218 protein-coding genes, 3 tRNA genes, 1 pseudogene and 1 riboswitch are annotated in these 225,476 nt (G+C 72.8%); of the genes and pseudogenes, 126 read left to right on the top strand and 96 right to left on the bottom strand.

The features are described from left to right. Positions 1–348: 348 nt before the first annotated feature. Complete coding sequence (locus ACIQUR_RS07285; protein ID WP_403659856.1) at positions 349–1,179, top strand: hypothetical protein; 831 nt, start codon at positions 349–351, stop codon at positions 1,177–1,179. Between the two features lie 48 nt (positions 1,180–1,227). On the opposite strand, the gene ACIQUR_RS07280 is transcribed toward ACIQUR_RS07285, so the two are convergent. Continuing rightward, complete coding sequence (locus tag ACIQUR_RS07280) at positions 1,228–1,548, bottom strand: hypothetical protein (RefSeq protein ID WP_403659656.1); 321 nt, start codon at positions 1,546–1,548, stop codon at positions 1,228–1,230. Positions 1,549–1,651: 103 nt separating this feature from the next. On the opposite strand from ACIQUR_RS07280, the gene ACIQUR_RS07275 reads away from it, so the two are divergent. After that, positions 1,652–1,882: a DUF4287 domain-containing protein gene (locus ACIQUR_RS07275; protein ID WP_399950019.1), complete on the top strand. Its 231-nt coding sequence runs from the start codon at positions 1,652–1,654 to the stop codon at positions 1,880–1,882. Between the two features lie 121 nt (positions 1,883–2,003). On the opposite strand, the gene ACIQUR_RS07270 is transcribed toward ACIQUR_RS07275, so the two are convergent. From ACIQUR_RS07270 to ACIQUR_RS07260, 3 genes are all read right to left on the bottom strand, one after another. Continuing rightward, positions 2,004–2,855, bottom strand: coding sequence for a Bax inhibitor-1/YccA family protein (locus ACIQUR_RS07270; protein ID WP_403659652.1), 852 nt, complete (start codon positions 2,853–2,855; stop codon positions 2,004–2,006). Positions 2,856–2,972: 117 nt separating this feature from the next. Then, complete coding sequence (locus ACIQUR_RS07265; protein WP_403659649.1) at positions 2,973–5,228, bottom strand: FG-GAP repeat domain-containing protein; 2,256 nt, start codon at positions 5,226–5,228, stop codon at positions 2,973–2,975. Positions 5,229–6,012: 784 nt separating this feature from the next. After that, complete coding sequence (locus tag ACIQUR_RS07260) at positions 6,013–6,414, bottom strand: hypothetical protein (RefSeq protein WP_403659646.1); 402 nt, start codon at positions 6,412–6,414, stop codon at positions 6,013–6,015. A 183-nt stretch (positions 6,415–6,597) separates the two neighbouring features. Here ACIQUR_RS07260 and ACIQUR_RS07255 point away from each other — a divergent pair, with 183 nt between their 5' ends. The 24 genes from ACIQUR_RS07255 to ACIQUR_RS07140 all read left to right on the top strand — a co-directional run bounded on the left by ACIQUR_RS07255 (position 6,598) and on the right by ACIQUR_RS07140 (position 18,864). Further along, positions 6,598–6,816: a helix-turn-helix domain-containing protein gene (locus ACIQUR_RS07255; RefSeq protein ID WP_403659643.1), complete on the top strand. Its 219-nt coding sequence runs from the start codon at positions 6,598–6,600 to the stop codon at positions 6,814–6,816. Then, on the top strand, positions 6,813–7,064 hold the full coding sequence (locus ACIQUR_RS07250) for a hypothetical protein (protein ID WP_403659641.1): 252 nt from the start codon (positions 6,813–6,815) through the stop codon (positions 7,062–7,064). The genes ACIQUR_RS07255 and ACIQUR_RS07250 overlap by 4 nt, the downstream gene beginning before the upstream one ends. A gap of 80 nt (positions 7,065–7,144) precedes the next feature. Beyond that, positions 7,145–7,588 carry a hypothetical protein gene (locus ACIQUR_RS07245; protein ID WP_403659638.1) on the top strand — a complete coding sequence of 148 codons (444 nt, stop codon included), beginning with the start codon at positions 7,145–7,147 and terminating at the stop codon, positions 7,586–7,588. Next, a complete protein-coding gene (locus tag ACIQUR_RS07240) occupies positions 7,585–8,220 on the top strand; it encodes a hypothetical protein (protein WP_403659635.1) in 636 nt (211 codons plus the stop codon). Before ACIQUR_RS07245 ends, ACIQUR_RS07240 begins: the two co-directional genes overlap by 4 nt. Then, positions 8,213–8,563, top strand: coding sequence for a hypothetical protein (locus tag ACIQUR_RS07235; RefSeq protein ID WP_403659632.1), 351 nt, complete (start codon positions 8,213–8,215; stop codon positions 8,561–8,563). The genes ACIQUR_RS07240 and ACIQUR_RS07235 overlap by 8 nt, the downstream gene beginning before the upstream one ends. Next, entirely contained in the window at positions 8,560–8,793 is a 234-nt protein-coding gene (locus ACIQUR_RS07230; protein ID WP_403659629.1) for a hypothetical protein, read from the top strand. Before ACIQUR_RS07235 ends, ACIQUR_RS07230 begins: the two co-directional genes overlap by 4 nt. Beyond that, positions 8,790–9,611 carry a hypothetical protein gene (locus ACIQUR_RS07225; protein WP_403659626.1) on the top strand — a complete coding sequence of 274 codons (822 nt, stop codon included), beginning with the start codon at positions 8,790–8,792 and terminating at the stop codon, positions 9,609–9,611. The genes ACIQUR_RS07230 and ACIQUR_RS07225 overlap by 4 nt, the downstream gene beginning before the upstream one ends. Then, positions 9,611–10,636 (top strand): hypothetical protein, encoded by a 1,026-nt coding sequence (locus ACIQUR_RS07220; protein ID WP_403659623.1) that lies wholly within the window; start codon positions 9,611–9,613, stop codon positions 10,634–10,636. Before ACIQUR_RS07225 ends, ACIQUR_RS07220 begins: the two co-directional genes overlap by 1 nt. Next, a complete protein-coding gene (locus ACIQUR_RS07215; RefSeq protein WP_403659620.1) occupies positions 10,633–11,343 on the top strand; it encodes a 3'-5' exonuclease in 711 nt (236 codons plus the stop codon). The genes ACIQUR_RS07220 and ACIQUR_RS07215 overlap by 4 nt, the downstream gene beginning before the upstream one ends. Further along, the gene (locus ACIQUR_RS07210; protein WP_403659617.1) at positions 11,343–11,696 is read left to right on the top strand and encodes a hypothetical protein; all 354 of its coding nucleotides are present in this window, start codon (positions 11,343–11,345) and stop codon (positions 11,694–11,696) included. Before ACIQUR_RS07215 ends, ACIQUR_RS07210 begins: the two co-directional genes overlap by 1 nt. Further along, the gene (locus ACIQUR_RS07205) at positions 11,693–12,286 is read left to right on the top strand and encodes a hypothetical protein (protein WP_403659614.1); all 594 of its coding nucleotides are present in this window, start codon (positions 11,693–11,695) and stop codon (positions 12,284–12,286) included. Before ACIQUR_RS07210 ends, ACIQUR_RS07205 begins: the two co-directional genes overlap by 4 nt. Beyond that, positions 12,286–12,678, top strand: a complete 393-nt coding sequence (locus ACIQUR_RS07200; protein ID WP_403659611.1) for a WhiB family transcriptional regulator — start codon at positions 12,286–12,288, stop codon at positions 12,676–12,678. Before ACIQUR_RS07205 ends, ACIQUR_RS07200 begins: the two co-directional genes overlap by 1 nt. Positions 12,679–12,976: 298 nt before the next feature. After that, positions 12,977–13,396: a hypothetical protein gene (locus ACIQUR_RS07195; RefSeq protein ID WP_403659608.1), complete on the top strand. Its 420-nt coding sequence runs from the start codon at positions 12,977–12,979 to the stop codon at positions 13,394–13,396. Beyond that, positions 13,393–13,710 (top strand): hypothetical protein, encoded by a 318-nt coding sequence (locus ACIQUR_RS07190; RefSeq protein WP_403659605.1) that lies wholly within the window; start codon positions 13,393–13,395, stop codon positions 13,708–13,710. The genes ACIQUR_RS07195 and ACIQUR_RS07190 overlap by 4 nt, the downstream gene beginning before the upstream one ends. Continuing rightward, positions 13,710–14,000, top strand: coding sequence for a hypothetical protein (locus tag ACIQUR_RS07185; protein ID WP_403659602.1), 291 nt, complete (start codon positions 13,710–13,712; stop codon positions 13,998–14,000). The genes ACIQUR_RS07190 and ACIQUR_RS07185 overlap by 1 nt, the downstream gene beginning before the upstream one ends. An 11-nt stretch (positions 14,001–14,011) precedes the next feature. Beyond that, entirely contained in the window at positions 14,012–15,520 is a 1,509-nt protein-coding gene (locus tag ACIQUR_RS07180) for a DnaB-like helicase N-terminal domain-containing protein (protein ID WP_403659600.1), read from the top strand. A 313-nt stretch (positions 15,521–15,833) separates the two neighbouring features. After that, positions 15,834–16,091 (top strand): hypothetical protein, encoded by a 258-nt coding sequence (locus ACIQUR_RS07175; RefSeq protein ID WP_403659598.1) that lies wholly within the window; start codon positions 15,834–15,836, stop codon positions 16,089–16,091. Between the two features lie 68 nt (positions 16,092–16,159). Beyond that, the gene (locus ACIQUR_RS07170) at positions 16,160–16,810 is read left to right on the top strand and encodes a hypothetical protein (RefSeq protein ID WP_403659595.1); all 651 of its coding nucleotides are present in this window, start codon (positions 16,160–16,162) and stop codon (positions 16,808–16,810) included. After that, a complete protein-coding gene (locus ACIQUR_RS07165; protein WP_403659592.1) occupies positions 16,807–16,929 on the top strand; it encodes a hypothetical protein in 123 nt (40 codons plus the stop codon). The genes ACIQUR_RS07170 and ACIQUR_RS07165 overlap by 4 nt, the downstream gene beginning before the upstream one ends. Before the next feature lie 112 nt (positions 16,930–17,041). Then, complete coding sequence (locus tag ACIQUR_RS07160; RefSeq protein WP_403659589.1) at positions 17,042–17,341, top strand: hypothetical protein; 300 nt, start codon at positions 17,042–17,044, stop codon at positions 17,339–17,341. Positions 17,342–17,343: 2 nt separating this feature from the next. After that, a complete protein-coding gene (locus ACIQUR_RS07155; RefSeq protein ID WP_403659586.1) occupies positions 17,344–17,499 on the top strand; it encodes a hypothetical protein in 156 nt (51 codons plus the stop codon). Between the two features lie 15 nt (positions 17,500–17,514). Beyond that, entirely contained in the window at positions 17,515–17,748 is a 234-nt protein-coding gene (locus tag ACIQUR_RS07150; RefSeq protein ID WP_403659583.1) for a helix-turn-helix domain-containing protein, read from the top strand. Between the two features lie 91 nt (positions 17,749–17,839). Then, complete coding sequence (locus ACIQUR_RS07145) at positions 17,840–18,055, top strand: hypothetical protein (RefSeq protein ID WP_403659580.1); 216 nt, start codon at positions 17,840–17,842, stop codon at positions 18,053–18,055. Positions 18,056–18,147: 92 nt separating this feature from the next. Continuing rightward, positions 18,148–18,864, top strand: a complete 717-nt coding sequence (locus tag ACIQUR_RS07140) for a hypothetical protein (protein WP_403659577.1) — start codon at positions 18,148–18,150, stop codon at positions 18,862–18,864. A 1-nt stretch (position 18,865) separates the two neighbouring features. Here ACIQUR_RS07140 and ACIQUR_RS07135 read toward each other — a convergent pair whose 3' ends face one another. Together ACIQUR_RS07135 and ACIQUR_RS07130 are read right to left on the bottom strand one after the other, a co-directional pair. Next, positions 18,866–19,099, bottom strand: coding sequence for a hypothetical protein (locus tag ACIQUR_RS07135; RefSeq protein WP_403659574.1), 234 nt, complete (start codon positions 19,097–19,099; stop codon positions 18,866–18,868). An 87-nt stretch (positions 19,100–19,186) separates the two neighbouring features. Then, complete coding sequence (locus ACIQUR_RS07130) at positions 19,187–19,483, bottom strand: hypothetical protein (protein WP_403659572.1); 297 nt, start codon at positions 19,481–19,483, stop codon at positions 19,187–19,189. A gap of 156 nt (positions 19,484–19,639) precedes the next feature. Between ACIQUR_RS07130 and ACIQUR_RS07125 the strand changes: the two genes are divergently transcribed. The 34 genes from ACIQUR_RS07125 (at position 19,640) to ACIQUR_RS06960 (ending at position 45,296) form a co-directional block, all read left to right on the top strand. Further along, on the top strand, positions 19,640–19,948 hold the full coding sequence (locus ACIQUR_RS07125; RefSeq protein ID WP_403659569.1) for a hypothetical protein: 309 nt from the start codon (positions 19,640–19,642) through the stop codon (positions 19,946–19,948). Further along, complete coding sequence (locus tag ACIQUR_RS07120) at positions 19,948–20,769, top strand: protein transporter Sec31 (protein ID WP_403659566.1); 822 nt, start codon at positions 19,948–19,950, stop codon at positions 20,767–20,769. Before ACIQUR_RS07125 ends, ACIQUR_RS07120 begins: the two co-directional genes overlap by 1 nt. Further along, the gene (locus ACIQUR_RS07115) at positions 20,766–20,939 is read left to right on the top strand and encodes a hypothetical protein (protein ID WP_403659563.1); all 174 of its coding nucleotides are present in this window, start codon (positions 20,766–20,768) and stop codon (positions 20,937–20,939) included. The genes ACIQUR_RS07120 and ACIQUR_RS07115 overlap by 4 nt, the downstream gene beginning before the upstream one ends. After that, positions 20,939–21,451: a hypothetical protein gene (locus tag ACIQUR_RS07110; protein ID WP_403659560.1), complete on the top strand. Its 513-nt coding sequence runs from the start codon at positions 20,939–20,941 to the stop codon at positions 21,449–21,451. Before ACIQUR_RS07115 ends, ACIQUR_RS07110 begins: the two co-directional genes overlap by 1 nt. Beyond that, positions 21,448–21,822, top strand: a complete 375-nt coding sequence (locus ACIQUR_RS07105) for a hypothetical protein (RefSeq protein ID WP_403659557.1) — start codon at positions 21,448–21,450, stop codon at positions 21,820–21,822. The genes ACIQUR_RS07110 and ACIQUR_RS07105 overlap by 4 nt, the downstream gene beginning before the upstream one ends. Continuing rightward, positions 21,819–21,956: a hypothetical protein gene (locus ACIQUR_RS07100; protein WP_403659554.1), complete on the top strand. Its 138-nt coding sequence runs from the start codon at positions 21,819–21,821 to the stop codon at positions 21,954–21,956. Before ACIQUR_RS07105 ends, ACIQUR_RS07100 begins: the two co-directional genes overlap by 4 nt. Positions 21,957–22,190: 234 nt before the next feature. Further along, positions 22,191–22,637 carry a hypothetical protein gene (locus ACIQUR_RS07095; protein ID WP_403659551.1) on the top strand — a complete coding sequence of 149 codons (447 nt, stop codon included), beginning with the start codon at positions 22,191–22,193 and terminating at the stop codon, positions 22,635–22,637. Between the two features lie 87 nt (positions 22,638–22,724). Next, positions 22,725–23,249 (top strand): helix-turn-helix domain-containing protein, encoded by a 525-nt coding sequence (locus tag ACIQUR_RS07090; protein ID WP_403659548.1) that lies wholly within the window; start codon positions 22,725–22,727, stop codon positions 23,247–23,249. A gap of 1 nt (position 23,250) precedes the next feature. After that, a complete protein-coding gene (locus ACIQUR_RS07085; protein WP_403659545.1) occupies positions 23,251–24,534 on the top strand; it encodes a PBSX family phage terminase large subunit in 1,284 nt (427 codons plus the stop codon). Next, the gene (locus ACIQUR_RS07080) at positions 24,521–26,065 is read left to right on the top strand and encodes a phage capsid protein (protein ID WP_403659542.1); all 1,545 of its coding nucleotides are present in this window, start codon (positions 24,521–24,523) and stop codon (positions 26,063–26,065) included. The genes ACIQUR_RS07085 and ACIQUR_RS07080 overlap by 14 nt, the downstream gene beginning before the upstream one ends. Then, the gene (locus tag ACIQUR_RS07075) at positions 26,065–27,204 is read left to right on the top strand and encodes a phage minor capsid protein (protein ID WP_403659539.1); all 1,140 of its coding nucleotides are present in this window, start codon (positions 26,065–26,067) and stop codon (positions 27,202–27,204) included. Before ACIQUR_RS07080 ends, ACIQUR_RS07075 begins: the two co-directional genes overlap by 1 nt. A gap of 41 nt (positions 27,205–27,245) precedes the next feature. Continuing rightward, entirely contained in the window at positions 27,246–28,004 is a 759-nt protein-coding gene (locus ACIQUR_RS07070) for a hypothetical protein (protein ID WP_403659536.1), read from the top strand. A gap of 17 nt (positions 28,005–28,021) precedes the next feature. Beyond that, entirely contained in the window at positions 28,022–29,026 is a 1,005-nt protein-coding gene (locus ACIQUR_RS07065; RefSeq protein ID WP_403659533.1) for a major capsid protein, read from the top strand. A gap of 14 nt (positions 29,027–29,040) precedes the next feature. Continuing rightward, positions 29,041–29,394, top strand: coding sequence for a hypothetical protein (locus ACIQUR_RS07060; RefSeq protein WP_403659530.1), 354 nt, complete (start codon positions 29,041–29,043; stop codon positions 29,392–29,394). Next, positions 29,391–29,978 carry a hypothetical protein gene (locus ACIQUR_RS07055; protein ID WP_403659527.1) on the top strand — a complete coding sequence of 196 codons (588 nt, stop codon included), beginning with the start codon at positions 29,391–29,393 and terminating at the stop codon, positions 29,976–29,978. Before ACIQUR_RS07060 ends, ACIQUR_RS07055 begins: the two co-directional genes overlap by 4 nt. A 10-nt stretch (positions 29,979–29,988) precedes the next feature. Then, positions 29,989–30,498: a hypothetical protein gene (locus tag ACIQUR_RS07050; RefSeq protein ID WP_403659524.1), complete on the top strand. Its 510-nt coding sequence runs from the start codon at positions 29,989–29,991 to the stop codon at positions 30,496–30,498. Between the two features lie 13 nt (positions 30,499–30,511). Further along, positions 30,512–30,928, top strand: a complete 417-nt coding sequence (locus ACIQUR_RS07045) for a hypothetical protein (protein ID WP_403659522.1) — start codon at positions 30,512–30,514, stop codon at positions 30,926–30,928. After that, positions 30,925–31,239: a hypothetical protein gene (locus ACIQUR_RS07040; protein ID WP_403659519.1), complete on the top strand. Its 315-nt coding sequence runs from the start codon at positions 30,925–30,927 to the stop codon at positions 31,237–31,239. The genes ACIQUR_RS07045 and ACIQUR_RS07040 overlap by 4 nt, the downstream gene beginning before the upstream one ends. Next, positions 31,236–31,592 (top strand): minor capsid protein, encoded by a 357-nt coding sequence (locus ACIQUR_RS07035; protein WP_403659516.1) that lies wholly within the window; start codon positions 31,236–31,238, stop codon positions 31,590–31,592. The genes ACIQUR_RS07040 and ACIQUR_RS07035 overlap by 4 nt, the downstream gene beginning before the upstream one ends. Beyond that, on the top strand, positions 31,582–32,010 hold the full coding sequence (locus ACIQUR_RS07030) for a minor capsid protein (RefSeq protein ID WP_403659513.1): 429 nt from the start codon (positions 31,582–31,584) through the stop codon (positions 32,008–32,010). The genes ACIQUR_RS07035 and ACIQUR_RS07030 overlap by 11 nt, the downstream gene beginning before the upstream one ends. 67 nt (positions 32,011–32,077) lie before the next feature. Then, a complete protein-coding gene (locus ACIQUR_RS07025; RefSeq protein ID WP_403659510.1) occupies positions 32,078–32,554 on the top strand; it encodes a phage tail tube protein in 477 nt (158 codons plus the stop codon). Then, the gene (locus ACIQUR_RS07020) at positions 32,551–33,024 is read left to right on the top strand and encodes a hypothetical protein (protein WP_403659507.1); all 474 of its coding nucleotides are present in this window, start codon (positions 32,551–32,553) and stop codon (positions 33,022–33,024) included. Before ACIQUR_RS07025 ends, ACIQUR_RS07020 begins: the two co-directional genes overlap by 4 nt. Further along, entirely contained in the window at positions 33,021–33,152 is a 132-nt protein-coding gene (locus ACIQUR_RS07015; protein WP_403659504.1) for a hypothetical protein, read from the top strand. Before ACIQUR_RS07020 ends, ACIQUR_RS07015 begins: the two co-directional genes overlap by 4 nt. 16 nt (positions 33,153–33,168) lie before the next feature. Further along, complete coding sequence (locus ACIQUR_RS07010) at positions 33,169–35,046, top strand: hypothetical protein (protein ID WP_403659501.1); 1,878 nt, start codon at positions 33,169–33,171, stop codon at positions 35,044–35,046. A 16-nt stretch (positions 35,047–35,062) separates the two neighbouring features. Next, positions 35,063–37,774, top strand: coding sequence for a hypothetical protein (locus ACIQUR_RS07005; RefSeq protein ID WP_403659498.1), 2,712 nt, complete (start codon positions 35,063–35,065; stop codon positions 37,772–37,774). Positions 37,775–37,777: 3 nt separating this feature from the next. Then, positions 37,778–38,998 (top strand): poly-gamma-glutamate hydrolase family protein, encoded by a 1,221-nt coding sequence (locus ACIQUR_RS07000; protein WP_403659495.1) that lies wholly within the window; start codon positions 37,778–37,780, stop codon positions 38,996–38,998. An 11-nt stretch (positions 38,999–39,009) separates the two neighbouring features. Continuing rightward, on the top strand, positions 39,010–39,486 hold the full coding sequence (locus ACIQUR_RS06995; RefSeq protein ID WP_403659492.1) for a hypothetical protein: 477 nt from the start codon (positions 39,010–39,012) through the stop codon (positions 39,484–39,486). Positions 39,487–39,563: 77 nt separating this feature from the next. Beyond that, on the top strand, positions 39,564–40,532 hold the full coding sequence (locus tag ACIQUR_RS06990; RefSeq protein ID WP_403659488.1) for an N-acetylmuramoyl-L-alanine amidase: 969 nt from the start codon (positions 39,564–39,566) through the stop codon (positions 40,530–40,532). Between the two features lie 9 nt (positions 40,533–40,541). Then, a complete protein-coding gene (locus tag ACIQUR_RS06985) occupies positions 40,542–40,799 on the top strand; it encodes a hypothetical protein (protein WP_403659485.1) in 258 nt (85 codons plus the stop codon). A gap of 6 nt (positions 40,800–40,805) precedes the next feature. Beyond that, positions 40,806–41,069, top strand: a complete 264-nt coding sequence (locus ACIQUR_RS06980; RefSeq protein ID WP_403659482.1) for a hypothetical protein — start codon at positions 40,806–40,808, stop codon at positions 41,067–41,069. A gap of 9 nt (positions 41,070–41,078) precedes the next feature. After that, positions 41,079–42,731 (top strand): hypothetical protein, encoded by a 1,653-nt coding sequence (locus ACIQUR_RS06975; protein WP_403659479.1) that lies wholly within the window; start codon positions 41,079–41,081, stop codon positions 42,729–42,731. A gap of 127 nt (positions 42,732–42,858) precedes the next feature. Further along, on the top strand, positions 42,859–44,115 hold the full coding sequence (locus tag ACIQUR_RS06970) for a helix-turn-helix domain-containing protein (RefSeq protein ID WP_403659476.1): 1,257 nt from the start codon (positions 42,859–42,861) through the stop codon (positions 44,113–44,115). 87 nt (positions 44,116–44,202) lie between these two features. Continuing rightward, positions 44,203–44,751, top strand: a complete 549-nt coding sequence (locus ACIQUR_RS06965; RefSeq protein ID WP_403659473.1) for a hypothetical protein — start codon at positions 44,203–44,205, stop codon at positions 44,749–44,751. A 371-nt stretch (positions 44,752–45,122) separates the two neighbouring features. After that, positions 45,123–45,296, top strand: coding sequence for a hypothetical protein (locus ACIQUR_RS06960; RefSeq protein ID WP_403659470.1), 174 nt, complete (start codon positions 45,123–45,125; stop codon positions 45,294–45,296). Between the two features lie 39 nt (positions 45,297–45,335). On the opposite strand, the gene ACIQUR_RS06955 is transcribed toward ACIQUR_RS06960, so the two are convergent. Continuing rightward, complete coding sequence (locus ACIQUR_RS06955) at positions 45,336–45,572, bottom strand: helix-turn-helix transcriptional regulator (protein ID WP_403659467.1); 237 nt, start codon at positions 45,570–45,572, stop codon at positions 45,336–45,338. Between the two features lie 264 nt (positions 45,573–45,836). Between ACIQUR_RS06955 and ACIQUR_RS06950 the strand changes: the two genes are divergently transcribed. After that, entirely contained in the window at positions 45,837–46,064 is a 228-nt protein-coding gene (locus ACIQUR_RS06950) for a hypothetical protein (RefSeq protein WP_403659464.1), read from the top strand. A gap of 3 nt (positions 46,065–46,067) precedes the next feature. On the opposite strand, the gene ACIQUR_RS06945 is transcribed toward ACIQUR_RS06950, so the two are convergent. Both ACIQUR_RS06945 and ACIQUR_RS06940 read right to left on the bottom strand, forming a co-directional pair. After that, positions 46,068–47,345, bottom strand: coding sequence for a tyrosine-type recombinase/integrase (locus tag ACIQUR_RS06945; RefSeq protein WP_403659461.1), 1,278 nt, complete (start codon positions 47,343–47,345; stop codon positions 46,068–46,070). Between the two features lie 102 nt (positions 47,346–47,447). Continuing rightward, a tRNA-Leu gene (locus ACIQUR_RS06940) sits at positions 47,448–47,530 on the bottom strand. A 413-nt stretch (positions 47,531–47,943) separates the two neighbouring features. Here ACIQUR_RS06940 and ACIQUR_RS06935 point away from each other — a divergent pair. Together ACIQUR_RS06935 and ACIQUR_RS06930 are read left to right on the top strand one after the other, a co-directional pair. Further along, positions 47,944–48,705 (top strand): ABC transporter ATP-binding protein, encoded by a 762-nt coding sequence (locus ACIQUR_RS06935; protein ID WP_403659853.1) that lies wholly within the window; start codon positions 47,944–47,946, stop codon positions 48,703–48,705. Positions 48,706–48,761: 56 nt separating this feature from the next. Then, a complete protein-coding gene (locus ACIQUR_RS06930) occupies positions 48,762–51,308 on the top strand; it encodes an ABC transporter permease (RefSeq protein WP_403659458.1) in 2,547 nt (848 codons plus the stop codon). Between the two features lie 96 nt (positions 51,309–51,404). Here the strand turns inward: ACIQUR_RS06930 and ACIQUR_RS06925 are convergent, their stop codons facing one another. The 9 genes from ACIQUR_RS06925 to ACIQUR_RS06885 all read right to left on the bottom strand — a co-directional run bounded on the left by ACIQUR_RS06925 (position 51,405) and on the right by ACIQUR_RS06885 (position 62,050). After that, a complete protein-coding gene (locus ACIQUR_RS06925; RefSeq protein WP_403659455.1) occupies positions 51,405–52,691 on the bottom strand; it encodes a class I SAM-dependent methyltransferase in 1,287 nt (428 codons plus the stop codon). 172 nt (positions 52,692–52,863) lie between these two features. After that, positions 52,864–54,249: an NAD(P)/FAD-dependent oxidoreductase gene (locus ACIQUR_RS06920; protein ID WP_403659452.1), complete on the bottom strand. Its 1,386-nt coding sequence runs from the start codon at positions 54,247–54,249 to the stop codon at positions 52,864–52,866. Positions 54,250–54,608: 359 nt separating this feature from the next. Continuing rightward, a complete protein-coding gene (locus tag ACIQUR_RS06915; protein ID WP_403659449.1) occupies positions 54,609–55,550 on the bottom strand; it encodes an exopolyphosphatase in 942 nt (313 codons plus the stop codon). Next, positions 55,547–56,110, bottom strand: coding sequence for a DUF501 domain-containing protein (locus ACIQUR_RS06910; protein WP_403659446.1), 564 nt, complete (start codon positions 56,108–56,110; stop codon positions 55,547–55,549). The genes ACIQUR_RS06915 and ACIQUR_RS06910 overlap by 4 nt, the downstream gene beginning before the upstream one ends. A 99-nt stretch (positions 56,111–56,209) precedes the next feature. Beyond that, positions 56,210–56,686 (bottom strand): septum formation initiator family protein, encoded by a 477-nt coding sequence (locus ACIQUR_RS06905; protein ID WP_403659443.1) that lies wholly within the window; start codon positions 56,684–56,686, stop codon positions 56,210–56,212. 101 nt (positions 56,687–56,787) lie between these two features. Then, positions 56,788–58,074 (bottom strand): phosphopyruvate hydratase, encoded by a 1,287-nt coding sequence (gene eno / locus ACIQUR_RS06900; RefSeq protein WP_399949990.1) that lies wholly within the window; start codon positions 58,072–58,074, stop codon positions 56,788–56,790. 394 nt (positions 58,075–58,468) lie between these two features. After that, positions 58,469–59,152 carry a transglycosylase family protein gene (locus tag ACIQUR_RS06895; protein ID WP_403659439.1) on the bottom strand — a complete coding sequence of 228 codons (684 nt, stop codon included), beginning with the start codon at positions 59,150–59,152 and terminating at the stop codon, positions 58,469–58,471. A gap of 5 nt (positions 59,153–59,157) precedes the next feature. Next, positions 59,158–59,330: riboswitch (cyclic di-AMP (ydaO/yuaA leader) on the bottom strand. A 288-nt stretch (positions 59,331–59,618) separates the two neighbouring features. Beyond that, the gene (locus ACIQUR_RS06890) at positions 59,619–60,671 is read right to left on the bottom strand and encodes a transglycosylase family protein (protein WP_403659436.1); all 1,053 of its coding nucleotides are present in this window, start codon (positions 60,669–60,671) and stop codon (positions 59,619–59,621) included. 116 nt (positions 60,672–60,787) lie between these two features. Continuing rightward, positions 60,788–62,050: a cytochrome P450 gene (locus ACIQUR_RS06885; protein WP_403659433.1), complete on the bottom strand. Its 1,263-nt coding sequence runs from the start codon at positions 62,048–62,050 to the stop codon at positions 60,788–60,790. Positions 62,051–62,182: 132 nt separating this feature from the next. On the opposite strand from ACIQUR_RS06885, the gene ACIQUR_RS06880 reads away from it, so the two are divergent. Continuing rightward, entirely contained in the window at positions 62,183–62,653 is a 471-nt protein-coding gene (locus ACIQUR_RS06880) for a flavodoxin family protein (protein ID WP_403659430.1), read from the top strand. A gap of 26 nt (positions 62,654–62,679) precedes the next feature. On the opposite strand, the gene ACIQUR_RS06875 is transcribed toward ACIQUR_RS06880, so the two are convergent. After that, positions 62,680–63,207, bottom strand: a complete 528-nt coding sequence (locus ACIQUR_RS06875) for an ATP-binding protein (RefSeq protein ID WP_403659427.1) — start codon at positions 63,205–63,207, stop codon at positions 62,680–62,682. A gap of 315 nt (positions 63,208–63,522) precedes the next feature. On the opposite strand from ACIQUR_RS06875, the gene ACIQUR_RS06870 reads away from it, so the two are divergent. From ACIQUR_RS06870 to ACIQUR_RS06860, 3 genes are all read left to right on the top strand, one after another. Then, a complete protein-coding gene (locus ACIQUR_RS06870; protein ID WP_403659424.1) occupies positions 63,523–64,371 on the top strand; it encodes a Scr1 family TA system antitoxin-like transcriptional regulator in 849 nt (282 codons plus the stop codon). A gap of 10 nt (positions 64,372–64,381) precedes the next feature. Next, the gene (locus ACIQUR_RS06865; RefSeq protein WP_403659421.1) at positions 64,382–64,585 is read left to right on the top strand and encodes a hypothetical protein; all 204 of its coding nucleotides are present in this window, start codon (positions 64,382–64,384) and stop codon (positions 64,583–64,585) included. A 230-nt stretch (positions 64,586–64,815) separates the two neighbouring features. Further along, the gene (locus ACIQUR_RS06860) at positions 64,816–66,033 is read left to right on the top strand and encodes a globin domain-containing protein (RefSeq protein ID WP_403659418.1); all 1,218 of its coding nucleotides are present in this window, start codon (positions 64,816–64,818) and stop codon (positions 66,031–66,033) included. Positions 66,034–66,053: 20 nt separating this feature from the next. Here the strand turns inward: ACIQUR_RS06860 and ACIQUR_RS06855 are convergent, their stop codons facing one another. Then, positions 66,054–67,028: a nucleoside triphosphate pyrophosphohydrolase gene (locus ACIQUR_RS06855; RefSeq protein ID WP_403659415.1), complete on the bottom strand. Its 975-nt coding sequence runs from the start codon at positions 67,026–67,028 to the stop codon at positions 66,054–66,056. Between the two features lie 172 nt (positions 67,029–67,200). Next, on the bottom strand, positions 67,201–67,821 hold the full coding sequence (locus ACIQUR_RS06850; RefSeq protein ID WP_403659412.1) for a SurA N-terminal domain-containing protein: 621 nt from the start codon (positions 67,819–67,821) through the stop codon (positions 67,201–67,203). A 210-nt stretch (positions 67,822–68,031) separates the two neighbouring features. Between ACIQUR_RS06850 and ACIQUR_RS06845 the strand changes: the two genes are divergently transcribed. Beyond that, positions 68,032–70,554, top strand: coding sequence for a YfhO family protein (locus ACIQUR_RS06845; protein WP_403659409.1), 2,523 nt, complete (start codon positions 68,032–68,034; stop codon positions 70,552–70,554). 88 nt (positions 70,555–70,642) lie between these two features. Here the strand turns inward: ACIQUR_RS06845 and ACIQUR_RS06840 are convergent, their stop codons facing one another. From ACIQUR_RS06840 to ACIQUR_RS06830, 3 genes are all read right to left on the bottom strand, one after another. Beyond that, positions 70,643–72,160, bottom strand: a complete 1,518-nt coding sequence (locus tag ACIQUR_RS06840; protein ID WP_403659406.1) for a protein kinase — start codon at positions 72,158–72,160, stop codon at positions 70,643–70,645. After that, positions 72,157–72,816: a hypothetical protein gene (locus ACIQUR_RS06835; RefSeq protein ID WP_403659403.1), complete on the bottom strand. Its 660-nt coding sequence runs from the start codon at positions 72,814–72,816 to the stop codon at positions 72,157–72,159. Before ACIQUR_RS06835 ends, ACIQUR_RS06840 begins: the two co-directional genes overlap by 4 nt. Before the next feature lie 112 nt (positions 72,817–72,928). Next, complete coding sequence (locus ACIQUR_RS06830) at positions 72,929–75,031, bottom strand: N-6 DNA methylase (RefSeq protein WP_403659400.1); 2,103 nt, start codon at positions 75,029–75,031, stop codon at positions 72,929–72,931. 197 nt (positions 75,032–75,228) lie between these two features. On the opposite strand from ACIQUR_RS06830, the gene ACIQUR_RS06825 reads away from it, so the two are divergent. Then, the gene (locus ACIQUR_RS06825; RefSeq protein ID WP_403659397.1) at positions 75,229–75,945 is read left to right on the top strand and encodes a hypothetical protein; all 717 of its coding nucleotides are present in this window, start codon (positions 75,229–75,231) and stop codon (positions 75,943–75,945) included. A 66-nt stretch (positions 75,946–76,011) separates the two neighbouring features. Here the strand turns inward: ACIQUR_RS06825 and ACIQUR_RS06820 are convergent, their stop codons facing one another. Further along, complete coding sequence (locus ACIQUR_RS06820; protein WP_403659394.1) at positions 76,012–76,737, bottom strand: HNH endonuclease family protein; 726 nt, start codon at positions 76,735–76,737, stop codon at positions 76,012–76,014. A gap of 108 nt (positions 76,738–76,845) precedes the next feature. On the opposite strand from ACIQUR_RS06820, the gene ACIQUR_RS06815 reads away from it, so the two are divergent. Continuing rightward, the gene (locus ACIQUR_RS06815; protein ID WP_403659391.1) at positions 76,846–77,022 is read left to right on the top strand and encodes an antitoxin; all 177 of its coding nucleotides are present in this window, start codon (positions 76,846–76,848) and stop codon (positions 77,020–77,022) included. 72 nt (positions 77,023–77,094) lie between these two features. Here the strand turns inward: ACIQUR_RS06815 and mfd are convergent, their stop codons facing one another. Then, a complete protein-coding gene (gene mfd / locus ACIQUR_RS06810) occupies positions 77,095–80,625 on the bottom strand; it encodes a transcription-repair coupling factor (protein ID WP_403659388.1) in 3,531 nt (1,176 codons plus the stop codon). A 650-nt stretch (positions 80,626–81,275) separates the two neighbouring features. Between mfd and ACIQUR_RS06805 the strand changes: the two genes are divergently transcribed. Continuing rightward, entirely contained in the window at positions 81,276–82,538 is a 1,263-nt protein-coding gene (locus tag ACIQUR_RS06805; RefSeq protein ID WP_403659850.1) for a DUF2079 domain-containing protein, read from the top strand. Between the two features lie 103 nt (positions 82,539–82,641). Here the strand turns inward: ACIQUR_RS06805 and ACIQUR_RS06800 are convergent, their stop codons facing one another. After that, positions 82,642–85,215, bottom strand: coding sequence for an ABC transporter permease (locus ACIQUR_RS06800; RefSeq protein WP_403659385.1), 2,574 nt, complete (start codon positions 85,213–85,215; stop codon positions 82,642–82,644). After that, a complete protein-coding gene (locus ACIQUR_RS06795; RefSeq protein WP_403659382.1) occupies positions 85,212–86,000 on the bottom strand; it encodes an ABC transporter ATP-binding protein in 789 nt (262 codons plus the stop codon). The genes ACIQUR_RS06800 and ACIQUR_RS06795 overlap by 4 nt, the downstream gene beginning before the upstream one ends. 330 nt (positions 86,001–86,330) lie before the next feature. Here ACIQUR_RS06795 and ACIQUR_RS06790 point away from each other — a divergent pair, with 330 nt between their 5' ends. Together ACIQUR_RS06790 and ACIQUR_RS06785 are read left to right on the top strand one after the other, a co-directional pair. Continuing rightward, positions 86,331–87,920, top strand: a complete 1,590-nt coding sequence (locus tag ACIQUR_RS06790) for an MFS transporter (protein WP_403659379.1) — start codon at positions 86,331–86,333, stop codon at positions 87,918–87,920. Positions 87,921–88,064: 144 nt separating this feature from the next. After that, complete coding sequence (locus tag ACIQUR_RS06785) at positions 88,065–88,874, top strand: hypothetical protein (protein WP_403659376.1); 810 nt, start codon at positions 88,065–88,067, stop codon at positions 88,872–88,874. Positions 88,875–88,934: 60 nt separating this feature from the next. On the opposite strand, the gene ACIQUR_RS06780 is transcribed toward ACIQUR_RS06785, so the two are convergent. The 3 genes from ACIQUR_RS06780 to ACIQUR_RS06770 all read right to left on the bottom strand — a co-directional run bounded on the left by ACIQUR_RS06780 (position 88,935) and on the right by ACIQUR_RS06770 (position 93,814). After that, positions 88,935–89,822 (bottom strand): cellulose-binding protein, encoded by an 888-nt coding sequence (locus ACIQUR_RS06780; protein ID WP_403659373.1) that lies wholly within the window; start codon positions 89,820–89,822, stop codon positions 88,935–88,937. 231 nt (positions 89,823–90,053) lie between these two features. After that, positions 90,054–92,828 (bottom strand): SUKH-4 family immunity protein, encoded by a 2,775-nt coding sequence (locus ACIQUR_RS06775; RefSeq protein WP_403659370.1) that lies wholly within the window; start codon positions 92,826–92,828, stop codon positions 90,054–90,056. A gap of 8 nt (positions 92,829–92,836) precedes the next feature. Beyond that, a complete protein-coding gene (locus ACIQUR_RS06770) occupies positions 92,837–93,814 on the bottom strand; it encodes an SMI1/KNR4 family protein (RefSeq protein ID WP_403659367.1) in 978 nt (325 codons plus the stop codon). Positions 93,815–94,079: 265 nt separating this feature from the next. Here ACIQUR_RS06770 and ACIQUR_RS06765 point away from each other — a divergent pair, with 265 nt between their 5' ends. Together ACIQUR_RS06765 and ACIQUR_RS06760 are read left to right on the top strand one after the other, a co-directional pair. Further along, positions 94,080–94,649 carry a YwqJ-related putative deaminase gene (locus tag ACIQUR_RS06765; protein ID WP_403659363.1) on the top strand — a complete coding sequence of 190 codons (570 nt, stop codon included), beginning with the start codon at positions 94,080–94,082 and terminating at the stop codon, positions 94,647–94,649. 10 nt (positions 94,650–94,659) lie between these two features. After that, entirely contained in the window at positions 94,660–95,166 is a 507-nt protein-coding gene (locus ACIQUR_RS06760) for an SUKH-3 domain-containing protein (protein WP_403659360.1), read from the top strand. 17 nt (positions 95,167–95,183) lie between these two features. On the opposite strand, the gene ACIQUR_RS06755 is transcribed toward ACIQUR_RS06760, so the two are convergent. Continuing rightward, the gene (locus ACIQUR_RS06755) at positions 95,184–96,494 is read right to left on the bottom strand and encodes a sensor histidine kinase (protein ID WP_403659357.1); all 1,311 of its coding nucleotides are present in this window, start codon (positions 96,492–96,494) and stop codon (positions 95,184–95,186) included. A gap of 159 nt (positions 96,495–96,653) precedes the next feature. Here ACIQUR_RS06755 and ACIQUR_RS06750 point away from each other — a divergent pair, with 159 nt between their 5' ends. The 6 genes from ACIQUR_RS06750 (at position 96,654) to pth (ending at position 101,570) form a co-directional block, all read left to right on the top strand. Further along, a complete protein-coding gene (locus ACIQUR_RS06750) occupies positions 96,654–97,346 on the top strand; it encodes a hypothetical protein (RefSeq protein WP_403659354.1) in 693 nt (230 codons plus the stop codon). Between the two features lie 6 nt (positions 97,347–97,352). Then, positions 97,353–97,426: transfer RNA gene (locus ACIQUR_RS06745), tRNA-Gln, on the top strand. A gap of 106 nt (positions 97,427–97,532) precedes the next feature. After that, entirely contained in the window at positions 97,533–98,978 is a 1,446-nt protein-coding gene (gene glmU, locus ACIQUR_RS06740) for a bifunctional UDP-N-acetylglucosamine diphosphorylase/glucosamine-1-phosphate N-acetyltransferase GlmU (protein WP_403659351.1), read from the top strand. 123 nt (positions 98,979–99,101) lie between these two features. Next, positions 99,102–100,079: a ribose-phosphate diphosphokinase gene (locus ACIQUR_RS06735; RefSeq protein WP_403659348.1), complete on the top strand. Its 978-nt coding sequence runs from the start codon at positions 99,102–99,104 to the stop codon at positions 100,077–100,079. A gap of 227 nt (positions 100,080–100,306) precedes the next feature. Continuing rightward, positions 100,307–100,891 carry a 50S ribosomal protein L25/general stress protein Ctc gene (locus tag ACIQUR_RS06730; RefSeq protein WP_403659345.1) on the top strand — a complete coding sequence of 195 codons (585 nt, stop codon included), beginning with the start codon at positions 100,307–100,309 and terminating at the stop codon, positions 100,889–100,891. A 91-nt stretch (positions 100,892–100,982) separates the two neighbouring features. Continuing rightward, positions 100,983–101,570 (top strand): aminoacyl-tRNA hydrolase, encoded by a 588-nt coding sequence (gene pth, locus ACIQUR_RS06725; RefSeq protein WP_403659847.1) that lies wholly within the window; start codon positions 100,983–100,985, stop codon positions 101,568–101,570. A 117-nt stretch (positions 101,571–101,687) separates the two neighbouring features. Here the strand turns inward: pth and ppc are convergent, their stop codons facing one another. Then, complete coding sequence (ppc, locus tag ACIQUR_RS06720; RefSeq protein WP_403659342.1) at positions 101,688–104,420, bottom strand: phosphoenolpyruvate carboxylase; 2,733 nt, start codon at positions 104,418–104,420, stop codon at positions 101,688–101,690. A gap of 465 nt (positions 104,421–104,885) precedes the next feature. Between ppc and ACIQUR_RS06715 the strand changes: the two genes are divergently transcribed. The 5 genes from ACIQUR_RS06715 to ACIQUR_RS06695 all read left to right on the top strand — a co-directional run bounded on the left by ACIQUR_RS06715 (position 104,886) and on the right by ACIQUR_RS06695 (position 112,080). Continuing rightward, positions 104,886–105,866, top strand: coding sequence for an acyl-CoA desaturase (locus ACIQUR_RS06715; RefSeq protein WP_403659339.1), 981 nt, complete (start codon positions 104,886–104,888; stop codon positions 105,864–105,866). After that, positions 105,863–106,537, top strand: a complete 675-nt coding sequence (locus ACIQUR_RS06710; protein ID WP_399949867.1) for a TetR family transcriptional regulator — start codon at positions 105,863–105,865, stop codon at positions 106,535–106,537. Before ACIQUR_RS06715 ends, ACIQUR_RS06710 begins: the two co-directional genes overlap by 4 nt. A 174-nt stretch (positions 106,538–106,711) precedes the next feature. Beyond that, complete coding sequence (locus ACIQUR_RS06705) at positions 106,712–108,400, top strand: FG-GAP repeat domain-containing protein (protein ID WP_403659336.1); 1,689 nt, start codon at positions 106,712–106,714, stop codon at positions 108,398–108,400. A gap of 157 nt (positions 108,401–108,557) precedes the next feature. Next, entirely contained in the window at positions 108,558–110,267 is a 1,710-nt protein-coding gene (locus tag ACIQUR_RS06700; RefSeq protein ID WP_403659333.1) for an FG-GAP repeat domain-containing protein, read from the top strand. 82 nt (positions 110,268–110,349) lie between these two features. Then, entirely contained in the window at positions 110,350–112,080 is a 1,731-nt protein-coding gene (locus tag ACIQUR_RS06695; RefSeq protein ID WP_403659330.1) for an FG-GAP repeat domain-containing protein, read from the top strand. A gap of 86 nt (positions 112,081–112,166) precedes the next feature. Here ACIQUR_RS06695 and ACIQUR_RS06690 read toward each other — a convergent pair whose 3' ends face one another. Next, positions 112,167–112,529: a VOC family protein gene (locus ACIQUR_RS06690; protein WP_403659327.1), complete on the bottom strand. Its 363-nt coding sequence runs from the start codon at positions 112,527–112,529 to the stop codon at positions 112,167–112,169. Then, positions 112,530–113,402 (bottom strand): trans-aconitate 2-methyltransferase, encoded by an 873-nt coding sequence (locus ACIQUR_RS06685; RefSeq protein ID WP_403659324.1) that lies wholly within the window; start codon positions 113,400–113,402, stop codon positions 112,530–112,532. Between the two features lie 130 nt (positions 113,403–113,532). Here ACIQUR_RS06685 and tamR point away from each other — a divergent pair, with 130 nt between their 5' ends. Beyond that, on the top strand, positions 113,533–114,030 hold the full coding sequence (tamR, locus tag ACIQUR_RS06680; RefSeq protein ID WP_399949846.1) for a MarR family transcriptional regulator TamR: 498 nt from the start codon (positions 113,533–113,535) through the stop codon (positions 114,028–114,030). Here tamR and ACIQUR_RS06675 read toward each other — a convergent pair. From ACIQUR_RS06675 to rsmI, 14 genes and pseudogenes are all read right to left on the bottom strand, one after another. Beyond that, complete coding sequence (locus tag ACIQUR_RS06675; protein WP_403659844.1) at positions 113,989–114,741, bottom strand: LuxR C-terminal-related transcriptional regulator; 753 nt, start codon at positions 114,739–114,741, stop codon at positions 113,989–113,991. The two genes, tamR and ACIQUR_RS06675, sit on opposite strands and share 42 nt — an antisense overlap. Before the next feature lie 460 nt (positions 114,742–115,201). Continuing rightward, a complete protein-coding gene (gene galE, locus ACIQUR_RS06670; RefSeq protein WP_403659321.1) occupies positions 115,202–116,179 on the bottom strand; it encodes a UDP-glucose 4-epimerase GalE in 978 nt (325 codons plus the stop codon). Positions 116,180–116,338: 159 nt separating this feature from the next. Further along, the gene (locus ACIQUR_RS06665) at positions 116,339–117,028 is read right to left on the bottom strand and encodes a response regulator transcription factor (protein ID WP_403659317.1); all 690 of its coding nucleotides are present in this window, start codon (positions 117,026–117,028) and stop codon (positions 116,339–116,341) included. A gap of 160 nt (positions 117,029–117,188) precedes the next feature. Beyond that, the gene (locus ACIQUR_RS06660) at positions 117,189–119,003 is read right to left on the bottom strand and encodes a PQQ-binding-like beta-propeller repeat protein (protein ID WP_403659314.1); all 1,815 of its coding nucleotides are present in this window, start codon (positions 119,001–119,003) and stop codon (positions 117,189–117,191) included. Positions 119,004–119,067: 64 nt separating this feature from the next. Then, positions 119,068–120,831, bottom strand: coding sequence for a PQQ-binding-like beta-propeller repeat protein (locus ACIQUR_RS06655; RefSeq protein WP_403659311.1), 1,764 nt, complete (start codon positions 120,829–120,831; stop codon positions 119,068–119,070). 153 nt (positions 120,832–120,984) lie between these two features. Beyond that, positions 120,985–122,781 carry an ABC-F family ATP-binding cassette domain-containing protein gene (locus ACIQUR_RS06650; protein WP_403659307.1) on the bottom strand — a complete coding sequence of 599 codons (1,797 nt, stop codon included), beginning with the start codon at positions 122,779–122,781 and terminating at the stop codon, positions 120,985–120,987. Positions 122,782–122,842: 61 nt separating this feature from the next. Beyond that, positions 122,843–123,064 (bottom strand): annotated as a pseudogene (locus ACIQUR_RS06645) (IS200/IS605 family accessory protein TnpB-related protein); the annotation flags it as partial. 45 nt (positions 123,065–123,109) lie between these two features. Continuing rightward, positions 123,110–124,471, bottom strand: coding sequence for an acyltransferase family protein (locus tag ACIQUR_RS06640; RefSeq protein ID WP_403659304.1), 1,362 nt, complete (start codon positions 124,469–124,471; stop codon positions 123,110–123,112). A gap of 132 nt (positions 124,472–124,603) precedes the next feature. Further along, positions 124,604–125,506: a 4-(cytidine 5'-diphospho)-2-C-methyl-D-erythritol kinase gene (locus tag ACIQUR_RS06635; RefSeq protein WP_403659301.1), complete on the bottom strand. Its 903-nt coding sequence runs from the start codon at positions 125,504–125,506 to the stop codon at positions 124,604–124,606. Beyond that, positions 125,503–126,396, bottom strand: coding sequence for a 16S rRNA (adenine(1518)-N(6)/adenine(1519)-N(6))-dimethyltransferase RsmA (gene rsmA, locus ACIQUR_RS06630; protein ID WP_403659298.1), 894 nt, complete (start codon positions 126,394–126,396; stop codon positions 125,503–125,505). Before rsmA ends, ACIQUR_RS06635 begins: the two co-directional genes overlap by 4 nt. Continuing rightward, positions 126,393–128,444, bottom strand: a complete 2,052-nt coding sequence (locus tag ACIQUR_RS06625) for a ubiquitin-like domain-containing protein (RefSeq protein ID WP_403659295.1) — start codon at positions 128,442–128,444, stop codon at positions 126,393–126,395. Before ACIQUR_RS06625 ends, rsmA begins: the two co-directional genes overlap by 4 nt. A 158-nt stretch (positions 128,445–128,602) precedes the next feature. Beyond that, positions 128,603–129,475, bottom strand: coding sequence for a TatD family hydrolase (locus ACIQUR_RS06620; RefSeq protein WP_403659292.1), 873 nt, complete (start codon positions 129,473–129,475; stop codon positions 128,603–128,605). A gap of 10 nt (positions 129,476–129,485) precedes the next feature. Continuing rightward, positions 129,486–130,043, bottom strand: a complete 558-nt coding sequence (locus ACIQUR_RS06615) for a hypothetical protein (protein WP_403659289.1) — start codon at positions 130,041–130,043, stop codon at positions 129,486–129,488. 160 nt (positions 130,044–130,203) lie between these two features. Beyond that, positions 130,204–131,103: a 16S rRNA (cytidine(1402)-2'-O)-methyltransferase gene (rsmI, locus tag ACIQUR_RS06610; protein WP_403659286.1), complete on the bottom strand. Its 900-nt coding sequence runs from the start codon at positions 131,101–131,103 to the stop codon at positions 130,204–130,206. Between the two features lie 61 nt (positions 131,104–131,164). On the opposite strand from rsmI, the gene ACIQUR_RS06605 reads away from it, so the two are divergent. The 3 genes from ACIQUR_RS06605 to ACIQUR_RS06595 all read left to right on the top strand — a co-directional run bounded on the left by ACIQUR_RS06605 (position 131,165) and on the right by ACIQUR_RS06595 (position 135,000). Then, positions 131,165–132,910: a dolichyl-phosphate-mannose--protein mannosyltransferase gene (locus ACIQUR_RS06605; protein WP_403659283.1), complete on the top strand. Its 1,746-nt coding sequence runs from the start codon at positions 131,165–131,167 to the stop codon at positions 132,908–132,910. A gap of 493 nt (positions 132,911–133,403) precedes the next feature. Then, entirely contained in the window at positions 133,404–134,414 is a 1,011-nt protein-coding gene (locus ACIQUR_RS06600) for a hypothetical protein (RefSeq protein ID WP_403659280.1), read from the top strand. Between the two features lie 16 nt (positions 134,415–134,430). After that, positions 134,431–135,000, top strand: a complete 570-nt coding sequence (locus ACIQUR_RS06595) for a hypothetical protein (RefSeq protein WP_403659277.1) — start codon at positions 134,431–134,433, stop codon at positions 134,998–135,000. A gap of 525 nt (positions 135,001–135,525) precedes the next feature. Here the strand turns inward: ACIQUR_RS06595 and ACIQUR_RS06590 are convergent. Then, a complete protein-coding gene (locus ACIQUR_RS06590) occupies positions 135,526–136,185 on the bottom strand; it encodes a YdcF family protein (RefSeq protein ID WP_403659275.1) in 660 nt (219 codons plus the stop codon). Beyond that, on the bottom strand, positions 136,182–136,973 hold the full coding sequence (locus ACIQUR_RS06585; protein WP_403659272.1) for a GntR family transcriptional regulator: 792 nt from the start codon (positions 136,971–136,973) through the stop codon (positions 136,182–136,184). Before ACIQUR_RS06585 ends, ACIQUR_RS06590 begins: the two co-directional genes overlap by 4 nt. 452 nt (positions 136,974–137,425) lie before the next feature. Here ACIQUR_RS06585 and ACIQUR_RS06580 point away from each other — a divergent pair, with 452 nt between their 5' ends. From ACIQUR_RS06580 to ACIQUR_RS06525, 12 genes are all read left to right on the top strand, one after another. After that, positions 137,426–137,689, top strand: coding sequence for a DUF6284 family protein (locus tag ACIQUR_RS06580; protein ID WP_403659269.1), 264 nt, complete (start codon positions 137,426–137,428; stop codon positions 137,687–137,689). After that, positions 137,686–138,549 (top strand): DUF2637 domain-containing protein, encoded by an 864-nt coding sequence (locus ACIQUR_RS06575; RefSeq protein ID WP_403659266.1) that lies wholly within the window; start codon positions 137,686–137,688, stop codon positions 138,547–138,549. Before ACIQUR_RS06580 ends, ACIQUR_RS06575 begins: the two co-directional genes overlap by 4 nt. Beyond that, positions 138,546–138,881, top strand: a complete 336-nt coding sequence (locus tag ACIQUR_RS06570; RefSeq protein ID WP_403659262.1) for an RRQRL motif-containing zinc-binding protein — start codon at positions 138,546–138,548, stop codon at positions 138,879–138,881. Before ACIQUR_RS06575 ends, ACIQUR_RS06570 begins: the two co-directional genes overlap by 4 nt. Next, positions 138,878–139,261, top strand: coding sequence for a DUF6251 family protein (locus ACIQUR_RS06565; RefSeq protein WP_403659260.1), 384 nt, complete (start codon positions 138,878–138,880; stop codon positions 139,259–139,261). The genes ACIQUR_RS06570 and ACIQUR_RS06565 overlap by 4 nt, the downstream gene beginning before the upstream one ends. After that, positions 139,258–139,458 carry a hypothetical protein gene (locus ACIQUR_RS06560; RefSeq protein WP_403659258.1) on the top strand — a complete coding sequence of 67 codons (201 nt, stop codon included), beginning with the start codon at positions 139,258–139,260 and terminating at the stop codon, positions 139,456–139,458. Before ACIQUR_RS06565 ends, ACIQUR_RS06560 begins: the two co-directional genes overlap by 4 nt. Positions 139,459–139,480: 22 nt before the next feature. Beyond that, the gene (locus ACIQUR_RS06555) at positions 139,481–139,693 is read left to right on the top strand and encodes a DUF6257 family protein (RefSeq protein WP_403659255.1); all 213 of its coding nucleotides are present in this window, start codon (positions 139,481–139,483) and stop codon (positions 139,691–139,693) included. A 91-nt stretch (positions 139,694–139,784) separates the two neighbouring features. Continuing rightward, positions 139,785–141,905, top strand: coding sequence for an ATP-binding protein (locus ACIQUR_RS06550; protein ID WP_403659252.1), 2,121 nt, complete (start codon positions 139,785–139,787; stop codon positions 141,903–141,905). Between the two features lie 284 nt (positions 141,906–142,189). Next, a complete protein-coding gene (locus ACIQUR_RS06545) occupies positions 142,190–142,873 on the top strand; it encodes an SAM-dependent methyltransferase (RefSeq protein WP_403659249.1) in 684 nt (227 codons plus the stop codon). Continuing rightward, positions 142,870–143,715: a bifunctional DNA primase/polymerase gene (locus tag ACIQUR_RS06540; RefSeq protein ID WP_403659246.1), complete on the top strand. Its 846-nt coding sequence runs from the start codon at positions 142,870–142,872 to the stop codon at positions 143,713–143,715. Before ACIQUR_RS06545 ends, ACIQUR_RS06540 begins: the two co-directional genes overlap by 4 nt. Before the next feature lies 1 nt (position 143,716). After that, a complete protein-coding gene (locus ACIQUR_RS06535) occupies positions 143,717–145,189 on the top strand; it encodes an ATP-binding protein (RefSeq protein ID WP_403659243.1) in 1,473 nt (490 codons plus the stop codon). Positions 145,190–145,681: 492 nt separating this feature from the next. Further along, positions 145,682–145,918 (top strand): helix-turn-helix domain-containing protein, encoded by a 237-nt coding sequence (locus tag ACIQUR_RS06530; RefSeq protein WP_403659240.1) that lies wholly within the window; start codon positions 145,682–145,684, stop codon positions 145,916–145,918. Between the two features lie 69 nt (positions 145,919–145,987). Then, positions 145,988–147,247: a tyrosine-type recombinase/integrase gene (locus ACIQUR_RS06525; RefSeq protein WP_403659237.1), complete on the top strand. Its 1,260-nt coding sequence runs from the start codon at positions 145,988–145,990 to the stop codon at positions 147,245–147,247. A 357-nt stretch (positions 147,248–147,604) separates the two neighbouring features. On the opposite strand, the gene ACIQUR_RS06520 is transcribed toward ACIQUR_RS06525, so the two are convergent. Then, complete coding sequence (locus ACIQUR_RS06520) at positions 147,605–147,742, bottom strand: hypothetical protein (RefSeq protein WP_403659234.1); 138 nt, start codon at positions 147,740–147,742, stop codon at positions 147,605–147,607. Positions 147,743–148,244: 502 nt separating this feature from the next. Here ACIQUR_RS06520 and ACIQUR_RS06515 point away from each other — a divergent pair. Continuing rightward, entirely contained in the window at positions 148,245–149,861 is a 1,617-nt protein-coding gene (locus tag ACIQUR_RS06515) for a penicillin-binding transpeptidase domain-containing protein (RefSeq protein ID WP_403659231.1), read from the top strand. A gap of 118 nt (positions 149,862–149,979) precedes the next feature. On the opposite strand, the gene ACIQUR_RS06510 is transcribed toward ACIQUR_RS06515, so the two are convergent. The 4 genes from ACIQUR_RS06510 to ACIQUR_RS06495 form a co-directional block, all read right to left on the bottom strand. Then, complete coding sequence (locus ACIQUR_RS06510; RefSeq protein ID WP_403659228.1) at positions 149,980–151,197, bottom strand: serine hydrolase domain-containing protein; 1,218 nt, start codon at positions 151,195–151,197, stop codon at positions 149,980–149,982. A 104-nt stretch (positions 151,198–151,301) separates the two neighbouring features. Further along, complete coding sequence (locus ACIQUR_RS06505; protein WP_403659225.1) at positions 151,302–152,096, bottom strand: energy-coupling factor ABC transporter ATP-binding protein; 795 nt, start codon at positions 152,094–152,096, stop codon at positions 151,302–151,304. Continuing rightward, complete coding sequence (gene cbiQ / locus ACIQUR_RS06500; protein WP_403659222.1) at positions 152,084–152,845, bottom strand: cobalt ECF transporter T component CbiQ; 762 nt, start codon at positions 152,843–152,845, stop codon at positions 152,084–152,086. The genes ACIQUR_RS06505 and cbiQ overlap by 13 nt, the downstream gene beginning before the upstream one ends. A gap of 1 nt (position 152,846) precedes the next feature. Beyond that, positions 152,847–153,908 (bottom strand): energy-coupling factor ABC transporter permease, encoded by a 1,062-nt coding sequence (locus tag ACIQUR_RS06495; RefSeq protein ID WP_403659219.1) that lies wholly within the window; start codon positions 153,906–153,908, stop codon positions 152,847–152,849. A gap of 171 nt (positions 153,909–154,079) precedes the next feature. Here ACIQUR_RS06495 and ACIQUR_RS06490 point away from each other — a divergent pair, with 171 nt between their 5' ends. Beyond that, the gene (locus tag ACIQUR_RS06490) at positions 154,080–154,574 is read left to right on the top strand and encodes an SsgA family sporulation/cell division regulator (protein ID WP_403659216.1); all 495 of its coding nucleotides are present in this window, start codon (positions 154,080–154,082) and stop codon (positions 154,572–154,574) included. 70 nt (positions 154,575–154,644) lie between these two features. Here ACIQUR_RS06490 and ACIQUR_RS06485 read toward each other — a convergent pair whose 3' ends face one another. Continuing rightward, the gene (locus tag ACIQUR_RS06485; RefSeq protein WP_403659213.1) at positions 154,645–156,855 is read right to left on the bottom strand and encodes an MMPL family transporter; all 2,211 of its coding nucleotides are present in this window, start codon (positions 156,853–156,855) and stop codon (positions 154,645–154,647) included. A gap of 103 nt (positions 156,856–156,958) precedes the next feature. Continuing rightward, a complete protein-coding gene (locus ACIQUR_RS06480) occupies positions 156,959–157,549 on the bottom strand; it encodes a TetR/AcrR family transcriptional regulator (RefSeq protein ID WP_399949786.1) in 591 nt (196 codons plus the stop codon). Between the two features lie 232 nt (positions 157,550–157,781). Here ACIQUR_RS06480 and ACIQUR_RS06475 point away from each other — a divergent pair, with 232 nt between their 5' ends. Continuing rightward, on the top strand, positions 157,782–161,084 hold the full coding sequence (locus ACIQUR_RS06475; protein WP_403659210.1) for a S41 family peptidase: 3,303 nt from the start codon (positions 157,782–157,784) through the stop codon (positions 161,082–161,084). 89 nt (positions 161,085–161,173) lie between these two features. Here ACIQUR_RS06475 and ACIQUR_RS06470 read toward each other — a convergent pair whose 3' ends face one another. The 3 genes from ACIQUR_RS06470 to ACIQUR_RS06460 are packed head-to-tail and all read right to left on the bottom strand — an operon-like array spanning position 161,174 to position 164,606. Beyond that, positions 161,174–162,058 carry an SDR family oxidoreductase gene (locus ACIQUR_RS06470; RefSeq protein ID WP_403659207.1) on the bottom strand — a complete coding sequence of 295 codons (885 nt, stop codon included), beginning with the start codon at positions 162,056–162,058 and terminating at the stop codon, positions 161,174–161,176. Beyond that, positions 162,055–162,978 carry an alpha/beta fold hydrolase gene (locus ACIQUR_RS06465; protein WP_403659204.1) on the bottom strand — a complete coding sequence of 308 codons (924 nt, stop codon included), beginning with the start codon at positions 162,976–162,978 and terminating at the stop codon, positions 162,055–162,057. The genes ACIQUR_RS06470 and ACIQUR_RS06465 overlap by 4 nt, the downstream gene beginning before the upstream one ends. Then, positions 162,975–164,606 carry a flavin-containing monooxygenase gene (locus ACIQUR_RS06460; RefSeq protein WP_403659201.1) on the bottom strand — a complete coding sequence of 544 codons (1,632 nt, stop codon included), beginning with the start codon at positions 164,604–164,606 and terminating at the stop codon, positions 162,975–162,977. Before ACIQUR_RS06460 ends, ACIQUR_RS06465 begins: the two co-directional genes overlap by 4 nt. Positions 164,607–164,773: 167 nt before the next feature. Between ACIQUR_RS06460 and ACIQUR_RS06455 the strand changes: the two genes are divergently transcribed. Next, the gene (locus ACIQUR_RS06455; RefSeq protein ID WP_403659198.1) at positions 164,774–165,544 is read left to right on the top strand and encodes a MerR family transcriptional regulator; all 771 of its coding nucleotides are present in this window, start codon (positions 164,774–164,776) and stop codon (positions 165,542–165,544) included. Positions 165,545–165,562: 18 nt separating this feature from the next. Here the strand turns inward: ACIQUR_RS06455 and ACIQUR_RS06450 are convergent, their stop codons facing one another. From ACIQUR_RS06450 to ACIQUR_RS06440, 3 genes are all read right to left on the bottom strand, one after another. After that, a complete protein-coding gene (locus tag ACIQUR_RS06450) occupies positions 165,563–166,354 on the bottom strand; it encodes an exodeoxyribonuclease III (RefSeq protein WP_403659841.1) in 792 nt (263 codons plus the stop codon). Between the two features lie 97 nt (positions 166,355–166,451). Next, complete coding sequence (locus tag ACIQUR_RS06445) at positions 166,452–166,937, bottom strand: GNAT family N-acetyltransferase (protein ID WP_403659838.1); 486 nt, start codon at positions 166,935–166,937, stop codon at positions 166,452–166,454. A gap of 151 nt (positions 166,938–167,088) precedes the next feature. After that, positions 167,089–168,456 (bottom strand): CoA transferase, encoded by a 1,368-nt coding sequence (locus ACIQUR_RS06440; protein ID WP_403659195.1) that lies wholly within the window; start codon positions 168,454–168,456, stop codon positions 167,089–167,091. 206 nt (positions 168,457–168,662) lie between these two features. Here ACIQUR_RS06440 and ACIQUR_RS06435 point away from each other — a divergent pair, with 206 nt between their 5' ends. Then, positions 168,663–168,938 carry a DUF6355 family natural product biosynthesis protein gene (locus tag ACIQUR_RS06435; protein WP_403659192.1) on the top strand — a complete coding sequence of 92 codons (276 nt, stop codon included), beginning with the start codon at positions 168,663–168,665 and terminating at the stop codon, positions 168,936–168,938. Positions 168,939–169,067: 129 nt separating this feature from the next. Here ACIQUR_RS06435 and ACIQUR_RS06430 read toward each other — a convergent pair whose 3' ends face one another. After that, the gene (locus tag ACIQUR_RS06430) at positions 169,068–169,502 is read right to left on the bottom strand and encodes a nuclear transport factor 2 family protein (protein WP_403659189.1); all 435 of its coding nucleotides are present in this window, start codon (positions 169,500–169,502) and stop codon (positions 169,068–169,070) included. 136 nt (positions 169,503–169,638) lie between these two features. On the opposite strand from ACIQUR_RS06430, the gene ACIQUR_RS06425 reads away from it, so the two are divergent. Further along, positions 169,639–170,565 (top strand): LysR family transcriptional regulator, encoded by a 927-nt coding sequence (locus ACIQUR_RS06425; RefSeq protein ID WP_403659186.1) that lies wholly within the window; start codon positions 169,639–169,641, stop codon positions 170,563–170,565. Positions 170,566–170,688: 123 nt separating this feature from the next. Here ACIQUR_RS06425 and ACIQUR_RS06420 read toward each other — a convergent pair whose 3' ends face one another. Then, a complete protein-coding gene (locus ACIQUR_RS06420; RefSeq protein ID WP_403659183.1) occupies positions 170,689–171,252 on the bottom strand; it encodes a hypothetical protein in 564 nt (187 codons plus the stop codon). A 95-nt stretch (positions 171,253–171,347) separates the two neighbouring features. Between ACIQUR_RS06420 and ACIQUR_RS06415 the strand changes: the two genes are divergently transcribed. Continuing rightward, a complete protein-coding gene (locus tag ACIQUR_RS06415) occupies positions 171,348–172,013 on the top strand; it encodes a hypothetical protein (RefSeq protein WP_403659180.1) in 666 nt (221 codons plus the stop codon). 140 nt (positions 172,014–172,153) lie between these two features. On the opposite strand, the gene ACIQUR_RS06410 is transcribed toward ACIQUR_RS06415, so the two are convergent. The 7 genes from ACIQUR_RS06410 to galU form a co-directional block, all read right to left on the bottom strand. Continuing rightward, positions 172,154–172,227 (bottom strand) — tRNA-Ala (locus ACIQUR_RS06410). A gap of 106 nt (positions 172,228–172,333) precedes the next feature. Continuing rightward, the gene (locus ACIQUR_RS06405; RefSeq protein WP_403659177.1) at positions 172,334–173,383 is read right to left on the bottom strand and encodes a hypothetical protein; all 1,050 of its coding nucleotides are present in this window, start codon (positions 173,381–173,383) and stop codon (positions 172,334–172,336) included. 175 nt (positions 173,384–173,558) lie between these two features. Next, positions 173,559–174,164 (bottom strand): GNAT family N-acetyltransferase, encoded by a 606-nt coding sequence (locus ACIQUR_RS06400; protein WP_403659174.1) that lies wholly within the window; start codon positions 174,162–174,164, stop codon positions 173,559–173,561. Between the two features lie 17 nt (positions 174,165–174,181). Next, positions 174,182–174,775, bottom strand: coding sequence for a molybdenum cofactor biosynthesis protein B (locus ACIQUR_RS06395; protein ID WP_403659171.1), 594 nt, complete (start codon positions 174,773–174,775; stop codon positions 174,182–174,184). After that, entirely contained in the window at positions 174,772–175,251 is a 480-nt protein-coding gene (gene moaC, locus ACIQUR_RS06390; RefSeq protein WP_403659169.1) for a cyclic pyranopterin monophosphate synthase MoaC, read from the bottom strand. The genes ACIQUR_RS06395 and moaC overlap by 4 nt, the downstream gene beginning before the upstream one ends. 72 nt (positions 175,252–175,323) lie before the next feature. Next, complete coding sequence (gene glp, locus ACIQUR_RS06385) at positions 175,324–176,646, bottom strand: gephyrin-like molybdotransferase Glp (RefSeq protein ID WP_403659166.1); 1,323 nt, start codon at positions 176,644–176,646, stop codon at positions 175,324–175,326. A gap of 4 nt (positions 176,647–176,650) precedes the next feature. After that, complete coding sequence (gene galU / locus ACIQUR_RS06380; RefSeq protein WP_403659163.1) at positions 176,651–177,553, bottom strand: UTP--glucose-1-phosphate uridylyltransferase GalU; 903 nt, start codon at positions 177,551–177,553, stop codon at positions 176,651–176,653. Between the two features lie 84 nt (positions 177,554–177,637). On the opposite strand from galU, the gene ACIQUR_RS06375 reads away from it, so the two are divergent. Further along, positions 177,638–178,246 (top strand): 5-formyltetrahydrofolate cyclo-ligase, encoded by a 609-nt coding sequence (locus ACIQUR_RS06375; RefSeq protein WP_403659160.1) that lies wholly within the window; start codon positions 177,638–177,640, stop codon positions 178,244–178,246. An 84-nt stretch (positions 178,247–178,330) separates the two neighbouring features. Here ACIQUR_RS06375 and ACIQUR_RS06370 read toward each other — a convergent pair whose 3' ends face one another. After that, positions 178,331–181,075: a penicillin acylase family protein gene (locus ACIQUR_RS06370; protein ID WP_403659157.1), complete on the bottom strand. Its 2,745-nt coding sequence runs from the start codon at positions 181,073–181,075 to the stop codon at positions 178,331–178,333. Between the two features lie 192 nt (positions 181,076–181,267). On the opposite strand from ACIQUR_RS06370, the gene ACIQUR_RS06365 reads away from it, so the two are divergent. From ACIQUR_RS06365 to mscL, 6 genes are all read left to right on the top strand, one after another. Then, the gene (locus tag ACIQUR_RS06365; protein WP_403659835.1) at positions 181,268–182,848 is read left to right on the top strand and encodes a potassium/proton antiporter; all 1,581 of its coding nucleotides are present in this window, start codon (positions 181,268–181,270) and stop codon (positions 182,846–182,848) included. Between the two features lie 274 nt (positions 182,849–183,122). Then, the gene (locus ACIQUR_RS06360; protein ID WP_403659154.1) at positions 183,123–184,457 is read left to right on the top strand and encodes an MFS transporter; all 1,335 of its coding nucleotides are present in this window, start codon (positions 183,123–183,125) and stop codon (positions 184,455–184,457) included. 67 nt (positions 184,458–184,524) lie between these two features. After that, positions 184,525–184,842: an FmdB family zinc ribbon protein gene (locus ACIQUR_RS06355; protein ID WP_403659152.1), complete on the top strand. Its 318-nt coding sequence runs from the start codon at positions 184,525–184,527 to the stop codon at positions 184,840–184,842. 97 nt (positions 184,843–184,939) lie between these two features. Then, on the top strand, positions 184,940–185,773 hold the full coding sequence (locus ACIQUR_RS06350; protein ID WP_403659149.1) for an S-methyl-5'-thioadenosine phosphorylase: 834 nt from the start codon (positions 184,940–184,942) through the stop codon (positions 185,771–185,773). Between the two features lie 196 nt (positions 185,774–185,969). Beyond that, the gene (locus tag ACIQUR_RS06345) at positions 185,970–186,491 is read left to right on the top strand and encodes a hypothetical protein (RefSeq protein WP_403659146.1); all 522 of its coding nucleotides are present in this window, start codon (positions 185,970–185,972) and stop codon (positions 186,489–186,491) included. 126 nt (positions 186,492–186,617) lie between these two features. Then, a complete protein-coding gene (gene mscL, locus ACIQUR_RS06340) occupies positions 186,618–187,106 on the top strand; it encodes a large conductance mechanosensitive channel protein MscL (RefSeq protein WP_403659143.1) in 489 nt (162 codons plus the stop codon). A gap of 10 nt (positions 187,107–187,116) precedes the next feature. On the opposite strand, the gene ACIQUR_RS06335 is transcribed toward mscL, so the two are convergent. From ACIQUR_RS06335 to nirB, 7 genes are all read right to left on the bottom strand, one after another. Then, entirely contained in the window at positions 187,117–187,320 is a 204-nt protein-coding gene (locus ACIQUR_RS06335; RefSeq protein ID WP_403659140.1) for a hypothetical protein, read from the bottom strand. Positions 187,321–187,351: 31 nt separating this feature from the next. After that, entirely contained in the window at positions 187,352–188,773 is a 1,422-nt protein-coding gene (locus ACIQUR_RS06330) for a NarK family nitrate/nitrite MFS transporter (RefSeq protein ID WP_403659137.1), read from the bottom strand. Positions 188,774–188,846: 73 nt separating this feature from the next. Further along, entirely contained in the window at positions 188,847–189,662 is an 816-nt protein-coding gene (pflA, locus tag ACIQUR_RS06325; protein WP_403659134.1) for a pyruvate formate-lyase-activating protein, read from the bottom strand. Positions 189,663–189,808: 146 nt separating this feature from the next. Continuing rightward, complete coding sequence (gene pflB, locus ACIQUR_RS06320) at positions 189,809–192,079, bottom strand: formate C-acetyltransferase (protein WP_403659131.1); 2,271 nt, start codon at positions 192,077–192,079, stop codon at positions 189,809–189,811. A gap of 189 nt (positions 192,080–192,268) precedes the next feature. After that, complete coding sequence (locus ACIQUR_RS06315; RefSeq protein ID WP_403659128.1) at positions 192,269–193,579, bottom strand: anaerobic C4-dicarboxylate transporter family protein; 1,311 nt, start codon at positions 193,577–193,579, stop codon at positions 192,269–192,271. 13 nt (positions 193,580–193,592) lie between these two features. Further along, positions 193,593–195,017: an MFS transporter gene (locus ACIQUR_RS06310; protein WP_403659125.1), complete on the bottom strand. Its 1,425-nt coding sequence runs from the start codon at positions 195,015–195,017 to the stop codon at positions 193,593–193,595. 142 nt (positions 195,018–195,159) lie between these two features. Beyond that, positions 195,160–197,943, bottom strand: coding sequence for a nitrite reductase large subunit NirB (gene nirB / locus ACIQUR_RS06305; RefSeq protein ID WP_403659122.1), 2,784 nt, complete (start codon positions 197,941–197,943; stop codon positions 195,160–195,162). Between the two features lie 178 nt (positions 197,944–198,121). Here nirB and ACIQUR_RS06300 point away from each other — a divergent pair, with 178 nt between their 5' ends. From ACIQUR_RS06300 to ACIQUR_RS06290, 3 genes are all read left to right on the top strand, one after another. Beyond that, a complete protein-coding gene (locus ACIQUR_RS06300; protein WP_403659120.1) occupies positions 198,122–198,859 on the top strand; it encodes a sirohydrochlorin chelatase in 738 nt (245 codons plus the stop codon). Between the two features lie 155 nt (positions 198,860–199,014). Then, positions 199,015–200,181: a low temperature requirement protein A gene (locus tag ACIQUR_RS06295; protein WP_403659117.1), complete on the top strand. Its 1,167-nt coding sequence runs from the start codon at positions 199,015–199,017 to the stop codon at positions 200,179–200,181. Between the two features lie 103 nt (positions 200,182–200,284). Continuing rightward, on the top strand, positions 200,285–201,574 hold the full coding sequence (locus ACIQUR_RS06290) for a cytochrome P450 (RefSeq protein WP_403659113.1): 1,290 nt from the start codon (positions 200,285–200,287) through the stop codon (positions 201,572–201,574). Between the two features lie 187 nt (positions 201,575–201,761). On the opposite strand, the gene ACIQUR_RS06285 is transcribed toward ACIQUR_RS06290, so the two are convergent. Further along, a complete protein-coding gene (locus ACIQUR_RS06285) occupies positions 201,762–202,259 on the bottom strand; it encodes a DUF5949 family protein (RefSeq protein WP_403659110.1) in 498 nt (165 codons plus the stop codon). A 57-nt stretch (positions 202,260–202,316) separates the two neighbouring features. Next, positions 202,317–202,943, bottom strand: coding sequence for a hypothetical protein (locus tag ACIQUR_RS06280; protein WP_403659107.1), 627 nt, complete (start codon positions 202,941–202,943; stop codon positions 202,317–202,319). Positions 202,944–203,106: 163 nt separating this feature from the next. Here ACIQUR_RS06280 and ACIQUR_RS06275 point away from each other — a divergent pair, with 163 nt between their 5' ends. Continuing rightward, positions 203,107–203,544 (top strand): DUF6299 family protein, encoded by a 438-nt coding sequence (locus ACIQUR_RS06275; RefSeq protein ID WP_403659104.1) that lies wholly within the window; start codon positions 203,107–203,109, stop codon positions 203,542–203,544. Between the two features lie 35 nt (positions 203,545–203,579). On the opposite strand, the gene ACIQUR_RS06270 is transcribed toward ACIQUR_RS06275, so the two are convergent. From ACIQUR_RS06270 to ACIQUR_RS06255, 4 genes are all read right to left on the bottom strand, one after another. Further along, a complete protein-coding gene (locus ACIQUR_RS06270; RefSeq protein WP_403659101.1) occupies positions 203,580–203,738 on the bottom strand; it encodes a hypothetical protein in 159 nt (52 codons plus the stop codon). A 128-nt stretch (positions 203,739–203,866) separates the two neighbouring features. Continuing rightward, positions 203,867–205,948, bottom strand: coding sequence for a SpoIIE family protein phosphatase (locus tag ACIQUR_RS06265; protein ID WP_403659098.1), 2,082 nt, complete (start codon positions 205,946–205,948; stop codon positions 203,867–203,869). Positions 205,949–206,218: 270 nt separating this feature from the next. After that, positions 206,219–207,505 carry an NAD(P)-binding domain-containing protein gene (locus ACIQUR_RS06260; protein ID WP_403659095.1) on the bottom strand — a complete coding sequence of 429 codons (1,287 nt, stop codon included), beginning with the start codon at positions 207,503–207,505 and terminating at the stop codon, positions 206,219–206,221. 61 nt (positions 207,506–207,566) lie between these two features. Continuing rightward, entirely contained in the window at positions 207,567–209,009 is a 1,443-nt protein-coding gene (locus ACIQUR_RS06255) for an ATP-grasp domain-containing protein (RefSeq protein ID WP_403659092.1), read from the bottom strand. A gap of 150 nt (positions 209,010–209,159) precedes the next feature. Between ACIQUR_RS06255 and ACIQUR_RS06250 the strand changes: the two genes are divergently transcribed. Further along, the gene (locus tag ACIQUR_RS06250; RefSeq protein ID WP_403659089.1) at positions 209,160–210,695 is read left to right on the top strand and encodes a glycosyl hydrolase; all 1,536 of its coding nucleotides are present in this window, start codon (positions 209,160–209,162) and stop codon (positions 210,693–210,695) included. Between the two features lie 8 nt (positions 210,696–210,703). Here ACIQUR_RS06250 and ACIQUR_RS06245 read toward each other — a convergent pair whose 3' ends face one another. The 9 genes from ACIQUR_RS06245 to ACIQUR_RS06205 all read right to left on the bottom strand — a co-directional run bounded on the left by ACIQUR_RS06245 (position 210,704) and on the right by ACIQUR_RS06205 (position 221,785). Beyond that, on the bottom strand, positions 210,704–211,882 hold the full coding sequence (locus ACIQUR_RS06245) for a GNAT family N-acetyltransferase (RefSeq protein WP_403659086.1): 1,179 nt from the start codon (positions 211,880–211,882) through the stop codon (positions 210,704–210,706). Beyond that, complete coding sequence (locus ACIQUR_RS06240; RefSeq protein ID WP_403659083.1) at positions 211,879–212,649, bottom strand: lipopolysaccharide biosynthesis protein; 771 nt, start codon at positions 212,647–212,649, stop codon at positions 211,879–211,881. The genes ACIQUR_RS06245 and ACIQUR_RS06240 overlap by 4 nt, the downstream gene beginning before the upstream one ends. A gap of 8 nt (positions 212,650–212,657) precedes the next feature. After that, the gene (locus tag ACIQUR_RS06235) at positions 212,658–213,869 is read right to left on the bottom strand and encodes a glycosyltransferase (RefSeq protein WP_403659080.1); all 1,212 of its coding nucleotides are present in this window, start codon (positions 213,867–213,869) and stop codon (positions 212,658–212,660) included. Next, complete coding sequence (locus tag ACIQUR_RS06230; protein ID WP_403659077.1) at positions 213,866–214,651, bottom strand: polysaccharide deacetylase family protein; 786 nt, start codon at positions 214,649–214,651, stop codon at positions 213,866–213,868. The genes ACIQUR_RS06235 and ACIQUR_RS06230 overlap by 4 nt, the downstream gene beginning before the upstream one ends. Continuing rightward, positions 214,641–216,233, bottom strand: a complete 1,593-nt coding sequence (murJ, locus tag ACIQUR_RS06225) for a murein biosynthesis integral membrane protein MurJ (RefSeq protein ID WP_403659074.1) — start codon at positions 216,231–216,233, stop codon at positions 214,641–214,643. Before murJ ends, ACIQUR_RS06230 begins: the two co-directional genes overlap by 11 nt. A 284-nt stretch (positions 216,234–216,517) precedes the next feature. Next, positions 216,518–217,954: an O-antigen ligase family protein gene (locus ACIQUR_RS06220; RefSeq protein ID WP_403659071.1), complete on the bottom strand. Its 1,437-nt coding sequence runs from the start codon at positions 217,952–217,954 to the stop codon at positions 216,518–216,520. A 1-nt stretch (position 217,955) separates the two neighbouring features. Further along, positions 217,956–219,455, bottom strand: a complete 1,500-nt coding sequence (locus ACIQUR_RS06215; protein ID WP_403659068.1) for an exopolysaccharide biosynthesis polyprenyl glycosylphosphotransferase — start codon at positions 219,453–219,455, stop codon at positions 217,956–217,958. Further along, complete coding sequence (locus ACIQUR_RS06210; protein WP_403659065.1) at positions 219,452–220,633, bottom strand: glycosyltransferase; 1,182 nt, start codon at positions 220,631–220,633, stop codon at positions 219,452–219,454. The genes ACIQUR_RS06215 and ACIQUR_RS06210 overlap by 4 nt, the downstream gene beginning before the upstream one ends. A 21-nt stretch (positions 220,634–220,654) precedes the next feature. Then, complete coding sequence (locus tag ACIQUR_RS06205; protein ID WP_403659062.1) at positions 220,655–221,785, bottom strand: DUF3344 domain-containing protein; 1,131 nt, start codon at positions 221,783–221,785, stop codon at positions 220,655–220,657. 175 nt (positions 221,786–221,960) lie between these two features. Between ACIQUR_RS06205 and ACIQUR_RS06200 the strand changes: the two genes are divergently transcribed. The 5 genes from ACIQUR_RS06200 (at position 221,961) to ACIQUR_RS06180 (ending at position 225,201) form a co-directional block, all read left to right on the top strand. Next, positions 221,961–222,221, top strand: coding sequence for a chaplin (locus tag ACIQUR_RS06200; protein ID WP_403659059.1), 261 nt, complete (start codon positions 221,961–221,963; stop codon positions 222,219–222,221). Positions 222,222–222,324: 103 nt separating this feature from the next. Then, entirely contained in the window at positions 222,325–222,735 is a 411-nt protein-coding gene (locus tag ACIQUR_RS06195) for a rodlin (RefSeq protein ID WP_403659832.1), read from the top strand. A 291-nt stretch (positions 222,736–223,026) separates the two neighbouring features. Beyond that, on the top strand, positions 223,027–223,260 hold the full coding sequence (locus ACIQUR_RS06190) for a chaplin (protein WP_403659056.1): 234 nt from the start codon (positions 223,027–223,029) through the stop codon (positions 223,258–223,260). A gap of 129 nt (positions 223,261–223,389) precedes the next feature. Beyond that, positions 223,390–224,655, top strand: a complete 1,266-nt coding sequence (locus ACIQUR_RS06185; protein ID WP_403659053.1) for a chaplin — start codon at positions 223,390–223,392, stop codon at positions 224,653–224,655. A 201-nt stretch (positions 224,656–224,856) separates the two neighbouring features. Next, a complete protein-coding gene (locus ACIQUR_RS06180) occupies positions 224,857–225,201 on the top strand; it encodes a hypothetical protein (protein ID WP_403659050.1) in 345 nt (114 codons plus the stop codon). Positions 225,202–225,476 lie beyond the last annotated feature (275 nt).

The following is a 225,476-nucleotide window of genomic DNA, read 5'->3' as shown; positions in this document are numbered from 1 at the left end:
ACCCCGTCGCGCTGCGTTCCCGCCCGGTTACGGGCGACCGTCGGCGCCCGGCACCCCGAGACCCTTCCCGCCCAGGCCACGCCCGGCCGGGCAGGTCTCGCGCGTCCCCCGCGGGCCGCACGCCCCAACCGCGTCGCGGCCGACCTGTGACCGAATTTCCCCCAGGATGTGACCTACGTCCTGGGGGTTCGGCATTTGCGCAGGTCAGCCGGTGTCCAGGCCCTTGGGCTGTGACGAAAGCCCTGTCCATTTCGTGACGTAATGCACTGCACGCCATTCCCAGGTCGATACAAGCTGATGTAGGAAGTCGGGGGATCGGAACACATCAGGAGTTAGTCAGTGAGCGCCATGTCTCTTGCCCTGCTGCTGACCACGGCCGCTGCCACGGCCGTGGGCGCTGCTGCGCTGCACGCCGTCCACGGTCTGCGCAAGCAGGTCACCGCCCTCCGCGGCGAGCTCGCGGCCCCGCACCCGCGCGGCACGACCGTCCCGCACGCCCGTGCCGCCGCCGACAGCCCGGCCGCCGAGATACGAGCCGCCGTCGCCGAGGCCCTGGCCGAGGAGCGCGAGCGCGAGCTGGCCGAGGCGCGCGCCTTCTGGGCCGCGCAGGAGGCCCGTGACGCCGCGGACGCCGCGCCCCGCTTCGCCGGTGACGCCTCCGCGTCGCTGCTGGGCGGGCTCCCGGGGCTGGGCGAGGACGGCCCGGTCTTCCTGCCGCGCCAGGCGGACCTGGTGGGCCTGGAGCCGCTGCTGGACGAGCCGGCCGACCCCGAGTACCCCGAGGACTCGCCGGAGCTGGCCGCGGCCCGCCGCCGGCACCCCTCGCACCCCGACTTCGTACCGGTCCAGGCCGCTCCGGGCGCGGACCACGAGCGCACCGTCAGCCGCCTCGAAGAGCTCGCGGAGGCCCGTACCGCGCTCGCGGACGTCCGTCCCGGCCCGCTGGGCACGCTCGACGTGTACGTGTTCACCGACGGCACCACCCTCTGCATGACCCCGGGCCACCGGGAGACGGCGGAGCGGCTCGCCGAGGCGCTGCGCGCGGGCACGGCCCCGGTGCTGCTGGGCGGGTCCGGCATCTCGGGCGCGTACGCCCTGACGTTCTCGTGCGGCGGCGACACCGAGAACCCCGAGAACAACGTCTACATCCTGGCGGACCGCGTCATCGCCTCGCTGTAGCGCCGGCTGACGGGGGCCGCCCGGCCCGGCACCGACCGCCGGGGGCGGTCACCCCAGGGCCCGCGTCTCCGCCTCCGCGACCAGCCGAACGGCCTCGTCCAGCACCACGGACGGGGCCGTTTCCGCTGTGCGCAGCGCCTCGGCCAGATCCCGCCCCGCCACGGACAGCTGATCGCCCACGACGAAGATCCCGGCGTCGGGCAGCTCGCGCGGCTCCAGCCCCTCCAGCTCCAGCGCACGGGCGGCCAGTTGCCTGGCCACGGCCAGTCCCTCGGCGGCCGCGCCGCGCTGCAGACGGCTCTGCGGGGCGGCCCTGAGCCGGTCGGCGAAACGTTCCACGGCAGTGGTCAGAGGTGAGGTATCGAGCACCCGGCGACCCTACGCGGCCGCCCGGCAGTGTTGCCAACAGACGAATGCTCGGGCACCGTGGCGTGAAGAGAACCAGGCACGTCCCATGCGTCCGGAGGCGCCCATGTCCCAAGAGTTCTCCGAGGAAACCCACCGGAACATGCTCTCCCGTATCCCCGAGGCAACCGGTCGTGATCTCTCCGACTGGCTCCGCGCCGTCGACGAAGGCCCCTCGCTCGTACGCTTCGAGGAGAAGGTCGACTGGCTCCGCGGGCAGCACCCGCTGTCCTACGGCCAGGCGAAGGCGATCATCCACGAGTACGACCTGCGCCGGGCCGCCCGGAAGCTGGGCTAGCCGAAAGGACCCACCCTCAGTCACACCCACCCCCTCACATACGGGAAGCCCCCCGCGAGCAGTGCTCGCGGGGGGCTTCCCGCATGTGAGGGGGCTCCGGACGGAGTCCCTCCCGGTACGACTAGTCGTCGCCGGAGAGGATCTGGAACAGCCGCAGCAGCTCCAGGTAGATCCACACCAGGGTCATGGTGAGGCCGAAGGCCGCCAGCCAGGACTCCTCGCGGGGGGCGCCGTAGGTCACGCCGTCCTCGACCTGCTTGAAGTCCAGGGCGAGGAACGCGGCACCCAGGAGGACGCCGACGATGCCGAAGACGATGCCGAGGCCGCCGGAACGGAAGCCGAGGCCGTCACCGCCGCCGAAGACCATGAACAGCGAGTTGGCGACCATCAGCAGGACGAAGCCCAGCGCGGCGGCCATCACGAAGCCGTAGAAGCGGCGGGTCACGCGGATCCAGCGCATCTTGTACGCGAAGAGCACGGCCGCGAACACGCACATCGTGCCGAGCACGGCCTGGATGACCACGCCGGAGGAGATGTACGTGCTGGTCGCGGCGCTGATGACGCCGAGGAACACGCCCTCGAACGCGGCGTAGCCCAGGATCAGCGCGGGCGACGGCTTGCGCTTGAAGGACTGCACCATCGCGAGGACGAACGCGACGAGGGCGGCGACCACGGCGATGCCGTACGACTTGTTGATGTTCGCCGGGTCGACCGGCAGCAGGACCCAGGACAGGACGGCGGTCAGGATGACCGTGCCGAGCGTCATGGCCGTACGGCTCACGACGTCGTCGATGGTCATCACGTTGCCGCGCGCGGGCGCCTGCGGCAGCCCCGTCTGCGGGTCCGCTGCGTAGGGGTTGGTCGCGTACGGGTTGGTCGCGGTCCCGGCCTGCACCTGCTGCGCGTCAAAGCCCGCGTAGCCGTTGTCGCGGCTGAACCCCCGTCGCGAGAAGACCGGGTTGCTGCTCCTCATCTCACTCCTCCATGGCCACCGAGCGCGGCCTTGCGTCAAGAGTAATGCGTTAGCAAAGAATCCACCCTACTGCTCAGGGAGGATCTTTTCCTGCCAGCAGTAGGGGGCGGATTTCGGTCAGAGCACGGTGTTGTAACCCTCGGAGAACAGGACCGGGGCCTCCGTGCGGGCACCGAACGGACTCCGCCAGTCCCCCGTACCCCGGTAGAGGTACGCGACACCACCGGAGGTCCTGGCAAGCAGGTCCGCCCTGCCGTCCGCGTTGACGTCGCCGAGGCCCACGAGGGTCCCGTACGCCCCCCAGCCGGCGCCGACCTTCACGCGCGAGGCGAAGGTGCCGTCGCCCTTGCCCAGGTACAGCCAGAGCACGCCGTCCCTGTCCCGTGCCACGAGGTCGCCGGCGGCGGCCCCGGCCACGTGGCCGACCGCGGTGATCTGGTGGTACGCGTTCCAGCCCGTGCCGATCTTCTTGCGGGAGGCGAAGGGCGCCTTCCAGTCGCCGGTTCCCCGGTGCAGCCAGAGCGTGCCCGAGCCGTCGCGGGCCAGCAGGTCGGCCCGGCCGTCCCCGGTGACGTCCCCGCCGCCCGTGAGCTGCGTGTAGCCGCCCCAGCCGGAGCTGATCCGCACGCGGCTGGAGAAGGTGCCGTCCCCGTTGCCCAGGTACAACCAGAGCACACCGGAGCCGTCACGGGCCACGAGGTCACCGGTCTTCCGGCCTCCGAGGTTCCCGGCCGCGGCGATCCTGTTGTACGCGCCCCAGCCGGTGCCGACGAGCTTGCGGGGACGGGAGCCGATGTAGGGGTACTGGGGGCCGTACCAGGTGTCCTCTCGCCACAGCCGGCCGGCGTCGTCCCTGGCGAGGAGGTCGGGCGAGTGGTTGTCGGTGTAGTCGTGCGGGCCGGGTCTGCGCACGACCTTGAACGTGCCGCTCGCGGAGAGGGCGGGGCCTATGCCGTTCTCCGGGGTGCTGCGGACCTTCCAGACGTAGTCGCCCGCGGGCGCGGACAGCCCCTGACCGTTCAGGTGGAGCAGCCCGTCCCAGTTCCACTCCGCCCAGTTCGCGCCATTGGGGTGGTTGGTGTCGGGAGAGGCGTAGGCCTCCGCTCCTGTGGCCACGTGCCGGAGCGTCAGGAGGATGCTGGTGCCCCTCCAGCGCGACAGCAGCCAGCGGGGGCGCCAGGCCACGCGGTCGATGTCGGCGACCGCGGGCACGTCGGAGTCGAGCAAGGTGATCTTCGTAGGCTCGCCCGTGCTCGCCACCAGCCGCACCGTGGGCGTGCCGTCGGCCGTGGCGGTGATCCGGTAGACGCCCTCCCCCTGTGCGAGCGTGCCGCCCAGCGCCAGCATGGAACCGTCCGCGGCCGGGGTGAGGGAGGTGGCGTGGTCGAGCACCTTGCGGCCGGCGCCGCCCTTGACGGGATACGCCCTGACGGAGCAGTCCTCACTCCACTCGTCGCCTCCGGAGAGCGGGACATCGGGGCCGTACACAACCGCTCCGCCCGTGACCCCGAGGATCTGGGACGAGAGGTTCGGCGGCGCGAGCGTGGTCCACCGGCCCGCCGCCCGGTCCCAGACCCGCAGGGTGCCCTTCCTGTCCTCGTAGTCGACCGCCGCCACCGCGACGTACGCGTCCGACGCCGCGAGGTGCTGCTCCTCCCCGGACTGCCGGACGGACTTCTCCACCCGCCCCGTGGTGACGTCCACGACCGCGGTGTAGAGCGCGTCGGTTCCCGTGGCCGTCCGCAGGTTGTAGTCCATGTACGCCCGGCCGGGTCCGAGCGGGCGTACGCCGCCCCGCGCACGCGCCCCGGCGGGCAGCGCCACCTTGCGGTCCGTCAGGACTCCGTCGGCAGTGCTCAGCAGACGCATCTCCGGGGCCTCGGTACCGAACTGCTTCCAGGCCACGACGACCCGGCCGACCGCACCCGCGTACATGTAGCCCCGGCTGCCCCGCGGCGCCTCGGGGAACTCGATCACGGCGGAGGTGCCGGCGGCCATGTCCCGCAGCGTGACGGAGGTCGCGATGTGCGGGTACGGGTTGTCGGGCACGGCCACGACGTCGGAGGAACCGCCGTAGATCTTCGGTTCCGCGCCCCAGTCGTACTCGGTCGTCCCGACCTTGGTGCTCGTACCGTCCGCGTACCGCGTCCAGACGAGGTTCTCCTGGCGGTCGACCGAGAGGAAGCCCGTCGTGCCCGCGCTGAGCACCACCGAGCCCGGCGTCAGCTTCACCACTGCCGTCGTCTCGGAACCGGTCGCCGCGGACGCCGCGGACGCCGCGGCGACCGGCACGGCTGCGAACGGCGATCCGGTCGCCGCCAGGGCGGCGGCGACGGCGGTCGCGAGCAACGGGCGGGAAAGACGGCGGGGCATCGGCCCTCCTGGGGAACGGCGGTACACGACAGGAGGGCGCGGAGGTCCGCCGCCGGGCAGGACCGGGCGGCGGAAGCACGGGGAACGGAGAAGACTTGCCGGATCGAACCGGCCCCCCTGTTCGATCCAGGCGGATCATAACCACGGCACCGGAGCCGTTGACCAGCGGATTCCCGCCTGTCCGCACGGGCGGCGCCGCGGCGCCCGCCGCACGGCCCGGCGGTGATCGCCGGAGCGCGCGGACGTGGCGGCGGTCAGGCGACCGCGTTGGACGGCGGCGAGAAGGCCGGGGCGGGCGGTGCCGTGAAGGCCGGGGCGGCCGCCGGTGGTGGGGCGGGCGCGGCGAGGGCGGCGGCCGCGGCGGTGGCCAACAGCCGTTGTGGTGCGCGGTGGTGGGACAGGGGGATCCGCCGGGTTGCCGAGTGGTCCTACGCGGTTGGGTGTACGGACTCGCGACGGGGCGCGGGGGTTGTACGCGACGGAGGGGGAAACCGGCGGGAGCCGGCGCGAAAACCGGGGCGCGCCCCGGTTCACGCCGGGAAGCGGAATCCGGCGCGACCCCCGCGCCCCTGGGGCCCGGAACCGTCGGTACGGCCGGCGAGGACGCGAAGGTGAGTGCCCGGAGCCGGACTTGAACCCGACCCGTCACCCCCTCTGAGCTGGGGCGATGCGATGACCTCCGCGTTTCGTCCCGTCTAGACCCGCCTCAACCCGGACGGGCCCGTTCGGTCACGCCCCCGTGTTCCCGCGGGAACACCGGTGGGAGCACGTTTGTGACGCGGGGTCAGCTAGCGAGGCGGTCCCGCGCCTCGGGCGGAATCCGCGAGCCCAGCTCGCGCAGCACCTGCGCCTGGACCCGACTGGGGAGGCCCTCCAGGATCGTGAGGATCGCCTCGGCACGCGGGTCGACCGGCTCGTCGTCGGCCTCGACCGGCTCGTCGGCCGGGATGAGCGTGGGCTCGCCGCCGGCCTTGATGGTGTCGACGCTCTGCGGGCACCACTGAAGAGCGCGCTCCAGCCTGCGGTAGGTGGCGGATTTCACCACCGCGCCGCGGCGGATCTTGGACAGGGTCTCGACGGAAAAGCCGGCGCGCCTGGCGACGTCGACGTAGTCGAGCCCCAGTTCCTGGATGCGCGTCTCGACGTGCTCGCCGAGGCGCACGGTGTCCGCGTCGTCTGCCCTCATGAGGCCGAGAGTACAAGCGGATTCCAAATTACTCCAAGGTTGGATCCGGCCTTTACACATTCATCACGTTCGGGCGTACAACCTTCCGCTTAGACGCCAACGTTGAGGCACATGGGACCAACGTTGGACAAGTTCCCCGCGAGTACGCCTTGATTCTCTCCAACGTTGGAGTATGTTGGAGTCATGTTGAGCCTCAAGGTCGACGGAACGAAGATCCGGCGCCTGCGGGAACGACGCGGCCTCACCGTGGCCGCCGTCGCCGCCGCGGCCGGCTGCTCCAAGTGGCAGATCTACAAGATCGAGAGCGGCAGGGTGCAGCCCTCCGCGACGGTCTACGCCGGCATGCGGCAGGTCCTTGAGGCGGACGAGTCCGAGCTGATCACCGAGGGGGCCGCGGCATGACGATCTCGCGCAACTACTCCCTGGAGCAGGCCGCCGACATCCTCGGCTGCGCCCCGCGGTACCTGGAGGACAACCTCCGGAAACTGCCGCACCAGAAGATCGGCGCCGCCGTCGCATTCGACGACGACGAACTCGCGGAGATCAAGGACATGCACCGCGTCCGGCCCACGGCCGCCCCGGCTCAGGCCCCGGTCGTCAAGGCCCTGTCGCAGATCCAGCCCGTCCGGCGCAGCCGCAAGACCGGCTGACCAAGAAGAAGGGGCCGCTCCGACTTCCCGGCCCGAGCAGCCCCGGCATTCCTCAACCACTAGCGAAATCGAGGAACACCATGACCACCCAGCCTACCGACCTCCCGCGCGGAGACCGCCGTACGGTCCGCGTGATCCTGCCCATGCAACCGCCGCGCCCGACGACCGTCGACGGCGTCCTCCTCGCCGCGGCCCGCATCATCCACCGCAACGGCCTGTGGGTCGGGGACGTCGTCGAGGACGCGCTCAACCGCCGCGGCCTGGCGACCCCGATGCGCGAGCGGCGCATGTCGATCGTCGGCGCGATCCGGTGCGCGGTGGCGGGTGACCCGCAGAAGGAGTCCCCGCTCGCCGAGCTCGCCATCAACTTCCTGTCCCTGTCGCTCGGTGGGGACGACGAGCCGGTGTGGCGGGACCCGTTCAGCCTGGCGGCGCACGTCGACCAGTGGGGCGACGTGGCGGCGCAGCTGGACGTGGTGGCGTTCCTGGAGTTGGCGGCGACGGCCCCGGAGCGTGCGGCATGACGCACTCGCCGACGGCGGCCGAGCTGGCCGCGCTGAAGGTCGCGCACGCGGCTGAGTCCACGCGGGACGCGTCGTACGACCTGGTGTCGACGGTGGTGTTCGCGTTGGGGTCGGCGCAGCTGCTCCAGTCGCCGGAGACCGCGGCTGAGCTGGCCCGGCTGCGTCTGCTGGAGAACGCGACGCCCGCGCAGCTCACCGAGGCGCAGGTCGAAGCCCTGGCCGACGCCGGTAACCGGGCGCTGAACGACCACTACCACGAGGACCTGTGCGCCTGCGTGGACTGGCCTCAGGGCTGCGGTCACTACCTCGCCGGCTCGTGGGACACGGCCGCGTTCAGTATCGGCATGGCTGCGGTGATCGGCCTGTGGGAGTCGATGCGGGCGCCGGTGGAAGCCGCCGAGCTGGCCCGGCTGCGGGCCCGGGTCGACGAGGTCGAGCGGCGCTACACGTTCGACACCGCCAAGCTCCGCGCCCGGGTGGCCGAGTTGGAGGCCGAGCGGTCCGAAGACCGGCCCATCGACGAGGACCCGATTGCCTACGTCCTGACCCCGGCCGCCGAGGCCCCGCACGAGGGCCCCGAGCACCACGACTACCGCATCCCCCGCGACCTCCCGGAGTACCCCAGTGTCTGAGCAGCCGCCCGTCACCGGGCCCATCCCGATCTACGTCAAGCGCACCCCCGGCGGGGCCGCCCTCGACATGAGCGCCCTCACCGCGCACGTGATCTCCGACGTCATCGACGCCCTGATCGACCCGGAGAGCACCGACCTGTGGGACCTGCTCCAGGCCGTGGCCAACCCGCCCGCCCGCGCCGAGGGGGACACCGACCCCCTCGACCGCGAGCAGCTGGAGACCGCGTTGACGGCCCGCGCCTCGTCCCGGGTGCCGCTGTACGGGCCGGCCGTCACGCGGCTGGCCGAGCGGCTCCTCGCGGCGGTCCGCATCGCGGTCCCGAAGCAGCGGAGGGCGTCGTGACGCGCCGGGAGTGGCTGCTCGCGGCCATACAGCGTGAGGGCGGCCCGGTGACGACGCACCGCGCGGCGCAGCTGCTCGCCGTGTCGCCGTGGCCGACGTCGGGCCGGAACACCGCGCGGAAGGACTTGGGGGCGCTGGTCGCCCGCGGGGCTCTGCTGTCGGTGGATTTCCGGGGTCGTCGCTACTACGACGCGTCGATCACGGTCGAGGCCGAGAGGGGCGCGGCGTGACGAACCCCCGCCACGCGCGGGACACCGAGCGGGGTCGCTACTACAGCGACCCCGCCGGGGGCCCCGACCTCGTCAGCGTCACCAACGTCCTCGACACCGCCGTCGCGAAGAAGGCGCTCATTCCGTGGGCCGTGAAGCTCACCGTCGAGCACGTCCTCGCGAACCTGCCCTCCATCACCCGGCGGCTGGCCACCAACCGCACCGCGGTGGTCAAGGAGATCAAGGCCGTCCACCGCAACGCCAAGGACCGCGCCGCCGACCTCGGCGACCGCATCCACTCCGCCGCTGAGGCCCGCGTCCTCGGCGCCCCGTTCCCCCAGGAACTCGACGTGGCCCCGTACATCACGCAGCTGGAGCTGTGGTTCGACGCGTGGGGCATCGACCTCGATGAGGACATCGAGGCGACCGAGATCACCTGTGTGCACCGGCGCCTCGGCTACGCCGGCACCGCCGACCTGATGGTGTGGCTGCCGACCGGGCCCGGCCGGCGCCGGGAGCTGTGGCTGATCGACTACAAGACGTCGGCCACGCGCCGCGCCACGTCGGTCTACCCGGAGAACACCCTTCAGCTCGCCGCGCTCCGCTACTGCGAGGCGGTGCTCCTCCCGGACGACACCGACGCGCCGATGCCCCGCATCGAGCGGACCGGCGTCCTCAACCTCCGCGCCGCGTCGTACGCCCTCGTGCCGATGCCCGCCGGCCGGGACGCCCACCGGGCGTTCCGCGGCGCGCTGGAGGCCGCCCGCTGGCTGCACGCCGCGCCCACCACGTACACCGCGCTGTCCCCGTCGACGGCGCCGTCCCGAAAGGCGGCCTGATGGGCTCCCGCCTGCTGAACATCCAGCGCCGCACGGCCGAACACGGCCGCCTGCGCACCGGCTACACCCAGGGCAAGACGCCCAAGCGGTCGTCCACGTGGATCGTGACCTCGCACTCCGAGGAGCACGTCCGGCGGGCCGCCGAGCTGTGGGGCGGCACCCCGGAGCCGTGGACGCCGCTGAACCAGAGCACCGCGCAGTGGCGGGTGACGACGGACGCCGCGTCGATCGAGGCGATCATCACCCCCGGGGACCCGCTGTCCCAGTACAACGAGATGTGGTCGGCGGGCGGTTGCCAGCGCCGGTGCGACGGCCAGACCGAGCAACTGACGCGCCAGCCCTGCCTGTGCGCCCGCCAGTTCGGCGAGAACTGGCACACCCAGCCCAAGGGCCGCGTCTGCTCGACCACGTCCCGCCTGTCCGTGATGCTGCCGGACCTGTCCGGCATGGGCATGTGGCGGGCCGAGACGCACTCGTTCTACGCCGCGTCGGAGTGGGGCGGCATGGTCGACATGGTCCTCGCCGGCACCGACGGCCGCGGGTTCGTCCCGGTGACGCTGCGGATCGAGCCGCGGCAGGTCGTCCGGGACGGGCAGACGAAGAAGTTCCCCGTGGTCGTGGTCGAGCTGCGCGGGATCACCCCGCGGCAGGCGCTGACCGGCCCGCTGTCGGCGGCCACCGCGCTGGACCCCTCCGGCTCCCGGGCGGTCGCCGCAATCGAGGCGCCGCGTCCCGACTACCTCGCGGAGGCAGAGGCCGCACTCAGCTCGGACGACGTCCGGGACGTGTGGCGGCGGGCCCGGGAGGCCGGCCACATGGACCAGCGGCTCAACGACGCGCTGATGGCCGTCGCGGAGCGGAAGGACGTTGAGGAGGTGTCCGACGCGGCCGGCGAGTCGGGCTGGAAGCCGGACCCGCAGCCGGACCAGGACGGCGCCTACGAGGTCGAGGTCATCGACGAGGACGAGCCGACGGCCGCCGTCTGGCCGGAGGCCGCGCGCCCCGGATCGGGGGCGAGCCGATGAGCTGGCACCTCGGCCGCCTCGCCGGTTTCGACCTGGAGACCACCGGCGTCGACGTGGAGACCGACCGCATCGTCACCGCCTGCGTGGTCCAGTGCGGCGGCGACCAGCCCACCGCGTCCGCCACGTGGCTGGCCGACCCCGGCATCGACATCCCCGAGCAGGCCTCCCGCGTGCACGGCATCACCACCGAGCGGGCCCGCGCCGAGGGCCGCCCGGCCGCCGAGGTCGTCGCCGACATCCTCGCCGCACTCGGGCAGGCCATCACCGCCGGCGTCCCGATCGTCGCTATGAACGCCCGCTACGACCTGACGCTCCTCGACCGCGAGGCCCGCCGGCACGGCTACGACCCGCTCCCGACCGGGCCCGTGATCGACCCCCTCATCCTCGACAAGCACATCAGCCGCCGCCGCGGCTCCCGCAAGCTCGTCGACCTCTGCCAGCACTACGGAGTGACGATCAGCGACGCGCACTCAGCGGACGCCGACGCCATCGCCGCGTGCCGCGTCGCCTGGCGGATCGGGGCGACCCGGCCGGAGCTGGCCGCGCTGCCGCTGGACACGCTCCACAAGCAGCAGACCGCGTGGGCCGCCGAGCAGGCGAGCAGCCTCGCCGCCTACTTCCGGCGCACGGCCGGCAAAGAGCACCTCGCCGACGGCGTCCGGCCCGAGTGGCCGCTCATCCCCCACCAGCAGAACGGAGAGCAGTGATGTTGATGCGCCCGCTCGTCCGCCGGCTCCGCGCCGCGCAGGACGTCATCGTCGCCAAGGACGCCCGCATCCACGACCTTGAGTCGAAGCTGGAGGCTGCCGAGGCCGCCGTCGTCAAGCTGATGCGGTCGGGGGCCGGTGGCGCGGACGACCGGATCCGGTTCCTGACCACCGAGCTGGACAAGCGGGCCCGCCTGATCGACCAGCTCCGTGCCGGCGTCGTGGACGACGCGCAGACCGCAGCGCTGCGCTACGACCGCGACCAGGCGCGGGCGGCGGCCCGCGCGCTGGAGAGTCGCCTCGCGGACCTCCAGGCGGCGAACAGCGGCATCCGTAGGGTGCGTGCGCTGTGACGCTCACCGAGACCCCCGCGGCCGGGCAGACCCTGAGTCGCCCGGCCGCGGCCGGGGCCAGTGCCCGGCCCCTCGTGATCGGCCTTGACCTCTCCCTCACCTCGACCGGGGTGGCCGGAGAGGGCTGGACCGACCGAATCCGCACCAAGACCCGCGGCGACGCACGGCTCGCGTACCTGGAGAGCGGCGTCGTCTCGTTCATCCGGTCCGCCGAGCTGGTCGTCATGGAGGGCCCCTCGTTCGGGCACGCAGGTCCCCGCAACCCTGAAGACCTCGCCGGACTCAGGGTGCTGGTCCGGAGGTTCTGCTACCGGCACCAGATCCCCTACGCGGTCATTCCGCCCTCCACGTTGAAGCTGTACGCCACCGGCCGCGGCAACGCGACCAAGGGCGAGGTCCGCTCCGCCATCGCCGACCGGTACGGCGTCCACACCGAGGGCGCCGCCCGCTACGACGAGGCCGACGCCTACGCCGCGCTCGCCGCCGCCTACGACTGGCTCGGCCAGCCCCTCGCACCGGCCCCGGAGAAGAACCGGCGGGCCCTCGCGGGGTGCAGCTGGCCGGAGAACTCCCTGCTGGAGGTGCTCTGATGTCCGCCTGGCAGTTGCGCGGCGCGTGCGCGGGCGTCGACCCTGACCTCTGGTTCCCCGACAGTGGCGTGTCCTCGGCGGCCGCCAAGCGGATCTGCTCCGGCTGCCCCGTCCGTGAGGAGTGCCAGGCCTTCGCCTTCGACAGCGGTGAGCACTACGGCGTGTGGGGTGGGCTCTCCGAGAAGGAGCGGCAGAGCGTTCGCCGCCCTCGCTCCGGACCGCGGCGCCACACGGGCGGGAACCCGCCCGCTCCGTGTGGCACCGTGGCCGCCTACATGCGGCACAAGCGCAACGGCGAGCCCGTCGACTACGCCTGTGTCGCCGCCTACAAGGACCACTACACGGCCCGGAACGCGCGGCGCGCCGCCGACCGAGCGCAGGCCAAGGCGTGAACGCCACGGCGGCCGCGTGGATCCGCGACCACGTCCTCGTCCCCTCCGCGGCCTCACCCGGGCCGCGGGCGGGCGGGCCCTGCCCCTGCGACGCCCGCCGCCCGTGCGGCCCCTGCCAGGCCGGCAGCCACACCGAGTGCGGCGGCCACCTGGACGACCGCGAGGTCGGCGTGTACGGGGCGGGGCTGGCCTGGCCGCCCCGGGCTCGCGTGCACCGCGCCGGGCGGCCGTGCCGCGCGGTGTGCGCGTGCCGGACCTGCCGCCCGCCGGAGCCGACCCGCCAACTCGGGCTGTTCGCATGACCGGCCGGGACTGCGACGTGCCGTCGGACGGCCACGACGGCACGCTCCGTCTGTACGTCTGCGGCTGGCGCTGCACCACCCACGCCCCGCAGGCGCGGACAACCGGCCAGGGCGACGCCCCGACCGCGCCCACGGCCCCCGCCACCCGCACCCGGCCCGCCACGGGCCCGCGGCGCGTCACGGCCGCCCTGTTCGTCGACCTCGGCGAGGGACGCGAGATCAAGCAGGGCGACCGCGCCGGCCAGATGTGGTGGACCACCCAGCCGCGGGCCCGCTACGAGTGCCTCGCCTGCGGCTGGGCCTCCGAGATCGTCACCGGCGCCGACGCCGTCAAGGCGTTCACCGCCCACATCCGTACCACCCACCGGGCTACCTGCCCGGCGGCCGCCCTCGCCGAAGGAGCACGAGCAGCATGAGCACCCCGATCCGCATCGACGCCGACGTCAAGCTCGACTCGAAGATCCTCACCGACGTTGCCGAGGCCCTGGAACCGCACGCCTCCGAGATGTTCAAGCAGCGCCAGGGCCGCTGGGTCGCCGTCATCGAACTGGCCCACGTCGAGCGCGTCCAGCCCGGCCCCGACGAGGACAAGGACCCGTCGGTGAAGCTCCGCGTCACCGACCTGGAGATCGCCCCCACCGCCGCGTTCGAGAACGAGATCCGGCAGCTGCTCCGTGACCTGCACCAGCGGCGCACCAGCGAGGGCACCCTCGACGAGCACGCGGCCTGATGACCGGGCCGGGCAGTGCGGGCGCCGCCGACTCCCGGTGCCCGCGCTGCCGGGCCCCCATCCTGCGCCAGTGGGTGGGGCACGTCGCCGCCGTACACGTCGTCGCCGACCTCACCCCGCTCACAGTCGCCGAGCAAGCCGCCGCCCGGGCCCCCAACCGGCTCATCTGGTGCCTCGTCCAAAGCCCCCACGTCACCCCACGCCTGCGCTGGACCGGCCCCAACCACCCGCCGGCCTGCCCCCACCCCCACGTCACCGAACACCGCTGTCCACCCACCACCCTGTTCTGAGGAGCACGCCCGTGGAGAACGTCCACCACATCCCCCGCCCCACGGTGGACGGCGACGGCCTGAACCGGGCTCCCATCGGCGACCCCGCCTCCGAACGCGCCCTCCTCGCACAGTGCATGCTCTTCCCCAAGCAGTACGAAGACGCCGCCGAGATCGTCACCACCAGCGACTTCTCCCAGCCGGCCAACCGGCTCATCTGGGACGTCCTCGGCCACCAGGTCAAGAACGACGCCCCGACCAGCCCCATCGCGCTGCGCGCCGAGATCGAGAAGCTCGGCCAGCTCCGCCTCGTCGGGAACGGCGACTACTTGTGGACCGTCGCCAACGAGAACGGCGGCGGCCACGCCACCTACTTCGCCGAGATCGTCCGCGCCAAGGCCCGCGTCCGCCGCGTCGAGGAACTCGCCATCAGCCTCCGCGCCCAGGTCCTCACCGGCGCCGACGACGAGGAACTCCACGCCCAGATCACCGGGTTCCTCAAGCAGGCCGCCGCCCCGGCCTCCAACCCCTTCGGGGACCGCCTCACCCCCGGCGGCAGCTTCATCCTCGACCGGCCCGACACCGTCCCCGCCCTGTGGGGCCACGGCGACCAGGTGCTGTGGGCAGAGGGCGAGGCGCTCCTCATCGCGGGCCCCTCCGGCGTCGGGAAGACCACCGTGGCCCAGCAGGTCATCCTGGCCAGCGTCGGCGTCCACCCCGGGCCCGTACTCGGCCTGCCCGTCCGCCGCTTCAACAAGTTCCTCTACCTCGCCTCCGACAGGCCGCAGCAGGCCGCCCGCTCCATGGGCCGTATGGTCGGCCCCGACGACCGGGCCCTCCTCGACGAGCGGCTCGTGTTCTGGCCCGGCCCGCCGCCGTCCGACTTCATCAAGGACCCCGGGATCCTGCTGCGGCTGTGCCAGGCCGCCGGAGCCGACGCCGTGTGCCTGGACTCCCTCAAGGACATGGCGGGGGAACTCGCCTCCGAGGAGGGCGGGCAGGCCATCAACACCGCCATCCAGCGCACCCTCGTCGAGGGCATCGAGGTCATCGGCCTGCACCACCACCGCAAGCAGGGCGGCGGCAAGGACTCCGGGAAGGAGCCGACCAGCCTCGACGAGCTGTACGGCTCGACCTGGATCACCGCCGGCGCCGGGTCCGTCCTCAGCCTGTGGGGCGCGGCGGGCGAGCCCATCGTCGCCCTGCGGCACCTCAAGCAGCCCGCGGGCGAGTGCGGCCCGTGGAAGCTGCGCCACGACCACCCCGCGGGGCGCACCGAGGTCTGGCACCAGGTCGACGTCCTCGCCCTCCTGCGGGCCGCCGGAGCGGGCGGCCTCACCCCCGCCGCGCTCGCCGTGAACCTCTATCCCAACCCCAAGTCCAAGCCCACCACCTCCGAGATCGAGAAGGCCCGCCGGCGCCTGGAGCAGTACGTCGAGCAGGGTCTCGCCGTCGCCCGGAAGACCGGGGCAAGCCGGACATCCCCGGTCGGCTACTTCCCCGCGTTCAACGAGCAGGGAGTCCTTGACGATGACGCCTGAAACGGACATCCCGGGCTTCACGCGGAGCTTCACGCGCTTCACGTTGATCAAGGAAATCCGGCTTCACGGACGCTTCACGCTCTCCACGTTGATCAAGGACCGCGCAGGTCGCAGCTTCACGCACCACTCCACGCAGCTTCACGCAGCCCAGCTTCACGCACCACTTCACGCCGAACTTCACGCAGCTTCACGCAAAACACGAAACCCCAGGTCACAGCTTCACGCCCGCTTCACGCCCAGCTTCACGCGACCCCCCTCTACTACGTAGAGGGAGGGGGTCGCACCACCGACCACCCCACCCCCCGAGGACCCGATGAAGGCCTACCGCCACCACAACTGCTCCCGCACCCACCGCACCTGGACCGCCCTCGCCAAGTGCATCTGGCCCAGAGCCCTATGGCTCCACGGAAACGGCCCATACGCCTCCGTAGCGCGCTGCGGCCGCGGAACCACCGTCCAGCTCTCAGAAACCGCGAACGACGCCCGAGACGCCAAGGAACTCGTCGACAACACCGGCTGCGGCGGACTCTGCCAACGCCGTCACGAAGTCATCCAGCTGATCAAGCCCTGACCCAGCGCGCATCCGGATCGACAGCCCTCGCGCACAACGCGCCCGTACATGTACGAGAGGACCCGCCCATGAGCCGCTTCGAGTTCACCTACCACGACGGCGACACGTTCACCGCCAACGCCACCGTCCTCCGCGACGGCACGCCCGTCCTGGCCATCTGCATCACCGAGTACGACAACTCCGGCCCCTACGTGTCGGCGGTGGCGCACCTGCCCCTTGCCCGACTGGAGGAGGTCATCGCGGGCATGCGGTCGACCGCCCGCGGGCAGACCCCGGCCGCCGTCCCGGCCCCGCGCGCCGCCGAGCAGCCGCCCTGGTGCGAGAACGCCAACTGCGCCGGCCTCTGCCCCGACTGCGCCCCGCCCCCGCCCACGCTGCCCCGCCGCTTCCACCTCCTCCGCCACCGCGACGTATCCGGCGTCTCCGGCACCGGCATCGTCGCCCTCGGCGTCATGTGGCCCGACGGCACCGCCAGCGTCCGCTGGCTCGGCGAACGGCCCTCCACTGTCACGTGGGACCGGATCGGCGACGCCGAGGCCGTACACGGGCACGCAGGCGCCACGCAGTTCGTGTGGGACGACGAGCCCCCGCAGTGCCCCACCGCGCTGCTGCCGATCGGCCCGGGGCCCGCCGAGGTGTGCGTCATCCCCGCCGGCGCGCACACCACCCATCGCACCGCGTCCGGCGAGACGTGGGACGACCAGCCGGAGGAGCCGTGAGCGCCCTCGGCATCACGCTCCTCGCTCTCGGCGGCTGGATCGCCCTGTCCCTCGTCCTCGGCGCGCTCCTCGCCCGCGCCGGCCACCACCGCAACAAACACCGAAGGAACCGCCGATGACCACCCTCGCCGTCACCGGCATCAATTTCGCCGCCGCCTACATCACCGCCCAGCTAGCCGCCCTGGCCTGCGGCTACCGGATCACCCTCACGCCCGTTAGGAGGAACCGCCGATGACCGAGCCCCGCCGGCACACCGCCGACACCATCACCGACGACGAACTCGACGCCCTGTACGCCCGGATCGCCACGCTGGAGGGCGTCTGTCGCAGCAACAAGCGGGCGTACGTCGGCGCCGTGCAGGACTGCCAGGCCGCCGAGCAGCGCGCCGAGCAGGCCGAGGCCGCCATCGCCCGCGTACGCGCCTGGTGCGACCAGCTCGACAGCAACGCGCGGCGACTCAGCTGGTCGGCCCCCGTCCACCCTGTGGCCGCCAACGTGCGCCACTTCCTTGACCAGCCCAAGGAGACCTGACCATGCCGCTGTTCGTCCTCGGCCTCGTCCTCGGAGTGATCTCCGGAGGGTTCACGTACGGCCTCACCGCCGACGGCGGGCTCGCCTCGCTCGTCGGCGTCGGCGCGGCCGTCGCCACGTGGCTCGGCGTCGCCCTGCTGGTCGTCGTCGACGACTAGCCCAAGGAGCCCCCTGTGACCGCCCTACGCCTCGACGTCCCCGAACTCTGCCGCCGCCTCGACGCCCGCCGCCACGAACGCCGCATGTCCTGGCGCCAGGTCGCCACCGCATGCGGCATCAACTCGTCGACCCTCAGCCGCATGACCACCACCGGCGCCGCCCCCAACGCCGACGCCCTCGTGTCCCTGCTCGCCTGGCTCGGCGCCGACCTCGCCGACATCACCCGCCCGAAGGAGACCTGCCCGTGAGCCTGCCCACCGTCACCACCCTCTGCGTGACCGCCGTCATCCTCGCCATCATCTGGGCCGCCGTCCGCCTCAACGAGAAGGAGAAGTAGCCGTGGCCGTGGACCAGTCCTCGTACACGTGCGCTCACGGGTACGCCTGGATCCCGCGCGGCACGGCATGTGCCGAGTGCGACGCCGAGCGCGAGCGGCCACACGCAGCCGACCCCGCCGCGGTCCGGCTGGACCCCGGTTCGACCCTCAAGCACTGGATCTGCCGACGCTGCACGCAGTCGCCGGACGAGGACGTGCACGAGCGCACCGGCCCCTGACCACGCGCGAGGGGCGCGCCCACCGTCCGCCAAGACCGGGCGCGCCCCACAGGTGCGATCACCGTACCGCCCCAGCACCAGGAGCAGCCACGATGACCACCGCCGCCACCCACCTCCGCACCATCACCACCGAATGGCCCCGCCTCAACGACGCCCTCGCCGACGGCCGCACCACCACCTGGCCCCCCGCCGGCCGCATGCGCGACTACCTCAACGCCATCGACGACGCCGACGCCGCCGACGCCCTCCGCTGGCGCCTGGCCCACCGCACCGTCCTCGACCGCGACCCCGCTCAGCTCGGCACCACGCGGCCTCCGCTGTCCATCGACGTCCACGACGTCCGCTATGCCATCGAGGTGGCCCTCGCAGGCTGCGCCGACGTGATCGCCAGCCGCGTGCAGATCGAACCGATTCCCTTCCCGGGCCCGGAGTGGCCGGCGGCCGACCGGGCCCGCCGCGCGGCAGCATCCCGGGCCGACGTCGCCGATCCCCGCCGCTGGAGGTACCGCGGGCGGCCGCCGCGGGCGCCGTACACCGCGCTGTGGCTGCTGGCCAGGGTCGAGGACCGGCGGGGCCCGTTCCGGCCGCTGAGCAGCGCCGACCGGGCGTACGTCCGCGGGGTGGCCCGGGAGGCGGTGCACCGCATGGAGTCCGTCCTCGGTCTGCTGACTGTGGAGACGCCGGACGGGCGGCCGTGCCCTGACTGCGGCGGGACGATTGTGGTCAGGTCTGGGGCGGGCGCGCCGCCGATGGCGCGGTGCGAGGGTTGCGAGCGGCTGTGGACCTCGGCGGACGTGCGCGCGGCGTAGGTCAGGCGGTCGGCGGCTCGTCGTCCGGGGTCCACACGGCCGGGCCGCCGCCGCGCCACTCGATCAGCAACGGGTCGTCCAACAGGATGTCGTCCGGATCCAGGCCGGCCCGCCGCAGGAATTCGAGGATGTCGCCCGGGCCGTACGCGCGGCCGAGGATCACCCCGTCCAGGCGCACGCGGCGGGCGCCCTCGGCGTCGGGCGGGTAGACGATCACGCGCAGCTCGGTTGCCATGCCCTCAGCCTCTGTCCGGACGGGTCCGGACGCATCCGGACAGCACAGAGCCCCCGCCCAGACGGGTGGGGGCTCATCCGCGCGCGGCTACTCGGTCGGTGGCTCGTCAGCCTTGGGGCGCTTCGTGCCGGACCCGGAGTAGCCCCTCAGGATGTCCTGCACCGTGCTGAAGCTCAGGTTCAGCTCGGCCCCCACGCTCCGGAGCGACGCCCCAGGGCGTTCCATCAGCTCGGCCACCGCTTCCCTGCGCGCCTCCTTCAAGGCCTTGTTGCGCGCCGGCAGCGCCTTGAGCACCTCACCCAGCGCCCTCGCCCGCTCGGTCGGGTCAGCGATCTTCCCGAGTGCGTCCATGGAGTCGAACACTCGCCGCGCCTCCTCGCTCATCCGGCCCCTCTCTTCGGGCGGCCCGCTTCCCAAACTGTAGGGGGTCCCCCTACAGTGACGGAAGCAGCACCGCAGCACCATGCAGAACGGCCCCGGCCGGAGTTCGCAGCTCCAGCCGGGGCCAGCCCACCCCCTGACGTGACCAGGAGAGAGGCCATGCCCGAGCGTACCTACCCCTCCCAGCAGGACGAAGCCCTCCGACAGGCCGGCCCCGGCCCCGACGCCCGCGCCGTTCTCACCGCCATCGCCGACCGCCTCACCGAGAACTGGCCCGACCTCGTCGCCCGCGAGTCCTCCCGCCCCGCGCTCGCCCTCCGCTACTCCACCGAGCTGTACGGCTTCCACACGCGCCGCGCCCTCGCCGCCGAGGCCGAGACCCTCAAGCACGCCCCCCAGGTCCGCGACGACGAGACCCGCGGCGAGTACGCCCTCCGCCTCCGCAAGGCCGCCGGCGGTGCCCGCTGATGCGCACCACCACCCGGTACACGCCCGTACGGCACGTCGTCGACGGCCACGCCGAGATCATCGACATGCCGTACGAGGCCCCCGCCGACCCCCGCGACTGGGACCACATCGCGCTCACCGCCGCCACCATCGGCGCCGCGCTGCTCGTCGTCGCCTCCATCGCCTGGTCCACCGTCTCCGCCGGGCACCTCCTCGCCGCCACCGCGCCCGAGGAGGTCGCCTACGCCGCGGCGACCGCGTTCGACCTCGTGTGGATCATCTGCCTGCTGCTGGAGTGGCTCGCCCGCTACGACCCCCAGCGCGCCCGCGCCCCGCGCCGCGCCGGGAACGCCGCGCTCCTCGTCGCCATGGCGGTCCTGTGCGCCCACGGCGTCCGCGAGGACTCCCTCGCCGCCGGCCTTGCCGCGGCCGCCATCTCAGCCCTCGCGAAGGGCACGTGGACGCTGGTGATGCGCGAGCACGCCCGCCCCCTCGACACGGCCACCGCCCTGTGGCTGCGCAAGCGTCAGGCCCGCCTCGGCGCCCGCGCAGCCATCGCCGCGCAGACCCGGCACCTGGAGCGGATCGAGGTCCGGACCGGCCTCCGGACGACTCCGGAGATCCCCGCGGAGCGTCCCGAAGCGTCCGGAGATGACGAGGGCGACGAGGAGCCGTCCGCGCTCACCGCGCCCATGAGCACCGTGGATGCCGTCCGGACGGCCGTCTCCAGCGGCATCACCAGCCCGGACGCCGTCCTCCGCTACGTCCGCAAGCGCGCCGACGCCAACGCTTCCGAGGAGACCGTGAACCGGTACCTCCGCGGCCTGAAGCGGGGCGCGTGATGCTGCTCCTGTTCGTCGGGCCGCCGCTCGCCGCGATGGGCGCGCTCCTCGCCCTCGTCGCCGTCGCCCCGCCCGCCAGCCCGCGCACCACCTACGTGTGGCCGGCCGTGCGCACCATCGCGGGCCTCTGCCTGCTCACCATCTACGTCGCGATCCTCTGGGGACCCTGATGAACACCGCGCTCACCATCGGCGGCGTGACCGTCGGCCTCGCGATCCTCGTCCGCTACCTCACCCTCTGGTGGCCCGGCCTCAAGGCCCTCCGCGCCGACCCGCTCGCCCACGCCGCCGCGCTGCTCCCGTTCCTGATCGCGTGGGCCTACGGAGTCCTCGCCGTCCTGACCGTCGGCGGCGTCATCGGCTGGGCGTTCGACACCACCGTGTGGATCTCCTCCTGGCTCGGCGACGTCGCTCTCGTCTGGGGCGTCGGCGGCGAGGCCGGCCAGAGCGCCGCCGGGAGCGCCTACCTGCCGCTCACGCAGACCGGGTCCGCGGTCGTGCTGCTGCTCACCGTCGGCATCGTCACCGCGGCCAAGACCTCGCGGTACGGGGCGGACCTCAAAGCGGGGGCGTGGTGCGGAGCGTGCCTCGGCACCTCCGCCGGGGTCGCCGGGCTCGCCGCGGTGCCCCTCGCGCAGGCCGTCAACGCGGTCGGGGAGCAGCTGTACGGGGTGATCGTATGACCGCCCCCGAGCCCGAGCCGGAGCCCGGCGAGGAGGAGCGCGCCTCGCGCCCGCTCGCCGGCGGGTGCGTCGTCGTAGGCCTCGCGAGCGGAGCCGTAGCGGCCGTGTTCGCCGTGTCGCAGGACGCGGGGATCGTGCTCGTGTGGGCCGCCGGGTTCGTCGGTCTGTACTGCGTCGCCCGACGCCCGGTGTCCGATTCGTCCACCACTCCCCCACCGGAAGGGGGCGCCCCCGATTCTGACGACGCCGCAGGTCACGAGGCCACGGACGCGGAAGGGGGAGACGCCCGAGAGGGGATGTCGATCATCCCCGACCCCGAGCGACCCGGCCGCTGGATCGTCAACCCGCACTACGCCGAGGAGTCCCAGTGACCTTTCAGACGACGATCACCATCGACGAACTCCGCCGCCGCAACGAGGAGTCGCAGCAGGCGGCCGCCCGCGAGCAGCAGAGCCAGGGACAGCAGCAGAGCGCGCAGAAATCCGGCCAGTCCGGAGGGTGTTGATCAGGCCACACCCGGCGTAGCGTGAGCAGCGCCCTCGAAGGCAAGGCCCCGCCGCCGGCCCCCCGCGCGGCGGGGCCTTTCTGCACCCAGTTGCAAAACGCCCGCCCGTCGGTCATCCTGGCCCCACGTCCAGCGTGCCCGGACACTGAAGCCCCGCCCGAGTGCGGGGCTTTCGCGCGTCACAGGTCCGTCACACACCCCGCACCCCCCGCACGCGCCCGCCACCATGGCGCGATGCGCATACACCACGCCACCACCCTCGCGGCCGCCGCCGCGCTCCTCGCCCTCACCGGCTGCACCTCCGAGTCCGAGCCCACGAACGCCAGCCCGTCCGGCTCCGCCACCCTCGGCGCCGAGGCCATCCCCGACGAGCAGGCCCGCACCGACCTCGAAGCCGCCGTGTACGCCTACTCGGACTCGTACTTCAAGCCCGACGGCGACGCCGCGTACCGGGCGCTCTCCAAGCGGTGCGCCAAGAAGGCTGGCCCGCAGGAAGTGTTCGCGGGCATCGTCGACACCGCGGCCAAGGCCTACGGCAAGCAAGAGATCAAGTCGTTCGCGATCGACCAACTCGCCGGCGACATGGCCCGCGTCTCGTATACGTACGCCGTGCCCAAGCTCAACCAGTCCCAGCAGCCGTGGACCCGCGAGGGCGGCGTCTGGAAGTACGACGGCTGCTGACCCGACCCCCGCCGTCCGGCTGGCTCCCGCGCACGAGGGCGCGCGGTAGAACCCCGGACGGCGGGCCCCTCCCCGGGAGGTGACGAGATGCCCCGCAAGGGAGCCCGCCCCGTCACCGACCAGACCAAGGCCGACGTACGCCGCCTCCACGCCGAGGGACTCAGCCGCAACGCCATCGCCCGCCAGCTCGAACGCTCCCCACGGACCGTCAGCGTGATCTGCGAGGAGCTGGGCTTGTCCTTCGACCGCACTGCCACCGCCGCAGCCACGCAGGCCGCCGCCGTCGACGCCCGCGCCCGCCGCACCCAGATCATGGAACGGCTCTACGACCAGGCCGAGAAGATCCTCGCCCGCCTCGAACGCCAAGACCACCGCGTCCGCGAGGTCTCGTTCGGCAAGGTCGTCACCTACCAGGTCGAGGAACTCCCCGCGCAGGACGTGCGAAACCTCATGGTCGCCGTGTCCACCGCCACCACCCAGGCCGCCAAGCTGGAGGCGCTCAACAGCGACAACGGCGTCGCCGACGCCAAGAGCATGCTTGGCCAGCTGGCCGCCGGCCTCACCGCCGCCTACCAGGCCATGGACACCGAGGGGGCCGGTGATGCTCCGTGACGTGCCCCTGCCCCTCTCCCCGGCGCAGATCAGATCGATCGTCGAGTCCCAGGACGCCCCGATCGCCCTGTGGTCCGGGGCCGTCTCGTCCGGCAAGACGATCGCGAGCCTGCTCGCCTTCCTGCTGAGACTGGCCGTCTCGCCCGATCAAGGGCTCGTCGTCATCGTCGGCCGCAGCCTCAACACCATCGAACGCAACCTCCTCGACCCGCTCCAGTCCGCGCACCTCTTCGGGCCCCTCGCCCGGCACGTGCACCACACGGCCGGCTCGACCACCGCGACGATCCTCGGCCGCACCGTGCACCTCGTCGGCGCGTCCGACGCCCGCGCGGAGGGCCGGATCCGCGGATCCACGATCGTCCTCGCCTACGTCGACGAAGCGACGCTGATCCCGCAGCCGTTCTGGATGATGCTGCTGTCCCGCCTGCGCGTCGGGAACCAGTCCCGCCTGATGGCGACGACCAACCCCGACGGCCCGTTCCACTGGCTGCGGAAGGACTTCATCCTCCGCAAGGACGCGATCGGGCTGCACCACTGGCACTTCACCCTGGACGACAACCCCTCGTTGGATCCCCAGGTCGTCCAGCGGCTGAAGGCGCAGTACACGGGCCTGTGGTTCAGGCGGTTCATCCTCGGCGACTGGTGCCTCGCCAGCGGGGCCGTCTACGACATGTTCGATGAGCACCGGCACGTGGTCGACATCCTCCCGTACATGCGCCGCTGGACCGCGGTCGGCATCGACTACGGCACCGTGAACCCGTTCTCCGCCGTGCTGATCGGGCAGGGCGAGGACGACCACCTGTACGCCGTCTCCGAGTACCGGCACGACAGCGCGAAGGCGCTGCGGCAGCTCACCGACGCCCAGTACAGCCACAACGTCCGCCAGTGGCTGGCCAACGTCCGCCGGCCCGGCGAGCAGGGCGGCGGGCGGGGCGTCCTCCCCGAATGGATCTTCGTGGACCCGTCGGCCGCGTCGTTCATGAACCAGCTGTGGACCGAGCACGTCCCCGGCATCAGCCCCGCCGTCAACGACGTCCTCGACGGCATCCGCTCCGTCGGCGTCGCCCTCGGCTCCGGGCTGCTGCGCATCCACCGATCCTGCGAGGGCCTCCTCGGCGAACTCCCCGGCTACGCCTGGGACGAGAAGGCCGCGGAACGGGGCGAGGACAAGCCGCTGAAGGTGGCCGACCACTCGGCCGACGCCCTCCGGTACGCGCTGCACTCCACCGCGCACGAGTGGCGCCACCTGATCGACTACAAGGAGGTGTCCGGTGCCGCTGCCTGACAACAACGTGCCCTGGCCGCCCCCGAAGCTTCTGCCGCAGCTGGCGGACATGCAGGTCGACGACGCGTGGTACTCCGGCGACAAGGCCAAGCTGCGCCGCGTGTACGCCCTCCAGGACATCGGCACTGGCCACAGCGAGCGTGACGGCTCCGGCCGGCCGTGGCGGTTCTGGGAGCGGCCCCGCCCCGTAGGCCGCCGCGACGGGCGGCTCCACGTGCCGCTCGCCGCCGACATCGCCGCCAAGAGCGCTGCGCTGCTCTTCTCCGAGGCGCCCACGTTCACGTTCGAGACCGCGGCCGCGCAGAAGCGGTGGGACGAGATCGCCGAGGCGTGCGGGCTCGACTGCGTGCTCCGCGAGGCGGCCGAGGTGACCTCGGCGCTCGGCGGCGGCGCGCTGCGCGCCACGTGGAACACCGCCCTCGCCCAGCGGGTCCTGATCACCGCTGTGCACGCCGACTCCGTCCTGCCGGACTGGTCGTTCGGCGTCCTGACCGGCGTCACGATCTGGCGCGAGGTCCAGCGCGAGGGCGACACCGTGCTCCGGCACCTGGAGCGCCACGAGCCCGGCACGGTGCTGCACGGCCTGTACGAGGGCACCTCGACCAACCTCGGCATGAAGATCCCGCTCACCGAGCACCCGGATACCGCGGGCATCGCCGACACCCTCGACCCCGAGGGCCCGGGCGACACGATCAAGACCGGCGTGCCGGGGCTCACCTGCGTCTACGTGCCGAACATGCGGCCCAACCGCAAGTTCCGGCAGTCGATGCTGGGCCGGTCGGACTGGCAGTCCGACGGCGTACGCGACCTGTTCATGTCCCTGGACGAGACGTACACCTCCTGGATGCGGGACATCCGCCTCGCCAAGGCCCGCCTGGTCGCCCCCGACGGCTACCTGCGCTCCGAGGGCATCGGCAAGGGCGTGTCCTTCGACGACGACCAGGAGATCTGGACAGGCATCAACGCCTCACCCACCAGCGGTGAGGGCCTGACACTGGTGCAGTTCGGGATCCGCGTCGCCGAGCATGAGCAGTCGTGGCGCAGCTTCAGCCGCAAGGCCGTCGAGTCGGCCGGCTACTCCGCTCAGTCGTTCGGCCTTGGCGACTCGACCGCGATCACCGCGACCGAGGTGCTCGCGCAGGAGCGCAGCTCGCTCCTCACCAAGGGGCAGAAGGGCGGCTACTGGGTGCCGGCGTTGGCCCAGTTCGCCGAGACCGTGCTCCAGCTCGACAGGGCGCAAGGGTTCTCCACCGTCCCCGCCGAGCGGCCGCGGGTGGAGCTGGCCGACTCTGTCACCGAGGACCGGCAGACCACCGCCACGACCCTCGAACTCCTCACCCGCGCCCAGGCTGCGAGCGTCGAGACCCGCGTCCGGATCCTCAACCCGGAGTGGGACGACACCGCGGTGAAGGAGGAGACCGAGCGGATCCTGAAGGAGACCGGCGCGCTGGTCGCCGACCCGATGATGACCGGCGCCGAGGGCCCCGGCGCGCCCGGCTTCCCCGGCGGCGGGGGTGAGGAGGCGGACTGATGCCCGTCTCCCCGGCCCTGGCGGAGGATCTCGCCGCCGCGATCACCGTCCTGTACGAGGACGCCGAACTCGCCCTGATCGAGATCCTCCGTCGGGCCCTGGCCGAGGGCATCGACTCCCCGCGCTGGGCCGAAGCCAAGCTCCGCAGCATCGGAGACCTCCGCGAGGCCGTCGAGACCGTCGCCAACGCGCTCCAGACCGACGCCAACGGCCGTGTGGCCGAGGCCCTGGCCACCGCGTACGGGCGCGGCCGGCAGGCAGCCGTGGCCGAGCTGGGGGCGCTGGACATCGGGCGGGAACTCCAGGCCCGGCGCGTGCTCCCGGGCGCCCCGGCGGTCGACCGGCTCGCCGCCTCGTACGCCGCCGACACCCGCCCGCTCTACGCCCGCATCACCCGGGCCGTGCTGGACGTGTTCCGCGGCGTCACCTCACGGGCGGCCGGCGCGCAGCTGCTCACCGGCCAGTCCCGGCGGGACGCCAGCCAGCGGGCGCTGAACGAGTTCGCCCGCCGAGGCGTGACCGGGTTCGTGGACCGGTCGGGCCGCTCGTGGGAGTTGGCCGCCTACGCGGAGATGGCCGTGCGCTCCGTCACCGCCCGGGCCGCGATCGAGGGGCACATCGACGCGCTCGCCGAGATCGGCGCCGCGCTGGTCATCGTCTCCGACGCCCCGTTGGAGTGCCCGCTGTGCCGGCCGTGGGAGGGCGAGATCCTCGCGCTCCAGGGCCCGCCCGGGCCGCACACGGTCCGCCTCGACCACGCGATCCAGCCCACCGGCCTGTTCGCCGCCCGCACGACGGTCGCCGTGCACGTGGCCGGCAGCCTGCCGGAGGCCCGCGCGGCCGGGCTGTTCCACCCGAACTGCCGACATTCGCTGGGCCTGTACTTGCCCGGGGTGACGACGCGGCCCCCTCACCACGCCACCCCCGGCACCGACTACGAGGACACGCAGCGGCAGCGCGCCATCGAGCGGAACATCCGCGCGTGGAAACGCCGCCAGGCCGCCGCCATGGACGAGGACGCCCGCCGATACGCCGCCGCCTACGTGCGCCGCTGGCAGGCCCGCGCCCGCGAGAACGTCGCCGCGCACCCGGAGGTGCGCCGCCAACCGGCGCGCGAGCAGATCGGCCGCGCCCGCTGAACGCCCGCCAGGCGCGGGCCCGATGCGCCCCAGGAGGGCTCATGTTCTTCGCCCCTTTCCGGCACCCGCAGGCCACGCACTCCCCCGGGGAGGTGCTCGGCTGGCGCCGCGACGGACGGCCCATCTACCCCATCGCGGGTGGCAGCAACGAGGGCGCCGCCGGCTCCGGCACCGACGGGCAGCCGCCCGCCGCTGACCCGCCCAAGCCCGGCCCGCCCCCCGCCACCCCGCCCGCTACGCCGCCCGCGGCGCCTGCGGCCGAGGGGGACGTGAAGTCCCTCCCCGAGTGGGCACAGAAGGCCATCGCCGACGCCCGCGCGGAGGCCGGCAAGGAGCGCACCACCGCCAAGGCCAACGCGGCCGCGGAGGCCCGCAGCGCCCTTGCCCAGGAGATCGGCAAGGCCCTCGGCATCGTCCAGGATGACAAGCCGGCCGATCCCGCGGAGCTGACCCGCACCATCACCACACAGACCGGCCGCATCGGCGAGCTGGAGGCCACCGTACGCACGCAGGCCGTGGAGCTGGCCGTGCACGGCGCGGCCGCCCGCCTCGGCGCCAACGCCGCGGCCCTGCTCGACTCACGGACCTTCCTGACCTCCGTCCAGGGGCTGGACCCCGCCACGGACGACTTCACCACCAAGCTCGACGCCGCCATCACCGCGGCCGTCGAGCAGAACCAGCAGCTCCGCGGAGGCCAGGCGCCGCGGCGGGGCGGGGGCGACTTCACCGGCGGGCCCGGTACCACAGGCCGCCCCACCTCCCTCGGCCAAGCCGTAGCCGCCGCCCTCGGGGGCGGCTGACCCAGTAGGAGCACCCCATGCCCATCACCCTCGCGCAGGCGCAGGTGAACACCCAGGCGGACGTGGACTACGCCGTCATCGACAACCTCCGCCGTTACTCGTGGCTGCTCGACCAGATCGTTTTCGACGACACGGTCACCCCCGGCACCGCCGGCGGCAGCCTCACGTACGGCTACACCCGTCTCGTCAGCGCCGCCCCGGCCGCGTTCCGAGCGATCAACTCCGAGTACACGCCCGGGCAGGCGACCCGCCAGCGGTACAGCGTGGACCTCAAGCCCATGGGTGGCTCGTTCTCCGTGGACCGGGTGCTCGCCAACCTCGGCCAGTCCGCGACCAACGAGGTCACGTTCCAGATGCAGCAGATGGAGACCTCCATCCGCACCCGATTCGCCCAGGAACTGATCCTGGGTGACACCGCGGTGGACGCGAACGGGTTCGACGGCCTGTCGAAGCTCCTCGTCGGCTCGACCACGGAGCGGACCGCGACCGTCTCCGACTGGACCGCCACGACCGTCGTCACGCAGGCCCTGGCCATGGCGCGGCTCGACGAGGTCGACGAGTGGCTGTCCACGATCGTCCCCTCCCACACCGGTGGCGGCGACCAGGGCGCGCCCGGCGCGCTCCCGCCCGGCGTGAAGGCGATCCTGGGCAACACCAAGTCGATCACGCGGTTCAAGGCGCTGGCGCGGTGGGCCGCGATGTACACCGAGGAGAAGGACAGCCTGGGCCGGAGGATCATGTCGTACGGGGACTGGGTCCTCGTCGACATCGGCGACCGCGCCGACGGCTCCGCGCCGATCATCCCCGTCTCGTCCAGCTCCACGGACCTGTACGCGGTCACGTTCGGCCTCGACTCCGTGCACGCGGCGTCCGCCGCCGGTCAGCCGCTCGTCCAGACGTGGCTCCCGGACTTCTCGACGGCCGGCGCCGTCAAGACCGGCGAGATCGAGATGGGCCCGGCCGCCCTCGTCGTCAAGAACACCAAGGCCGCGGGCGTGCTCCGCGGCATCGACGTGGTCTGAGAGGGGTGAACCGCATGCAGTACCGCATCAGCGCACCCGTCACCGACTTCACCGGCGTGTCCGCGGGCGTCAACTTCACCGCCGGCGTCGCGGAGATCGACGTGCCCGACGACGCCCAGCACCCGTACGCGCGGGCGCTGGCCTACTTCCGGCAGGCCGGCTACCACGTCGAGCCTGAGGTCGAGGCTCCGGCCGCCCCGGTCCAGGACGAGGGCGACGCCCCGTTTGACCCCGGGCAGCACACCGTGGACGAGGTCATCGAGTACCTCGACTCCGTCGCCGACGACGAGGACGAGGTCATGCGCGTCCTCCTCGCCGAGGCCGACGGCAAGGCCCGCAAGACGATCACCGAGAGGAACGCGTCATGACGCAGCTCGGCGCCTACACCCGCAACGTCCGCGACGCGCTCGCGCACGTCAACCTCTCCGACCCGTCCAGCCCGGACACCTTCCACCGGCGCAACCTGCCGCGGATCGGCCTGTACGACTCGGCCAGCGACACCGGTCAGGTCGCGCTCGCCACGGGCGTGATGACCTCGGTGCCGATCTACCTCCAGGCTGGCGACGTGGTCACCAACCTGTCGTTCCGCTCGGGAGCGACCGCGGCCGGCACTCCGACCGCGTGGTGGTTCGCGCTCTACAGCGACGCGGCCACCCCGGCGCTGCTGGCACAGACCGCCGACCAGACCACAGGCGCGTGGGCGGCGAACACCACCAAGACCCTGGCGCTCGCCTCCCCGTACACAGTGGCGAGGACCGGGATCTACTGGGCCGCGATCAACGTCACGGCGACCACGCCGCCGACCCTGATCGGCTGCTGCGCGGCGCCCGCGATCGTCACCGGCGAGCGCAACCTGTCCCAGTCGTCCGGCTCGTCGCTCACCACGACGGCCCCGGCCACGATCGCGACGCCCACGGCCAAGCAGTTCGTGCCGTACGTCGTGATCACCTGAGGCGGCCGGAATGACCCTGACCAGTGACTTCGCCGTCAGCGCGTCGGTCGTCAACACCAAGGCCAGCGACCTGTCCGCGGCCGCGGACAACCTGCTGAAGAAGTACGCCGTGCACCTCGAATCCGGCGCGGGCGCCGGGCGGGCCGACCGGGTGTTCGCCGACACCCGGACGCTCGCCGCATCCGCGTCGGAAACCCTGGACCTGGCCGGGTCGCTCACCGACTCGTACGGGACGACGACCTCGTTCGCCCGGGTCAAGTTCATCCTGATCGCGGCGTCGGGCGACAACACGAACAACGTGGTGGTGGGCAACAACGCCTCTGCCGACTTCGTGGGCCTGTGGAACGCGGCGGCCATCCTGACCCTGCGGCCGGGGATGGTGGTCTGCGCGTTCGCTGGCTCGGCGGACGCCACCGGCATGGCCGTCACGGCCACAACCGCCGACCTGATCAAGATTGCGAACTCGGCCGGGTCCACCTCGGTCGAGTACGACGTGATCATCGTGGGCAACAGCACCTGAGAGGCGGTGGCCGATGCGGGTCTACGCCACCGCCGAGCAGTACGAGACCTACACCGGCGCGGCCCCGCCGTCGGACATCGATGCCCGACTCGCGCAGGCGTCGCGCTTCCTGGAAGCGCAGGTCTTCCGCCTCTGCCTCTACGACGCCGACACGACCACGGGCCTCCCGTCGGCGGCCCTGGTCGCGGCTGCGTTCGCCGATGCGGTGTGCGCGCAGGCGCAGTGGGGCGTCGAGGTCGGTGACACCACCGGCGCGGCCGGGGCCGGCTGGGGCTGGGTCGAGATCGGCTCGGTCAGGCTCAGCCGCTCCGTCACGGCCGTGTCCGGGGCGGACTCAGCAGGCAGGCAGATCGCACCCGCGGTGTGGGACGCACTCCGGGCGCCGGACCTGACCCCGGATCTGCTGGTCGTGGGCGGGGTGGTCTCGTGATCATCCCGCTGTGGGTGCTGCGGCACACGGTGACGATCGAGGCGTACCTCGGGGACAGCTCGGCCGGCCCCCGGTACGCCGCCCCTGTGACGGCGCGGGCGTTCGTCGAGGAGAAGGCCCGCACGGTGCGCAACGCACAGGGCGAGGAGGTGACGGCCTCGACGACCGTGTACCTCCTCCCCACGCAGGAGTGCCCGCCCGAGTCCCGGGTGACCACACCGAGCGGCCGCACGGCCTCCGTCATCACGTCCGCCCGGCACGACGGCGGAGGCCTGCCGACCCCGGACCACCGAGAGGTGACCCTCGAATGAGCCAGGATGCGCGCCTCCGGTGGGAGGGCGGCCGCCTCGGAGCGTCGCGGCGCGGCCGGGCCGCCGCCGAGGAGGGCCTACAGAAGGCCTTGGAACACCTCCTCACCGAGTCCCGCCGGCTCGTCCCGCTGCGTGAGGGGACGCTGGAGCGCTCCAGCCGCGTGGTCCGGGACGGGCTGGTCGGCGCCGTCACCTACGACACCGTGTACGCGCGCAGGCAGCACGAGGAGCTGACCTGGAAGCACCTGCCGGGTCGCAGCGCCAAATACTTGGAAATCCCCATGAACACCGAGCGCCGGATCATGCTCGACCTCATGGCCGTGCCGCTGCGGAGGTGGCTCCGTGGCCGATGAACCCGACCTCCTCGACGGCCTCGCCCGCTACCTCGCCGAGCGCGGTCACGGCACGTACGGGCCCGATCTCGTCGGCGCCACCATCGTGCTGGAGCACATGCCGTCGACCCCGGACGTGGTGGTCGTCCTGACCGAGTACGGCGGCCCGGAGGCCCACGGCCGCCTGCCGTACGACGAACCGCGCGTACAGATCCGCGTCCGCGGCACCACCGACCCCCGGGTCTCCCGGGCCCGCGCGAAAGCGATCCGCTCCGAACTGCACGGCCTGAGCTACACCGTGCTCCCCGGCGGCACCGAGCTGCTCTCCGCCGTGGCACTCCAGACCGTCGAGTCCATGGGGCAGGACGACAACCGCCGTCACGAGCACGTGTTCAACCTCCAGACGGAGATCTACAGCCCGACCAAGCACCGGGCCTAACACCCCACCCCGCTTCCGCCCGCCGGCGCCGCGCCGTCCGGGCATCTCGTCATGCCCTGGAGGAGCCATGGCACCGCGCAAATACGACGCCCGCAGCGTCCGATTCGAGATCGAGGACTTCCTCAACCCCGGCACGTGGGTGGCCATCGCCCCGGGTGTCGGCTCGAACGAGGGCGGCCTCAACACGTTCACCATCAGCCGCGACTACGAAGAGGCCGACACCACGTCGTTCGGCAGCGACGGTCAGGCCGAGGGCCAGAACATGCAGATCGCCGTGGAGATCAGCCTGGAGGGCTGGCGCCTGGAGGACCCCAACACCGGCGCCCTCGACCCCGGTCAGGCCATGGTGGAGGCGCAGGCCGAACGACTCGGCAACGACAGCCTGTGCGGGTTCCGTTGGGCGACGCCCGGCGCCACCACCTGGAAGGTGTGGCAGAACGCGTACTTCCAGCTCGGTGACGAGGGCGGCGAGACCAACGAGAAGGTCACCTGGGCCGTGACCGTCAAGCGGAGCGGGCCGACGACCACGGCGGCCATCTCGTGACCGCCGGCGAGTCGTGGGACGACTTCTGGGCCGAGGTCAACGGTGCTGGCACTGAGACGATCCGCGGTGTCGAGGTGCCCGTCCCCACAGACCTGCCGCTCATCATGGAGCAGCGCCTGGAGGCCCTCGCCGACGAGGATTCGGAGGACGCGGTCCGCGAGATGGTCGGTCTGCTCTTCGGCGAGGACGTCCTCGACCAGTGGATTGCGAACCGCATGGGCCTCCGCGAGCTGAAGACTGCCATCGCGTGGGGCACGGCGAACGCTGGCGGCACCCGGGTGTCCTTCCGTGAGGCGTACGAGAGCGTCCTCAAGGGCGAGGCCGAGGCTGAGGGAAAAGCCCCGAACCGGCAGGCGCGGCGGGCCGCGGCCAAGACCGGACAGCGGCCGCGATCCGCCGCTACTTCTGGGCGGTCGAATGCGACTTCCAGCGCGAGTACGGCTACGAGCCGCACCAGATCGCGCGGTTGAGCCGCCGCCGCTTCTACGTCCTGCTGAACGGTCTCTCCGGTGACGCGGTGTTCCGCCAGGTCGCCGGAGACGAGATGTCCATCATCGACGACCCCGCGCGGATCGCGGCGGCCCTCGACGGCCTGTGAGTGAGGAGGGCCCGCCATGGCGATGACGATCGGCGAACTCGTCGGCTACATCCGCGCCGACGACAGCGCGTTCCGGCGCGGGGTGAACCGGGCGCAGGCCGGCATGGAGCGGCTGCGCGATACGACCGCGGCCCGGCTGCGGGACATGCGGGAGCGGTTCGTCTCCGAGTCCCGCGACATGGCCGACGCCATGGCCGACAGCGTTGCGGACGCGACGCAGGAAGCGACCGCCTCGGTCGAGCGGTTCACGCGGGACGCGCGCGGCCGGCTGCGGAACTCCCGCGGGCATTTCGTGAGCGAGGCCGCCGCCATCGCGCAGGGGTTCACCGAGGCGGTCCAGAACGGCGCCGACGACGGCATGACCGGTTTCGTGGCCACGATCCGGCGGCATTTGCGGCGCCTGCGGGGCGACGTGGACGGCGAGTCCCGCTCCCTGTGGTCCCGTCTGATCAGCCGCGGGCACGAGTCCGGAGAGGAGTCCGGCCACGGGGCCGGGCGCGGGTTCCTGCGCTCGTTCGCCCGCACCATGCGGTCCGGGATCGGCAACGCGTTCCAGGCGGGCCTGTCGGGCCTCCAGTCGGTGACGGGCCAGTCGAACCCGTACATCGCGGCCGTGGTCCTCTCCTTGGTCACGGCCATCGGTGCGGCGCTGGGCCCGGCGATCGCCGGGGTCATCGGCGGGCTTATCGTGGCCGGCGCGGGCATCGGCATGATCGGCCTGAGTGCGCTGCTGGTGAAGGACGAGCCGAAGGTGAAGCAGGCCGCCACGCGGCTGACCTCCACCGCCAAGCGGGTTTTCCAGAGCGCGGCCCAGCCGATGGTCCAGCCGATCTCCGACGCGTTGGGCAGCCTGGAGAAGTCGGCGAAGTCCGTAGGCCCGAAGCTGCGCGAGGCGTTCAAGGCCCTGGGCGATTCGGGCGCGACGAGCGCCCTGACCTCCGGAATCGATCAGCTCGTCAAGAAGATGCTGCCCGGACTCATCAGCATGCTCCAGAAGTCAAAGCCCGTGTTCGAGGGGCTGTCGACGCTGCTGGGCCGCATCGGCGCAGGCCTCGGCAAGATGTTCAGCACGATCGGGTCCGGCAGTCCGGCGATGGGCCAGGCCCTTGCTGACCTGGGCTGGCTGCTGGAGAAGACCCTGTCCGGCATCGGCTTCTTCATCTCGGGCCTCGCGCAGATGTACACGAAGGTCCGCCCGTTCATCGTTCAGGTGATCGGCCTGTTCGAGTGGCTGTATAACGTGCTCGTCGGCCACTCGATCATCCCCGACCTGGTCAATGCGATCGTCGGGTTCCTGGCCAGCCTGCCCGGCCGTGCCGCGGCCGTCCTGTCGGGCCTCCCAGGCGCGATCATCAGCCGCGCGCAGGACGCCGCGACGCGGGCTCGGGCTGCGATCCAGTCCGGCGTGGACAGCGCCGTACGCACCCTGTCGAGCCTCCCGGGCCGGGCCCGGGGCGCTCTGGCGGGTCTCGGCGGCACCCTGTACTCCGCCGGTCAGACCCTGATCAACGGCCTGATCAGCGGCATCTACTCGAAGTTCCAGTCGGTGCGGTCTGCCCTGTCGAGCCTGACGTCGATGCTGCCGGACTGGAAGGGCCCGGCGGCCGTCGACGCGAAGATCCTCGCCCCCGCTGGCCGGAGTGTCATCGAGGGCTTCCAGCGGGGCATCGCGGGCGCCACCCCGGGCCTGCGTAACCAGCTCGGCGGCCTGACCGGCGCCCTGCCCGGCATGGCGCTCCCCGGCGGGCGTGGCAGTGCTGCTGCGGCACCGCAGCCGGCGCCTACGCGCGTGATCGTCGAGGTGCGCGGGCCGGAGGAGGTCGTCCGGCTGATCCGGACGGCCGTCGCCAAGAACGGCGGCGACGTGCAGAAGTACCTCGGCAACAAGAAGTAGGGAGGCCGCCGTGGCCGTGCCTGACGTGCGATTCGCTCTCGACCTCGGGGGCGTCCTCACCGACATCAGCGATGACGTGCTGCTGGAGGACGGGGCCCGGCATGCGCGCGGCCGGCGGGCCGAGGGCAGCAGCGTGGACGCCTCCACGGCGGACCTGACGCTGAAGAACGGCGCCAAGTACAACAGGAGGAACCCGAACAGCCCGTACTCGGGGCTGCTCGGCCCGAACACCCCGCTCCACGTCAGCACGTTCGCCGGCGAGACGGTCCTCGACGTGCCGTACGGCGTCGCGGGGCGGGCCTCGACGCCCGATCACGCGTCGCTGGACATCACTGGGGACATCGACGTGCGGGTCGAGCTGGAGGCGGCGGCGTGGGCGGGGCGGCACACCGCGAACGCCTGGGAGGTCGCGGGCAAGTACGTCACGACCGGCAACAACAGGTCGTGGCAGATGCTGATCGGCAACAGCGGCGCGCCTCATTTCCGCTGGTCGCCGGACGGCACGATCACCAACGCGATCATCCGGGATGCGGAGACCGTCGTGCCGTTCGGGCCGGGCGCGGTCGGGGCGGTGCGCGCGACGCTGGACGTGAACAACGGCTCCGGCGGCTGGACGCTCTCCTTCTACGTCGCGCCAACGCTGGCCGGGCCGTGGGTGCTGCTGGAGGACCCGATCGTCACCACCGCGGGGACGACGAGCGTGTTCGCATCGACGGCGCCGCTCGACATCGGCGACACCGCCGACCTCGGGTTCGGCAACGTCGGCCGCCGGTTCCGCGCGGCGGAGATCCGCTCGGGCATCGACGGCACGATCGTCGCCGCCCCCAACTTCCTGGCGCAGGCCTCCGGCGCCACATCGTTCGCGGACTCCGCCGGCCGGACGTGGACGGTCGCCAACGGCGCCACGATCACCGACCGCCGGTCGCGTGCCGTCCTCGGCGTGCCGGAGTGGTCGCCGCGCTGGCACCAGTCCGGGCACCACGTGCGGACCCCGATCCAGGCCTCCGGCATCCTGCGCCGTCTCGGGCAGGGCGCCAAGGCCCTCGACTCCGCGCTACGCCGCCGCATGCCGTCGTTCAACCCGGTGGCGTACTGGCCGATGGAGGACGGCAGGGAGGCTGTCCAGGCATACAGCCCGACCATCGGGGTCGCGCCGATGCGGGTCACCGGGCTGGAGATGGCCGGGGACGACTCGCTCCCGTCGTCGAAACCGCTGCCGGTGATCGGGACGGCGTCCAGCATCAAGGCCACCGTGCCCGCCCACTCCGCCTCTGGCTGGCATCTGGAGTTCGCGTACCGCCTGGACGACGACCCGGGCTCGTTGCAGACCCTGATGGAATGGACGATCTCCGGCTCGCCGTGGAAGATCTGGCGACTCCGCGTCGGCAACAACTTGATGAACCTGATCGTGGAGGACGGCGAGGGCGCCACCACCCTCGTGCTCAACGCGCCCTCCACGGGCCTGTTCGGCACGGGCTGGGGACGCTACCTCATCCAGGCCACCCCCAACGGCAGCAACCTCGATCTCCACTCGGCGTGGATCACCCTCGGCGCCGGCGGCTACCAGTCCAACGGCACGCTGAACAGCACCTCCGCCGGGCGGATCACCGGCATCAACACCCGCTTCGGCGCAGGCCTGGACGGCGCCTCCATCGGCCACCTCGTGGTGTTCGGCAACGACGACACCGAGACGTTCTCCTCGGCGGACAGCGGTTTCACCGGCGAGCGCGCGGGCGTCCGCGTCGAGCGGCTGTGCTCCGAGGAGTCCATCCCAGCGCGGGTGGCCGGGTTCAGCACCGAGCAGGAGAAGATGGGCCCCCAGCTGCCGACCACGATCCTGGACCTGCTCGCCGAGTGCGAGGCGACCGACGGCGGGATCCTGCTGGAGGACCGCGACCGGGCCGCGCTGGTCTACCGGGGCCGGTCGAGCATGTACAACCAGACCCCCCGCCTGACCCTGCCCTACAGCCAGTTGGCGCCGCCGATGGAGCCCGTCGACGACGACCGGCTCCTGCGCAACCAGTCCACGGTGCGGCGCGACGGCGGCTCGTGGGCCACCGAGGCCCGCGAGGACGGGCCGCTGTCCATCGCCGACCCGCCCGACGGCGCCGGCCTGTACGACCAGGACGTGACGCTGTCCCTCGCGTCCGACGACCAGTGCCAGCGCATCGCCGGGTGGCTCACCCACCGCGGCACGTGGGACGAGTCCCGCTACCCGTCCATCACGCTCCGCCTGCACAGCCACCCCGACCTCGTGGCCGACACGTGCCGCGTGGACGTGGGCGACGTGATCCGGGTGACCGACCTCCCGTCGTGGCTGCCGCCCGGGGACCTCGACCTCCTCGTCGAGGGCTACGAAGAGACCTGGGGCCCGTTCTCGTGGGAGATCACGTTCGCGTGCTCCCCGGCCGGCATCTGGACCGTCAACCGGGCCGCCGCCGGCTCCCGCAACGACACCGCGGGGACCGAACTCGCCGTGGCGGTCGACGCCGACGACACGACCCTGGTCGTCGACGTGCACGAGGGCCCGCTGTGGACCACGGATGCGGAGGACTGCCCGCTGACGGTCACGGTCGACGGCGAGGACATGACCGCGACCGCGATCACCGGGGACATCGAGGACCAGTACACCCGCACGGTCACGTCCGGGTGGGGCACCGCGAGTTCGGGACAGACCTGGACGCTCACCGGCGGCAGCAACAGCGAGTACAGCGTCCAGGGGGTGTAGCCGGTGGCCGACCTGTACGACGACTACGCCGACCTGGCGGCCAACGAGGTCGAGGGCGTGGACTACTCGCGGCACTCGAACACCCCGGCCGGCGCGACGTGGTCCAGCATCGCGATTCACGGCGGCGGCATCGAGGCGGGATCCGGCGAAATGGCCTATCAGGTCGCCGGGTCCCGCATGATGTATTACGAATTCAAGGGCCTCAAAAACACCGGAAATCAGGACCTGCACATCACAAGCACCCATTTCGATGAGCCGATTTGCGTAGCCCTCCAGGCGACGGCCCTGCGTACCATTTCGTTCCACGGCTACACGGGCACGCTACTCCAGCCCGAAACCGCGCTCGGCGGCCTGGACCCGCTCCTACGTGCCAGGATCGCCACCGCGCTACGCAACGCGGGGTTCGCCGTCATCAACGCTCCGTCGGAAATCGGCGGCACGGACCCGCTGAATATCGCCAACCGGAATGTCCGGGGTGAGGGCGTGCAGCTCGAAATGAGCCGCGCCCAGCGGCAGCAGTTTTTCCCGAATGGCGACACGAGCCGCGCAATGCGGGATTCCGGGCAGCGTACGGCCGCGTTCTACGCGTACGCGGCGGCCGTGCAGGCGGCGTACGAGGGCTACGGGTACGTGTCGCTCACGAGCATCAACACCTCCCGCTACTGCACGATCTCCGCACCGTCGGCGGACGTGGACATCTCCGCGACCGTCTCGACGGACAAACTCGCCAGCGGTGGCGGGCACTTCATGCAGCTGGTGGCGCGCTGGGCCGACGCCTCGAACACCTACCTGGCCAGGCTGGAGTTCAGCACGACGCAGACCGTCATCCTGACCCTCCGCAAGCGGGTCGCCGGGACCGAGACGCTCCTCGTGCAGCACACCACCGACCTCACCCACGCGGCTGGCCGCCGGTTCGCGATTCGCCTCCAGGTCTCCGGCTCCACGCTGCGCGCGAAAGCGTGGCTGGACGGCACGTACGAGCCGCCGGCGTGGCAGCTGGAGACGACGGACACCTCTCTGACGGCCGCCGGGTCGGTCGGTGTCCGGTCGATCCTCAGCTCGACCAACACCAACGTCCTGCCCGTCACGGCGAGCTGGGGTGACTTCCGGCTGCGAAGCGACCGGCAGCGCGTGTTCGTCACCCGGTCCGCCAACGGCGTCAGCAAGAGCCACTCCGCCCTCGCCGATGTGCGGCTGCGCAAGCGGCCCGTCGTCGCCCTCTGAGAGGAGCGCTCATGTTCACGGGATGGGCCGCCGGCTCGCACGTCACCGCGGAGAAGCTCGACGCGATCAGCGGCATCTGGACGGAGTACAGCCCGACGTGGACGGGCTCGGTCTCGACCCCCGCGATCGGGAACGGGACGCTGGAGGGCGAGTACGCCCTGGTGGGTGGCATCTGCTTCGTGCGGGTGTCGGTCGAGATGGGTTCGACGACGACGTACGGGTCTGGGCAGTACAAGTTCTCGCTGCCGTTCACGGTCGCAACGCTGGGCACCACCAAAATGGGGTATATCGGCTCTGCGTACTGCACGGACGCAGGCGTGGCGTACTACGCCGGTATCACCCGGGCGATCGGCGGCGAGAGCTTCATGATCGCCATTTCTGGCACGACATCCACCGGCTCAACGCCCGCCGAGTGGAACCCCGTCCGCCCGTTTACGTTCGCCAGCGGCGACGCGATCAACCTGTTCCTCGCCTACAAGCCCGCCTGACCCTCACGCGACTTCCAGCCCTCGCCGTCCGGCGCCGGGCCCCTTCCGCATGCCCTGGAGGGCGTATGGCCACCCCCATGACCGCATCCCAACGCCTGGCCGCCCTGCGCGCCGAGGGCCTGACCGTCGTCGAGCACGAGGGCTGGCGCACCCACGACCGCAACCACAAGGGCCCCTGGGGCCCGGTGCACGGCGCGATGATCCACCACACCGCCGGCACCGCCCCGGGGGACGCTGACGTCGTGTGGAGCGGCCGGGCGGACCTGCCGGGCCCGTGCGCGCACGACTACCTCTCACCTCAGGGCGTCATCACGATGATGAGCGCGGGCCGCGCCAACCACGCTGGCGGGGGCTCCCCGGCCGTCCTGGAGGCCGTGAAGAACGAGAACTACGGAGACCGGCCGCCCGCCCCGACGCACCACGACGGCGACGACGGAGCGGCGGACGGCAACCGCTCGTTCTACGGCCTGGAGGCCTCCAACGCCGGTGGTAAGGGCGACGCGTGGCCGGCGGTGCAATACGACGCCGCAGTCCGCTGGGCAGCCGCCCACCTCCGCTTCCACGGCTGGACGGCGAAGTCGACCATCGGCCACAAGGAGTGGTCGGACTGGAAGCCCGACCCCCGTTTCGACATGGTGCAGTTCCGGAAGGACGTGGCCGAGCGGCTGCGGCATCCCGCGTCATGGTCGCCCGGCGACGAGTCCGAGCAGCCGCCGACCAAGCCGCCGGCGCCCCCGGCCCGGCCGGTGGTCGACCTGTCGCGGCTCATCGACGCGGCCCGCCAGGACCCGCCCAAGGCCGGGACACCGGTGTCGTACGCGGGCGTGAAGACCGTCGAGGCCGCGCTCGTTGCCGAGGGCCTGCTCGACCGGTCGCTCGCCGATGGCCACTACGGGACCGCGACGCGCACCGCGTACGCGAAGTGGCAGCGCCGGTACAGCGAGGCCAACCGGCTCGGCTGGACCTCGGCCGACTGCGACGGCATCCCCGGCCGCGCCTCCCTCGTAGCCCTCGGCGCCCGCCGCGGGTTCACCGTCACCAGCTAGGAGACCCTCGTGTCTGAACTGTCCTTCCCCTCCGCCGAGACCCTCGTCCGGACCGGCACGACCTACGCCAAGGACCTCGTCGAGCGGGTCCTCACCTCGTTCCTCGGTGCGTTCGTGGGCGGCATCGTCATCACGCAGCCGCTCAACGGCTCGATGTGGCAGGCCGCGGCTGCGGGCGGCGCCGGCGCGGTGGTGTCCCTGCTGAAGGGGCTCGCCGCGCGCCTCCGGGGCTCGGCCAACTCGGCCAGCCTGGCTCGGGGGGTGTAACCCGCCATGACGACAGCACCCGATCCGGGCGTGTACATCAGCTCCGCCCAGATGTACCAGGAGGTGAGGGTGCTGTCGGAGGCGGTGTCCCGCATCGAGGCCAAGTTGGACGGCATCCTGACCAACGCCTCCGCCCTCACGAAGGACGTCGAGGACCATGAGGCTCGACTCCGCGCGCTGGAGCGGGCCCGCTGGCCGCTGCCCACCATCGGGGTCCTGGCCGGGCTTGGCGGGGCCGTCACGGGCGCCCTGGCGCTCGTCGGCAAGTAGGGAGGGGCGATGGCCCGCCGTAATGTCGTCGGCACCGTCCACGACCTCTTCACCGACGCCGCGGCGACCGGCGTGACCGTGACCCTGTCGGCGCTGCCGCGTCGCTGGACCGACGAGGCTGGGGGCCGGGTCCTGGCCGCCCCCGACCACCCGGTCACCGTCACGGAGGGGGCGTGGTCGGCGTCGCTGCTCCCGACCGACGAGCCCGGCATCGAGCCGGCCACCGGCCGGTACTACCGGCTGACGGAGGCGGTCGACGGGGTGCCGGTCCGGGTGCGGGTGTTCGAGGTGCCGTCGGGGGTGGGGGATCTCAACATCGGCGACCTGGTCGTCGCCGACCCGGGCCTCCCCGGGTACGTGCGCGGCGCGACGGGGGCGGCTGGCCCCACGGGCCCGGCCGGCCCGCAGGGCCCACAGCCCGAGCTGGGGGCCGCCGGCGCGGGGGCTGCCATCGCGCTCCGCTCGACGGACCCCACGACGACGAACGCCCGCACGCCGACGGCGCACGCGGGCTCCCACGCCGTGGGCGGCTCCGACCTCCTCACCCCGGCCGCGATCGGCGCCGACCCCGCGGGAACAGCCTCGGCGGCCGTGGCAGCCCTGTCCGCGCTCACGCAGACGGTCGTCAAGGCGGCCGACGAGTCCCGTACGAGCGTGACGACGGTGTCGGACGACGGCCACCTGTTCGCGTCGCTGGAGGCCAACTCGGTCTACCGGTTCAACAGCACGCTCCTGTTCGACGGGCCGGAGGCCGCCGACGCCACGATCACGTTCACCGCGCCCTCGGGGGCGGTCGGCGGGTGGGCGCCGTACGCGGGCACGCTCGGCACGACCGTGCCGGACGGCTCCGCGCAGCTGAAGGTGGCCGCGCGCCAGTTCGGCTCGAACTCCGACATCGGCGTGATGGCCTCCTCGGCGTCCCTCGCCGGCATCATGGCGTCGCCCCGCGGCATCGTGTCGACCGGGCCGACCCCGGGCCTGCTGCGGCTGCGCTGGGCCCAGCAGACCACCAACGGCAGCCCGGTGTGGCTCCGGGCGGGTTCGCTGCTGGAGGTGGTCAAGATCTCCGGGGCGGCGCCGGCGGCGTCCGGTATCAACCTCGACTCCCCGCTCGCCCTGCCGTCCGATCAGGGGCTCCTCGCCTGGACCGGCGACCCCAACGACGCCGGACACGTCACCGCGCAGTCGGTAGGCGGGGTGGCTGGCCGGATCACGCTGGTGAAACTCCAGCTCCGCAAGTCGATCACGTGGAGTCGCATCTGGTTCGGGCTCGCCGGCGTTGACCCGGGCGCGAGCCTGTCGAACTGCTACCTGGGGGTGTATGACTCGGCGGGTGTGCTGCGGGGCGTGACGGCCGACATCTCGGCGGACCTGTCGTCCGGCGCGGTCGGGAAATCCGTGGCGTTGGTGACGCCGTTCACCGCGGGGCCCGGCGAGTGGTACATCGCGCTGCTGCTCAACGGCAGCTGGGCGACCAACCTGCTCACGTTCAAATCCACTGGTGCGGGCATCACGGTCAACTGCGGCCTGTCCGCGCCGCGGCTGCGGTACTCCAACATCGGCTCCGGCCAGACGAGCCTGCCGGCGACGCTGGACCTGACGTTGCAGTCGACGAGCACCATCAACACCGGCTGGGCCAGCCAGTGGTACGGCGTGTCCTGAACAGCGAACGCCCCCTCTCCGGCCTGCGGGCCGCGGGAGGGGGCGCTTTCGTGCGTTCTCGATCACACGGAAGCGGCCTCGCCCCCTACGCTGTCCAGTGACGAGCTGCACAGAGAGGGGCAAGGCCGTGTCACCTGATGCTACCCCCGACCCGTATGACGACCCAGTGCGCTTCGGGCAGAGAGTCCAGATCTACCGCAACCGTAGAGGCATGACCCGCGAACAGCTGGCTGGGCTCGTCGGACACCACGAGTCCTGGGTCAAGAAGGTGGAGAGCGGCAAGTTGAAGATCCCCCGCTTGCCGGAGCTGTTCCGGATCGCCGAGGCGCTTCGGGTGCGCCGACTGAACGACCTCGTCGGCGAGATCGGCGGCGAGCCGCAGGTCGACTTGTTCGCCGGTCCCGGCCACGCCAAGCTGCCGGCCGTCCGGGCGGCCCTGGACACGTTCCCCTTCTCCGGGGACCGACCTGCGCCGTCGACCTCGTACCTACGGGCCGCTCTCGACGCGGCGTGGAGCGCACGGCACAGCGCGCCCAACCACCGCGAGGTGCTCGGTGATCTGCTCCCCGGGCTCATCCGCGACGCCCAGCTCGCCGTACGGCAGGCGGATTCGGGGCCCGAGCGGCGGGCCGCTCAGGCGATCCTGTCCGAGACGTACTCGCTGACGCAGTTCTTCGTGGCCTACCAGCCCGACTCGGCGCTGCTGTGGCGGGTCGCCGAGCGCGGCATGGTCGCCGCCCAGGAGTCCGAGGACCCGCACGCCATCGGCGTGGCTGCCTGGCTGACCGCGCAGGCGCACCGGGACTCCGGCCCCGGTCACTACGACGCGGCCGACACGGTCACCATGAGGGCGCTGGAGCTGCTGGAGCCCCGGCTGGCGGACGGCCCCGTGCAGGTGCGGGCCATCGTCGGCGCGTTGAAGTTCGAGGCGGGGTACACCGCGGCGCGGAGGGCCGACAGTGGCACCGCGTGGGGCTGGTGGGATCGCGCGGACCGGATCGCGCAGCAGCTGCCGGCGGACTACTTCCACCCGGTGACTTCGTTCGGCCGGGCGGTGATGGGCGCGCACGGCGTGACGGTCGCGGTTGAGTTGCGGAACGGCGGGGAGTCCGCGCGGCAGGCCAACCGGGCGGAGGCGCACGCGATCCCGTCCCGGCCGCGGCGGGCCCGGCACCGCATCGAGCAGGCGCGCGCCTACTACCTCGACGGCCAGTACGAGACGGCGCTGACGACTCTGGAGCAGGCCTACGAGGCCGCGCCGGAGACCGTCCGGTACAACGGCTACGCGCGCAGGATGGTGCTGGAGGAGAGTGAGGTGCGGTCGCCGGAGCGGCGGCAGCGAGCCAGCCGACTGGCCGTAGATATCGGCATGTTGGCGGCGTGAACGAGGGGGCCCAAACTGGGCCCCTTCTTCGTGTCGGGACCCCTCAGGCTTAGCTCACCACCCGCTGACGACGGTAGGGAGCACAGCGTGAGCAGGCGAACGGCCGTGGCCGAGTGGCTCGCCCAGAGCCACGACAACCCCCAGCAGGCCCACACCGAATGGGCGCAGCGCGGCATCGCCGTCCTCCCCACCGGCGGCCGGTTCGGGGCCGTACGGATCCCTGAGGCGCTCGTGCAGGCCGCCGTCGAGTCCACCGACAACGACCACGTCGGCTACGTCCTCGCCGAGCAGCTGAACGGCCCCGTCATCCACGACGGCCGGGGCCGGAACTACTACGCGCTGCTCCGCCCCGAGGACCGCCTCGCGTGGGCCACCACCGCGCCGGGCGTCGAGTACCTCCCCCCGCGCACGCACCTCGGCGTCCCGGCCGCCGGCCTGTGCCAGTACACGGCGGCGACGCCGATCTACTGGGCGGTGCCGGTGATCCGGCCGTCGTACTGCGACCTGGCGGCTCTGGCGATGCTCGTGCACGTCGGGGCCGCTCGGCTGGCGGAGGCCCGCCCGTCGGCCGCGTTCGTCGGACGGGCCGGGATGCCGCCGTTGACGGCCGAGCAGGCCGCGGGGCACCCCCAGTGAGCAACCGCGGCCAGCAGGTGGCCTACGTGGTCGCGCTGCTCGCCCTGCTGGTCTCGCTCGGGTTCGGCATCACCACCCGCTGACGCGGGCCCCCGGACCCCCGCCCGCTGGTCGCCCGTACGGGTGACCACGTGCGGGTCGCACCACCTCTCAGCGGATGGCCGACCACGCTGGCACCGACCTCGAAGGAGACCCAGCATGTTCCGTCTGCCGCCGCCCTGTCCGAACGGACCCCACGGCCCCCAGTTCCCTGCCCTCTGGAAAGACACCAGCCTCACGGGGCCGAACACCCCGGACCGGTGGCGCTGGTTCTGCAACGGGTGCCGGTCGTTCTGGGAGCCCAACCCTGAGCAGAAAGCGAGGTACACCTGATGGGCCACCGTCAAGACACTGCGACGCCCTGCGGGCACATGGTCCCGGACCCGTCCAACCCGAGTCAGCTGATCGGGTGCACGGGCACCAAGTCGACGGTCTACGAGTACGACGACAACGGCCAGTGCGTCAGCCAGCAGTCCTACCCGTGCGGGTCCTGCGGCCGCGGCTGATCTACCGCGAGGACAGCCCCGGCCGAGCCCCGGCCGGGGCTACTCCTTGACGAGCTGCGCGAGGGGTACGCCGACGGCTTTCGCGATGCGCAGCAGCATGGTGAGGCTCGGGTCGGAGAGGGCGTACTCGATGCGGTGCACGGTCTTGTGGTCGATGCCGGCAAGCGCTCCGAGGGCCTCTTGGGTGAGTCCGGCGGCCTCGCGGGCGGCCCGTACGCGCGCGCCGATGGTCTGGCGGCGGGTGAGGACCCAAGCGGGCGGCGGATCGGACGGCACCCGACCACGCTCGACCGATCATGATCGCTTGTCCTTACCTGCCCAGGTAAATTGTTTGATCTTGAAAACCAGGGGTATGGGGTCCCCCACTTCCCCTCAGCCCCAAAACCAATCGGCCGACCGAAATCTTGTTCGAGTTACGCTCAGTGTCTTGACGTAACGTTTCGGCCACGTAGCCTCGTACATGCATCAACCACCTGGCATATGCCGCGCCACCCACGGACGCCCCCCACGGCACGCCCTGCACCGAGCGGAGAGACCGATATGCCCACCCTTGCCGTAGCAGCCGTGACGGGCCTCCTCGCGTGCGGTCTCGCCGCCCTCGCTCTCCACGCCCGACGCCTGAACCGGCAGGTAGGCACCCTGGGGGCCGAGCTGGACGACCTCCGCACGGAAATCGCCTGCGCCCGCATCGAGGGCGTCCTCGCCCAACCGCAGACCGTTCCCGGCGCCCGCGCGGGGGAGGGCCCGGTCCAGCACCGGGCCCCGTGACCCCTACCCCGCCGCCGCGTTGACCGCCCGCAGCCGGGGGCGATTTCCCGCCATGGCCGCCTCGATCGTCGCCATCGCGTCGTCGTCCGCCTCCGGCAGCAGGTGCCCGTACACGTCGCTCGTCGTCTTGATGGACTCGTGGCCCAGCCGCCGCTGTACGTACGTCAGCGGGTGGCCGGCCGAGATGAGCGCGGCGGCGTGCGAGTGCCTCAGATCGTGGGGGGTCGGGTTCTTGTGCTGCGCCAGGAGCCCGGCCTTCTTCGCCCGCGCCACTGCGCGCTTCCACCGGTCGTGGAAGGTGCTGTAGTGCAGGCGCTGCCCCTTGTCGCCGGTGAAGTAGAGGCTCTCGGCGCTGCTCAGCCCCTTCTCCAGCTCGAGGAGGGCCTCGACCACCGACGTGCTGATGCGCAGCGTCCGCCGGCTCTTCTTGGTCTTGGGCGTGCCGAGGTAGTAGGCGCCGGTCTCGTCGCGCTTCCACGCCCGCTTCACCCGCACTCGGGGCTTCGCTCCCGACACCTCGAGGATGCACGTCGGGGCCAACGCGGTCAGCTCACCCCACCTCAAGCCCGAGCCGTATTTCACGTCGACCATCAGTTGGTCCTGCCGCAGCGTCAGGCACGAGCGCAGCGCGTGCACCTCCTGCGGGGTGAGGAACTCGATGTCCTCGTCGTCGTCCGAGGCGCCGGAGTCGTCGATGCGGGGGAGGTTGGTCAGCTCGCAGGGGTTCCGGCTGCGGAGCGGGGGTTCGGCCCGGACGGCCTCGTTGAGGATCGAGGAGAGCAGCCCGTGCAGGTTGCGGATCGTCTTGGGCGACATCGGCCGCGCCTTCGGGCTCCCGTCCGGCATCCGGCCGCGCGTCACCCGAGTCCGCTCCAGCACGCGCACCCACGCCTTGATGGTGTCGCCGGAGAAGTGCTCGACGCTGCGCACGTCGCACTCACCGAACGTCGGGTAGATCCACTTCTCCAACTCTTTCTGGCAGGCCGCGCGGTAGCGCTCCTCGATGCCGGTGCGGTTCTCGATGACCCGGCGGGCGTACACCCGGAAGCGGTAGGCGTCCTCCGCCGCGGTCTCGGCCGCGATGTACCCGCGGCCCTTGACCCAGCCCGGGGGCCAGTGCTGGCCGGCGTCGTCCACGGCCTCTTTGAACACGCCGGCGGCCGTCTCGTCCTCGAACGATTCGGACTGCTGGGCGCCGGCGCGTGTGCCGCCGTCACGCCACTTGACCTGGTAGCTGGTGATCTCTCCTGCGCGGTTTTTCCGCGGGTGCACGCTCGCCATGACGGGACTCTACCGGCGGTGTTCCCCCGGTGTTCCCGCGCTTGCGTGAGAATGTTGCCCGCCAGGGTCGTTTCACCTGGTCAGGGCGCGTATGGAGTTCTGTGCCCGGAGCCGGACTTGAACCGGCACGGCCGAGTAGGCCAGCGAGGTTTAAGCTCGCCGTGTCTGCATTCCACCATCCGGGCAAGACGTCGGGCTCCGCGAAAAGCCTTGAACGCAGTGGTGAGCCTAACCGGAACAGTCCTCCCTTCAGGCGAAGATCATCCCGATGTTGTCTGATTTTATTGACGCTTGAGGGACCGTCAGGCGCGAGAACGCACGGTCCGGACCATGCGCGCCCGGCGCCCGCCCACGATCGGAATGACGGGATTTCGACGGCACCGCGCCACCCCTGGCCACCCCCCTGGGCGGACCGCCGCGAGGGGGACGGACCGCTTCCGCCGTCATACCAAAGGAGGACCCGGCGGCCCTCCCGGTCAGACTCCGGTGGACCCAGGAACGAGCTTGGCGGCTGATCCCCCGGCCGCTTTCCCCGGTGACGATGGAAAGGTCCCGCAGACCGCGTACCGAGCCCCGACTGGAGCACCTCGTGACCACCATGAACCTCGCCCCCCAGACCACCGCCGTGGCCGCCCGCGCCACGGAACTGTCGAAGGTCTACGGGCAGGGCGAGACCCAGGTGGTCGCCCTGGACCGGGTCTCCGTGGAGTTCGGGCGCGGTCAGTTCACCGCGATCATGGGCCCCTCGGGCTCCGGCAAGTCGACGCTGATGCACTGCGTCGCCGGCCTGGACACCTTCAGCAGCGGCTCCGTCCGCATCGGCGACACCGAGCTGGGCTCGCTGAAGGACAAGCAGCTCACCCAGCTCCGCCGGGACAAGATCGGCTTCATCTTCCAGGCCTTCAACCTGCTGCCGACGCTCACCGCCCTGGAGAACATCACGCTCCCCATGGACATCGCCGGCCGCAAGGCCGACAAGCAGTGGCTGGAGAACGTGATCCAGATGGTCGGCCTCTCCGGCCGCCTCTCCCACCGCCCCACCCAGCTCTCCGGCGGCCAGCAGCAGCGCGTCGCCGTCGCCCGCGCCCTGGCCTCCCGCCCCGAGATCATCTTCGGCGACGAGCCCACCGGCAACCTCGACTCCCGCTCCGGCGCCGAGGTCCTGGGCTTCCTCCGCAACTCCGTCCGCGAGCTGGGCCAGACCGTCGTGATGGTCACCCACGACCCGGTCGCCGCGTCCTACGCCGACCGCGTCGTCTTCCTCGCCGACGGCCGCATCGTCGACGAGATGTACCGCCCCACCGCCGACGGCGTACTGGACCGCATGAAGGCGTTCGACGCCAAGGGCCGTACCAGCTGAGGCCCTGCCCAGCCCCGATCCGCCTCAGCCCCCCGAGACTTCTGGACTCCTCCACCATGTTCCGTACAGCCCTGCGCAACATCCTCGCGCACAAGGCCAGGCTGCTGATGACGGTCCTCGCCGTCACCCTCGGCGTCGCCTTCGTCGCCGGCACCCTGGTCTTCACCGACACCCTGGGCAAGGCCCTCTCCGGCCAGTCCGCCAAGAGCTTCAAGGACGTCGCCGTCTCCGTCACCTCGTACGGGCAGGTCCGCGACGACAACGGCAAGCTGGAGGGCGACCCGGGCATCAGCCAGCGCACCCTCGACCAGGTGGCGGCGCTCGACGGCGTCGCGAGCGTCTCCGGACGCGTCTCCGGCTTCGCCGGCGTCGGCGACCAGAACGGCAAGCTGATCGGCACCGGCTGGTCCAACCGCGGCTCCAACTTCGACCCCGCCGGCGACGGCAAGGACCCGCGCTACGACTTCACCGAGGGCAGCGGCCCGGCGAACGCCGGCCAGGTCGCCCTCGACGAGGCCAGCGCCGAGACCGGCAAGTACAAGGTCGGCGACCGGATCCGGGTCGCCACCAACGGCCCGGTGAAGGAGTACACCCTCTCCGGCGTCTTCACCACCGAGGACGGCGCGGTCAACGCCGGCGGCAGCCTGGTGCTGTTCGACACCTCCGTCGCCCAGAAGCTCTACCTCAAGCCCGGCTTCTACGACGAGCTGTCCGTGGCCGCCAAGCCCGGCGCCTCCGCCGACCAGCTGCTCGGCGCGGTCAAGCCGCTGGTCAACGGCAAGAGCACCGAGGTCAAGACCGGCGCCGAGCTGGCCCGCGACCAGGCCATGTCCATCGAGCGCGAGATGAGCGGCATGAGCACCATGCTGCTGGTCTTCGCACTGATCTCGCTCTTCGTCGGCATCTTCCTGATCTACAACACCTTCACCATGCTGGTCGCCCAGCGCACGAAGGAGCTGGCCCTGCTGCGCGCCGTCGGCGCCAAGCGCGGCCAGGTGATGCGCTCCGTGCTCGCCGAGGCCTCCCTCATCGGTCTGGTCTCCGCCGTGCTCGGCCTCGTCAGCGGCATCGGCCTCGCGGTCGGCATGCGCTCCGTCATGGACTCCCTCGGCGCCAAGATCCCGGCCGGCCCGCTGGTCGTGGCTCCCGCCACCATCGTCTGGGCCCTGGTCATCGGCGTCCTCGTGACCACCCTCTCCGCGCTGCTGCCGGCCTGGCGCACCGGCCGGATCCCCCCGGTCGCCGCCATGGGCAGCGCCCACCTGCCGTCGACCGCCAAGTCGCTGCTGGTCCGCAACATCTTCGGCATCGTGCTGGGCGTCGCCGGCATCGCCCTGGTCTTCCTCGGCGTCTCAACCGGCGGCGAGAACGGCCGCTACACCATCGGCGCCGGCGCCTTCCTGATCCTGCTCGGCCTGATCGTCCTGCTGCCGCTGCTGTCCCGTCCGGTGATCGCGGCCGTACGCCCGCTGCTCCAGCGCGTGTTCGGGGTGCCCGGCAAGCTGGCCGCGCAGAACGCCGTACGCAACCCGCGCCGCACCGCCGTGACCGCCGCCTCGCTCGCGATCGGGCTCACCCTGGTCACCACGCTCTCCGTCATCGGCATCACCATGGGCAAGGCCGTGGACCGGATGAGCACGGACAAGATCAAGGCCGACTACAAGGTCTCCATGGCCGGCGGCGGCAACCTCGACAAGTCCGTGGCCGAGACCCTGGCCAAGGCCCCCGGCATCAAGGCCGTCTCCCAGCAGACCGCCGGCGCGCTCTACTTCGGCGACGACTTCCACGCCGCCTCCGGCGTCAACCCGGCCGGCATCGGCCAACTGCTCAACATCGACGTGGTCAGCGGCTCGCTGAGCAGCCTGGGCCGCGGCGAGGTCGCGGTCGCCGAGAAGACGGCGAAGTCCCAGGGCCTGTCGGTCGGTTCGACGATCAAGGCGAAGTTCGACGACGGGAAGAAGGCGGACCTCCGGGTCGGCGCCGTGTACAAGGACATGGAGGGCCTGCTGTCGCCCTTCGTCATCGACGACAAGGTGCTGAGCGCGCACAGCGACCACCCCTACATCCCCGAGGTGTACGTCAGCACCGGCGGCGAGTCCGACGCCAACCAGCAGAAGGTCGTGGACGCGCTCGGCAAGAACCCGGCGCTGACCATCGCCACCCAGACCGACATGCGCAACGAGATGGGCGGCATCGTCAACCTGGCGCTGAACATCATGTACGGCCTGCTCGGCATGGCCCTGATCATCTCGGTGCTCGGCGTCGTCAACACCCTGGCCATGTCCGTCTTCGAGCGGACGCAGGAGATCGGCATGCTGCGGGCGATCGGCCTGGACCGGAGCCGGGTCAAGAACATGATCCGCCTGGAGGCCGTGGTGATCTCCCTCTTCGGCGCCGTCCTCGGCATCGTGGTGGGCGTGTTCCTCGCCTGGGCGGTCGGCAGCACCTTCGCCGACCAGGTGCCCGGCTACGAGCTGGTCCTGCCGTTCGACCGGATCGGCATCTTCCTGGCCTTGGCCGCCGTGGTCGGCGTCCTGGCGGCCATGTGGCCGGCGCGCAGCGCCGCGCGGCTGAACATGCTGACGGCCATCAAGACCGAGTAGCCGCCCGGCGGTTACGGGCCACGGGGAAGGGCCCCGGCGACTTCGTGTCGCCGGGGCCCTTCCCCGTGGTCGTGGCGGCGGGGCGCCGGGCCCGGCTCAGGTCCACTCGCGGGTGCGGAGCGGAAGGGACGAGTCGCCGGTGGGCGAGGTGCGGACGGCGAGGATCTGGTTGACGCCCAGGTGGTTGCGCTCGAAGCCGAGCGCCGAGGCGGCCATGTAGAGGCGCCAGACGCGGGCGCGGCCCGGCGAGGTGAGCCGGACGGCCCGCTCCCAGTGCTCCTCCAGGTTCCGCACCCAGGCCCGCAGCGTCAGGGCGTAGTGCTCCCTGATCGACTCCACGTCCCGGACCTCGAAGCCGGCCCGCTCCAGCTCGGCGACGGTGCTGCCCAGCGGGGACAGCTCGCCGTCGGGGAACACGTACGCGTCGATGAACTCGTCGATCCGGTACGCCGACTCGTCCTGCTCCGGCGGCCTGGCGATCTGGTGGTTCAGCAGCCGCCCGCCCGGGCGTAGGAGGCCGTACAGGGTGCGGGCGTACTCGCGGTAGCGCTCGGAGCCCACGTGCTCGGCCATGCCGATCGACGAAATCGCGTCGTACGGGCCGTCCCTGACGTCGCGGTAGTCCTGGACCCGGATCTCCACCCGGTCGGCCAGGCCCTCCTCCGCGACCCGCTTGCGGGCGTACGCGGCCTGCTCCCGCGAGAGGGTGACGCCGGTGACCCGGGCGCCGTACTCGCGGGCCGCGTGCAGGGCCATCGAGCCCCAGCCGCAGCCGACGTCGAGGAGCCGGTCGCCCTCGCGCAGTCCGAGCTTGCGGCAGACCAGGTCGAGCTTCTCGTGCTGGGCCTCCTCCAGGGTGCCGTCCTCGCGCCAGTAGGCGCAGGAGTACACCATCGACGGGCCGAGCACCCGCTCGTAGAACTCGTTGCCCACGTCGTAGTGGTGACTGATCGCCTGCTGGTCGCGGCGCCTGGTGTGCAGCGGGCCGGAGCGGCGTACGGATTCCTCGGGCGGCGGGGCGGGCGCGGGCCACGGCCCGGCCAGCGCGGCCAGGGAGCGCAGGGCGCGGCGGACCTTCGGGTCGCGCAGGGAGGGGCCGGTGCGCAGTCCGGGCTCGCGCTGCCAGAGGAGTCCGGCGAGCGCGTCCAGCAGTGCGTAGAGGTCGCCGTCCGCGTCCAGTTCGCCGGCGACCCAGCCGCGGGCCAGGCCCAGCTCGCCCGGCTTCCACAGCAGCCGGCGCAGCGCCCGGCGGTGCCTGACCACGAGGACCGGGGCGCCGGACGGGCCGGCCTCGCTGCCGTCCCAGGCGCGGATCCGGAGGGGCAGGGGGGCGCCGAGAAGAACTCCGGCGAGCTTGGTCAGCCGCGGCGCGGCGTCGGACATGGCACACCTCCCGGGGGATTACCCATCAGGATCGCGTACCCGCCGAGCTGGCCGAACATGCCGTTCCGGTTCCGTACGGGGGAGCCGTCACGGTACGCGAGCCGTGCCGCGACGGCACGCCGAAGGGGCCGCCCGCACCACGGATGGCAGGCGGCCCCTTCGAGGGTCGTGCTTAGGAGGCCTTGGCCTTCTCGGCCGGGGCGGCGGCGGCAGCCGGCGCCGGGGCGGGCTTGGCCGCCTCGTAGAACTCCTCGCGCGGGGTCTCCATGGCACCCAGGGAGACGACCTCGCGCTTCAGGAACATCGCGAGGGTCCAGTCGGCGAAGACGCGGATCTTGCGGTTCCAGGTCGGGACGGCCATGCCGTGGTAGCCACGGTGCATGTACCAGGCGAGGCGACCGCGGAGCTTGATCTTCATCTTGCCCATGACGATCATCGCGACGCCCTTGTGCAGGCCGAGACCCGCGACCGCGCCCTTGTTGGCGTGGCTGTACTCCTTCTGCGGGAAGCCCCGCATGCCGGAGACCACGTTGTCGCCGAGGACCTTGGCCTGGCGCAGCGCGTGCTGGGCGTTCGGCGGGCACCAGGCGTTCTCGACGCCGGCCTTGCGGGCGGCGAGGTCCGGGACCTGGGCGTTGTCGCCGGCGGCCCAGATGTAGTCGGTGCCCTGGACCTGGAGGGTCGGGGCGGTGTCGACGTGGCCGCGCGGGCCGAGCGGCAGGCCGTAGCGGGCCAGCGCCGGGTTCGGCTTCACACCGGCGGTCCAGACGATCGTGTTGGAGTCGACCTCGAGGCCGTTCTTCAGCACGACGTGGCCGTCGACGCAGGAGTCCATGGAGGTCGAGAGGTAGATCTCGATGCCACGGCCCTCGAGGTGCTCCTTGCCCCACTTGCCGAGCTCGGGCCCGACCTCGGGGAGGATCTTGTCCGCGGCGTCGACCAGGATGAAGCGCATGTCCTCGCGCTTCACGTTGGTGTAGTACTTCGCGGCGTCGCGGGCCATGTCCTCGACCTCGCCGATGGTCTCGGCGCCGGCGAAGCCGCCGCCGACGAAGACGAAGGTCAGCGCCTTGCGGCGGACGTTCTCATCGGTGGTCGAGTCGGCCTTGTCGAGCTGCTCGAGGACGTGGTTGCGCAGGCCGATGGCCTCCTCGACGCCCTTCATGCCGATGCCCTGCTCGGCGAGGCCGGGGATCGGGAAGGTGCGGGAGACGGCGCCGAGCGCGACGACGAGGTAGTCGAAGGGCAGCTCGTAGGCCTCGCCGACGAGCGGCGCGACCATGGCGACCTTGCGGTCCTGGTCGATGCTGGTGACGCGGCCGGTGAGGACCTCGGCCCCACGCACGACGCGCCGCAGCGGGACGACGACGTGGCGCGGCGAGATGCTGCCGGCGGCGGCTTCGGGCAGGAAGGGCTGGTAGGTCATGTACGACCGCGGGTCGACGACCGTGACGGTCGCCTCGGCGTAGCGCATCTTCTTGAGAATGCGCCGAGCCGCGTACAGGCCTACGTACCCACCGCCTACTACGAGGATCCTGGGACGCTCCGTGGTGCTCATGCCATCGAGTATCCAGCACCCGCTAGGGGGATGCTCGTGAGGGCCTTCACAAGGAGAGACAAGGGCTCTGCTACACTGCGCGGCCCACGTGACCGAGGTCATGGCGCGATACGGGAACCAGGGTGTACGGCGAGACGTTGACACCCCCGCTGAACTGGCCCTCCGGCGTCCAGGAGGACTGGACCACCGGATTCGTCGATACATCCGACACGGATCCCGCAGCGGCCGCACATCACACGAAACGGGCCTGTCGGCCGCCGGCACCCCACCAAGGGCCTTTCCGTGCGGCCAACAGGCCCTTTTTCCTTGTGAAGAACTTCACGAAGTTCATGTGGACGGCGGCCCGAAGGGCCCCCGGCCTAGGCGATCGAGAAGGCGATTCCATCCAGAATGTCGTGTTCGCTCACCACGACCTCGGTGGCGCCCACGCGCTCCATGATGGCCAGCAGCACCAGGCTCCCGGCGGCGATGACGTCCACCCGGCCCGGGTGCATGACGCCGATCGCGGCGCGCTCGGCGTGCGTGGAGACGATCATGCGCTCGCAGATCTCCCGAACCTGCTCGTAGGAGACCACCGCGTGGTGGATCGCCGCGGAGTCGTACTCGGCGAGCCCCAGCGCGATGCCGGCGACCGTGGTCACCGAGCCGGCCAGACCGACCAGGGTGCGGGCCTCGGCCAGCGGGACGGTCTCGGCGGCCAGGTCCAGCGCGGCCTCGATGTCCGCCCGCATGGCGGCCACCTGGGCCTCCGTGGGCGGGTCGGTGATCTCGCCGTCGTGGACCAGGTGGCGCTCGGTCATCCGGACGCAGCCGACGTCCACGGAGCGGGCGGCGCGCACGTGCTCCTCGCCGACCACGAACTCCGTCGAGCCGCCGCCGATGTCCACCACCAGGTACGGCTTCGCCAGGTCGGGACGGGCGGCCAGCTCCTTGGTCGCACCGGTGAAGGAGAACTCCGCCTCCTGGTCGCCGGTGATCACCTCGGGCTCGACGCCCAGGATCCCCAGCACGCCGGCCACGAACTCGTCCCGGTTCTCCGCGTCGCGCGAGGCCGAGGTGGCCACGAAGCGGATCCGCTCGGCGCCCAGCTCCTTGATGACGGCCGCGTACTCGCGGCAGGCCGCGAAGGTCCGCTCCAGCGCCTCGGGCGCCAGCCGGCCGGTCTTGTCCACGCCCTGGCCCAGCCGGACGATGACCATCCGGCGGTCCAGCTCGGTCAGCTCGCCGGTCTCCCGGTCGCAGTCCGCGACCAGCAGGCGGATGGAGTTCGTACCGCAGTCGATCGCCGCCACGCGGGTCATGCGGTCGCCTCCTTCTCGTCCTGCTCGCCCTGCTCGCCCTTCTCGGCGCAGGGGGTCACGCAGGGACCCTTGGCCCACCACTCGGGCAGCATCGCGATGGCCTCGTCGCCCAGCGGGTTCACGCCGGGGCCGGCGGCCAGCGAGTGGCCGACCAGCACGTGCAGGCACTTCACGCGGTCGGGCATGCCGCCCGCGCTCGGGAAGCCCTCCAGCACGTCGATCGCGTCGCGGCGCGCGATGTAGTCCTCGTGCGCGGCGCGGTAGGCGGCGGCCAGCTCCGGGTCGGTGCCGAGCCGGGCCTGCATCTCCTTCATCACGCCGTTGGCCTCCAGGGTGCCGATGGCGGAGGCGGCGCGGGGGCAGGTCAGGTAGTACAGCGTCGGGAACGGCGTGCCGTCGGGCAGCCGCGGAGCCGTCTCGACCACGTCGGGCTGGCCGCAGGGGCAGCGGTGGGCGATGGCGCGCAGACCGCGCGGCGGGCGGCCCAGCTGCTCCTTGAACGCGGCGACGTCCGCGTCCGTGGGCTCGGTCCGGTCGGTCTGGGGCGGGGGCGTGTCCATGCCTGGGATGCGTCTCTTCGTTCGTGTGCTGTTGTGGGCTACGTCAGTGGGCGGTGCGTCGGTCGGGCGGTGCGGGCGGGCGGTGCGTCGGGCGGTGCGTCAGTCCTCGTCCGGGCGGTCGGCCTGGTCGACGCCGTCCCAGACGTTGGAGTACCAGGGGCGGTCGGCCGCACCCTCGTCGGCGCTGCGCCGCTCCTCGGCCTCCGGGTCGATCACGGTGTAGCCGATCTCCCCGGGCCGGACGTAGTGCAGGTGCCGGCGGGCCTGCTGCTCGACGTAGGCCGGGTCCTGCCAGCGGGCCTTCTCGTCGCGGAGTTCCTCCAGGCGCTGCCGCGCCCGGTCGGCCTCCCGCTGCTGCTCCGCGATCTCCGAGCGCTGGGATACGTACTGGCGCATCGGATACGCGAGGGCGACGACCAGGGTACAGAGGACGAGCACGAGCAGCGCCGCGCGCCCGGTGAGGCGGCTGCGCCGGACCTGCCGGCGGGACTGGGAGCGGTAGACGTGGGCCGCGGTCCGCTCGCCGAGCGCCTTCAGCCTGGTCGCGGTGGAGAACCGATCCCGGTTCCCGGCCATGTCCCGCCTCCCCTGATAAGCACGTACGTCCCCGCACACGGTACGGGACCGAGTGCGGGGACGTACGGAGGCTCAGGGCGCTGTCAGCCGGTTCGGCCGGGTCAGCCCTTGAAGCGCGGGAACGCGCTGCGGCCCGCGTACACCGCGGCGTCGTCGAGGATCTCCTCGATGCGCAGCAGCTGGTTGTACTTGGCGACGCGGTCCGAGCGGGCCGGGGCGCCGGTCTTGATCTGACCGCAGTTCACGGCGACGGCGAGGTCGGCGATGGTGACGTCCTCGGTCTCGCCGGAGCGGTGCGACATCATGCACTTGAAGCCGTTGCGCTGGGCCATCTCGACGGCGTCGAGGGTCTCGGTCAGCGAACCGATCTGGTTCACCTTCACGAGCAGGGCGTTGGCGGAGCCCTCCTCGATGCCGCGGGCGAGGCGCTCGGGGTTGGTGACGAAGAGGTCGTCGCCGACGATCTGGACGCGGGAGCCCAGCTTGTCGGTGATGACCTTCCAGCCGGCCCAGTCGTCCTCGAACAGCGGGTCCTCGATGGAGACCAGCGGGTAGGCGTCGACGAGGCCCTCGTAGTACTCGGTCATCTCGGCGGCCGAGCGGGACTGGCCCTCGAACTCGTACTTGCCGTCCTTGTAGAACTCGGACGCGGCGACGTCGAGCGCGAGCGCGATGTCCTTGCCCGGGGTGTAGCCGGCCTGCTTGATGGCCTCGACGATGAGGTCGAGCGCGGCGCGGTTCGACTCCAGGTTCGGGGCGAAGCCGCCCTCGTCGCCCAGGCCGGTGGAGAGGCCCTTGGAGTGCAGGACCTTCTTGAGGGTGTGGTAGACCTCGGCACCCCAGCGGAGGGCCTCGGAGAAGGACTCGGCGCCGATCGGCGCGATCATGAACTCCTGGATGTCGACGTTGGAGTCGGCGTGCGACCCACCGTTGAGGATGTTCATCATCGGAACGGGCAGCAGGTGCGCGTTCGGGCCGCCCAGGTAGCGGAACAGCGGCAGGTCCGAGGCCTCGGAGGCGGCGTGGGCCACGGCCAGGGAGACGCCCAGGATGGCGTTGGCGCCGAGGGAGCCCTTGTTGTCGGTGGCGTCCAGGTCGAACATGGCCTGGTCGATCAGGCGCTGCTCGGTGGCGTCGTAGCCGACGAGCTCCGGGCCGATCTGCTCGATGACGGCCAGGACGGCCTTCTCGACACCCTTGCCCATGTAGCGGTTGGGGTCACCGTCACGGAGCTCGATGGCCTCGAAGGCACCGGTGGAGGCGCCGGACGGAACGGCAGCACGGCCGGTGCTGCCGTCGTCGAGGCCCACCTCGACCTCGACCGTGGGGTTGCCTCGGGAGTCCAGGATTTCCCGGGCTACGACGACGTCGATGGACGGCACGAGCATCTCCTTCTGGGATGTGACGCTAGATGTGCGGTGGCGTGTGGGGCCGTGGGACCGGCCTCGCCGCCTAGAGCCTAACCCCGTCGGGGGCGTCGGCCGCCCGACCGCCCGGGTCCTGGGACGAAAAAGGGACCGAATACCCGTCTTCCAGGACATAGACCCCTGATCAAACGAGCACAGGGGCTCCCAAAGGGGCTCCGGAGGGGTGACGGAGCGGCTCGCCGGCCGCACGAGGGAGGGGCTCGCCGGCCGCACGAGGGAGGGGCTCGCCGGCCGTACAGGGGGGGGCGGCGCGCCGACTGCATATAGGGGAACGCCCGCCCGGCGCGTCGGGGGGAGGACGCGCCGGGCGGGCGTGGCCGGTGCCGGTCCGGGATCACTCCCGTACCGGAGCCGTTCAGGAGAGCTTCAGCATCTGGCCCGGGTAGATCAGGTCGGCATCGGTGACGATGTCCTTGTTGAGCTCGAAGAGCTTCTCCCAGCCGCCCTTGACGTTCTGGGCGTCGGCGATGGTGCCGAGGGTGTCGCCGGCCTTCACCTCGTAGGAGCCGTTGCCCTTCTTGAAGCCGGTGGCCGGTGCCGCGGGCTTCGGGGCGGCGGCGGTGCGCTCGGAGCGGGTGGTCGGAGCCTGCTGCGTGCGGGTCTCCGTCGTCTTCTTCTTGGCCTTCTTCTTGACCGGGGCGGACTCGCCCGAGCCGCCGCCGTTGTACTTGGCACCGGACAGGCCGACGCCGCAGCTCGGCCAGGCGCCCTTGCCCTGACCGGCCAGCACCTTCTCGGCGATGGCTATCTGCTGGGACTTGCTGGCCTGGTTGGCCTGCGGGGCGTAGGCGGTGCCGCCGTACGCGGCCCAGGTGGAGGGCGAGAACTGCAGGCCGCCGTAGTAGCCGTTGCCGGTGTTGATGGACCAGTTGCCACCGGACTCGCACTGCGCGACGCGGTCCCACTCGGAGGCGGTGGCGGCGTTGGCGGTGCCCGCCACCATCAGCGGGGCGGCGACGGCCGCGCCGGTCACGCCGACGAGGGTGACGATGCGGGTGGCCTTGGACGCACGGCGGTGCTTGCCCTTGGAAAGCAGCATTGGAGGCTTCTCCTCACCGACGCCTACGAGGTGAGCTGTCGGGTTCGGGCGTAGTGAGTTGCCCGGCCTCGCGTCCTAGCGCGTGGCTTCACCCCAAGCCGTTCCGTGACCGTCTTTCAACGGCCGGGCCCGGCACAAACCTTGGGTCCCCCGCTCCTGCCTTCGGCGCTTGCGCGACGACTGTTTCCCCCGTCCGCCGGCAGGACTCGGCGATGCGGTCGAAGGAGCCCGCGGTGGCGAGCGGTTCAGACCGTAGACAGACCGCTCCCCGATGTTCAAGGCAGGACATCGGGGAGAAACGGCCCGTACTTGCGCACCGGGAACCGGTATTTGCGCAGGTGAGAAGGGGCGGTAGCCGAGCTTCCGGGCGGGACACGCCAGTTGACGGCCTGAGACTCATGTCTCACTGACGCCAGACTTACATGAATCCGGACATTGCCCGCTTTATCGGATGCCCGAAGTGCCCCTAGTTCTGGCTTAGGTCGAGGTTCTGACCAGGCTTGATGAGGTCCGCGTCGTCACCGATGACCTGCTCGTTGGCCTTGTACAGCGCACTCCAGCCGCCCTTGAGGCCCTTCGCGTCCGCGATGCGGGAGAGGCTGTCGCCGGACTTGACGATGTACGTGGACTCGCCGGCGCCCTCGGGGGTGACACCGGTACCCGACCCGGCGTCAGGAGCGAGCGGGTCGGCGGTCAGGGCGTGACGTCCCGTTCCGTCCGTTTCGCCCGACACGTCCCCTGACGTCTCGTCGGCCGCGTCGCCGCGGTGCTTGCCGGTGCCGGGGGTGGCCGACCCGTCGGTGGCCCCGGGGGTCGCACCCGGGGTGGCCCCGTCGGTCGCTCCGGGCGTGCCCGGGGTGCCGGTGGCGCCCGGGGTGGTGGGCGTGCCCGTGCCGGGGGCGGTGGGGGTGCCGGGGGTCGCGGTGCCGGGAGTGGCGCCGGGGGTGCCGGTGGCACCCGGGGTCGCGGTGCCCGAGGGGGTCCCGGTGGCCGGCGGTGCCGGGGTGCGCGTCACGGGGGGCGCGGGGGTCTTCGTACCCGTACCGGCCTCCTCGGTGGCGCCGGAGCCCTCGTCGGGGCGTACCGGCGCGGGGGTGATCGGCTTCGGCTTGCCGAGGCCGTCGTCCACGTCGGCCTTGGGGCCGGCCTTGGTGAGCCCGGCGGGGGCAGCGCAGAGCGGCCAGGCCGAGGGGCCCTTCTCGGCGAGCACCCGCTCGGCGACGGCTATCTGCTGCGAGCGGCTGGCGAGGTCGGCGCGCGGCGCGTACTCCTCGCCGCCGGCGCTCTTCCACAGTTCCTGGGTGAACTGCAGCCCGCCGTAGAAGCCGTTGTTGAGGTCGGCACTCCAGGTGCCGCCGCTCTCGCACTCGGCGACCTTGTCCCACGTGGCGGTGTCGGCGGCGCTGGCGTTGGTGGCGGCGAGCAGCGGCAGCGCCAGTGCGGAGCCGGTGACGCCCGCCGTGACGACGAGCGCAGGGGCCTGACGGGGGCGCCGGTGACGGCCGTTCCCGGAACGCATGAGGTGGACCTTTCGCGTGGCGGCAAAGGAAGTGACGGCGAACCTAGCGGGGTTCGAACGGATGTCACAAGTCGATGATGCGCAGATCACGTTGAGGTCACGAAAGTGAGGAATGCTCAATTCCGTTGTTTGGGGCGGGGGGTGAACTCCACGGGCAGGGTGCGCAGACCGCGCATGATGAGCCCGCCGCGCCACCGGAGTTCGTCCGGGTCGACGGCAAGTCGCAGGTCCGGCAGCCGGGTCAGCAGGGTGGCGAGCGCGGTCTGTCCTTCGAGGCGGGCGAGCGGGGCGCCGAGGCAGTAGTGGATGCCGTGCCCGTAGCCGAGGTGCTGGTTGTCGGTGCGGGAGAGGTCGAGGGTGTCGGGCCGGTCGAAGCGGGCCGGGTCGCGGTCGGCCGCGGCGAGGACGACGAGTACCGGTTCACCTGCGGCGATGCGCTGTCCGCCGAGGGTCAGCGGCTCGGTGGCGAACCGCCAGGTGGCCAGCTCGACGGGCCCGTCGTAACGCAGCAGCTCCTCGATCCCGGTCTCCAGCAGGGCGGTCTCGCCGGCCGCGAGCGAGTCCTGGAGCCGGGCCCGCTGGCCGGGGTTCCGGAAAAGGGAATACAGCCCGTTCCCAATCAAATTGACGGTGGTCTCGAAACCGGCGAAAAGCAGGATGAATGCCATCGCCGCGGCCTCGTTCTCGGTGAGGTGCTCGCCGTGGTCACTTGCCCGGATCAGTCCGGAGATGAGGTCGTCGCCCAGGTCGTCCCGCTTCCGGTGGATCAGTTCCACCAGATATCCGCGCATCTTCTTGACCGACCGGGCCACCCCGCCGCGGGGTCCGCCGCCGTGGCGGATCATCATCCCGGCCCAGTCGCGGAAGTCGTCCTGGTCCTCGCGCGGTACGCCGAGCATCTCGCAGATGGCGTAGATCGGGAGCGGGAAGGCGAACTCGTGGATGAGGTCCGCCTCCCCCTTCTCCGCGAAGCCGTCGATGAGGTGGTCGGTCAGCTCCTGCACCCGCGGGGTGAACTCCGCCACACGGCGCGGCGTGAACGCCTTCGACACCAGCCGGCGCAGCCGGGTGTGGTCCGGCGGGTCGATGTTGAGGAGGTGGGTCATCAGCTCGGCCTTGCGCTCGCCGGGGATGCCGGTCTTCCCCTTGGCGTGCGCCGGCTCCGCGTGGTGCGCCGGGTTCTTGCTGAGCCGCTGGTCCGCGAGGGCCTGCCGGGCGTCGGCGTACCGGGTGACGAGCCAGGCCTCGACCCCGCTGGGCAGCGCGGTGCGGTGCACGGGCGAGTGCTCCCGCAGCCACGCGTACGCCGGGTACGGATCGGTGGCGAACTGCCAGTCGAAGAGGGTGGGCGGGGAATCGGGCGCGGCCTGGTCGTGCATACGGCGACCCTAACGGCCGGGTTTCCCCCTGGTGCCCCGAGCCGCCCCGCCGCGGGAAGGGATGTCACATCCGACGGCGCTGCACGGTCCTCCTTGCGGAAGCGGGAGCAACGAAGGAAGGGATCGTGAAGCATGAGGACAGTCATCGTGTGCGCCTCCGTGTCGCACGGCAACACGCGTCGCGTCGCCGACTGCATGGCGCAGGTGCTCGGTGCGCGGGTCGTGTCGCCGGAGGAGGCCGACCCGGCGGAGCTGGCCGGCGCCGACCTCGTGGGGTTCGGCTCGGGCGTCTACTACGGCAGGCTCCACCCCCGCCTGATCGACCTCGTCAAGGGACTGCCCTCCGGGCGGGGGCGGGCGTTCGTGTTCGCCACCAGCGGGCTCCCCGACGGGTCGGCGGCGCCGTTCACCCGCCCGCTGGTCCGGATCCTCGAAGGCAAGGGCTTCGCGGTGGACGGCAGCTTCCGGTGCCGGGGGTTCGACACCTGGGCGATCTTCAAGCTCGTCGGCGGCATCAACAAGGAGCGCCCGGACGCCCGGGACCTGACCGCCGCGCGGGCGTTCGCCGAACGGCTGCTGGACGGGCGCGGGCCGGAGTCCTGACCCGCCGCCCGGGACCCTCCGCGGCATCACGTGCCGCGGAGGGGGTGGGCGTGGGTGTGGGTCGGGTTGCCCGGGAGGGTGGCCCAGGTGCGGGTGCCGCCGCCCGGTTCGCGCGATTCGCCGAAGCCCCATTGGCCGCCGCTCTCCCGGACCACCGCCGACAGGAGGCGGAGCGCGCCGCGGCGGCGGGCCTCGCAGGCGGCGGCCAGGCGGGGGTGTTCGTGGGGGGCGTGGCCGTCGTAGACCGCGAGGCGGAGCGCGTCGTCGCGCCAGCGGAGCGAGAGGTAGAGGTCCCGGCCCGGGTTCAGGCGCCAGGCCGCGGCCACCATCTCGCCGGTCACCTGTTCCGCCGCGGGGACGAGTCCGTCCAGCCGGTGGGTGAGGAGGGCGAGGCGGACGGTTCCGCGGGCGATGCGGGCGCTGTGCGGTTCCCCGGGGAGGGTGAGCGAGCAGGCCAGCGCATCCGGTGCGGGTGCGGCCGGGTCCTGGGGCGTGGGCGGAGCGACCGGACAGCCGGTGAGACGTGCCGGGGCAGGGTGGAAGGGGGTGAGCATCGCGAACTCCCGCGAGTTGAGTACGTGGCGTGGTGGTCAGCGGCGTACGTGACTGAGGGCGAAGGGCGAGTCGACGCGCACGGATGGCTCATCACGAAGGCGGGCTCATGTGTCCCTGGGGTGGGTTGCGTTGTGGCCTGTCGGTGGGCATGGGCATGCGCTACCGATGCGCTTCAACTCCCGTTGTGTGAGCGGTGCGTTACCGACTGTAGGGCATTTTCGGTGTCCGCACCGCTGGTTTGGTGGTGCCTACTCCATTTATGGACCCGACGGGGAGTCACGTAGCAGACTGCCGGAAGCGAGAGAAGGGGTGCGATGTCATCGACCATCCCGACGTACTGTCGGCAGCGCCTGGGGGCGGAAGTACGCCGAATCAGAACGGCGGCCGGAATGTCAGCCGAACAGGCGGCCGCCCTGCTCGGCATGGACCGCGGGAAGATCCCCCTCATAGAGTCGGGTGCCCGAACGATCAGCGAGGAGCGACTGCGGACGTTGGCCGCCAACTGCGGCTGTGCCGACGAGGTTTACATCAGCCGCCTGGTCGAGATGGCGAGCCGTCGGCCCCGGCGCTGGTGGGACGAGTACCGCGGCAAGCTGCCACCCGGCATGCTCGACATCGCCGAGCTGGAGTGGCACGCGCAGCGGATGCACACGTTCCAGGCGATCCACATGCCCGGCCTGCTCCAGACCGAGGACTACGCACGCGCCCTGTTCGATGCCGCGATCCCGCCGCTGCCCAAGCTGGAGGTCGAGTACCGGGTCGCCTTTCGCCAGCAGCGCCAGCAGGTGCTGCTGGCTGGCGCCGCCCCCGAGTACCTCGCCTACGTTCACGAGGCGACCCTGCGCATGCAGTTCGGCGGCCGGGAGACGACTCGCGCTCAGCTCGACTACGTCAACGAACAGGCCGACCGCCCGAATGTGCGTGTGCGTGTGATCCCTGTCGCCGCCGGGGTGTTCCCAGGGGCGGGAACTGCCATGTTCTACGCCGAAGGCCCGGTGCGCACCCTGGATACCGTCCAGCTCGACTCGACGCTTGGCGCGGTGTTCATGCACGCTGACGCGCAACTTGCCAAATACCGAAGCCATTTCGCATGGATGGAGGAGGCCGCGCTCCCCGAACAGGAGTCCCGCGACTTCATCCACGGGATCGCCCGCGAACTCTGAGGGAGACAGCATGGCTGAGCACATCCAATGGGAAGCCCCCTTCTGCCAGGAGGCGAACGCCTGCTACCGCATCGGCACCGACGCAGCCGGCAACAGCTACATAGCCGTCGCAGGGGCGGAGGACTCCCCCCTGACCGACAGCGTCGAAGCGCTCCGGCAACTCATCCGGGACATCAAGGCCGGCAAGGCGGACCACCTGCTGGACCAGAGCTAGCCCGCCGCACGGCGTACGTGGCCGGTCTCGCAGATGGCGTAGCCGGCCCCGTACGCCCCCGGCACGGCAGGGGCGCCGACCTGCCGCGGAGCCGGGACGGCGCGCGACCCCGGCCACGTGTCGCAGGCGCGGACCGGCACCCCATATAGCACCGTTCGCCGCGGCTGTCCGCAGATCGGACGGACCTTGACCTGAGGAAGTCTCACATTCCTACTTTCGGTTTTGTGGATGTGAGGATCTTGAAAGACAGCTTCGCGGTGGTGGAGAGACGGGCCGAGCACGCGGTCAAGTTCTTCTACTCCCACCTCTTCTGGCACAACCCCGGCATCCGGGAGATGTTCCCGCCCTCGTTCGTGGACATGGAAAGACAGCGGGACCGCCTCTTCGCCGCGCTGACGCACGTCGTCTCCCACCTGGAGGACCCCGCCCTCCTCCCCTACCTCCGCGACCTCGGCCGGGACCACCGCAAGTTCCTGGCCGGCCCCGAGCACTACACCGCCGTCGGCGCCAGCCTGCTGGCCGCGCTCGCCGAGGCGTCGGGCGAGGCCTGGACGCCGGAGGCCGAGAAGGCGTGGGGCGAGGCGTACCAGGTGATCGCCGACGCCATGATCGACGGCGCCGCCTCCAGCGAGGACCCCCCGTGGTGGGACGCCGAGATCGTGCGCCACCTCCAGTACGGGCGGGACATCGCCGTCCTGACCCTGCGGCCGCACCAGCGGCTCCCGTACGCCCCCGGCCAGTACGTCAGCGTGAGCAGCGACCGGGTGCCGACCACCTGGCGCACCTACTCCCTCGGCAACGCGCCCCGCGCCGACCTCACCCTCGACCTGCACGTGAGCCGGATCGACGGCGGCCGGCTCAGCTCCCACCTGGTGAACGCGGCCCAGCCCGGGGAGCTGCTGCGGCTGGGCGCCGCGGGAGGGGGCATGACCCTGCGCCGGGAGGAGGGCCGCCCGGTGAGCTTCATCGCGGCCGGCACCGGCTGGGCCCCGGTCCGGGCCATGCTGGAGGACCTGGTGCACCGGCCGCCGGAACACGACGTACGGCTCTTCGTGGTCGCCCGCGACCAGGCGCACCTGTACGACCGGCCGCTGATCGAGGACCTCCGGCGGCACTGCCCCTGGCTGGCCGTCACCTACATCACCCCGGCCCCCGGCCAGCACCGCAACCAGGCCACCGACCGGCTCGCGACCGCGCTCAGCAACCGCGGCCTCTGGCCCCACCAGGACGTCTACGTCAGCGGCCCGCCCGCCTTCATCGACGAGACCGCCCACCTCCTGGAGGAACTGGGCGCGGACCCGGCGCGGATCTTCTACGACGCGGTGCCCGCCTCCGGCGGAGCCCGCAGCCGGCCGCTCGGCTTCGGCGAGTGGTTCCTGAACACCCCCGACACCCACTGGCACAACCCGGCCGGCCGCGCCCCGCGCGGGACCGGGCACGGCCACTGACGCACACCCGACGCTGAGGGCTACCCGCCGACGCCCTCGGCGACCCGGATCGCGTCCCGGTAGGCCCGGGCCGCCGCACGCAGCGCGGCTTCCGGATCGATCCCCTCGGCCTCGGCGCGCGCCGCCAGGGCCAGCAGTTCGTACCCGACGCCCTCACCCTTGGGCAGCTCCACGTCGACCCCGCCGCCGCGCACCCGCCCGGCGAGCTTGGCCGCCAGCGCGAGGCCCGGCTGGCCCAGCGGTATCCCGTCCGTGACCGACTCCCGCTGCTTCTCGACCGCCTTGGTCCGCATCCAGTGCTCCTTGACCTCCTCGGGCGTCTCGGCGGTCGCGTCCCCGAAGACGTGCGGATGGCGGTGGACCAGCTTCTCGACGATGCCGCCGGCCACGTCGTCGACGGACCAGGGCTCCTCCGGGTCCTCCTCGGCGATCCGCGCGTGGAAGACCACCTGGAGCAGTACGTCGCCCAGCTCCTCCCGCAGCTCGTCCCGGTCGCCGTCCTCGATGGCCTCGACCAGCTCGTACGCCTCCTCGATGCCGTACTTGGCCAGGCTGGCGTGCGTCTGCCGGGAGGACCAGGGGCACTCGCGCCGGATCCGGTCCATCACCTGCACCAGGTCGAGGAGGCGGGCACCGGGCAGGTCGTAGGAGGCCGGCAGCAGCTCCAGGTCGGGCATGGCGAACCGGCCCGAGCCGGCCATCCGGGCCAGCCCGTCCGTGAGCCGCCGGTCGCCCTCGCCGGTGGGCACGACCACGACCGTACGGCCGCCCGCGCAGGCGTCGACCAGCTCCTGGGCGTCCGGCCGGGCCCCCTCGACCGCGATCCCGGCCTCCCGCAGGTACGGCAGCTGCGGGTGGTCCGGGTCGGCGCACAGCACCCGGTCGGCGGTGCGCAGGGTCTCCCAGGCCGACCACGACAGCAGGCCCGGGGCGACCCGGTGGCTGGTGGTGAGCAGGACGATGCGGCCGGTGGCGTCGGTACGGGTGTCAGTCACCCTTCGAAACTACCTCCGCGCGCCGGGTGCACTCGCCCGGGGGCACTCCGAGGGGCGCTCCCCGGGGCGTCCGGGGGGCGTCCGGGGGGCGTCCGGCTCCCGGACGCCCGGCTCCCGGACCCGGCTCCCGGACGCCCGGCGGTCGGGCTCCCTGGGGGCGGGCTGCCGGCGGTCAGGCTCCCTGCGGTGCCGTCTGCGGCGTGGTCTTCTGCAGGATCCAGGGGGTCTTGCCGCCGGTCAGCTGGATCTTGGCGGCGTCCCAGCTGCCGTAGCGCGGGTTCACCTCGACGCCGAGGGCCTTCGCGGCGGCCGCGATCGGCTCGATGATCTTGTCCTGGCCGTACTTGTCGGTCAGCTTGCTGACGATCAGCCGGTCCCGGATCGCGTCGTCGATCTGGCCGGGTGCGATCGAGGCCTGCTGGAGGACCATCTCCTGGAACTGCTTCTCGCCGCCCGTGCGCTGCACGTCGGCCTTGCGCGCGTCCTCGATCTCCTTGGTGGAGACGGTCAGGCCGGCGTCCGCGGCGGCCTTCCGGAGCACCAGGCTCTGGATCATCGAGTTCAGCTTGGCCCGCTCCAGACCCGCCGAGGCCCCGATCAGCTGGGCGGCCTGCGGCGACCGGTCCTGGGCGGCCCGGACGTCCTTGACCTGCGCCTGGAGGGCGGAGGTGGCGATCCGCTCGCCGCCGACGACGGCTGCCGTACCCGGCCGGGCCTCGCCCCCGCACGCGGTCAGCAGGGGGGCCGCGGCGAGCAGGGCGGCGGATACGGAGAGCGCGGTGCGGCGGTGCAAGAGAGCCTCCCAGAAGGCAGGGGCGGCGCAGAGCGCCTCGTTGGGGGGGTGGTGGTCGGGTGACGGGTGGGCGCTTCGGTGCACAAGGCCTTGCGGTGATCGATGGTAGGCAGTCGGGGTGGTGTGAGCCACCGATTCGACCAACGATTCCCTTGCGGTTCCGTCGCGTTCACCGGCCCGGCGCACGGGGTTGGCACCGTCACGCCCACCATGCACGAGACCGACCGCAGCAACCGCCCGGGCCGGGACCGCCGCCGGTACCGCCGTACGAGCCTTCGCGCGGCCGCCCTCGCGGGACTGGTCGCCGTCCTGTCCGTGACCGCCGGGGACGCCGTGGCGCGGATCTTCCCCTTCGGCCCGCACCACCGTGCCGTCAACGACCTGAACAACCAGTTCATCCCCTTCCACGCCCGCCTGTGGGACCTGCTGCACGGCCGCGCCGAGGGCGGCCTGCTGCTGAACTGGCAGTCGGGCTGGGGCACCGCCTTCCTGCCCGACCTGGGCACCTACCTGACGAGCCCCTTCGCCCCGCTGGTCGCGCTCTTCCCGCGGGACCGGATCGACCTCGCCGTCTACCTCGTGGGCGTGCTGAAGACCGGGGTGGCGGCGGCCGCGATGGCCTGGCTGCTGCTGACCGTGCGCCGCGGCGGGCCCCGGTGGTGGGCGGCCGGGGTGCTCGGCGCCTCCTACGCGCTGTGCGGGTGGTCCGTCACCGAGGCCGCGTACAACCCGATGTGGCTGGACGGCCTGATCGCCTTCCCCCTGCTGTGCCTGGTCGGCGAGTGGGCGCTGCGGGGGCGGCGGCCGGTGCTGGGGGCGCTGGTGGTGGCCCTGGTGTGGACCGCGAACTTCTACACCGCCTACATGGCGACCCTCGGCGCCGCGCTGGTGCTGCTGGTGCGGCTGGTGCAGGCGGGCGTGGGGGTACGCGAGGGGGGCCGGGTCCTGGTGCGGGCGGCCGGGGCCACCGTGCCGGGGATCGCGCTGGCGGCACCCGTGCTCGTACCGGTGTTCCTCGGGTCGCGGCACGCGTATCCGGGGTGGGTGTCGGAGTTCCGGGCGGCCGGGTGGGGCGACGTGCTGGCCCGGGCGCTGCCGGCGACGTACGACTTCTCCACGCCCGCCGTGTTCGTGGGGACCGGCACGCTGCTGGCCGCGGCCGCGCTCTGCTTCCACCGGGCGGTCCCGGTGCGCGTCCGGTGCGGGTGGGCGGGGCTGGCAGTGGCGGTGGCCCTGTCCTTCCAGTGGGAGCCGACGCACCTGGCCTGGCACGTCTTCCAGACCCCGAACGGCAGCCCGTACCGGCAGACCTTCGTGCTGGCGGGCGTGCTGGTGCTCGCGGCCTGGCAGGCGCTGGCCCCCGGCTGGCCCGGCGTACGGGCCCTGCTCGGCGGGGCCGGGCTGCTCGGGGTACTGGCCCTGGGCGCCCTGGGCAGCGGGCCGGCGAGTGCCTGGAGCCACCCGCTGTTCGGGGCGGGGCTGCTCGCCGCCGGCGGGGCGATGCTGCTGGCCCGGCGCGGGCGGGCGGTGCCCCTGGCCGCGCTGCTGCTCGCGGGGGCGCTCGCCGGGCAGGCCGCGGCGACCACCGCGTACGCGGACCGGGCGCGGCTGGGGCGGCTGGACGACTACCCGGCCTGGGGCGCGCCGCACGACGGCCGGTTCCGCGCCGTGTCGGACGCCTCGGGCTGGCCCGCGTACCGCACCGACCCGGGCCGGACGCAGCTGTCCGGCAACGACCCGCTGCTGCTGGGGGGCGAGGGCGGGGCGTACTACAGCAGCCACACCCCGGCCGTGCTGACCCGCACGATGGCGGCGCTGGGGGCCGGGTGGACCTCGCGGGGCCGGAGCCTGCAGAGCCTGGACAACCCGGTGACGGACGCGGTGTTCGCGGTCGGCGCGCGGGCGCGGGCCGCGGCGGACGGACCGGTGCGGGTGAGCCGGGCGGCGGTCCCGCCGCTGGTGACGGTCCGCCCCGCCGGCACCCCCCGCTTCGGCTCGTCCCCCTTCCGCAACCAGGAACTCCTGCTGGGCGCCCGGGTGTACGAGCCCCCGGCCCCGGACGGCTCCTGCCGCCGCGGCACGGGGGTGTACCTGTGGGCCCCGGACTACAACGGCACGGTCAGGCTGACGGCACCGGGCCGGGAGGCCGCCGGGGGGTTCCGGCCGACCGGGCGCGGGCCTGCTCCCGGAGCCGCTGCCGGGCGGGCTGCGGGTGCCCCGGCGGACGGTGCCCCGGCGGACGGTGCCCCGGCGGCCGGGCAGCCGGTGCGGATGGTCGGCGGGCGCCCCCGGTACCAGGCGGCGATGCAGCCCCTGGGCGTCTCCCCCGGCCCCGGCTCGCGGGTGGTCTTCGACCGGCCGGCGCCGCGCGGGTGGAGCGTGGGCTGCCTGGACCGGTCCCGGCTGGCGGCCGCGGTGGCCGGGCTGCGGGCCACCGGCGCGGTGCGGGTGGAGGTCCGGGACGACGGGGTACGGGCCCACCTGCCGCCGGGCAGCACCGGCACCGCGGTACTGGCCGCGCCGCGCATCGCGGGCTGGCGCTGCGGGGACGCCCCGGCGGGCGCGTACCTGGGCCTGGTGGCGACGCCGGTGCGGGGCACGGTGGTGGACTGCACGTTCCGCCCGCCGGGCCTGCGGGCGGGCGCGGCGACCGGCGCCGCGGGTGCGCTGTTCCTGGTACTGGCGGCCGCAAGGCGCCGGTTCCCGACCTGGGCACGCCCCTCTTCCGGGTGATGACGCCCCGCGGGTCGCGGCGACCGCGCCGCCCCGTCGGCGCCCGACGGGCAGGGGGCGTCCGCGAGCCGCCGAGCCGCGCTGAACCTCAGCCGTGGACCTGGCCCAGCCAGTGGAGGGTGCGGCGGAGTTCGCCCGGGAAGGGGTGGTTCGGGCCGTGGTGGCGTTCGGCGTCGAACAGGAGGCGGGCCAGGGTGTCGTGGGCGGCCGCGCGGTCGCCGAGCGCCAGCAGGAGGTGGCCGATCCGGCGGCGGATCTCCAGCGGGAGCTCGCGGTCCGAGTTGGCGTACTGGTTCTCGAAGTACGGGAGCAGCGACCGGTATTCGGCGAGGGCCGCGGCCGGTTCGCCGAGCTGTTCCAGGCACTGCGCGGCCTCGTACCGGAAGCGCAGCGACTGCGGCTGGCCGATGCCGGACTCGGCCGCGTACTCGTCGGCGAGCCGCCGGAGTTCGGGCAGGGCGCGGCGGTACTGGCCGTCGTGCATGAGGGTGGCCGCGAACTGCTTGCGCAGGGAGCGGACGACGGGTGAGTTCTCGCCGTGCTGCGCGGCGGCGGCCGGGAGGATGCCGCCCAGGATGTCCACGGCCTGGGTCAGCCGGCCCTGGTCCAGCAGCCGCTTGACCTCCTCCACCGCGCCGGCCACGTCGGCGCGGGCCTGCTGGGGCGGCACCACGGGCGCGGCCGGGGTGGCCCCGGCCCGGTCCGGCCAGGGCGCGTGCGGCCGCAGGAAGGGACGGGTGGGGTCGAGCGGGCCGCCGGGCGTGCCGTGCGAGGGCAGCAGCGGCGCGAGGGCCTCGTACACCTCCTGGGCGGAGGCCGGCCGGTGCTGCGGGTCCTTGGACAGCAGCCGCAGCACGAGGGCCTCCAGCTGGGGCGGCACCTCGGGGCGGAGCTGGCGGACCGGGAGCGGCGGCTCGTACAGGTGGCGGTGCAGGACGCCGAGGGCGGTGGTGCCGGAGAAGGGCACGCCGCCGCTGAGGAGTTCGTGCAGCAGCACGCCCAGGGCGTAGAGGTCGGTGTACGGGCCGACGGCGCCGCCCATGGCCTGCTCGGGCGCCATGTAGGCGGGGCTGCCGATGGGGGTGCCGGTGTTGGTGAGGCGGGTGGTGTCGGCGTCCATGACCGAGGCCACACCGAGGTCGAGGACCAGGACGGTGCCGTCGGGGCGGACCATCACGTTCCGCGGCTTGAGGTCGCGGTGGACGATGGGCACGGCGTGGACGGCGGAGAGCACCGAGCACAGCTGCGCGGCCACCGAGACGGCCCACGGCCACGGGTAGGGGTCGTGTTCGGCGAGGTGGTCGGCGAGGTCGGCGCCCTCGACGTACTGCATGACGAGGTACAGGTCCTGGTCGTCGCTGCCGGCGTCGTGGACGGTGACCAGTCCCGGGTGGTCGACCTGGGCGGTGACCCGGCACTCGCGCACGAAGCGGCGCCGCATCTCCTCGGCCTCGGCGGCGCCGCCGCTGACCTTGTCGGGGCGGAGCAGCTTGACCGCGACGCGGCGGTCGAGCCGCTGGTCGTACGCCGTCCAGACCTGGCCCATGCCGCCCTGGCCCAGCACGGTCGCGAGCTGGTACCGGTCCGCGATGACGCGTCCGGTCACTGGTCGCGCTCCTGGTCGCGGCGGAGGAGCTCGCTCAGTTCGTCCAGTTCGGCGCGGACCTGTCCGATGTCGTGGTTCTGGGGGCGCTGCGGCGGGACGGGCTGCTGGGGTACGGGCGTCTGGTGCGCCGGCGGCTGCGGGACCGCGGTCTGGTGGGGCGGGTTCTGGTGCGGCGGGGTCTGGCCCACCGGCGGCTGCGGCACGGGCGTGTGGTGCGCCGGCGGGTAGCCGTACCCCTGCTGGGGCTGCTGGTACGGGCCGGGGAACGGCGCGGAGGCGGTCGGCGGGGCCCAGTTGCCGGCCGGCTTGGCGTAGTACGTGATGTCCGCGTACAGGAACCAGCCGAGGGCCGCGACGGCGGTGGACAGCATCACGACCATGCCCAGGTTGCCGTGCCAGGTGCTGAGGTCGTCGGTCGGGTCGGTCGCGATGCCCACCAGCGCCAGGATGTTCAGCGCGAGGCAGCCCGCGAAGACCGACCAGTTGCGGCGGGTGCCGTTGACGACGGCGATGCGCAGGGGCGCGGCCCACGCGAGGAACCCGCAGCTGAACAGCGAGAGGCTGCAGAAGAGCACGCGCAGGCCCACCAGGGCCCCGTCGGAGGGACGGTTGACGGGCTGCGGCTGGTGCTGCTGTGGGAAGCCGGGGCCGTGCATGCTGCTCCTGACAGGGCGGGGCGGGTGTGTGGAGATGCGTCGGGTCGCGTGAAGAGCGTATACACCGATGCCGACAGTCGGTCCGGGTTGTGCCGAACCGTTGCCGGGTTGATCACCCCGGCGTGACCGAACCGTCCGTCAGGCCGTCGTACAGGCCCTGGACGAGCTGTTCGCCGAGGCGTCCGGCGAGCCGCAGCGCGTCCTCGAACTCGGCCAGGGCGCGGAAGCGTTCGCCGTAGCGGCGCTGGTCGGCCAGGGGCAGCCGGGGCAGCTGGAGGCGGCGGGCGTCGAGGCGGGTGGCGGTGGAGGCGTAGCTGCTGGCCTGGCGGGTGTTGGCGGTGCCGCGGAGGAAGCCGGCGAGGAACCAGGGGTCGAGCGCGGCCGGATCGGGGCGCAGCAGCTGGAGGTTGCGGCCGAGGGCGGCGCCGGCGGTGGCCGCGTCGATGACGCGGGCGACGGAGCCGCCGCCGAGGAGTGGCACGACGACGTCCCCGGGCTCGGTGAGCACCGGTTCGTCGGCCGCGGCCCCGGGGTCGGGTGCGGCGGTGCCGGAGGGGGCGGTGCCCGCGTACACGTCGGCCTCGGTGAGGACGGCGGTGCCGGGCGGGGCGCCGGCGGTGCCGGTGCGCAGGGTGAGGGCGCCGGCCCGGGCGAGTTCGCCGAGCGTGGTGGCGGCGGGTCCCGCGGGGCCGGCCGGGCGGGGGCGGGCCTCGGGGGCGGCGGGCCCGGCGGGTGCGGGGGTGAGGCGGGCGGCGCGCTGCAGGGTGGCGTCCAGCCGTTCGCGTACGGCGGCGAGTTCGGCGGGGCCGCCGCCCGCGGCGGGCGGGGGCAGGTGGCGGGCGGGGGCGAGGTCGACGTCGTCGTCGAGGAGTTCGATGACGGGGGCCGAGCGGCTGACGCCCGGTCGCTCCTCGACGCCGCCGGTCTTCTCGTACGCCGCCCAGGCGGCCAGTACGGCGTCGTGCACGGCGGGCCAGGCGGCCTTGTCGCGGCCGCCGGAGGGTTCGCCCGCGGGCCCGGCGGCGAGGCCGGCGGCGTCGACGAGCAGCAGTTCGGGGGCCGGCTGGAGGCCGGGGGCGGGCTTGCGGAGCACCCAGAGGTGGAGCGGGACGCCGTACGGGGGTGCGGCGCCGGCCGGCAGGGCGATGACGGCGCGCAGGGCGCCGCGGCGCAGCAGGTCGGCGCGGACGCGGCGGCCGGAGCGGCGGGAGGCGGCCGCGGGGGGCATCAGCAGGACGGCGGTGCCGCCCTCGCGGAGGCGGGCGAGGCAGTGCTGGACCCAGGCCAGCTCGGACTCGGTGCGGGCGGGGAAGCCGTACTCCCAGCGGGGGTCGTAGGCGAGTTCGTCGTGGCCCCAGTTGCGCTCGTTGAAGGGCGGGTGGCACAGCACGACGTCGGCGGTGAGGTGCGGGAAGGCGTCCGCGCGCAGGCTGTCGGCGGCCGCGGCGCGGATGTCGGCGTCGCCGTGCAGGGCGAGCCGCAGGGCGGTCAGCGCGGCGAGTTCGGGGGCCGCGTCCTGGGCGTGGAGCGCGCCGGGGTGGCGTACGGCGCGGAGCAGGCCGCCGGTGCCGCAGGCGGGGTCGAGGACGGTGAGGGGCGCGGTGGCGGCCGTTCCGCTGCCGGCGGCGCCGGCGAGGGCGGCCATCAGCTCGGCGAGGCCCGGCGGGGTGAGCGTGTACTGGCGGGGGTTGGCGTCGAGGTGACGGCCCAGCAGGAACTCGAAGGCCTGGCGGGCGCCGAGTTCGGCGGCGAGTTCGGCGGCGGCGCGCAGCAGCGGCACGTCCGCGGGGCCGGGTTCCCGGCCGGTGAGGGGGTGGCCGGGGCCGAGGCGGGCGGCGAGCACCTGGGCCAGGGCGGGGCGCAGCAGCTCGGCCATCCGCTCGTCGGAGACGGCGGACAGCTCCAGCCAGTCGGTGGGGCGGTCGCGTACGACGAGCAGCGCGCAGCCCGCGTGGACGAGGGCGGCGACGGCTCCGGCGGGGTGACCGGACACCTGCTGCCAGACGCGTTCGCGGAGCGGGACCTCGGCGAGCTTGCCCTGGGCCCGCAGCCAGGCCTCGATATCGGCGAGGGCGAAGGAGGGGCTGGTCTCCGTGCCGCCGACGGGCCGGGGGAAGTCGGCGTGGCGGCGGCGCCAGTTGCTGACGGCGGCGCGGCCGACGCCCGCGAGCCGGGCGATCTCGGCTGCGGTGACCTCTGCGGCGTTCTCGGGCACCTCTCGCTCCCCTGGTCTGCCCGTCTGCACGGGCGCGTCGGCGGGTGTGTCGGCCGAGCATACCCGTACACGCGGCACAGACCCCTTCACGGCGTGAATCGGAGAATCTCTGTGAACTGCGTTGACTCGGTTCACAGCGATCTGCTGTGATGACGCTCGTCGCAAGGGAATCCGAACGCAGGAAGGCACACATCGACATGAGCCAGAACATGCAGCAGGACCAGCGCACCCGCCACGGCCGGACGGCCCGCAAGGCGCTCGCCGGACTCGGCGCCGCGGCGGCGCTGATCGCCCTCACGGCGTGCACGGACACGTCCGCGGACGGATCCTCGGGCGGCAGGAAGAAGACCGGCCACTCGTCCGGCACGAACAAGGACGCCGGGAAGGCCGCGAAGAAGAAGGCCGGCGGCGCCGGGAAGGCCGCGCTCGGGGGCGACGGCGACTTCGAGGTGGGCTCCGACCTCAAGCCGGGCCTCTACCGGACCACGGGCAACACCGACGGCATGTGCTACTGGGAGCGCGCCAAGGACTCCCGGGGCGAGGCCGACTCGATCATCGCCAACGACAACGTCACGGGCACGGGCTACGTGGAGGTGAAGGCGAGCGACAAGATCTTCAAGTCCACCGGCTGCCGGGACTGGGAGGCGGTGGACCCGAAGGCCGCCGGCACCCCCGCCACCGCGATGAAGGGCGACGGGGGCATGTTCAAGGTGGGCACGGACATCGCCCCCGGCACCTACCGGTCCACCGGCAACCGCGACGACCAGTGCTACTGGGAGCGCGCGAAGGACGCCGAGCACGGCATCGACTCGATCGCGGCGAACGACAACGTCTCGGGCAACGCCGTGGTGACGGTCACCGCGAAGGACGCGTACTTCAAGACCACGGGCTGCAAGGACTGGAAGAAGTCCTAGGCGCGGCCGGGCCTAGGCCGTGCCTTTCGGATCAGGCCGGGCCCGCCCTGATCCGAAAGACGCGGCCTAGCGGTACTTGCCCGGCGGGCGGGTGGGGGTGCCGCCGGACGGGAGGGTCTGCGCCCGGCAGTCCTCCAGGACCCGCCGCATCGCGTCGCGTTCGGCCGCCGTGACCCACAGCTCGTACTTCTTCTTCACAGCCACCTGCGTGGCCACGTAGGGACAGCGGAAGGCGCGGTTGGCGGGCAGCCAGCTCGCCGCGTCGCCGTCGCCCTTGCGGCGGTTGGCCGAGGCGCTGACGGCCAGCAGGTTCAGCGGGTCGTTGGCGAAGGCTATCCGCTTGGCGCGGTCCCACTTGCCCGCGCCCTTCTGCCAGGCGTCGGACAGCGCCACCACGTGGTCGATGTCCACGCTCGAGTCGCCCCGCTCGAACTTCAGGCGCTTGCCGCCGTACGGGTCCTTCTTCAGCACGCCGGAGGTGACCCGGCAGCCGTCGCCCTTGAAGCGGGTGTTCACCAGGTCGCGCCGGAGCACGTCGTCCCGGGTGGTGCACTCGTTGGCGTTGGTGTCCAGCCAGCCCTTGCCGAACTCGTCCCGCGAGTACCCCTTCTTCGGTGCCCGGCCCTTGACCGTGAGGGTGTCCACGGCCCGCAGGGCGGTGGCCGCGGCGTCGCCCCCGCCGCCGCTCCCCCCGGAACCGCCGTCCGGTTCGGACGGCTTCGCCCCGGAACAGCCGGAGACGGCCAGGGCACAGGCCAGCAACAAGGCGGCGGAAGCAGGGGTTCTATGCATGACGCCAGATCCTAGACGGCGTGCAGTACATGACAATCACCCCCTCAACAGGCAAACCACTCCGAACGGGCGTACCGTCACAGACGGGAAACCGGAAGGAGCCCTCACATGGGGATCATGGACAAGGCCAGGGAAATGCTGCACGGCGGCAGGGGCAAGCAGGCCTCCGACGCCGTGGAGCAGAAGGTCAACGAGAAGACGGGCGGCAAGTACACCGAGCAGGTCGACCAGGCCCAGCAGCAGGTGGAGCAGAAGCTCGGCATCGACGACGACCCGACCAGGTAGGCCTTCGCCCTCCCTGACACGGACCGCAGACGTACGGAACCGCCCGCGCGGAGGCGCGGGCGGTTCCGTACGTCAGGACCCCAGGATCTGCGTCAGGAACTCCCCGGTCCAGGCGAGCAGTTCCCGCCCGACCAGCGGCTTGCCGCCGATCCTGCCGGTCTTCGGCCGCGGCACGAGGACCTGCGAGGTGGCGGGCTTGAGCACCGAGCCGGGGTAGAGCCGCTTGAGCCGCAGCTCCTGGGACTCCCTCAGCTCCACCGGCCCGAAGCGGACGTTGTTGCCCTGGAGGGTGATGTCGGCGACCCCGCAGGCCCGGGCCAGCATCCGCAGGCCGGCCACCAGCAGCAGGTTCTCCACCGGCTCGGGCAGCTTGCCGTACCGGTCGGTCAGCTCCTCGCGGACCGCCTTGACGTCCTCCTCGGAGTTGGCCGAGGCGATGGCGCGGTACGCCTGGAGGCGCAGCCGCTCGCCGGGCGCGTAGTCGTGCGGCACGTGTGCGTCGACCGGCAGCTCGATCTTCACCTCCAGCGGCGGCTCCTCCTCGACGCCGCCCTCCAGGGACGCCCGGTAGTCCGCGACGGCCTCGCCGACCATCCGTACGTACAGGTCGAAGCCGACGCCCGCGATGTGGCCGGACTGCTCGCCGCCGAGCAGGTTGCCCGCGCCGCGGATCTCCAGGTCCTTCATCGCCACGTACATGCCCGCGCCCATCTCGGTGTGCTGGGCGATGGTCGCGAGCCGCTCGTGCGCCGTCTCGGTCAGCGGCTTCTCCGGCGGGTACAGGAAGTACGCGTACCCGCGCTCGCGGCCGCGGCCGACGCGGCCGCGCAGCTGGTGCAGCTGGCTCAGGCCGAAGTTGTCGCCGCGCTCGACGATCAGGGTGTTGGCGTTGGAGATGTCGATGCCGGACTCGACGATCGTGGTGGAGACCAGCACGTCGAACTTCTTCTCCCAGAAGTCGACGACGACCTGCTCCAGCTGGCTCTCGCCCATCTGCCCGTGCGCCGTGGCGATCCGCGCCTCGGGCACGATCTCGCGCAGCCGGGCGGCCGCCCGGTCGATCGACTCGACCCGGTTGTGGATGTAGAAGACCTGGCCCTCCCGCAGGAGTTCGCGGCGGATGGCCGCGCCGATCTGCTTCTCCTCGTACGGGCCGACGAAGGTCAGCACCGGGTGGCGCTCCTCCGGCGGGGTGGTGATGGTCGACATCTCGCGGATGCCGGTGACCGCCATCTCCAGGGTGCGCGGGATCGGGGTCGCGGACATCGTCAGCACGTCCACGTTGGCCCGCAGCTTCTTCAGCTGCTCCTTGTGCTCGACGCCGAAGCGCTGCTCCTCGTCGACGATGACCAGGCCCAGGTCCTTGAACTTGGTCTCGGAGGAGAAGAGGCGGTGGGTGCCGATGACCACGTCCACCGAACCCTCCTTCAGCCCCTCCAGCGTGGCCTTGGCCTCGGTGTCGGTCTGGAAGCGGGACAGCGCCTTCACGTTCACCGGGAACTGGCTGTAGCGCTCGGAGAAGGTGCCGAAGTGCTGCTGGACGAGGAGGGTGGTGGGCACCAGCACGGCGACCTGCTTGCCGTCCTGCACCGCCTTGAAGGCCGCCCGGACCGCGATCTCGGTCTTGCCGTAGCCGACGTCGCCGCAGATCAGCCGGTCCATGGGGACGGACTTCTCCATGTCCTCCTTGACCTCGGCGATCGTGGAGAGCTGGTCGGGGGTCTCGGCGTACGGGAAGGCGTCCTCCAGCTCCCGCTGCCAGGGGGTGTCCGGGCCGAAGGTGTGGCCGGGGGCCGCCATGCGGGCGCTGTAGAGCTTGATCAGGTCGGCCGCGATCTCCTTGACGGCCTTCTTCGCCCGCTGCTTGGTCTTGGTCCAGTCGGCGCCGCCGAGGCGGTGCAGGGTGGGCGCCTCGCCGCCGACGTACTTGGTGACCTGCTCCAGCTGGTCGGTCGGGATGTAGAGGCGGTCGCCGGGCTGGCCGCGCTTGGCCGGCGCGTACTCGACGAGCAGGTACTCGCGGGTGGCGCCCTGGACGGTGCGCTGCACCATCTCGATGTAGCGGCCGACGCCGTGCTGCTCGTGGACGATGTAGTCGCCCGCCTGGAGGGTCAGCGGGTCGATGGTCTTGCGGCGACGGGCCGGCATCCGGCCCAGGTCCTTGGTCGCGGTGCGCTGGCCGGTGAGGTCGGTCTCGGTGAGGACGGCGACCTTCAGGCCGGGGTCGACGAAGCCGCTGTCGAGCGAGCCGCAGGACACGTGCACCACGGAGGGCTCGATCGTGCCCAGATCGGCCTCCAGGCGGGCCGCGATGCCCTCGTTGCCGAGCACCTCGACGGTACGGCTGGCCGGGCCGTGGCCCTCGGTGATGAAGACCGTGCGCCAGCCGTCGGCGAGCCAGCCCTTGGTGTCGGCCAGCGCGCGGGCGGTGTCGCCGCGGTAGGTCTCGGGGGCGTGCATGCCGAGCTTGAGCGTGTCGTCCGCGAGGTCCTCACCGGCGGCGAACGGGGACACCGACCACCAGAGCATGCCCAGCTCACGGGCGCGGTCGCGGACGTCGGCGATGCCCCACAGGGAGGCCGCGCCCACGTCGATCGGGGCCTCGCCGCCGCCCGCGGTGGCGGCCCAGGACGCCTGGAGGAACTCCTGGCTGGTGGCCACGAGGTCGGCGGCCCGGGTGCGTACCCGCTCCGGGTCGCACACCACGGCCATGGCGCCCTCCGGCAGCACGTCCAGCAGCAGCTCCATGTCGTCGACGAGCACCGGGGCGAGGGACTCCATGCCCTCGACGGCGATCCCCTCGGCGATCTTGTTGAGGAGTTCGCCCAGCTCGGGGTGGGCCTCGGCCAGGGCCGCGGCCCGCTCGCGCACCTCGGGGGTGAGCAGCAGCTCGCGGCAGGGCGGGGCCCACAGGCCGTGCTCGGCGACCTCCAGGGAGCGCTGGTCGGCGACCTTGAAGTAGCGGATCTCCTCGACCTCGTCGCCCCAGAACTCGATGCGCAGGGGGTGCTCCTCGGTGGGCGGGAACACGTCGAGGATGCCGCCGCGCACGGCGAACTCGCCGCGCTTCTCGACCAGCTCCACCCGGGCGTACGCGGCCGCCGCCAGCGCCTCGGTGATCTCGCCGAGGTCGGCGGTGCCGCCGCTGCGCAGCGCCACGGGGACCAGGTCGCCCAGCCCCTTGACCTGCGGCTGGAGCACCGACCTGATGGGGGCCACGACCACGCTCACGGGGCCGGCCGCGGGGTCGTCCGGGCTGGGGTGGGCGAGGCGGCGGAGCACGGCGAGGCGGCGGCCGACGGTGTCGCTGCGGGGGCTGAGCCGCTCGTGCGGGAGCGTCTCCCAGGACGGGAAGTCCACCACGCCGTCCGGCGGGAGCAGGGAGCGCAGGGCCGCGGCCAGGTCCTCGGCCTCGCGGCCGGTCGCGGTGACGGCGAGCACCGTGCGGCCGGTGCGGCGGGCCAGCGCGGCGATCGCGAACGGCCGGGCGGCCGGGGGGCCCACGAGGTCGACGTGGGGGCGGTGGCCGTCGGCGGCCGCCTTGACCGCCTCGGCCAGCGCGGGGTCCTGGATGACGGCGTCGAGCAGACCGTGCAGGCTCATGAAGGGGGCTTTCCGTCCGGGTGTCCGAGTGAGGGCAACGCGAAGGACCCGACACGTCATACGGGCCGGGTGTGCCGGCGGGGCCGGTGCCCCCAGCCTACGACGACGCCGGTACCCCCGCGCGGGGGATTGCGGGCCCGCGCCGGGTGCCCACCGCCCCGCGCCCCACGGCTCCGCCCGCGCCCTGCCGCCGACGGGCCGGCCCGTCGCACCCCGGGCCTCCCCGGCGCGTCGGCCCCGGCCCGTCGCACCCCGGACCTCCCCGGCACGTCGGGCCCCGGCCCGTCGCGGACCCGGTGGTGACGCGGCCGGGGAAGGGCCCGCGAGGTGGCGGCGTAGGGTGGGCGGCGGCCGTGCGCGGCGGGGACGCGTGGGTGCGGGTGCAACCGGATGCCCCGCGTACCCGTCCTCCGGGTCGGCCCCTGGCCCGCCGCCGACCCACAGGACTCGCCTTGACCACTCCCCCGCGTACCGACGCCGAGACGGCGCCGCCCGCAGCCGCCGAGGCCGCGCCCGGCGTCCGGATACCGGGGCCCCGGTCCCCCGAGGGCGGCCCTCCCGCCGCCCGTCGGCGGGACCGGGGCCCGTACCTGCTGGCCTGCGCGTTCTTCGTGGCGTACGCGCTCCAGTCCGTACTGCGGTACCGCCGCATGGAGACCCTCTCCTGGGACCTCGGGATCTTCGAGCAGGCGATCCGCGGATACGCACACCTCCAGGCGCCGATCGCCGACCTCAAGGGCCCCGGCAGCCACATCCTGGGCGACCACTTCAGTCCCGTGACCGCCCTGCTCGCCCCCTTCTACCGGGTCTTCCCGACCCCGGTGACCCTGCTGGTGGCCCAGGCCGCGCTGTTCGCGCTGGCCGTGCTGCCGGTCACCCGGGCGGCGGGCCGGCTGCTGGGCCCGGCCCGCGGGACGGCGGTCGGGGTGGCGTTCGGACTCTCCTGGGGCGTCCAGCGGGCCGTCGACTTCGACTTCCACGAGATCTGCTTCGCCGTCCCCCTGATCGCCTTCGCCCTGGAGGCCCTCCTCGCGCACCGCTGGCGGGCCGCCCTCTGGTGGGCGCTGCCGCTGGTGCTGGTCAAGGAGGACCTGGGCGTCACGCTGTCCGCCATCGCCCTGCTGGTCGCCCTCCGGGCCCGGCGCACCGACCCGCGCGCCGCCTGGTGGGCGCTGGGCACGGCCGTCTTCGGGCTGGCCGCCGCGCTGCTGGTGTTCACGGTCGTGATCCCCGCCTTCAACACCGGCGGCGACTACGGCTACTGGGACAAGCTCGCCTCCCACGGCCCCTTCGACGGCCTCGACACCAAGATCCGCACCCTGCTGTGGATCCTGGTGCCCACCACCGGGCTGCTGGCCCTGCGCTCCCCGCTGCTGCTGGCCCTGCTGCCGACGCTGGGCTGGCGGTTCCTGTCCGGGGAGGAGCACTACTGGTCCACGGACTGGCACTACAACGCGGTGCTGATGCCGGTCCTCGCCCTGGCCCTGGTCGACGCGGCGGACGCGGCCCGCCGTTCCCCGCGGCCGTGGCTGCGCTCGTACGCGCTCCACGCGCCCTTCGCCGTCGCGGCGGCCGCCCTCGCGCTCACCCCGCACCAGCCGCTCGCCGCGCTCACCGAGGCGCCGACGTACCGGAAGAGCGAGCGGGTCACGGAGGCCGAGCAGCTCCTGGCCCGGATCCCGGACGGCGCGAGCGTCGAGGCGGACGTGGGCCCGATCGCCCGGCTGGTCTCGCGCTGCCGGGTGTTCTGGATCGGCGACACCCGGGGCGTGGTGCCCGACTGGATCGCGCTGGACAACGGGTCCGGCTGGGCGGGCAACCCGGTCGAGTACGCCGAGAAGCTGCACCCCGGCGAGACCTTCACCCTCTTCGGCCAGGCGTCGGGGTACGTCCTGCTGAAGCACGGCGGCTAGGCCCTGTCTTTCGGACCGGGGCGGCGGGCGGGACGGCGAGGGCCCCGCGCCCGCCGTGGACCGGCGGGCGCGGGGCCCCTCGTGCGGACGCGTTCCGGCGCCGCTACTCGCTCGCGATGGCGTTCAGTACGTTCATCCGCCCGGCCCGGAAGGCCGGGACCAGCGCCGCGACCAGGCCGACGAAGGCCGAGCCGACGAACACGGTGAGGATGGTCGGCCAGGGGATCTCCAGCACGTTCAGCCCCTCCAGCGCGAGCAGCTTCTGCGCGGCGGCGCCCCAGCCCATGCCCAGTCCGAGGCCCAGCAGGGCGCCGAAGAGGGCGATGACCACCGACTCCAGGCGGATCATGCGGCGCAGCTGGCGGCGGGAGAGGCCGATGGCGCGCATCAGGCCGATCTCGCGGGTCCGCTCCACCACCGACAGGGCCAGGGTGTTCACCACGCCCAGCACCGCGACGATGATCGCGAGGGCCAGCAGGCCGTAGACCATGTTGAGCAGCTGGCCGACCTGGTCCTTCAGGTCCTGCTTGTAGTCGGCCTGGTCGAGCACCTTGTACTGCGGGTAGGCGGCCAGGGCCGTCTTGAGCTGCTCGTACGTGGCGTCGGCGGTGCCGTCCTCCGCCTTGGCGAGCAGCATGAAGGGGCGGGGCATCCGGTCGGCGGGCAGGTAGCGCTCGGCGGTGGCGGTGGCCACGTACATGACGCCCTTGTCCAGGTTGCCGCTGTCGGAGGCGATGGCGGCGACCCGCAGGGAGGCGGTCCGGCCGCCGTCGAAGGCGACCTTCAGCCGGTCCCCGACCTTGACCCCGTGCGCGTCGGCGTAGAGCGATCCGACGGCGATGGCGTCCTTGCCGTAGGCGTCGGCGTGCTGGCCTGCGACCATCTCGCGGCGGACGTCCTCGGCGTAGGTCGGGTCCGTGGCGCTGAGGCTCTCCTTGACGGTCTTGCCGTCGGGCGAGGTGACCGCGGCGTCGACGCCGCGGTACGCGGTGACGTGGGCCAGGCCCTCGACCTTGCGCATGGCGGCCTCGGTCTGCGGCATCACCGGCTGGCCGGTCTGCGAGGAGACGATGTAGTCGGCGCCGACGGAGCGGTCGAGTTCCTCGGTGGCCGAGGCCACCATCGAGGAGCCGACCACCGACAGGCAGGCCACCAGGGCCAGGCCGATCATCAGGGCGGCGCCGGTGGCGCCGGTGCGGCGCGGGTTGCGCAGGGCGTTGCGCTCGGCGAGCCGGCCGACGGAGCCGAAGGGCCGCAGGACGACGCCGGAGAGCACCTTGACCACGCCGCCCGCCAGCAGCGGACCGATCACGATGAACCCGATCAGGGTCAGCACCACGCCCAGGCCCAGCCACAGCGAGCCCTTGCCGGCCGCGTCGGCGGTGGCGGTCAGGTACAGGGCGGCGGCACCGGCGCCGGTCAGGAGCAGGCCGAGGACGGCGCGCACCACGCCGGCCTTGCGGTCCATGGGGGTGCCGGCGTCGCGCAGCGCGGCCATCGGGGAGACCTTGCCGGCCCGGCGGGCGGGCACGTACGCGGCGACGACGGTGACGACGATGCCGAGGAACATGCCGACGGCCGGGGTGGTCCACAGGACGGTCAGGTCGTCGGTGGAGAGGTTCATGCCCATCTGGCCCATGAGCTTCATGAGGCCGATGGCCAGGCCGACGCCCGCGCCGACGCCGAGGACCGAGCCGACGACGCCGAGGAGCAGGGCCTCGACCAGGACGGAGCGGTTGACCTGCTCGCGGCCGGCGCCGATGGCGCGCATCAGGCCGATCTCGCGGGTCCGCTGGGCGACCAGCATGGAGAAGGTGTTGAAGATCAGGAAGATGCCGACGAGGAAGGCGATGCCGGCGAAGCCGAGCATCACGTACTTCATGACGTCGAGGAAGGAGCCGATGTCCTCACGGCCCTCGTCCGCCGACTCCTGGGCGGTCAGCAGCTTGTAGCCGGAGCCGAGTTCGGCGGCGACGGCCTGCTTCAGCTGCTCGTCGGAGACGCCGTCCTTCGCGACGAGGTTGACGTGGGTGAACTCACCGGTCCTGCCGAGCAGGGCCCGCTGGGCGGTGGGGGTGTCGAAGTAGACCACGGCCGCACCGGGGTTGGTCACCTTGAAGGAGACGATGCCGGAGATCTTCGCGCGGACGTCGCCGGTGACGGCGATGGTGCGCAGCTCGTCCCCGATCCCGAGGCCGTGCTTGTCGGCGGTGTCGGCGTCGACCATCACCTGGGTGGGGCCGCGCGGGGCGTTGCCGGAGGTGATCTCCATGGAACGCAGTTCGTTGGAGTTCCAGCCGGCGGCGATGGTGGGGGCCCCGGTGGTGGACCCCATGTTCTCGTTCTCCGCGTTGACGACGGTCACCGCGGTGGAGAAGACGACGCCCTCCGCGGACGCGGCGCCCCGCGCCCTGGCCGCCCGCTCCACGACGGAGGCGGGCAGGGTCTCGGGCTTGCCGCGCTGCGGGGTCTCCTCCCCGCCCTCGGCGTTCTTCGGGCTGACGGTGACGTCGGCGGCGCTGACCGCGAAGAGCTTGTCGAAGGTGGTGTTCATGGTGTCGGTGAACACCAGCGTGCCGCAGACGAAGGCGACCGAGAGGAGCACGGCGACGGCGGAGAGCGCCATCCGCCCCTTGTGCGCGAGGAAGTTGCGCATCGAGGTCTTGAGCACGGTCATGACGTCCGCCCGCGCGCGTCGAAGTCCTTCATGCGGTCGAGCACCTGGTCGGCGGTGGGGTTGAACATCTCGTCCACGATCCGGCCGTCGGCGAGGTAGAGGACGCGGTCGGCGTAGGAGGCGGCGACCGGGTCGTGGGTGACCATCACGATGGTCTGGCCCAGCTCGTCGACGGAGCGGCGCAGGAAGCCGAGCACCTCGGCGCCGGCCCGGGAGTCCAGGTTTCCGGTGGGCTCGTCACCGAAGATGATCTCGGGACGGGCGGCCAGGGCGCGGGCGACCGCGACGCGCTGCTGCTGGCCGCCGGAGAGCTGGGTGGGCCGGTGCCGGAGCCGGTCGGCCAGGCCGACGGTCTCCACGACCCGCCGGAGCCACTCCCCGTCCGGCCGGCGGCCGGCGATGTCCATCGGGAGCGTGATGTTCTCGATGGCGTTGAGCGTCGGCAGCAGGTTGAACGCCTGGAAGATGAACCCGATGCGGTCCCGGCGCAGCTGGGTCAGCTTCTTGTCCTTCAGGCCGGTGATCTCGGTGTCCTGGAGGAAGATCTGACCGCTGGTCACCGTGTCGAGGCCGGCGAGGCAGTGCATCAGGGTGGACTTGCCCGAGCCCGACGGGCCCATGATCGCGGTGAACTGGCCGCGGGCGATGTCCACGTCGACGTGGTCCAGCGCGACGACCCGGGTCTCGCCCGTGCCGTACGCCTTCACGACCTGCCGCGCCCGTGCCGCGACGGCCGCGAGCCCGCCCGTACCCCCGTGCCTGGGATTGGTCACAGCCGTTGTCACGGTTCTTCTCCTCAGTCGATTCCCGCCGGCTCCCGGCCGGTCGTACGAGTCTGTTCCGCGGCGCGTGTCCCGCGCGCTGGTGCCCTTCGGCGTCTTCACCCGGGGGCTAGCCCCACCCCCCTGGTGGCGCGATCCCCTCGTAGGAACCAGTTAAGGACGCGGATCCGCGGCGCTCGTCCTCCGTCGGGACGAACGGCCCCTGGCTCGGAGTACGGAGGTCCCCCTAGGGGACATCCGCCCTGAGACGGAGAGGCCCTCAGGGATTCCCCGCCCCGGTGCGGTGATGAGAAGGTGTGGGACGGCAGATAGATGCACGGTGAAAGGATCTAGGTGGGCGGCGGGAAGAGACCGGGCGACGCGAGTGCCGGGGACGCGGGAGCGCGTGGTCCCGCCGTCGGTACGGCGTCCGGTGCGGGGGACGGGCCCCGGCAGCAGCCCGGCCGCAGGCCCGTGGCGGCGCTGGTGCTCGCCATGGCGCTGGTCGCCATGGACGGGACCATCGTGGCCACCGCCGTTCCCCAGATCGTCGGCGACCTCGGCGGCTTCTCCGTCTTCTCCTGGCTCTTCTCCGGCTACCTCCTCGCCGTCACCGTCACCCTCCCCGTCTACGGCAAGCTCGCCGACACCTACGGCCGCAAGCCCGTACTCATCGGCGGCATGGCCCTCTTCCTCGTCGGCTCCCTGCTCTGCGCCGCCGCCTGGAACATGGCCGCCCTGATCGCCTTCCGGGTCGTCCAGGGCCTGGGCGGCGGCGCCATCCAGGGCACCGTCCAGACCCTGGCCGCCGATCTCTACCCGCTCAGGGAACGCCCGAGGATCCAGGCCCGCCTCTCCACCGTGTGGGCCACCTCCGCCGTCGCCGGCCCCGCCGTCGGCGGCCTGCTCGCCGCCTACACCGACTGGCGCTGGATCTTCCTGATCAACCTGCCGGTCGGCGCGCTCGCCGTCTGGCTCTGCGCCCGCCGCCTCCACGAGCCCGCCCGCCCCGCCGGCCCCCGCCCCCGCGTCGACTGGGCCGGTGCCCTCGCCGTCTTCGCCTGCGGCGGGCTGCTGCTGACCGCCCTGGTCCAGGGCGGCGTCGCCTGGCCCTGGCTGTCCGCGCCCTCCCTCGCCCTGTTCGGCGGCAGCGCCGTCCTCGCCGCCGTCACCGTGTACGTCGAACGGCGGGCCGCCGAACCGATCCTGCCCGGCTGGGTCTGGCGCCGCCGCACCATCGCCGCCGTCAACCTCGCCATGGGCGCCCTCGGCCTGCTGATGGTGGCGCCGATGGTCTTCGTACCCACCTACGCCCAGTCCGCGCTCGGGCTCGACCCCATCGCCGCCGGCCTCGTGATGTCCGTGATGACCCTCAGCTGGCCCATCACCGCAGCCCTCAGCCAGCACGTGTACCGGCGCATCGGCTTCCGCAACACCGCCGCCCTGGGCGTCGCCCTGGCCGCCCTGATCCTGTCGTCCTTCCTGCTCCTGCCGCACCCCGCCGAGCCCTGGCAGCCCGCACTGATCATGCTGCTGCTCGGGGGTGCCCTCGGGCTCTTCCAGCTGCCGCTGATGGTCGGCGTGCAGTCCACCGTCGGCTGGGCCGAGCGCGGCACGACCACCGCCTCCGTGCTGTTCTGCCGCCAGGTCGGCCAGAGCGTCGGCGCCGCCCTGTTCGGCGCGGTCGCCAACGCCACCATCGCCGCCCGGCTCGCCGGAGCCCCCGTACCCGGGCTGCCCGCGGACCTCGACGGGGCCGCCCAGGCGCTGACCCGCCCCGACGCCCTCCCGGCCGACGCCGCCGCCTACCTGCGCGACTCCGTCGCCGTCGCCGTGGAGCACGTCCACCTCGGCGCCGCCGCGGCCGCCGTGGCAGCCCTGCTGATCCTGCTGCTGGTGGCCCCGCGCCGCTTCCCCGTCCTCCCCGAACTCCGCCAGGAATAGGCCCTGCTCCGGGAGTTCCCGGCGGGCACGGGAGCGGAGCCGGCCGCACGGACACCGTGCCGCGCCACGCCGAACGGGGCGTAACCTGGCGGCCGTCACCTTTGCGGGGTACACCATCACCCGTAAGGAATCGGGGGGTTGACCGTGAAGCTGATCATTACCGTGCTGGGCGCGCTGGCGCTCGCCGGCACGGCGCTCGTCGTGTGGCGGCGGCCCGCGGTGGTGACCGGCCGGGACGGCCGCGTCTCCACCTCCCTGACCCTGGCCTTCGCCTGGACCGCGATCCTGGTCTGGATGCTGCTGGTCCTGCTCGGCTACGCGGTCGCCACCGGCAGGGGCCTGGCGTACTTCACCCCGCCCGGCGCCGCCGGCACCGGCCCGCTCGCCGCGCTGAGCCCCACCTACCTGGAGCTGCTCGGCGGCCCGTTCGTCGCCATGATCGCCGCCAAGGCGGTGGTCGGCGGCCGCCTGAAGTCCGGCAGCATGACCAAGGCACCCAGCGGGGCGCCCGCCCGCTTCCGGGAGGCGATCAGCAACGACGCCGGCCGCCCCGACCTGCTGGACCTCCAGTACGTGCTCTTCAACGCGGTCGCCATGCTGTACGTGGTGGTGCTCTTCGCCATGGACGTCGCCCCCGGCCTGCCCCGGCTGCCCGACGAGATCTGGCTCCTCACGGCCGCCCCCGCCGCCGCCTACCTGGCCAACAAGGCCACGCCCCGGCCCAACCCGGTGGTCACCGGCATCAGCCGGCAGGGCGAGTCCCTGGTCATCGAGGGCGGCGGCTTCCCCGAACACGCCCAGGTCTCCGTCGGCACCGGCGAGCCCGTCCCGGCCCACCTGGAGAACGGCCGCCTCCTGCTGCCCGCCCCCCGCACGGAAACCCCCACCACCCTGGTGGTCACCACCCCGACGGGCCTGCGCAGCGAGCCCTTCCCGTACCCCCCGACCTCCTGACACCCGGCGCGGCAGCCGGCAACGGTCCCCGGCAGCCGGGGACCGGCCCCGGCCCGGGGATCAGCCCTCGGCCGGGGCCCGGCCCGTGAGGGTGGCCAGGCTGTTGCGGACGTGCGTCATGTGGGCCCGCATCTCCTCCTGGCACTCCGTGTGCTCCCGCAGCAGCCGGTCCGTCTCCCGCCCGATCCGCTCCTCCCGCGCCCGCGCCTGCGCCAGCAGCTCCGCCGCCCGCGCCTCCGCGTCCTCCTGCCCGTGCCGGGCCGTCTCCTCCGCCTCCGCGTACGCCCGCCTCGCCTCCGCCAGCCGGCCCTCCGCGTACGCCGCGAGCTCCGCGTGCCGCGCCTCCAGCTCCGCCTCCCGCTCCAGCAGCGCCCGTTCCGCGGCCTCCCACCGCTCCGCCTGCTCCCCCTCCTGCTCCGCCAGCACCGCGTCCGCCCGCCGCCGCATCTCCGCCAGCGCCTCCGCGGACTCCCGGCGCCGGGCCTCCGCCTCCTCCCGCGCCGCGCCCCGCACCTCGTCGGCCGTCCGCTGCGCGCTCAGCAGCGCCTGCCGGGCCCGCACCCCCGTCTGCTCCCGCACCGCCTCCGCGTCCTGCTCCGCCAGCCCGGCCACCCGCTCCGCGTACGCCTGCGCCGCGTCCCGCAGCGCCTCCGCGTCCTCCCGCGCGGCCGCCCGCACCTCCGCGGCCTCCTCCTCCACCAGGGCCAGGATCCGCCGCGCCCGCTCGCTCAGCTCGTCGTACGTCTGCGGAGCCAGCCGCTCCACCGCGGCCCGCAGCCGCTCCGCGTCCTCCTCCATCTCCCGCGCCAGCACCGTCAGCCGCGCCGCCCGCTCCCACGCCTCGTCCCGGCTCGCGCCGAGCCGGGCCACGTAGCGGTCGACCTGCTCCACCCGGTAGCCGCGGCCGCGTACGGTCGCGAAACCCTGCGCTGACACGGCTGCGCTCATGACGGAAGCCCCTCTCGGACGAATCGGAGGCCGCTCGGGCACGGCTCTCACGCAGTGCGGAGATCCGCTCATAACGCGACACTCCGCCCACCTCTCCCGGTCAAGGATGCGTCATTTGACGCCAGAAGCCGGAATTCGCCGTGCCGACAGCAGGTGGACAGTCCGAAAAACGGACGGCCGGGGCGCGATCCGTGAGGATCCCGCCCCGGCCGTCACCGGGCACTCAGCCGATCAGAGCAAGCCGTCCCACATCTGCTCCAGCAGCACCGACCACCAGCTCTCCGGCGACGCCAGCGCCGCCCCGTCCAGCGCCGCCAGCTGCGCCTGGAAGTCCACCGTCCAGCGCCCCGCCTGCTCGGGCGTCAGGTGCATCCGCAACCGCCACATGTGACCCAGCATCGCCAGCGACCGCGCGAACTGCGGCAGGCTGGAGTTCACGAACTGCGGAGGCACCGGCGCACCGCCGGGACCGGCCTCGACCGGCACCGCCACTATGTTCGCCGTCCCGTACTGCACGCACAGCGCCTTGCCGAAGTCACTGCCGACCACCAGGTACGAGGCCGCGTCCGAGGCCGCCGGCACCCCGCGCTGCGCCGCCAGCTCCGCCAGCGTCGGCACCGGCTGCCCGGGCACCGCCTGCGCCCAGAAGAACGGCCCGAAGTCCACCGGCAGACCCGCCATCACCAGCGTCTGCGCCACGACCTCCGGCACGCCCTGCCGCGACACCGCGGCCGGCTCGAAGCGGAACACGCCCTGCGGGCCGAACACGCCCGCCAGCTCCTGCCCGATGGCCTCCATCGGGATCGCGGGCAGCGTCTGGATCCCCGGCGGCAGCGGGGCCCGCTGCGGCGCCGGGCGCGCCGGACCGTCCGCCACCTGGTGCAGCTCCCCCTGGTGGGTGAGCAGGTGGTGCATGCCGGCCTGCCGGCCCGCGTGGTCCTTGCCGTACGGCGCCACGCTGGTGATCCGCACCTGCGGCCAGGTCTCCCGGATCATCCGGGCGCAGTAACCGCCCGGCAGTTCACAGGACTCCAGCTCCGTGTGCAGCTCCAGCACCTGCTGCGGCGGCACGTTCATCGCCCGCAGCTCGTGCAGGATCTGCCACTCCGGGTGCGGCGTACCCGGCGCCGAACGCCGGATCAGCTGCTGCTCGGAACCGTCGGGCGCGCGGTAGCGCAGCACCGCCTGGTAGCCAGGGCCCACCACGGGCACACCGGGAGCCGGCGGCGGGGCCTGCGGGGGCTGCCCGGCCGGGGGCTGGCCCAGCGGCGCTCCCGGCTGCCCGGGCGGCGGTACGACACCGGGACCCGCCAGCATCGTCGCCGCGTGGTGCACACCACCGGGCGGCGTGCCGGGGCCACCGGGCGCACCCGGAGCTCCCGGAGCGGCCGGCGGACCGGGCGGGGGTACGACACCGGGGCCGGCCAGCATCGTGGCCGCGTGGTGCGCGTCACCGCCGGGCGCACCGGGAGCACCGGGCGGAGCCGGCGGACCCGGCGGCGGTACGACACCGGGACCCGCCAGCATCGTCGCCGCGTGGTGCGCGTCACCGCCGGGCGCACCGGGGGCACCGGGCGGAGCCGGCGGGGGTACGACACCGGGACCGGCCAGCATGGTCGCCGCGTGGTGCGCGTCACCGCCGGGCGCACCGGGAGCACCGGGGGGCGCCGGCGGACCGGGGGGCGCGGGGACGCCGGGCGCACCCGGCGCACCGGGCGGCGCGGGCGGGCCGGGCGGCGGGACCACACCGGGACCGGCCAGCATCGTGGCGGCGTGGTGCGCGTCGCCACCAGGCGCACCAGGAGCACCAGGAGCACCGGGAGCACCCGGCGCACCCGGACCGGCGGGCGCCGACGGCGGACCCGGCGGCACCGGAGGCGCGGGCGGGTTCACCGGCGCCTTGCTCGTGGCCGCGTCGGCGATGTCCTGGGGACGCGGCGCACCCGCGTCGATCGCCGGCGCCACGGCGGTCTTCGGCAGCTGGCTGCCGCCCGCCATCAGCGTGGTCTTCGCCTCCGGCTCGGCACCGGGGCGCGAGGGAGCGTCGTCCGCGTCCGTACCCGACAGCGGCGGCGCGAACACCGTCGCCGGCAGCGGCACGGAGGCGTCGTCGGAGCCCGGGTTCACGTCCGTACCCGCCCATGGCGTGGCGTTCGCCGGCACGCCCTCGGACGCGGTCGGCTCGTACGCGTCACCACCGGGCCCGCCCAGCGCGCCCAGCACCACCGTGCCCGGCAGCGGAACCGCCGGCGGCGCGTCCGGCGCCGGCCCGGCACCCGAGGACGACAGCCGCAGCGAGCCACCGGCCCGCGGAGCGGCGGACGGCCCGGCGGGCGCCCCGCCCTCGGGCCCGGACGCGGCAGCGGCGGCACCGGCGCCCACACCACCGTCACCGGCACCCGGCGCGGCGGAAGGAACCGGCGGCACCCCGGGCTCCTCCGCGACCGGAGGCGCCGGACAGACCGACGGAACGGAAGGACGAGAAGAACCAGAGGACCCGGCAGGACCGGACGGAACCGGCGGCGCGGCCGAAGCACCGGCCGCCGCCGGGGAACCACCCGGACCGCCCGAAGCACCCGAAGCACCCGAACCGGCCGACGACGACCCCGCCGCCCCCGCCCGGTTGTCCGGGATCCCCGCCCGGTCCGCCGCCTCCTGCAGCCACTCCGGCGGACTCAGCATGAACGACGTCGCCTCGGAATCGATCCGCTGCGGCGGCACCGAAGCCTCCGGCCCCGCCGCCGGCGCGGCCCCGTACTCCTCCTCGTACCGGCGGATCACCTCACCCACCGGCAGCCCCGGCCACAGCGACACCTCACCGCTGTCCCGTGCGATCACCAGCCGCTGACGGCCACCACCGGACACCGGCACCCCGGGACGGTCCTCCGCCCACACCACGAAGCCGAGCCCGAACTCCCGGACCCTCACCTCCCGGTGCTGATACGCGGGCACGTCACCGTTGACCCACTCCTCCGCGCGCTCCTGCGCCTGCGCGAACGTCACCATCGCCGGAACTACCCTTCCACCGGGACAACACGCGCGAAGCCGCCGTCCACCATCAGACCCGCCACCGTCTCCAGCTCCGGCGGGTTGCCCGCGAGCCGCTCCAGGAACGCGTCGAAATCCGTACCGCACGCCAGCAGCAGCCGCTCCGTACGCTCCTGCACCGACCAGCCGTCCTGGTCACGCGCGTCGTCGTACGGGCAGAACCACACCGACCCCGACGCCTCGCCCCGCACCTTCACCGCGATCAGACCGCCCTGCGCGAACGCCACGGCCAGGTAGTCCTTCGTCAGGTGGTCCCGCAGACACTTGTTGACGTACACCAGGTCGTTCACCGCGGCCTCGTCCCGCACCGTGAAGAACGGCTGGTCCACCAGCAGCCCCAGCTCCGGGTCCAGACCCACGCCCACCGGCGCACAACCGCCCGCCGCCTTCAGGAACGAGCGGTACGCCTCCGGCAGCCGGTAGCCCAGATCCTCCTCGACCCCCTGGACCTGCTGCTCCGTCACCGACAACGCCGACTTCGGCAGCCCCAGGTGCACCGGACGCACCTCCTGCAACGGCCGCGTCCCCCGCTTCGTGTGGTCCACCGCCGCCGTCACGAGCCCCGCGTGGTGCCGCAGCAGCGCCTTGACCTCCACCGGGACCAGCTCCAGACGGCGCGTCCCCGCCACGTGGTGCCAGGTCCAGCCGTGCGGAGTCGCCACCGCGGGCACCGTGTCCCACAGCTCGTGGCCCGACGCGTGCATCGCGGCGTTCGCCGACACGTAGTCCGTCAGCCGCAGTTCGTCGACACCGAAACCCTCCGGCGGTTCTGCGATCTCCGTCGCCGCACGCGCGTACGGGGAGAAGTCGGGGTGACCGTCCCCGTCCATCCGCACGCCCTCGGGATGCCGCGAGCGCCGGACCGGGTCCGGAAACTGCACGACCTGCCCGGCGTACGCGGCGTTGGGTGGCGCGGCCTGCTGCCCGAGCCGACCTGTCGTCATGGCGGTAGCCCCCTGCTGGATCTGGCTGGTTCCGCACAGCCTAAGCCGTACGGCAAGAGGCACACCCTCCCCTGCACCTGCGGCGGAGCCACCCCGTCCGCACCAACAGCACCACCCACCCCGCCGCACGCCGGGAACATCCGAATTGATACGAATATTCGACCCAGCTTCCGCAGGGCGCCGCACATTTGGCAGGCTGTCCCGCAGCACGGGGGCGTGCGCGACGGCGGCGCGAGCCGCGGCCACGGGAGGGACGACCAGCACCATGCAGACGGCAACACACACCACGGCCCACACGACGGGCCGCACCACCGCCCACCAAGGCACCGGCACGGGTCCCGGCACCACCGACCCCCGCCACCACTGGAGCAACGAGAACGGCCTCCGCGCCCCCCTCCTCCAGCACCGCCGCGACGGCATCCTCCCCACCATCGCCGCGGCACTCTCCGTACGCGGCGAAACCCTCACCAGCACCGCCGCCAAGGGCGACCAGCCCCCCGCACTCCACCCCCTCGTCCAGGACTTCCTCGACACCCTCACCACCGGCCAGCGCGACCGCCACACCGGACGATGTCCCGAGGCGCTCCTGCTCTCCCGCCACCTCACCACCGTCGAGGCCGGCCGCAGCAAGCGCGCCTCCCGCCGCCCCCTCTCCCCCAGCGAAGCCCGCCGCTCCCTCAAGCACGCCAAGGTCACCGCCCGCCGCATCCGCGAAGACGGCGACCCCCTCCACGGCAGCTACGCACCCCCCTGCCGCTCCTGCGACGCGCTCCTCGCCCACTTCGGCGTACGCCCCGTCGACCTCACCGCACCCCAAGACAACGAGAAGGGCTGACCCCGCCCCGATGGCCGCCTCCGCCTCCTACGACCGGTCCTCGGCGACCCGCTTCCCGGTCACCGTCGACTCCGCCCTGCGCGCCGCCGGCTGGAGCCCCGGCCGCTGGGACATCAAGCAGGCCGAGTACTGGGCCGACGCCCTCCGCGACCACACCACCCCCGCCGGACACCGCCACACCGTCTTCCCCGCCGCCGTCGAAGCCTGGGCCGAATTCGGCGGCCTCCGCGTCAGCACCCCCGCACCCGGCCGCCAGATAGCCCCCGCCACCATCACCCTCGACCCCCTCACGGGCCTCCACCTCGCCCGCACCTTCGCCGACCTCGGCCGCGCCCTCGACACCACCGTGGCCCCCCTCGGACACGAGAACGACGGCAGCGCCCACCTCGCCATCGACCGCGAAGGCCGCGTCTACTCCATCGACCACACCGGCGACTGGTACCTCGGCGCCGGAATCGACGACGCCCTCACCACCCTCCTCACCGGCCTCCAGCCCGTCCGCCTCACCACCGGCTGACACCACCCCCACCACGCCTACGACGCGTCCGGCACCCGATCCGGCAACACCGCCGACACCCGGAACCCACCCGCCTCCGTGGGCCCCGACACGAACACCCCACCCAGCCCCAGCACCCGCTCCCGCATCCCCACCAGCCCGTTCCCCCCGCTCGGCAGCCCCGCACCCGCCACCCCGGCATCCGACGGACCGTTCTCCACCTGCATCGCCACCTCACCCTGCCGGTGAGCCAGCCGCACCACCACCCGCGCCCCCGGCGCATGCTTGTGGACGTTCGTCAACGCCTCCTGCACCACCCGGTACGCCGTCTGCTCCACCTCCCGCGGATACGCGCGCACCTCACCCCGCACATCCAGCTCCACCACCATCCCCGCCGCCCGCGACTGCCCCACCAGCGCCGCCAGCTCCGCCAGACACGGCCCCTCGTCCGCAGCCCCGGACGCCTGCCCCGCCGCCACCAACGGCACCGGGGCCGCCGACACGGCAGGCGCGGAAGCCGCCGACGCCGAGGCCGCCGTCACCACCGGCGACCGCAGCACCCCCAACATCTCCCGCAACTCCGTCAACGCCTGCCGGCCCATGTCCCCCACCAGCGCCGCGTTCCGCACCGCCGTCGCCGGATCCTTCCCCGCCACCGCCTCCAGCGCCGCCGCGTGCACCACCATCAGCGACACCCGGTGCGCCACCACGTCGTGCATCTCCCGCGCGATCCGCGTCCGCTCCTCCTGACGCGCCCACTCCGCCCGCTCCTCGGCCCGGTCCGCCAGCAGCGACAGCTCTCGCTCCAGCGAATCCGCCCGCTCCTGCAGGCTCTCCATCAACCGCCGCCGCGCCCCTATGTACAGACCCAGCAGCACCGGCGGCGCCGTCAGCGCCACCGCCATGAACACCGACACCACCGGCACGTACCACCGGTCCGCCTGCACGTCCCCCTGCGTCCGCACGTACGTCACCAGGAACGTCCCCACCAGCGACATCGACGCCAGCAACGCCGTGATCCGCCGGGGCACCTCCGACGCCGCCAGCGTGTACAGACCCACCACCGCCAGCAGGAAACCCATCGCCGCCGGCGTCACGGCCACCGCCACCAGCACCACCGCGACCGGCCACCGCCGCCGCAGCACCAAAACGGACCCCACCAGCAGCCCGAACACCACCCCCACCGGAACCGGCAACGACGCCTCCCCGGCGAACCCCACCCCCTCCAGGGCACACTCCAGCGCCGAAGCCACCGCCAGCCCCACATCGAGCACGGCACTCCGCCGACGCCCCCACCACAAGGGCCCGTCCCGCCCGGCCCCCACCCGCTGCTCCCCCGTACTGGTCATACCGCCACCCTACGATCGCCCCACCCACCCCCTCCCGCCGATTCCCCGCCCTAACACGCCCCCGCGCCCCAATTCCCCCAAACCTCCGGTAACCGCACATACGACTGAACCGCCTGCACTCCGGACCCTGAATCCCGCATTCCGGACGACGGTGAACCCATGCGAGCGAAAACCGACCTCCAGACCCGAGCCCGCGAGCTCCGCCTCCAGGGCCGCACCTACACCGAAATCACGGACGAGCTGGGCTGCTCGAAGAGCTCCGTCTCCCTCTGGGTCCGCGACCTCCCCAAACCCCCACGCCGGATCGAGCAGGGAAAACGCGCGGCCCGCGCCCGCTGGGACCGAGAACTTGCGGTGCGCGACACCGAGCGCCGCGCCACGAAAGAGGCCGCAGGCCTGGAAGTCGGCACCATCACCGACCGCGAGCTGTTACTCCTGGGCACCGCGCTGTACTGGGCCGAGGGCACGAAGGACAAACCGCACGCCCGCCGCGAACGTGTGGTGTTCGTCAACAGCGACCCGGACATGATCCGGACATTCCTCGCCTGGTTGAACCTGGTCGGCGTGCCGGTCGACCGCCTGAACTGCTACGTGATGATTCACGAGACCGCCGACATCCCGACAGCCGAGCGTTTCTGGGCGGACCTCCTCGGCATCGACACGAGCAGGCTCGGCAAGACGGCGATCAAGAGGCACGACCCCAAAACAATCCGCAAGAACACGGGGGAGAACTACCGCGGATGCCTCACGATCCAAGTGCGCAATAGCGCGGAGCTCTACCGTCGCATCGAGGGGACCTGGTGCGGCATAGTAGGGGCTGCATCCGAAGCCGATCAACGGAATCGGACATAGCATCCATCCCGGGTCGTCTAAGGGCAAGACGTCAGATTTTGGTTCTGATCATGGGGGTTCGAGTCCTCCCCCGGGAGCCATGCACACGGGTCCCGACCGTTCCGGTCGGGACCCGTGCTCGTTACCGGGACGTGGCCCCCCGGTATCCTTCGGAAGTCCACCCCCGAAAAGCCGAAGGGCACACCCGTGAGCGCCAATCGCCCGGCAGCCGTCGTCGTACTCGCAGCGGGTGAGGGCACCCGCATGAAGTCGGCCACTCCCAAGGTTCTGCACGAGATCTGCGGGCGGTCGCTCGTCGGTCACGTGGTTTCCGCAGCTCGGGAGCTGGATCCGCAGCATCTGGTCGTGGTCGTGGGGCACGCCCGCGAGCAGGTCGTCGCCCATCTGGACGAGCACTACGCCGGCACCCGCACCGCGGTGCAGCACGAGCAGAACGGCACCGGGCACGCGGTCCGGATGGCGCTGGAGTCGCTCGGCGGTCCGGTGGACGGGACCGTGGTCGTCGTGTGCGGTGACACGCCCCTCCTGACGGGTGACACGCTGGCCGCGCTGACCGCGACCCACTCGGCGGACGGAAACGCGGTGACGGTGCTGACGGCCGAGGTGCCGGACTCCACCGGGTACGGGCGGATCGTGCGGGACTCCTCGGGCGCCGTCACGGCGATCGTGGAGCACAAGGACGCCAGCGACGAGCAGCGCGCGATCCGTGAGATCAACTCCGGGGTGTTCGCGTTCGACGGGAAGCTGCTGGCGGAGGCGCTGGGGCAGGTCCGTACGGACAACAGCCAGGGTGAGGAGTACCTCACGGACGTGCTGGGGATCCTGCGGGCGGCCGGGCACCGGGTGGGTGCGTCGGTCGGTGGTGACCACCGGGAGATCCTGGGGATCAACAACCGGGTGCAGCTGGCGGAGGCCCGTGGGCTGCTGAACGCGCGCCTGCTGGAGCGGGCGATGCTGGCGGGTGTGACCGTGGTGGATCCGGGCAGCACGTTCGTGGACGTGACGGTGACTTTCGGCCAGGACGCGGTGATCCACCCGGGTACGCAGCTGCTGGGGTCGACGCACGTGGCGGAGGGCGCCGAGGTGGGTCCTAACACGCGCCTGAAGGACACCGAGGTGGGTCCGGGTGCGCGGGTGGACAACGCGGTGGCGGACCGTGCGGTGATCGGCGAGTCGGCGAGCGTGGGTCCGTACGCGTACCTGCGTCCGGGGACGCGGCTGGGGCTGAAGGCCAAGGCCGGCACGTACGTGGAGATGAAGAACGCGACGATCGGCGAGGGTACGAAGGTGCCCCACCTGTCGTACGTGGGTGACGCGACGATCGGTGAGTACTCGAACATCGGCGCGGCGAGCGTGTTCGTGAACTACGACGGTGAGGCGAAGCACCACACCACGGTCGGCTCACACTGCAAGACGGGCTCGGACAACATGTTTGTGGCTCCCGTCACGATCGGGGACGGTGCCTACACGGCCGCCGGCTCGGTCATCACCAAGGATGTGCCGCCCGGCGCACTGGCCGTGGCACGGGGCCAGCAGCGGAATATCGAGGGCTGGGTGGCTCGTAAGCGTCCGGGCAGCGCGGCCGCGCAGGCGGCTCAGTCGGCGGGCGAGGAGCCCGTCGGCGAAGTCTGACCGGAAACGGGTACGTCGATGTCGGCGTACCGTGATAGGTGCACGCAATTCGGCTGGCTTGCCGCGCGCGGGACGGACGCGCGCGGGGGCGAGCAGCTTCAACACGTCTGAGGAGACAGTGCTGTGACCGGGATCAAGACGACCGGCGAGAAGAAGCTGATGCTCTTCTCCGGCCGCGCCCACCCCGAGCTGGCCGAGGAGGTCGCGCACCAGCTGGGTGTCGGCCTCGTGCCGACCAAGGCTTTCGACTTCGCGAACGGTGAGATCTACGTCCGCTTCCAGGAGTCGGCGCGCGGCGCGGACTGCTTCCTGATCCAGAGCCACACGGCTCCGATCAACAAGTGGATCATGGAGCAGCTGATCATGATCGACGCGCTGAAGCGCGCGTCGGCCCGCTCGATCACCGTGATCATCCCGTCCTACGGGTACGCCCGTCAGGACAAGAAGCACAAGGGCCGTGAGCCGATCTCGGCGCGTCTGGTGGCGGACCTGCTGAAGACGGCGGGTGCGGACCGGATCCTGACGGTGGACCTGCACACGGACCAGATCCAGGGCTTCTTCGACGGTCCGGTGGACCACCTGTCGGCGCTGCCGGTGCTGGCGGACTACGTGGGCGCGAAGGTGGACCGTACGAAGCTGACGGTGGTGTCCCCGGACGCCGGCCGTGTGCGGGTGGCGGACCGCTGGTGTGACCGTCTGGACGCGCCGCTGGCGATCGTGCACAAGCGCCGTGACAAGGACGTCGCCAACCAGGTGACGGTCCACGAGGTCGTGGGTGAGGTCAAGGGCCGCGTCTGCGTCCTGGTCGACGACATGATCGACACGGGTGGCACGATCTGCGCCGCGGCCGAGGCGCTGTTCGCGCACGGCGCGGAGGACGTGATCGTGACGGCGACGCACGGCATCCTGTCGGGGCCGGCGGCCGACCGCCTGAAGAACTCGAAGGTGAGCGAGTTCATCTTCACGAACACGCTGCCGGACCCGTCGGACCTGGAGCTCGACAAGATCACGGTGCTGTCGATCGCGCCGACGATCGCGCGCGCGGTGCGTGAGGTCTTCGAGGACGGTTCGGTGACGAGCCTGTTCGAGGAGCAGCAGTAAGGATCCGCCTGGGGCGCCGGGCCCGGTAGGGCCCGGTTCTCGCGGGTGCGGGTCCCGCTAGATCCTTTTGGGGTGCGGCCTCCGTGCCGGGTAGACTCTTCGAGTTGCTCGGCGAGGGAGGCCGCACCTTTTGGTGTCCGGCGCTCCGTTATCGACGCGCTCTTCGTAGCAGGCCGTTTCGTGGCCGGGTGACCCTGTCCGTTTTCGTCACCCCACGAGGAGTGAACATGTCCGAGGTCAAGCTTTCCGCTGAGCTCCGCACCCGTTTCGGCAAGGGCGGCGCCCGTGAGGCCCGTCGCAACAAGGTCGTCCCCGCGGTCATCTACGGCCACGGCCAGGACCCGAAGCACGTCTCCGTCGAGGGCCACGGCCTGTTCATGGCGCTGAAGACCCCGAACGTCCTGATCTCGCTGGACATCAAGGGCGACGGCACCGAGCTGGTCATCCCGAAGGCCGTGCAGAAGGACCCGATCAAGCGCGACCTGCTGCACGTGGACTTCCTGGCCGTCCGCAAGGGCGAGAAGGTCACGGTCGAGGTCCCGGTCGTCACCGAGGGCGAGCTGGCCGCCGGCGGCAACCTGCTGGAGCACGTCCTGAACACCCTCTCGGTCGAGGCCGAGGCCACCCACCTGCCCGAGTCCTTCACCGTGTCGGTGGAGGGCCTGGAGGCCGGCGCGTCCGTCCTCGCGCAGGACATCGCGCTGCCGTCCGGCGTCACCCTGGTGACCGAGGCCGACGCCGTCGTCCTGCAGGTCCTGGCCGCGCAGGCCGAGGAGCCGGCCGCCGAGGCCGAGGAGACCGAGGAGGCCTGAGCCTCTTCGTCTGGTTGCTGACCGACCGCCGTCCGGCTCCACTGGAGCGGGGCGGCGGTCGTCCCATGTGAGGAGCTTTGTGATGGCGGAGATGGCGGCCGACGGTCCCTGGCTGGTGGTGGGTCTGGGGAACCCGGGTCCCGAGTACGCGGGGAACCGGCACAACGTGGGGTTCATGGTGGTGGACCTGATCGCGGACCGGATCCGGGGGAAGTTCAAGGCGCACAAGGCGCGGGCGCAGGTGGTGGAGGGCCGGATCGGTCCGGCGGGTCCGGCGAACCGGCGGATCGTGCTGGCGAAGCCGATGTCGTACATGAACCTGTCGGGTGGTCCGGTGACGGCGCTGCGGGACTTCTACAAGGTGCCGGTGGAGCGGGTGGTGGCGGTCCACGACGAGCTGGACATCGACTACGGGACGCTGCGGCTGAAGCTGGGCGGCGGGGACAACGGGCACAACGGTCTGAAGTCGATGACGAAGTCGATGGGTGCGGAGTACCACCGGGTGCGGTTCGGGATCGGCCGTCCGCCGGGGCGCATGCAGGTGGCGGACTTCGTGCTGAAGGACTTCTCGTCCGCGGAGCGGAAGGAGCTGGACTACTTCGTGGACCGGGCTGCGGACGCGGTGGAGTGCCTGGTGCTGGAGGGTCTGGAGCGGGCGCAGTCCTCGTACAACTCGTGAGGCGCGGTCCTCGTACAACGCGTGAGGCGCGGTCCTCGTGCTGCTCGACGGCTGGTGCGCCGAGGGCCCCCGTACCGGGATGGTGCGGGGGCCCTCGGCGTTGGTGCGGCGGGTGGGTCAGCCGGTGTTGCGGAGGCCGGCGGCGACGCCGTTGACCGTGAGGAGGAGGGCGCGGCCGAGGAGCGGGTCGGCGGGTTCGCCGGCGGCCGCGGCGGCGCGCTGGCGGGCCAGCAGGGAGACCTGGAGGTAGGAGATGGGGTCCAGGTAGGCGTCGCGGACGGCGAAGGTCTGCTGGAGGACGGGCTGGCTGTCGAGGAGCTTCTCGCCGCCGGTGATGCGGAGGACTTCCGCGACGGTGAGGGCGTGTTCGGCCTCGATGAGGGCGAAGACGTGCTTGAGCTCGTCGGGGACGAGGGTGTCGACGTAGTGGCGGGCGATCCGCAGGTCGGTCTTGGCCAGCGTCATCTCGACGTTGGACAGGAAGTTGCGGAAGAAGTGCCAGTTGGCCTGCATCTCTTCGAGGACGTCGTCGCCGCCGGTCTCGCGGAGTGCCTTGAGGCCGGAGCCGACGCCGTACCAGCCGGGGACGATCTGGCGGGACTGGGTCCAGCCGAAGACCCAGGGGATGGCGCGGAGTCCGTCGAGGCCGGCTCCGGAGTCGGGGCGGCGGGAGGGCCGGGAGCCGAGGTGGAGGTCGGCGAGCTGGTCGACGGGTGTGGCGGCGAAGAAGTAGGCGGGCAGGTCGGGGTCTTCGACGAGGCGCCGGTAGGCCGCGTGGGCGGCGTCGGAGACGGTGTCCATGGCCGCGTCCCAGCGGGCGAGGGACTCGTCGGACTGCCGGGGCGCGGTGTGCAGGGCGGAGGCCTGCAGGGTGGCGGCGACGGTGAGTTCGAGGTTCTCGCGGGCGAGGGAGGGGACGAGGTACTTGTCGGAGATGACCTCGCCCTGTTCGGTGACCTTGATCTCGCCTTCGAGGGTGCCCCAGGGCTGGGCGAGGATCGCGTCGTGGGAGGGGCCGCCGCCGCGGCCGACGGTGCCGCCGCGGCCGTGGAAGAGGCGCAGGCGTACGCCGTAGCGGTGGGCGACGTCGCGGAGCCGGCGCTGGGCGCGGTGGATCTCCCACTGGCTGGTGGTGATGCCGCCGAACTTGCTGGAGTCGGAGTAGCCGAGCATGACCTCCTGGACGTCGCCGCGGAGGGAGACCAGGCGGCGGTAGGAGGGGTCGGCGAGCATGTCGTTGAGGATGACGTCGGCGGCGCGGAGCTCGTCGGTGGTTTCGAGGAGCGGCACGATGCCGATCTTGGCCCAGCCGGCGTGGAGGTCGATGAGGCCGGCCTCGCGGGCCAGGACGGCGGCGGCGAAGACGTCGTCGGCGCCCTGGCACATCGAGATGATGTAGGACTCGATGACCTCGGGGCCGAACTTCTCGAAGGCGTCCTTGACGGTGCCGAAGACGCCGAGTGTCTTGGCGCCGGCGGCGTCGAGGGGGGCCGGGGTGGGGGCCAGCGGCCGGCGGGAGCGGAGTTCCTTGGCGAGGAGCCGCTGCCGGTAGTCGCGGGGCATGTCGGCGTAGCGCCAGGATTCCTCGCCGAGGCGGTCGAAGAGCTGGCCGAGCGCGTGGTGGTGGGCGTCGGCGTGTTCGCGGACGTCCATGGTGGCGAGCTGGAGGCCGAAGGCGCCGAGGGTGCGGATGGTGCGGTCCATGCGGCCGTCGGCGAAGAGGGCGCCGCGGTGTTCGCGCAGGGAGGTCTGGATGAGGGTGAGGTCGGTGAGGAGCTCGGCGGTGCCGAGGTAGTCGCGGCCTTCCTCGTGGGGGGTGCCCTTGGCCAGGCGCTCGCGGGTGTTGAGGAGCTTCTGGCGGATGCAGGTGGCCTTGAGGCGGTAGGGCTCTTCCGCGTTGAGGCGCTTGTAGCGGGGGCTGATCTCCGGGAGGCGCTCCAGGTCGGCCTGGAGGGAGGTGAGGAGTTCCTCGGTGGCGCCGGTGTAGCGGATGGAGTTGGAGAGCAGGCCGCGGAGGAAGTCGACGAGTTCGAGGGCGTCGGTGATGCCGTGCTCGTGCTGGAGGATCAGGACTTCGCGGGTGACGTCGGGGGTGACGTTGGGGTTGCCGTCGCGGTCGCCGCCGATCCAGGTGCCGAAGGTGAGGGGGCGGGTGCCGGCGGGGAGTTCGACGCCGACGCGCTGGAGTTCCGCGGCGAGGTCCTCGAGTACGTCGCCGACGGCGCCGGCGTGGAGTTCGTCGAGGTAGTAGATGGCGTTGCGGGCCTCGTCGGCGGGTTCGGGCCGGACGACGCGGAGCTCGTCGGTCTGCCAGATGAGGTCGATGTTCTCGGCGAGGCGGAGGTCGTGGCGGCGGCGGTCGCCGGCGCCGGTGACGGGCTCTTCGAGGAGGGCGGCGATGCGGCGCAGCTTGTTGAGGACGCTGCGGCGGGCTGCCTCGGTGGGGTGTGCGGTGAAGACCGGGCGGACGTTGAGGTTGCTCACGGTCGCGCGGAGGTGCTCGGGGTCGGCGTCCTTGAGCATGTCCGCGGTGCGGGCGAGGAGGCCGCCCTCGGCGGCGCGGTGGGCGCGGAGTTCCTTGCCGCGGTGCACCTGCTCGGTGACGTTGGCGAGGTGGAAGTAGGTGGAGAAGGCGCGGACGAGCTTGGCGGCGGTCTCCAGGTCGGTGTCGCCGAGGAGCTCGGCGGCGGCCTCGCCGTCGGTGCGGGTGAGGGCGCGGACCTTCTCGACGAGGTCGAGGAGCTCCTGGCCTTCCTGGCGTACGAGTGTTTCGCCGAGGAGGTCGCCGAGGCGGCGGATGTCGGCGCGCAGCTCTGCGTTGCCGGTGGTGGACTGGTCAGCACTGCTCACAGGTGCGGCTCCTTGCAGTGTTTCGAGCGCTACTGGGAGGTGGGCGCGGGGACGCGTGGCGGTGCCCGTGTTCGGATGTGCGTCCGAAGGCACTGCCGTGTGGTGCGCAGCCCCCGGCTGCCCGTGCGGACCGCGCTGTCCGACGAGACCCAAGGATAGGCGCCGCTGCTCGTGCCCTGGTCGCGGTGCCCACCAGACGGACTCCGGCGTGGCTTTCGCCGGGGGTGTCCCGGCCTTCCGCGGGGGTGTCCCGCTCTTTCCGCCGGGGTGTCCCCCTTCTTTCCGCCCGGGTGGCCCCCATTCCGCCGGGGTGGCCCGCTTCTTTCCGCCGGGGTGGCCCCTCTCCTTCCGGGGGAGGTGTCCCCCTGTTGCCGCGGGGGTAGGCGCTGACATAGTTACGATGCCGTAGGTTACGGTTCCGTAGCCTAGGCATTCCGCCGATTCCTCACCCCCAGGGGACGCCCCATGACCATCAGCCCCGACGTGATCGAAGACGCCCCGGAGGCGGCCGGAGGGCCGCCGGTCACCGCGACGCTGGGCGGGGAGAGCAAGCGTTCCATCGAGCAGATCGCGCTGCTGCTCTTCATCACCGTGCCCTTCGTGGCCCTGCTGGCCGCGATCCCGCTGGCGTGGGGGTGGGGGGTGAGCTGGCTGGACGTGGGCCTGATGGTGTTCATGTACTTCCTGGCCTGCCACGGCATCACGATCGGTTTCCACCGTTACTTCACGCACGGTTCCTTCAAGGCGAAGCGGCCGCTGCGGATCGCGCTGGCGGTGGCCGGGTCGCTGGCCGTGGAGGGGCCGCTGGTGCGGTGGGTGGCGGACCACCGCAAGCACCACAAGTTCTCGGACGCGGAGGGTGACCCGCATTCGCCGTGGCGGTTCGGCGAGACGGTGCCGGCGCTGATGAAGGGCCTGTGGTGGGCCCACATCGGGTGGCTGTTCGACGAGGAGCAGACCGATCAGCAGAAGTACGCCCCGGACCTGATCAAGGATCCGGCCATCCGGCGGATCTCGCGCGACTTCATCTTCTGGACGATGCTGTCGCTGGCGATCCCGCCGCTGGTGGGCGGGCTGGTCACGATGTCGTGGTGGGGGGCGTTCACGGCCTTCTTCTGGGGTTCGCTGGTGCGGGTGGCGCTGCTGCACCACGTGACGTGGTCGATCAACTCGATCTGCCACGCGGTGGGCAAGCGTCCGTTCCGGTCGCGGGACCGGTCGGGCAACGTGTGGTGGCTCGCGGTGCTCTCGTGCGGCGAGTCGTGGCACAACCTGCACCACGCGGACCCGACGTCGGCGCGGCACGGGGTGCTGCGGGGCCAGGTCGACTCCAGTGCGCGGCTGATCCGCTGGTTCGAGCAGGCGGGGTGGGCCTCCGACGTGCGCTGGCCGTCGGACGCCCGGATCGATGCCCGGCGCAAGGAGAAGGCCGCAAACGCGGCATGATGGGTGACGTGGCGATCGACGGCAGTATTCCCAGCAACGACAAGCCCAGGCGTGGCCGCCGGGTCCGGATGACCGGAGCGGAGCGCCGGCAGCAACTGCTGGACATCGGTCGCGCCCTGTTCGCCGAGAAGGGCTTCGAGGGCACGTCGGTGGAGGAGATCGCGGCGAAGGCCGGGGTCTCCAAGCCGGTGGTGTACGAGCACTTCGGCGGCAAGGAGGGCCTGTACGCGGTCGTGGTGGACCGGGAGATGCGCCAGCTGCTCGACATGGTGACGGGCGCGCTGACCGCCGGTCACCCGAGGGAGCTGCTGGAGCAGGCCGCCTTCGCGCTGCTCGACTACATCGAGGCCTACACGGACGGGTTCCGGATCCTGGTCCGGGACTCCCCGGTGGCGCAGTCGACGGGCACCTTCGCCTCGCTGATCAGCGACATCGCCACGCAGGTCGAGGACATCCTGGGGCTGGAGTTCAAGGCGCGGGGCTTCGACCAGAAGCTGGCGCCGCTGTACGCGCAGGCGCTGGTCGGAATGGTCGCTCTGACCGGCCAGTGGTGGTTGGAGACGCGGCGTCCGAAGAAGGCGGAAGTGGCCGCCCACCTGGTGAACCTCGCCTGGCACGGGCTGGACGGGCTGGAGGCGAAGCCCCGGCTGGTGGGCCACCGGAAGAATTGAGCCGGGCACCGCGACAGCGCAAAAGGTTGTACGGGCAACGACTTCTTTTTCCGGGAGCGGCGGGGTTAGCCTCCTGACACTCCCGGGAATCCGTGGGCCCGCGCGCAGTTCGCACGCCTGTACCGCTCACCCCAGTCCCCCGGGGGTACTCGTCTCATGTCCCGGGGGGGGACCTTGTCTTTTTCGCCGTACTTGCGCCGGCTGGCCGCCTGCACCGCGCTCGCCGTGTCGGCGGGCGCGCTGCTGGCCGCGCCGGCGGCGGCCGCGGACGGTCCGGCCCTGCCCGAGGTGCGGCTGGGTGCGGGCAAGCAGTCCGCGCGGGCGGCCGCGTACGCGACGGCGGCCACGGTCAGGCCGCGGCTGGACGTCGACGGGGACGGCGTCTCCGACGACCTGTTCCGCGACGTGGAGGGCCGGGTCGCGGTGACCCTGTCCCGGAGCGGGCAGCAGGTGGACTTCAACATCCAGGCCGTGGACATGGCCGAGGTGTTCAAGGACGTCCTGGCGGCGGGCAACCTGGGCGGCACCTCGGCGCCGGAGCTGCTGACCGTGTCGGCGTGGGGCGTCCTCTCGCTGTACAGCGCGGACGGCCCGTACGGCACGACCCGGCGCAGCTGGGCGGGCGGCGGCTGGAACGCGTACAACAAGGTGCTGGCCCCGGGTGACCTGACCCGCGACGGCCGCGCCGACCTGCTGGCCCGCACCCCGTCCGGCGACCTCTTCCTGTACCGGGCGACGGGTGCGCTGACCGGCGAGCCGTTCGCGTCCCGCGTGCGGGTGGGCGGCGGCTGGCAGGCGTACGACCAGCTGGTCGGCGCGAACGACCTGGACCGGGACGGCATCGCCGATCTGGTGGCCCGGTCGCTCAACGGCGACCTGTGGTTCTACAAGGGCACCGGCAGCCCGTCGGCGCCGTTCAAGGCCCGGGTGAAGGTCGGGCCGGGCTGGAACGCGTACAACCAGCTCGTGGGCGCCGACGACATCGACGGCGACGGCCGGGCCGACCTGGTCGCCCGCGCCTTCGACGGCACCCTGTGGTCCTACCGCTCCACCGGCTCCGGCACCTTCGCCGCGCGGGCGAAGTACGGCACCGGCGGCGAGGCGCTGCGCTTCCTGGCGGGGCACGGCAGCGTGCCGGACTACGGGCGGCACAGCGTGCTGGCCTCGGCGCCGGGCGGCGAGCTGTACGAGTACGGCGAGCTGGCCAACGGGCGGTTCCGGCCGCGGACGGACGCCGGGTACCCGGGCGGCTGGTCGGGCCGGCCGGTGTTCGCCTCGGGCCTCGACACCCGCGACGACGCGCACCTGCTGAAGCTCTCCTCGGAGGGGGTCCGCAACCTCGACACGGACCTGCCGGTGACCGGCACGTGGGCCGGCGCCAGGCTGCTGGTCGGCCCGGGCGACCTGACCGGGGACGGCAAGGGCGACCTGCTGACCCGCGACGGCTCGGGCGTGCTGTCCCTGCACGCGGGCGACGGCAAGGGGCTGGCGGTGGCGGCGCCCGTCGCCGTGGGCCCCGGCTGGAGCGGCTACGACCGGATCTTCGGCGCGGGCGACGTCACCGGCGACGGCCGTACCGACCTGCTGGCCCGGGACACGGGCGGCCGGCTGTACCTGTACCCGGGCACCGGGTCGGCGGGCGCGCCGTTCGCGGCGCGGGTGCTGATCGGCCCCGGCTGGGGCGCGTACGGCGAGTTCGCCGCGACCGGCGACCTGAACGGCGACGGGCGGGCCGACCTGGTCGCCCGCGACGCCGCCGGCGACGTCTGGCGGTACACGGGCACGGGCCAGGCGGGCACCGCCGCCCTGTCCTCCCGGACCAGGATCGCGACCGGCTGGGGCGGCTACACGTACCTCGGCTGACGGCGGGCCGTCGGCCGGACCGGAGCCGGCCGGCCCGGCCGCGCGCCGGCTGCGGTGTGCGGCCGGCGCGGCGAAACGTTTCTTCGACTTCCTTTCCCTTCTCTTCTTCCTCGTCTTCCTCTCCACCCGCACCACCTCTCGTCCCCAGGGGGCACCCATGTCCATCTCCCGTCCCACCCCGCTCTCGCGCCCCAAGCGCCTCGCCCGCCTCGCCGCGTGCACCGCGCTCGCGCTGTCCGCCGGCACGCTGGGCGCCTCGCCCGCGCTCGCCGCGGACAAGCCGTCCGCGCCGGCGGGCGCGGCGCAGCCGACGCTGAACCTGCCGAAGCCGGCCAAGTCCACGTACGCCACGGTCCCGGCCAAGTCCCGCATGGACTACGACCGCGACGGCATCCCGGACCTGGTCTTCCGCGGCATCACCGGCTGGACCTCGGCGTTCATGTCCACGAACGACGACGCGAGCGAGTTCAACCTCCACAACGACCAGGTCGAGACCGTCAAGGACGTCATCCCGGTCGGCAACGTGCGCGGCACCTCCGCGCCCGAGCTGCTGACGCTGTCCTTCGACGGCCGCCTGTCGCTGCACCCGACCACCAAGGCGGGCGCGGGCGCGCCGCTGTGGTCCGGCTACGGCTGGCAGATCTACAACCGGGTGATCGCCGCGGGCGACCTCACCAAGGACGGCCGCATGGACGTCCTGGCCCGTACGCCCGGCGGCTCGCTGTACCTGTACAAGGGCAACGGCACCACCTCCGGCAACCCCTTCGGCGCCCGCATCCACGTGGGCACCGGCTGGGGCGCGTACGACCAGCTCGTCGGCACCAACGACCTGGACCGCGACGGCATCGGCGACCTGCTCGCCCGGACGACCGCGGGCGACCTGTGGTTCTACAAGGGCACCGGCAGCTCCAGCACGCCGTTCAGGGCCCGCGTGAAGGTCGGCCCGGGCTGGGGCTCGTACAACCAGATCGCCGCCGTGGACGACATCAGCGGCGACGGCCGCGCGGACATCATCGCCCGCACCTACGCCGGCCGGATCTACCTGTACCTGTCCACGGGCAGCGGGAAGTTCAGCGCCCGTCAGGACGCCGGTTCGGGCTGGGAGGACACCGAGTTCTTCCTCGGTGCCGGCACCACCGCGAACTACGGCAAGCACAGCCTGCTGGCCCGCGGGAACGACGGGAAGATCTACCAGTACGTCACCAAGGCCGACGGGAAGTTCTTCCCCAAGGACGAGACCTCCTTCCAGATCCCGTCCGCCAAGCTGGCCGGCGCCACGGGCCTGGACGTCGTCAACTGGGTGTCCCCGCTGGAGATCACCGTCGGCGGGCTCTACGTCCACCGCGGCACCGGCTCGCAGCTGGCCGCCGGCCTCCCCGGCAACGCCGTCAACATCACCGGCCCCGGCGACCTCACCGGTGACGGCCGCGGCGACCTGCTCAACGTGACGTCCACCGGCTACCTGGACCTGTACGCGGGCGACGGCACCGGCAAGGCGTACAAGGCCGCCGTCCGCGTCGGTTCCGGCTGGGGCACGTACAACAAGCTCGTCGGCGGCGGTGACTTCACCGGCGACGGCCGCCCGGACCTGATCGCCCGCAGCGGCGGCACGCTGTACCTCTACCCGGGCACCGGCAATGCCTCGGCGCCGTTCGGCTCGCGCGTCACGGTCGGCACCGGCTGGAGCGCGTACAACCAGATCGCCTCGCCCGGCGACCTGACCGGTGACGGCCGCGCCGACCTGGTGGCCCGCGACGCCGGCGGCAACCTCTACCGCTACATGGCCACCGGCAAGACCGGCACGTCCACCTTCGGTGCGCGCGTGCTGCTCGGCTCCGGCTGGAACACCTTCGAGGGCCTGTACTAGGACCTTCCGCGGGGGCCCGCCGCCGTGCGGGCCCCCGTCCTCTTCTCTCACCACCTTGTCGTACGACGTCCCTGGGGGGATCTTGTCTCACGCACGTCCCAAGCGCCTCGCCCGCCTCGCGGCCTGCACGGCCCTCGCCGTGTCCGCGGGGGCACTGCTCGGCGCGAACCCGGCCGTGGCCGCCGGTCCGGTGCCCGGCTCCCCGGCAGCGGGTGCGGAGCGCCCGCAGGCGTCCGCGCCGCAGCTGGACCTCCCGAAGCCGTCGGAGCAGCGCTCCGTGTACGCGACCACGCCCGCGAAGCCCCGGCTCGACCTGGACGGCGACGGGTACAGCGACATGCTGTTCCGCGGCATCGGCGGCAAGACGTGGACCTTCCTGACCGGCTCGGGGGACGCGCCGGCCCAGGAGTTCGGCGTCGCGGGCAGCGACACCCAGCGGGTGAAGGACATCATCCAGCTGGGCAACGTGCGCGGCGACCGCTCTCCCGAGCTTCTGACGCTGACGGCCTCGGGCCGCCTGTCGCTCCACCCGACCAACCCCTACGGCGCCGAGGCGGCCGTCTGGTCGGGGACCGGCTGGCAGATGTACAACCGCGTGCTCGGCGCGGGCGACCTGAACCGCGACGGCCGCCAGGACCTGCTGGCCCGCACCCCGGGCGGCACGCTCTACCTGTACAAGGGCAACGGCGCCTCCAGCGGCAACCCCTTCACCGCACCGGTGAAGGTGGGCACCGGCTGGCAGGTGTACGACCAGCTGGTCGGCACGAGCGACGTGGACGGCGACGGCATCGCCGACCTGGTCGCCCGCACCACGTACGGCAACCTGTTCTTCTACAAGGGCACCGGCAGCGCCGCGGCGCCGTTCCGCGCCCGTGTGAAGGTCGGACCCGGCTGGAACGCGTACAACACGATCACCGCCGCGGACGACATCAACGGCGACCGCAGGGCCGACCTGCTCGCCCGCTCCTACGGCGGCACGATCTACTGCTACTTCGCCACCGGCGGCGGCCGGTTCAGCGCCCGCCAGAACTGCGGGACCGGCTGGGAGAACACCGGCCTGATGGTCGGCCAGGGCACCACGCCCTTCTACGGCAAGCACAGCGTCATCGGCCTGGACCGGAACGGCACCAGCTGGCAGTACGCGGCGAAGGCCAACGGCCGGCTCAGCGACAAGTGGCAGGACAGCGACACGGGCGTGTGGCAGGGCTCCCCGCGCGTGACCTACGCCGCCGCGCTCGACCAGTGGGACTGGGCCAGCCTGCTGGAACTGCACGAGGGCGGCGTCTACAACTACAGCGACCGGAGCGAGGTGCCGGGCGACTGGTCCGCCACCGAACTGCTCGCCGGCCCCGGCGACCTGACCGGTGACGGCAAGGGCGACCTGCTCAGCCGGGACACCTCCGGCGTGCTGTGGCTGCACCCGGGCGACGGTACGGGCAAGAAGGTCGGCACCCCCGTGAAGGTGGGCCCGGGCTGGGGCACGTACAACGTGCTCGCCGGCAGCGGCGACATCACCGGCGACGGGCGGGCGGACCTGCTCGCGCGCAGCGGCGGCACGCTCTACCTGTACAAGGGCACCGGCTCCGCCAAGGCGCCGTTCGGCGGCCGGGTGAAGATCGGCACCGGCTGGTCCGGGTACACCGCGCTGCTCTCCCCCGGTGACATCAACGGCGACGGCCGTGCGGACCTGCTCGCGCGGGACACGGCGGGCAACCTGTACCGCTACACGGCCACGGGCCACTCCGGCACCGCGACCTTCGCGGCCCGGGTGGGCATCGGCAGCGGCTGGAACGTGTACAAGAACCTGGTCTGAGCCGGGTTCGAAGAGGCAGGACAAGGCGGCGGCCCGTCACCGGTGGTTCCGGTGGCGGGCCGCCGCCTTGCGCGCGGGGCCGGCCGTCAGGCGGCCGGCTCCAGGAACTCCAGCCGGTTGCCCACCGGGTCCTCGGAGTAGAACCGCTTGTGGCCCGGCAGGTTGCCGTCCCAGACGACCTCGGCCCCGCGCTCCTCCAGGCGCCGCGCGTACGCCTCGATGTCGCGGACTCTCAGGCCCGGGTGGGCCTTGCGGGCCGGGTGGAACTCCGCTTCGACGCCCAGGTGGAGCTGGACCGGGCCGGCCGCGAACCAGCAGCCGCCGCGGGCGGCGAGGACCGGGGGCTTGGGGATCTCCTCCATGCCCAGGACCCCGGTGTAGAACTCCCGGAGCCGGTCCTCGGTGCCGGGCGGGGCTGCCAGCTGGACGTGGTCCACGGCGACGAGCATTCATGCCTCCTTGCGTGCGACGGCGAAGATCCTGCGGAAGGGGAAGACGGTGCCGCGCGGGCCCGGCGGGTAGGCCCCCCGCAACAGGTCCCGGTACTGCTCCAGGAATTCCCCGACCGCCTTGGGATCGTCCTTCAGGGCGGTGAGCACGGGCCGCAGGGCGGTGCCCTTGACCCAGTCGAGGACCGGGTCCGGTCCTTGCAGCAGCTGGTGGTAGGTGGACTCCCAGACGTCCGTTCGGCAGCCCAGCTCGGTGAGCCGGGCGAGGTACTCGGCGGGTTCCAGGAGGTGGATGTAGCGGGCGCCGTGTCCGGCGAGCCGGTCCCGCCAGCGCGGGGTGTCGCAGAGGGCGGCGAGCAGGGCGTGGCTGGGGGCGGAGAAGTTGCCGGGGAGCTGGAAGGCGAAGGTGCCGCCGGGGGTGAGGGCGTTGATCCAGGCCGGGAAGGACCCCGGGTGGCTGGGCACCCACTGGAGGGCGGCGTTGGACACGATCAGGTCGTACGGCTCTTCGGGCATCCAGTGGGCGAGGTCGGCGGGCCGGAAGTCGAGGCTGCCGCCGCCCGCGGTGGGGCCGGCGTACTCCTGGTCGGCCCTGGCGAGCATCTCGGGTGAGAGGTCGAAGCCGGTGATCTTGGCGGTGGGCCAGCGGTCGGCGAGGAGCGCCGTGACGTTGCCGGGGCCGCAGCCGAGGTCGGCGATGCGGGCCGGGCGTCCGTTGGCGGGCAGCTCGGGTATGCGGGCCAGGAGGTCGGTGAAGGGCCGGGTGCGGTGGTCCGCGTGGCGCAGGTACTGCTGGGGGTCCCAGACGGGGGTCGCGGGTGTCGGGGCGGTGGTCGCGGTGGTGCTCGTGGACGGCGCGGTATCGGAATGCATGTTCGAGCCTCCCTACTGGCTGGGTGAGCGGAAGCGGAAGCAGTTCCCGCCCGTCCATGCCCCATGGTCGCGCGAAATATATCTTGACGTCAAGAGACTTCACATCGACAGACCCCTTACACTGATCAGCATGGAGGACGAGGTCGACCGACTGGTCGCGGCATGGCGTCGGGAGCGCCCTGACCTCGACGTGGAACCGCTCGAAGTGCTCAGCCGGGTCAGCAGGCTCGCCCGCCACCTCGACCGGGCGCGCCGCCTTGCCTTCTCCGAGCACAGCCTGGAGCCCTGGGAGTTCGACGTCCTGACGTCGCTGCGCCGCGCGGGCGCCCCGTACCAGCTCTCCCCCGGCCAGCTGCTCACCCAGACGCTCGTGACGTCGGGCACCATGACCAACCGCATCGACCGGCTGGCCAAGAAGGGCCTGGTCGAGCGCCTTCCCGACCCCAGCGACCGGCGGGGTGTGCTGGTCCGCCTGACCCCCGAGGGACGTGACCGCGCCGACCAGGCACTGGCCGGACTGCTCGCCCAGGAGCGGGCCATCCTGGCCCAGCTGCCGCGCGCGCAGCGGACCGAACTGGCCGGGCTGCTACGCCAGCTGACCGCTCCGTTCGACAACATCCCCGGCTAGTTCCGCGGGCCGCACCCCGGCCCGCCGGGCCAGCGCCACGGCGGCGAGGGTGGAGTGCACGCCCAGCTTCCCCAGCACGTTCTGCATGTGGGTACGCACGGTGTGCGGGGAGAGGAAGAGACGGGCGGCGACGTCCTTGCGATTGAGTCCGGCCACCATGCACCGCAGCACCTCGTGCTCGCGCGGGGTGAGGGACTCGACCAGCCGCTCGCTGTCCGTACGGTGCTTCCTGGCCGCCGTGAGCTCCCTCAGCACCCCCGTCAGGAGCGCCGGGGGCAGATGGGTCTCCTCGCGGAGCACCCCCCGGATCACGGCCAGCAGGCGCGAGAGCGAGCAGTCCTTGGCCACCCAGCCGGACGCCCCGGCCTGGAGGGCCGTCGCGGCCCGCCGCGGGTCGTCGCGCTCGGCCAGCACGACCGCGCGGACCGCCGGCTGGGAGCCGCGCACCGCGGCGACCACGGATATGCCGTCGGAGGGGCCGCCCCCGTCGGCCGCCGAGCGCGCCGGACCGGTGCCGGCGCCGAGGTCGGCGTCGACCAGCATGACGTCGAACCTGCGGCCGTCGGCCGCGGCGCGGTCCAGACAGCGCAGGGCGGCGGGGCCACTGCCCGCCGCGGACACCTCGACGTCCGGCTCGGCCGCGAGCGCGGCGGCGAGCGATTCGGCGAAGATGCGGTGATCGTCGACCACGAGGACCCGGATACGAACCACAGACACCCCCAGAGGGACGGGGAACGGACCGGCGCGGGTACGGCGCCCGAAGCGGAGCGGGTGTTCCGCAGTCCGGTGCCACGGCCGCCGCCGCAACTGGACTGCTACCCCGACCCGGACGCCGTACCCGACTGTCTCGACCCCTGAAACAACACCGGCCCCCACCGGTGTCGAGCATCAGCGTACGGCGGGGACGCACGGCAGTTGGCCGAATCCCAGAAGTTTTCCCGTGGGATTTACCGGACGGAAAAGACGAACTCCTCCGATACGGCGAGGAGATGGGGTGGTGCGCCCGCGCGCGTCCGGCGCATTCACTGAGGGCGAGTGGCCGAAAACATCCGGTCGGCAACGCGTGGGTGCACGTGGTGCATTTCACGCGGCGTGTACGAGCCGGGCGCCCGCGCACTCCGCGCGGGGGCGGCGCGTTGCTCGGCGCACGCGCCGCCGCACCGCGCCGCCCTCAAGCCCCGGCCGGGTCCCCTGCCGCCCGCCGCCGGGCGAACTCCCATGCGTCGGACACGATTCCGGCCAGGTCCGACCGGGTCGGAGTCCAGCCGAGCCGGTCGCGGGCGGTGGCGGCGGAGGCCACGAGGACGGCCGGGTCACCGGGCCGGCGCGGGGCGATGACCTCGGGCACCGGGTGGCCGGTGACCTTGCGGACGGTCTCGATGACCTCGCGCACCGAGAAACCGCTGCCGTTGCCCAGGTTGCAGATCAGGTGCTCGCCCGGGGCGGCCGTCTCCAGGGCGGCCAGGTGCGCCTGGGCGAGGTCGGCGACGTGGATGTAGTCGCGTACGCAGGTGCCGTCCGGGGTCGGGTAGTCGTCGCCGAACACGGAGATCGACCCGCGCTGCCCGAGGGCGACCTGGAGGACCAGCGGGATCAGGTGGCTCTCGGGGTCGTGGCGCTCGCCGTACGGCCCGTACGCACCCGCGACGTTGAAGTAGCGCAGCGAGACCGCGGCCAGTCCGTGCGCCGCGCACTCCCCCGCGATCATGTGGTCGACGGCGAGCTTGGAGGCCCCGTAGGGGTTGGTGGGCGCGGTGACCGAGGTCTCGGTGAGCTGCCCGTCGGCGGGTTCGCCGTAGGTCGCCGCCGTCGAGGAGAACACCAGCCTGCGGACGCCCGCGGCGCGCATCGCGGTGAGCAGCTCCAGGGTGCCGCCGACGTTGTTCTCCCAGTACTTGGACGGGTTGACCACGGACTCGCCGACCTGCGAGGAGGCGGCGAAGTGCAGGACCGCGTCGAAGGAGCCGTCCAGGTGCCGGGCGGCGTCCTGGATGCGGCCGTCGATCAGGGTGGCGCCCGCGGGGACGCCCTCGCGGTGGCCGGTGGAGAGGTCGTCGAGGACCGTCACCTCGTGGCCCGCCTCCAGAAGATGCGCGGCGACGACGCTCCCGACGTATCCGGCGCCGCCGGTGACCAGGTACTTCTTCACTCGCTCGCTCCCTCTCGCAGTCGTTGCTCCGTACTGGAACCGCGGCGCCACAATGCCAGACCGCGCTGTGCGTGTTCTGTGGCCGTCACCCGCGCGGGTGCGGGCAGGGAGGGCGGTCGGGCGGTGTGGGCCGGCGCGTTCGCGGAGCTGTTCGCCGGGTTACGCGCGGGGGCCCGGCTGGACCGGGATGGAGACGCGGTCCAGCAGGCCGGTGCGTGCGGCCAGGGCGGCGGCCTCCAGGCGGGAGCCGACGCCCAGTTTCATGAGTACCCGCTGTACGTGGGTCCGTGCGGTGCTGGGTGCGATGCTCATCCCGGCGGCGATCACCCGGGTGTCCTCGCCCTCGGCGACCCGGACGAGCACCTCGACCTCGCGCGGGGTGAGGAGCTGGAGCAGTCTGCTGCCCTCGTCGTCGGGGGCCGGGACGGGGTTGAGGAGTTCGGCGAAGGCGCCCTGGAGCAGCTGGGGGGCGACGGCGGCCTCCCCGGCGCGGGCCTTGGCCAGGGCGCGTTCGACGCCCTCGATGCGCTCGTCGTGGCGTACGTAGCCGGAGGCGCCGGCGGCGAAGGCGGCGGCGATCCCCCGTGGGCTGGGCACCGGCCCGAGCACGACGACGGCGATCTGGGGGCGTTCGCGCTTGATGCGGACCACGGGGTCGAAGACGCCCGGTTCGGCGGGTGCGGCGGTGCCCAGCAGGCAGACCTCGGGGGCGCGGCTGATGACCAGTTCGGCCGCTCCGGCGGCCGGGGCGGCCGCGGCGAGCACGCGGTGCCCGCGCAGTTTGAGCGCGGAGGCGAGAGCCTCGGCTAGCAGCCGGTGCTCGTCCACCACCATGACCCTGACGCCCATTAGGTGCCCCCCTCTGCCCCGGCAAGCTACACGCTTGTTCGACGCTGCGTGCCGGTTACCGGCGAGAAGCCCCCGGAAGGCCGAAGAGGGCGCCCTCCCCTGTCGGAAAGGCGCCCTCCTGGTGAACGGCCGGACGACTGCGGTCCGGTCGCGGTCCGGGTCAGCCGGTGGTGAAGGAGGCGATCAGCCAGTCCTTGTCCTTGGAGGACGAGTACGGCTTGCTGATCATGGTCTCCGAGATGAACAGCCGGCCCTTGCCGTAGCGGTACTCGGAGTAGCTGTCGGAGAAGCTGGTCTCCGGGTCGTCGAAGGACTTGCTGCCCGGGTTCTCCATCAGGACGGTCTCCTTGAAGGTCTTCCCGTCCAGGCTGACCACCTGGCCGCCCGCGGAGTACGGGGGCCACTTGTAGGCGATCAGGTTCGGGCCGTCCATCCGCAGCGGGAAGATCTTGTACTTCGCGCCGGCCTGCGCCCGGTCCGTCGTCTGCTTGCCGGTCACCAGGTCGAACGAGTGGATCTCGTTGGTCCGCTCGTAGCTGCCGGACTTGACCTCGCGCTCCTCGGTGGGGACGTAGACCCGCCCGTTGCCCACCGCGATCTTCTGGCAGGACTCGACGGAGGTGCCCTCGCAGCGGGCCGCGTACAGGTCGGACTTGAGCGGGATGCGCTGGCGCAGCTGCCCGGTCTTCTCGTCGATGGAGAAGAGGTCCGAGATGCCGCTGCCGTCGCCCGCGGCGTCGCCGACGTCGGCGGCCACGACCAGCGGGCTGCTGGAGACGATGCTGGCCCACTCGATGCCCGGGGACATCTTGTACGAGCTGACGGGCGCGCCGGTGGTCGGGTTCAGGGACTGGACCACCAGGTAGCGGTTGTCGTAGTCGCCGCACTTGCGGATGGTGGCGAGGCCGGGGCCGCCCGCGTAGCCCATGTCGTAGCAGCGCTCGGGGTCGTCCGCCCGGGGCTTCCAGAGGTTCTTGCCGTCGTTGAGGTTCCAGGCGGCGCCGCCCCGCAGACCGCCCGCGGCCACGGTGCGGCCGCTGATGGTGATCTCCTTGAAGGCGACCTTCGCGTCCCCGCCGGCCGTGGTGGTGACCGAGCCGTTCCACACCATCTTCCCGGAGTTGACGTCGAGGACGCCGACCTCGGTGCACTGCGGGTACTTGCTCGCGGGGGTGCGCTTGGAGGCCTCGTACAGGAAGGCGGTCTTGCCCTCGGGGGTGGTGTGGCGGCTGGCGCCGCAGACCTGGCCGGGCAGCGGCAGGGTCCACTTGGGGGTGCCGGTGGCCGCGTCGTAGCCGACGATCTTCTGCACGTCGGTCTTGGCGTAGACGGAGTCCGTCAGCCAGGAGCCGACCACGTTCACCAGGTCGGTGACCTTCGGGTGCTCGATGTTGACGAGCGTCTTCGACTTGGGGTCGGCCGGGGCCTTCTCCAGCGCCTCGGTCTGGACGGGCGTGCCGCCGGCCGTGGCGCCGCCGGGGGTGGCCGACGCGCTGCTCTTCGCCCCGTCCTTCCCGCCGCCCGTCTCGTCGCCCTTGTCGCCGGACACGTACCAGAGGCCGCCGCCGACGATGGCCGCCACGGCCACCACGGCCGCGACGACGATGCCGGCCTGCGCCTTCCTGCCGCTGCCGCCGCCCGGGGCCTTGGGCGCCGGCGCGCCGGGGCCGTACATGGGCTGGGTGACGGGCTGCTGCTGGGCGTAGGGGCCCGGCTGGGGCTGCGCGTACGGGCCCGGCTGGGCGTACGGGCCGGGCTGCGGCTGGGGCTGCGCGTACGGGCCGGGCTGCGGCTGGCCGTACGGGCCGGGGGCCTGCGGCGGCTGGCCGTACGGGCCCGGGGCCTGCTGCGGGTAGCCGTAGCCGGGGGCGCCGGCGGGCGGCTGCTGCGGCGGCGTGGGCGCGCCGAAGCCGCCGGCCGGGGGCTCCTGCGGGGCGCCGAAGCCCTCGTTGGGGGGCTGGGGCGGGGTGCTCATGGGGTGTTTGCCTCTCGGTGGTCGGCGCTCACGTGGGGGGATTCCGTCTCGTCCGGGAGGACCGTCACTTGCCGTACACCATCATCAGCTTCTCCTGGGTGTTGTCCTTGCCCAGGAGGCGGGAGACGGAGAGGAAGAGACGGCCGTCCGCGTAGGCGATCTGCGGGTCGATGAAGGAGTCCTCGACGTCCCGGGCGGAGGCGGGGTTGCGCAGCACGGTGGTGGGCTTGCCGCCGGTCGTGGCGAAGGAGACGATCTCGCCGCCCTTGTCGTAGGTGGGCTCGACGTACGCGAGGAGCCTGCCGTTCTCGACGGACAGGGGCAGCACGGTGCGGTCGGACCCGGCGGTGGCGCGCCACACCTCCTTGCCCGAGGTGAGGCTGAAGGCGACGATCTCGTTGCCCTTGCCGGCGGTCGGGAAGTAGAAGCGGCTGCCGTCGGCGACCGCGCCGATGCAGCTCTGCGGGTCGCGGGTGAGGACGGACCACTCGCAGCGGGGCGCGAACTGGGACTTGCTGATGAACTGGGTGCGCATCCTGCCGTCGGAGCCGAGGACGACGATGGCGCGCTTCTTCTCGGCGTCGTTGTCCATGTCGACGATGACCGGGTCGAGCGAGTAGATCCGGTTGGCGCGCCAGCCCTTGGGGAGCTTGTAGGTCCACCGGGGCTTGCCGGTGGCCGGGTCGACGTCCTCGACGTGGCCGATCCGGTCCTTGTCGGTGCAGGTGCCGACGCCGACGAGCCGGCCGCCGCCCGCCGCGTAGGCGTCGGGCAGGCACTGGCCGCTGGTCTGGGCCCAGAGCCTGGTGCCGTCGCTGACCTTGAAGGCGCTGGAGGGGCCCAGCCGGCTGACGGTGACGACGTCCCCGCTGATGGCCAGCTGGAGGCGGGTCATGATGTCGAACGGACCCTCCTCCGGAACCTCCTTGGTCCAGCCGGCGGTGCCGGACCTGAGGTCGATCTGGCGGAGCTGGTTGCACGTGGCGTTCTTGGAGACGCCGCTCTTGAAGCCGATGACCACCTTGCCGTCGGCGGTGGTCTGGCGGGGCGTGCCGCAGATCTCCGCGTCGAACGGCACCGACCACTTGCGCTGCCCGTCCTTGACGCCGTAACCGGTGACGGTCTTGTAGACGACCTTGGCCACGGTGTCGCCGACCACCCACATGGCGGGGGCGTCGGCGCCGTTGCCGGGCACGTCCTGCTCGTTCATCTTCAGCCAGAGGACCTTGTCCTCGCCGGGCTTGCGGGCGGCGTTGTAGTCCTGGTTGTTCTGGCCCCCGTCGCCGTTGCCGTCACCGGTGTCGACCGAGGGGGAGCCGGAGGGCTTGGCGTCGCCGCTCTGCTGGGCGACGGGCTTCTTCTCCGGGTCGTCGCCGTCGCGGAAGACGAACCAGGCGCCCGCGCCGAGGAGCAGGACGCCGGCTACGGAGGCGGCGACCAGCGCCGTCAGCTTCTTCTTCGGCGGGGTGCCGCCGCCGGTGCCCGGCGGGACCGGGGGCGGGTAGCCGTGTCCCGGCTGCGGCTGCGCGTACGGGCCGGGCTGCTGGTACGGGTTCGGGGTGCCCGGTGCCTGCTGGTACGGGTTCGGCGTGCCGGGCGCCTGCTGGTACGGGTTGGGGCCCGCGGGGTAGCCGTAGCCCGGCTGGGGCTGGCCCGGGGCGGGCTGCCGGCCCGGGTACCCTCCTCCGGCTTCCGCCGGGGGGTGCCCCCAGGGCTGGCCCGGCGGCTGGTTCGGGGGCTGCTGCGGCTGGTTCGGCGGCTGCGGCGGCTGGTTCGGCTGCTGCGGGGCGCCGTAGCCGCCGGGGGGCTGGTGGGGCGGCGTGGTCATCAGCGCATACCTCTGCGTCGGCGGTCGGGTTCCTCTTTTTACCACCCGCTTACGACAGGCCACGGGCCGGTTCGCTCGCTTGTTCCCAAGGGCGAACCGGCCCGTGACACCGCTGTTATCGGGCCCGTGGCCCGCGCAACTGCCGCCGGGGGGCTACGCGTCCTCGGCCAGCTCCAGCCAGCGCATCTCCAAGTCGTCCCGCTCGGAGAGCAGTTCGCGCAGTTCGGCGTCGAGCTTGGCGACCTTCTCGAAATCGGTGGCGTTGTCGGCGATCTGCGCGTGCAGGTTGCTCTCGCGGTCGGAGATCTTGTTGAGCTGGCGCTCGATCTTCTGGAGCTCCTTCTTCGCCGCGCGGGAGTCACCCGCCGTCTTCTCCTTGACGGGGGCGGCCGCGGGCGCCGGGGCGGCGGCCTCGACCATCCTGGCGCGGCGCTCCAGGTACTCGTCCAGGCCGCGCGGCAGCATCCGCAGCGCCGCGTCGCCGAGCAGCGCCCAGACGGTGTCGGTGGTGCGCTCGATGAAGTACCGGTCGTGGCTGATGACGACCATCGAGCCGGGCCAGCCGTCGAGGAGGTCCTCCAGCTGGGTCAGGGTCTCGATGTCGAGGTCGTTGGTGGGCTCGTCGAGGAAGAGGACGTTCGGCTCGTCCATCAGCAGGCGCAGCAGCTGGAGGCGGCGGCGCTCACCGCCGGAGAGGTCGCCGACCGGCGTCCACTGCTTCTCCTTGGTGAAGCCGAACTGCTCGCAGAGCTGGCCGGCCGTCATCTCGCGGCCCTTGCCGAGGTCGACGCGGTCGCGGACGCGCTGGACGGCCTCCAGGACCCGCAGGGACGGGTCGAGTTCGCCGACCTCCTGGGAGAGGTAGGCGAGGCGCACCGTCTTGCCGACGGTGATCTTCCCGGCGGCGGGCTGGGTCTCGCCGGCGGTCCGGGCGGCCTCCGCCAGGGCGCGCAGCAGCGAGGTCTTGCCGGCGCCGTTGACGCCGACCAGGCCGATGCGGTCGCCGGGCCCGAGCTGCCAGGTGAGGTGCTTGAGCAGGGTCTTCGGACCGGCCTCGACGGTGACGTCCTCCAGCTCGAACACGGTCTTGCCGAGGCGGGAGTTGGCGAACTTCATCAGCTCGCTGGTGTCGCGGGGCGGCGGCACGTCCGCGATGAGGGCGTTGGCGGCCTCGATGCGGAAGCGCGGCTTGGACGTACGGGCCGGGGCGCCGCGGCGCAGCCAGGCCAGCTCCTTGCGGATGAGGTTCTGCCGCTTGGCCTCTTCGGTGGCGGCGATGCGCTCGCGCTCCGCGCGGGCGAAGACGTAGTCGCTGTAGCCGCCCTCGTACTCGTGGACGTCGCCGCGCTGCACGTCCCACATGCGGGTGCAGACCTGGTCGAGGAACCAGCGGTCGTGGGTGACGCAGACGAGCGCCGAGCGGCGCGCCTGGAGGTGCTGGGCCAGCCAGGAGATGCCCTCGACGTCGAGGTGGTTGGTGGGCTCGTCGAGGACGAGCAGGTCCTGCTCGGCCATGAGGAGCTTGGCCAGGGCGATGCGGCGGCGCTCGCCGCCGGACAGCGGGCCGATGACGGTGTCGAGGCCCTGGTCGAAGCCGGGCAGGTCCAGGCCGCCGAAGAGGCCGGTGAGCACGTCGCGGACCTTGGCGTTGCCGGCCCATTCGTGGTCGGCCAGGTCGCCGATGATCTCCTGGCGGATGGTGGCCTTGGGGTCCAGCGAATCGTGCTGGGTCAGTACGCCCATCCGGAGGCCGCCGCTGAGGGTGACCCGCCCGGTGTCGGGCTCCTCCAGGCGGACCAGCATCCGGATGAGGGTGGTCTTGCCGTCGCCGTTGCGCCCCACCACGCCGATCCGGTCCCCCTCGGACACGCCGAGGGAGATGCCGTCGAGCAGGGTGCGGGTTCCGTACACCTTGCTGACTGCCTCGACATTGACCAGATTGACGGCCATCCACGCGCTCCAGGTATGGGGATCGATCAGCCCCTCAGCCTAACCGTTCCTGGTCAGTGAGCCCACGGCGATCGCTCTGGTCGTCGTGGGGCGGTGCCGTCCGTCGCCGGATCGGGTGCCCAAGGGCGCGTCGCCCGATCGCGACGCTCGCGGCGTCGTGTCGGGACATCTTGCGGCGGGGGCTGGTGAGCGGCTTGCGCCAGTTCTCATCGCCCCACATGGAGGTGTAGGCCGGATCGACCGCGACGATCGCAAGATCCTGCTCGGCGGCCATCGACACGAGGACGTACCGGCCCGCAGCACTTCACCACCCCCTGCGGGACGGCCTTCAGGCTGCGTCCCGGGTGGCGGACGCCGCCGGGGTCCGTACCGGCGCCGGGGGCCGCTCCACCAGCAGCCAGCCGGCGAGCACCATGGCCACGGCGACGGGCGCGCTGACCGGTACGACGATCAGGACGGCGGTGTGGCCCTCCAGCAGGCCGCCGAACCCGGTGAGGGAGAGGCCGAGGACGCCCAGCAGGCAGAGGGTGATCCCGCCCGCGGCGAGCGGGCCGGACCCGGAGGACGGGGCCGGGCCGGCGGGAGCGGGCCGTTCGAAGGTGCGGAACACGGCGACGAGCAGCGCCGTGAGCAGGGCGGCGGCGGCCAGCCGTACGGGGACCTGGGCCCACCAGGCGGCGGTCGCGGGGCGGGGCAGGTCGAGGCCCAGGGCGAGCTGGGCGCCGTAGACGCCGAGCATCGCGGTGAGGTGCCAGAGGAAGGCGGTCATGGCCACGCCGTTGGCGGCGACGACTGCGCGCCAGGCCCGCGGGGCGGCGAGCAGGCGGGTGGCGGGGCGGCGCAGCAGCTCGACCGCGCCGACCAGCCAGAGGCCGTGGCACAGCAGCGCGAAGGTCGGCGGGGCCATGTTGGAGACCTTCTCGCCGGGCATCCCGACCATGGACAGCGGGTACGGGCCCACGGCGACCAGCAGGGCGGCGGCGCCGAGTCCGGCCGCGGCCAGCAGCACGGGCACCCGGCCCCAGCCCCCGCCGGCCGCCCGGGCGTCGGCCCGCAGGAAGCCCAGCTGGTGGACGGCGAGCCAGACGAAGGCGAAGTTCAGGAACTCGACGTACGGCACCCCGAGGGCGAAGCGCAGCACGTCCACGGCGCCCGCGGCGGCCACGAGCGCGCAGAAGGCCGCCCAGCCGTACCGCTCGTGCAGCCGCAGCAGGGGCGGGGTGAAGGCCACCATGGCGAGGTAGATCCCGATGAACCACAGCGGCTGCGTCACCAGCCGCAGGGCGACTCCGGTGAGCCCGCCCCCGCCGCCGGCCAGCTGCACGGCGAGCGCGGCGGCACCCCAGGCGACGACGAAGGCCAGGGTGGGCCGCAGCAGCCGGCGCAGCCGGGCCCGCAGGAAGGCGGCGTACACGGGCCGGCCGGGCTCCCGGCGGCACAGCGAGCGGTAGGACAGCGCGTGGGAGAAGCCGCCCACGAAGAAGAAGACCGGCATGACCTGGAAGACCCAGGTGAGCACCTGGAGTCCGGGCACGACGGCGAGGAGGTTGCCGATGCCGTCGGGCGTGACGGCGGCCATGAGCCAGTGCCCGGACACGACGGTCCCGAGGGAGGCGACCCGCAGCAGGTCGACGTAGCGGTCCCGGTTCCCCGGTGTGGCGGCGGCCAGTTGGGCGACGGAGTACGACATGCCCCCACGCTCCCGCCCGTCCCGTGGCGTCCGTCAGCGCACAGGTACTCAGATCGGCGCTGAGTACGCGGGGGCGGGGCGGCGGGCGCCTCCGCGGGACCCGTCCGCCGGGGCGGACGGGTCGCGCCGTGCTCAGGGGCCCTGGAGGACCGTCGCGCCCGGGGCCGGGGAGGTGGTCGTACGGGTCGTGCGGCAGGTGCCCGAGGCTTCCAGGGCGGCGGCGATCCGGGTCGCGGACTGCGCGTCCGCGGCCAGGAAGGCCGTGGTGGGGCCGGAGCCGGAGACCAGGGCCGCCAGGGCGCCGGCGGCGGTGCCGGCGGCGAGGGTGTCCGCCAGGGCGGGGCGCAGGGAGAGCGCGGCCGGCTGGAGGTCGTTGGCCAGGGCTTGGGCGAGTGCGCCGGTGTCGCCCTTGCGGAGGGCGGCGAGCAGTTCGGGCGAGGCGGTGGGCTCGGGGACGTCCCGGCCCTCGGCGAGGCGGTCGAACTCCCGGAACACGGCCGGGGTGGACAGGCCGCCGTCGGCCATGGCGAACACCCAGTGGAAGGTGCCGCCGACCTCCAGCGGGGTGAGCTGCTCGCCCCGGCCCACGCCCAGCGCGGCCTCGCCGATCAGGCTGAACGGCACGTCGCTGCCCAGCTCGGCGCAGATGTCGAGGAGTTCCTCGCGGCTCGCGCCGGTGCCCCACAGCGCGTCGCAGGCCAGCAGCGCGCCCGCGCCGTCGGCGCTGCCGCCCGCCATGCCGCCGGCCACCGGGATGTCCTTGGCGATGTGGATGTGGACGTCGGGCTCCAGGCCGTACCGGGCGGCGAGCAGCTCCGCCGCCCGGGCGGCCAGGTTGGTGCGGTCCAGCGGGACCTGGTCGGCCCCGGGGCCGGTGCAGGTGACGGTCAGCCGGTCGGCCGCGGTCACCGTGACCTCGTCGTGGAGCGAGACGGCGAGGAAGACGTTGGCCAGGCCGTGGTACCCGTCGGGGCGGGCGGCGCCGACGGCCAGCTGGACGTTGACCTTGGCGGGGACCCGTACGGTGACGCTCACAGGGCGGCCCTCTCGGCGGCCGGCTTGTGCTCCGCGATCGCGGCGAACTCCTCGACGGTCAGGGCCTCGCCGCGCGCCTGCGGGGAGATCCCGGCGGCGACCAGGGCCTCCTCGGCGGCGGCGGCCGAGCCGGCCCAGCCGGCGAGGGCGGCGCGCAGGGTCTTGCGGCGCTGCGCGAAGGCCGCGTCGACGACCGCGAAGACCTCGGCCTTGGTGGCGGTGGTCTTCACCGGCTCGGCGCGGCGCACGAGCGAGACCAGGCCGGAGTCGACGTTGGGCGCCGGCCAGAAGACGTTCCGGCCGATGGCGCCGGCGCGCTTGACGTCGCAGTACCAGTTGGCCTTGACCGACGGCACGCCGTAGACCTTGTTGCCCGGGCGGGCGGCGAGCCGGTCCGCGACCTCGGACTGCACCATGACGAGGGTGCGCTCGATGGTGGGGAAGCGGTCGAGCATGTGCAGCAGCACGGGCACGGCGACGTTGTACGGGAGGTTGGCGACCAGCGCGGTCGGCGCCGGGCCGGGCAGCTCCTGGACGTGCATCGCGTCGGAGTGGACGAGCGCGAAGCGGGACGCCTTGGCGGGCAGCCGCGCCTCGATGGTGGCGGGCAGCGCGGCGGCCAGGATGTCGTCGATCTCCACGGCCGTGACGTGGTCGGCGGCCTCCAGCAGGGCCAGCGTCAGAGAGCCGAGTCCCGGCCCCACCTCGACGACCGTGTCCTCGGGGCGCACCTCCGCGGTGCGCACGATCCGGCGGACGGTGTTGGCGTCGATGACGAAGTTCTGGCCCTTCTGCTTCGTCGGGCGGACGCCGAGTACCTCGGCCAGGTGCCGGATGTCGGCCGGCCCCAGGAGGGCGTCGTTGCTGTCGTGCTGCTCTGCGGTGCTCACCGGTAAAGCCTACGGCCGCAGTGCGGCCACGGACTCGCCCCCCGCTGCACGTAGAGCTTCTTGGCCCGGTACGTCTGCTCCGAGGCGCTCGCGTCCTGCGGCCGGCCGCTGCCGCCGAGGCCCTGCCAGGTGCGGACGTCGAACTGGTAGAGCCCGCCGTAGGTGCCCGAGGGGTCGGTCGCGCCGGGGCGGCCGCCGGACTCGCAGTGCGCGAGGGCGGCCCAGTCCAGGCCGTCGGCGCCGGCCACGGAGGTGGGCAGGGGCCGGGTGCCGACCCTGATCCGCTGGGTGACGGGCTCGCGCACGACCTCCTCGGCGACGCGCCGCGGCTTCTGCCGGACGCCGTTGACGGTGCGGAGGGTGTACGTGACCCGGCGGGCGCCCTGCTTGCCGGCGCGCTCGACGACCTCGGTGCCGGCGAACAGGGTGTCGTCCCTGACCTTCTCGGTCTCGTACGGGATGACCTCCTCGCGCACCTCGCGGGTGCCGGTGATGCGCAGGACGGTGACGGTCTGGCCGTCGCGCGGGAAGGAGGCGGGCGGCACCGAGGTGGTGTCCTGGCCGTGGAGGGTGATGCCGGCCTGGTCGAGGGCCTCCCGGACGGTGGCGGCGTTGGTGCGGATGGTGCGCTCGTTGCCGTCGGCGAGGAAGGTGACGCTGCGCTCGGTGCGCACGCTGAGGGTCATGCCGCGGCGGCCGATGGGGGTGGAGCGGGACGCGGAGAGGTAGGCGCCCTCCGCGCGTACGCCGAGCTGGCGCAGGGCGGCCTCGACGGTGCGGGCGGTGGTCCACACCTGGCGGCGCGAGCCGTCGAGGGTGAGGACGACCGGGCGGCCGTACCGGACGACGATCTCGTCTCCGTCGCCGAGGGCGCTGCCGGGGGCGGGGGCGACGAGGTCGTGGGTGCCGATGCCGACGCCCTCGTCGGCGAGGAGTTCGCCGACGTCGTCGGCGAAGGTGTGCATGGTGCGGGGGACGCCGTCGACGGTCAGGCGGACGGCCTTGTCGCTGGCCACGAAGGCGGAGGTGCCGCCGGCGAGGAAGGCCACGACCAGGGCCTGGGGGACGATCTTGCGCCAGCCGTCGGGACCGGCGCCGGGGCGGCGCGACGACCTGCCGGCGCGGGTGGTCCGGGGGGTTCTGGTGGTGTTGGAGTTGGGGGTTCGGGGGGTGGTGGGGTCGCCGGGGGTTCCGGATGCCGGCGGGGCGTCGGCGGGGGCGGCGGGGACGGCTTCCGGGCCGGTGGGGGCGAGGGTGCCCGCCCTGCCGGCGCGGCCGGTGCGGTTCGCCCTGCGGCGCCGGGCCGCGCGCCGCTCGGGGCCCGAGTCCGGTTCGCCTTCGCGGGGGGCGGGGACCGCGGGGGCCCGGCGGCGGCGTCCGGTGCCGGGGGCGAGCGCGGTCTCGTACGCCTCGGGGGCGCGGTGGGGGCCTTCGGGGTCGCCGTCGTCGCCGTGGTCGCCGTGGTCGCCGTGTCCCGGTTCGGCGGAGGGGTACGGGGCGGGGTCGGCCGCGTACGGGGCGGGGTCGGCGTATCCGTCCGCGTCCGCGTACCCGGCCCCCGCCTCGTACGCCTCGTGCGACTCGGCCGTCTCGTACGTCCCGTACGTTCCGGCGGGCGGCTCGGGCGGGCTCCAGGCGGTGCCGGGCGGGGGCGGGGCCGCGGCGTAGGCGGGGGCGTACGTGTCCGTCCCCGGGTAGGTGTCCGGGGGGTAGGGGGCGGACGTGTAGGGGTCGCCCGGGTACAGCCCCGGGTAGACGGCCGTCTGCGTGTCGGCGGCCGGGTCCACCGAGGAGCCGGGGTACGCGCGCCAGCCGGAAGGTGCCGCGGCGGGTGGCGCGTAGGGGGCGGGGGGCGGGTACGGCGCACCCGGCGCGGGGCCGTCGCCCGGACCGTACGGGCCGCCGGACCCGAGGGCGTCGCCAGGAGCGAAGGCGTCCCCGGCCCCGTAGGCGTCCCTCGCTCCGAAGGCCGCGCCGGTGCCGTAGGGATCACCCGTCCCGTGCGGGCCACCGGTCCCGTAGGGGTCACCCGTCCCGTAAGGGTCCACACCCGTACCCCCCGCGGGGGATCGGTGACTGTCCTGCCCATCCGCCACGACGCGCTCCCACCGGTCCAGGTCCCACCGCTGGGGACGGGCACGGGAGACTAGCGGAGGGTCGGTCACTCAACAAAGCGGCGCGACCACGGAGTGTCACGCACGTGCGTTCAGTAGTCGAAGGCGCGTGCGGTGTTGGCGGCGAGGGCCCCGGCCAGCTCGTCCTCGGAGATGCCCCTCACCTCGGCCATGGCGCGCACCGTGACCGGAATGAGATAGGGGGCGTTGGGCCGTCCGCGGTAGGGCGCCGGAGTGAGGAACGGCGCGTCGGTCTCGACCAGCACGAGGTCCAGCGGGGCGACGGCGAGGGCGTCGCGCAGGTGCTGCGCGTTCTTGAAGGTCATGTTGCCGGCGAAGGACATGTAGTAGCCGGCCTCCGCGCACTCCTTGGCCATTTCGGCGTCGCCGGAGTAGCAGTGGAAGACGGTGCGCTCCGGCGCGCCCTCCTCGCGCAGCACCCGCAGGACGTCCGCGTGGGCCTCGCGGTCGTGGATGACGAGGGCCTTGCCCTGCCGCTTGGCGATCTCGATGTGGGCGCGGAAGGAACGCTCCTGCGCGGCCATGCCCTCGGGGCCGGTGCGGAAGTGGTCGAGTCCGGTCTCGCCGACCGCCTTGACGTGCGGGAGGGCGGCCAGCCGCTCGATCTCGGCCAGCGCCTCGTCGAGGGCGGCCTCTCCCCCCGGCTGCCGGGCGCCCTGCCGCGACCACCCGTCGGGGTCGCCCAGGACGATGCGCGGCGCCTCGTTGGGGTGCAGGGCCACCGCGGCGTGGACGTTCTCGTACCGCGCGGCCGTCTCGGCGGCCCAGATCGAGCCCTTCACGTCGCAGCCCACCTGGACGACGGTGGTCACACCGACCGAGGCGGCCTTGGCGAGGGCCTCGTCGACGGTGCCGTCCTTCTGCATGTCCAGGTGGGTGTGCGAGTCGGCCACCGCCACCCGAAGCGGCTCGGGCAGCGGGGGCATCGCGTCCTTGGGGCTCATACAGCCGATCTTATGAGGAGCGGAAGAGCCTCTTGAGCCGGGCCAGGAGGCCGCGGCCCTCGCCGCGGTCCTCGGGCGTGAGCGCCACCGGTCCGGGGGCGTCGTGGGCGGCCGGCTTCCCGGGGACCGCCGCGTGCGCGGCACCGCGGCCCTTGGCACCGTGCGGCGACTTGCGCCGTCCGGGGTGGTGGGAGTGCTCGTCGAGGGTGGCGGGGACCGGGCCGGCTATCCCGGGGGCGATGCGGCGGTGGTGGTAGAGCTGGTCGAGCATGCCGAGGACCGAGGAGACCTGCCCTTCCCGCATGATCCGCACCACGTGCCCGCCGCAGTTCATGCAGGTGGGGTTGGAGAGCGGCGAAGGCACCCGTTCCCCGTTCACCGTGTACATGATGAACGGCTGGCCCTTGCCGTCGACGTGGTGCTCGATCTCGTACGACTGCTCCCAGCCGTAACCGCACTTCATGCACGCGAAGGAGTAGGCCTCGCGGACGGTGTGGATTCCGGCGCCGGCGGAAGGTGCCGCGGCCGGCGCCGCTGCGGGGACGGGGGTGTCTGCGATCTCACTCATGCCAGCTCCTCTGGTCCGCTGGTGGCACTAGCCAGTGGACGCCTGTTCCGGCGGGAGCGCATCAGGCCCTGTCGAGTTATGGACGGACTTTGGGGCGTTCATGCCCAAACTGCCCGGTGCGCGGCCTAAGCTTTGCTTTTCAGGTTAGCTCTTTACCCGTTTACGGCACCTTCTGAGCCGCATTCTTTGCCGCCACCACCGCGTCGAAGACCTCGCGCTTGGGTAGGCCCGCCTCGGCCGCCACGGCCGCGATGGCCTCCTTGCGCCGCTCCCCCGCCTCCTCGCGCACCCGCACCCGGCGCACCAGCTCCTCCGCGTCGAGTTCCTCGGGGCCGGTCTCGGGGGCGCCCTCGACCACGACCGTGATCTCGCCGCGCACGCCCTCCGCCGCCCAGGCGGCCAGCTCGCCGAGGCCGCCGCGCCTGACCTCCTCGTACGTCTTGGTCAGCTCGCGGCACACGGCCGCGCGGCGTTCCGCGCCGAAGACCTCGGCCATGGCGGCCAGGGTGTCGTCCAGCCGGTGCGGCGCCTCGAAGTAGACGAGCGTCCGGCGCTCCCCGGCCACCTCCCGCAGCCGGCCCAGCCGCTCGCCCGCCTTGCGGGGCAGGAAGCCCTCGAAGCAGAAGCGGTCCACCGGCAGGCCCGACAGGGCGAGCGCGGTCAGCACCGCTGACGGCCCGGGCACCGCGGTGACCTTGATGTCCTTCTCCACGGCCGCCGCGACCAGCCGGTAGCCGGGGTCGGAGACCGACGGCATCCCCGCGTCGGTGACCAGCAGCACGCGGGCGCCGCCCTCCAGCGCCTCGACCAGCTCCGGCGTACGGGCCGACTCGTTGCCCTCGAAGTACGACACGACGCGCCCGGTGGTGTGGATCCCCAGCGCCCTGGTCAGGCCGCGCAGCCGGCGGGTGTCCTCCGCGGCGATCACGTCCGCGGTCTCCAGCTCGGCGGAGAGCCGCGGCGGCGCGTCGGCGACGTCCCCGATGGGGGTGCCGGCGAGCACCAGGACACCGGCGGACGACGGCTGGGGACGGCTGACGGGAGGCTGCTGATCTGTCACCGCTCCATCCTCGCAGGCCCGATCGGGGGTCTCACACAGATGTGTTCCCTACGATGACCCGGTGACCAGTACCGCGACGCCTCAGCCCAGCCCCGCGGGGGCCCCGCCCGGCCCGCCGGCGGGCGACGAGACGCCCTCCTGGCCGCGGCGCCTGCGCCGGTTCGGCTACGTGCCCGCCCCCTCGGCCGCCGCCGACGCGCGCACCCGGCTGGTGCCGCCGTACGCACAGCCCTCGCCCGGGCTGTGGCAGGCGCTCGGCGTGCCGCTCGCGCTCGGCGAGCGGATCGCCCGGGCCATGGCGTGGGCGGGTCCGCTGCTGGTCGCCCTGGTCGCCGGAGCGCTGAGGTTCTGGCACCTGGGCAGTCCCAAGGCGGTGATATTCGACGAGACGTACTACGCCAAGGACGCCTGGGCGGTCATCCGGCAGGGTTACGAGGCCAGCTGGCCCAAGGACGTCGACAAGCTGATCATCAAGGACCCGACGGGCGTCGCGCTGCCGCTCGACCCGGGCTACGTCGTGCACCCGCCGGTCGGCAAGTGGGTCATCGGCCTCGGCGAGTGGATGTTCGGCTTCACGCCCTTCGGCTGGCGGTTCATGACCGCCCTGCTCGGCACCCTCTCGGTGCTGATGCTCTGCCGCATCGGGCGCCGGCTCTTCCGCTCCACCTTCCTCGGCTGCCTGGCGGGCGCGCTGCTGGCGGTGGACGGCCTGCACCTGGTGATGAGCCGGACGGCCCTGCTGGACCTGGTGCTGATGTTCTTCGTGCTGGCGGCCTTCGGGGCGCTGCTCATCGACCGGGACCGGGCGCGGGCCCGGCTCGCGGACGCGCTGCCGGTGGACGACGAGGGCCGGACGCGGCCGGACGCGCGGATCGCCGAGACGCTGAGGCTGGGCTGGCGGCCCTGGCGGCTGATCGCGGGCGTGTGCCTGGGCCTGGCCTTCGGCACGAAGTGGAACGGCGCGGTCGTCCTGGCCTTCTTCGGCATCCTGACGGTGCTGTGGGACGTGGCCGCCCGCCGGGTGGCGGGCGCGGGCACCCTGTACCCGCGCATGCTCTGGGACGCGGCGAAGGCGTTCCTGGCGACAGTCCCGGTGGCGTTCGCCGTGTACGTACTGTCCTGGACGGGCTGGATCCTCAGCCCGGACAACGGCAAGGGCGGGTACTTCCGCGACTGGTCCGCGAAACAGGGCGGCGTGTGGTGGGCCCCGGACTGGCTGAGCAGCCTCTGGCACTACGAGACCGAGGTCTACAAGTTCCACGTGGGCCTGACCTCGGGCCACACGTACGAGTCGAACCCCTGGAGCTGGCTGGTCCTCGGCCGCCCCGTCTCCTACTTCTACGAGTCCCCCGCCCCCGGCACCGACGGCTGCCCCGCCACCGAGGCCTCCAAGTGCGCCCGCGAGGTCCTGGCCCTCGGCACCCCGCTGCTGTGGTGGGCCGGCTGCTTCGCGCTCCTCTACGTCCTGTGGCGCTGGTTCTTCCGCCGCGACTGGCGGGCCGGCGCGATCGCCTGCGCCCTGGCCGCCGGCTACCTGCCCTGGTTCAACTACCAGGAGCGGACCATCTTCTACTTCTACGCGGTGGTCTTCGTCCCGTACCTGTGCCTGGCGGTCGCCATGCTGGCCGGCGCCCTCCTGGGCCCCCCGGGCGCCACGGAACGCCGCCGCACCGTGGGCGCCGTCGCCACCGGCGTCCTGGTCCTCCTGATCGTCTGGAACTTCATCTACTTCTGGCCCATCTACACCGGCCAGACCCTCCCGATGGACGCCTGGCGCAACCGCATGTGGTTCGACACCTGGGTCTAGCAGCAAAAACGACGGGCCCGGCACCTAAAGGTGCCGGGCCCGTCGTGGTCGTTGCCGGTGGTCGCTGGCCGTCCTGGGCCACCCCTAGACGGCCCACAGACGGCCCCAGCCGCCCCCCCAATCCGCAGTCGGACCTCTTGATCGATCACGGACGCTGAGGCTTGCGGGTATGACGCTGCTGTATTGCAACGGCTCCGGAGGCCCCGTGCGCCTGGGGTGTTTCAGCAGGTCAGCCGCCCACGAGCTGTTGGCCGGGTCTCGTCGGTCCACGAGTAGGCCGCGTGTTAGGCGCCTTCTCCACCAACGGCCAGCCTGGGGAGCGAGGCGGGCACCCGACGCCCATCCGTCAACCCCTTGAGGTGTGCGAACGCACCGCTCCCGGGTACGCATGTGCCAGCAGCATCTGACCAGGGTCTTTGGGTGAACCATGGACTACCCTGTCACCCGATCCTTACTCTGTGCAGTTACGAGAACTACGACGTCAGGATCGCCCATGACTACCTTTGGATACCGGCTGTTCGGCTTCCAGGTGTTTCGCGGGAACAGGCGGACTCCGTTGAACCTCCAGGACTGCGGCGGCGAGACGTATGCGGAGATAGCCGAGCGGCTCCTGAAGGCGCTTTCGGTAGGCACCGCCATTGGTGATCCAACCGATCAAGGGCAGGCCAAGCTTGAGGAATCTGGATCGATTGGCCTGCCAGCCCTTCGGGTGGACGAAGTCCGCGTTGTAGACAACACGGTCCGTGCGACTGTCTGGGCGGGTAAGTTCGGCAGTCATGAGAAAGCCATTGGGGATGACGCGGACAGCGATTCCGACATCTCCGACAAGGCTGCGAGCAACTTGCATCGCGTGGTCCTCGCCTTCCCGGATGATGACACCATGGGAATCTTGGCGGTTGAGACGATCGGGCGCTCATGCCCGATCTCGCCTCTCACTGGGTGGATGAAAAAGAAATCCCGCGAAGAGGCCACCCAGGGCAGCGATGAAGGTGCGTGGTGGAGGATCTCGGTTGAGCCACTGGCGGACGAAGAACGTCTCGCAGAGATGATTCGGGAAGGTCAGGCTCAGAAGCTTGTACTTGTGAAGCACTCCGTCACGGCGGGCCGGACTCGCGAAGTTCGGGACGTCGAGATCACGGCATCCCTTGCTGTGACTGGCCGGATGGACGAAGCTCTCAAGGTGGTCAGGGGTTGGTACAGGCGGAACCGAGAAGAAGCGGGGAACCCTGATAGCGCTGTTTCCACTGCTCAAGGGGTCCGGCAGCTCGCTGCCATCGTCGGACCTCAGGTTGAGAGCATGGACCTCGACGACGGGTGGGTAGAGATCCAGGATCCCGACGGCCAGGTCAAGCGGGTGAAGCCCAATCAGATGACGGAGGTCTTCACCTACCGGCTCTCCGAGGACCAGCCCGTTGTCACACCCGCCTTCTATGCTGCGGTTAGAGAGACGGCCCTCGGGCTGCAGCCCGCCGCCGGGGTGGCCATCGAGTGGCCCGTCTCCTGACTCAGGGGGGCGCAACGTGTCGGAGCGGTTCAATGTCCTGCCGGTCCTCCGTGGCCACTGGAAAGGCCTCACTGACGGCCGATACAGAGAGAAGCGAGCGGACGTCGTCGCTCGCCTCTCCCTGCTGCTGCCGCTCGCCGTCGTCGGGTTCATGCTATGGAGGCACGGGCAGTTGGCCGCGCCAGCCGCTCTACTTACCGGAGTGGCGCTCATGGCTGGTGGGATGCTTAGCGCTTTCACGCACCTGTCCACCCTGCGGTTGAAGATCACCGACTGGGAAAAGCCGGGAGTCGTGTCGAGGTTTGAAGTTGAGCGTGACATGCTCGATGAAACTGCTGCGCACCTCCTCACCGGATCATTGCTCTGCGCGCTTAACGCTGCAGTCCTGGTAATCGGCATGAATGTAAGTATCACGAAGGCTGGTCATCTTTACGGATTCTGGGCTGCTGCGGCTGCCGGGCTAAGCGTGTACGTGTTGATCGTATTCGTGTTTGTGATTCCGAGACTCTATTCGGCCTACGTGCAGATGAATAACGTCAGTGCCGAGCTGAGCGGATTTAACCGCAGCAAGAAAAATTCAAGCTGACCCGATCTCTTGGTAATGCGGTTGGTTGGGTGAATTTGGGGCCTGTGTGGGGGCTTCGGCTCGACCCCAGAGCCCCCGGTCCCACCCACAATCTGCCTGGCTCCCATCCCGTCTGCCCTCGACCCACACGTATGTGGAGCGGGCGCGGGCCCTGGCGTCCAGGTGGAGCGGGCCACTGTACGAACGACCTGGACGCCAGGGCCCGCGTCTGCTCGGCTTGCCTGGGTCGACGGCAGACGGGATGGGAGCCCTCATGCGCACCCCAACGGCGCCAGCACACGCATACGGCGCCCCCGCCATCCCGGAGCCTGAGCGCCCCCGCCGGAGGCATCGTTCTAGCGGGTAGCCGACCGAGCAGGCCGGTTCACCCCATCAAGCTCTTAGCCACTGTGGCGCGCGGCCGGCGGGCCGGGCGAGAGCGGGGCGGAGATAGGAGCGCAGGCCCGGGGCGACGGGCGCGCGACGCCACCTTGGGCGGCGGAAGCGCCCTTGATCGAGGCAGGGAAACCATCGCCTCGCTTCGGGCTACGTGGCTGGCGCCGGGGCCAGCCTGCTCGTGAAGCCCTGGTCGCACAGGCGTTGGTACGCCACAAGGACCGGCGTTGGTACCGGCAGGGAGACCATGAAGCCTTGCGAGGGGTAGAGCAACAAGCGTTGCAGAGCACCGACGAGCATGTCGACGACCATGCGCGGGTCGCCAATCGATTCGACGTAGTCGGGAAGCGTCATCGCTGTTGAGGCGCTGACCACGTCGACGTCGGGCCACATCTTGCGGGCGGTGGCGTACGCCCTGCGTTCCTCGTACGGCTTGCTGACCAGCAGCACCGAGTCGATGTGGTGGCCAGCCCGTTCAAGCAGTTCACGGGTGAAGCGGATGTTCTCACCGGTGTTCCGCGCCTGAGGCTCGACCAGTACGCGCTCTGGCGGAACTCCCAGTTCCAGCGCCCTTTCGCGATAGTGCACGGCCTCGCCCCGCGGCATCCGGTCGCGGGTCGTCGGGCTGGTGGCGCCAGTGAAGACGATCAGGGGTGCCATGCCGCGCCTGTACAGGTCGACCGTGGTGTCCGCGACGCCCAAGTCGTGGCTGCCGAGGCCTACGGCCACCGAGCACGGGCGCGGTTCGTGGTGCATCTGGTGAAAGTCCCAGATGAGTTCCGCGTCCGCCCACGCCTGGTCAGAGATCACTTCTGTTCGCCGCCCTTAGCCGAGTCCGGGACCTGGAACTCATACTCCCAAGCGAACCGTGACGCGGCGTGCACCCCGATGGCGAACTCGACGACCGTCCCATCTGCGGTGTACGTCGTCCGGTGCAGTTCCACCACCGGCTCGCCGGCCGGCAGCTTGAGAAGCTTCACCTCGTCCGCCGTGGGGACGCGGGCGAAGATCCGTTCCTTCATGTGGTCGATCTCGTAGCCCGCGTCATAAAGAACCTTGAAGCCGCCGCCCCGACCTGCCGGACCCGGCGTGGGGTCCACGATGCGCGTGCCTTCTACGTGCTCAGGGCGGTAGTAGCTGGTCAGCGTATGCGTGGGCTGCTCACCCTCCTTGACCAGGCGGGCTCGCGCGTACACCGGCGCCCCTTCGGGCAGCCCGTGAGCTTCGGCCACCGCCGCGGGTGCCTCGATGCGGCTGACGGACTGGGTCTGCTCGCCACGCTGGTACGCGCGGCCTGACGCCACGCGGTCCGCGATGAACGCGACCTCGTCGCCGTCGCGCCACTTCGCCTTGTCGTAGCGACTAATCCCGATGCGCTTCAACGGGGTCTGCGCACGGACCATCGTCCCGACGCCGCGCGACGAGGTGACCAGCCCTTCGGCCTCCAAGGCCTTGTACGCGGCATGGACGGTCGCCTTGGAACCCTCGCCCGCCTCGACCAGGTCGCGGATCTGCGGAAGGAGCTGGCCGGGCGTGTAGTCGCCGTTCCTGATCTGGTCAGCCAGCTTGTCTGCCAGCTCTCGCCACTTCGGTGCCACCGGGCACTCCTCTCGACTCGGCCAGTTTCGCACAGTCCTAGGACATTGACAGTCCTAGGACAGGGGTGCCATGGTTTCTCCAGGCGGCCGCCAGTCCTAGGACAGGAGACGCCTCTCGGAGGGTCCCCTTTGGCCTGTCCGAGCGATCCGAATAGGGGCCCGGGACAGAGCGGGCCGAGGGCGCCGGCAACCCTTTGCAGCCGGACGGCGGGCCTCTGCCTACCAACGGGAGCTCGTGTTCCCGGAAAGAGGTCGCAAGGAATTGATCAACCCCTCCGCGGCTCATCAGCCGCGGCCGGTTGCCTCCTCCGCCTGTCCGGTGCCGTCGGCGCCGTACGGGCGGGGTTGAGGGGAGCCGGTTTTTGGCCTGCTTCACGAACGAAGTGCGCCCCCGGTGCTGGAACACCGGGGGCGCTGTTCGGTCCCGTTCCTGGTGAGAGGAGCAAGACCCGATGGAGTCCATCGTTGCACGTCACATGGGTGTTACCGCGCTGCCGGCCGACCTGGAGCCGACGGCTGCGGAGCTGGACGCGATTGAGCTGGAACTGCCGCTGATCCTGGCGGAGCGCGATGTGCTGGACGCGCAAATCATGGTGCTGGACCGCGTGCCGTCCGAGGTGGACCTGACGCGGCTGCGGCGGGCGCGCCGGCGGGTGCTGGCGGCCCGTACCGCGCTGGAGAACCGGGCGGCGGCGGTGCCGGGTGGTGCGGCGTGAGCCGCAGGGCCCGCATCGCACTGGTGGCCGCCCTGGTGGCAGTGGTCGGCATGGCGTTCCGGGTGTCGTGGAACGCGCTGCGGGATGTGGCTCGCACGATCGGCGCCGACGACACCGCCGCGATGCTCTACCCGTTCGTGGTCGACGGCCTGATGGCCCTTGCCCTCGTCGCCGCCCTCGTCCTAACCGGTGACGGTCGGAGGTTCGCGCTGCGGGTGCTCGCCTCGTATACGGCCGCGTCGCTGGTGCTGAACTACGTGCACGGTCTGCACGGCACGTCGGGCCAGTGGGCGCGGTTGGCGGAGTCGGATGCGCTGAACTGGGCGCTCGTGCTGCTGGCCGCGTCGCTGCCCGTCGGGTCGATCTACTTCGGATCCGATCTGGTCGGCAAGGTCCTCCACCACCGACCGCACGCCGAATCGGATGCTGATGAATCGGTGCAGGTGCCTGTAAATCAGTCCATGGCTGACCTGCCCGAGTCGAGCCCCGAAGAGCCCACCTCCGCCCCCGTGCCGGCACTGCCCGGGTCGGGCGGCGACGAGGTGTTCGTCATGGGCGGGGGCGTGCCGGTCGCGGTGATGGGGCGGTCGGATCGGGTGGCTGCTGCCGATCGGCTGCGTGCTCGTCGGGCGACGGGTCGGGTCCCGGAGTCGGCCCGCTCCACGCGCACGGTTCGTACGTCGGATGAGTTGCTGGCTGAGGCTCGGGCGTTGACGGAGTCGTGGTCGGTGAAGGAGCTGACCGCGGATCGGCTGCGGCAGACGCTGCGGACGTCTCCGGCGAACGGTCGGATGGTGCGCGACACCCTTCGCGCCGAGCGCGAGGAGAACGCCGCGGCTGAGGCGGTGGCCGTCTCGTGAGCGCGATACCCGTCTATACCTGGCGCCTGGCCCCCGAGGGCCTGGCCACCCGCCGCCAACTCCGAGCCCTGGGCCTGCGGCCCGGCGGTCAGCCGGTCGTGGGGCAGGTCGAGCGGCCGCGCTTCCGGCGGCCGCCGCTGGTGGCCTACCTCTACCGCGTCGACCGGGCGTTGCCGGTGCGGCCGATGACCGCCCGCAAGTGGGGCGCTCTCGCGTTGGCGATGCTCGCGCGCCGCACCTGCCCCGCCTGCCGACGCGATGCCGGATACGTCATCCCCACCTCGCTCGGCATGTGCGTGACCTGCACGTACCCCGAAGGGAGCCCCTCGTGAACCGCCTCCCCGAACCTACCAATCCCGTCGGCGTGGTCCGCCTGCCGGACGGCACGTACAGGTATGCCGATCAGCTTCCCGCGGCTTACAGCGGGCCGCAGGTGGTGCATCAGCACATCCACCAGGCCCCGCCCGACCGCACGGTCCAGCGCATCGCACTCGGCTCCGGGGTCGGCGTCGGCGCGGTCGCGGCGGGGGTCTACTTCGGCCCGCTGCTCGTCGGCGCGCTGACCGCGATCGCGGCGAACCTCGCGATGCTCGCGTTCCTGGCCCTCGTGCTCGGCTGGGCGGTCCACACGGTTGTGAAGTCCGTCGGCGGCGCTGAGGGGAAGGCCGCGGCCAAGACGGTGGCCAAGGCCCGCTCGCGCAGGAGGCGGTGACCGTGTTCGCCGCCGGAGAGAAGGTGCTGATCGTCGCCTGCGAGGACGACCCGCGGGCCGTTGGCCGTACGGGGCGGATCCTCGACGAGGTTCCGCCGTGCTCGTTGACGGCCGGCCGCTGGACGGTTGCCGGGATCAGTTGGCTGATCGCCCCAATGCTGTGCCATGCCCACGAGCTGAAGAAGACCGGACGCTGACCCACCCCATCAGGGAGTCCTCATGACCGGTAAGGCCCAGAAGGACCCGCAGTTCACCGCCCGCGAGAAGGCGCAGATCGCCTGGTACATCGCCCGGATGGCCAAGCGCGGGATCGCCGGAGAGAACGTCTACCAGCGCGACTTGGAGCGCAAGGTCGAGCGCATCATCGACGGCGCCCGCCAGCGCGAGGAGCGCGAAGCCGCGCAGGCCGACAAGGCCCGCAGTTCCCGCTAGCTGTGCCCCGGGGCGGCCGTACGCCCGGCCAAGGAAGCCGGCCGCCCCGGGCCCTGCCCCGCTCATCACGAGACACGACAGGACATTCAGCATGCCCGAGAACGTCGTACCCCTCTTCAAGCAGAGCCCCGAAACCGCTGCTGAGCCCCTCACCCTCGTTCCGCCCACCCCTGAGCCGTCGTTCGGCGTGCGGTCGGTGCGGGTGCTAAAGCGCACCTTGGCCGCGATGCGTGATGCGGTCGTCAACGACCGGACGCGTACCGCGGCCCGGATGTTCGTCCGGCACGGCCTGTACGTGCTGGGCGGCGGCCGGATCGCGTTCCGCCGCGCGTGGGACGGGCGGACCGGGTCCCGCTATCAGCGGATGATCCGGGCCGCGGAAGCGGCCGGGAACTGGGAGGAGGCCAAGGAGTGGGAGGACCGCCTGCACCGCTTCCGCGCCGACCGCCACCGCCGCCGCATGGACCTGATCAAGGCCCCCCAGGACGTGGCCCGCAACGCTTTCTACGCCCTACTCACGGCCGCCGGCGGACTGCTGGGCCTGGGCATCGCGCTGGCCATAGCCAACAAGGACGCGGCCTACGTGTTCGGCCCCCTGATGGCCGCGATCGAGCTGATCCGGTGGGTCACCATGGTCGGCACCGTGGTGTGGGGACCGCTGGTGACGGTCGGCCCATGGGCCGTACTCGGCGCCCTGTGGGGGCTGGGCCGCCACCAGCAGACCGCACCCCAATGGGCCCTGCCCGCCCAGCAGCGCGACGACGCCGGCGCCCCGATCACCCCCTCCATCGTCGTCACCGCCCTGCGGGACCTGGGCATCGCACCGCTACGCAAGGCCATCAAGGACATGGGCGACGCCGGCGCCGCGATGCTCGGCCCGATCCGGATCGCCGGATGCGGCGTAGAAGTCGACGTCACCCTCCCCTCCGGCGTATCAACCGCTGAAGTGCAGGGACGACGCAGGAAGCTCGCGGAGAACCTCGCCCGGCACGAACACGAGGTGTTCATCACCCTCCCGACCGCCGCCCGCACCGTGCGGCTGTGGATCGCCGACTCCGGCGCGCTGGACGAGCCGATCGGCCCGTCCCCGCTCGTCGTCGACGACACCCTCACCGCCGACTACAAGTCGGGCCGCGCCCCATGGGGCCAGGACCTGCGCGGAGACGCCGCGCTGATCAGCCTGTACCAGCGGATGCTGCTGATCACCGGCCTGTCCAACCAGGGCAAGACCGCCGCCCTCCGAGCCCTCGCCCTGTGGCTGGCGCTGGACAAGACGGTCGAGTTCCGGATCGCCGACCTCAAGGGCGTCGGGGACTGGGGCATGTTCGACGGACTCGCCACCACCCTCATCCAGGGCCCGACCGACGAGCACGTCATCGACGCCACCGACATGCTGGAAGCCGGTGTCGCGGAGATGGAACGCCGCATCCAGGCCCCGGCCGGCACGGTCTTCCCGCCCCTGGTCCTGATCGTCGACGAAGCACAGGTGGCATTCATGTGCCCGGCCGTCGGCGCCGACAAGCGCCCCTACGGCGGGTCCAAGGCCACATCCCGATACTTCATGGCCGCGCGGAAAATCCACAACCAGGGTCGGGCTGTGGACGTGCTGCTGTGGGAGGGCACCCAGGACCCGACCGACCAGAACCTCCCCAAGCTGGTCCGCGAGGGCGCCCACACCCGCATCAGCCTCGCCCTGGGCACCGAGTCGCAGGCCCGCATGGCACTAGGGGACAAGGCCGTGGACGGCGGTGCGGCCCCGCACCTGCTGCGGCAGGGCCTGGACAAGGGGACCGTGGTCGTCGCCTCGGACGGCATCGCCATCCCCGCCGGTCAGGCCTCCATCACCGTCCGCACCCACTACATCGACACCGACACCGCCCATGCCGTCGCCGACCGGGCCAAGGCCCTGCGCAGCGGCACCGTCACCACCGCCCACACCGTGGCCGATGCGGCCGAGTGCGACCCGCTCGCGGACATCGCGACCGTCCTGGGCACCGAATCGCGGGTCCTGACGCAGGACGTCCTCAAGCGGCTCGCCGCGCTCAACGAGAAGGCGTACGGGCGGTGGTCGTTCATCGACCTCAAGCGCGTCCTGGACGGCACCGGCGCCGAACCCTACAAGTCCGACGGCCGCATGGTCATCAGCCGCGACCGCATCACCCGCGCCCTCACCAACTTCGGGGGCAACGGTTCCGCTTCCGCCGCCCAGTAGAGGGAGCCGCACCCCGACAGGCCAGGGAGGCAGGGAGAACTCCCTGAGCCCCTCCCTGACCTGCCTCCCTGGCACTGACCTGCATGAATGATCCGTCAGGGAGGCAGGGAGGCGCCGCAGGTCAGCGCCCCGAAACCCCCTCCACCGCCACCCCGACAGGGGGCGGCCCAACCTCCCTGACCAACACCCGTCAGGGATTCCGCTTCACCCCATACAAGCCGAGAGCGGCCCCCTCACGCCAATGACCGGGCCGCCCTCATCCAGCACAACTGGAGGACTACAGCATGACCCACACGACCGACATCCCGCGAGAGCACCGGCCGCTGTTACTGGACGCGTTCTGCTGCCAGGGCGGCGCCGGCATGGGCTACCACCGCGCCGGGTTCGCCGTGACCGGCGTCGACAAGGACGCCCAGCCCCGCTACCCCCTCGCCTTCCACCAGGGCGACGCCATCGGCTTCATCCGCACCTACGGCGCGCGCTTCGCCTTCATCCACACCTCCCCGCCCTGCCAGCACGACACCGACTGCCAGCGCATCCAGGGCAACACCCACCCCGACCTCATCGCCCCCACCCGCGACGCCCTCAACTCGACGGGGCGGCCGTGGGTGATGGAGAACGTCCGGGGCGCAGCCCACAAGCTCCGCGAGCCGGTGATGCTGTGCGGGGCGATGTTCGGCCTGGCGACGTACCGGCACCGGTACTTCGAGACCGGCGGCGGCTTCACACTCACCCCGCCCCCTCACCCGCCGCACCTGGCGCCGCAGGCCAAGATGGGCCGCCCCGTCCCCGAAGGCTGGTACGGGCAGTTCGTCGGCAACTTCTCCGGCGTCCCCCACGCCCGCCGGGTCATGGGCGTGCCGTGGATGAACCGCGACGGCATCCGCGAATGCATCCCCCCGGCCTACACCCAGCACATCGGAGCCCAGGCCCTCGCACACCTCTACGCAGGGGCGGTGGCCGCATGACGGCCACCGGGCACCTGACCACCGCGCTCCGGCTCGCAGGTGCCGGCCTGCCCGTCATGCCCCTGCGGGCAGGCAAACTGCCCTTCGGGAACTGCCCGGACTGCACCCGCTCGGCGTGCGGGGACCGCCCGCACATGAAGGCGGCCGGCCCCTGCGAGTGCCCCGCCCCCTGCCACGGCTGGGCCGCGGCCACGACCGCCCCGGGCGTCCTCACCTCACCGGCATGGGCGGGAGCATGGCGACGGGCCCACGCGGTTGCCTACCACCCCGGCGGCGCCGGACTCACCGTCGTCGACCTCGACAACCCGGACGCGGTCGCATGGGCCCGCCAGAACCTCCCCGCAACCAAAACCATGGCCACCACCCGGGGCGAGCACTGGATCTACCGCGGCACCATGCGCTCCGTGAACGGCGTCCGCGACGGCATCGACATCAAGTCCACCGCCTCCTACGCCCGCTGGCGCGGCCCCGGCATCGGCACCATCACGCCGTTGCCGGACGTCGTGCGCGCGCTCTCCGCGAGGAAGCCCGCCGCAGTCCGGTCGGCGCCCAGCGCCGTAGGCGTGCCCGCGACGTCCGGGGGCGGGGAGTGCCCGCACCGCTCTCCCGTCTATTTGGAGCGGGGTCTCGCCATGGCAGAGCAGCGCATCACTGGCGCGCAGAGCGAGGTGCACAGCACGGTCTATGGGACGTTCCTCGCTGTGTTGTCCGCCCATGGCCGGTGCGGCTGCCTGACCGACGCCCATATCGGCCGCCTGTTCACCGCCGCGCAGGCCCGGGGTGAGTCCCTGCGGCACTGCGAGGTCGCCTGGTCCAACGCCATCGCTGCTTTGGGGATGTGAGATGCCTGAGGAGGAGAAGAACCCGGCGCGTCAGGTCATCACCGAGTACGCGCAGGCGCACTTCCGGTACTTCCGCACGGTCGACGGCACCGTCTACGCCCAGCGCAACGGTCACCCCGTGGCCCGTCCGATCCGCTCCCAGGGCACGACCGGCAGTCACCGGCAGGAACTCATGGTCGGCCTGTTCCGCGACGGGGTCGGCGTCTTCAACGGAACCGCCTTGAAGGAGGCACTGGACTTGATCGAAGCACTCGCGCTCACCGAGGACGTCCAGCCCGTCCACATCCGCGTCGCCCCCGGATTCGACGGCGCGACGTGGCTGGACCTGGGCCGCGACGACGGCCAGTCCGTCCGCATCCACCCCAACGGCTGGGACATCCTCACCCCCGACCCCCGCGAGGTCTGCTGGCGCCGTACCCAGCTCACCGGCGAACTCCCCCTCCCGGCCAAGGACACCGACGGCAAGGGAATCGACCTGCTGATGCGCCTGGTCAACTTCTCCAGCGCCCAGAGCGAGGGACTGGCCCTGGCCTGGCTCGTCGGCTGCCTCGGCCCCGACGTCCCCGTCCCCGCCCCCTTCCTCACCGGCCCTCAGGGCGCGGGCAAGTCCACCGCCGGGAAGATGCTCGTGAGGATCATCGAGGGAATGAGCGGGGACCTGCGCCGCCCGCCCAAGGACGAGGAAAACCTGATCACCGCGGTCGCGGCCGGGTGGATCACCGGGCTGGACAACCTCTCCCACCTCGGCCCGGACCTCTCCGACCTGATGTGCTGCATCGTCACCGGCGCCGAGAACATCAAGCGCGCGCTGTTCACGGACGGCGACGTCGTCCGCGCCCGCTACCGCCGCCCGCTCCTGCTGACCGGCATCGACGTGGGCGTCATCCGTCCCGACCTCGCCGAACGCCTCCTCCCCCTACGCCTCGAACGCCCCCGCCTGCGGCGCACCGAAGAAGAGCTGTGGACGGAGTTCGCACGGGACCTGCCCGTCATCCTGGGATCCGTGCTCGACCTCGCCGTCAACGTCCGCGCCGCGCAGGCCGACATTCCCACCGACCTGCGCATGGCCGACTTCGCCCACCTGTGCGCGCAGCTGGACGCCGCCCGCAGCTTCGGCGCGCTGGACGCCTACCGGGCCAGCCTGGACGACCTCAACGACGACGTCATCGAAGGCGACCTCCTCGCCCAGACCGTCCTCAAGCACGCCACCGGCGCCGAACCCGGCGAGGAAGTCCGGATGGCGTCGGCGGAGTGGCTGCACGCTCTCACCCACCTCTACACCGGCGAGGACTTCCGCCCCCTTCCCAAAGGCTGGCCCACCACAGGCAAGGTTCTCTCCGACCGCCTCAAGCGCCTTCAGCCCGTCCTGGCCGCTCGCGGCGTCCGCGTCGACTGGGGCCGCACCAAGGCCGCCCGCTACATCTCGATGACCCGGCCCACGCCCCCGCAGGACCAGCAGACGGACCTCTTCTAGACCCCGCGCCCCACCAGGCCGGGCGCACAAGCAAGAGGAGCACCCCCCAGGGCGGTGGTGCTCCTCTTGTTCTTCGGCGGCCGCGCCGCCGCCCAAAGGGCGTGCCGCTGTGCGGCTCCGCATTTCGCCCGAAGGCGCGCACAACAACAGACACAAGCGCCCTCTTTTTCCTAAGTAGGAAGACGCTGCGTCACCTGCGTCACGACCACCCTCGAAACCGGGCCTGACCTGCACCGACACGGGTGACGCAGACCCCGAATCTGTGCGTCACCGTTCGTCACCTGCGTCACCCGGTGACGGACGGCTCCGTCACCGGTGACACAGCGCCCAGACCCCTGCGTCACCCAAACACGCAGGTCAACGCCCCGAATGACGCTGATGACGCCGTGACGCAGAAATCCCAACCTCGGACACACGCGACCGCTCCAGGTGCCCTGCCGCGCGTCGGCCGGGCTCAACAAGCCCCACCCAGCCGATTCCGCCGGAGGAGCAATGCCCGCCCAGAGCGACCCCCGCGCCACCCTGCGCGGCGGACTCCCCGACCGCTACCTCACCCCCGACGACATCGCCGAACTGCTCACCGTGCCCCTGGAGACCGTCTACCAGTGGCGCAAGAAGCGCACCGGACCGCCCGGCTTCCGCGTCGGCAAGCACCTGCGCTACGACCCCACAGCCGTACGCGGCTGGATCAACGACCAGATGCACGCGGACGCCCAGCGCGCCGCCTGAACCACTCCCACCCACCACGGGGGCGGCCCGCACGGGCCGCCCCCGCTCGCGTTCTCAGAAGGGCACCACGTGGCCGGCCACATCCAAGACCGCTGGTTCAAGACCGCCCGCAACGAGGAAGGGAAGCTTGTCCGGGTCAAGACCGACAGGTTCGGTACCGGGGCGCGCTACCGCGCCCGGTACGTCGGGCCGGACGGCACCGAGAAGAGCAAGTCCTTCCCGGACAAGCAGAAGCGCCTCGCCGAGGCGTGGCTGAACGAGACCGCAGCCGACATGTCCCGCGGGCAGTACGTGGACCCGCGCGCCAACCGCATCACCTTCCGCCAGTTCGCCGAGAAGTGGGTGAAGACCCACACGACGGAGATCAACAGCCGTGAGGCGGCGGAGCGCCGGTTGAGGCTGCACGCCTATCCGTACATCGGCACCCGCCCCATGCCGTCGTTCCAGCCGGGGCACATCCGTACGTGGCTGGGGCAGTTGGAGGAGCGCGTTCCTGCCTCCTCACACCGTCGGATCATCTTCGGCACGGTCAGTGCCGCGTTCGCCGCCGCTGTCGATGACGGGCTGCTGCCCAAGAATCCGTGCCGGGCGCGGTCGGTTCAGGTGCCCAAGCCTGCTCCTCCGCGCGTCGCTCCGTGGGCGACCGCGCAGGTACTGGCTGTGCGCGCCGCTCTGCCGCGGCGTCTGCGTGCTGCCGTCGATATCGCCGGCGGATGCGGCCTGCGTCAGGGCGAGGTGTTCGGGCTGTCCGAGGACGAGGTCGACTACGAGGGCGGTTGGCTCCGCGTGGAACACCAGCTCAAGCGCATCCGTGGCAAGTACGTCTTTGCCCCGCCGAAGGGTGCCAAGGCGCGCTCGGTGCCCCTGCCCGGATCCGTCGCGGCGGCACTGCGCGAGCACTCGAAGCTGCACCCGCCGGTGGCCGTCACCCTGCCGTGGCGGACCCCGGACGGGCCGCCCGTGACGAAGTCGCTCATCTTCCCGAGCCGGAGCGGCTCGTTCGTCAGGGTCAGCCACTTCAACGACCACGTGTGGAAGCCCGCCCTCGCGGTCGCGGGCATCATCCCTCCGGCTGAGGAAGGAGAGCGGTACGCCTCCGCGCCGCAGCACGGCATGCACGCGCTGCGGCACTTCTACGCGTCCGTTCTGCTGGACGCAGGCGAGAACATCCGCGCCCTGAGCCAGTACCTTGGCCACGCCGACCCGGGCTTCACCCTGCGGACGTACACGCACCTGATGCCCAGCAGCGAGGGCCGGACCCGGAAGGCCGTCGACGGGCTCTTCAAGGCCCCGCAGAACCATGATCACGGCCCAGAGGCGGCCCAGTAGCCTCCTGAGCGGCCCGGCCAGCAGCGTTCAGCCTGGTCAGAGCGTTGGCCGGTCGGGCCACCGGGACTTCATCTACTTCTGGCCCATCTACACGGGCCAGACCCTCCCGATGGACGCCTGGCGCAACCGCATGTGGTTCGACACCTGGGTCTAACAACATGGGGGCGGTTGGGGCGCGCTGCCAGCACGTGTGATCCGCCTGGGGCGGCTGGGGCCGTCTGGGGGCCGTCGAGGGGTGGCCCAGGACGGCCGGCGACCACCAGTGACGACCACGACGGGCCCGGCACCCATGAGGTGCCGGGCCCGTCGTTCGTGCTGTCGATGATCCCAGCCCGCAGACTGCCCGGAGTGTCGAAGTCAGCTGCCGGCCGCATCGCCCCGGCGATGGCGCCGCAGCAGCGAACCGGTGGTGGCGACCAGCGCGGCGGCGGCCAGGTCCGCGGACAGCTCGGCGATCAGTGCCAGGGCGTGATGCTGCCGCAGTGAGGAGAGCAATCGCCGGATGCCGCGCTCACTATCGTCACCAAGGCGACGAGAGCCAGGACGACCAGAGCTACGACGATGAGAGCCAGGACGATCACAACTACATGGCCAGCCCAATTGCCTTGCTCAGGTGGGGTTTTCGGAGCGCTGCCCCGCGGGACCTCATCGTGGCTCTCGAGCTCGCCACTGGGCCCGCCGTGTCCCTCTGCCGCCACCGTGTCATCCCCCGCCCGTCGCCGTGTGTCCTCTCATGGCACGACGTCAGATCTCCTCCGTCAAGGCCTGCGGCGGGTCGTCGCGCAGGGCCCGCAGCTCGACGGTGGCGCTCCGGGCCTCGGCGTGGACGCGGCGACCGCCCGGAGCGGGATGGTCACCTTCCGGCCCGGGCGGTCGTCCGTGAACTCGGCCGGAAACTCCGGGACTTGGTGACTTCTGAGTAGCGGTACTCAGGACCTTCCGTGGGGCCGCGGGTAGCGTCGGGCGGGTTCACGGAGCGTCTGGGGAGGGGCTTGGGATGCGGGGGGTCGTGAAGGGTGCGGTCGTGGGCGGGGTGTTCCTCGTCATGGTCGGCGGGGCCGGGTACGGGGTGTACTCCCTGGTCGGCAGCGGGGCCGCCGCGGAGACCGGGGGGAAGACCGCGGAGCGGCGGGGGCCGGTCGGGGAGCGAGAGGCGCTGCGGACCGCCGAGGCGTTCCTGGCCGCCTGGGCTGCCGGGGACGAGCACGCCGCGGCCGGTCTGACGAACAACCCCGAGGCCGCCCAGTACGCCGTGCGGGACTACGCGGCGGAGGCGCACGTCACCGGGGCGGTGATCACGGCCGGGAAGGCCGGCGGCACCACGGTGCCGTTCACCGTGCGGGCGCGGGTCGCGTACCAGGGCATGAGCAAGCCCCTGGAGTACGCCTCCTCGCTGACCGTGGTCCGGGGGCTGACCAGCGGGAAGCCGCTGGTCGACTGGGTGCCCTCCATCATCCACCCCCAGCTGCACCTGGGCGAGAAGCTGCGGACGGGCGAGCCCGCGCTGCCGCCCGTACGGGTCGTGGACCGCGCGGGCCGGCCGCTCACCGCCGAGGAGTACCCCTCGCTGCGGCGGATCCTGGACGAGCTGCGCGCCCGGTACTCCGCGGGGGCCGGCGGCAAGGGCGGGGCCGAGCTCTGGATCGAGCCGGCCGTCGCGGAGCAGCCGAAGCGGACCGTGCTGACCCTCGACCCCGGCCGGCCGGGGACGATCAGGACCCGCCTCGACGCCACGGTGCAGGCCGCGGCCGAGCGGGCGGTCACGGCGCACGCGTCGTCCTCGGTGGTCGCGCTCCGGCCCAGCACGGGCGACGTGCTGGCCGTGGCCAACCACCGCGCGGACGGCTTCGACGCGGCGATGCTCGGCACCACCGCGCCCGGCTCGACGCTCAAGATCGGTACGGCGGCCATGCTGCTGGACCGGGGCCTGGTCGCGGCGGACCGGGTGGCGGAGTGCCCGGAGACGGTCTCCTGGTACGGCAAGGCCTTCCGCAACCAGGGCGGTTTCTCGCTCACCGGGAAGACCTTCGCCACCTCCTTCGCCCGCTCCTGCAACACCGCCTTCATCAAGCAGATCAAGCAGGTGGACGACGACGCGGCGCTGCCGCGGGAGCTGCGCGAGGTCTTCGGCATCGGGCTGGAGTGGCAGACCGGCGTGGCCAGCTTCGACGGCGACGTGCCCGAGGTGACGGGCGCGGAGGCGGCGGCCGAGTACATCGGCCAGGGGAAGGTCCGGATGAACCCGCTGACCGTCGCCTCGATGGTCGCCACCGCCAAGACGGGCGTCTTCCGCCAGCCGCTGGTCGTCCCGGCGGAGCTGGGCGACCGGAGGATCGCGACCGCCGAGCGGCGGATGAAGCCGGCCGTCGCCGCTCAGCTGAAGCGGATGCTCCAGCAGACCGCGGCCAGTGGTACGGCGGCCTCCGCGATGGCCTCGGTCGACGGCCCGAAGGGCGCGAAGACGGGGTCGGCGGAGGTCGACGGGGCGGTCAACCCGGACAGCTGGTTCGCCGGGTGGAGCGGCGACCTGGCCGCGGCCGCGTTCGTCGAGGGCGGCGGGCACGGCGCGGAAGCGGCCGGGCCGCTGGTGGCCCAGGTGCTCCGCGCCGGCTGAGCGGAGGGGCCGGCACCGCGGGCGGGAGGGGCCGTGGGGTCGTGCCCTGCCGGACCGGACCGAGCCGGTCCCGCTCCCGGCCCGGCGCGACCCGGCGCCGCCCCGACCGGCGCCGCCGTCAGAGCACCGACTTCACGGCCCGCACCAGCGCCTGCGCGCGCGGGTCCGCGGTGACGGACTTGGCCAGGGCGTTGGTGACGTAGCCGAAGCCGATGCCCGCCCCGGGGTCGGCGAAGCCGAGGGAGCCGCCGCGGCCCGGGTGACCGTACGAGGCCGGGGAGAGCAGCGGCGAGGCCGGGCCGTGCAGCATGAACCCCGGGCCGAAGCGGGTGTTGACGACGAGTACGCGGTCCGGGCCGGCGGCCTCCTCGGTGCCGGCCAGCGCCGTGGTCTCCGGCGTGAAGAGCCGGGAGCCGCCCTCGACCTCCCCGAAGGTGGCCGCGTAGAAGCGGGCCAGGGCACGCGCGGTGGCGATGCCGTTGGAGGCGGGCAGTTCGGCGGCGCGGTAGGCCGGGGCGTTCTCGTCCGGCAGCGGGTCGATCGCGGCGAAGGCGCGCCGGGTGAGGGAGTTGGGGTCGTCGTACGCGGCGGAGACGTTCCGCTTCGGCCGGGTCTTCAGCCCGCCCGCGGCGACCGGCGGCGGCGCGACGGCCGCGACCCGGCCGACCCGGTGGGCCTCCTCGTCCGGCAGGCCTATCCAGAAGTCGAGCCCCAGCGGGCCGGTGACCTCCTCGGCGAGCCACCGGCCGAGCGTGCGGCCCGTGACCCGCAGCACCAGCTCGCCGAGCAGCCAGCTGAAGGTCTGGGCGTGGTACCCGTGGGCCTCCCCCGGCTCCCAGGCGGCGGCCTGGGCGGCGACGGCCCGCGCGGCCGGCTCGGCGTCGGCGGCCTGCTCCGGGGTGAGCCCGGTGTCGAGGGCCGGGACGCCGGCCCGGTGCGACAGCAGGTGCCGGACCAGGGCGCGCTCCTTGCCGCCGGCCTTGAACTCGGGCCAGTACGCGCCCACCGGCGCGTCGAGGTCCAGCAGCCCGCGCTGGTGGAGGAGCAGCGGTACGGAGGCCGCGACGCCCTTGGTGGCCGAGCGCACGATCTGCGCGGTGCCCGCGGTCCAGGGCTCGGTGCCGCCGTCGGCGTCGCGGGTGCCGGCCCAGAGGTCGACGACCGGGCGGCCGTCGCGGTAGACGGTGACGGCCGCGCCGCGGTCGCCGCGCTCGGTGAAGTTGCGTACGAAGGCGTCCCTGACGGGTTCGAAGCCCGCCGCCACGCTGCCCTGGACGTCGACGTCCACGTCCTGCTCCCTGGTGCCACTCGGCACCCGGATGGCGCCGACCAACATGGTGCAACGTGAAACGACCCGCGTTGCTTCCGGGGCCCGCAGTACGTCACACGTCTCACGTCTCACGTCTCACGGCCGGAGACGGGGCCAGGGGCCCTGCGGGGCTACGGAACGGCCACCGACCGGGGGTCGAAGCCGAACGGCAGCTCCAGCCGGTGCGCCCGCATCAGGTCCTCGTCGCACAGCAGGTCCTGGGTGCGCCCGTCGGCGGCGATCACGCCCTGGCTCAGCACGACCGAGCGCGGGCAGAGTTCCAGCGCGTACGGCAGGTCGTGGGTGACCATCAGCACCGTCACGTCGAGGGAGCGCAGGATGTCGGCCAGCTCGCGGCGGGAGGCGGGGTCGAGGTTGGACGAGGGCTCGTCCAGCACCAGGATCTCCGGCTCCATGGCGAGCACGGTGGCCACGGCGACCCGGCGGCGCTGCCCGAAGGACAGGTGGTGCGGGGGCCGGCCGGCGAACTCCGCCATGCCCACGCGCTCCAGCGCCGCGGTCACCCGCGCCTCCAGCTCGGCGCCGCGCAGCCCGGCGGCGGCCGGGCCGAAGGCGACGTCCTCGCGGACGGTCGGCATGAAGAGCTGGTCGTCGGGGTCCTGGAAGACGATGCCGACCCGGCGCCTGATCTCGGCGAGGTTCTTCTTCTCCACCGGCAGTCCGGCGACCCTGACCGTGCCGACGCCGCCGCCGAGGATGCCGTTGAGGTGCAGGACGAGGGTGGTCTTGCCGGCTCCGTTGGGACCGAGCAGCGCGACGCGCTCGCCCCGGCCGATGGCGAGGTCGACGCCGAAGAGGGCCTGGTGGCCGTCGGGGTAGGCGAAGGCGAGGCCGGACACGTCGAGGGAGGGCGCGGTGGCGGGAGTGGACGCGGTCGCGGAGGTCGGGGCAGTCACAGCATCCATCCCATCAGACAGACGGCCAGGGCCGTCACGGGCAGTGCGGCCGCGTGGGCCCACTGCGTGCGCGAGGCGGTGACCTCGTCGATCACCGGCATGGTCCCGGCGTACCCGCGGCTGAGCATCGCCAGGTGGACGCGCTCACCGCGCTCGTACGAGCGGATGAACAGCGCGCCGGCCGTCTTGGCCAGCACCCCCCAGTGCCGGGGGCCGCGCGCCTCGAAGCCGCGCGAGCGGCGGGCGACGGACATCCGGCGCAGCTCGTCGGTGATCACGTCGCCGTAGCGGATCATGAACGAGGCGATCTGGACCAGCAGCGGCGGCAGCTTCAGCCGCTGGAGCCCGAGCAGCAGCTCGCGCAGTTCGGTGGTGGCCGCCAGCAGGACCGAGGCGGCGACGCCGAGGGTGCCCTTGGCCAGTACGTTCCAGGCGCCCCACAGGCCGGAGACGCTCAGGGACAGGCCGAGCACCTCGACCCGCTCGCCCTGCGCCACGAAGGGCATCAGGACGGCGAAGAGGACGAAGGGCACCTCGATCAGCAGCCGGCGCAGCAGGAAGCCGGCCGGTACGCGGGCCGCCGCGGCCACGCCGGCGAGCAGGACGGCGTACAGGGCGAAGGCCCACACCGCCTCCCGCGGGGTGGCGACGACCACCACGACGAAGCCGAGGACGGCGACGAGCTTGCAGTGCGGCGGCAGGGCGTGGACGGCCGAGTGCCCGTGGCGGTAGAGCTTGTGGGCGTGGCCCGCGGCCATGTCAGACCACCGGCGCCTGGGCGGTGCGGCGGCGGCGGACGACCCAGAAGACACCGGTGCCGAAGGCCACGGTGGTGCCGACGCCGATCACGCCGGCGAGGCCGCCGGAGAGGCGGGCGTCGGAGACGTCCTTGACGCCGTAGTCGGCGAGCGGGGAGCCCGCGGCGGCGTGCTCCTCGACCTTGCGGTCGATGCCCTGGTCGGCGGCGACCTTCTCCAGGCCGTCGGGGCTGGCGGAGGCGTAGTAGGAGACGAAGCCGGCCAGGACGAGGGTGGTGACGAGGCCGGCGGCCCAGACCTTCCGGGTCGAGCGGGCGGCCACGGGGGCGGGGGCCGCCGCGGGCGCGTCGACCAGCTCGCCGCCGACGCGGAGCTTGAGCCCCGTGGTCAGGCCGCGGGCGCCGTGCACCAGGTCGGGCCGTACGGCGATCACGGCGCCCACGGTGAGGGCGGTGATCGCGGCCTCACCGATGCCGATCAGCACGTGGACGCCGACCATGGCGGTCAGCACCTTGCCGATGGGGACGTCGGTGGTCCCCCCGATGGCGTAGAGCAGCGTGAAGAAGGCGGCGGAGGCCGGGACGGAGACCAGGGCGCCGACGAAGGCGGCCGCGGTGACCGAGCGGCGGCCCTTGGGCAGCACCTTCACCAGCAGGGTGAAGACGGCGTAGGAGACCACGACGGTCACGACGCCCATGGTGGTGATGTTGACGCCGAGGGCGGTGAGGCCGCCGTCGGCGAAGAGGATGCCCTGCATCAGCAGGACCACGGAGACGCAGAGCACGCCGGTGTACGGGCCGACGAGTATCGCGGCGAGGGCGCCGCCCAGCAGGTGGCCGCTGGTGCCCGCGGCGACGGGGAAGTTGAGCATCTGGACGGCGAAGATGAAGGCGGCGACGAGGCCGGCCAGCGGGGCGGTCCGCTCGCTGCCGAGACGGGGGGAACCGGCCACGTCCCCGAGTTCCCTGCGCGCGCCGCGCAGGGAGACGGCGACGGCCGCCGCGGCCACCGCTCCCGCGGCCACCGAGACCGGTGCGTCGATGAATCCGTCGGGGACGTGCATGGTGGGGCTCCGCTTCCTGCGTGTCTTCTGCCTCCGCGTGGGCAACGTCTGATGATAGGGCCCACTTGCAAACGACTGGCAAGAGCGTCCGCATGCCAAAAAGCGAGGGAACGTTTCCCTTGAAATATGCGACATTGGGGATAAATGCCGCGAGTGTGAGGAGCCCGAGCCGTGAGTTCCCCGATCGAAGAGCGCGTCCGCGGCCGGGTCGTGACGGACGATCCCCTCTACCGGGTGATCCCGGTCGCCCTGCGGTTCCTGCCCGACGAGCCACTCGCCGTGCGCATCGTCTTCCCCGCCGGGATCTCTCCCGAGGGCACCGAGAACGAGTGGGTGCTCGCCCGCACCCTGCTGGAGACCGGACTCCAGGCCCCGACCGGCACCGGTGACGTCCGGGTCTGGCCGTGCGGCCGGGTGCAGGCCGTGGTCGAGTTCCACTCCCCCGACGGCGTGGCGGTCGTCCAGTTCGACTCCTCCGCGCTGCGCCGCTTCCTGCGCCGGACGTACGCCGTCTCGCCGACCGGCGCCGGCGCGCCGAGGTCCGCCCTGCGGGCCGGTGCGGCCGGCCCCGCGACCCAGGGCCCGACGGCACCCGGCGCCGCGGCGCCCGCACCGCAGACGAAAGGGCCCGGCCGCACCGCGATGGTGCGACCGGGCCGTCCGTGACCCGAGGAGACCGGGCCGTCCGTGAGGGCGTGCTCCGGCGGCGGCCGTCCGCCGCCGGAACCGGAGCCGGCTAGACGCCGACCAGCTCCCGCTCCGCGCCGGCGCCCGGCTCACCGGGCCCCTGGGCGTCGTCGTCGCCGAGGTGCTTGCGCAGCCCCTCGCCCTCGACGTCGACGTTGGGCAGCAGGCGGTTCAGCCAGCCCGGCAGCCACCACGCCTTGTGGCCGAGCAGCGCGAGCACGGCCGGCACGATGGCCATGCGGACCACGAAGGCGTCGAAGAAGACCGCCACCGCCAGGCCGAAGCCGATCATCTTGACCATCTGCTCGCTGGAGCCGATGAAGCCGGCGAACACCGCGATCATGATGACCGCCGCGGCCACGACCACCCGGGCACCGTGCTGGAAGCCGGTCACGATGGCCTGGCCCGGGCGCTCACCGTGGACGTACGCCTCGCGCATCCGGGTGACCAGGAAGACCTCGTAGTCCATCGCGAGGCCGAAGACCACGCCGACCATGAAGATCGGCATCATGCTCATGATCGGGCCGGTCTGCTCGACGCCGAACACCGAGCCCAGCCAGCCCCACTGGAAGACCGCGACCACGGCGCCGAGGGCGGCGACCACGGAGAGCAGGAAGCCGAGGGCCGCCTTGAGCGGGACCAGCACCGAGCGGAAGACCACCATCAGCAGCAGGAAGGCGAGGCCGACCACGAGCGCCAGGTAGGGCAGCAGCGCGTCGTTCATCTTCTGCGAGAAGTCGATGTTCATCGCGGTCTGGCCGGTGACGAGCACGTCGTCGCCGCTGGCGTCGCGGATGCTGTGGACCAGGTCCTCGGTCTCGGGCGAGGACGGGCGGTCCTTGGGCACCACGGTGATCATCGCGGTGTCGCCGGCCTTGTTGAGCGTGGGCGGGGTGACCGCGACGACGCCCTTCAGGTCCTTGATCTGCTCGACCGTGCGGTCGGCGGCGGCCTTGTTGCCGTCCACGACCACCAGCAGCGGGCCGTTGAAGCCCGGGCCGAAGCCGTCGGACAGCATGTCGTAGGCCTTGCGCTGGGTGGTGGAGACCGGCTGGGCGCCGTCGTCCGGCAGGCCCATCTCCAGCTTGCTCGCCGGTACGGCGATGACGCCCAGGCCGATGACGCCGGCCAGCAGCACCATCACCGGGCGGCGCAGCACGAACCGGGCCCAGCGGGTGCCCATGTTGGGCTTCTCCGCGGCGTCCGCGGACTTCTCCCGGCCGCCGCCGAAGAGCCGGCTCTTGGTGCCCATGGGCAGCACGCGGCGGCCCGCGAAGCCCAGCATCGCCGGGATCAGGGTGAGGGCGACCAGGACGGCGATGACCACGGTGCCGGCGGCCGCAAAGCCCATCTTGCTGAGCATCGGGATGTTCACGACGGCCAGGCCCACCAGGGCGATGACCACGGTGAGGCCGGCGAAGACCACCGCCGAGCCGGCGGTGCCCACCGCGCGGCCCGCGGCCTCGTCGCGTTCGCGGCCCTCGGCCAGCTCCGCGCGGTAGCGGGAGACGATGAAGAGCGCGTAGTCGATGCCGACCGCGAGGCCGATCATCATGGCCAGGGTGGACGTGGTGCTGCCGAGGTCAAGCACGTTCGCCAGGGCGGTGATGGACGAGACGCCGATGCCGACGCCGAGCAGCGCGGTGAGCAGCGGCAGGCCGGCCGCGACCAGCGAGCCGAAGGTGATGACGAGGACGATGCCGGCCACGACGACGCCGACGACCTCGCCCGGACCGCTCTCCGGCACGGACATCAGCGCGTCGCCGCCGATCTCCACCTTCAGGCCGGCGGCCTGGGCCTCCTTGCCCGACTGCTTGAGGGCCTCACGGGTGTCGTCGGTCAGCTCCATGCCGCTGACCTTGTACGTCACCTGGGCGTAGGCCGTCTTGCCGTCCTGGCTGACGGCGTGGCCCTGGTACGGGTCCACGACGCGCTCGACCTGGTCCGAGCCGGACTTCAGGTCGGCGACGACCTTCTCCACCTCGGCCTTGGCGGCCGGGTCGGTGATCTTCTTGCCGTCGGGCGCCTTGAAGACGACCCGGGCGGTGGCGCCGTCGGCGCGGGAGCCGGGGAAGCGCTTCTCCAGCAGGTCGAAGGCCTTCTGGGCCTCCGTGCCGGGTATCGAGAAGGAGCTGGACGTCGGGGTGGCGGCCGAGGCGGCGCCGAAGCCGGCGAGCACCAGCAGCGCCACCCAGACGAGGGCGACGAGGCGGCGGCGCCGGAAGGCGCCCCTGCCGAGGCGGTAGAGGAAGGTGGCCACGAGGTGGTTCTCCCGTTCAGGTCGTGGTGCGGATCAGGGCATGCGGAAGCCGGCCCGACGACGAGAGCGGCGTGTCAGGTGGTCCTCAGGGGAAGGTGCTGGGTCAGACGCCGAGGGCGGGGAACACCACGGAGTCGATGAAATCGGCGAGGAACGCGCGGTCCGGCGTGCGGTCCTCCATCAGCGGCAGCGCGATGAACGCGCCGATGAGCATGTGCGGTACGAACCTCAGGGCGGGACAGTCCCCGGCCACCTCGCCCCGGTCCACGGCCCGGCGCAGCATCGCGTCCAGGCCGGTGATCTCGGGCTCGATGAGCAGTTCGCGCAGTGCGGTGTGCAGCTCGGGGCTCTCGTGCACCGCGTGGGCCAGACCCCGCAGCAGGGCGGTGTCCTTGGCCATCTGCGCGTCGTCGGACTTCTCGACCATCACCGCGAAGTCGCCGCGCAGCGAGCCCGTGTCGATCTCCCGGAGGGAGACCGGCTGGGTGCAGCGCAGGGCCTTCGCGACCAGCTCCGGCTTGCTCCCCCACTGGCGGTAGAGGGTGGCCTTGCTGGACTTCGTACGTGCGGCGACGGCGTCCATGGTGAGCGCCTCGTACCCGACCTCACGCAGGAGGTCCAGTACCGCCTCGTGCAGCTCGGCCTCCCGCTCGGGGGTGATCCGGCTGCGCCGTGAGGCGCTCGTGTCCGCCATCGTTCCGGACTCCCATCCAAACGAAACCGTTCCGTACTGTTAAGACCATACCCCTGCGACACGCGAAACGAAACCGTTTCGTTTCGCTTTCGAGGTGGGCTCCGTCACGCCTCGACGCCGCGCAGGCGCCGGCTCGACCGGATCCCCGCCCCGCCCGCACCACACGCGCGTTCGCACCACGCGTTCGTCTGTACGAGTTGCCGGGCCCCCCTGGCGCGGAAAGCATTGGGGGGTGAGTCACGACGTCGCGTACCTCCGGTTCCCGCACCTGCACGACGACCTCCTGTGCTTCGCCGCCGAGGACGACCTGTGGGTCGCCCCCCTGGTCCCCGAGGGCGAGACCCCCGGCCGGGCCTGGCGGATCACCGTCGACCGCACCCGCATCGGCCACCCCCGGTTCTCCCCGGACGGGTCCCACATCGCCTTCACCACCTGGCGCAGCCTCGACCCCGAGATCCACCTGGTGCCCGTGGACGGCGGCACCGCCCGGCGGCTGAGCCACTGGGGCTCCACCGACACCCGGGTCTGCGGCTGGACCCCGCCGGACCAGGACGGCCGGAGCGACATCCTCGCCGTCTCCTCCCACGGCCAGCCCTTCTCGTACTTCTCCTGGGCCTACACCCAGGCCACCGACGGCAGCCCGGGCAAGCGCCTGCCCTGGGGACCCGTCTCCGACATCGCGGTCGCCGAGACGGACGGCGAGCGGAAGACCCTGCTCCTCACCGGCAAGCCCCCGCACGAGCCCGCCGCGTGGAAGCGCTACCGCGGCGGGGCCATGGGCCGGCTGTGGCTGCACGGCGAGCAGCTGCTGCCGGACCTCGGCGGCCACCTCGACTGCGCCATGTTCGTGGCGGGCCGGATCGCCTTCCTCTCCGACCACGAGGGCATCGGCAACCTCTACTCCTGCCTGCCCGACGGCACCGACCTGCGGCGCCACACCGACCACGACGAGTTCTACGCCCGGCACGCCTCCAGCGACGGGCGGCGCGTGGTCTACCAGTGCGCCGGGGACCTGTGGCTGGTCGACTCCCTCGAACCGGACGCCGAGCCGCGCCGGCTGGCGGTCCGGCTGGGCGGCGCGCGCACGGGACGGCGTCCGTACTCGGTACCGGCCGCCAGCCACGTCGACTCCCTCTCGGTGGACGCCACCGGGCGGGCCAGCGCCGTGGTCGTGCGGGGTTCGCTGTACTGGCTCACCCACCGCGACGGGCCGGCCAGGACCATCGCCGACACCCCGGGCGTGCGGGTGCGGCTGCCGGAGATGCTGGGCGCGGGCGGCCAGGTCGCGTACGTGACGGACGCCGAGGGCGAGGACGCGATCGAGATCGCGTACCTGCCCCGGGCCAGCGGCCAGCGCGAACCGCGGCGGCTGGCCTCCGGGGAGCTGGGCCGGGTCCTGGAGCTGGTCGCCGACCCGGACGGCGAGCGGCTGGCCGTGGCCGCGCACGACGGACGACTGCTCCTCCTGGACGCCACGGAGGAGTCCACCGGCGAGGCGACCGAGCTGATCCGGTCCGTCAACGGCCCCGTGAAGGACCTGGCGTTCTCCCCCGACGGCGCCTGGCTGACCTGGTCCCACCCGGGCATCGGCCGGTCCCTGCGGCAGATCAAGATGGCCCGGATCGCCGGGCCCGGCGCCCGCACCGTCGTGGACGTCACCAACGGCCGCTTCGAGGACGAGAACCCGGTCTTCACACGGGACGGCCGCTACCTGGCCTTCCTCTCCTGGCGCGGTTTCGACCCGGTGTACGACGTGCACACCGGCGACCTCTCCTTCCCGCTGGGCTGCCGCCCGTACCTCGTCCCCCTCTCCTCCGCGACGCCCTCCCCCTTCGCCCTGCTGCCCGACGGCCGGCCGGCGGCGGGCGGGCTCGACCCGACCGAGGGCGAGGGGGGTGGGGGCCCCTCCCCGGCCGAAGGCTCCGGGGGCACGGTGACCGTGGAGGTGGAGGGCCTGGAGAACCGGGTCACGCCCTTCCCGGTGACCGCCTCCAAGTACTCGGCGCTGTACCCGGTCAGCGGCGGCGGCCTGGTCTGGATGCGGTGGCCCATCTCGGGCGCGCTCGGCGAGACCTTCGCGAACCCGGCCGACACCTCCGGCAAGCCCACGCTCGAGTTCTTCGACATCACCAAGGCCCGCAAGACCGAACTCGTCGGCGACCTGGACTGGTTCGCGGTCAGCGGCGACGGCACCCGCCTCGTCGTCGTGGACGACGGCGACCTGCGCGCCGTCCCCGCCACCGAGTCCGGCGACGGGGACTCCACCGTCTACCTGGACCTGCGGCGGATCCTGCACGAGGTGGACCCGGCCGCCGAGTGGCGGCAGGCGTACGAGGAGGCCGGGCGGCTGACCCGGGCGTACTTCTGGGACCCGAAGATGTGCGGGATCGACTGGGACGGCGTGCTCGCCCAGTACCGCCCGCTGGTCGAACGCGTCGCCTCCCCCGACGAGTTCGCCGACCTGCTGCGGGAGGTGCTCGGCGAGCTGGGCACCTCGCACGCGTACGTCGCCGCCTCCCGCCGCAACGAGGGCCCCCCGCACTACCAGCGGGCCATGGGCCTGCTGGGCGCCAACCTCGTGCCGCGCGAGGAGGGCTGGGTGGTCTCGCGGATCCTGCCCGGCGACTCCTCGGACTCCAAGGCCCGTTCCCCGCTGGCCGGTACGGGCATCCGCGAGGGCGCCGTCCTCACGCACGTCGACGGCCGCCCGGTCGACCCGGTCGCCGGCCCGTACCCGCTGCTGGCCGCGGCCGGCGGCACCACCGTCGAGCTGACCTTCCAGCCGGCCGAGGGCGAGGGCCGCTCCCGCCGGGTGGCGGTCGTGCCGCTGGTCGACGAGCGGCCGCTGCGGTACCAGGACTGGGTGGCCAAGCGCCGGGCCGTGGTCCGCGAGGTCAGCGGCGGCAAGTGCGGCTACCTGCACATCCCGGACATGGGCGGCTCGGGCTGGGCCCAGTTCAACCGCGACCTGCGGATGGAGGTCTCCCGGCCCGCGCTGATCGTGGACGTGCGCGGCAACGCCGGCGGGCACATCAGCGAGCTGGTGGTCGAGAAGCTCACCCGCCGCATCCTGGGCTGGGACCTCACCCGCGACGCGCAGGCCGTCTCGTACGCCTCCAACTCGCCCCGGGGACCGGTCGTCGCCCTCGCCGACGAGGCCACCTCCTCCGACGGCGACATGATCACCGCGGCCTTCCGGCTGCTCGGGCTCGGCCCGGTGGTCGGCCAGCGGACCTGGGGCGGGGTGGTCGGCATGACCGGCCGGCACACCCTGGGCGACGGCACGGTCATCACGGTGCCGATGAACGCCGCCTGGTTCGACGAGTACGGCTGGGGCGTGGAGAACCACGGCGTCGAGCCGGACCTGTCCGTCCAGCGCACCCCGCTCGACTGGGCGGAAGGCCGGCACGCGCAGCTCGACGACGCCGTGTACCTGGCGCTGGAACTGCTGGAGCGCACCCCGGCCTCGGCGCCGCCGGGCTACAGCGACGTCCCGGACCGCCGCCGGCCCGCGCTCCCGCCGCGGTCCCGCTGAAGCCGGCGGGGTGCGGACCGGGATCCGGTCCGCGCCCCGCGGTGCGGGTCGTACGCCGTCGGCGGGCGGCGCCCAGCGCGTGGAGGTGCTCAGCGCGTGGTGGTGCGTTCCTGCTCGTCCGCCGCGCCGCCGGCCCCGACCAGGCCCTTGCGCACGTTGCCCAGGCGCGGCTCGAAGCGCCGCATCTCCCGCTGCCCGACGGTGGCGATGATGCCCGGCAGGTAGCCGCGCACCGACTGCATGCCGCGCAGCCACCACTGGGCGTACACGTGCGCGGAGCGCCGCTCGATGCCGGTGACGATCCGGTCCACGGCCGGTCCGAGCGGGTACGTGCGGTTCGACGGCCAGGGCAGCCGCTGCCGCAGCTCGCGCATCACGTCGTCCTGGTCCGCGCCGCGCACCATGTCGGTGTCGGTCCAGGACAGGTAGCCGACGCCGACCTGGACGCCCTTGTACCCGACCTCGGCGCGCAGGCTGTGCGCGAAGGCCTCGACGCCGGACTTGGAGGCGCAGTACGCCGTCATCATCGGCGCCGGGGTGATGGCGGCCAGCGAGGCGATCTGGAGGAAGTAGCCGCGGCTCTCCATGAGGACGGGGAGGAAGGCCCGGGCGGTGACGGCCCCGCCGATCAGGTTGACCTCGATCACGCGGCGCCAGGCGTCGGGGTCGGAGTCGGCGAAGGGGCCGCCCGCGGCGACGCCCGCGTTGGCGACCACGATGTCGACCTTGCCGAAGCGCTGCTTGACCTCCTGCGCCACGCGGGCCATGGCCTCGTGGTCGGTGACGTCGGCGTGCCAGTGGTCGCTGTCGGTCGTCAGCCGCTCGGAGACCTCCTTGAGCGCCGCGGGCTCCAGGCCCACCAGCGCGACCTTCGCGCCGCGCGCCGACAGCTTGCGGGCCAGCAGCTCGCCGACGCCGCGGGCGGCTCCGGTGACGACGGCGACCTGGCCTTCCAGACTCCTGCGTGCGCTCACGGCGTCTCCTCCTTGGCGGGTACGTACAGCTTCGCGAGTTCGGCGATCCGGCCGGTGACGGCCTCGGGGGCCTCGACGGGGGTCATGTGGCCCATGCCGGCGAGTTCGGTGAGGCCGGCGCAGTCCGGGAGGCGTTCGGCGAGGGAGCGGGCGTGGGTGATGGGGGTGAGCCGGTCGGCGGTGCCGCCGAGCACGGCCGTGGGCACGCGGAGCGCCCGTACCCCCGCGTCCAGGTCGAGGGTGGCCAGCACCTGGGACCATCCGTGGCGGACGCCGGTCGGGCAGGCGTGCACGATGCGGGCGCAGGCCTCGACCTTGTCCGGTGAGGAGGCCGGGCCCATGGTGGCGTACCTGAGGACCTTCCTGGCGACCGGCGTGACCGGCCCGAGCGGGGCGCGGGCGCCGAGTACGGCCCGGGTGACGCGGGTGCGCAGGGCACCGGCCCGGAGGGGGAGCACCAGCGCCTCGGCGGTCAGCCGGGAGCTGCCGGTGCTGCACAGCAGGGCCGCGGCGGCGTGCTCGGCGAACTCGGGGCGGTCCGCGGCGGCCATCAGGGTCATGCCGCCCATGGAGTGGCCGGCGAGCACCGCCTTCTCGCCCGGCGCGAGGGTGGCCTTCAGTACGGCGGCCAGGTCGTCCGCCAGTGCCTCCGTGCCGTACCGGCCGGGGGACGCGGGGCTGCGGCCGTGGCCGCGCTGGTCGTAGGCGACCACCCGGTGGGTGGCCGACAGGGCCCGTACCTGCGCGGCCCAGAAGGCCGTGGAGCAGGTCCAGCCGTGGGCCAGCACGACCGCCGGGGCGTCGTCGGGTCCGTGCACCTCGGCGTGCAGCCGGGCGCCGTCGCGGGAGGTGACCACCAGCTCGCGGCGGGCGGCGGGCGGCGCGTAGGGGCCGGCGGTGACGTGCATGAGGCGGCTCATGCGGAGGCCTCCCCGGCGGCGCCGGCGGCCTTCGCTTCCTTGGCGGTCGCGGAGGGGGCCTTCGCGGTCGCGGAGGGGGCCTTCGCGGTCCTGGCCGGGGCCTTCGCGGAGGACCCGGCCACGGCCTTCGCCGCCGCGGCCTGGGCCGGGACCCGCCTGCCGACGCGCACGATCTCGTACTCGGCCAGGTCGACGGTCCGCGTCTCCCGGCGGAACTCACCCGTCGTGCCGGGCCAGACCGTGGTGTTGCGGCCCGCGGCGTCGAGGTACCAGCTGGTGCAGCCACCGGTGTTCCACACGGTCCGCTTCATGCGGTCCTGGACCTTGCGGTTCCAGGTGTGCACGGCGGAGGGGCGGGCGGCGAGCGCCACGCGCCCGCCGAGCACGCCCAGCTGGCGCAGGTAGTCGGCCATGTAGTTCAGCTGGGACTCGATCATGAGGATCATCGAGCTGTTCCCGAGCCCGGTGTTGGGGCCGATGATCGTCATCCAGTTGGGGAAGCCGGCCGCGGTGGCGCCGCGCAGCGACTGCATGCCGTCCTTCCACTCCTCGGCGAGGGTGCGGCCCTCGGCCCCGACGACGCGGTCGGCGATCGGCATGTCGGTGACGTGGAAGCCGGTGCCGAAGACGATCGCGTCGACCTCGGTCTCCGTGCCGTCCGCGGCCACCAGCACCGAGCCGCGGATCTCCTTCAGGCCCGAGGCGACCAGGTCCACGTTGGGCCGGGCGAGCGCCGGGTAGTACTCGCTGGACAGCAGGATCCGCTTGCAGCCGATGCGGTAGTCGGGGGTCAGCTTGGCCCGCAGCTGCGGGTCCTTGATCGCCCGGGCCATGTTGGACTTGGCCAGGGTCTCGATGAAGCCGAGCTGGTTCGGGCGCTTGGTGAAGGCGCTGACCTGGAGCTCCCGGATGCCCCACAGCAGTCCGCGGCGGGCGGCGCGGGTGAAGGGGAGCTGCCGGTGCAGCCACTTCTCGACGCCGGTGATGGCCCGGTCGGTGCGCGGCAGGACCCATGGCGGCGTGCGCTGGAAGAGCGTCAGCCGCTCCACGTCGGGCGCGATGGCCGGGACGATCTGGATGGCGGAGGCGCCGGTGCCGACCATCGCGACGCGCTTGCCGCGCAGGTCGTAGTCGTGGTCCCAGCGGGCCGAGTGGAAGACCTTGCCGGGGAAGTCCGCGAGCCCGGGGATCTCCGGCATCTTCGGGTCGGAGAGCGGTCCGGTCGCGGAGACCACCACGTCGGCGGTCAGGTTCCCGCCCGAGGTCTCGATCTCCCAGTGCAGCTCCTCGGCGTCCCAGCGCATCATGCGGACCTCGTGGTCCAGGCGGATGTGCGGGCGCAGGCCGAAGGTGTCGGCGACGTGCTCCAGGTAGGCGCGGATGTGCGGCTGGCCGGAGAAGGTGCGGGGCCAGTCGGGGTTGGGGGCGAAGGAGAAGGAGTAGAGGTGGGAGGGGACGTCGCAGGCGCAGCCCGGGTAGCTGTTGTCCCGCCAGGTGCCGCCCACGGAGCCGGCCCGCTCCAGCACCACGAAGTCGGTGATCCCCTCGCGGCGCAGCCGGACGGCCGCCCCCAGACCGCCGAATCCGGATCCGACCACCGCCACTCGTACGTGCTCGCGCTCGGCCATGCCGCCGCCCTCCCGCAGTTCGCGACTCTGCCAGCAATCACTGGCACGGTGGAGCGTAGAGCAGCTCCGTACTCATGGGTAGGGGGTCCGCGGGGAAAGTTACCGCCGGTACGGGCCGTCGCCCGGCCGGTCCCCTCGCCGGACCCGCGAGCGCTTAGGCTGCGGGTGTGTCGGAACACGAGGCGGAACCCCAGGGCACGGTACGCGAATACCGCACGGAGGAGCTGGCGGATGCGGCCGGGATCACGGTGCGCACCCTGCGCTTCTACCGCGAGCGGAAGCTGCTGCCGCCGCCGCGCCGCGAGGGCCGGATCGCCTGGTACGACGGCCACCACCTGGCCCGGCTGCGGACCATCGCGGCCCTGCTGGAGCGCGGACACACCCTGGGCGGCATCGCGGAGCTGACCGCCGCCTTCGAGAACGGCCGGGACGTGAACCAGCTCGGCGAACTGCTCGGACTGGGCGAGGGCGGCGGCCTGGGCTGGTCGGAGGAGACGCCGGTCCGGCTCACCCCCGAGGAGCTGGCCGACTACTTCGAGGGCGAGGTCACGCCGGAGAACCTGGCCGCCTCGCTGGACCTCGGCTACCTCGCGGTGGACGGCGACGAGATCGTGCACGTCAGCCGGCGGCTGCTGGACGTCTCCTCGGCGCTGGTGCGCGAGGGCGTGCCGCTGGCGGCCGTCCTGGAGACGGGCCGGCGGGTGCGGGAGCACGCGGAGGCGCTGGCCGGCCTCTTCACCGAGCTGATCGAGGCGCACGTACCGGCGGAGCCGGAGCACACCGCCGGTCCCGTGGACCCGGCCGGCCCCGTGGCCCCCGCCCGCCCGGTGGACCCGGAGGTGCTGGCCAAGGCCGTGGACCGCCTCCGCCCGCTCGCGAAGAGCGTGGTGGAGGCGGAACTCTCGATGGCGATGGACCGGCGGCTGCGGGGGCAGTGACCGCCGCCGGTCCGCCCGTCAGAGGTCGTAGACCACGGTGACCGGCGCGTGGTCGGACCAGCGCTCGGGGTGGGTCTCGGCGCGCTCGACGAAGCCCTTGACCGCCTTCCCGGCCAGTCCGGGCGTGGCCACGTGCAGGTCGATCCGCCAGCCCGCGTCGTTGTCGAAGGCGCGGCCGCGGTAGGACCACCAGGAGTACGGGCCGGCCTGCTCGGGGTGCAGGGCGCGCATCACGTCGACGTACCCGCCCTCGTCGCCGTAGACCTTGCCGAGCCACTCGCGCTCCTCGGGGAGGAAGCCGGCGCTCTTGCGGTTGGTCTTCCAGTTCTTGAGGTCCGCCTCGTTGTGGCAGATGTTCCAGTCGCCGCAGACCAGCACCTCGCGCCCCTCGGCGGCCGAGCGGACCTTCAGCTCGGCGAGGTAGGGCAGGAACTCCGCCATGAACCGGTACTTCTCGTCCTGCTTGGCGGTGCCCGCCTCGCCCGAGGGCAGGTAGAGGCTCGCGACCGTGACGCCGGGCAGGTCGGCCTCGACGTACCGGCCGCTGCCGTCGAACTCCTCGCTGCCGAACCCGACCTGGACGCGCTCGGGGGCCCGGCGGGTGTACAGCGAGACGCCGGCCCGGCCCTTGGCCGCAGCGGGGGCGTGCAGGGTGTGCCAGCCCTCGGGCTCGCGCAGCTCGTCCGGGATCTGGTGCGCCTCGGCCCGCACCTCCTGCATGCAGACCACATCGGCGTCGGTGCCGGCGAGCCAGGGCACCAGGCCCTTCTTGGACGCGGCACGGATGCCGTTGACGTTCACGGAGGTCACGGTGATCAAAGCGGGCTCCCCAGATCGGACAAAACGTGGAGAGCCTAACCGGAGCCGGCCCCGCGGCGGCTCCGCGTCCCAATTCCCGGGGCGGCGCTCAGGGGCGGAGCCGCTTGGCCATGCAGCGGCTGGAGGGGTACTCCCGGTACAGGCCGAACTTCCGGGTCACGTGCTCGTACCCCTCGGACAGGTAGAGCTTGATCGCCTCCGGCTGCTGGTCGCCGGTCTCCAGGGCCATCCGCAGCCGGCCCGCCGCGCGCGCCGAGTCCTCCAGCTCCGCGAGGATGCGCCGGGCCAGCCCGAGGCCGCGGGCCTCGGGGACGACGTACATGCGCTTGAGCTCGGCGTCGCCGTCCGTGTAGCCCTCTTCGTTCTCGTCCTGGGCTCGCCAGCCGCCGCTGGCCAGCGGCTCGCCCGCGGCGTTGTACGCCAGCAGGTACAGGCCGTTGGGCGGGGTGAACATGCCGGGGTCGAGCGGCGTCGCGTCGCCCTCGCCGTCGTACCGCTGCCGGTACTCGATCTGCACGCGGTCGTTCAGCTCCACCGCGTCCGGGTGGTCGTACGGCGTGGGCCGGATCTCGATGATCCCGTGGTCGGTGCGGCGGGCGGTCCCGTCCGTGGTCCCGTGAGGCATTCGAACATCGTACTGAGCCGCGCCGCGGGGCCCGGGCCGGTGTGCCCGGGCGGGTGTGCCCGGGCGGGTGTGCCCGGGCCGCCTTCCCGGGCTGCCGCCGTCACGGCAGCCAGACCGGCGCGTCCGTGCCCCAGCGGGACGGCGTACGGGACCAGTCGGCGGGGCCGGCCGCGAGGGGCGGCAGCGCGTGGCGCAGCTCCCCGTACCCGGAGGGCGCCGGGCGCAGCCAGTCCCCGGCGGCGTAGGGCTCCCCGGCCGGCGCCACCGGCACGACCTCCCGCACCAGCCACGAGGCCGTCCCCGCGAGGGAGAGCCGCACCGTGCGGCCGCCGCCCCCGGCGAGCGCCCGCAGCACGGCACCGGCCGTCAGGTACCCGGTGCCGTGGTCGAGCGCCTGCGCGGGCAGCACCCCGGGGCGCCCCTCCGCGTCCGCCTCCGCGGCGGAGATCCCGTACCCGGCCTGGACCAGTGAGTCGAAGCCGCGGCGGCCCGACCAGTCCCCGGTCCAGCCCCACGCGCACAGCTCGGCCACGACCAGTCCCGGCCGGCGCTCCAGCAGGGCCTCAGCGGACAGACCGAGCCGGTCCAGCGCCCCCGGCCGGTACCCCGAGACCACCACGTCGGCCGTGGCCAGCAGCTCCTCGAACACCGCCCGGTCCCCGGCGGCGGTCAGGTCGAGCCGTGCCGAGCGCTTCCCGAAGCCGGTGTCGGCGTGCGCGTCGTCCGCCTCCGGCAGCTGCGGCGGGTCCACCCGCAGCACGTCGGCGCCCAGCAGTCCGAGCGTGCGGGTGGCGACCGGTCCCGCGATCACACGGGTGAGGTCGAGCACGCGTACGCCGGAGGCGGGCAGCACCGCGCCGTCACCGGCCGTGGCGGCGGGCCCGAGCTCCCGTCCCCCGCCGGACCGGGGGCCCCAGGTGACCAGGGGATGCGGGTCCCCGTACGGCTGCGCCACCGCGACCGCCAGCCCGCCGGCCGCGTACACCCGCTCCTGGACCTCGGCCGCGCGGAGCCCTTCGAGCTCCTTGCGCAGCACCTCGGGGGCCCGGTCGTCGTCGGGGATGCCCAGGGCGGTGAGCAGCGGGCCGCGGTGGTGCGGGTAGTTGGCGTGCGTCCGCAGCCAGCCGTCGGCCGTCCGCCAGAAGCCGGAGAGGGGCGCGAAGCTGACGGGTGCGCGGCCCCCGACGAGGAGGTGGCGCTCGCTGACGAAGGCCGTGGAGACCGCGCCCTCGTCCACGGTGAGCGGGCCGTCCTCCGGTCCCGGCTCCCGGCCCGCGCGGACCGCCGCGAGTTCGGCGGCGGCGAGCGAGCAGGCCCCGACGGTGGCCCTGGCGAGTTCGCGCACCGGCAGCCGTCCGGTGCCGAGGGCGCTGCCGCCCCGGTACCGCACGCGTCCGGCCGCCGCACCGTCGCCACCCAGCGCGGCCCAGGCCTGCGCGGTGGTCACGTCTCCCCGTGTTGTCGTCATGATCCATTCATGCCACGCCAACGGCGGGGGGAGACCGTGCAGTTCGTCACGCCGTGCGGTCGAAACCTCATACCACTCGAACCGGTGAACAGTTTCGCTCGCCCGAGCGAACCGGCGTGACCACGGACAGTGACAGTGGCCACACTCGGTAGCGGCACCGGTGATCGACCGGCGGCCTTCTTCCACTCCTCGACGGGAGCTTTCGCATGCCCACGTACCGATCCCTGACCAGCGCGCTCGCCGCCACCGCCCTGCTCTTCGGCCTGTCCACCGCGGTCGCCTCGCCCGCCGCGGCCAACCCCTGCGGCTTCTACGAGACGCACAGCGACGCCTGGTACAACCACTGCGCGACCGACACGCGCGTCATCATCGAGGTCGAGGTGTGGGGCCCCAACTACGAGCGCTGTGTGGGCCCCGGCGACACCTGGCTGGGCTCCGCGAGCAAGATCGACGGCGCCTGGTACGTGGGTCGCACCTGCTGACCGGCACCCCGGCCCCCTTTCCCGTTCCCCGACACACCCCCTGACAGGTGGTCCCGCCCGGCTTGCGAGGCCCGGGCGGGACCACCACCGTTCCCCCGGCGCATGACCCCCAGGTCGACGTACGGCACGTCAGGCTCCGGCGTTCCCGGAGGCGGAGGTCTCGTAATGGAAGACCTTGGCGACGATCTGCCAGCGCCCCGCCACGTGGACCAGGGTCAGGAAGTCCGTACAGAAACGGGGCCCGAGCGCGCACTCCACCCGCGCCAGGGCCGTCACCGGCCCCGCGAAGTCGACCGACACGATCCGGTCGCGGCGCCGCTCGCCCCGCGCCGCGGGCGGCTCGCGCCGCTCCACCACCGGGAAGTACGCGTCCATGTCCAGCCGCAGCAACTCGCCCCCGCTGGCGGTGGCGTACACGGCCCCGGGATGGAACACCCCCGCGAGCAGCGCCGTGTCGCCCGCGTACAGCCCGTCGAAGTACCGGCCCAGCACCTCGCGGACGGCGGCCTCCCGCCCGACCGCGCCGGGCGCGTCCGATGCGCCGGTGATCACTTCCGTGTCCATGTCTGTCGCCTCTCGTCGCAGGTCGCGAGAACTCACGAGAACCCAGGGGGAACCCGCCGGAACGCGCACCCCGACGCTACGAACGACCGCGCCATCACACCACGACGGAAAAAGAAGCCACCGATAACGTGGCCTTATGAACCAGGACGTGGACCTGCGGGACCTCGAACTCCTCGCCGCGACCGCCGAGTCCGGCTCCCTCACGGCGGCCGCCCGGCTCCTGTACGTCAGCCAGCCCGCCCTCTCGCAGCGGCTGACCCGCCTGGAGGACCGGCTGGGCATGCCGCTCTTCGAACGCCGCGGCCGGCGGCTGGTCCCCAACGCCGCAGGGAGGCGGCTGCTGGTGACGGCCCACCGGGTACTGGGCGAGATCCGCTCGGCCACCCGCGACCTGCGGGAGATGCGCGAGGGCCGCGACCGGCGGGTCCGCTTCACCGTCCAGTGCAGCACCACCCTGCCATGGCTGTCACCGGTGATCCGCGCGTTCCGCGCGCGGCACCCGGAGGCCGAGGTCCGGCTGGAGACCGTCCCGGACGACGCCCCGGTCCCGGCCCTGCTGGCCGACCTCGTCGACGTGGCTCTCGTGACCAAGCCGGACCGGGAGGCCGACCGGGTCGCCCTCACCCGCCTCTTCGACGACGAGATGGTGGCCGTGGTGCCGCGGGACCACCCGTGGGCCGCCCGCCCGCACCTCACCGCGGAGGACTTCTCCGAATCCCACCTGATCCTCTTCGACGCGTACGACCAGACCCGCATCCCGTCGGTCCCGCTGCCGCTCCCCCACGGCGCGCGGCCGGCCCGGATCACCACCATGCCGGTGGTCACGGACCTGGTGATCGAGATGGTGGCCGGCGGCCAGGGGGTCACCGTGCTGCCGAACTGGGCCGCGGCCCCGTACGTCGCGACGCACGGCCTGGCCCTGGTCCGCCCGGCCCCCACCCCGCTGACCCGCACCTGGTCCTGCGCCACCCGCCGGGGACCCCTCCCGCCCCACGTCGCGGCCTTCGCGGAGGTCCTCACCGAGCACCTCCGCGCCCACCCCGCTGTCAGTGCCCACCCCTAACGTGGCCGCATCGACCCACACACCCGATTGCTGCCGGGCGCGTGGCTACCCGAACCCGCCCCGGCGGCCCCGTGAGGGGACAGCGACCGCCGGGGCGGACGCGTACCGTCGGCTCACGGCGGGTCAGGAGTAGGTCATCGGGCACGCCCAGCGCACCGAGTGCTCCGCCGCCCGGAGGTGGACGGCGGCGTAGAAGGCGGTGTCCAGGTCCTCGGCCCACGGCCCCGGATGACTGACGGCCGCCGCCGCGGCCTCCGCGCTGTCGAACCAGTTGGTCAGCGCCAGGTTGCCGCCGTCCCGCGGCACCTGCGGCGGAAGCGCCAGCCGCACCGCCAGCCCCCGGGCCGCCTCCAGGGCCCGGCGCGCACTGCCGACCGTGGTCACCTCGCTGTAGGGCGCCGGTACGGCCAGCTCGAACACGCCCGTGAACTCCGCCGGTACGAGCAGCTCCCACCCGAGCAGCGCATCGACGACGTCGTCCCCACCCGGCTGGGCCCGGCACAGCGCCGCGAACCCCTCGACGGGCCGGCTCATCTTCTCCTCGAACCGCACCCCGGGCTCACCCCACTCCCGGAGCGCCGGCACCCCCCGCCGCCCCAACTCCGCCCGCAGCGCCCCCGCCAGCCCCCCGTAGACCTCCGGGTCACCCCAGTCCCCGCCGTCAACCCCACACAAGTAGATCCCCACCCGAAGAACCTAACCCCACCCACCGACACCCACCCGCGGCATTCTGCGGGCCCACGCACCGACGGGTTGTCAGCACCCGGCTGTTGAATACGCCCATGACCGTTCACGACCTGCTGGCCAGGCTCCCCGACCCGGCAGTCCTGGCCGCCCGGTGCCGGGCGTTCTCGCTGCTCGACAGCATCCTCGACGACGGGCTGCCCACCCACTCGTTCGTGCGGGGCTGGCGCGAGGGCGTCGACCTGGCGACCATGGAGAACGGTTCCGGCGACCAGTACGCCGTCGTCTTCGACCCGGCCGGTGTCTTCCTCTACGGGTTCGACCACGAGTGCGACGCCACTCCCTGGCGGGAAGAGCCCCGCTCGCACTGGCCCGGGCTGCTCGACGGCCTGCCGACACCGCTCGCCCACTACCCCTCCGCCCCGGAGTTCCGGTTCGACGGGTTCTTCGACGCGACGGTGTGCGCCTGGCGCGAGACGGGCTCGGCTCGTTGGGCGTGCGGGCCGGTCGAGTTCGGGGGCGGCGAGTCCGACGGCGCCGACTGGCTGTTCGACCTCCTCGCCGACGGCAGCCCGGAGGCGTACGCCCGCTTCGCCGAGGACTACTACGAGCGGCCCGTCGACCTGGAAGCTGTACGGAGCGTCCTGAGGGGCGCCCCCCTCACCCGCGAGACGGTCGCCGCGCTCTCCCCCGCCGCGGACTTCGAGTCGGTCGCCGTCACGGCCCGTGCCCTGGACCACCCGGTCGGCGCCCCGGCGACCTGAACTCCCTCTCGGCCCGACGCCCCACCGCCGGTTCGGGTGGCAGGGGGTGGGAGAGGGTGAAACGCAGAGATCCCGGCCGGTCTTTCGACCGGTCGGGATCTCGTGACGATTCTCGGTGGCTATCCGAGAACTGTCGTCTGTGGACCTGTGGGGATTTGAACCCCAGACCCCCTCGATGCGAACGAGGTGCGCTACCAGACTGCGCCACAGGCCCTTGCGACGTGTGAAACATTAGCAGGTGATCCGGGCGGCTCCAAAATCCGTTCCCCGGGTGCCTTCGTGCAGGTCACCGCGCGGGGTGCGGGCGGGGCCGCGCCGGGTCACTCGTTCGCGGCGCGGGGGCGGTCCCCGTCCTCGTACTGGTCGAAGAGCGGGGTGCGGCCGCGCTCGCGCGGGCGGCGCTGCGGCGCCGGCCGCTGGCCGCCCTGGGGGCGGGCCCCCGGCTGGCCGGCGGCGTCCTGGGCCGGCTTCGCGTCCGGCTTCGGCTCCTGCGGGCGCGCCTTCAGGCGCGGGTCCGTCGGCTCGGCCGTGGACGACCGCGCCGCGCTCCAGCCGTCCGTCACCGCCGGCCCGGTGGCCCGGGGGGCCACGGGTGCGGTCACGTACGTCGGCAGCGGCACCGGCACCGGCTCCCAGCTGTCGCCGCGAGCCGGCCCCCGCTCGCGCTCGCGCTGCTGGTCCACCCACTCGGCGTGGTCGGTCTGCTCGACCAGCGCGCGGCGCCCGGCCTCCTGCGGGGAGACGACGGGCGCGGGCTCGGGTTCCGTACGCGGCTCCGCCGCCTCCGGCTCGCGCCGCCGCTGGCCGGTCTCCCGCAGCCGCTGCGCGGCGGCCTCGGCCCGGCGCCGGTCCATCGTGAACGCGAACCGCCGCCGCTCCTGCACCCGCAGGTGGACGATGTACGCGCTCAGCAGGACGGCCGGGACACCCGGGGCCCACAGGAAGCCCAGGCCGCCGACGGCCGCGACGACGGCCCCCAGCGTGAAGGCGAGGAAGAGGACGGCGGTGGTACGGCGGCGCCGGGCCAGCACCTTGGTGCGCTGCTGGCGCCGCGCGCGCTCGGCCGTGACGACCGCCGGTTCCGGCCGGGTCGGGGGTACGACGACGGCCCGGGCGTCGGCGGAAGGGATCGCTTCCGTCTCGGCGTCCGGGTCCGAGTGGGGCTCCGCCTCCTCGACACCGCGCTCACGCAGACCCTTGGCGTAACGGCGCTCCATCCCCGCCCGGCCGGACAGCAGCCGGATGGCGGTGGAGAAGCGTTCCGTCGGACGGGCCTCGTTCAGCTCGTCCTGCCTGCGGAGCCACATCGGCACCAAGTAGGCGGCCCAGGCCCCGACGATGACTGCGTAGATGAGGCCGCTGCTGCTCACACCCCACACCGTAGAGGGGTTGGGGCGGCGGCATCGGCCAATTGGGCCGGTGTGTCGCACGATCTGGCTGATATCACGGACTTTTTTTGTGATTCTTCGGATCAGTTTATGGATGAATCGGATTCAAGCCCTGACCCTGGACACATCCCCGGCCGGAATTATTCGAACAGATTTCTTATTTCTGCGGAGTGCCCGGCCGGGCCCGGTGCCAGCGGCTCAGCAGCCCCTCCGGCACCTCCTCGGCGGTCAGCGCGAAAACCAGGTGGTCGCGCCACGCGCCGTCGATGTGGAGGTACCGCGGCCGCAGGCCCTCCTCGCGGAATCCGAGTTTCTCCACGACCCGCCGGCTCGGCCCGTTCTCCGGGCGGATGCACACCTCGATGCGGTGCAGACCGACGGTGCGGAAGCAGTGGTCCACCGCCAGCGCCACGGCCGTCGGCATCACGCCCCGCCCCGCCACGTCGCGGTCGACCCAGTAACCCACGTGCCCGGCGCACATCGAGCCCCAGGTGATGCCGGCCACCGTGAGCTGGCCGGCCAGCCGGCCCTGGTACTCGATGACGAACGGCAGCATCCGGCCCGCGTTCGCCTCCGACCGCAGGTGCCGGACCATCTGCCGGTACGTCGGGCGGTGGATCACCGGCCCCCACGGCGCGGGCGGCGGGATCGTCGCCTCCCAGGGGCGCAGCCAGTCGCGGTTGCGCCGGTTCACCTCGCGCCAGGGCCGCTGGTCGCGCAGCCGGATGGGCCGGAGGACCACGTCGCCGTCCGCCAGCACCACGGGCCAGGAGGGTCGGTTCAGCTCGGGCTCCCCTCGGGCCGGGGGTGGTCGCCGCCCCGGATCTGGTCCACGGCGTGCACCAGGATCCGCTCCAGCACGGCGAGTCCGTCCCGTACGCCGCCGGTCGAGCCCGGCAGGTTCACGATCAGGGTGCGGCCCGCCACGCCGGCCAGGCCGCGGGAGAGGGCCGCGGTCGGCACCTTCGCCAGCGATTCGGCGCGGACGGCCTGCGGGATGCCCGGGACCTCGTAGTCGAGCACGCGGGCGGTCATGTCGGGGGTCCGGTCGGTGGGCGAGATGCCCGTGCCGCCGGTGGTCACGATGACGTCGAAGCCCTCGGCCACGCCCTCGCGCAGCGCCTGCTCCACCGGGTCGCCGTCCGGCACCACGCGCGGGCCGGCGACCTCGAAGCCGAGCCGGGTGAGGCCGTCCGCGAGCAGCGGGCCGCCCTTGTCCTCGTACACGCCGGCCGAGGCGCGGTTGGAGCAGGTGACGACCAGGGCCCGCGGGCCGGGCGCGCCGGTGGCGGGCGGCCGGGCCGACCAGGCCTCGCCGGCCGTGGGACCCGGACCGTGGCTGTGGCTGTGCGCCTCGCCGCCGCGGGGGGTCACGACCGGCTCCAGTCGCCGGACTTGCCGCCGGTCTTCTCCTCCACCCGGACGTCGGTGATGACCGCGCCCTTGTCGACGGCCTTGACCATGTCGATCACGGTGAGGCCGGCCACGGCGACCGCGGTCAGCGCCTCCATCTCCACGCCCGTGCGGTCGGTGGTCCTGACGGTGGCCAGGATCTCCACGGCGTCGTCCGCGACCGTGAGGTCGACCTTGACGCCGGACACGGCGAGCGGGTGGCAGAGCGGGATCAGGTCCGGGGTCTTCTTGGCGCCCATGATCCCGGCGATGCGCGCGGTGGCGAGGGCGTCGCCCTTGGGCACGCCCTCGCCGCGGAGCAGTTCGATGACGCGGGGCGCGACCAGCACCCGTCCACTGGCGCGGGCGGTCCGGGTGGTCACGTCCTTCTCGGAGACGTCCACCATCCGGGCCGCGCCCGCCTCGTCGATGTGGGTCAGCCTGCTGTTGCTGCTCATGTGCTGTGCCGCTCCCGTTCCGGGCCCCGCAAGGGCCTGTGTGGGCGACACGGTACCCGCACCGGCCCCTCCTCAGCCGAGCAGGACCACTTCCAGCTCGGTGCCCGGCTCGACCGAGGTGACGTCCTCCGGTACCACGATGAGCGCGTCGGCGTGGGCCAGCGCGGCGATCAGGTGGGAGCCGGAGCCGCCGACCGGGCTGACGGTGCCGCTCTCGGCGTCGTACTTCCCCCGGAGGAACTGGCGGCGGGCGGCCGGTGAGCGCAGGGCCCGGTCGGACTTGAGGGAGGCCCGGACGCTGGGCCGGCCGACCTCGTCCAGGCCCATCAGGGTGCGGATGGCGGGGCGCACGAAGAGCTCGAAGGAGACGTACGAGGAGACCGGGTTGCCCGGCAGCGCCATCAGCGGGGTGTGGTCGGGGCCGATGGAGCCGAAGCCCTGGGGCTTGCCCGGCTGCATGGCGAGCTTGCGGAAGTCGATGCCGCTGCCGGGCTCGTCCTCGTCCCCGACGGAGGAGAGCGCCTCCTTGACCACGTCGTACGCGCCGACGCTGACGCCGCCGGTGGTGACCAGCAGGTCCGCGCGGATCAGCTGGTCCTCGATGGTGGCGCGGAGGGTCTCGGCGTCGTCGGCGACCGCTCCCACGCGGTAGGCGATGGCGCCGGCGTCCCGGGCGGCGGCGGCCAGGGCGAAGCTGTTGGAGTCGTAGATCCGGCCCTCGGTCAGCGGCTCGCCGGGCTGGACCAGCTCGCTCCCGGTGGACAGGACGACCACGCGGGGGCGGGGCCGGACCCGGACGGTGCCGCGGCCGATGGCGGCGAGCAGGGCGATCTGCGGGGGGCCGAGGACGGTGCCCGCGCTGAGCGCGAGGTCCCCGGCCTGGACGTCGCTGCCGCGGGAGCGCACGTGGGCGCGGGCCTCGGCGGCGCGGTAGACCCGGACCTCGCCCTCGGCGCCCTCGGGGGCGGCGCTGGCGGCGGTCATGCCGGTGGCCGCGCCGCCGCCGGTGCCGCCGTCGGTCCACTCGACGGGTACGACGGCCTCGGCGCCCGGCGGGAGCGGGGCGCCGGTCATGATGCGGGCGGCCTGGCCGGGGCCGACGGTGGGCAGCTCGCCACTGCCGGCCGCGACGTCGCCGATGACGGTCAGCACCGCGGGGTACTCCTCGCCGGCGCCCGAGACGTCGGCCACGCGGACGGCGTACCCGTCCATCGAGCTGTTGTCGAAGGGCGGCAGGGCCACGGGCACGGTGACGTCCTCGACGAGGACGCAGCCCTGGGCGTCGAGCAACTGCAGCTCGATCGGCTCCAGCGGACGGACGGCCGCGAGGACGTCCGCCAGGTGCTCGTCCACCGACCAGAGGCGGCCGGTGTCCTGGGGTGCGGTGCTGCTCAAGGTGCTACATCTCCTCGGTGACGTAACTGCGAAGCCAGGTCCGGAACTCGGGGCCGAGGTCCTCGCGCTCGCACGCGAGCCTGACGATGGCCCGGAGGTAGTCTCCCCGGTCCCCGGTGTCGTAACGGCGGCCCTTGAAGACCACGCCGTGCACCGGGCCGCCCACGGTTTCGTCGGCGGCGAGCTTCTGCAGGGCGTCGGTGAGCTGGATCTCCCCACCGCGGCCCGGCTCGGTCTCACGCAGTATGTCGAAGATCGCGGGGTTGAGGACGTACCGTCCGATGATCGCGTAGTTCGACGGGGCCTCGCTCGGCTCCGGCTTCTCCACCAGGTCGGTCACCACGACGACGTCCTCGTCCTCGGTGGCCTCGACCGCCGCGCAGCCGTAGAGGTGGATCTGGGCGGGGTCGACCTCCATGAGGGCGATGACGGAGCCGCCGGTGCGGTGCTGGACCTCGACCATCTTCGCGAGCAGGGGGTCGCGGGGGTCGATCAGGTCGTCGCCGAGCAGGACGGCGAAGGGCTGGTCGCCCACGTGCGGGGCGGCGCACAGGACGGCGTGGCCCAGGCCGCGGGGGTCGCCCTGGCGGACGTAGTGCATGGTGGCCAGGTCGCTGGACTCCTGGACCTTCTTCAGGCGGTCGTCGTCGCCCTTGGCCACGAGCGCGGACTCCAGCTCGTAGTTGCGGTCGAAGTGGTCCTCCAGCGGCCGCTTGTTACGGCCCGTGATCATCAGCACGTCACTCAGACCCGCCGCGACCGCCTCCTCCACCACGTACTGGATCGCCGGCTTGTCGACGACCGGCAGCATTTCCTTGGGTGTGGCCTTGGTCGCCGGGAGGAACCGGGTGCCGAGTCCGGCCGCCGGGATGACAGCCTTGGTGATCACTGGGTGCGACTGATTCATGGGCGGCACGATATCCGCTGACCCTGTGCAGAAGGTTTGCTTCCGGTTCATACGGGCTGCTTTAGAAGGGTTTACGGGCCAGCTGTGACTGAGAACAGATCCGCCAAATCGGACCTTCGGCGCGAACTCATCGCCTCGCGGCGCGCTTTGACGCCCGAGGCCGTCGAGGACGCCGCCGCGCGCCTGGCCGTCCGGGCCATCGACCTGCCCGAACTGGCGGGGGCCGGAACCGTCGCCGCGTACGTCTCGGTCGGCACGGAGCCCGGCACCCGCGCCCTGATCGACGGGCTCCGGGCCCGCGGGACGCGCGTGCTGCTGCCCGTGCTGCTGCCCGACAACGACCTCGACTGGGCCGTGTACGAGGGCCCGGAGAGCCTCGCCGAGGTGGCCCACGCCGGGAAGATGCGGCTGCTGGAGCCGGCCGGGCCGCGCCTGGGGCCGGCCGCCGTGACCGGCGCGGACGCGGTGCTGCTGCCCGGGCTCGCCGTCGACGCCCGCGGGATGCGCCTGGGGCGGGGCGGGGGCTCGTACGACCGGGTGCTCGCGCGGCTGGAGGCGGCGCGGTCCCACCCGGACCTGGTGGTGCTGCTGTACGACGCCGAGGTGGTGGACCGGGTGCCCGAGGAGCCGCACGACCGCCCGGTGGACGCGGTGGCCACGCCCTCGGGCGTACGGCGCTTCCGGGCGGCCTGAGGACGCCCCCGGAAACGCCGGGAGGGGGACCCCCCGCGGGATCCCCCTCTCCTTCGGCTGCGGCCGCGGCGGGCCTGCGGCCCCCTACGGCTTGAGGACCAGCGTGTCCTCGGTCGCCTTGTCGACGGCGTCCTTGCTGAACGCCCAGTCCAGCAGCTCGCCCTTGGCCCACAGGTCCGTCTGGTCCGTGTAGTGGCTGTTGTAGGCGTGGCCCGAGGCGCCGGTCAGGTTGATCCAGCGGGACTTGTCCAGGTCGTTGAGGTTCACGACCATCCGCATCGACGGGACCCAGGTGACCGAGTACCCGCTCGCCGCGTTCCAGCCGGTGGCGTTGACCGTGGCCTCGCCGCCGCCCAGGTTCCAGGGGCCGCGGTTGAGCAGCCACTGCATGAAGCCGGGGCCCTCGGTGCCGATCGTCTGGTTCTTGAGGGTCAGCCGGTGCAGGCGGCCCCAGCTCCAGGTGCCGGTGTCCTTGCCGAGCTTGGCGGTCAGCTCCCAGCGCGCGTCCTTCATGGCCCGGGCGAAGAGCTGGTCACGGGTGGTGGTCGCCGGGTCGAGGCGGGTCGCCGGGGAGTGCCACCAGGCGGACTTCTCGTCCTTGATGAGCTTCCGGACCACCTCGAACCAGCGGTCGCCGCCGTCCGGCTGCGCCGAGTCCTCGTCGCGCTGGCCGCACTCGCGGACCAGCTCGCTCAGGTCGTCCGCCGGGCCGCTGGCGTCGGCGCGGACGTTCAGGCAGCGGCCCTCGATCCGCAGCTCCTTCGGCAGCTTGTCGCCGAAGGCCAGCTGGAGGATGTTGCGCCAGACCGCGTTGAAGTAGGCGGCGGCGGCCGAGTCGGGCTCCTGGGTGTAGTTCCAGCCCTCCAGCAGGCGCTGCGCCTCGCGCACGTCCGGGTCGTCGATCTGGATCTTCGACAGGATCGGCGTCAGCAGCGTGGCGATCTCGCTGCTGTTGTCCGTCTGCATGGTGCGCATGTCGTCGGTCGAGACCTTGCCGCCGTCCTTGATCTTCGCCTCGATGAGGTCGTTGATCCGCTGGCTGCGGGCGCCGTAGCCCCAGTCGGTGGTGAGGGTGTACGGGTACTTGTCCTCGCCGCTCTGGACGACCGCCTGGTTGGCGGTCACGATGAAGCCGCGCTTGGGGTTGTAGTCCCAGGGCAGCTCGTCCTGCGGGACGAACTTCTTCCAGGCGTACTTCGAGTCCCAGCCCGGCGCCGGCATCCGGCCGTCGCCCGTGGTGCGGACCGGGATGCGGCCCGGGGCCTGGTAGCCGATGTTGCCGGTCGCGCCCTTGTTGTCGGCGTAGATCAGGTTCTGCGAGGGGACCTCGAAGTCGCGGGCGGCCGCCCGGAACTCCTTGAAGTCCCCGGCCCGGTTCAGCTTGAAGACGGCGTCCATCGACCTGCCCGGGTCCAGCGCGGTCCAGCGCAGGGCCACGGCGTAACCGGTGCCGCGGTCGGGGGCCGAGCCGGCGACGGGCGCGCGCTCGCCGACCGTGGCCAGCTCGTCGCTGCGGTCGGAGACCAGCGGACCGTTGTTGGTGGTCCGGACGGTGATCTTCTTGCTGGCCCCGCCGGCCACCTTGATGACCTCTTCGCGGGTGGTGAAGGGGAGGGTCTTGCCGTCGTAGACGTAGCCCTCGGGGCGGACCTGCTCCAGGTAGAGGTCGGTCACGTCGGCGCCGAGGTTGGTCATGCCCCAGGCGATGTCCTGGTTGTGGCCGATGACCACGCCGGGCATGCCGGAGAAGGTGAAGCCGGCGACGTCGTACTGGCAGGAGGCCGAGACCGTACGGCAGTGCAGGCCCATCTGGTACCAGACGGAGGGCAGCTGCGGGGCCAGGTGCGGGTCGTTCGCCAGCAGGGGCTTGCCGGTGGTGGTGTGGCGGCCGGAGACGACCCAGGAGTTCGAGCCGATGCCGGAGCCGTTCGGGCCCAGGATGGCCGGGATCTCGTCCAGGGTCTCCGAGAGGGCGGTCAGCTGGGTGCGCAGGCCCTGGCCGGCGCCCCGCAGGCTGCTGCCGGAGCCGTTGCCGGAGGAGGAACCGCTGCCGGAGGCGCCCTGGGGGTCGTACTTGCCGGTGGCGGAGTCGACGCCGCCGCCCGTGACGATCGGCCGGTTACGGTCGAAGGGGTACGGCGGGTAGAGCTCGTCGATCTGCGCCTTGGTGAGGCGGCTGGACATCAGCGAGCGGTCGATCTCGTCCTGCATGTTGCCCCGCAGGTCCCAGGCCATGGCCTTGAGCCAGGCCACGGAGTCCACCGGGGTCCACTGCTCGGGGGCGTAGTCCTCGGTCAGCTTGAGGGCGGCGTGCTCGACGGACAGGTCCTTGCCGGAGCGGCCCTTCAGCCAGGCGTTGACCCCGTCGGCGTACGCCTGGAGGTACTTCTTCGTCTGGGGGGAGAGCTTGGTGTTGTACTCGGTCTCGGCGACGCGGCGCCAGCCGAGGGTGCGCAGGAAGGCGTCGGTCTCGACCTGGCCGCTGCCGAACATCTCCGACAGCCGACCGGAGGTCATGTGACGCCGGACGTCCATCTCCCAGAACCGGTCCTGCGCGTGGACGTAGCCCTGCGCGCGGAACAGGTCGTCGTCGCTGTCGGCGTACAGCTGCGGGATGCCGTGGGCGTCGCGCTTGACCTCGACCCGGCCGGCCAGGCCCTTGAGCCGGATCTCGCCGGTGGTCTCGGGGTAGGAGGCGCGGACGCTGTCGACGGTCCAGTAGGCGCCGTAGCCAAGGCCCGCGAGCAGCGCCAGTACCAGGAGGAGCACGATCAGACGGGCGCGTCGTCCCTTCTTCTTGGCGGAAGGGGCGGATTCGTTCGCGGGCATCGCTGTCCTTCGAGGGGGCAGGGTGGTCCTGGAGTGCTGGGAGCAACCATAGGCGCAGCGCCCACCCCATTCGGACGCGGTGTCAGGCACTTCCTCGAACTGGCGTTTCACAATGTGGCAATCCAGTCAAGGAATCGTCAAAGATTAGGTAAGGTAACGAAGTAACCGTGCCGTCCGCCTGCCGGAGAAACGATCCGGCCAGGTGATCCTCGAAAGGACCGCCCGCTGACCGTCCACCAGCTCAATGAGCTCCTCCTGGTTTCCTCGCTCGTGCTGCTCGTCGCCGTCGCGGCGGTGCGCGTCTCCTCGCGCAGCGGCCTGCCCAGCCTGCTCATCTACCTGGGCATCGGGGTGGCCATCGGGCAGGACGGGATCGGCGGGGTCACCTTCGACAACGCGGAGCTCACGCAGGTCATCGGTTACGCGGCCCTGGTCGTGATCCTCGCCGAGGGCGGTCTCGGCACGAAGTGGAAGGAGATCAGGCCGGCCCTGCCCGCCGCGATCTCGCTCTCCCTGGTCGGCGTCGCGATCAGCGTCGGCGTGACGGCCGCGGGCGCCCACTACCTGGTCGGCCTGGAGTGGCGGCAGGCGCTGCTGATCGGCGCGGTCGTCTCGTCCACCGACGCGGCGGCGGTCTTCTCGGTGCTGCGCAAGGTGCCGCTGCCCTCGCGCGTGACGGGTGTGCTGGAGGCCGAGTCCGGCTTCAACGACGCCCCCGTCGTGATCCTGGTCGTGGCCTTCTCCACGGTCGGCCCCGTGGACGACTGGTACGTACTGGTCGGCAAGATCGCCCTGGAGCTGGCCATCGGCGCCGGCATCGGCCTGGCGGTCGGCTGGCTGGGCGCGTACGGGCTGCGGCACGTGGCCCTGCCCGCCTCGGGCCTCTACCCGATCGCCGTGATGGCCATCGCCGTGGTCGCGTACGCGGCCGGCGCCCTGGCGCACGGCTCCGGCTTCCTCGCCGTCTACCTGGCGGCGATGGTGCTGGGGAACGCCAAGCTGCCGCACTGGCCCGCCACCCGCGGGTTCGCCGACGGACTCGGCTGGATCGCCCAGATCGGCATGTTCGTCCTGCTCGGACTGCTGGTCACCCCGCACGAGCTGGCCGACGACATCCTGCCCGCCGTGCTGGTCGGCCTGGTGCTGACGCTGGTGGCCCGGCCGCTGGAGGTGTTCGCCAGCCTGGTGCCCTTCAGGCTGCCCTGGCGGGAGAAGGCCCTGATGAGCTGGGCCGGCCTGCGCGGCGCGGTGCCGATCATCCTGGCCACGATCCCCATGGTGTCCGGGATCGAGGGCAGCGAGCGGGTCTTCAACATCGTCTTCGTGCTGGTGGTCGTCTACACCCTGGTCCAGGGCCCGACCCTGCCGTGGCTGGCCCGCACGCTGGACCTGGGCACCGACCGGGCCCCCACCGACCTCGGGATCGAGTCCGCGCCGCTGGAGCGGCTCCGCGGCCACCTGCTCTCCTTCTCCATCCCCGAGGGCTCCCGGATGCACGGCGTGGAGGTCAGTGAGCTGCGGCTGCCCGCGGGGGCCTCGGTGACCCTGGTCGTGCGGGACGGGAAGAGCTTCGTACCGCTGCCCGCGACGGTGCTGCGGCGCGGGGACGACCTGCTCGTGGTCGCCACGGACCCGGTGCGGGACGCCGCCGAGGCGCGGCTGCGCGCGGTGGCACGCGGTGGCAAGCTGGCCGGCTGGCTGGGGACCGGGGGCACCGGATCTTCGCGGGGGCAGGATGGTTCCGGAGGCCCTGGAGCGCGTACGTCCCGTTAATCGCAGGTGAAATCTCAAATTTATCTGCGAAATCACAAGGCACGGAGTGTCGCTCCCCTGTATCATGGCAGGACACCAGATCGAACCAACTCTGCCTGACGCAGAGCTGGCGCGACCGCTCGGCGGCCGTGGCCCCCTCCCGCAGTGGATGGCCCAGGTATCACTCGGTTCTGCGCATGAGGACAGCTCTCGGGGCTCCGTAGTACGGGCGCGGCCCACAAAGCACGCGCCGTCCGCAGACGGGGGCTCTACCAGGCGGCAGAAAGGCAAGGCCGTGGCATCCGCGGTCACGACCGAGAAGTCCCGTCCGGGCTACGGGCAGCTCCTGCGCACGCCCGGCGCCATCAGCTTCCTGCTCCCGGGGTTCGCCGCCCGGCAGCCCTTCGCCATGCTGACCATCAGCATCGTGCTCCTGGTCCAGCACACCACCGGTTCCTACGGCAGCGCCGGCATCGTGGCCGCCGTCACCGGTGTCTCCATGGCCGTCTTCGCCCCGCAGATGGGCAAGCTGGCCGACCGGTTCGGCCAGAGCGCCGTGCTGGTCCCCGTCGTCCTGGCGCACGCCGCCGCCGTGAGCGGCCTGACGGCCCTCGCGCTGCTCGGCGCGCCGCTGTGGGCGCTGGCACTGGCCGCCGTCCCGGCCGGTGCCTCCGTACCGCAGGTCGGCCCGATGGTGCGGGCCCGCTGGGCCTCGCGCCTGGAGGGCTCGCCGCTGCTGCCGACCGCCGCGGCCTTCGAGTCCGTGACGGACGAGTTCACCTTCGTCGTGGGTCCCGTGCTGGCCACCGCGCTGTGCACCGGCGTGCACCCGGCCGCCGGCCTGGTCACCGAGGCCGCCCTGACCCTGCTCGGCGGTCTGCTCTTCGCCGCGCAGCGCGCGACCCAGCCCAAGCCGCACGGCCGCGCCGCCGCGGCGGGCGAGAAGCACGCCTCGGCCCTCTCCATCCCGGGTGTGCGCGTCCTGATCATCGCGTTCCTGGGCATCGGCGCCGTCTTCGGCGGCATGCAGGTCTCGCTGACCGCCTTCTCCGAGGAGATCGGCAACCCGGGCGTCAACGGCGTCCTGTACGGCGTCTTCGCCGCCGGCAACATGATCGCGGGCATCGCGTGCGGCGCCATCGCCTGGAAGATCGGCCCGCGCCGCCGGCTGATCCTGGGCTACGCCGCGCTGACCGTCGCCGCCTCGGTGCTGTGGGCCGCGCACTCGCCCTACCTGCTCGCGGGCCTCGGCCTGCTGGTGGGCCTGTCCATCGCCCCGGCGCTGATCACCGGCTACACGCTGGTCGAGAAGCTGGTCCCGGCCGCCACCCGCACCGAGGCCTTCACCTGGCTGACCGGCGCCGTGGCGCTGGGCCAGGCCGCGGCGGTCACCGTCGCCGGGCGGCTGGCCGACGCGTACGGCTCCGGCGCGGGCTTCCTGGTCCCGCTGGCGGCCACCGCGCTGGCCTTCGCGACCCTGGTGGCGCTGCGTTCCAAGCTGGCCCCGAAGGCCCCGAGCCGGATCGTCAGCGCCTCGCCGACGACGCCGGTCACGACCGTGGCCAAGGCCGCGGGCGGGCGGTCCGCCGAGCGTGGTGTCGGTCACCGCGTGCCGGTGACGGTGGACTGATCGGGCGGAATACGTCACCATGGAGTTTCGTTAGCACTCATCGAGTCAGAGTGCCAGGAGGAAATTCGTGCCGACCTACCAGTACCAGTGCACCGAGTGCGGCGAAGGCCTCGAGGCGGTGCAGAAGTTCACCGACGACGCCCTGACCGAGTGCCCGAGCTGCAAGGGACGCCTCAAGAAGGTGTTCTCCGCGGTCGGCATCGTCTTCAAGGGCTCGGGCTTCTACCGCAACGACAGCCGCGGCGCCTCTTCGAGCAGCACGCCCGCATCGAAGCCGGCCTCGTCGAGCTCGTCGTCCGGCACGTCGTCCGCCCCGGCGGCTTCGTCCTCGGCCTCTTCCCCGGCCTCCTCGGCTTCCTCGTCGAGCAGCAGCTCGGCCGCCTGACCGCGGACCGCTCGCACCGCTCGTACCTGCTTGCGCGAAGACCCCGTCGTCCTGTCGGACGGCGGGGTCTTCGGCGTCCCCCGCTAGGGTGAACGGCATGGTGCATGCAGAGATCGGTGTCATCGGCGGCTCGGGCTTCTACTCCTTCCTGGAGGACGTCTCGGAGCTGTCGGTCGAGACTCCCTACGGAAAGCCCAGCGACTCGCTCTACATCGGGCGGATCGCGGACCGCTCCGTCGCCTTCCTCCCGCGGCACGGCCGGAGCCACCACCTGCCGCCGCACAGGATCAACTACCGGGCCAACCTGTGGGCGCTCCGCTCGGTGGGCGTCCGGCAGGTGCTGGGCCCCTGCGCGGTGGGCGGCCTGCGGACCGAGTACGGGCCGGGGACGCTGCTGGTGCCGGACCAGCTGGTCGACCGTACGAGGGGCCGCGAGCAGACCTTCTTCGACGGCGAGCCGCTGCCCGACGGCACGCGGCCGAACGTCGTCCACACGACCTTCGCCGACCCGTACTGCCCCGCGGGGCGCCGGGTGGCCGTGGCGGCCGCCCGCGGGCGCTCCTGGGAGGCGGTGGACGGCGGCACGATGGTGGTCATCGAGGGGCCCCGTTTCTCGACGCGCGCCGAGTCGCAGTTCCACGCGGCCATGGGCTGGTCGGTGGTCGGCATGACCGGGCACCCGGAGGCGGTCCTGGCCCGCGAGCTGGGGCTCTGCTACACCTCGATGGCCCTGGTCACGGACCTGGACGCGGGTGCGGAGACCGGTGAGGGCGTGTCCCACACCGAGGTGCTGAGGGTGTTCGGCGAGAACATCGGGCGGCTGCGTTCGGTGCTCTTCGACGCCGTGGAGGCGCTGCCGAAGACGGACGAGCGCGACTGCCTGTGCACCCATGCGCACGACGGCTGGGACCTGGGCATCGAGCTGCCGTAGGCGCGCCGGTCCGCAGGGCCGGCGGGCGTCGGCCCGCCGGTGCGAACGTGACCCCGTCACCCGTGTGGGTGGCGGGGTTTTCCCCATGACGGGGGCGGTCCACAGGGCGGAGCGGGGTGGGGGCCGGGTGGCGGATCGTGGGGTCTGTCCGGGCGGAGTGCCCGGTACTGGAGCCTCACGATGGGCGGTGTTCCTCATGTCCGGATCCGATGCGTTCCCCTCCGTCACGTGTCCCCCGCCGCGGGCGGTGCCGATGTTCGAGCCCCTGCGGGTACGGGGAGGCGGTGCGGCCCGGCTGCGCAGGGCGCTGCGGCGCAGGCGCCGGGCGACCGCGGCCGGGCTGGCGGTGGTGGCGGCCGCGCTGGCGGCCGCGGGTCCGCGGGCGGAGGCCTCGCGGGGGGATCCGGCGCCGGTGCGGCCCGTGGTGGCACCGGCCGCGGTGCCGCTGGTGTCCGCGCCGGTGCGGATCGCGGACGCGGCGACGGTGCGGCTGCTGCGGGCCGGGGACCGGGTGGACGTGGTGGCCGCGGGCGAGCCCGGGCGGGAGCGCGAGCGGCCCCGGGTGGTGGCGTCGGCGGCGCGGGTGACTGCCGTACCGGTGCCGGAGGAGGGCGCCCGGGACGCGGGGGCGCTGGTGGTCCTGGCGGTGCCGCGGGAGACCGCGCGGGCGCTGGTGGGGGCCGGCGCCGTGGCCCGACTGGCGGTGACGCTGTGCTGATTCGCACATGCGCCCGGTCAAGTCGCCTTGGGGTGTGCGTCGATTGGACACTGCGCGGCCCGACTGCCGTAGTTTTCGGAACCGTTGGCTCCGTGTCCTGTGACACCCGTGAAGAGAGGCTCAGTGGTGAGCGAGAAGAAGGTCAGCGTACTGGCGGGGTTCAAGGCCTTCCTGATGCGCGGCAACGTGGTCGACCTCGCGGTGGCCGTGGTCATCGGTGCGGCGTTCACGAACATCGTGAACTCGGTGGTGAAGGGGATCATCGGCCCCCTGGTCGGCGCGGTCGGCACGAAGAACCTGGACGTGTACGCGACCTGCCTGAAGGAACCCTGCGGGGTCGACGGGGCGGGCAACCCGACCGGTGTGAACCTGCTCTGGGGCTCGGTGCTGAACGCCACGCTGACGTTCCTGATCACCGCGGCGGTCGTGTACTTCCTGATGGTGCTGCCGATGTCGAAGTACCTGGCCCGCCAGGAGGACCGGCGCAAGGCCCGGGAGGGCGTGCAGGAGATCGTCGAGATCACCGAGCTGGAGGTGCTGAAGGAGATCCGCGACCACCTGGTGACCCAGCGCGAAGGCGGCACCGGCAGCCACCGCGCGCCCGTGGCGGACTAGCCCGGGCGGCTCAGAGGTGGTGGGGCGGCTTTTCGTCGAGGAAGCGCGCGAGGTCCGCGGCGCTGTCGGCGGGCGGCCGCTCTCCCCACCCGCGGTCCGTGTCGTCCGAGGACTGCCGGTCCAGGGGGTCGTCGAAGATCAGCGCGGGCTTCGGCCTGGGCGCGGGCTCGGGCTGCGACGGACGCGGTCCGGGGGTGGGGGCGGTGCTGCTCATGGCTCCAGGGTACGGCGGGGGCGCGGGCGGCTCAGCTCGGTGCCTCGGCGCCCTTGCGGGCGTAGAACCACCAGCAGACCACCAGGCAGGTCGCGTAGAAGCCGATGAACATCCACAGCGCCGTGGTCACCCGCAGGTTCGCGAACATGGCCGGGATGAAGAAGAAGCCGTAGGCGGCGATGGCGGAGGAGAAGCCGGTGACGGCGCCCGCCTCCATCTCGGACTGCTTCAGCGCGGCGGCCTGCGCCTGCTCGCCCTGGCCCTGCGCGGCCCTGGCGTGCTGGTCCCGGAAGATGACCGGGATCTGCCGGAAGGTCGAGCCGTTGCCGAGGCCGGAGAAGAAGAACGCGGCCAGGAAGCCGATGTAGAAGGTCCAGAAGCTGCCCTGGTCGCCGTCGTGAGGCAGGGCGAAGATCACCACGACGAGGGCGGCGGCCATGCCGACGAAGGACAGCATGGTCACCCTGGCGCCGCCCATCCGGTCCGAGAGCCAGCCGCCGGCCCAGCGGGTGAGCGCGCCGACCAGCGGGCCGACCCAGGCGTAGGTGAGGGCCTGGTAGCCCTGGGACTCGAAGTTGTTCTTGATGAGCAGGGGCAGGCCGGCGGCGAAGCCGATGAAGGAGCCGAAGGTCCCGACGTAGAGCCAGGTCATCAGCCAGTTGTGCTTGCGCCTGAAGATGATCTTCTGCTGGCTGAAGGGGGCCGCGGCGACCTTCAGGTCGTTCATCAGGAACCACGCGAGCAGCGCCATGACGACGAGCAGCGGAACCCAGACGAAGGCGCCGTTCTGGAGCCAGACGTCGGTGTCCTTCTTGGTGTCGCGCTGGGGGCCGCCGGCGGGGGCGCCCAGGATGGCGGCGGTGACGACGAGCGGGGCCACCAGCTGGACGACGCTCACGCCGAGGTTGCCCAGGCCGCCGTTGAGGCCGTTGGCGTTGCCCTTCTCGCGCTTGGGGAAGAAGAAGCCGATGTTCGCCATGGACGAGGCGAAGTTCGCGCCGCCGATGCCGCAGACGGCCGCGATGAGGACCATCTCCCAGTAGGGGGTGCCGGTGTCCTGGAGGGCGAAGCCGAGCCAGAGCATCGGGACCACCAGGATCAGCGTGCTGAAGGCGGTGAACTTCCGCTCGCCGAAGATGGGTCCGATGAAGGTGTAGAGGATCCGGAAGGTGCCGCCGGTGATGCCGGGGACGGCGGTCAGCCAGAAGAGCTGAGACTTGGAGAAGCCGAAGCCGACGTCACCGAGCCGGACGACGGTGACGGACCAGACCTGCCAGACGACGAAGCCCAGCATGAGCGCGGGGATCGAGATCCACAGGTTGCGGGTGGCCACGCGCTTGCCGGTGGCCTGCCAGAAGGCATCGTCCTCGGGACGCCATTCGACGATGGTCGATCCGGGCTTGTAGGTCTCGGCCCGGTGCGAGCGCGGGGTGGTTCCGGTCGGTATGGACACTCGTCCACGCTAGGCCGGATGTCCCTGCCCGGCCTGTCGTGCGTCCCCCGGACGGCCCTACGGGTCCCGGGGCTCAGACGGCGGTCAGGCCCTGGGCGGCGAATACCGCCCGGGCGTGCGCGACCTGCTCGGGAGTCGGCGACGGGGTGTCGTGCAGGGTGAACTCCCTGCCGAGCGCCTGCCACTTCCCCTCCCCCAGCTTGTGGAAGGGCAGCACGTCCACCCGGGAGACGTTGCCGAGGGAGCCGGCGAAGGACGCCACCCCCTCGATGTTGGCCGGGTCGTCGGTGAGGCCGGGCACGAGCACGAAGCGCACGTGCACCTCCTTGCCGAGGTCCGCGAGGCGGTGGGCGAAGTCCAGGGTGGGTGCCAGCGGGCGGCCCGTCACCTTGCGGTAGGTGCCGGGGTCCCAGGACTTGATGTCGAGGAGGACGAGGTCCACGTCGCGCAGGAGCGCGTCGGTGGCCCGGACGCCGAGGAAGCCCGAGGTGTCCAGGGCGGTGTGCAGGCCGAGTTCGTGCTTCATGCGGTGCAGCAGCTCGCCGGCGAAGACGGGCTGGAGGAGCGGTTCGCCGCCGGAGACGGTGGCTCCCCCGCCGGAGGCGGCGATGAAGCGCGTGTATTTGGCGGCTTCGGCGATGACGTCGTCGGCGGAGGTGCGCTTGCCGTTCCGCATCCGCCAGGTGTCGGGGTTGTGGCAGTAGAGACAGGTCAGGGGGCAGCCGGAGAGGAAGGTGACGAAGCGGGTGCCCGGGCCGTCGACGCCGGTCGACAGGTCCCAGGAGTGCACGGAGCCCTCGCTGGGGCGGCCGGTGACGGCCGCCGCGGGGGTGACGGCGGCGGGGCCGGCTGCGGGACGGGAGAGGTTCTGGCCCAGCAGGATGGTCATGGCAGGCGCTCCTGGACTGTCTGGTCTCGGCTGTCCGGTCCGGGACCGGCGGGCCGTCGGTGGCACCGGCGGGCGGTGCCCGGTGGTGGCGCGCGGTCCCGGGGCCGGGGTGAGGGCCGGGCCCCGGGCCGCGCGGTCGGGGGGCTCTAGAGGGAGCCGTGGAAGGTGCGGTTGAGCACGTCGAGCTGCTGCTCGCGGGTGAGCCGGACGAAGTTGACCGCGTAGCCGCTGACGCGGATGGTCAGCTGCGGGTAGTTCTCCGGGTGCTCCATCGCGTCCTGGAGGACGTCGCGGTTGAGGACGTTGACGTTCATGTGGAAGCCGTCGCTGGCCATGTAGCCGTCGAGCACGCCGGCCAGGTTCTTGATCCGCTCCTCGGGGGTGCGGCCCAGGCCGTCGGGGGTGACGGTGTTGGTCAGGGAGATGCCGTCCTCGGCGTCCTCGTAGGGGAGCTTGGCGACCGACAGCGCCGAGGTGACGTAGCCGTGGGTGTCGCGGCCGTTCATCGGGTTGGCACCCGGGGAGAAGGGCTCGCCGGCCCGGCGGCCGTCGGGGGTGTTGCCGGTCTTCTTGCCGTAGACCACGTTGGAGGTGATGGTCAGGACCGACTGGGTGTGCTCGGCGTTGCGGTAGGTGGGGTGCCTGCGCACCTTCTTCATGAACTCCTCGACCAGCCAGACGGCGATGTCGTCGACGCGGTCGTCGTTGTTGCCGTAGGCCGGGTAGTCGCCCTCGACGGTGTAGTCGGTGGCGAGGCCCGTCTCGTCGCGGTGGACGGTGACCTTGGCGTGCTTGATGGCGGAGAGGGAGTCGGCCGCGACCGCGAGGCCGGCGATGCCGCAGGCCATGGTGCGGCGCACGTCGCGGTCGTGGAGCGCCATCTCGATGCGCTCGTACGCGTACTTGTCGTGCATGTAGTGGATGACGTTCAGCGCGTGGACGTAGACGTTCGCGAGCCACTCCATCTGCTCGTCGAACTTCGCCATCACCTCGTCGTAGTCGAGGACGTCGGCGGTGATGGACCCGGTCTCCGGGCCGACCTGGGCGCCGGACTTCTCGTCCCGGCCGCCGTTGATCGCGTAGAGCAGGGTCTTGGCGAGGTTCACGCGGGCGCCGAAGAACTGCATCTGCTTGCCGACCGGCATCGCGGAGACGCAGCAGGCGATGGCGGTGTCGTCGCCGAAGCGGGGACGCATCAGCTCGTCCGACTCGTACTGCACGGAGGAGGTGTCGATCGAGACCCTGGCGCAGAACTCCTTGAAGCCCTGCGGGAGCCGGGGCGACCAGAAGACGGTCATGTTCGGCTCGGGGGCCGGGCCGAGGTTGTAGAGGGTCTGGAGGTAGCGGAAGGACGTCCGGGTGACCAGCGGGCGGCCGTCCTCGCCCATGCCGGCGATGGACTCGGTGACCCAGGTCGGGTCGCCGGAGAACAGCTCGTCGTACTCGGGGGTGCGCAGGAAGCGGACGATGCGGAGCTTGATGATGAAGTCGTCCACCAGCTCCTGGGCCTGCTCCTCGGTGAGGCGGCCCGCCTCGATGTCGCGCTGGAGGTAGACGTCGACGAAGGTGGAGGTGCGGCCCAGCGACATGGCGGCGCCGTTCTGCTCCTTCACGGCGGCCAGGTAGGCGAAGTACAGCCACTGGATGGCCTCGCGGCCGGTGGCGGCCGGGCCGGAGATGTCGTACCCGTACGAGGCGGCCATCGCCTTGAGCTCGCCGAGCGCCCTGATCTGCTCGGACAGCTCCTCGCGGAGGCGGATGGTCTCCTCGACCGCGGCGGGGTCCTGCGGGAGCGCGTTGAGCTCGTCCTTCTCGTCCTTCTTGGCGGCGATGAGGCGGTCGACGCCGTAGAGCGCGACGCGGCGGTAGTCGCCGATGATGCGGCCGCGGCCGTAGGCGTCCGGGAGTCCGGTGACGATGCCGGCCTTGCGGGCGGCGCGGATCTCGGGGGTGTAGGCGTCGAAGACACCGGCGTTGTGGGTCTTGCGGTAGTCGGTGAAGACCTTCTCCAGCTCGGCCGAGACCGGGTAGCCGTAGGTCTCCAGGGCGCCGGCGACCATGCGCCAGCCGCCGTACGGCATGATCGCCCGCTTCAGCGGGGCGTCCGTCTGGAGGCCGACGATCAGGTCCTTGTCGCGGTCGATCCAGCCGGGGGCGTGGGCGGTGATGGTGGAGGGGATGTCGTGGGCGACGTCGTAGACACCCTTCTCCCGCTCCTCGGGGAAGCGGTCCGTGATCGCCTTCCACACGGCGGTGGTGCGCTCGGTGGGACCGGCGAGGAACGCGTCGTCGCCCTCGTAGGGGGTGTAGTTCTGCTGGATGAAGTCGCGGACGTCGATGGCGTCACGCCACAGGCCGCCCTTGAAGCCCTCCCAGGCTCCGCCGTTCACGGTCGTCTCCGTACGAGCAGCAGTCATGACCCGCAACCTTCCGAACTCGCCTCATTGCTTGCTTCCATTGCACGCCTTTTGATCGATCATTTGGCGCCGCATTGGTCCCCTCCTGCGGACCGGAGGTCCCGCCCGCCACCGGACCCACCCCTCGGAAACCGGCTTGACCTGCGGTTTCCCCTGTGACCTTGGGCCCTCGTGAGCTTGTGAATGCATTCACAAGAATGTGGTCAGCAGCATGCCCGAGGCCACCGCCACACCGGTGGTCACCAGTCCCGGCACCATGAACGAGTGGTTCACCACGAACCGGCCCACCCGGGTCGTGCCGGTGCGGTCGAAGTTGATGGCCGCGATGAAGGTGCCGTACGTGGGCAGCAGGAAGTACCCGTTCACGGCCGGCCACATGGCGATCAGCAGCGGCGCCGGGATGCCGAGGGCCACGCCCAGCGGCATCAGCGCCTTGGTGGTGGTGGCCTGGCTGAACAGCAGCGCGGACAGCACCAGCAGCACCACCGCGAAGAACCAGGGGTGGCTCCGGGCCACCCCGCCCAGGGCCCCGGTGATCCGGGCCTCGTTGGCACCGATGAAGGACAGCCCCAGCCAGGACAGCCCGAAGACGCCGATCACGGCCACCAGGCCCGACCGCGCCACGTCCGTGCCCGGGATGCGCCGCGCGTCCACCCGGCACACCAGGAGGATCAGCGCCGCCACGGCCATCATCAGGACCTCGATGGTCGCGGGCATCCCCAGCGGCCCGCCGTCGCCCGCGGCGGGCCGCAGCGCCGGGAAGAGCCCGCTGACCACCACGGCCACGGTGCCGCCCAGGAAGAGGTACGCCGACCAGCGCGCCCGGGGCGGCAGGGGCGGCCGCTCCGCGGCGGCCGCGGTCACCGGCTCGATCTCGCCCGCCGCGAGCCGCCGGAGGTACTCGGGGTCCGCGTCCAGCTCCCGGCCGATCCGGGACTGCACGGTGGCCGCCGCCAGCACGCCCAGGAGCGTCGCGGGCACGGCCACCGCCATGATCCGGGGGAGGTTCCACCCGTCCCCGTCGAACATCACGATCATGGCGGCCATCGCCGCCGAGACCGGGGACGCGGTGATGCCGAAGGTCGCGGCGATGGAGGAGACGGCGATGGGCCGCTCGGGCCGCACCCCGCCCTCCCGGGCCACGTCGTGGATCACCGGCAGCAGCGGGTAGAAGACGTGGGCCGTGCCGGCGCCCAGTGTGAAGGCCCAGGAGACCAGCGGGGCGATGAAGGTGACCCGGCGGGGCCTGCTGCGGATGGCCCGCTCGGCCACCCCCACCAGGTGGTCCACACCGCCCGCGGCCTCCATGGCCGAGGCCGCCATGATCACCGCCAGGATGATCAGCATGACGTCGACGATCCCGCCGGTGTCGGCGGGCGTCACGCCGAAGAAGGTGGCCAGGACGAAGACGCCGACCGCGCCCCACAGCCCCATGGCCACCCCGCCCTTGCGTGAGCCGAGGGCGATGGCCGCGACCATCACCCCCAGCTGGAGCAGCATCGAGAGCACGGGATCAGCTCGGCGCCTCGGCACCCTTGCGGGCGTAGAACCACCAGGCCACCACGATGCAGCTGGCGTAGAAGCCGACGAAGCCCCACATCGCGCTGGTCACCGCGAAGTTGGCGAACATCGCCGGGATGAAGAAGAAGCCGTAGGCGGCGATCGCGGCCGTGAAGCCGGTGACCGCGCCGGACTCGATCTCGGCCTGCTTCAGGGCCCTGGCGTACTCGGGGGTGCCCTCGGTCAGGCCCTTCAGGTGCTGCCCGCGGAAGATCACCGGGATCTGCCGGAAGGTCGAGCCGTTGCCGATGCCGGAGAAGAAGAACGCCGACAGGAAGCAGAGGAAGAAGCCGTAGAAGTTGCCCTCGCCGCCGCCGGCCGGCAGGAAGTTGATCACGCCGATGATCGAGAGCGCCATGCCCGCGAAGGACAGGATCGTCACCCGCGCGCCGCCCAGCTTGTCGGCGATCCAGCCGCCCGCCCACCGGGCGAGCGCACCCAGCGCCGGGCCCATCCAGGCGTACGTGGCGACCGAGTAGGCCGGGAAGGTGGTCTTGATCAGCAGCGGCAGGGCCGCCGCGAAGCCGATGAAGGAGCCGAAGGTGCCGACGTACAGCCAGGTCATCAGCCAGTTGTGCTTGCGCTTGAAGATGATCTTCTGCTGGCTGAAGGGCGTCGAGGCGACCTTCAGGTCGTTCTGGCCGAACCAGGCCACCGCCGCCAGGACCACCAGCACCGGCACCCACACGAAGGCGGCGTTCTGGAGGTAGATCTCCGAGCCGTTCGCCTTCTTCTGGCCCGCGCCGATCGCCAGCACCGAGGAGGTGATCAGGATCGGGGTCAGCAGCTGCACCACGGAGACGCCCAGGTTGCCCAGGCCGCCGTTGATGCCGGTGGCGTTGCCCTTCTCCTGCTTGGGGTAGAAGAAGCCGATGTTCGCCAGCGAGGACGAGAAGTTGGCGCCGCCGATGCCGCAGAGTGCGGCGATCGCGATCATCACGCCGTACGGGGTCTCCGGGTTCTGCACCGCGAAGCCCAGCCACAGCAGCGGGACGACGAGCACCACGGTGGAGATCGCGGTGAACCTGCGCTGGCCGATCATCGGGCCGAGGAAGGTGTAGAGGATCCGGGCGGTGCCGCCGGTGATGCCGGGCACGGCGGTCAGCCAGAACAGCTGGGACTGGCTGAAGCCGAAGCCGACGTCCTTGAGGTTGGTCGCGGTGATGCTCCACACCTGCCAGACCACGAAGGCCACGAGCAGCGCGGGGACCGCGATCCACAGGTTGCGGGTGGCGACCTTCCTGCCGGTGGACCGCCAGAAGGCGGGATCCTCCGGCGCCCAGTCGGTGATGGTGCGTCCTGGCCGGTACTGCTCGGGATCGGGCGATTGCGCACGTCCGCCCTGCGTCGTGCGCGCGTCCTGGATAGCGGAACTCATCGGATCTTCCCGGATGTCGATACGTTGCCTGACTTTTCCAGGATTCGCCCCGCCTGGGCCCTCACATCAGAGGCGAACGGGCCGCGGGGAGACGGAAAAGGTCCCGTCGCCCCACGGCCCGTCGGCACGTGCCCCGCGGTACTCAGGTCCGCAGCTCCAGCACCGGCAGCGCGACCTCCGGGTCGTCCAGACAGACGCCCGTCCGCAGGTCGAAGACCTGCTTGTGCATCGGTGAGGCCACCACCGGCACCCCGTCCCTGCTGCCCATGATCCCGTCGGCGATCACGTCCGCCCCGGAGAACGGGTCCCGGTTCCCGACCGCGTACACCGTGCCGGCGGAGTCCTTGAACACCGCGGCCCCGGTCCCGTCCGGCAGGACGGCGGCCCGCCCGCGCCCGGTCTCCAGCACCACGGCCGGCTCCCGCTCCCCGTCCTCGCCGTACGCCCCGAAGTCCACCGTGCCGAAGCGGTCCAGCGCCGCCGGGTCCTCCAGCACCGCCCGCCACTCGTCCTGGTACGCCGCCACGTGCCGCTCCATCTGCGCCTCCAGCTCCGCACAGATCCCCAGCGAGTCCTCGACCAGCACCTCCCGCAGGTGCGCCACGCCCGCCCCCGAGCCGCCCAGCCGCTCGACCCAGGCGGCCGTGCGCTCCAGCCGCTCGCCGGTGCGCACGTAGTACATGAGCAGCCGGTCGACCAGCGCGAACAGCTCGTCCGTCGCCAGGTCGGCGGCCAGCAGGTCCGCGTGGCGCGGGCTCGCGCCGCCGTTGCCGCCCACGTAGAGGTTCCAGCCGTTGGCCGTGGCGATCACGCCGACGTCCTTGCCGCGCGCCTCGGCGCACTCGCGCAGGCACCCGGAGACCCCGCCCTTGAACTTGTGCGGGGTGCGCAGGCCCCGGTACCGCAGCTCCAGGTCGACCGCCAGCCGGATCGAGTCGCCCTGCCCGAAGCGGCAGAAGCGGGCGCCGACGCAGGACTTCACCGCGCGCAGCGACTTCCCGTACGCCTGCCCCGACTCGAAGCCGGCGCCGCCGAGCCGCCGCCAGATGTCCGGCAGCTGCTCCCTGCGCACCCCGAAGAGCCCGATCCGCTGCGCGCCGGTGATCTTGGTGTAGAGGCCGTGGTCACGGGCCACCTCGCCGAGCGCGATCACCTGCTCGGGCGTGATCTCGCCGCCCGCGACCCGCGGCACCACCGAATAGGTGCCGTCCTTCTGGAGGTTGGCGAGGTAGAGGTCGTTCGAGTCCTGGAGGGCGGCCTGCTCCCCCGCCAGGACGTGCCGCAGCCCCAGCTCGGGCGCGAGCGCGGCCAGGACGTTCGCCACGACCGGCTTGCAGACCGCGCAGCCCTCGCCGCCCTTCCCGTGCCGCTCCATCAGCTCGGCGAAGGAGCGGATGCGTCCGCCGCGCACCTTGTCGTAGATCTCCGGCCTGGTCAGTCCGAAGTGCTCGCACAGGCCGCGCGGCTTCTCGATGCCGGAGGCGGCCAGTTCGGCGTCCAGCACCGCCTGGAGGGTGCCGGCGCAGCCGCCGCAGCCGGTGCCCGCCTTGGTGCAGCTCTTGATGCCGCCCAGGTCGGTCAGCGCCTCTGCCGAGACCGCCGCCCGTACCTGCCCCTTGGTGACGTTGTGACAGCTGCAGACCACCGCTTCGTCGGGCAGCGCGTCCGCGCCGGGCGGGGCCGCACCCCCCGTGGCGGGCAGGATGAACGCCTCCGGCGGGGCGGGCAGTTGCCGGCCCGCGTGCGGCTTGAGGGAGCCGTACGCCTCCGCGTCGCCGACCAGGATGCCGCCGAGCAGCCGCCCGTCGGGGCCGAGCAGCAGCTTCTTGTAGACGCCCTCGCGGGCGTCGGAGAAGACGACGGAGACCGCGCCGTCCCGGCCCTCGGGGGCGAAGGGGTCGCCGAACGACGCCACGTCCGCGCCCATCAGCTTGAGCTTGGTGGAGGTGTCGGCGCCGGTGAAGGTCAGCTCCCCCGCGCCCGCCAGCCGGTCCGCGACCGTCTCGGCCATCTGGTAGCCGGGCGCGACCAGTCCGTACACCCGGCCGTCCGCGGTCTGCGCGCACTCGCCGACGGCGTACACGTACGGGTCGCTCGTCCGGCAGTGCGCGTCCACGGCCACCCCGCCCCGGTCACCCACGGCCAGCCCGCACTCGCGGGCCAGCCGGTCCCGGGGCCGCACGCCCGCGGAGAAGACCACGACGTCGGCGCTGATCTCCTCGCCGCTGCTCAGCCGGAGGGCCCTGGCCCGGCCGTCCGCGTCCAGCTCGACGCCGGCCGCGCCGACGCCCGTGTGGACCGCGACACCCATGGACTCGATGGTGGCGCGCAGGGCCGCGGCGCCGCCGTCGTCCACCTGGAGGGGCATCAGCCGGGGCGCGAACTCCACCACGTGCGTGGTCAGTCCCAGGGTGCGCAGGGCGCCCGCCGCCTCCAGTCCGAGCAGCCCGCCGCCGACGACGACACCGGTCCTGGCGGTCCCGGCGTACGCGGTCAGGGCCGCCACGTCGTCCAGGGTGCGGTACGTGAAGCAGCCCGCGGCGCCGGCGCCCTCGACCGGCGGCACGAACGGGTACGAGCCGGTGGCCAGCACCAGGACGTCGTACCCGACCAGCGCCCCGGAGCGGGTGGTCACGGTCCGGGCGGCGGTGTCGACGCGCTCGGCCGGGTCGCCGAGCCGGAGGTCGACGCCGTGGCGCTCCAGGAAACCGGGGGCGACGAGGGAGAGGTCCTCGGGGGCGGTGCCGGTGAAGGCGGCGGAGAGGTGCACGCGGTCGTAGGCGGGCCGGGTCTCCTCGCCGAGGACGACCACCCGCCAGCCGGGGCCGTCCGGCCGGGCGGGGTCGGCGAGGGCGCCGCGCTCGGCGAGTGCCTCGAGCAGGCGGTGGCCCACCATGCCGTGGCCGATGAGCACGAGGGTCTGCATGGGTTCACTCCTCCGTTCCGGCCCCCGCCGTCCACGCTAGGCGCGCCGGTACGGGGTTCCGGCCCGGCGAAGGGCCCCGCCGCGAGGCCCTTCGGCCCCGGGGCACAGGGGCGCACGGCCCGCCTCCCCGGGCCGACCGCCGCCGCCGTCGCCCGGACCGGAGGCGTACGGTCGAGAGGTGTCCCGACGAGAGGAGGGCGGCATGCTCGTCATCGCCGTGCACGGGAGTGCCGATCCGGCCGCCGGGGCCACGGTGCGCCGGCTGGCGGACGCCGTCGCGGCCCGCACCGGAACGCGGCCGCGCATCGGGCACCTCGACGACCGGGCCCCGACCCTCGCCGACGCCGTCGCCGGGCAGCCCGGCGCCGTCGTCGTGCCGCTGCTGCTGGGCGACGGCTACCACCGCACCGTCGACATCCCGGCCGTGCTCGCCGGCACCGGCTGTGTCCTCGCCGAGGGCCTGAGCGGCGAGCCGGACGTCGCGCTCGCCCTGTACGACCGCCTGCGCGCGGCGGAGCGGCAGCGGGGCGGCCGCGCGGACGCCGTGCTCCTGGCCGGGGCCGGCTCCTCGCGCCCCGGCGGCAACGCGGGCACCCGCACCGCCGCCGCCCAGCTGGCCGCCCTCCTGGAGCGCGACCGGGGCACCACCCGGGTGACCTGCGCCTACCTGACCGCGGCCGAGCCGGACGTCGCCACGGCCCTGGCAGCGCTGCGCGCCGAGGGCCACCGGAGGGTCGCCGTCGCCGCGCACCTGCTGGCCCCCGGCCGGTTCACCCGGACGCTGGCCGGCGCCGGCGCGTGGGCCGTCACCGCACCGCTCGCGGACCACCCCCGGCTGGCCCGGCTGGTGCTGCGCCGGTACGAGGAGACGCGCGCCCGGCACCCGTACGCCCCCGGGGCCGGCCGGGCCGCCTGACGGGCGCCCCGCATCCCGCAACCGCCCGGCACCCGCCCCCCCCGGCACCGGCCACGACCCCCTCCCGCGCTCCCGGCGACCACCCGAGGCATGCCGGGCCGACCCGCCGCGCGTCCGGCCCGCCCGGACGGGCCCCTTCTGGTGTGCTGGGCGGCATGGCGTACCAACCGATGACCGCCCGCAGCCGCGACGAGGAACACCGCGCGGCCACCCCGCTGGAGCTCTTCTTCGACCTGTGCTTCGTCGTCGCCGTCGCGCAGGCCGGCAAACAGCTGGTGCACGCGCTGATCGAGGACCATGCGGCGGCCGGCATCACCGGCTACCTGTTCGTGTTCTTCGGGGTGTGGTGGGCCTGGATGAACTTCTCGTGGTTCGCCTCCGCCTACGACGTCGACGACGTGCCCTACCGGATCGCGACCCTGGTGCAGATCTCCGGCGTGCTCGTCTACTCGGCCGGCGTGCCGCGCGCCTTCAACGACAACGACTGGACCGTCGCGGTCCTCGGCTACGTGCTGATGCGTCTGGCGCTCACCACCCAGTGGCTGCGCGCCGCCGCCGGCGAGCAGGGGCCGGCCCGGCGCACGGCCCTCACGTACGCCGTCGGGCTGGTGATCTGCCAGGTGGGCTGGGTGGCCCTGCTGGCGGCACCGGAGAGCAGCAGGCGCTGGCTGTTCCTGGTGCTGGTCGTGGCCGAGCTGGCCGTGCCGATGGTCGCCGAGCGGGGCTTCGAGACGCCCTGGCACGCGCACCACATCGCCGAGCGGTACGGGCTGTTCACCATCATCGTGCTCGGCGAGACCATCGCGGCGGCGACCGTGGCGGTGCAGTCCGCACTCGACGAGCACGACGCGCTGGACGAGCTGCTGCCGATCGCGGCGGGCGGCCTGCTGATCGTCTTCGCGGCCTGGTGGATCTACTTCGCCGTGCCCGGCCACGAGATCCTCACCGGCAACCGCGAGGCCATCCCCTGGGGTTACGGACACTACGTGATCTTCGGGTCGGCCGCGGCGATCGGCGCCGGCATCGAGGTGGCCGTCGAGCACGCGACCGGCGAAGGGCACATCTCGCAGTTGGCCGCGAACCTGTCGGTGACCGTGCCCACCGCCCTGTTCCTGATCACCGTCTGGCTCCTGCACTCCCGCCACTTCAAGCAGGGCGCCGTCCAGCAGCTGGTCCTGCCGGTGTCCGCACTGGCCGTGCTGGCCTGTTCGTTCGCGGGCGATGCGGCGGTCCTGGTGGCCGGTCTGGTGTCGGCGCTGACGGTGGCCGTGGGCGTCGTGCTGACCGAGCGCACCGGTCCCCCCGCCCGGATGTCCGTGTGACGAGCGCCCGTGTCCATGTAAACGCGTCCCGCCTCACACGATGGGTGGAATCTGCCCGCCCATCCGCCGTACGGGCCCTCAACCCGCCCGGCGGCACGTGAGGATGACGGCCGTGACAGGGAACCTCGCCGATCCGGCGTTCTGGCAACTGGCCCCGGCCGACCGCCTCAGGGAGTTCGCGCGGCTGCGCGCCCTCGACGGGCCGGTCTACTTCAGCGAGCGGCCGACGTCCCGCCCGGCCACCGCCGGGGGTGCCCCCGGGCGGGGCCGGGAGCGCGGCCACTGGGCGCTGGTCCGGCACGCCGACGTGACCGAGGCCAGCCGGCTGCCGAAGGTCTTCGCCAGCGCGCCGGGGGTCACCACCCCCGAACCCGCGCGCTGGGTACGGGCCCTGTTCGGCGACTCGATGGTCAACCTGGACGGCGCGGACCACGCCCGGCTCAGGAAGATCGTCTCGCGGGCGTTCACCCCGCGGCTGCTGGCCGAGGCCGAGCGCGACATCCACAAGGTGGCCGCGCGGATCGTGGACGACATGCTCGACCGGCGCCCGGACGAGTTCGTCGCCGCCGTGTCCTCCCGGCTGCCGCTGGAGGTCATCTGCAACATGATGGGCATCCCGGAGGAGTACCGGCCGGAGATCGCGGACCGGGTCAACCACGCCTCGGAGAACATCGGCGTGGAGCGCGGCCTGGCGGCACGGCTGCGGATGCCCGGCCGGGGCCTGCGGGCGCTGGCGCGGATGCAGCGGATGGTCGCGGGCATCGGCCGCGAGCGCCGCCGCCACCCCACGGACGACCTGATCTCGGCCCTGGTGTGCGCGAACGTCGACGGGCAGGCGCTGGGCGCCCGCCAGCTGGGCGCCTTCTTCTCGCTGCTGATGGTCGCCGGGGTGGAGACCACGCGGAACGCCATCACCCACGGGCTGACCCTGCTCACCGACTTCCCCGACCAGCGCGAGCTGCTGCTCTCGGACTTCGAGCGGTACGCCGACGGGGCGGTGGACGAGATCATCCGGCACTCGACGCCGATCATCCAGTTCCGCCGGACGGTGACCGCGGAGCACACGCTGGGCGGGCACACCTTCCGGCCGGGCGACAAGGTGGTGCTGTACTACGCGTCCGCCAACCGCGACGAGGCGGTCTTCCCGGACCCCGACGCCTTCGACATCACCCGGAACCCCAACCCGCACCTCGGGTTCGGCGGCGGCGGCCCGCACTTCTGCCTGGGCGCGCACCTGGCGAAGGTGGAGATGAAGGCGCTGTTCCACGAGCTGCTGACCCGGCCGGTGGGCCTGCGGGCGGTCGGGCTGCCCGATCTCGCCGGCTCCAACTTCGACAACCGGGTCAGGTCGCTGCGGTTCGCGTTCTCCTGCCCGGGCGAGCGCCGGCCGTAGGGCCGCCGGCCGTCGTGCGGTGGCCAGGGCGACGGGGCCGGGGCGTACGGGGCCGGGGCGTACGGCGGGCGCGTACGGCGGCCCCGCCGCCGGCACCGGGGACGGGCCGCCACCGGGCAGGCTGGGAGCCCGGCGGCGGCCGCCCTCCCCGCGCCCCCGTCCGGGGAGGAACCGGGGAACTACCCGCTCACTTGCGGAGCTTGGTCACCGGCAGCAGACAGTGGGCGCTGCTGGTCAGCACCCCTTCGTCGCCCGCGAAGGCCTGGAGCTGCTCGGGGCTGACGGGGCGGCCCGGCGCGGCCTCCGGCCAGGGGCGGGTCGCGAACAGGAAGTACACCTGGCCGAGTTCGTCGGCGGCGGCCACCCACTCCGGCGGGGCGGGGCACTGCACGTTCATGCCCGGCATGGTGAGCACGGCCTGCTCGGCCTCGACCAGGACCGTGACCGGGAGGCTGGGCATCCGCGTGCCGTCGGTGACGACGTCGCCGACCGGCAGGCCCGTCTTCTCCAGCAGCGCCCGCACGGCCGCCTCGCCCGCCTCGGGCCCGTCCTCGCCGTCGCCGAGGGAGTAGGCGAGCAGGTAGGGGATGTCGTGGCCCTCCTCCGGGTCGCCGATCCAGGCGAGGACGGAAAGGGTGCCCAGCTGGTTCCCGCGTACCGCGGATTCGGTGTGAGTCGAAGTCATGCGCGGCACCCTAGTGGCATTTTCCTGCACCCTTTCCCGCCCCTTCACCCCCTCGGACTAGATCTGCCAGAAACCCTCTCCGGAATTCGGCTGCATGTTCGCGTCGCGGTACTGGAGACGGACGATGCGCACGTTCTCCGGAATTTCGAACACGACCCAGCCTTCGGCCTGCTCGCCGACGGCGAGGGAATCGAAGGGCAGGGGCTTCCCGGTGGTCAGTTCACCCGTGGGCACGGAGGGGTGGCGCCCCCCTTCCGCGTCGATCGCCCACATGCTCCCGAGCGCCCCGTACGAGGCACCCCCGACGTTGACGAACCGCATCCCGGCACCCACCCAGCGCTTGCCCGCGGCGGGCGCGTACTCCTTGGCGGCGCTGACCGCCGGGTCGACGTAGGCGTGCAGGACGACCTGGAGGTGACGGCCCAGCTCACGCCCCCGGAAGGTCACGGTGTCCCCGATCCTGGCCGCCCCCGCCCGGCTGCCGGCCCGTTCCTGTCCCCGCACCACCGCGTCCGCGGCGTCGGCGCCCTCCGCGTCCGCGCCGCCCCGCGCGTCGTCGCGCCCGGTCAGCGGGGGCGCGACGGCGGGGGCACCGCCCGCACCCCCCGGGGAGCTCTGGCACGCGGCGGACCCGAGCAGCAGAAGGGGGAGGAGGGCCAGGGAGAGGGGCGCGGCTCGACGCATGGGGGGTCCCTTCCGGGGATTCGAATTCCCGCCATACTCACGCGGTCGCGCGGACAAATGCACCCAACGACACGGGGCACGGCGAGTGAGATCGACCCGCGCGATCAGCACAATTCGATTCGGCGGCGTACCGCCGCCGCTCCCCCCACCCCCGGAAGGCATCATGCGCATTACCGGACTCGCCCTGGCCGCCCTGGCCGCACTGGCGACCTTCACCTCACCCGCCGTCGCCGACGCATTCTCCGGTGAGATTTCCGTACAGGACGAAGTGCACATCGCACCCGACGGTACGGTCACCCTTTCCGGCACCTACCGGTGCTCCGGTGCGTCACCCGAGCGGGCGGTCTTCCTGACCAGCAGCCTGGAGCAGAACGGCCGGCAGATCGGCTTCGGCTCGACCGACGCGGTCTGCGACGGGGCCGAGCACCCGTGGTCCAGCAGCGGTCCCGTCGAGCCGCTGGGCGGCGACCTGGGCTTCCGCGAGGGTCCGGCGCGGGTGCAGGCCCGGCTGATGACCCTGGAGAACTCCGGCTGGCTGCCGCTGCCCCGCGGGCTGGCCGGCCACGAGGAGGGGGTCGCCCTCGTCGACCACCGGTTCTGAGGACGGCCGCGCGTGCGGCGCCGGCGCCGCCGCGCCTACGGGCACTCGGCGCCGACGCCCACGACCGACATGTACGCCACCGTGCGGCAGCCGGGTCCCTCCGGGGCCCGGTCCGCCGTCCGCGCGGCGGCGAGCGGCAGTGCGACGACCGCGAGGACGAGGAGCAGCAGCCCCGTCAGGGCTCCCTTGGTCATCCACCGCATGGCTGAATCCGTTCCATACGCCGATGGTCACCCGGCGCGGCCGGGCCCACAACTCGGCGTTACCGTCCGGACACGCCGGGCGATCCACCGCGCCGGGGCACCGGCGGCTCCGGGCCCCCTCAGCCGCCCTCGACGGGGCCCGAGAACTCGCACCACACGGCCTTGCCGTCACCCCGGGACTCCACGCCCCAGTGCGTGGCCAGCGCGTCCACCAGCAGCAGCCCGCGTCCCGTGGTGGCCGCCTCGCCCGGCGAGCGCCGCCGCGGCCACACGCTGGAACGGTCCTTCACCCAGAGCCGGATCCGCCGGACCGGCTCCGGCAGCACCTCCATGGTCAGCACCGCGCCGCCGTCGGTGTGCAGCAGGGCGTTGACCAGCAGTTCCCCGGCCGCGAGTTCCACGTCGTCGGCCAGCTCCGGCATGCCCCAGTCCCGCAGCGCCTGGCGCAGCGCGTACCGGGCCTCGGAGAGCCCCTCCGGGTCCGCCTGGTGCACGTACTGGTGGATCCGCGGGGCGCGGTGGGTACCCGGGTCGGGCGCCCGGCGCAGCACCAGCAGCGCCACGTCGTCGCCCGAGCCCCAGCGCTCCCAGAGCCGGTCGGAGAGGTGGTCGGCCAGTGCGCCGGCCTCCTGGGGGCCGCTCCTGACCGCGTGGGCCAGGGCCTCCATGCCGGCCGTGATGGCGGTGCCGGGCTCCTCCACGAGGCCGTCCGTGCAGAGCACCAGCGTCTCGCCGGGCACCAGGTCGAGCCGGGTCTCGGGGAACTCCTCCTGCTCGAAGACGGAGGCGAGCCCGAGGGGCAGCCCACCGCGCAGGTTCGGCCAGCCGGTGCGTCCGTCGGTGTGCCGGATCAGGGGGCCGAGGTGGCCGGCGCGGACCGCCCGTACCCCGCCCGTCTCCAGGTCGACCTGGGCGTACGTACAGGTCGCGAAGCGCTCGGTGTCGAGTTCCGCGAGGAACCGCGAGGCCCTGGCGAGCACCGTCGACGGCGGGTGCCCCTCGCCCGCGTACGCGCGCAGCGCGATCCGCAGCTGGCCCATGATCGCGGCCGCGTGGGTGTCGTGGCCCTGTACGTCGCCCACGACCAGGCCCACCCGGTCGCGGGGCAGGGCGATCACGTCGTACCAGTCGCCGCCGACCTCCCGGCCGCTCCACGCGGAGTGGTAGCGGACGGCGATCTCCCCGCCGCTGATCTCCGGGATCCGGCGGGGCAGCATCGCCGCCTGGAGGCCGGTGGCGAACTCGCGCTCCTGGTCGAAGAGCAGGGCCCGCTGGAGCGACTGCGCGACGATGCCGGCGAGGCCGAGGCAGAGGTTGCGCTCCTCGGGGCTGAACTCGCTGCGCCTGCGGTAGAAGAGCACCAGCCCGCCGATGGCGGTGTCCTGGGCGATCAGGGGGAGGTAGGCGGCCGCGTCGAACTCGATCCGCCGCAGGTAGTCGCCGAGCAGCGGGAACTCGTCCGCGAGGGCGTGCAGCGAGGTCACGAAGCGGGCCCGGCGGGTGAGCACCGCCTGCGAGAGGGGCAGCGAGCCGTCCAGCCGGGTGTACCGGCGCTCGTCGAGGATGTCCAGGGACTCCCCGCTGAGCGCGATGATCTTCATCGTGCCGTTCTCGGCGAGGCCCAGGGCCAGCCCGTCCGCGCCCAGCCGCTCCAGCGCGCCGGCACCGGTCAGCACGGCGGTGACGTCGTCGACCGTGACCGCCCGCGAGAGGGCCTCGGTGGTGCGCTGCACGATCGTGGTCTGCTTCGCGCGGGCCGCCTCCAGCTTGCGCAGCAGCGTGGAGTGCGCGAGCTCGGCGGTGGCGTTGCGGACGATCCCGAGGATCCGGCGGCCCTTGCCGTCCCCGTCGCGCATGATCCGGCCCTGGGTGTGGGTCCACTGCTCGGTGCCGTCGCGCCGCTGCACGGTGAAGTACGAGCCGTACTCGGTGTCGCCGGCGTCGAGGGCGGCCTGCACCACGGCCTGGAGCCGCGTCCCGTCCTCCGGGGCGATCCGCAGGCCCAGGCCGGAGGCGGTGTGGTCGAACTCCTCCGGCTCCAGGTCGAAGACCGACAGGGCCCCGGCGTCGAGGTCGAGCCGCCCGGTGTCCAGGTCCCAGTCGAAGCTGCCCATCTTGTTCAGGGCCAGCCGCTCCCCGGGTCCGACGGCGGGCACCGCCACCGGGCCCCGTTCCTCCGCACCCGACTCAGCCTCCGCCATGGGACTCCCTCCGGACGCTACGGACGTCGGACGCTACGGACCGGGCCAGCACGGCTGGGAGATCAGCCGTTCCCATTCTGGGTCAGGATGCCCGGGAAGGGTCCTCCCGGCCTCCCGCCACCGTCTGACCAGCGACAGGTAGATGGTGGACTGGTCCGGGTACGCCGGGGGCGCGGCGGGTCCGGCGTACGGCCGGGCTTCCACCCGGCTGGCCGGAATGCGCACCCAGCCCCGCCCCTCTGCTCGGTCCGGGCTCATCGCCGACCCCTCTCACCGCACGGACGACGTCGGGTACCCGGCTCCCCGCCCCGTACCGGTGGAGCGGGCGCGGGAGGAACCGGGCAGCGGGCCCCGGCCTCCGAGGCGCCGCCTGACTCCTCCCACCAGTCTCCCCGCAGCGAAGCCCGCGCCGTGCACGAATCGCATGGAAGGGCCGAATGAGGGAGCGGTGAGCAGCCCCGCGAAGAACAGTCCGGGGTGCGAGGACTCGAAGCCGGCGGTCAGCTCGGGCGTCCCGCCCGTGCCGACCCGCCGCAGCCCGGCCCGCAGCCCGTCGTCCAGCAGGTCCAGGCGCGCCAGGTCCGGTACGAAGCCGGTCGCCGCGATGACGTGCCCGGCCTCCAGTACGACGTCCTCGCCCCCGGCGGTGGTCAGCGCCAGCCGGGTCCGCGACCCCGCGGGCACCGCCCGAAGCAGCCGGTGCCCCAGCAGGACCGGCACCCGCTCCTCGAAGCGCTCCCGCAGCCACCAGGCTCCCGCCGGGCCCAGGGCGGTGGCGGCGATCCGCTCGCGCCGGGCGGCCGGGAGCCGCCGTACGGCGCCGGGCAGCTCGGCGTACACCCAGTTGCGCCAGCCGGTGCCCAGGCCGCTGTGCGGGTCCCGCATCCGCCGCAGCGGGCTGCGGGACAGGGGCTTGGCCGGGGTGTTCCAGTTGAGCCGCCCGGCCCGGGCCACCAGCCGGGGCCGGGCGCCCAGCTCGGCCAGCAGCGTGGCGGTCTCCATCGCCGCCTGGCCGCCGCCGACGACCACCACGTCCTGGCCGCGGAAGCGGCCCAGGTCCCGGTGGCCGCTGCTGTGCGAGCAGTGCTCGCCCGGCAGGGCGCGCAGGGCCCGGGGGTAGTGCCGGAAGGGCATCACCCCGACGGCCAGGGCCACGGTCCTGGCGAGCAGCGGCGGCCCCTCGTCGGTGGTGACGCGGAAGCCGGCGCCGTGCGGGGCGACGGCGGTGACCGTGCGCTCCTCCACCTCGGGGACGGCGTGCCGGGCGAACCAGAGCCCGTACTCGCTGAAGGCGCTGATCGGCAGCGGCCGGCCGTGCTCGGCGACCAGGCCGCGGCCGGCGCAGTAGTCGGCGAGGGTGTGGCGCCCGGCGGGGTCGGAGAGGTTGGAGGCCCAGGGCTCGGACTTGAGGAACATGCCGCCGGGCATGTGGTCGCGCCAGGACTCCATGGGGCGGCCGAGCACCCGGACGGCCAGTCCGGCGGCCGCCGCGTGGGCGCCGATCGACAGCCCGTAGGGGCCCGCTCCGATCACCACGAGGTCGTCCGTGCGGTTCATGGGATCACGCCCTTTTCGTCGGTGGGGCATCGGTCGTGCCGGTTCATCGGGCCGTACCGGGTCAGCGGGTCGCCGGGGCGCGCTCGGGGCGGTCCCGGACGGTGTCGGAGGGTGCGGGGGCCGGGGCGCTGCCGGGCGCCCGCAGGGGGTGCGCGGGTGCGGGCAGCGGGTCGCCGCCCCGCTGCCGGGGCGCCCGTACGACGGCGCGCGGGGCCCGTACGAAGGCCCGGGGCGCCGCACGTACGAAGGCCCGGGGCACCCGTACGACGGCGCGGGCCGTCCGCCGGCCCCCGGCGGGCACGCCCCGCAGCGCCCCCCACAGGCGGCGGCCCCCCTTGTGCAGGCCCCGGCCCAGGAAGGCGCGGGCCATGGCGAGGAAGGGCAGCGGGTCGTCCGCGGCGAACCAGGCGGGCTCGATCCGCCCGCCGGCCCGGCGGGGGGCGGCGCCCCGGGTGGCCAGGGCGGCGAGCAGGGCGTAGTTCTCGGCGACGAACACCCGGCCGGGACCGCCCGCCCGCTCGGGCACCGGCTGCCCGGTGAGGTCGAGGTACATGGCGCGTACGACGTCGAGTCCCGCGGTGTCGGTGAAGAGCCGGAACTGGGCGCCGGGCCGGGGGTTGAAGTCCAGCAGCCGGAGCCGGCCGCGCTCGTCCCGGCGGAAGTCGAGGTCGAGGATGCCCTGGTAGCCCAGGCGGGCGGCGAGGCGCAGCCCGGCCTCCTCGGCGGCCGGGTCGGGCAGCCAGCGGCCGACGGCGGTGAGGCCGGTGCGCACCGGCCAGGACAGCTCCTTGCGGCCCGAGCCGGTGAGGAGCGGCCGGCCGCCGCGGGCGAAGGCGCCGTGGAAGAACCAGTCGGTGTCGGGGCCGCCGGGCAGGAAGCGCTGGAGCAGCAGGGGGCTGCCCGCCTCGGGGGTCCGCTCGTACAGCCGCCGCGCCTCGGCCGCGGTGGTGACCAGGGTCGTGCTGCGCAGCCCGCTGTCGGGGGGCAGCAGCCAGGGACGGCTCCACTTGGCGACGGCGGGCAGGCCGAGGCGCCAGGCGGCCTCGGCGGCCTCGGCTCCGCTGGCGGGGACGACGGTCTCGGGGTGGCCGACGTCCCAACGGGCGCAGAGGGCGGCGAGTTCGGCCTTGTCGGCGACGCGGGCGGGGAGTTCGCCGGGCTGGGAGGGCAGCAGGTAGCGGCCGGCGAGGAGGGGGGCGATGCGGGAGACCGTGATGGCGCCGAGGTCGTCCATGGCGAAGAGCACCGCGGGCCGTCCGATGCGTTCCGACACGCCGGTCAGGCAGGCCAGGAGGGCGTCCGGTCCGGGGTCGCCCGCGGGGGCCGGATGGGCCGCCCGCAGGTGGCGCGAGCGGGCCACCGGTCCGCCGTCCGCCTCGACCACGGCGTGCACCTCGACGCCCTGGCGGCCCAGGGATCTGACGGCGCCGAGGGTGCCGTGGTGGAAGGGGTTGCGGTCGAGGCGCAGCAGAACTGCGGGCACATCGGTGGCGAACACGGCCATGGGAACGCTGTCTTTCACCTAGTCGGAGCAAGCGGAGGGGGTTGGCAGTCGCTAATGGCCCATCAACGGACCACCGGACAGGCCATTAGTCGGATTGGCTGCCTAACGTCTTTGCTAAGCGCATCGATTCAGGAAGCCTCTGGAGCCGCCATGTCCTCTCACCGCCGCAGACTGGCGAGCACCTGCCTCGGGACGGTCACGGCCGGCCTGCTCGCCACCGGTGCCGCCCTCGCCGCCGCGCCCGACGACGGGCCGGGGAAACAGGGTGTGGCGGGCGACACCGCCATGGGTGCCTATCTCCACTACGGGGCACCGGGCGTGGACCGCATCCCCCAGTTGTCCTCCTGGCTGGGCGGCACCGAACTGCGCGTCGGGCACACGTACTTGCCCGGCGACGCGTGGTCGAACATCGAGGGCGCCCCGAACTTCCTGGACAGCTGGGCGAAGTGGCGCAGGGCCAAGGCCGACCGGCTCTTCGTCCTCAACGTCCCGATGCAGGAGCGGAACGAGGCCGGCGTCCCCGACCACCAGGTCGCCCAGCTCATCAGGTCGGGCGCGCAGGGCGCGTACGACCACCACTTCAGGAAGCTCGCCGAGCGCCTGGTGGACCTGGGCGTGCCGGACACGGTGATCGTGCTCGGCTGGGAGATGAACGGCGTGACGTACACGCACCGGTGCGCGCCCGACCCGGAGAACTGGAAGGCGTACTGGAAGCGGATCGTCACCACGATGCGCTCGGTGCCCGGCCAGAAGTTCCGCTTCGACTTCGCCCCCAACCGGGGGACGGACGCCATCGGGTGGACCCGCTGCTACCCGGGCGACGACGTGGTCGACATCATCGGCATGGACTCGTACGACCAGGCGCCGGGGCGCACCTTCGACGAGCAGATCAGCCAGCCGTACGGGCTCCAGCAGCACGTGGACTTCGCGAAGGAGCACGGCAAGCTCATCTCGTACCCGGAGTGGGGGCTGTTCCGCAACGGCGACAACCCCGAGTACATGCGGCGCATGCTCCAGTGGATCAAGCAGCACAAGCCGCTGTACCACACGATCACGGACTACTGCCCGCACGGCGTCTGGCAGTGCGGGCAGAACCCGCGCTCCTCGCAGGTGTTCCGCGAGGAGCTCTCGTACAAGCCGCCCGTGGTCACGCCGCCGGTCGTGACACCGCCGGTCGTCACCCCGCCGGTCGTCACCCCGCCCGTGATCACGCCGCCGGTCGTCACCCCGCCGGTGGTCACCCCGCCGGTGGTCACCCCGCCGGTGGTCACCCCGCCGGTCATCACACCCCCGGTCATCACACCCCCGGTGGTCACGCCCAAGCCCAGCCCGGTCGATCCCTCGCCCAAGCCCTCGCCCCTCAACCCGTCGCCCAAGCCCAGCCCGGTGAACCCGACCCCGAAGCCGAGCCCGGTGAAGCCGACGCCCAAGCCCTCGCCCGAACCGCCGCAGCCCAAGCCGCCCGTCGAGCGCGAATGGTGCATGCCGCTCGACTTCGGCGACTGGTTCGACGAGATGTTCGGCAGCAAGAAGATCTGCTGGACGTGGGACTGGGACGAGGGAGACGGCTGGGACCAGCGCGAGGACTGGAACAAGGGAGACGACTGGGACAAGGAGGACGGCTGGAGCGGCAAGGACGACTGGGACACCAACGAGCCCGACGACAGCAGCTGGTGGCCGTTCTAGCCCCCACCTCACCGCCGGACCCCGTCCACCCGCCACTCGTTGATCCGGGCCCGCCAGTCGCGGGCGGCGGGCAGCGCCTCCCGCAGGGCGCCGACCGCCCGCTCGCGCCCGGAGACCTGCGACTCGTGCAGCCGCAGCAGCGGCAGGTGCGAGGAACGGGCCAGCAGGAACCGCTGGTTGACCACCGTCTCCGGCCGCCAGTGGTTCTTGTACGGCTCGCTGCCGCGCAGCAGGCTCAGCACCCCCCGCCCCCGGGCGTGGGCGTGCTGGGCCTCGTGCCGCAGCAGCATGGTGACCACGTCCACCTTCCGGGCCCGCAGCTCGGGATCGGCCCCGTACAGGTAGCCGCCGGTCAGACCGGCCGACAGCAGCGTCAGACTGGCGGCGACCACCCGGCCCTCCAGCCGGAACTCCGTCAGCCGGGCGTCACCCGTCCGCACCATCCGCCGCGCGGCCCTGATCAGGTGCTCCGAGAACCGCGGCTTCACGTGCTCCGGGGTCACCCCGCGCCCCCGCCACTGCTCCTCGTGCAGCCGCAGCAGGGTGCGCACCGTATCCGGCACCTCGTGCTCGGAGACCTGGTGCTCCTCGATCCGCAGCGCGTCGATCTTGCGGACCTTGGCCCGGGTGCGCTGGGCGCCCGCCGACGGCATCCGCTTGACCAGGTCCTCGAAGGAGAGCACCGGGAACTCCGCGCAGGACGAGTCGGGCAGCACCGCGTGCACGCCCTCCCACTCCCGCACCACCCGCTCCGCCGCGGCCCCCGGCCGCACCTCCCGCAGGTCCACGACCACCCCGCGCGCGGCCCGGTGCAGCCCCCGGGCCAGCGCCGGCACGACCTCCGCCGCGTGGGCGTCGTCCACCAGCACGTCGCAGTAGTCGGTGATGCCCCCGCCCAGCGGCACCAGCAGCGGCAGCGGCCGGTGCACCAGCGTCAGGGGGGCCGCGCCGACCAGCTCGCCGGCCCGCCGGACCAGCACGATCCGCAGCCGGCCCTCCCTGCCGTACGACAGCCACCAGGAGTGCAGCCAGGCGTGGCTCTGGAAGGGCGTCGCGGTGGGACAGGCGCGCATCAGCCGGTTCCACTCCGCCTCCAGGGCCGCGAACTGGCGGGGGTCCCGGCACAGGGTCACCGACAGCTCCCGGGACCCCGGTGCGGCCGGGGCCCCCGGGGAGCCGGCCGTCATCGCACCGGCTCCTTCTCCTTCGCGGCGGCGGCCGCGGCGGCCTCGGCGGCCTCTCCGTGGGCCGGGCCGGGCAGCGAGGTCACGCCGGTGACCGGCGCGGGTGCCGCCTCCGCGGCCGGCACGGACCCGTCCCGGCGCCGGCCACCGGGCCTGGTCAGCAGCACCAGGCCGCCGATCAGGCCGCCCGCGCACAGTCCCACCGCGGCGCTGACCGTGGCCGAGGGCGAGGCGGGCTCGGACGGGGCGACGGCCTGGTTGAACAGCAGGAGCTGGACACCGGTGTTCTTGGCCGCCTGATTGCTGCTCAGGGAGAGCGCGTCGGCCACCGCGTTGGCGATGTCGGCGGCCTCGGACGCCTTGCCCGAGGTGCCCGTGATCGCGATCATCGGCGACTCGGGCGAGGTCTCGGCGCGCACCCGGGTGCGCAGCTGCCGCGCCGGGATCCCGGCCCGCGGCTGCGCGTAGGCGAGGGTCGAGGCGCTGGTCGCGATGCGCGCGTACGCCTGGGCGAAGCCGAGGGCGGTGGCCGGCTCGGTGGTCTCGTCGGGGACGGCGACCACGTAGCTGGTGGCCGCGTACTCGGGGGCCTTCAGGACCCCGTACGCGCCGCCGGCCGCCAGGCCCAGGACGGCGCAGGCGGGCAGCGGCCACCACGCGGGCGGCGGGAGCAGCCGCCGGCGTGCTCTGCGGGCGCGCCGGGGCGGCCCGGCGGGCTCGTCGGCGGGCGTGCTCTTCCGGTCGTTCTTGGCGGTGCCGGACTCGGCCATGTGCGTACTCACTTCTTCGAGGACGGTGAGGTCTTGGAGGTCTGCGAGGGGGACGGGGAGTGCGGGACGTGCGGGGTCCGGGGGGCACCCGGCAGCAGGGGGGCGGGGGCGAGCACCTGCGCGTACACCCGCAGCAGGGCCTCGGCGCTGTGCGCGATGTCGTAGCGGTGCACGACGGGCGGCGCGGGCAGCCGCCGGGGGCCGGCCGCCGCGTGCTCGCGCAGCGCCGCCGCCAGCTCGTCCGGGCCGGGCCCGATGCGGCGGGCACCGGGGGCCTGGGAGGCGGGCAGGTCGTCGACGGCCGGGCAGGTCACGTGGAGTACGGGCAGCCCGGCGGCCAGCGCCTCGACCACCGCCAGCCCGAAGGCCTCCTCGCGCGAGGGCGAGACGAACACGTCCATCGCCGACAGCAGGGCCGGGACCCCGGGCGTACGGCCGTCCGGCCCGTCGCCCAGCGGGTCCCGCTCGCCGAGCAGGTGCACCCGGTCCGCCGCGCCGAGCTCCGCGGCGAGGGCCCGCAGCGCCGCCCGCTCCGGCCCCTCCCCCGCGATCACCAGGTGCACCCCGGGCAGCGCGGCCACGGCCCGCACCAGTACGTCGAACCGCTTGCCCGGCACCAGCCTCCCGACCCCGCCCACCACGAAGGCGTCGTCCGGCAGTCCGGTGCGGGCCCGGGCGGTGCGCCGCGCCTCCGGGTCGAAGCGGAACCGCACCGCCTCGATGCCGTTGGGCACCACGTGCAGCCGCGCCTCCGGCACGCCCCACCCGCGCAGCCGGGCGGCCACCGTGTCGGAGACGGCGACGGTCGCCCCGCCCAGCCGCTCGCTCGCCAGGTACAGCGCGCGCACCCCGCCGCTCAGCGGCCGGCCCTCGATCTCCGCGTCCCCCAGGGAGTGTTCGGTCGCGACGGTGGCGCCCACCCCCGCGAGCCGGGCCGCGAGCCGCCCGTACACGCACGCCCGGTACAGGTGGGTGTGCACGAGGTCGTACCGGCCCCGGCGGATGAACCGCACCAGCCGCGGCAGGGCCCGCAGGTCGCGGTTGCCGGTCATGCCGAGGTGCACCACCCGCACCCCGTCGGCACGCAGCCCCTCGGCCACCGGCCCGTCGTTGGTCAGGGTGAGCACGTCGCAGTGCACCGGCAGGTGCCGCAGCAGCAGCCGCAGCTGCTGCTCGGCGCCGCCGACCCCGAGGCCGGTGATGATGTGCAGGGCCTTCACGAGGCGGCTCCCAGCAGGTACCTGGCGCGGTGGCGCAGCCGCTTGACCCGCAGCCGGGCGGCGCCGTCGGCCTGGCTGACGTGGGTACGGGGCATGGCGTACGCGCCGCCGAGCCGGCCCGGGTCGATGGCCACGGCGTACGCGTACCCGGCGGCCCGGGCCGCCTCGACGACCCGGCGGTCCACGGTCCCGTACGGGTAGCAGAACCCCGCGGGGGCGGTGCCGGTGATCTCGCGGAGCGCCTCGCGGCTGCCGCTCAGCTCCTGCTCCAGCACGTCGTCCGGGGCGGTGGTGAGGTCCTGGTGGAGCAGCCCGTGCGAGCCGATCTCCTGGCCGGCCGCCGCGATCCGGCGCACGTCCTCGGCCGTGAGCAGCGGCTTGCGCGGGCCCAGCGGGTCCCAGACGTTGTCGGTGCCGAGCCGGCCGGGCAGCACGAAGACGGTCGCCGTGCACTCGTACCGGCGCAGCAGCGGCAGCGCCCCGCTGAGGAAGTCGGTGTACCCGTCGTCGAAGGTCAGCCCGACCAGCCCGGCGCCGTGCCCGGCCGCGCGGGCGGCCCGCAGCTCGGCGACCGAGACCCCCCGCAGCCCCCGGGAGCGCAGCCACAGCAGCTGCTCCTCCAGGGCGGTGGGCGTGACGGTGATCCCGTACGGGTCCTCGGCCGGGTCGGTGAACTCGGCGACCGAGTGGTACATCAGCACCCAGGGGGTCCTGGGTGCGTGCTTCGCGCGGGGGCGCGGCGCGGGGCGCGAGGCGCTGGGTGTCGCCGTGTCAGCGGACATGACGGAACCTCTGGGTGATCGTGGCGGGCAGGGCGTTGACGTCGAGGGCCCGTATGGCCATCCCGGCGGCGATGAACATGGCCGGCACCAGCAGGCAGCCGAGGGCGGCGCTGAGCAGGGGGTTGGGGATCATCGGCCCGGCCAGCCAGCCGGTGAAGCAGGCCGCGGCCGCCGCGACGGACAGCCGGCCGAGGCTGACCGCCACCCGGCGGACCTGGATGGCGATGACGCGCGAGCCGATGCCGTACAGCAGCAGGGCCGCGGTGGTGGAGATGCCCGCCGCGTTGGCCGCGGCGATGCCGTACGTGCCCCACCAGCCCACGGCGAAGGCCCCCGCCACGACGTTCACCCCGAGCCCAGCGGCCATCGCCGCCGCCGGGAACCACATGGGTTTGGAAGTGGAGAAGAACGGCCGGCTGAGCGCGCCGACCAGGCAGTGGCCCAGCAGGCCGACGGCGTAGACCCGCATCACGGCGGCCGTGGCCAGGGTGTCCTCGTGGGTGAACGCCCCCCGCTCGAAGAGCACCTGGATGATCTGGGGCGCGTACCCGATGACGAGCGCGGTGCCCGTGAGCACGGCCAGGGAGGCCAGCGCGAGGTCCTGCTCCACGCGCCGCCTGGCCTTCTCCAGCTCGCCGCCGGCCATGGCCTGGGCGACGACGGGGAAGGTGACGGTGCAGATCATCAGGGAGAGCACCATCGGCATCTGCGCGACCTTCTGCGCGTAGTTGAGGTGTGAGATGGCTCCGGGCGGCAGGGAGGCGGCGAGGAACCGCTCGACCAGCACCTGCGACTGCCGGGACACGGCGAAGAAGATGACCGGCGCGAGGGTGCCCAGGGCCAGCAGGGTGGGCCGGTCGCGGTCCCGCAGCGCCCGGTGGGCGCGGTCGGGGCGGGGGTTGCCGAAGCCGACGTGGCGTACGAAGGCGGGGAGCTGGACGGCGACCATCAGCAGCCCGCCGACCGCGACCCCGGCCGCGGCGGCCCGCACGCCGAGCGTGGCGTGCAGGGCCAGCATGGTGCCGATGATGCCGACGTTGTAGGCGACGTAGATCGCGGCCGGCGGCAGGAAGGACCGGTGGGCCCGCAGCCCGGCGCTGAAGTACCCGGCGAGGCCGAAGGTCAGCACGGTCAGGGCGGTCAGCCGGGTGCACTGGACGGCGAGGTCCGGGTCGGGCAGGCCGGGCGCGAGCAGCCCGACGACGAGCGGGGCGGCGACCAGCAGGACGGCCGCCACGGCGGCCAGCGTGACGACCAGCCGCGGCAGCGTGGCGCCGACCAGCAGCCGTACGGGGTCCTGGGCGCGGGCCTCCCGGCGGGTCAGCCCGGCCCGGGCGGCCGAGCGGCGGGCCAGCGCGTGGCTGAACGCGGGCACCATGAGCAGGGCCATGGCGTCCTCGATCAGCAGCGTGGAGGCCATCTCGGGGACGGTCCACGCGATCAGGAAGGCGTCGCTGTCGTGACCGGCCCCGAAGAGGTGGGCGATGGTCTGGTCGCGCAGCAGCCCGAACACCGCGCCGGCCACGGTCAGTCCGGCGGTCACGGCGGCGGCCTTGGCGAGGAACCTCCCCAGCCGCGGCACGCCGGGCGGCTCCCCCTGCACGTCGTTCCCCCGCTCGGTCCCGGGCGGCCCCCCACCGGGCCCCGCGCCCCGGGAGAGCGTCCCTCGGCCGTCCGCGCCGAAACCCCCCGCGGCGCCCGAACTTCCGTTCCTGGTGCGGCTGTTGGCGGGTGACGAGGTCAGCCCGGCACCGCCCGCGCCCGCCGGGACGGGGCGTGCGGCGGTCGGTGCGCCGGGGGCGCCCTGGGCGAAGCCAGGGGGGAGCTCCGGGGGCAGGGCCCCCGGGAGCGGCGCCGCGGTCTCCGTCACGCGACCGCCGCGCCTTCGCGTGCGGGCGCCGGTGCCGGGACGCGCGCTCCGGAGGCGTCCGGGCCGCCCGCGTCCGTGCCGCCGGCCGCGGCGGAGCCGAGGGCCCACCAGGCCGCGAGGCCGATGATCACGCCGGTCAGGACGGTGGAGGGGCCGCCGATGTCGGCGTAGAGGAAGTCCGTCAGCTGCCACACCAGGAGGCCCACCGCCGCCAGCCCGCAGTCCCTCGGGGAGCGCGGGGCGCGGTCCGGCCGGAGCGCCCGGCGCAGGCCCGCCACCAGGAGCACGGCCCAGCCGCCCGCGAGCGCGGTCAGCCCGATGAGCCCCTGCTCGCTCAGCACCAGCAGGTACATGTTGTGCGGGGACAGCAGGGGCTGGCGCAGGTACGCCTGGCCCGCGCCCGCGGTGTCGCTGCCCGAGGACAGCCCGATCGAGGAGTGGCCGTCGCGGTGGGCCGGGAAGCCCTTGAGCCCGACGCCCGCGGCGGGCCGCTCCTGCCACATGGACGTGGCCGCGGCCCACATGGTGTACCGGTCCGTCACCGACTGGTCGGGCGCCGAACCCACCTGGGTGATGCTGGTCAGCCGCTCGGCCATCATCTCGGAGCCCACGCCGAAGCCGCCCACCAGCACCACCCCGGCCGCGACCAGGGCGGCCAGCGTCCTGAGCGCCCGCCGCACCCCGGCCAGCAGCATCACCACCGCGAGCGCGCCCGCGGTCGCGATCCACGCGCCCCGGCTGAAGGACAGCACCAGCGGCACCACCAGCGCGAGGGCGCTCACCGCCGCCGGACCGCGCAGCCTCCGCGGGGTGCCCGGGGCCAGCGCCAGCGCCGCGGCGATCACCAGCCCGTACGCGACCACCGTGGCCATGCCCATCACGTCGCCGGGGCCGAAGGTGCCCACGGCCCTGATGTCCTCGCCCTGGTACGAGGCGCCGGTGTGGGTCGCGTACTGCACCACCCCCACCGCACCCTGCACCAGCGCCAGCACCACGAAGCACCCCGCGGCCAGCCGGAACTCCCGGGCGTCCCGCACGAGCAGCACGATCGCGCCCGGTACGAGCACGAAGACCTGGAGGTAGCGCACGAAGCCGGGCAGCGCCGCGTACGGGTCCCCGGCGGTGACCGTGGCGGCGGCGAGGCCGACGGCCGGCATGCCGAGCAGCAGTGCGCCCAGCGGGCTCAGCCGCCGCACCTCGCCGCGCAGGGCCTGTACGGCGCAGCAGAAGACGAGCAGCAGCGAGGCCGCGTCGGCCGGGGTGACCTTGCCGGAGGCGGTGGCGTCACCGGCCGGCAGCGGCACGACCAGCAGCAGCACGGTCGCGGCGAGCGGCAGCAGCGGCCAGTGGCGCCGCAGCAGTTCGGGCAGCCCCTGCGGGGCGGGGGGACTCCCCCCGGTGAGGAGGCCGGGCGGGATGGCGGCGCCGCTCATGTCAGCTGCCCCCCAGCCGGAAGCGGAAGAAGGAGGCGGCGGTGCGGGCGAGGATCCACAGGTCCTGCCAGAGCGACCAGGTGTCGATGTAGTGGTTGTCGAAGCGGGCCCGGTCCTCGATGGAGGTGTCGCCGCGCAGGCCGTTGATCTGGGCGAGCCCGGTGATGCCGACCGGCATCCGGTGACGGGCCTCGTAGCCGGGGTGGACGGTGCTGAACTTCGCGACGAAGAAGGGGCGTTCGGGGCGCGGGCCGACCAGGCTCATGTCGCCGCGGACCACGTTCCACAGCTGCGGCAGCTCGTCGAGCGAGGACTTGCGCAGCAGGCTGCCGACCCGGCTCATCCGGTTGTCGTTGGCAACGGTCCAGCGGGTGGCGGACTCGTGCTCGTCGGCGGGGCGCAGGGTGCGGAACTTCAGCAGGGTGAAGGGCCGTCCGTACAGGCCCACGCGCTCCTGCCGGAAGATCACGCCGGGGCCGTCGGAGAGGCGTACGGCGAGGGCGCACAGGCCCATCAGGGGCGCGGCGAGGACCAGGGCCACGGCGGCGAGCACGCCGTCGATCAGGCGCTTGACGGCCCGCTCGACGGGGCGGGCGGGGCGCGGGAGCAGCGGCTGCACGGAGAACCCCCACAGGTGGTCGTGGGGCTCGGCGACGCGCATGCCGGTGACCTTGGCGGTGCCGGCGGGGTCGGCGAGCCAGAGGCGGCAGCCGTGGTCGCGGAAGAGCCGGACCAGGGCCGCGGTGCGCTCGTCGGCCTCCGGCGGCCGGGTGAAGACGGCGTGCCGGACGGAGTTCTGGATGACGGCCCGGCGGACGTCCTCGTGGGTGGCGAGCACGGGCAGGGCGAGGGTCCCCGCGGGATCGGGCTCCTGGGTGGGGTCGGCGAGACCGACCGGCCGGAGCCCGTACTCGCGGCGGCCGTGCAGCGCGGCGGCCACCTGGCGGGCCCCGGCGGCGGGCCCCACGACGAGGGCGGAGCGGGGGCGGCGTACGGCGGACCGGCGGCGCAGCTGGTGCACGAACCCGCGTCCCGCGCACGTCAGTACGACCTGCAGGCACACGGCGGCGGCGAGCGCGCCCCACCCCAGGGCGCGCCCGGGGTCGAGCGCCGCGGCCACGGTGGCCGCACCGCACCAGACGGCGAGCGAACGGCCGAGCAGCGCGGGCAGTTCGAGCAGGGCGGAGGGCGACAGCCGGGGCCGGTAGAGCCCGGCCTGCGCGTGCAGCGCGGCCAGCGCGACGGCGATCGGGGCGGCCGCCTCGCGTGGCCAGTCCAGGCCGGGCAGGGCTCCCGCGGTGACGAGCGCGGCGACCGCGTCGGCGGTGAGCAGCGGGCCGACGCCCTCGTGGCGACGGTGCCGCTGGGGCCGTACGGCGGGCCGGGCCTCGTCCGCCTTGGGTCCGCGGGGCGGGTGGATGGAGGTCACCGAGCGGCGGACGGCCGTGGTCCCGGCGCCCTTCCGCCCGGTGTGTGGCGCGTGTGCGCTGTCCATCGTCATCGGCTGTTGCGCTCCTGGTTCGAGGGCCGGGCCAGGCCCAGCAGTTCGTGGTACAGGCCGGTGACCGCGGCCGTGGTCCGCCGCACGTCGAACTCCGTACGCGCGTGTTCCTGGGCCTGTCGCCCCAGTTCGTCGAGCAGCTCCGGTTCCGAGAGCAGCCGGCCCAGCGCCTTGGCCAGCGCCGTCGGGTCCTCCGGCGGTACCAGGCACAGGGGCGCCTGCCCGGGCGGCAGGCTCTCGCGGGCACCGCTGACGTCGGACACCACGACCGGCCGGCCGCAGGCCATTGCTTCGAGCGGGGCGAGCGCCATGCCCTCCCAGCGCGACGGCAATACAACGAGATCGGCGGCCCGAAGCCACGGCCTGATGTCGGCGGCCGCCCCGGCGAAGAGGACCCCGGAGGGGGCCGAATGGCGCAGCCGGGCCGCGTCGGGGCCGTCGCCCACCAGCACCAGGCGGGCGGTGGCGGCGGTCGCGGTGACCTCCGGCCAGGCCTTGAGCAGCAGGTCCTGGCCCTTCTGCTGGCACAGCCGGCCGACGCAGACCACGAGCGGGCCCTGTGGGGCGGACCGGGAGAGGAGGGGCAGCCCGGCTCGGGCGGCCGCCTTGTCCTCGCCCTCGCGCGGGCCGAAGTGTTCGAGGTCCACGCCGTTGCGGATCACGGCCCACCGGGCGGCGATGCCGGCGGACTCCCCGGCGCGCCGCTCGGCCTCGCTGACGCAGAGCACCCGGTCGGCCCAGCGTGCGGCGAGCCGCTCCCAGCGCAGCGCGAGGGCGGCGGTGGTGCCGCCGACGGCGTCGAAGGACCAGGCGTGCGGCTGGAAGAGGGTGGGCACGGAGCCGCGTACGGCCAGCCGCCCGGCCAGTCCCGCCTTGGCGCTGTGCGCGTGCAGCAGGTCGGGGCGCACCCGGCCGACCAGCCGGGCGGCCGCGAGGGTCTCGGAGGCGAGGGCCGGGCCGGGGGCGCGGCCGGCGCGCCAGGCGAGGACCTCGGCGCCCGCCTCGCGCGCGGCGCCGGCGAGCGTCCCGCCGGGCGGGCAGGCGACGACGCTCCGCAGGCCGCCCCGGATCTGGGCGCGGACCAGGTCGGTGACGACCCGGGCCACTCCGCCCTCCACGGGCTGGACGAGGTGGAGGACCGTCGGCGCGGTGCCGGCGGTCGCGGTGTCTGACTGCACGTGGAGTGATCTCCGTACGTTTCAGCGGCGCGCGTCTGCCTGTACGAAGAGCACGCCGAGGAAATGACCCTGGTTTTCCGCCTCGAACCTGAACTTCAGGCTTCGGGCGCCTTCGGACAGCGCGGGGCCGAGATCGAACACGTCCGCGTCATATCCGAGATTGTTCACATGTTCTGGCTGTCGCCTGGACGAGGGACGGCCGAATTCTGTGATAGTAGAATTCATCACATCATTGAAGGGGTTTTCGGCATCGCTGAGGTTCAGCCTGCGCCCGCTGTCCGCGGTGACGGTCAGTGAGTCGCCGAGCGCCCCGCGGTCCCCGTCGTACCCGACCACGCCGGCCTTGCCCGACCCGCGGGCCGGCACCTCGAACCCCGTCAGCTCGACGGTCCGCCCGGTGTCCCGGGCCCCCTCGGCGTCCGCGTCCGCACCGCCCCGCAGGGCCGCGAAGCCGTCCCACAGGGACAGCTGGCGCAGCGGCTCGTCCGGCTTCTCGTACGCCGCCACGAGCGTCCAGCCGCCCCAGGCGCCCACGTCCGAGTGCCCCTTGGCGATGTTCAGCTGCGCCACCGTCCACATCCCCCCGCCGAACTTCCGGACGAGCGGGGTGATGTCCGCGGAGGCCTGGTAGGCGTCGCTGCCGTCGGCGTCGCGGTGCGCGATCCGGGTGTCCGCCAGCACGTCCTTGTACGAGCCGCCCGGCTCGGCCACCAGCACGCGGCCGTTGTCCTCCGGGGGCTTCTGCTCGCCGACCCGCAGGTTGCCGCCCCAGTAGAGCCGGGCGTACGTGATCCGGGCCCCCTTCGGCACCACCAGCTCGGCCCGGGTGGAGTTGTACGTGTTCGGGTCCCGGTCGAGGTCGCTGTAGAGCATCTCGAAGTCCCCGTTGACCCCCGCCGCACCGCGCTTGACGTCCCCGCACGGCTGCGCCCCGGCATCGACCCGGCTCTCACAGCTGATGCCGGAGTTCGACGCCCGTGCGAAGCCGCCGTGCTGCACGGCCTGGTAACGCTGCGTGAAAGGAATCTCGGGCAATTCCCTGACCGCCGAGGAGGCGCCGGCAGCGGGAAGGGACATCGAAAGTCCCAGGCCGGAGAGCACACCGAGGGTGCGGAAGGCCTTGCGCCCAGTCGACTTCGAAGCCTCCGACATGACCAGGTCTCCCATTTCCGATCAAGGCGTCAAAACAGGAGTGCACTTTGTCAGAAACCCAGCTGGAAATCACGTCGGACTCGCTCGTACGGCCTTTTGGGCGAAGGTGCGCACCCTTGCCGCCCGGTGCTCGTTATGCGGGTGCACCACGTTCGAACAGAAAGGGAAATCCGAGATGAAGAAGACGCTGATCCGCACCACCACGACGGCGGTCGCGGGTGCTGCCGTGCTGATGGGCGGCGCCGGCATCGCGGCCGCCCACGGCCAGGACGGCAGCGGCGCCTCCGCGGCCGGCTACGCCGCCGGGTCCCCGGGCGTCCTCTCCGGCAACCTGGTCCAGGTCCCGGTCCACGTCCCGGTCAACCTGTGCGGCAACACGGCGAACCTGGTCGCCCTGCTCAACCCCGCCTTCGGCAACACCTGCATCAACGCGTAGGACCGCCAGGAGCCCGTTCGGGTGAAGGCTCGCAACCCAAACCTGGGAAGGGCCGTTGATCCGGATGCTCCTGTACCGGGCAATCCTCAGAAAAGGGATGACAGTGATCAAGAAGATGATGGCCACGGCAGCGGTCGCGGCTTCGGTCGTGGGCGCCGGCGCGGCGATGGCCCCGCAGGCGATGGCGATCGGCAACGACAACGGCGTCAGCACCGTGAACGGCAACCACGCCTCCCAGGTCTACGGCAACCAGGCCACCTACGGGAACATGAGCCCGCAGATGGCGCTGATCCAGGGCTCGCTCAACAAGCCCTGTGTGGGCCTGCCGGTCAAGGGCAACGTCCAGTCCCTCGTCGCGCTGGTCAACGTCGGTGTCCAGGACATCCCGATCCTGTCCGCCCCGCAGACCCAGCAGTGCACCGAGAACTCCACCCAGGCGAAGGGCGACGAGCCGCTCTCGCACATCCTGGACGACATCTCGGCGCTCTCCGGCAACGGCGCGGTCAACAGCTAGTCGGGACCGCCCAGTGCCACGGGGCCGCCGCACCTTCGGGTCGCGGCGGCCTCGTCGTCTGTGGGGCGGAAAATCCCCACGGCAATTCGGCCGGAGATATCCGGCACAATTCCGGAGCCGACTTTCCCCGACGGCAACGGAGTGAAATCGGAAGAGCCGCCCTCGGATTTTCGGTTTCCTTTCTCCGGACAGCTCGTTACTCAGCTCGCAGCGGTGTTGAAGAACAGAAATCTGGGCACGCAGCGCGAGGGTCGTGTATGCGACGGAACACCCCTGCGGGAAGGATCGAAAATGAAGTACACGAAGGCAGCCGCCGTCACCGCCGGCGTCCTGATCGCCGCCGGTGCCGCCACCCCCGCCATGGCCGACTCCGAGGCCTACGGCAAGGCCGTCGGCTCCCCGGGCGTCGCCTCCGGCAACCTCGGCCAGGTGCCGGTCCACGTCCCGGTCAACGTCTGCGGCAACACGGCGAACCTCGCCGCACTGCTGAACCCGGCGTTCGGCAACGTCTGCGTGAACGACTGACGCGCGACGCGTCCGCGCCCACCAGGGCAAACCTCCTCGGGGTGGCCCCGGAGTGCACGGCGGTGCACTCCGGGGCCACCTTGACTTACACCGCACCGGCGGCGAGCGCCGGTAGACAGGGAAGGACCCATGCGACAGGTACTGAGCCGACAGGTACTGAGCAAGGGCGTACTCACCGCAGCGGCGGCGTCGAGCCTGCTGTCCCTAGGCGCCGGCGCCGCGTACGCGCACCCGGGCGCGAGCGCCGAGGCCTCGCACTCCCCGGGCGTACTGTCCGGCAACAGCGTCTCGGTACCGCTGACCGTCAGCCCGAACGTCTGCGGCAACTCGGTGGACGCGGCCTCGGCGCTCAACCCCTCGATGGGCAACCACTGCGAGACCGGCACCACCCACGAGCACCACCACTACCACGGCGGCGGCTCGTACGGCGGCGGGTACGACTACGAGCGGTACCTGGAGCCGGAGGCGCGCGACTACGAGCGCTACCTGCGCCCCGCGCCCGAACGGCACGAGCCGCAGCACGCGCGGCCCGGTGCCGGCCCCGGCCGCGAGGACCACCGGCCCGGCCCCGGCACCGGCAAGCACCGCAAGCCCGCCCCGGCCCCCCAGGCCGGCCACGGCCACGAGCACGGACCCGGGTACGGCGCCCCTGAGGAGGAGTGCGACGAGGAGCACGGCACCCCGCCCGCGCACCAGGCACCCCCGAGGCCCGCTGCCGAGCCGAAGCCGAAGCCCGAGCCGGCTCCCGTCCCGGAGACCGTCCCCGAGCAGGCCGTCCCCGCCCCGCCGCCGGTCGTACCGCCGGCCCCCGCGCCGGAGGCCAAGCCCGAGCCCCGTCCGGAGGCCAAGCCCGCACCGAAGCCGGAGCCGGAGCCGAAGCCCGAGCACAAGCCGGAGCCCAGGCCGGAGCCGGTCCACGAGGCGAAGCCGCTGCCGGCCCCCGCCCCGGTCGAGGTGCCCGAGCCGCGTCCCCGCCGCGGCCACCAGGAGGAGGTCCCCGCGCCGGCGCCGGTCGTCGTCCCGCCGGCGGCACCCGCTCCCGCGCCGGCGCCCGCGCCCGTCCCCGCGCCCCCGGCGGCGCCCGTCCCGGCGCCCGCCCCCGCCGCCGAGGTTCCGGGTCCCGCCCCGGCCCCGGTCGTCGACGTCCCCCGGGCCGACCAGCCCCCCTCGGTCCCCGAGGAGAACCGCCCGGTCGACCTGACCCCGGCGCCCGCACCCCACGAGGCGGCACCGGCTCCCGTTCCGGTCCCCGAGTCCGCCCCGGCGGCGCCCGCCCGCCAGGTCCCCGTCCTCGCGGCGACCGGGGCGACCGGAGCGACCATCCCGGCGGCCGCCCTCAGCGCGGGGCTGCTGCTCGGCGGGGCCGTCCTCTACCGGCGGTCCCGAATCGCCTGACCCGGCATTCGGCGGCAGCTTGGCCGGTAATCGAAAAAGGTGAATAAATATCGGCCGGAGAATCCGTCAGGATTCTCCGGCCGATCACTTGTCCGAGCGTCCGGGCAAGAAAGCGGTGGACGCGGAGTTTCCGCAGCCCGCAGGAATCGTTGTGCATGGCGAAAGTGGCGCGACGGTCGCCGCTGGAGAAAGGGATCCCAAATGAAGTTCTCGAAGGTCGCCGCTGTCGTCGCCGGTTCCGTGGCCGCACTCGGTGCCGTCACCCCCGCGTTCGCCGCCGACGACATGCAGCCGATGAGCCTGAACGGCGGCGCGATGGACGCGGTCGCCGCGACCGCACCGCTGTCGCAGAACCTCCCGCTGCACCTCGAGAACGCGCTGGAGGAGCAGGGCTCGGCGCTGCACTCCACCGTCGAGGCGGCCGAGGGCGTCAACCACCTCCGCAACCACGCCCCGGACAAGGTCCTGGGGACCCTGACCAACGCGACCGAGACCGCCCCCGTCGCCCCCCAGCTGCTCGGCGGTCTGAACATCAACCACGGTTGAGCCGGCCGACGTTCGCGCCGCCCTCCGCACCGCCCGTGCCGCCGACTCCCGCGGCGCGGGCGGTCTTCGCGTACGTACGCACCTCCGCCCGCACCACTCCCCCGCACTCCCCCACGCGCCGTCCGGAGCACCCCCGTCGCCCCGGAAAACACTCGTGGCGGCCCCCGCCCCCCCCGGGGGGGCCCCCGCGGCCCCGGGGGGGGGGGGAGTCGGTGGTGGGCGGGGTGGCGACAGCCGGGGTACGCAAGGGGATAACCGTGTCGGTGTTGGCGCCG

This window comes from Streptomyces sp. NPDC101132 (genome assembly GCF_044759225.1).
GTDB lineage: Bacteria > Actinomycetota > Actinomycetes > Streptomycetales > Streptomycetaceae > Streptomyces.
This window is presented reverse-complemented; position numbering and strand designations above follow the sequence as displayed.

Excerpts from the sequence above, each read along its gene's own strand:
- ACIQUR_RS07285 (WP_403659856.1), top strand. The coding sequence starts at position 349 with ATGTCTCTTGCCCTGCTGCTGACCACGGCCGCTGCCACGGCCGTGGGC.
- ACIQUR_RS07275 (WP_399950019.1), top strand. The coding sequence starts at position 1,652 with ATGTCCCAAGAGTTCTCCGAGGAAACCCACCGGAACATGCTCTCCCGT.
- ACIQUR_RS07270 (WP_403659652.1), bottom strand. The coding sequence starts at position 2,855 with ATGAGGAGCAGCAACCCGGTCTTCTCGCGACGGGGGTTCAGCCGCGAC.
- ACIQUR_RS07265 (WP_403659649.1), bottom strand. The coding sequence starts at position 5,228 with ATGCCCCGCCGTCTTTCCCGCCCGTTGCTCGCGACCGCCGTCGCCGCC.
- ACIQUR_RS07260 (WP_403659646.1), bottom strand. The coding sequence starts at position 6,414 with ATGAGGGCAGACGACGCGGACACCGTGCGCCTCGGCGAGCACGTCGAG.
- ACIQUR_RS07255 (WP_403659643.1), top strand. The coding sequence starts at position 6,598 with ATGTTGAGCCTCAAGGTCGACGGAACGAAGATCCGGCGCCTGCGGGAA.
- ACIQUR_RS07250 (WP_403659641.1), top strand. The coding sequence starts at position 6,813 with ATGACGATCTCGCGCAACTACTCCCTGGAGCAGGCCGCCGACATCCTC.
- ACIQUR_RS07245 (WP_403659638.1), top strand. The coding sequence starts at position 7,145 with ATGACCACCCAGCCTACCGACCTCCCGCGCGGAGACCGCCGTACGGTC.
- ACIQUR_RS07240 (WP_403659635.1), top strand. The coding sequence starts at position 7,585 with ATGACGCACTCGCCGACGGCGGCCGAGCTGGCCGCGCTGAAGGTCGCG.
- ACIQUR_RS07220 (WP_403659623.1), top strand. The coding sequence starts at position 9,611 with ATGGGCTCCCGCCTGCTGAACATCCAGCGCCGCACGGCCGAACACGGC.
- ACIQUR_RS07215 (WP_403659620.1), top strand. The coding sequence starts at position 10,633 with ATGAGCTGGCACCTCGGCCGCCTCGCCGGTTTCGACCTGGAGACCACC.
- ACIQUR_RS07210 (WP_403659617.1), top strand. The coding sequence starts at position 11,343 with ATGTTGATGCGCCCGCTCGTCCGCCGGCTCCGCGCCGCGCAGGACGTC.
- ACIQUR_RS07200 (WP_403659611.1), top strand. The coding sequence starts at position 12,286 with ATGTCCGCCTGGCAGTTGCGCGGCGCGTGCGCGGGCGTCGACCCTGAC.
- ACIQUR_RS07195 (WP_403659608.1), top strand. The coding sequence starts at position 12,977 with ATGACCGGCCGGGACTGCGACGTGCCGTCGGACGGCCACGACGGCACG.
- ACIQUR_RS07190 (WP_403659605.1), top strand. The coding sequence starts at position 13,393 with ATGAGCACCCCGATCCGCATCGACGCCGACGTCAAGCTCGACTCGAAG.
- ACIQUR_RS07185 (WP_403659602.1), top strand. The coding sequence starts at position 13,710 with ATGACCGGGCCGGGCAGTGCGGGCGCCGCCGACTCCCGGTGCCCGCGC.
- ACIQUR_RS07175 (WP_403659598.1), top strand. The coding sequence starts at position 15,834 with ATGAAGGCCTACCGCCACCACAACTGCTCCCGCACCCACCGCACCTGG.
- ACIQUR_RS07170 (WP_403659595.1), top strand. The coding sequence starts at position 16,160 with ATGAGCCGCTTCGAGTTCACCTACCACGACGGCGACACGTTCACCGCC.
- ACIQUR_RS07160 (WP_403659589.1), top strand. The coding sequence starts at position 17,042 with ATGACCGAGCCCCGCCGGCACACCGCCGACACCATCACCGACGACGAA.
- ACIQUR_RS07155 (WP_403659586.1), top strand. The coding sequence starts at position 17,344 with ATGCCGCTGTTCGTCCTCGGCCTCGTCCTCGGAGTGATCTCCGGAGGG.
- ACIQUR_RS07140 (WP_403659577.1), top strand. The coding sequence starts at position 18,148 with ATGACCACCGCCGCCACCCACCTCCGCACCATCACCACCGAATGGCCC.
- ACIQUR_RS07135 (WP_403659574.1), bottom strand. The coding sequence starts at position 19,099 with ATGGCAACCGAGCTGCGCGTGATCGTCTACCCGCCCGACGCCGAGGGC.
- ACIQUR_RS07130 (WP_403659572.1), bottom strand. The coding sequence starts at position 19,483 with ATGAGCGAGGAGGCGCGGCGAGTGTTCGACTCCATGGACGCACTCGGG.
- ACIQUR_RS07125 (WP_403659569.1), top strand. The coding sequence starts at position 19,640 with ATGCCCGAGCGTACCTACCCCTCCCAGCAGGACGAAGCCCTCCGACAG.
- ACIQUR_RS07120 (WP_403659566.1), top strand. The coding sequence starts at position 19,948 with ATGCGCACCACCACCCGGTACACGCCCGTACGGCACGTCGTCGACGGC.
- ACIQUR_RS07110 (WP_403659560.1), top strand. The coding sequence starts at position 20,939 with ATGAACACCGCGCTCACCATCGGCGGCGTGACCGTCGGCCTCGCGATC.
- ACIQUR_RS07105 (WP_403659557.1), top strand. The coding sequence starts at position 21,448 with ATGACCGCCCCCGAGCCCGAGCCGGAGCCCGGCGAGGAGGAGCGCGCC.
- ACIQUR_RS07095 (WP_403659551.1), top strand. The coding sequence starts at position 22,191 with ATGCGCATACACCACGCCACCACCCTCGCGGCCGCCGCCGCGCTCCTC.
- ACIQUR_RS07090 (WP_403659548.1), top strand. The coding sequence starts at position 22,725 with ATGCCCCGCAAGGGAGCCCGCCCCGTCACCGACCAGACCAAGGCCGAC.
- ACIQUR_RS07075 (WP_403659539.1), top strand. The coding sequence starts at position 26,065 with ATGCCCGTCTCCCCGGCCCTGGCGGAGGATCTCGCCGCCGCGATCACC.
- ACIQUR_RS07070 (WP_403659536.1), top strand. The coding sequence starts at position 27,246 with ATGTTCTTCGCCCCTTTCCGGCACCCGCAGGCCACGCACTCCCCCGGG.
- ACIQUR_RS07065 (WP_403659533.1), top strand. The coding sequence starts at position 28,022 with ATGCCCATCACCCTCGCGCAGGCGCAGGTGAACACCCAGGCGGACGTG.
- ACIQUR_RS07060 (WP_403659530.1), top strand. The coding sequence starts at position 29,041 with ATGCAGTACCGCATCAGCGCACCCGTCACCGACTTCACCGGCGTGTCC.
- ACIQUR_RS07055 (WP_403659527.1), top strand. The coding sequence starts at position 29,391 with ATGACGCAGCTCGGCGCCTACACCCGCAACGTCCGCGACGCGCTCGCG.
- ACIQUR_RS07050 (WP_403659524.1), top strand. The coding sequence starts at position 29,989 with ATGACCCTGACCAGTGACTTCGCCGTCAGCGCGTCGGTCGTCAACACC.
- ACIQUR_RS07045 (WP_403659522.1), top strand. The coding sequence starts at position 30,512 with ATGCGGGTCTACGCCACCGCCGAGCAGTACGAGACCTACACCGGCGCG.
- ACIQUR_RS07035 (WP_403659516.1), top strand. The coding sequence starts at position 31,236 with ATGAGCCAGGATGCGCGCCTCCGGTGGGAGGGCGGCCGCCTCGGAGCG.
- ACIQUR_RS07025 (WP_403659510.1), top strand. The coding sequence starts at position 32,078 with ATGGCACCGCGCAAATACGACGCCCGCAGCGTCCGATTCGAGATCGAG.
- ACIQUR_RS07010 (WP_403659501.1), top strand. The coding sequence starts at position 33,169 with ATGGCGATGACGATCGGCGAACTCGTCGGCTACATCCGCGCCGACGAC.
- ACIQUR_RS06995 (WP_403659492.1), top strand. The coding sequence starts at position 39,010 with ATGTTCACGGGATGGGCCGCCGGCTCGCACGTCACCGCGGAGAAGCTC.
- ACIQUR_RS06990 (WP_403659488.1), top strand. The coding sequence starts at position 39,564 with ATGACCGCATCCCAACGCCTGGCCGCCCTGCGCGCCGAGGGCCTGACC.
- ACIQUR_RS06980 (WP_403659482.1), top strand. The coding sequence starts at position 40,806 with ATGACGACAGCACCCGATCCGGGCGTGTACATCAGCTCCGCCCAGATG.
- ACIQUR_RS06975 (WP_403659479.1), top strand. The coding sequence starts at position 41,079 with ATGGCCCGCCGTAATGTCGTCGGCACCGTCCACGACCTCTTCACCGAC.
- ACIQUR_RS06960 (WP_403659470.1), top strand. The coding sequence starts at position 45,123 with ATGGGCCACCGTCAAGACACTGCGACGCCCTGCGGGCACATGGTCCCG.
- ACIQUR_RS06950 (WP_403659464.1), top strand. The coding sequence starts at position 45,837 with ATGCCCACCCTTGCCGTAGCAGCCGTGACGGGCCTCCTCGCGTGCGGT.
- ACIQUR_RS06945 (WP_403659461.1), bottom strand. The coding sequence starts at position 47,345 with ATGGCGAGCGTGCACCCGCGGAAAAACCGCGCAGGAGAGATCACCAGC.
- ACIQUR_RS06935 (WP_403659853.1), top strand. The coding sequence starts at position 47,944 with ATGAACCTCGCCCCCCAGACCACCGCCGTGGCCGCCCGCGCCACGGAA.
- ACIQUR_RS06930 (WP_403659458.1), top strand. The coding sequence starts at position 48,762 with ATGTTCCGTACAGCCCTGCGCAACATCCTCGCGCACAAGGCCAGGCTG.
- ACIQUR_RS06925 (WP_403659455.1), bottom strand. The coding sequence starts at position 52,691 with ATGTCCGACGCCGCGCCGCGGCTGACCAAGCTCGCCGGAGTTCTTCTC.
- ACIQUR_RS06920 (WP_403659452.1), bottom strand. The coding sequence starts at position 54,249 with ATGAGCACCACGGAGCGTCCCAGGATCCTCGTAGTAGGCGGTGGGTAC.
- ACIQUR_RS06915 (WP_403659449.1), bottom strand. The coding sequence starts at position 55,550 with ATGACCCGCGTGGCGGCGATCGACTGCGGTACGAACTCCATCCGCCTG.
- ACIQUR_RS06910 (WP_403659446.1), bottom strand. The coding sequence starts at position 56,110 with ATGGACACGCCCCCGCCCCAGACCGACCGGACCGAGCCCACGGACGCG.
- ACIQUR_RS06905 (WP_403659443.1), bottom strand. The coding sequence starts at position 56,686 with ATGGCCGGGAACCGGGATCGGTTCTCCACCGCGACCAGGCTGAAGGCG.
- eno (WP_399949990.1), bottom strand. The coding sequence starts at position 58,074 with ATGCTCGTGCCGTCCATCGACGTCGTCGTAGCCCGGGAAATCCTGGAC.
- ACIQUR_RS06895 (WP_403659439.1), bottom strand. The coding sequence starts at position 59,152 with ATGCTGCTTTCCAAGGGCAAGCACCGCCGTGCGTCCAAGGCCACCCGC.
- ACIQUR_RS06890 (WP_403659436.1), bottom strand. The coding sequence starts at position 60,671 with ATGCGTTCCGGGAACGGCCGTCACCGGCGCCCCCGTCAGGCCCCTGCG.
- ACIQUR_RS06885 (WP_403659433.1), bottom strand. The coding sequence starts at position 62,050 with ATGCACGACCAGGCCGCGCCCGATTCCCCGCCCACCCTCTTCGACTGG.
- ACIQUR_RS06880 (WP_403659430.1), top strand. The coding sequence starts at position 62,183 with ATGAGGACAGTCATCGTGTGCGCCTCCGTGTCGCACGGCAACACGCGT.
- ACIQUR_RS06875 (WP_403659427.1), bottom strand. The coding sequence starts at position 63,207 with ATGCTCACCCCCTTCCACCCTGCCCCGGCACGTCTCACCGGCTGTCCG.
- ACIQUR_RS06870 (WP_403659424.1), top strand. The coding sequence starts at position 63,523 with ATGTCATCGACCATCCCGACGTACTGTCGGCAGCGCCTGGGGGCGGAA.
- ACIQUR_RS06865 (WP_403659421.1), top strand. The coding sequence starts at position 64,382 with ATGGCTGAGCACATCCAATGGGAAGCCCCCTTCTGCCAGGAGGCGAAC.
- ACIQUR_RS06845 (WP_403659409.1), top strand. The coding sequence starts at position 68,032 with ATGCACGAGACCGACCGCAGCAACCGCCCGGGCCGGGACCGCCGCCGG.
- ACIQUR_RS06835 (WP_403659403.1), bottom strand. The coding sequence starts at position 72,816 with ATGCACGGCCCCGGCTTCCCACAGCAGCACCAGCCGCAGCCCGTCAAC.
- ACIQUR_RS06825 (WP_403659397.1), top strand. The coding sequence starts at position 75,229 with ATGAGCCAGAACATGCAGCAGGACCAGCGCACCCGCCACGGCCGGACG.
- ACIQUR_RS06820 (WP_403659394.1), bottom strand. The coding sequence starts at position 76,737 with ATGCATAGAACCCCTGCTTCCGCCGCCTTGTTGCTGGCCTGTGCCCTG.
- ACIQUR_RS06815 (WP_403659391.1), top strand. The coding sequence starts at position 76,846 with ATGGGGATCATGGACAAGGCCAGGGAAATGCTGCACGGCGGCAGGGGC.
- mfd (WP_403659388.1), bottom strand. The coding sequence starts at position 80,625 with ATGAGCCTGCACGGTCTGCTCGACGCCGTCATCCAGGACCCCGCGCTG.
- ACIQUR_RS06805 (WP_403659850.1), top strand. The coding sequence starts at position 81,276 with ATGGAGACCCTCTCCTGGGACCTCGGGATCTTCGAGCAGGCGATCCGC.
- ACIQUR_RS06800 (WP_403659385.1), bottom strand. The coding sequence starts at position 85,215 with ATGACCGTGCTCAAGACCTCGATGCGCAACTTCCTCGCGCACAAGGGG.
- ACIQUR_RS06780 (WP_403659373.1), bottom strand. The coding sequence starts at position 89,822 with ATGAGCGCAGCCGTGTCAGCGCAGGGTTTCGCGACCGTACGCGGCCGC.
- ACIQUR_RS06775 (WP_403659370.1), bottom strand. The coding sequence starts at position 92,828 with ATGGTGACGTTCGCGCAGGCGCAGGAGCGCGCGGAGGAGTGGGTCAAC.
- ACIQUR_RS06770 (WP_403659367.1), bottom strand. The coding sequence starts at position 93,814 with ATGACGACAGGTCGGCTCGGGCAGCAGGCCGCGCCACCCAACGCCGCG.
- ACIQUR_RS06765 (WP_403659363.1), top strand. The coding sequence starts at position 94,080 with ATGCAGACGGCAACACACACCACGGCCCACACGACGGGCCGCACCACC.
- ACIQUR_RS06760 (WP_403659360.1), top strand. The coding sequence starts at position 94,660 with ATGGCCGCCTCCGCCTCCTACGACCGGTCCTCGGCGACCCGCTTCCCG.
- ACIQUR_RS06755 (WP_403659357.1), bottom strand. The coding sequence starts at position 96,494 with ATGACCAGTACGGGGGAGCAGCGGGTGGGGGCCGGGCGGGACGGGCCC.
- ACIQUR_RS06750 (WP_403659354.1), top strand. The coding sequence starts at position 96,654 with ATGCGAGCGAAAACCGACCTCCAGACCCGAGCCCGCGAGCTCCGCCTC.
- ACIQUR_RS06730 (WP_403659345.1), top strand. The coding sequence starts at position 100,307 with ATGTCCGAGGTCAAGCTTTCCGCTGAGCTCCGCACCCGTTTCGGCAAG.
- pth (WP_403659847.1), top strand. The coding sequence starts at position 100,983 with ATGGCGGCCGACGGTCCCTGGCTGGTGGTGGGTCTGGGGAACCCGGGT.
- ACIQUR_RS06715 (WP_403659339.1), top strand. The coding sequence starts at position 104,886 with ATGACCATCAGCCCCGACGTGATCGAAGACGCCCCGGAGGCGGCCGGA.
- ACIQUR_RS06710 (WP_399949867.1), top strand. The coding sequence starts at position 105,863 with ATGATGGGTGACGTGGCGATCGACGGCAGTATTCCCAGCAACGACAAG.
- ACIQUR_RS06700 (WP_403659333.1), top strand. The coding sequence starts at position 108,558 with ATGTCCATCTCCCGTCCCACCCCGCTCTCGCGCCCCAAGCGCCTCGCC.
- ACIQUR_RS06690 (WP_403659327.1), bottom strand. The coding sequence starts at position 112,529 with ATGCTCGTCGCCGTGGACCACGTCCAGCTGGCAGCCCCGCCCGGCACC.
- ACIQUR_RS06685 (WP_403659324.1), bottom strand. The coding sequence starts at position 113,402 with ATGCATTCCGATACCGCGCCGTCCACGAGCACCACCGCGACCACCGCC.
- tamR (WP_399949846.1), top strand. The coding sequence starts at position 113,533 with ATGGAGGACGAGGTCGACCGACTGGTCGCGGCATGGCGTCGGGAGCGC.
- ACIQUR_RS06665 (WP_403659317.1), bottom strand. The coding sequence starts at position 117,028 with ATGGGCGTCAGGGTCATGGTGGTGGACGAGCACCGGCTGCTAGCCGAG.
- ACIQUR_RS06660 (WP_403659314.1), bottom strand. The coding sequence starts at position 119,003 with ATGAGCACCCCGCCCCAGCCCCCCAACGAGGGCTTCGGCGCCCCGCAG.
- ACIQUR_RS06655 (WP_403659311.1), bottom strand. The coding sequence starts at position 120,831 with ATGACCACGCCGCCCCACCAGCCCCCCGGCGGCTACGGCGCCCCGCAG.
- ACIQUR_RS06650 (WP_403659307.1), bottom strand. The coding sequence starts at position 122,781 with ATGGCCGTCAATCTGGTCAATGTCGAGGCAGTCAGCAAGGTGTACGGA.
- ACIQUR_RS06640 (WP_403659304.1), bottom strand. The coding sequence starts at position 124,471 with ATGTCGTACTCCGTCGCCCAACTGGCCGCCGCCACACCGGGGAACCGG.
- ACIQUR_RS06620 (WP_403659292.1), bottom strand. The coding sequence starts at position 129,475 with ATGAGCCCCAAGGACGCGATGCCCCCGCTGCCCGAGCCGCTTCGGGTG.
- ACIQUR_RS06615 (WP_403659289.1), bottom strand. The coding sequence starts at position 130,043 with ATGAGTGAGATCGCAGACACCCCCGTCCCCGCAGCGGCGCCGGCCGCG.
- ACIQUR_RS06600 (WP_403659280.1), top strand. The coding sequence starts at position 133,404 with ATGACTACCTTTGGATACCGGCTGTTCGGCTTCCAGGTGTTTCGCGGG.
- ACIQUR_RS06580 (WP_403659269.1), top strand. The coding sequence starts at position 137,426 with ATGGAGTCCATCGTTGCACGTCACATGGGTGTTACCGCGCTGCCGGCC.
- ACIQUR_RS06555 (WP_403659255.1), top strand. The coding sequence starts at position 139,481 with ATGACCGGTAAGGCCCAGAAGGACCCGCAGTTCACCGCCCGCGAGAAG.
- ACIQUR_RS06550 (WP_403659252.1), top strand. The coding sequence starts at position 139,785 with ATGCCCGAGAACGTCGTACCCCTCTTCAAGCAGAGCCCCGAAACCGCT.
- ACIQUR_RS06545 (WP_403659249.1), top strand. The coding sequence starts at position 142,190 with ATGACCCACACGACCGACATCCCGCGAGAGCACCGGCCGCTGTTACTG.
- ACIQUR_RS06540 (WP_403659246.1), top strand. The coding sequence starts at position 142,870 with ATGACGGCCACCGGGCACCTGACCACCGCGCTCCGGCTCGCAGGTGCC.
- ACIQUR_RS06535 (WP_403659243.1), top strand. The coding sequence starts at position 143,717 with ATGCCTGAGGAGGAGAAGAACCCGGCGCGTCAGGTCATCACCGAGTAC.
- ACIQUR_RS06530 (WP_403659240.1), top strand. The coding sequence starts at position 145,682 with ATGCCCGCCCAGAGCGACCCCCGCGCCACCCTGCGCGGCGGACTCCCC.
- ACIQUR_RS06515 (WP_403659231.1), top strand. The coding sequence starts at position 148,245 with ATGCGGGGGGTCGTGAAGGGTGCGGTCGTGGGCGGGGTGTTCCTCGTC.
- ACIQUR_RS06510 (WP_403659228.1), bottom strand. The coding sequence starts at position 151,197 with ATGTTGGTCGGCGCCATCCGGGTGCCGAGTGGCACCAGGGAGCAGGAC.
- ACIQUR_RS06505 (WP_403659225.1), bottom strand. The coding sequence starts at position 152,096 with ATGGATGCTGTGACTGCCCCGACCTCCGCGACCGCGTCCACTCCCGCC.
- cbiQ (WP_403659222.1), bottom strand. The coding sequence starts at position 152,845 with ATGGCCGCGGGCCACGCCCACAAGCTCTACCGCCACGGGCACTCGGCC.
- ACIQUR_RS06495 (WP_403659219.1), bottom strand. The coding sequence starts at position 153,908 with ATGCACGTCCCCGACGGATTCATCGACGCACCGGTCTCGGTGGCCGCG.
- ACIQUR_RS06480 (WP_399949786.1), bottom strand. The coding sequence starts at position 157,549 with ATGGCGGACACGAGCGCCTCACGGCGCAGCCGGATCACCCCCGAGCGG.
- ACIQUR_RS06465 (WP_403659204.1), bottom strand. The coding sequence starts at position 162,978 with ATGAGCCGCCTCATGCACGTCACCGCCGGCCCCTACGCGCCGCCCGCC.
- ACIQUR_RS06460 (WP_403659201.1), bottom strand. The coding sequence starts at position 164,606 with ATGGCCGAGCGCGAGCACGTACGAGTGGCGGTGGTCGGATCCGGATTC.
- ACIQUR_RS06440 (WP_403659195.1), bottom strand. The coding sequence starts at position 168,456 with ATGACGACAACACGGGGAGACGTGACCACCGCGCAGGCCTGGGCCGCG.
- ACIQUR_RS06435 (WP_403659192.1), top strand. The coding sequence starts at position 168,663 with ATGCCCACGTACCGATCCCTGACCAGCGCGCTCGCCGCCACCGCCCTG.
- ACIQUR_RS06430 (WP_403659189.1), bottom strand. The coding sequence starts at position 169,502 with ATGGACACGGAAGTGATCACCGGCGCATCGGACGCGCCCGGCGCGGTC.
- ACIQUR_RS06425 (WP_403659186.1), top strand. The coding sequence starts at position 169,639 with ATGAACCAGGACGTGGACCTGCGGGACCTCGAACTCCTCGCCGCGACC.
- ACIQUR_RS06415 (WP_403659180.1), top strand. The coding sequence starts at position 171,348 with ATGACCGTTCACGACCTGCTGGCCAGGCTCCCCGACCCGGCAGTCCTG.
- moaC (WP_403659169.1), bottom strand. The coding sequence starts at position 175,251 with ATGAGCAGCAACAGCAGGCTGACCCACATCGACGAGGCGGGCGCGGCC.
- galU (WP_403659163.1), bottom strand. The coding sequence starts at position 177,553 with ATGAATCAGTCGCACCCAGTGATCACCAAGGCTGTCATCCCGGCGGCC.
- ACIQUR_RS06370 (WP_403659157.1), bottom strand. The coding sequence starts at position 181,075 with ATGCCCGCGAACGAATCCGCCCCTTCCGCCAAGAAGAAGGGACGACGC.
- ACIQUR_RS06350 (WP_403659149.1), top strand. The coding sequence starts at position 184,940 with ATGGTGCATGCAGAGATCGGTGTCATCGGCGGCTCGGGCTTCTACTCC.
- ACIQUR_RS06345 (WP_403659146.1), top strand. The coding sequence starts at position 185,970 with ATGTCCGGATCCGATGCGTTCCCCTCCGTCACGTGTCCCCCGCCGCGG.
- ACIQUR_RS06335 (WP_403659140.1), bottom strand. The coding sequence starts at position 187,320 with ATGAGCAGCACCGCCCCCACCCCCGGACCGCGTCCGTCGCAGCCCGAG.
- pflA (WP_403659134.1), bottom strand. The coding sequence starts at position 189,662 with ATGACCATCCTGCTGGGCCAGAACCTCTCCCGTCCCGCAGCCGGCCCC.
- pflB (WP_403659131.1), bottom strand. The coding sequence starts at position 192,079 with ATGACTGCTGCTCGTACGGAGACGACCGTGAACGGCGGAGCCTGGGAG.
- ACIQUR_RS06315 (WP_403659128.1), bottom strand. The coding sequence starts at position 193,579 with ATGCTGCTCCAGCTGGGGGTGATGGTCGCGGCCATCGCCCTCGGCTCA.
- ACIQUR_RS06310 (WP_403659125.1), bottom strand. The coding sequence starts at position 195,017 with ATGAGTTCCGCTATCCAGGACGCGCGCACGACGCAGGGCGGACGTGCG.
- nirB (WP_403659122.1), bottom strand. The coding sequence starts at position 197,943 with ATGCAGACCCTCGTGCTCATCGGCCACGGCATGGTGGGCCACCGCCTG.
- ACIQUR_RS06295 (WP_403659117.1), top strand. The coding sequence starts at position 199,015 with ATGGCGTACCAACCGATGACCGCCCGCAGCCGCGACGAGGAACACCGC.
- ACIQUR_RS06290 (WP_403659113.1), top strand. The coding sequence starts at position 200,285 with ATGACGGCCGTGACAGGGAACCTCGCCGATCCGGCGTTCTGGCAACTG.
- ACIQUR_RS06285 (WP_403659110.1), bottom strand. The coding sequence starts at position 202,259 with ATGACTTCGACTCACACCGAATCCGCGGTACGCGGGAACCAGCTGGGC.
- ACIQUR_RS06280 (WP_403659107.1), bottom strand. The coding sequence starts at position 202,943 with ATGCGTCGAGCCGCGCCCCTCTCCCTGGCCCTCCTCCCCCTTCTGCTG.
- ACIQUR_RS06275 (WP_403659104.1), top strand. The coding sequence starts at position 203,107 with ATGCGCATTACCGGACTCGCCCTGGCCGCCCTGGCCGCACTGGCGACC.
- ACIQUR_RS06270 (WP_403659101.1), bottom strand. The coding sequence starts at position 203,738 with ATGACCAAGGGAGCCCTGACGGGGCTGCTGCTCCTCGTCCTCGCGGTC.
- ACIQUR_RS06265 (WP_403659098.1), bottom strand. The coding sequence starts at position 205,948 with ATGGCGGAGGCTGAGTCGGGTGCGGAGGAACGGGGCCCGGTGGCGGTG.
- ACIQUR_RS06260 (WP_403659095.1), bottom strand. The coding sequence starts at position 207,505 with ATGAACCGCACGGACGACCTCGTGGTGATCGGAGCGGGCCCCTACGGG.
- ACIQUR_RS06255 (WP_403659092.1), bottom strand. The coding sequence starts at position 209,009 with ATGGCCGTGTTCGCCACCGATGTGCCCGCAGTTCTGCTGCGCCTCGAC.
- ACIQUR_RS06250 (WP_403659089.1), top strand. The coding sequence starts at position 209,160 with ATGTCCTCTCACCGCCGCAGACTGGCGAGCACCTGCCTCGGGACGGTC.
- ACIQUR_RS06245 (WP_403659086.1), bottom strand. The coding sequence starts at position 211,882 with ATGACGGCCGGCTCCCCGGGGGCCCCGGCCGCACCGGGGTCCCGGGAG.
- ACIQUR_RS06240 (WP_403659083.1), bottom strand. The coding sequence starts at position 212,649 with ATGGCCGAGTCCGGCACCGCCAAGAACGACCGGAAGAGCACGCCCGCC.
- ACIQUR_RS06230 (WP_403659077.1), bottom strand. The coding sequence starts at position 214,651 with ATGTCCGCTGACACGGCGACACCCAGCGCCTCGCGCCCCGCGCCGCGC.
- ACIQUR_RS06220 (WP_403659071.1), bottom strand. The coding sequence starts at position 217,954 with ATGAGCGGCGCCGCCATCCCGCCCGGCCTCCTCACCGGGGGGAGTCCC.
- ACIQUR_RS06215 (WP_403659068.1), bottom strand. The coding sequence starts at position 219,455 with ATGACGATGGACAGCGCACACGCGCCACACACCGGGCGGAAGGGCGCC.
- ACIQUR_RS06205 (WP_403659062.1), bottom strand. The coding sequence starts at position 221,785 with ATGTCGGAGGCTTCGAAGTCGACTGGGCGCAAGGCCTTCCGCACCCTC.
- ACIQUR_RS06200 (WP_403659059.1), top strand. The coding sequence starts at position 221,961 with ATGAAGAAGACGCTGATCCGCACCACCACGACGGCGGTCGCGGGTGCT.
- ACIQUR_RS06190 (WP_403659056.1), top strand. The coding sequence starts at position 223,027 with ATGAAGTACACGAAGGCAGCCGCCGTCACCGCCGGCGTCCTGATCGCC.
- ACIQUR_RS06185 (WP_403659053.1), top strand. The coding sequence starts at position 223,390 with ATGCGACAGGTACTGAGCCGACAGGTACTGAGCAAGGGCGTACTCACC.
- ACIQUR_RS06180 (WP_403659050.1), top strand. The coding sequence starts at position 224,857 with ATGAAGTTCTCGAAGGTCGCCGCTGTCGTCGCCGGTTCCGTGGCCGCA.